This is a genomic window from Streptomyces sp. NBC_00237, assembly GCF_026342435.1.
Classification (GTDB): Bacteria; Actinomycetota; Actinomycetes; order Streptomycetales; family Streptomycetaceae; genus Streptomyces.
Genome location: NZ_JAPEMT010000001.1, coordinates 170,879 through 401,564, shown reverse-complemented (window position 1 = coordinate 401,564; position 230,686 = coordinate 170,879). Strand labels below are relative to the sequence as shown.

The following is a 230,686-nucleotide window of genomic DNA, read 5'->3' as shown; positions in this document are numbered from 1 at the left end:
CAGCCCGGTGCCGCCGTACCTCTCCGCAGGGGCCCCGCCCGCCCCCGACACCACTGGCCCCCTCCGAGGGCCCCGCCCGCCCAGGCACCGCGCCACGCCAAGCCGCCCCACCCCCTGGTTACGCTGAGCGTATGAGCACCGCAGCCCGCACCACCCCCCGCTTCGACCGGGGCCACACCGACGACCTGATGTCCTTCCTCGCGGCGGGCCCGTCCCCGTACCACGCCGTGGCCTCCGCCGCCGAGCGGCTGGAGAAGGTCGGCTTCCGCCAGGTCGCCGAGACCGACGCCTGGGACGGAAGCCAGGGCGGCAAGTACGTCCTGCGCGGCGGCGCGATCATCGCCTGGTACGTGCCGGAGGGCACCCAGCCGCACACCCCCTTCCGCATCGTCGGCGCACACACCGACTCCCCGAACCTCCGGGTGAAGCCGCTGCCCGACACCGGCAACGAGGGCTGGCGGCAGGTCGCCGTCGAGATCTACGGCGGCACCCTGCTCAACACCTGGCTCGACCGGGACCTCGGCCTCGCCGGTCGCCTCACCCTGCGCGACGGCTCGTACCGTCTGGTCAACATCGACCGCCCCCTCCTGCGCGTCCCGCAGCTCGCCATCCACCTCGACCGCCAGGTCAACGAGGGCATGAAGCTGGACAAGCAGCGCCACATGCAGCCCATCTGGGGCCTCGGCGAGGTGCACGAGGGCGACCTCATCGCGTACGTGGCCGAGGAGGCCGGACTCGACCCCGAGGACGTCACCGGCTGGGACCTCATGCCGCACGCCGTGGAGGCCCCCGCCTACCTCGGCCGCGACGAGGAACTGCTCGCCGGGCCGCGCATGGACAACCTGATCTCGGTGCACGCGGGCGTCGCCGCCCTGGCCGCCGTCGCCACCGACGACGCGTCGGGCGAGGCGAAGCTCCCGTACATCCCGGTGCTCGCCGCCTTCGACCACGAGGAGAACGGCTCGCAGTCCGACACCGGCGCGGACGGCCCGCTGCTCGGCAACGTCCTGGAGCGCTCCGTCTTCGCGCGCGGCGGCACGTCGGAGGACAAGGCCCGTGCCCTCGCCGGCTCGATCTGCCTGTCCTCCGACACGGGTCACGCGGTGCACCCGAACTACGCGGAGCGCCACGACCCGACGCACCACCCGCGTGCCAACGGCGGCCCCATCCTCAAGGTCAACGTGAACCAGCGGTACGCCACCGACGGTTCGGGCCGGGCGGTGTTCACGGCCGCGTGCGAGAAGGCCGGGGTGCCGTGGCAGCACTTCGTGTCGAACAACGCGATGCCGTGCGGCACGACGATCGGGCCGATCACCGCCGCCCGGCACGGCATCCAGACCGTCGACATCGGCGTCGCGATCCTCTCCATGCACAGCGCACGCGAGCTGTGCGGGGCCGAGGACCCGTACCACCTCGCGAACGCGCTGGCCGCGTTCCTGGAGGGCTGACCGCCTTCTTGGAGGGCCGACCGAAGCCGAGCCGCAGGCCGAAGCTGAGGGTCGGACTCCGCCTCCGCGCATGGCCGTTCCGGGCCCGGGTACCCGCCCCGTACAACGAGGCCCGAACGAGAGTCGGTTGGTTCAGACCCTCGAACGGACCCGGAACGATCGTGAACAATCGCACTCGGAGGCGAGCTGACATGGGACTGGGCGGCTGCATCGTCCTCGTCGCGGTGGGGGCCATCCTGACCTTCGCCACGGACTGGGAGCTCGAAAGCGTCAACCTCGACCTGGTCGGGATCATCATGATGCTGGTCGGCATCATCGGAATCGTGGTCTTCACCAGCATCCTCAAGCGGCGTCGCAGCATGGGCGTCCCGCCCGCGGGCGGCGGTGTGGTCGAGGAGCGCTACCGCCACTACGAGTAGGACCCGTCTCCGGGCCGGGGCCCGGAACCCTGCTTTTGCGCCTCACCCTGCCCGAAGAACCCCTCTGGCCTGCGGTGCCTCCCCGGTAAGCTGACCCTTTGTCCGCCGCCCGGCACGGGAGCGGACGACAGCGCCAAGGGGGCTCCCAGTGGAATTCCGGTTGCTCGGATCGGTTTCCGTCGCGACCGAGGCCGGTGAACTGCCCCTCGGCCCGGCCAAGCGGCGCAGCGTCCTGGCCACCCTCCTGCTCCGCCCCAACACGGCGGTCCCCGTCGACCAGCTCATCGACTCCCTCTGGGACGAGGCCCCGCCCGCCCACGCGCGCACGGTCGTCCAGGGCCACGTCTCGCGCCTGCGCGCACTCCTGGGCGACGGCGAAGCCGCGGCGTACGGGGTGGAGCTCGCCACCCAGGGACGGGCGTACGTCCTCCAGATGTCGGAATCCCTCCTGGACGCCTACCGCTTCGAGGAGCTCGTCGTCCTCGCCCGCCGCCAACGCCAGGCGGCCGACGCGGTGCTGATGTTCCGGGAGGCGCTCTCCCTGTGGCGCGGCCCCGCCCTCACCGGAACGGTCTCCTCCGAACCGCTGCTCGCCGCAGCGCACGCGCTGGAGGAGACCCGCCTGGTCACGGTCGAGGACCTGGCCGACGCGTACAGCGAACTCGGCGAACACAGCCGGGCCGCCGCCGTGCTGCGCACCGAGGCGGTCGCCCACCCCATGCGTGAGTCCCTTTCGGCGGCCCTGATGCTCGCGCTCTACCGGGCCGGACGCCAGTCCGACGCGCTCGACTGGTTCCACCGCACACGCCGCATGCTCGCCGACGAACTGGGCGTCGACCCCGGCCACGCCCTCCAGTCCGCGTACGGATCCATCCTCCAGGGCGAACCCCTGGACCACCCGGGCCCCTACGACCCCCTCGACGACCCCAAGGGCGCGATGCCGGGCCGCATCACGGACTTCGGAGCCTTCCCGGACGACTCCCAGGACGACCCGCCCCACCCGGGCCGGATCACCAGCGTCGTCCACCGCGTCACCCCCACCCCCACCCCCACCACCTCACAAACACCCGACACCCCCGCCACCCCCCAAACCCCCGACCCCACCGCCAGCCCGCAGACGCCCGACCCCGCCAGCCCGCGGACGCCCAACCCCACCGCCAGCCCGCTGACGCCCAACCCCACCGTCGGCCCGCAGACGCCCGATCCCGCCAGCCCGTGGACGCCCGATCCCGCCAGCCCGTGGGCGCGGGTTCCGCCAGGGGCGGAACGGGCGGGCACGGGCGGACCGGTCTCGCCGCCGGTCGGCCCCGACTCCCCCCGTCCCGCCCCGCTCCCGCCCCACCCCTCCGACGGGGCCCAGCCGACCTCCGTACCGCCCGCCTTCTCCGCAGGAGCCCCGCACACCCCCGACACCCTGCGCAGCCCGGTCGGCCCCGCCAGCTCGACCGGCCCCGTAGGCCCCGTAGGCCCCGTAGGCACGACCACCGCCCCCGACCTCCTCCCCCGCCACCCCCGCGGCTTCCTCGCCCGCACCCCCTCCCTCACCGCTCTCGACCACCTTGCCGCCACCCACCACGACTCCCCGATCGCCCTCATCACCGGCCCGCCCGGCGTCGGCAAGACGGCCCTCGCCCTGCACTGGGCCCACCGCCACCGCGATGACTTCCCCGACGGCAGCCTCTTCGCCGACCTGCACGGCTTCGACCAGCTCGGCGAGCCCGAACCCCACGACCTCATCCGGGAGTTCCTGCTCGCCCTCGGCGTCGGCAGGCGCGCCCTGCCAGAGACCCCGGCCACCGCCGCCGCGCTCTACCGCCGCCTCACCACGGGCCGCAAGCTCCTCGTCGTACTCGACAACGCCCGCAGCTCCGAGCAGGTCCGGCCCCTTCTCCCCGCAGGCGACGACTGCCTCACCCTCGTGACCAGCAGGAACCGCCTCGGCGGGCTGATCGCGGGCGACCTGGCCCGGCCCGTCCCGCTGGACGTCCTCGGCGCGGAGGACTCCGTCGCCCTGCTCGCCACCGTCCTCGGCGAGCACCGCACAGCCGCCGAACCCGAGGCCGCCCGCGCTCTCGCCGCCCGCTGCGACGGCCTCCCCCTCGCCCTGCGCATCACGGCCGCCCGCCTCGCCACCCTCCCCGGCCGCTCCCTCGCCGAGCACGCCGACGAACTCACCGACGAGCGCGGCCGGCTGGGCCTGCTCGCCGTCGAGGACCAAGGCGTCGAGGCGGAACTGAGTCTCAGCGTGCAGCAATTGGACGCCTCCGCCCAGCGCGTCTTCCGGGGGCTCGGCGCCCACACAGGACCCACCGTCGACCGGTACGCCGCCGCCGCTCTCGCCGACATGTCCGTCGCCGAAGCCGCCGCCGCACTCGACCAGCTCTCCGCCGCCCACCTCGTACAGGAGTCGGGCCACGGCCGGTACGCGCTCCACGACCTCGTACGCCTCTTCGCCCGCACCACCGCCGACGACCCGGACGCCCTGCCCCGCCTCCTCGACTACTACGTGTGCGCCGAGCTGTCCGCGAACGCCGTCGCGGAGCCCGGCAGCCGCCCCTGCTGCTCGCTCCCCGACGACGTACGAAAGCCGTCCGCGACCCGTGAGTTCACCGACCGGGCCGAGGTCATCGAGTGGTACGCCGTCGAGCGCGAGGCCCTCGCCGGGGCGCTGGCGGCGGCCAGGACCGCCGGGCTCGACGACCGGGCGTGGCGGCTCGCGATCCTCCAGTGGCCCTACGTCCTGGGTCGGGCCCGCGACGGGTGGACCCCGATGCTCCGCACCGCACTGGAGGCAGCCGTCGCCCTCGACGCCCCCGAAGGAGAGTCCCGGGTGCGGACACTGCTGGGCTGGGTGCTGGTCGAGGAGGAGCGCACCGAAGAGGCCCATCCGCACCTGGAGCTGGCCCCCGTGCTGGCCGCCAAGGCGGGTGACCCGGTGGACGAGGCGATCGGCTGGATCAACCTGTCGCTGGCCCAGCGGCGGCGCGGCGAGCCCGACGCCGCGCACGAGGGGTGTGTACGGGCGGTGGAGTTGGCCCGGCAGGCCGAAGACGTACAGACCGAGCTCCTGGCCCTGCTGTCCCTGGCCGAACTCTGCCTCCAGACGCACGACCCGGCAGCCGCCCTGCGGTACGCCGACGAGGGTCTGTCGCTGGGGCACGGCGGCATCGGGCTGATGCGCCACCTGCTGCTCAGGACCGCGCGGGGCGAGGCGCTGACCCTGCTCGGGCGGACGGACGAGGGGCGGGAAACGCTGCGGGACGTGGCGGACACGGCCGAGCGGGCGGACTATCACGAGGGCTCGTGCCGGGCACTGACCGTACTGCTGAAGATCACCGAGGACGGCGACGCGTACGAGGCGTACCGGGCGCGGTACGCGCGCGCGGCGGCCGCGCTGGCGGCGGAGACGGGCCCCGACCACCCGTAGAACGCAGGTACGGGCCACCGGAATGCGGCCGCCTCGTTCCACGTCACCGCAGGTCAGGGCCAGTTCGTACGGGAGCAGCGGCTGCCGGGGGACGTACGACAGCGGAACGTTAGCGGCGCAATAACGACGGCCGCCAGGCTCATGCCGAGGGGGACGCGGCACGCGGGTGTGCCGCGCGGGACAACCGGGTCGCTCACGGCATCCAGGTCGCTCGCGACAGCCCGGTCGCTCGCGCGGGCCAACCGGGCTCCACTCCCGCTCGTTAGCCCAGGGGGGCCTCTTCGATGCGCCGACGCGACCGTCGTGACCACAGCCGTGACCGACGCGGCCGTGACCGTATGAGCGTGGCCGTGGTCGCGGTGGCCGTCCTGGGGGTCGGCGGGTGCTCGGGAGGGGACGACGGCGCACCCGCCGGGCAGGCGGTCGGCCCGGCTTCCGCGACCGAGGGCCCGGGAACCGTGGAGGGGCTGGACGACTGCGTGACCGACGGGGTGGCGTTCCGGGTGGAGGTGCCGGAGTCGCCGCGCGGCGACAGGGCGGGATTCCGGGTCGCGAAGGTGGTCGCCACCGGCACCGGCACACGCCCGTGCCTCCTGGACCGCGCACCGTACGTCCACGTCAGGATCGCCCCGAGCGGTGCCTCGATCACCGTGAACCGCCCGGAGCCCCGCTCGTCCCGCGTCGTCCTGAAACCCGGCGGCGAGGCCGCCGCGCCCTTGTACTACACCGTCGTCGTGCCGAAGGGCGGCCGGGCCGGGGCCGGGTGCGGGCCCGCCGCCGACGGCACCGCGACGGTCGCGCTCGCGGAGGGGCCGGTGTCGCACTCGGCCCCGATCGGCAGGCCGGGCGGGCGCGGCCCCGCCCGGCTGGTGCTCTGCCCCGACCAGGCGGAGGTCGGCGGCTTCCGCGCGCTGCCGGGGCACTGACCGTACGAACTGTCCAGGCGCTAGGAGTCCAGGCGCTACGAGTCCAGGCCCGCCAGCACCAGCGCCAGCCGCGACTCGCCGCCCTCGGCGACGCGGACCGGGACGCCCCAGTCCTGCTGGTGGACGTGGCAGGCCGGGTACTCGTTCGCCGGGTCGTCGTCGCAGGAGGCGGCCATCGCGGAGACGTGCAGCACGCCCTCCGTGACGTCCGGGTTCAGCAGGATCTCGCGTGCCAGGTCGGTGCCGGTGCCCTCCCCCTCGGCGATCAGCTCGGGCGGGGTCGCCGAGACCAGCAGCCGCGTCGAGGGCCCGTACCGGGTGTCCAGCTTCTGGCCGCTCGGCGCCTGGAAGACCACGTCCAGCCGGAGCGTGCCCGGCGCGACGTCGGTCGCCGCCCGCTGCGTGCGGTGCGCCACTGCTTCCACCCGTACCGCCTCGTCCGGGAGCCGCAGCCGGGTCAGCCGGTGGCGGGCGGACTCCACGACGACGATGTCGTCCCCGACGAGCACGGCGTCACTCGGCTCGCGCAGGTCCGTGGCGAGGGTGGTGACCCGGCCGCTCGCGGGTTCGTAACGGCGCAGGGCGTGGTTGTAGGTGTCGCTGAGCGCGACCGAGCCGTCGGGCAGCGCGGTGACGCCCAACGGATGCTGGAGCAGTGCCTGCCCGGCATCGCCGTCGCGGTGGCCGAAGTCGAAGAGGCCCGTGCCGACGGCGGTGTGGACGACGTCCTCGGTGTCCACCCAGCGCAACGCGGACGTCTCGGAGTCGGCGACCCACAGGCGGTCCTCGGTGGCCGCGAGCCCGGACGGCTGGGCGAACCACGCCTCGGCGACCGGGCCGTCGACCAGACCTTCGTTCGTCGTCCCCGCGGCGACGCGGACGGTGCCCGCCTCCGGGTCGTACGCCCAGAGCTGGTGCACGCCCGCCATGGCGATCCACAGCTCGCCGCGCCACCAGGCGACGTCCCAGGGGGAGGAGAGCGACACGTCGAGGGCGGGGCCGTTCGTCGGCTCGCCCTGCCACCACTGCTTTCCGGTGCCCGCGAGGACGGTGACCTCGCCGGTCCCCGCGTCGTACGCCTTGAGCTGGTGGTTGACGGTGTCGGCGACGATCACGCGGCCGTCGGGGAGGAGCGCGAGGCCCTGCGGCTCGTTGAAGCCGCCGTCTCCGCCGTCGATGCGGCGCAGGACGCTCTCGCCGTCGGGGGCGAGCTCCACGAGCTGGTCGCGGGTGGTGTCCGAGACGAGGAGGTTGCCGCTGTCCGGCAGGAGGAGCACCTTGCCGGGGAAGCGGAGGTCGCTGGCGACGGGCTCCGGCTCGACGTACGGGCCGTCGCCGCGCCGCAACGTGCCCTTCGCCTCGTGCTCGGCCTCCAGCTCGGTGACCAGGCGCTCGATGGCATGTGCGTGGCCCTCGCCCGCGTGCTGGGCGACGACGTATCCCTCGGGGTCGACGACGACGAGGGTCGGCCAGGCGCGGACCGCGTACTGCTTCCAGGTGGCCAGCTCGGGGTCGTCGAGGACGGGGTGGTGCACCTGGTAGCGCTCGGTGGCGTCGACGACGGCCTGGTGCTCGGCCTCGTGCACGAACTTCGGCGAGTGCACGCCGATGATGACGGTGGTGTCGCTGTGCCGCTGCTCCAGCTCGCGCAACTCGTCCAGGACGTGCAGGCAGTTGATGCAGCAGAAGGTCCAGAAGTCGAGGATGACGATGCGTCCACGCAGGTCGGCGAGGGTCAGCTCCTTGCCGCCCGTGTTCAGCCAGCCGCCCTTGCCGACGAGCTCAGGGGCTCGGACGCGGGCGCGTGAACGGGGAGGGACAGGGGTCGCGGCGGGCTCGGCGGCATCAGCGGCAGTCATGGGACAAGGGTGCCACCGCCGGACGAACGCGCGGTCACAGCCGCGTGAAGGCGGGCCCGGACGACTGCGTGAAGGCCCCGCCACGGCGGCACGGGGCAGGGGTGAGCCAGGCCCAGCCTTGCTGTGGCACCAGGGTGAAGCCATCATGGCGTCATGGATCTCACCCCGTACGTCGACACCCTCCGCCGCGAACTCGCGGCGGCCGCCGAGGCCGGGGGCGACGAAGCCCGTGTCCTCGCCGAGCGGCTCACCGCTCCGCTGGAGTCGGCCGCCCGCCTCGCCCTGCTGAACGTCCTGTCGGACGCGATGGGCGAGGTCACCCGCGAACTGGCCCCCGGCTCGGTGGACGTACGGCTGCGGGGGCTCGACCCCTCGTTCGTGGTGACCCCGGCGCCGGGCGGGGCGGAGTTCGGCTGGCAGTCCGACGCCGACAGGCACGGCGGGCCCGGGGCTTCGTCCGCGCCGTCCGCTCCTCCGGTGCCGCCCGCCGCCCCGGCCGACGCCGACGAGGGCGGCACATCGCGCATCAACCTCCGGCTGCCCACCCACCTCAAGACCCGGGCCGAGGAGGCGGCGAGCCGCGAGGGCCTGTCGCTCAACGCCTGGCTGGTCCGGGCGGTCGGCGCGGCCGTCGACCCCTCCGCGGGCAGCCCCGGACCCGGCCGGAGCCCGCGGGAGCAGAGCGCGGGCCGCGGCAGGCAGAGCTTCACGGGGTGGGTCCGGTAGGGCCGGATCACCTGTGCGCGGGAGCGACCGCATGCACGGGATCGACCGCATGCACGGGATCGACCGCGCTCGCGCGAACGACCGCGCTCGCGGGACCGACCACCAGAGCCAAGAGGACGGGACAGCCATGCCGCCGAAAACCAGCGCCACCAACCAGCCGCACGTCCACCACTTCGACACCGCCGCGCCGGTCGCCGCCAACGTGTTCGTCGAAGTCGGCACGGCCAGGATCACCGCCACCGACCGGACCGACAGCGTCGTGACCGTACGCCCCAGCGACGACACCAACGCATCGGACCTGAAGGCCGCCTCCCTGACCCGCGTGGAGTACGCGCACGGCGCCCTGCGGGTGCGCGGCCCGAAGACCCGCAGCCTGTTCGGCAAGTCGCCCTCGATCTCCGTGGAGGTCGAACTCCCCACGGACTCACGCCTCGAAGGCAAGGGCTCCGTCAGCGACTTCGACTGCCTCGGCCCTCTCTCCGAGGTACGGATCAGGACGTCGGTCGGTGAACTCCGCGTCGCCCACGCGGGCTCCGTCGACCTCAACACCTCGCACGGCAGCGTCTCCGCCGAGCACGTCGAGGGCGACGCGGACGTCACCACCGGCTCCGGCGAGATCCGTCTCGGCCGGGTCGGCGGCACCTGCGACGTCAAGAACTCCAACGGCAGCACCCGCATCGGCGACGTGCTCGGCGCCCTGACCCTGCGTATCGCCAACGGCGAGGTGGCGGTCGCCCGCGCCCTCTCCTCGGTCACCGCGCGCAGCGCCAACGGCAGCGTCCGCATCGACGAGGTCGTCCGGGACAAGGTCACGGTCGAGACCTCGGCGGGCAACATCGAAATCGGGATCCGCGAGGGCTCGGCTGCATGGCTGGACGTCACATCGCGGGTGGGCAGGGTCTATACGGACCTGGAGGACTCGGCCGGCCCCGGCGACGCCGCCGAAGCGGTCGAGGTCCGGGCGCACACCAGCGTGGGCAGCATCACGGTCCGCCGCGCCCCCTCGCGCGGGGGCGACGCGTAGGAGCCCCGCCCGGCTCCCGTGCCCTGCGGAAATCCCTTGTCGGCCGTGCCGCCGCTCTGCGAAGGTTCGGTCGGCCGGGGCCCACGGGCGTCGGTCAGCCTCTCGTACCGCATCCCGTGTACCGCGTCCCGCCAGGAGCCACCTTGACCGTCATACCCGACCTGATCACCGACCGTCTCCTCCTCCGCACCTGGACGCCCGAGGAGGTGGCCACGGTGGTCAGTGGGAAGCGCCTCCCGCACTGGGTGGAGGACTTCCCCAACAAGGTCGACAAGATCCGGTCCGCGCTCTTCGAGAAACACCCCAGTTGGTACGGCACGCACGGCCACCGGCAGATCATCGAGCGGAAGAGCGGTCAGGTCGTCGGCGGTACGGGCCTGTTCACGCCGCAGCCGGACGGTACGGCGGAATTCGGGTACGGGATCGCACCCTCCCGCCAGCGCCGGGGCTACGCCACGGAGGCGGCCCGCGCTCTGGTCGCACACGGGCTCACCTCCCCGGACATCGAGATCGTCTTCGCCAAGGTGTCCCTCGACAACCCGGCCTCGATCCGCGTCCTGGAGAAGACGGGCCTCGTCCCTTGGCCCGACCTGGAGCTGGAACCGGGCCTGACCGCGTTCCGCACCCCCTGATCCCCATCCTGAATGTTTCACGTGAAACACGCTCCGCCGAGCCTCGACGTTTCACGTGAAACATGCACCGCCGGGACTCGACGTTCCACGTGAAACATCACGGTCCGCCCCGAACCCGCGCTGAAATCACGTGACTTCGAGCCCACTCCCACACCTACGCTGCCCGCATGCCCGAACTCCAGCTCCTGCGCGCCGATCACGCCCCCGCCCTCCTCGCCTTCGAGTGCGAGAACCGGGACTTCTTCGCCGCCTCCCTACCCGACCGAGGCGACGCGTACTTCGCCGAGTTCGACACCCGCCACCAGGCCCTCCTCGACGAACAGGCCGCCGGAACCATCGCTTTCCACGTCCTCGTGGACGAGACGACCGGCGAGATCCTCGGCCGCTTCAACCTCATCGACATCGCCGACGGCACCGCCGAACTCGGCTACCGCCTCGCCGAGAAGGCCACCGGCCAGGGCCACGCCACTACCGCCGTCCGCGACCTGTGCACCCTCGCCGACACCCGCTACGGCCTGCACACCGTGCATGCGGAGACCACCCTCGACAACGCCGCTTCCCGCGGCGTCCTGGCTCGTACGGGCTTCGTTCCCACCGGCACGAAGGACTTCGGCGGACTCCCCGGCATCACATACGCACGGCACAGCGAGGCGGCCTGAACAGGTCGACCGGACTACGGCGAAAGGTCCAGCGCCCCCGGCCCTTGCGACCGATGCCCACCCGGTCGGCCGCGCCTAGGTTCGCCGTATGCGCATAGGAATCCTCGGAACGGGAAATGTGGCACGGGCCGTAGCAACTGGCCTGTCCCGCGCAGGACATGACGTGGTACTGGGTTCACGCACCCCGGACGAACGGAAGGACCTCGACCACACCGTCGTCGGCCTCGCGGAAGCCGCTTCGCACGGTGACTTACTCGTCAACGCGACCCCCGGGGCGGGGTCCGTCCCCCTCCTCCACCGGATCGGTGCCGACGCCCTCGCGGGCAAGGTGCTGCTGGACATCGCGATCGGATTCCGGGAGGACTGGACGCTCGACCACCCGGTGGCGAGCCTCGGGGAGCTGATCCAGGAGGAGTTCCCGCGGACACACGTCGTGAAGTCGCTCTGCACGATGGACTCGACGGCGATGACCGCCCCCGAGGCCCTCGAAGGAGCGAGCAACGTGTTCCTGTCGGGCGAGGGCCCGGCCGCGAAGGCAGCCGTCGGGCGGCTGCTCGTCGACCTCGGCTGGCCGGAGTCCTCCCACCTCGACCTCGGCGGGATACGGACCGCGCGCGGCCAGGAGCACTACGCGCTGCTGTTCATCGCGATCGCCACCAGCACCGGCGACTTCGGCTTCAACATCAAGGTCGTACGGCCGCGCACGTGACTCCGGTGCGGGGACGGGTATCCGTCATGGCATGAAATACCTCGTACGCGACAAGCTCTTCGCCATCGGTGACGACTACTGGATCGAGGACGAGCACGGGCGGCACGCCTTCCTCGTCGACGGCAAGGCGCTCCGGCTCCGGGACACCCTGGAGATCAAGGACCCGCACGGCCGGGTGCTGATCACCCTCAAGGAGAAGATGCTCAGCTGGCGGGACGCCATGACGCTGGAGCGGGACGGGGAGAGCCTCGCGACCGTCAGGAAGAAGCGCCTGTCGCTGATCCGCAACCACTACCGGGTGACACTGAACGAAGGCACCGAGCTGGACGTCAGCGGGCGCGTGCTGGACCGGGAGTTCGCCGTGGAGTACGACGGCGAACTCCTGGCGCACATCTCCCGCAAGTGGTTCCGGATGCGGGAGACGTACGCGGTCAACGTCGTACGGGAGGACGCGGATGCGGCCCTGCTCATCGCCGTCGCGGTGTGCGTGATCCGAATGGCGGAGAAGGAGCGGGACGACGACTGACCCGCGGCACCTCCCGGACGGCCCGGGAACGTCCTGACCCGCCGACCACCGCCTGCCGCAGAGCCGTCACTCGCCCGAGAGGCAGCTCAACGGCGCGGCGCGGCAAGCCCCAGAAGCCGGTCCTTCAGGGCCGGGAACTGCTCCCTGGTGGCCGCGGGCCGCTCCGGGTCCAGCTCCACGGTCAGCACCTCTTCACCGGGTCCCGCCTCGGCCAGCACCTCGCCCCACGGGTCGACCACGATGCTGTACCCGGCCTGCTCGACGCCGCCGTGCGTGCCCGCGGTGCCGCAGGCCAGGACGTACGCCTGGTTCTCGACGGCACGGGCGCGGGCCAGCAGCGTCCAGTGCCCACGCCGACGGGCGGGCCAGCCCGCGGGGATCACGAAGGTGGTGGCCCCGGCGTCGACGAGCCCCCGGAACAGCTCGGGGAAGCGCAGGTCGTAACAGGTCGCCAGGCCCAGGTGCAGATCGGGAGTGCGTACGGAGACCAGCTCGCCGCCCGGGGCCATCAGAGCGGCCTCGCCCTCGTCGAAGCCGAACCGGTGGATCTTCCGGTACGCGGCGGCGAGTTCACCGTCAGGGGAGAAGACGAGCGAGGTGTTGAAGAGAGGGCCCTCAGGGTCACGCTCCACGAACGAACCGGCGTGCAGCCAGACCCCGGCGTCCCGCGCGGCCTTCGCCATCACCTCGTACGTGGGGCCCTCCAGCGGCTCCGCCTCCTCGGCGAAACTCTCGTACGCCCACGCACCCGTCGGCCAGAGCTCGGGCAGCACCACGAGGTCGCTGTCCTGCTGCGCCCTCACCAGTGAAGCGACCCTCTCCCGACGGGAATTGACCGATTCATCGTTATTTACGTCGATCTGGAGCAGAGAGGCGCGCACACTACCACCGTCCTGGCATTCAAGCCGTCAACACGGGCCTACGATCGTCACACGAAAGCACTGCCGGGGTGCCTCCGGGCAGCGTAACTTAGCGTCCAAGGCCGCCACCCAGAACGCACCAGACCGCACCTGCCCGCACGCACGCACGGCAACCCAGCCGCACCGTCCGCGCCGCCGCCACTGAACCGCCCGAGGGGTCCCGTGACCGTCCACCATCCCGCCCTGCAGACCTACGCCGACGCCTGGACCCACTCCATAGAGGCGATATCCGAGCTGGTGAAGCCGCTCGTCGAGGGCGAGTGGAACCGCCGCACCCCGTGCCCGCGCTGGTCCGTGCGCGACCTCGTCTCCCATGTCATCGGCATGGAGTGCGAGATGCTGGGCGACCCCCGCCCGATCCACACGCTGCCCAGCGACCTGACCCACCTGACGTCCGACCTGGCCCGCTACATAGAGGTCCAGGTCGACGTCCGCCGCCACCACACGGCGCCCGAGATGACCTCGGAGCTGGAGTACACGATCATCCGCCGCAACCGGCAGATGCGGAACGAGACCCGCTCCCCCGACACCGTGATCCGCTCTCCCCTCGGCGGGCGCGAGCAGACCATCGAACTCGCCCTGCGGATGCGTGCGTTCGACCTGTGGGTGCACGAACAGGACCTGCGCACCACCTTCCACCAGCCAGGCAACCTGGACTCCCCGGGCGCCTACGTCACCCGTGACCTGCTGCTGCAGTCGCTGCCGAAGGTCGTCGCCAAGGAAGCCGGAGCGCCCCCGAACTCGGCGGTCGTCTTCGACGTGCACGGCCCGGTCGAGTTCCTGCGCACGGTCCGCATCGACGCTCAGGGCCACGGCACCATCGACGGAACCCCCTCGCTCGGCCCGCTCGTGACGATCGCCCTGGACTGGGAGACCTACTACCGGCTCGCCTGCGGTCGCGTGCGGTACGGCTCGGTGGCCGACCTGATCAAGATCGAGGGCGACGAGGACCTGGCCGAAGCGATCCTGCGGAACTTCGCGGTCACGCCGTAGCGACGCCCGCAGCAACGGGCGTGACGACGTTTCACGTGAAACGTTCGCGCGCCACAGGGCTCGGCGGGGTGCTGGTCAGAGACGTGTACGGCTATGCGGGTACGTGCACGGCCTCCACTCTGCTCGCCACAAGGTGCTCCCGCTCGCGCCGCGCCGTCCGCGTGCGCAGCCGCAGGATCTGGGTCAGCCCCACCGCCTGGAGAACGAACACCGAGGCGAACGCGATCCGGTAGTTGTCGCCGGTCGCGTCCAGCAGCACGCCCACCGCGAGCAGGGTGGTCATGGAGGCGATGAAGCCGCCCATGTTCACGATGCCCGAGGCAGTACCCTGACGCTCCGGCGGATTCGCGGGCCGCGCGAAGTCGAAACCGATCATCGAGGCGGGTCCGCACGCCCCGAGCACCACGCACAGCGTGATCAGCAGCCACATCGGCACGTGCTCCCCGGGGTACGCGATCGTCGCGCCCCACAACAGCGCGGTCGCCGCCACCGTGCCGAGCGCCAGCGGCACCCGCGCCGCGTGATGCCGGCCGATGACCTGCCCGTACACGAGCCCGATCGCCATGTTGGAGAGCACCACCAGCGTCAACAGCTCACCGGCCGCCGCCCGCGACATGCCCTGTGCCTCCACCAGGAACGGCATGCCCCACAGCAGCAGGAAGACCATCGCCGGGAACTGCGTCGTGAAGTGCACCCACATCCCCAGCCGTGTGCCGGGCTCGCGCCACGCGGCTGCGATCTGCTCGCGTACGAAGGAGGGTCCCGCCTTCTGGACGGGCGGCGGCTCGTGCCCCTCGGGGTGGTCCTTCAGGAAGAGCAGCGTCAGCACGAGGACCACCGCACCGGCCGCCGCGCTGCCGACGAACGTCACCGTCCAGCCGTACCCGTGCAGCGCCCGCGCGATCACCAGCGTCGAGACGAGGTTGCCCGCCATCCCGAACAAGGCGGCGACCTGCGCGATCATCGGTCCGCGCCGGGCAGGGAACCAACGGGTACCGAGCCGCAGCACGCTGATGAACGTCATCGCGTCGCCGCAGCCGAGCAGCGCGCGGGAGAGCAGTGCCATGCCGTACGTCGGCGAGAGCGCGAAGCCCACCTGGCCGAGCGTGAACAGCACCGCGCCGATGGCCAGCACCTTCTTGGTGCCGAGCCGGTCGACCAGCAGGCCGACGGGTATCTGCATGCCCGCGTACACGAGGAGCTGGAGTATGGAGAAGGTGGACAGGGCGGAGGCGTTGACGTGGAAGCGGTCGGCAGCGTCCAGACCCGCGACGCCCAGGCTGGTGCGGAAGATGACGGCGACGAAGTAGACGGTGACGCCGATCGACCAGACGGCCATGGCCCTGCGGCCGCCGGGAGGATCGCCGTGCAGGGGCTGCACTGCGGGCTTCATCGGTCGTCCCCCCTGACCAGGATCTTCACGCGGCTGACGTGGCGGCGTACGCACCCGGCTGCGGCCTCCGCGTCCCCCGCCTTGAGGGCGTCGAGCAGTTCGGCGTGCTCGGTGATGTTGAGGGCGATGCGGTCCGGGTGTGCCTCCATCACCGCGACGCCCATCCGCAGCTGCCGGTCGCGCATCTGGTCGTAGAGGCGGGAGAGGATCTGGTTCCCGGCGTTGCGGACGATCTCGGCGTGGAAGCAGCGGTCGGTGACGGCGACCTCCGCCAGGTCGCCCGCGAGCGCCCGGTGCTTCTGCTCGGCGAGCAGACCTTCGAGCCGGGCGATCAGCCGGGGCGACGCCGGTACGGCCTTGCGCACCGCGAACTCCTCGACCAGCAGGCGGGTCTCGACCACGTCAGCGATCTCCTGCGCGGAGACCGCGAGGACCAGGGCGCCCTTCTTCGGGTAGAGCTTGATCAGCCCCTCGACCTCCAGCCGCAGCAGCGCCTCGCGGACCGGGGTCCGGGACACCCCCACGGCTTCGGCGAGATGGCCCTCGGTGAGGAGGGTCCCGCCCTCGTAGCTGCGGTCGAGCACCCCCCTCTTGATGTGGTCGTAGACGCGTTCGGCGGCGGGGGGTGCGGCAGACATGCGCACAGCATAGATACAACAGGCGTACACGAGAAAGGCCCGTCCGCATCGCGGACGGGCCCCCTCCTGGCTGCTTACGCCCAGGTGATCAGGCGCTTCGGGTTCTCCAGGATCGCCGCCGTGTCGGCCAGGACCTTCGACCCCAACTCGCCGTCGACCAGGCGGTGGTCGAAGGAGAGCGCCAGGGTGGTGACCTGGCGGGCCTTGACCTTGCCCTTGTGGACCCAGGGCTGGAGCTTGATCGCGCCGACCGCGAGGATCGCGGACTCGCCCGGGTTGATGATCGGGGTGCCGGTGTCGACACCGAAGACGCCGACGTTGGTGATGGTCACCGTGCCGCCCTGCATGGCCGCAGGAGAGGTCTTGCCCTCACGGGCCACGGAGACCAAGTCACCCAGGGCGGACGCCAGTTCGGGCAGCGTCTTGGCGTGAGCGTCCTTGATGTTCGGGACGATCAGACCGCGCGGGGTGGCCGCGGCGATGCCAAGGTTCACGTACTCCTTCTGCACGATCACCTGGTTCGCCTCGTCCCAGGTGGCGTTGACGCCCGGGTTGCGCTTGATCGCGACGAGGAGTGCCTTGGCGATGATGAGGAGCGGGTTCACCCGCAGCCCCGCCATGTCCTTGTCCGCCTTGAGCTCCTCCACCAGCTTCATCGTGCGCGTCACGTCGAGGGTGATGAACTCGGTGACGTGCGGGGCGGAGAAGGCACTCTTGACCATGGCCGCAGCGATGGCCTTGCGGACACCCTTGATCGGGATGATCTTTTCGCGGGATGCGAGGGGCGCATCCGTATCGATCCCGACGAACGCCGTCGCGGTACCGGGAGCATCCACGTCGTCGATTGCTTCACGTGCTGCGTCTTCCCGGGAGACAGCCCCCGGGACTCCGGCCGTTTCACGTGAAACATCGACGGCACCCGAAGCCGCCGCATGCACGTCCTCACGCGTGATGACGCCGTTGGCACCCGTCGGCGTGACCGTCGCCAGGTCGATCCCGAGGTCCTTCGCCAGCTTGCGCACCGGCGGCTTGGCGAGCGGCCGCGCGAGCTCTTCGACGGCCGACGCCGACGTGCCGTTCAACTCGGCCTGGACAGCGGCGGAGTAGGCCGCCTTCTCCGGGGCCGGGCCGTCCGTCTTGCGGGCGCGACGCTTAGTGGAGGACTCGGAGACGCCGTAGCCGACCAGGACGGGCTGGCGGCCCTCGGGCGCCTTGTCCTCCTCCGGCTCCGTGACAGGCACAGGGGCAGGCGCAGGAGCGGCGACAGGGGCCTCCGGCGCAGCCGTTCCCGGCGCCACGTCGACCGTGATGATCGGCGTGCCGACGTCGACGGTCACGCCCTCCTCGAAGCGCAGCTCGTGCACCACGCCGTCGTACGGGATGGGCAGTTCGACGGCCGCCTTCGCGGTCTCGATCTCGCACACGACCTGGCCGTCGGTGACGGTGTCACCGGGCTGGACGTACCACTTGAGGATCTCGGCCTCGGTGAGGCCCTCGCCCACGTCGGGCAGCTTGAACTCGCGGTAGCGAGCAGAAGTGTCAGTCGTAGTCATCTGGTCGGCCCCTTAGTACGCGAGCGAGCGGTCGACGGCGTCGAGTACCCGGTCAAGACCCGGCAGGTACTCCTCCTCCAGGCGGGCCGGCGGATACGGCGCGTGGTAGCCGCCGACCCTCAGCACCGGGGCCTCCAGATGGTAGAAGCACCGCTCGGTGATGCGGGCGGCGATCTCCGCGCCCGCACCGTAGAAGACCGGAGCCTCGTGCACGACGACCAGGCGTCGGGTCTTCTCGACCGAGGTCTGGAGGGCGTCGAAGTCGATCGGGGACATCGACCGGAGGTCCACGACCTCGACCGACCTGCCCTCCTCGGCAGCGGCGGCGGCCGCCTCCAGGCAGACCTTGACCATCGGCCCGTACGCGGCGAGCGTGAGGTCCGTGCCCTCCCGGGCGACCCGCGCCTTGTGCAGCGGGGCGGGGATCGCGTCGAAGTCGACGTCGCTCTTGTCCCAGTAGCGCCGCTTCGGCTCGAAGTAGATCACCGGGTCGTCGCCCTGGATGGCCTGCTGCATCATCCAGTACGCGTCGGACGCGTTGGAGGGCGAGACGACCTTGAGGCCCGCGACGTGCGCGAACAGGGCCTCGGGCGACTCGCTGTGGTGCTCGACCGCGCCGATGCCGCCGCCGTACGGAATGCGGATGACGACGGGCAGCTTGATCTTGCCGAGCGAGCGGGCGTGCATCTTCGCGAGCTGCGTGACGATCTGGTCGTACGCCGGGAAGACGAAGCCGTCGAACTGGATCTCCACGACGGGCCGGTAGCCGCGCAGCGCGAGACCGATGGCCGTGCCGACGATGCCGGACTCGGCGAGCGGGGTGTCGATGACCCGGCCCTCGCCGAAGTCCTTGAACAGGCCGTCGGTGACCCGGAAGACGCCGCCGAGCTGGCCGACGTCCTCGCCCATGATGAGGACCTTGGGGTCGTTCTCCAGCGCCGTGCGGAGGGACTCGTTGATCGCCTTGGCGATCGGAAGCTTCTTGACTGCCATGGCTTTTACTTGCCCTCCTCGGCGAACGACGCCTGGTAGGCGGCGAACTGGGCGCGCTCTTCGTCGACGAGCGCGTGCCCGTCCGCGTAGACGTTCTCGAAGATCGCCATGGTGTCGGGGTCGGGCATCGAGCGCACGGCCTCCCGCACCCGCTTGCCGAGCGCCTCGCTCTCGGCCTCGATCTCCTCGAAGAAGGCGGCGTCGGCGAGCCCTTCCTTCTCCATGTACGTACGGACGCGCAGGATCGGGTCCTTCGCCTCCCACGCCTCGCGCTCCTCGTCGGCCCGGTACCGCGTCGGGTCGTCGGTGGTGGTGTGCGCGCCCATCCGGTAGGTGAACGCCTCGACCAGGGTGGGTCCTTCGCCCCGGCGGGCCCGCTCCAGGGCCGCCTTGGTGACGGCCAGACAGGCCAGCACGTCGTTGCCGTCGACGCGGACGCCCGGGAAGCCAAAGCCCTGGGCGCGCTGGTAGAGCGGCACCCGCATCTGCTTCTCGGTGGGCTCGGAGATCGCCCATTGGTTGTTCTGGCAGAAGAAGACCACCGGGGCGTTGTAGACCGCGGAGAAGGTGAACGATTCCGCGACGTCGCCCTGCGAGGACGCGCCGTCGCCGAAGTACGCGATCACGGCCGAGTCCGCGCCGTCCTTGGCGACGCCCATGGCGTAACCGGTGGCGTGCAGGGTCTGCGAGCCGATGACGATCGTGTACAGGTGGAAGTTGTTGCTGTTGGGATCCCAGCCGCCGTGGTTCACGCCGCGGAACATGCCCAGCAGGTTCGTCGGGTCGACGCCCCGGCACCAGGCCACGCCGTGCTCGCGGTAGGTCGGGAAGACGTAGTCGTCGTCCCGCAGGGCGCGGCCGGAGCCGATCTGCGCGGCCTCCTGGCCGAGCAGCGAAGCCCACAGGCCCAGTTCGCCCTGACGCTGGAGCGAGGTCGCCTCGGCGTCGAAGCGACGGGTGAGGACCATGTCCCGGTACAGCCCGCGCAGTTCGTCGGCGGACAGGTCGATCTCGTAGTCCGGGTGTGTGACCCGCTCGCCCTCGGGCGTCAGCAGCTGCACCAGCTGCGGCTCGTCGGGGGCCTTGGTCGCGGCCTTCTTGGTACCGGCGCGCTTGGCGGCCGCTCCAGATGCTCCGCTGCTGCGGCGCGGTTTACGCGCGGCAGTGCTGTCCACGGTCACGTGCGTGCTCCTCCGTCGGTCCGGCCCCCGGGGTCTGCCGGAAGGCCAGTGCGGCTCGCCCTGATCCCGTACCCGCGCACGGGGTGGGTGCGGCTCGGCCGGGACAGGGCGTGACAGGTGCCCCGGCGAACGCCCTGTCAAAAGCACGTTACCCAGTGCTTCGCATAACTGCGAAACCCCATTTGACCTGCGATTTTGCTTGGATTTCCAAGTAAATCGAAGAATGCGGGAACAACCACTGGTCAGAGCCTTGCGGGCCGCCGGAACAGGGGAACGTTATCCCGGTCACCTCGGGCACGGGAAGAGTTGGTGTGTGAGGATGGCGGCGTGCGCGAATCAGGCAAAATCACTGTTTTCCTCGTCGATGACCACGAAGTAGTCAGGCGAGGTGTCCATGAATTGCTCTCCGTCGAGGACGACATCGAAGTCGTCGGAGAGGCGGGTACGGCGGCAGACGCCCTGGTCAGGATCCCTGCGACCCGTCCCGATGTCGCCGTGCTCGACGTCCGGCTGCCGGATGGAAGCGGTGTGGAGGTCTGCCGCGAAGTCCGTTCGCAGAATGAGGACATCAAATGCCTGATGCTCACTTCGTTCGCCGATGACGAGGCCCTTTTCGACGCGATCATGGCTGGTGCGTCCGGTTATGTCCTCAAGGCGATCCGCGGCAGCGAACTCCTCTCGGCAGTACGGGACGTGGCCGCCGGAAAATCCCTCCTCGACCCGGTCGCGACGGCCCGCGTCCTGGAGCGACTGCGGGCCGGGAACAACGCCAAGGGCGACCAGCGCCTGGCCAACCTCACCGAGCAGGAGCGCAAGATCCTCGACCTGATCGGCGAGGGCCTGACGAACCGCGTGATCGGCGAGCGGCTGCACCTCGCCGAGAAGACGATCAAGAACTACGTCTCCAGTCTGCTCTCCAAGCTCGGCATGGAACGCCGTTCGCAGGCCGCCGCGTACGTGGCCCGGATGCAGGCCGAAGAACGCCGCTGACCTGGCAAAAAGTACCCCCTAGGTCCCTGATCAGGCACTTTGTGACTTTTCTCGGGACCTAGGTCTCTTTTGGACAGGGCCTGGCATCGCGCACAGTGAAGGCATGCCCACTTCCGAGCGCTTCCGCGCCATGCAGCTGCTGACCTCCGTTCCGTACGGCCGGGTCGCCACCAGCATGCGTGCGCTGCCGTTCCTCGCCGTCGCCCGCCATGTGGTGACCGACGGCGAGATCGTGCTGCGGATGCACGCCGGTTACGGCTACCACCAGGCGTGCAACGGCAGTGTCGTGGCGTACGAGACCGACAACTTCAACTCGGGCGACGTCCACCTGTGGTCCGTGCAGGCCACCGGAGAAGCCCGCGTCATCGAGCCGACCGAGGCCGAGCGGGAACTCTTCGGCCCTGGCCCCACCGAGGTCGAGGGCGAGCCCTTCGACCCCGTGTACATGCGCATCCATCCGCAGTTCTTCCTGGTGCACACGCTGCGCGACGTCCGCGAGCGGGCCCTCCAGCACATCGGCTGAACCAGCCCTTGGGACGGACGGATACACAGGGTGAGGCCACGTAACCTGTCGTGATCTAACATCTGCCGGGTGCCGCGCTCATCTGTTTCCGCAGAACCCGCAGAACCCGCAGAACCCGCAGAAGCCGTCGGACCCGCCGCCGTTTCACGTGAAACATCCGCCCCGGCCCCGCCCCTGGACCGCCTGCTGCGCCGGTACGCCTTCCTGGGCGAGCCGGTGTCCTGCGAGCCCGTCGCCCAGGGCCTGCTGAATCACGGTTTCCACCTGGCGACCACCCGCGGCGACTTCTTCCTCAAGCACCACCTCGACGGCGACCGCACCGCCATCGCCCGCCAGCACGGCGCCACCCAGCGCCTGGCCGAGCTCGGTGTCCCCGTCGCACCGCCCCTGCCCGGCACCGACGGCGACACCCTCGCGGTGATCGGCGGGCGCTGCTACGCACTGCACCCCTGGATCGACGGCAGCCACCGCGACGGCGCCCAGCTCACCGAGGCCGAGTCACTCCGCCTGGGCGCCCTGCTCGGCGTCGTACACACCTGTCTGGACCGGGTCATGGAGTCGGCGGCCGGACGCGACGGCGGGCAGCTCAGCGCCGATCCCCGGGACAGCTTCGAGACCATCGACGAACTGCTGCTTCTGGCCCGCAGGAGGCGCCCCAGGGACGCCTTCGACGTCCTCGCCGAACACCGCCTCCTGGAACGCCGCACGCTCCTGGAGCGGCACGCACACCGTCGTCCGCTTGCCGGGGCAGAGCCCACCGCGGGCTGGGTGCACGGCGACTTCCACCCGCTGAACCTGCTCTACCGGGACGCGGAGCCCGCCGCGATCGTCGACTGGGACCGGCTCGCCGTGCAGCCCCGCGCCGAGGAAGCGGTCCGTGCGGCGGCCATCTTCTTCGTACGGCCCGACGGCCCTCTGGAGCTGACGAAGACCCGTGCGTACGCACGGGCGTACCGGCGCACCACGGGGGCGGGGGAGGCCGAACTGGCCGCCGCCGTGCACCGGGTGTGGTGGGAGCGGCTCAACGACTTCTGGATACTGCGCTGGCGCTACCAGCTGCACGACCGAAGGGCCGACCCGCAGTTTCCTGCGGCGTCGGCCCTGGCGGTCTGGTGGACCAAGGAGTACGAAGCCGTGCTGGACGCCTTCGCGGGGTGATACCCGGCCCGGGGGCCCGGGGCCTCGAAGCTGAGGCCCTGCGTGCCCGTGTTACGTCGTGTTGCCCGGCTCGGTGCCCGGGTCCTTGGGGTCCTTGGGATCCGGGGCGGGGTCGACCGGCGGCTTGGGGTCGGTAGCAGGGTCGACCGGGGGCTTGGGATCCGTGCCGGGATCGACCGGGGGCTTGGGATCCGGGTCCGTGCCGGGATCGACCGGGGGCTTGGGATCCGGGTCCGTGCCGGGATCGGTGCCCGGGTTGGTCGGCGGGGGCTTCGTCGGGTCCACGGGCGGCTTGGTCGTCTTGTCCTTCGTCGGCGGCTTGGTCGTCGTCTTTTTGGGCGGCAGACCGCCCGACCCGCCGTTGGTCGACGAAGAGGAGCTGCCGTTCTCACTGTTCCCGCCGGAGGAGTCCTCGTCGGTGGGGGACTCGTCGCCGGTCGGGGTCTTGTCGGGATTGCTCGGGGCGACGGGCACTTCCTTCTTCGGCTCTTCCTTGCCCGTCGGCTGGTACCAGTTGTTCGCGTACGACACACCGACCCCGATCGCGAGGACCGCCAGCACCGCGAAGATCCACATCTTGGCGCGGCTCGGACGCTCGTCGTACTCGCCGTCGTAACCCCCGTCGTGCGGGTTCTGCGGCGGCAGCATCCCGCCCGGCCGGAACTGCGACGTGTCCCCGTGCTGCGGGTGCCCCATCGCCGTGGTCGCCGTGTTGCTGCCGTGAGCGGGCGTGTAGCTGCTCTCGTGCATCTCGACGGGACCGGTGTTCCAGGTGCCGGTGTGGCTGCCCTGCTGCTGGAGCATCTGGAGCCCGTACTGGACCAGCCCGCGCATCTCCTCCGCGCTCTGGAACCGGTCGTCCGGGTCCTTCGCGAGGGCGCGCATGGCGAGGCCGTCGAGCTCCGGCGGGGCCACGTCCGACATCTCGGACGGCGGCACCGGAATGTCCTGGACGTGCTGGTAGACCACCGACAGCGGCGTCTCGCCCATGAAGGGGGGCCGCAGCGCGAGCAGTTCGTACAGCAGGCAGCCGGTCGCGTACAGGTCGGAGCGGTGGTCGACAGCCTTACCGAGCGCCTGCTCCGGGGAGAGGTACTGCGGCGTGCCCATGACCATGCCGGTCTGCGTCATCGTCGACTGCACGCCGTGCAGGGCGCGCGCGATGCCGAAGTCCATCACCTTGACCGCGCCGCCGTGCGTGATGATCACGTTCGCGGGCTTGATGTCGCGGTGCACGATGCCGTGCTGGTGGCTGTACGCGAGGGCCTCCAGCACGCCGGAGACGATGATCAGCGCCTGCTCCGGGCCCGGGGCCTCGGCGTTGAGCAGCAGGTCACGGATGGTGTGGCCCTCGACGAGCTCCATCACGATGTACGGGACGAGGTTGCCGCCGATGCGGTCCTCGCCCGAGTCGTACACGGCCACGACCGCATGGTGGTTGAGGCCCGCGACCGACTGCGCCTCACGCGTGAAGCGCGCCTTGGCGACGGGGTCCTCGGCGAGGTCGGAACGCAGCAGCTTCACCGCGACCGTACGGCCCAGCCGCACGTCCTCCGCGGCGAAGACCTCCGCCATGCCGCCACGACCGAGACGGTGCGTCAGCCGGTAGCGGCCATCTCCGACAAGTCCGCCCATACCGAACGATTCCGGCAGGTCAGACACTCCACCGCCGGTGTCCTCGGGTTCGGGTGCCATCAGTCCTCGCCGTCATCATCTGTCCGCGCTCGCGGGGGCCGTCCGGTCACAAAACCGTCGGCTCGTATGCCCGCGTCGCGGTGGTTCACAGGGTTCTCCGCCACGTCACGCTACAGCCTCGCGCATGGCCCCTCTGCTATCAGATGGACCTGCCATCAAAACCGTTGCGCCTGTACCCGTGCAAATTACCCACCCTCAGGCGTCCTGCGGATAACGCTTCCGAGTCTGTTCCTTGCCCGTACGGTCACGGAACGGGCACCTCGCTTGACGTGTCGGACCCCTCGGGCAGACTTGGCCCGTAATGAGGGATGATCGCGGATTGTCTCTGTACGGGCCTCCGGCAGCGGGGGCCGGTCCGACGCGGAACACCGCGGCCGAGGGGGAAGCACAGTCATGAGCCAGGACGGCACGCAGGGCCGGTACGCGGGCGGCTCCGTGGCAGGTGGTCGCTACCAGCTCCGCGACCTGCTCGGCGAGGGCGGCATGGCCTCCGTCTACCTGGCCTACGACGCGGCGCTCGACCGCCAGGTCGCGATCAAGACATTGCACACGGAACTGGGACGCGAAGACGCCTTCCGCGAACGGTTCCGGCGCGAGGCCCAGGCCGTCGCCAAGCTCTCGCACACCAACATCGTCTCCGTCTTCGACACCGGCGAGGACGATCTCGGCGGCGCCCGGATGCCGTACATCGTCATGGAGTACGTCGAGGGACAGCCGCTCGGCTCGGTCCTGAACGACGACATCCAGCGGTACGGCGCGATGCCCGCCGACAAGGCCCTGAAGATCACCTCCGACGTGCTCGCGGCGCTGGAGACCAGTCACGAGATGGGCCTCGTCCACCGCGACATCAAGCCCGGCAACGTGATGATGACCAAGCGCGGCGTCGTGAAGGTGATGGACTTCGGCATCGCCCGAGCCATGCAGTCCGGCGTGACCTCCATGACCCAGACCGGAATGGTCGTCGGCACCCCGCAGTACCTCTCGCCGGAGCAGGCGCTGGGGCGCGGCGTGGACGCCAGGTCCGACCTGTACTCGGTCGGCATCATGCTGTTCCAACTGCTCACCGGCCGGATCCCGTTCGAGGCGGACTCGGCGCTGGCCATCGCGTACGCACACGTCCAGGAGGAGCCGGTCGCCCCGTCCTCCATCAACCGGACGATCCCGCCGGCCGTCGACGCGCTGGTCGCCCGCGCGCTGAAGAAGAACCCGAACGAGCGCTTCCCGAGCGCAGCGGCGATGGCCGACGAGTGCCACCGCGTGCTCGCCTCGGTGCAGCCGGGCGCGGCTCCCATGATCGTCCCGGGCAGCGGCCCGGTGCAGGGCGCGGGCTCGGGCGTCGGCTCGGCGGTCTTCCCGCCGGTCGACCAGACGGGGCACAGCGCCCCGTCCAGCGGCGTCCAGACCCCGTACACGCCCCCGGCCCACCACCCGTACGGCCCCGCGACGCCCGCGCCGATGCCGACTCCGGCCCCGCAGCCGGCGTACGGATACCCGCCGCAGCAGAGCGGGTACGCGACGCCCGCGCCGTACGCGCAGAACCCCACGCCCGTACCGACGCCTCTTCCCGCGCCTGCTCCGGCCAAGAAGAAGAACACCCCGATGCTGATCGGCGCCGTGGCAATCGTGCTGGCCGTGATCGGTGGTGTGGTCTTCGCGATCCTCCCGAAGGACAAGACGGAGGACAAGCCGTCCGACCCGGCCAACGGCCAGCAGGCGGGCCACAAGGCTCCTGACCGGTCGAAGGTCGTCGAGACCACGGTGTGCACCGACGCCAAGGAGGACACTCTCGACCCGTCCAAGGTCGTGATGCCCAACTTCGTCTACATCAACGTGCGCTCGGTCAAGGAATGCGCCCAGGCGGAGGGCTGGTCGATCCGCGAGAAGCCCGTCGACGAGAACCAGTGGGGCGAGGAAGCGGTGATCGACCAGTTCCCGCGCGCGGGAACCGCGATCGACCCGAAGAGCACCACCATCGAGCTGACGGTCTCCACGGGCAACCCGGCCAAGTAGTCCCGGCCCGTCACGGTCGCCTCAGCCGCACCCCCAAGAACCCCAGCCCCAAGCCCACCAGCACGATCCCGACCCCCAAGGGCACCGGCCTGACCGCAACCGCCCCCGCCCGTGGAGCAGCCTGCACGAGGGGGTCCGGCCGGTGCACCTCCGGCACTCGGGGAGCCACCGTCGGCGGCCGACGAACAGGCGCCTGCGGCATCCGGACCGCCACCGGTCGCACCACTTCCGGCTCGGGTGCCCGCCCCGGCCGCACCCGTCCCGCCCCTGCCTTCCGCCCGGCGAACCGCTCACCCACCCCGACGCTCTCACCGGCAGCGTGCGCAGCGGAGTCCGAGTCCGCAGCGGAAGCGGAGTCCGGGGTCGAAACCGAGGTCGAAACCGGGGGAGAGGGCTCCTCCGCCGACGCGGGCCCCGCGCCCCCCAGCACCAGAACGGCTCCCGCCGCCCACACCGCACCGTGCGCCCGCAGTCCTGAAGCCATCGGCCGACCGCCTCCCGTCGGGTACCCCGGACCCATCGGACTCAGCGTCACATAACGCAACCAACCGGGCACGCGGACCGAGCCATCCGGTCACACCTCCACCAAGAGCCCGGCTTGCCACCACGGCCATACTCGGTATACATACTCAGTATGTCGATCCGCCACGGGCTTCTCGCCCTCCTCGAACAGGGCCCTCGGTACGGCTCCCAGCTGCGCACCGAATTCGAGTCCCGCACGGGTGCCACCTGGCCCTTGAACGTCGGGCAGGTCTACACGACGCTCAGCCGCCTGGAGCGCGACGGCATGGTCGTCCCGGACGGCGACGACGACGCGGGACACCCGCTGTACGCGATCACCGACGCCGGACGCGACGAACTGCGCCAGTGGTTCGAGCGCCCCGTCGACCGCACCAGCCCGCCCCGCGACGAACTCGCGATCAAGCTGGCGATGGCCGTCGGCGCCCCCGGCGTCGACATCCGGTCCGTCATCCAGTCCCAGCGGCACGCCACCCTGAAGGCGATGCAGGACTACACCCGGCTCAAGGCCCAGGCCCTGATCGCCGTCGAGTCCGGCGGCAGCGACCTCCAAGAGAGCCCCCGGGGCCGCGACGACATGGCCTGGCTGCTCGTTCTGGAACAGCTGATCTTCCAGACCGAGGCCGAGGCCCGCTGGCTCGACCACTCCGAGTCCCGGCTCGTCCGGCTCTCCGCCGCGGCCAAGCGGGGAGCCACTCCGCCACCGGCCGATCCCGCCCCGCGCACCGCCAAGGGCGCGCCTGCCCGAGCCACCCGCCGCTGACCCCGGCACCGCCACACCGGCGTACGACCGCTCCCGTCGGCCGTATGCCCACCACTTCCGTACGACCGCCGACCGGCGCCCCGTGCCGCGCGGCCCTTCCAGGGGGGACCCCAGACCCATGCCCGACCAGTCCCAGCAGCCTGTGCTGCAACTGGAGCAGCTGACCCGTGTACACGGCAGCGGCGCCACCGAGGTGCACGCCCTGCGCGGCGTCAACCTCTCCGTCTTCCCCGGCGAGCTCGTCGCCGTGATGGGCCCCTCCGGGTCCGGCAAGTCGACCCTGCTGACCATCGCGGGCGGTCTCGACGCCCCGACCTCGGGCAAGGTCGTCGTCGAGGGCACCGACATCACCCAGGTCACCCGCAAGGAACTGGCCGCCCTGCGCCGCCGCAGCATCGGTTACGTCTTCCAGGACTACAACCTCATCCCGGCGCTGACCGCCGCCGAGAACGTCTCGCTGCCCCGCGAACTCGACGGGATATCCGCCCGCAAGGCCCGCGTCTCCGCGCTCGCCGCGCTGGAGGAGATGGGCCTGTCCCACCTCGCCGACCGGTTCCCCGACGAGATGTCCGGCGGCCAGCAGCAGCGCGTGGCCATCGCCCGCGCCCTGGTCGGTGACCGCCGCCTGGTCCTCGCGGACGAGCCGACCGGCGCCCTCGACTCCGAGACCGGCGAGTCCGTCCTCGCCCTGCTGCGCGCACGCTGCGACGCGGGCGCCGCCGGTGTCCTCGTCACCCACGAGCCGCGCTTCGCGGCCTGGGCGGACCGGGTGGTCTTCCTGCGCGACGGTTCCGTCGTCGACGAGACCGTACGGACGGACGCCGAGTCCCTCCTCGCCGCCAGCGGCACCGGCACCAGCGGGCAGGCGGGCGACAAGTGAAGGGCTGGTACCACTCCTGGCTCGCGGCGATCCGCATCGCCCGCCGCGACGCCTGGCGCTCCAAGGGCCGCAGCATCCTCGTCCTCGCGATGATCGCGGTGCCGATCCTCGGCGTCAGCGCGATCGACGTGACGCTGCGCAGCGCCGAACTGACCACCGAGCAGAAGCTCACCCGGGAGATGGGCGCCGCCGACGCCCTCCTGACCGAGCCGGGCTGGGGCGGACTCCCGATCCACCAGCCGCCGGACCCCCGCTTCACCGGCACCGAGCCGGTCGGCGGCTTCGAGCAGTTCAACAACAAGCCGATGCCCGAGGGCCGCGCCGACGCCACCAAGGCGATCCCCGCGGGCGCGAAGATCCTCACCGACACCACGGCGATGACCCGGCTGCGCACCACGCACGGCCTGCTCACGTCCGAGGTCCGCGAGATCAACGCCTCGGACCCGATGGCCGCCGGTTCCCTGGAACTGACCGGCGGACGCTTCCCGGAGAAGGCGGGCGAGGTCATCGCCACCGACGCCTTCCTCAAGGACAGCGGACTCTCCGTGGGCTCCACGCTCACCGCACGCTCCCTCGACACGAAGTTCACCGTCGTCGGTTCCTACGAGCTGCCCGACTCGCTGAAGACCACGCAGGTCATCGCGCCCCCCGGCACCCTCATCGCCCCGCTGAACAAGGCGCTGGAGGCCCAGGGCCTGCCGAAGGCCGGAGGCAACACCACGTACCGCGTCTCCGTCGGCGGCGAAGGTTTCACGTGGAACATGGTCAAGGCGGCCAACGCCAAGGGCGTCTCGGTGACGTCGCGTGCGGTGATCCTGTCGCCGCCGCCGGACTCCGACGTCCCGTACTTCAAGGGCCGCAGCAACGAGATCCGGGACCACGGCAGCCCCCGCGAGCTGCTGACCATCGCCGCCACGGTCGTCGGCATGGCCCTGCTCGAAGTCTGCCTGCTGGCCGGTCCCGCGTTCGCGGTCGGCGCCCGGCGCTCGCGCCGTCAGCTCGGACTGGTCGGGGCCAACGGCGGCGACCGCCGCCACATCCGGGCCATCGTCCTGTCCGGCGGTCTCGTGATCGGCGTGGCCGCGGCGATCGTCGGCACGATCCTGGGCCTGCTGCTCACCCTCGCCCTGCAACCGGTCCTCGAAGGGGCCATGGGCAAGAGGTTCGGCACGTTCACCGTGGTGCCGCTGGAGTTGCTGGGGATCGCTGCCGTCGCGGTGCTCACCGGCCTCCTGGCCGCGATCGTGCCCGCGGTCAACGCGTCCCGGCAGACTCCGCTGGCCTCCCTCACCGGACGGCGCGGAGTGCGCCGCGCCAACAGGGTGCTGCCGGTCATCGGCCTGCTCGCCGTCACCATCGGTGTCGCGATCGCCCTGTACGGGGCGACGAGCAGCGACAACATCCTCCTGGTCGCGGGCGGCAGCGGCATCGCCGAGCTGGGCGTCGTCGCCCTCACCCCGGTGCTGGTCGGTCTCTTCGGGCGGCTCGGCGGCTGGCTTCCGCTGTCGCCCCGCCTCGCCCTGCGCGACGCGGTCCGCAACCGGGGACGTACGGCTCCGGCCGTCGCGGCGGTGCTGGCGGCGGTCGCGGGCACGGTCGCCGTGGCCACGTACGCCGAGAGCCAGGACGCCAAGCAGCGTGCCGAGTACCAGGCGATGCTGCCGCACGGCAGCGGCGTGGCGAGCACCGACGAAGGGGGCGGGCGCGACGTGCCCGCCGTCCGCGAGGCGATCCAGGCCAACATCCCGCTCGACGCCCTCGCCGAGTTCCAGCGCATCGTCGTCGGCGGCAAGAACTGCACCGCGTACAGCGAGGACAAAAAGTGCGGCGCGTACGACGTCTTCGTGCCGAAGGCCAACCGCTGTCCCCTGCACGACTCTCCCGATGGGGCCGAAGCCTTCTCCATCGCCGAACGGCGCAAGCTCTCCAAGGACTGGCGCTGTGTGGTCAACGAGGGTGGCGGCGTCCCCCAGGAGGGCGGCGTCCTCATCGGTGACGACAAGGTCCTCAAGGCGCTCGCCATCACCGACCCGACCGTGGTGAACGCCCTCAAGCAGGGCAAGGCCGTCTCCTTCCACAAGGCGAGCTTCGTGAACGGCCAGACCGGCATCAAGGTGGTCACCGACCGCAAGAAGGCCGACGAGGCGAGGTCCGCCAACAAGGAGACTCCGGGCAAGATCCACAACCTGCCCACGGTCCTGGCACCGGAGTCCGTGAAGGGCTACGGCCTCCAGCTCCTGGTCCCGCCGTCGCTCGCCAAGTCCGCGGGGTTCACCACCGTTCCCTACGGTGTGCTCTTCTCGACGTCCGCCCTGCCCAGCACCGAGCAGACGCAGGCCCTCAACGGGGCGATCGACAAGATCGGCATCAACCAGCCGGTGGCCATCGAATCCGGCTACGTGAGCGACAACGGCATCGTGCTGCTGGCGCTGACGGTGTTCGCCGGACTGATCACCATCGGCGCGGCCGGCATCGCCACCGGACTCGCCCAGGCCGACGCCGAGGCCGACCTGAAGACGCTCGCCGCGGTCGGCGCGCCTCCGCGGGTGCGCCGGGCGCTCAGCGGCTTCCAGTGCGGGACGGTCTCCTTCATGGGAGTGGTCCTCGGTTCGGCTGCCGGTGTGCTGCCCGCCATCGCTCTGGTGCTCTCGGACCGCCGCAAGGACGCGGCCAACGTCCAGGACAACCTCGACATGGGCTGGAGCATGGGCGGGATGCCGCACGTGGACATGCCGATCGTCGTCCCGTGGGAGACCCTCGGCGCGCTCATCGTCGTCGTACCGCTCGGCGCGGCCCTGCTCGCCGCGCTGGTCACCCGCTCCCGGGGCGCGCTCGCCCGGCGCGAGGCGGGCTGACCCACGCAGAAGCCCAAGCTGTGCCCCCGTACGAAGGTGGATCACCTTTGTGCGGGGGCACACCCACTCATGACGCACGTGTACGAGAGAATGTCGGCATGGAGATGCCGAGGAGTGAACGGTCGCAAGAGAGCCCCCAAGTCCTGGTCGTCGGGCAGGACGGAATGGCGCTCGGCGGCGGTGACGACGAGTCGCGCGAGGTGCCTGTGACAGACATGGTCGAACAGCCCGCGAAGGTCATGCGGATCGGCAGCATGATCAAGCAACTCCTGGAGGAAGTCCGCGCGGCTCCCCTGGACGAGGCGAGCCGGGTACGGCTCAAGGACATTCACGCCAGTTCCGTGAAGGAGCTGGAGGACGGGCTGGCGCCGGAGCTCGTCGAGGAACTGGAGCGCCTGTCGCTGCCGTTCACCGAGGAGGCCATCCCCTCCGAGGCGGAACTGCGCATCGCGCAGGCCCAGTTGGTGGGCTGGCTCGAAGGGCTCTTCCACGGCATCCAGACCGCGCTGTTCGCCCAGCAGATGGCTGCGCGCGCCCAGTTGGAGCAGATGCGCCGGGCACTGCCGCCGGGTGCCTCGCACGAGGACGACGAGGACGACGGCCACGGCCACGGAGCGCGCACGGGTGGCCCGTACCTCTAGGACGGCACCCGTACCTCTAGGACGGCATGGGAAGGGGGCCCTGTTTCACGTGAAACAGGGCCCCCTTCGCACGTCCGCGCTCAGCTCGTGGTCAGCAGGATCTTGCCGATGTGGCTGCCCTCGTCGAGCGCCCTGTGCGCCTCGGGGGCCCGGTCCATCGGGAAGACCCGGTCGACCACCGGGCGCACCCGTCCCGCAGCGATCATCGGCCACACGTGCTCGCGCACCGCCGCCACGATCGCCGCCTTCTCACCGAGCGGACGACCGCGCAGCGACGTCGCGGTGATCGCGGCCCGCTTGCGCAGCAGCGCGTTGAGGTTGATCTCGCCCTTCACCCCGCCCTGGAGGCCGATGATGGCGAGCCTGCCGCTGGTGGCGAGCGCCTTCACGTTCTGGTCGAGGTACTTGGCGCCGATGATGTCGAGGATGACGTCCGCGCCCTTGCCGTCGGTGGCCTTGCGCAGCTCCTGTACGAAGTCCTGCTCGCGGTAGTCGATGAGGACGTCCGCGCCCAGTTCCGCGCACCGCGCCAGCTTCTCCGGACCGCCTGCCGTGACGGCGACCTTCGCGCCGACCGCCTTGGCAAGCTGGATCGCCATGGTGCCGATTCCGCTGGCACCGCCGTGGACGAGGACCGTCTCGCCGGGGCGCAGATGGGCGATCATGAAGACGTTCGACCAGACCGTCGCGGCGACCTCCGGCAGCGCGGCGGCCGTCACCAGGTCCACGCCCTCGGGCACGGGCAGCAGCTGCCCCGCCGGTACGGCGACCTTCTGCGCGTACCCGCCGCCGGAAAGCAGCGCGCACACCTCCTCGCCGACCGCCCAGCCGTGCACCCCCGCGCCGAGGGCCACGATCCGGCCGGAGCACTCCAGACCGGGGTAGCGGGAGGCACCGGGCGGCGGGTCGTAGAAGCCCTGCCGCTGGAGCAGGTCGGCCCGGTTCACGGCGCTCGCGGCGACCTCGACAAGGACCTCGCCCTCGTTCGGGACGGGGTCCGGGACCTCGGCCCAGACGAGAGCCTCGGGGCCACCGGGTTCAGGGATCGTGATCGCATGCATGGCCACGAAACTACCCCCGGTGCCTGTGATCAGTCCGAAGAGCCCCGACTGGGCCCTCCGGCGGGCGTCCGCCCCGTACGCTGTCGGGCTCCCTGACACGGAGTCCTCAGTCCGCCGAGCTGAACCTCATGTCCGACTCCTCCGCTCCCGGAACGGCCCGCACGATCGCGATGACCCGGTCGGTGAGCTGGAGGGGGCTGGCCTTCGGGTCGTCGTAACCGAGCAGCCGGTGTCCGCGCAGCACGCTCACCACCAGGTCCTCGGTCTCCCGGACGTTCTTGCCCACCTCGCTCTTTATGACCGGTCGCTCGATCAGGTCCAGGCCCGAACCCTGCTGGATCAGGTCCTCCATGACCGTGCCCGCGCTCGGGCTGAGCACCGACAGGCCCAGCAGGCGGCCCGCCGCGCTCGCGCTGGTGATGACGGCGTCCGCACCGGACTGCCGCAGCAGTGGCGCGTTCTCCTCCTCACGGACCGCGGCGACGATCTTCGCGCCCCGGTTGAGCTGGCGGGCGGTGAGGGTGACCAGGACCGCCGTGTCGTCGCGCTGGGTGGCGATGACGATCTGGCGAGCCCTCTGGAGCTCCGCGCGCAGCAGTACGTCGCTGCGCGTGGCGTCGCCGACCACGCCCGTCAGGCCCTCCGCCGTGCAGGTCTCGATGACCTTCGCGCTCGGGTCGACAACGACGATCTGGTCCTTCTTCAGACCCGTGGCGATGAGGGTCTGCATCGCGGACCGGCCCTTCGTCCCGTATCCGATGACGACAGTGTGGTCTCGCAACTGGGACCTCCAGCGATTCAGCCGGAACTCTTCCCGCGTCCGCTCGGTGAGGACTTCGAGAGTGGTACCGACCAGGATGATCAGGAACAGAACCCGCAGCGGCGTCACGAGCAGCACATTGGTGAGCCGCGCCCCGTCGCTGTACGGGACGATGTCGCCGTACCCCGTGGTGGAGAGGGTGACGGTCGAGTAGTAGACGGCATCGAGGAGATCCACGCCACCGTCGGAGTTGTCGTGGTAGCCGTCACGGTCGATCCACACGATGAGGACGGTCACCGCGAGCACCACCATCGCCATCAGCAGACGCTTGGCGACCTGCCGCAGCGGGCGCTCGACGACACGCTTGGGCAGCTTCACCGGCGCGGTGATCAGGTGCTCGTCCGCTTCCCGTGCCATCGCGTCATGGCCTGGCAGTTTCACGTGAAACATCCTTCCGGTCGGCCTGGCTTCCATGAGCCCGGATGTTTCACGTGAAACATCCCTCGGCCCAGGGCAGGTCGAGGATTTCCAGTTCGTCTCCGGCCCGTGCGCCACCGGGCGGCACGACGGCCAGACCGTCGGCCGCCGCGATCCCGCGCAGCATCGCCGGTCCGTTGTAGTGCAGGGGCACGGCGTGCTCCGCTCCGGTGGAGTCCGCGCGGTGGGTGACGGGCACCAGGCGGGTCGAGACCGGATGGCCGGGAACGTCGTCGCGCACCGGAGCACGGTACGGCTCGGGGGCCGGTCGGTGGGCGAGCGCCCGCAGCAGCGGCTCGGCCAGCGTCAGCAGACCGGACACGGCGGCAAGGGGGTTGCCGGGCAGCCCGACCAGGTGGGTGTCGGGAGCGATCCTGGCCAGCAGCATGGGGTGGCCGGGGCGCACGTCTACGCCGTCCACGAGGAGTTCGGCGCCGATGGCGGCGAGGATCGGGTGCACGTGGTCGACGGGTCCGGCGGCGGTGCCCCCGGTGGTGACGACGACATCGGCCTCGGAACCCAGGACTGCCCTGCGCAGCGCCTCCGGGTCGTCGCCCAGGCACCGGGTGTCCAGCACCTCCGCGCCGAGCGCCCGCAGCCACGGTGCGAGCAGAGGGCCGAGGGCGTCGCGGACCATGCCGTCGCGGGGCAGCCCGGACGTCAGCAACTCGTCGCCCAGGACGAGCACTTCCACGGTGGGGCGGGGGACGGTCAGCAGCGTGTCGTACCCGGCGGCGGCTGCCAGTCCGAGGACCGCAGGGGTCACCACGGACCCCGAGGGCAGCAGGCGGTCGCCGGTGCGGCACTCCTGGCCGCGCGGGCGGATGTCCTGACCGGGGATCACCTCGCGCTGCGCGTGGAGCCGTTGCTTGCCCTCGTCGGCGTGGGCGTGCTCGCTGCGGATGACGGCGGTCGCCTCGGCGGGGATGCGGGCCCCGGTGGCGATCCGTACGGCTTCGCCGTCGCCCAGCGGGTCGGGGGCGGCGCGCCCGGCGAGGATGCCTGCGCCGTCCTGGAAGGACCAGGGTCCCGGCCCGGCCACGGCCCAGCCGTCCATGGCGGAGGTGTCGAAGGACGGCAGGTCGGTGAGGGCTTCGAGCGGCTCGGCGAGGATCTGCGCGAGGGCCTGCTCCAGGGGTACGCGGCGGGGGCGGGCCGGTGCCGTGCGCCCGGCGAGCGCGGCGGCGGCGCGGGCCTCGGGCCAGGGGGTGGAGGTGGGGTGCGCGGGGGCCGTGTCGCTGTTGGCGGGTCCTGCGGCGGGGGCCCCGGAGTCCGCCGGGTCGGTCGGGAGGGCCGTCTCGGCGGGGGCTTCGGCGGCGGGAGCGGGCACGGCGGGTGCTGCGGGCTGCGTACGGCTGACGAGGGCGAGGGCCTGGTCGATGCCGTCGATCTCGTGCTCTGTGTCGTTCATGCCGGGCCCGCCTGACCGCTGCCGGATCCGTCGGGTCCGGAACCCGAGCCCGAACCCGAACCCGAGCCCGAGCCCGAGCCCGAGCCCGGAGCGTCGTCGGCCTCGGCTGCCCAGCGGGCCGCGAGAGCGGTGGCCTTGGCGACGGCTTCGGCCAGGGCCTGGGGGCCGTCGGCCCCGGCCCGGCCGGCGGCGTAACCGACCAGGAACGTCGTCAGAGGAGCGGCGGGTCGGGCGACGCCGTGCGCGGCGTCGCGCGCGAGGTCGAGGAGGAGGGGGGTGTCGACGTCGAGATCGAGGCCGAGTTCGTCCTTGACTGCGGTGATCCATTCATCCAGCACGTGCCCATGCTCCCTGATGCGGGCACGGGCCGCTGCGATGTCTTCCCAGGTGTCGCAGTCGAAGGAGGCGAGGGGATCGGCGGCGGTGACACGAGTGAGGGCGAGCTCGGCGGTGAGCAGCCGCAGCGGGAGACCGGAGAGGGACCCGTACTCGGCAGCCAGCAGGGCGAGTTCGCGGCGCAGGGGCTCGGCCCGGTAGACGGCCACGAGGGGCTGGTCGCGCCGCGTGGCGTCGACGAGGAGGGCCGCATTGGTGGCCGGGTCGCCCGCCACGGCCCGTACGAGCGTGTCGACCGTCACGCGGTCCACGAACGGCAGGTCCACGGAGAGCACGAGGACCGTCTCGGCCCGGGTCTCGCGGACCCCGGCGGCGAGCGCGGCCAGCGGCCCGCCGCCGGGCGGGTCCTCGCGCGCCCAGGTCACGGGGCGCGCGGTGGGGTGCCTGCCGCCGACGACCACGGTGGTTCCGGCCCCGTCACAGGCCGTCAGGACCCGGGCGAGCAGGGTCCGGCCGCCGACCCGCACGGTGGCCTTGTCGACTCGGCCGAGCCGCCGCCCGGCGCCCCCGGACAGCACGACGGCGTCATACGCATGGGCAGTCATGCCCCGAAGTATGGCCGGGCCCCCTCGCCCGCCGTCGGCGAGGGGACGTCCGGAGCGGCGCGACGCTCCCCGGGCAGTCGGGGCCTTGAGCCTTGGGGCCTCAGAGGCTGCGCAGCAGCACCGCCGGGTGCTCGACGCAGTCGGCGACGTACCGCAGGAAGCCGCCCGCGGTGCCGCCGTCGCAGACCCGGTGGTCGAAGGTCAGCGACAACTGGACGACCTGGCGCACCGCCAGCTGTCCCTCGTGCACCCACGGCTTCGGCACGATGCGACCGACGCCGAGCATGGCCGCCTCGGGGTGGTTGATGATCGGCGTGGAGCCGTCGACGCCGAACACCCCGTAGTTGTTCAGGGTGAACGTGCCGCCGGTGAGCTGGGCCGGGGTGAGCCTGCCTGCCCTGGCCGCGTCGGTGAGCCGTACGAGCTCCTCGCCCAGGGAGTCCACGCTGCGCGTGTGCGCGTCGCGGACGACCGGAACGACGAGACCGCGCTCGGTCTGGGCGGCGAACCCCAGATGCACCTCGGACAGCCGGACGACCTCGCGGGCCTCGGTGTCCACGGTGGAGTTGAGCTCGGGGAAGCGGGCCAGAGCCGCCGTGCAGATGCGGGCGAGCAGCGCCAGGACCGACACCTTGGCACCGGTGCCGACGCTGTTCATGGCGGCGCGGGCGGCCATCAGCTCGGTCGCGTCGGCGTCCACCCAGCAGGTGGCGTCGGGTATCTCGCGGCGGCTGCGGGACAGCTTGTCGGCGACGGCTCCGCGCACGCCCTTGAGGGGGATGCGCGTAACGGGCGCGGGAGTTCCGGTCGCCGGGACGGCCGGTGCGATGAGAGCGGCTGGGGCGGGCTCTGGCGCGCGGAGTGCCTGCTCCACATCGCCGCGGAGGATGAGCCCGTCCGGCCCCGACCCGCTCAGCTGCCACAGATCGAGACCGTTCTCGCGGGCCAGTCGCCGTACGAGAGGAGAGATCACCGGCACGGAACCGGCGGACGGCACCGGAGCTGCGGGCGCGGCGGGAGTGGGCATCGCAGTGGAGACCACCGCGCCGGAAGCCGGGGCAGCCGCAGCCGGGACAGCCGCGACAGGCGTTGCCGCCACCGGTGCGGCGGTAGCCGTGGCAGGGCTCATCCCCCCGGGCCGCACCCTGCGCCGACGCGCAGCCGGGGCCGTCGTGCCGTACCCGACCAGGACGTTCCCCGAACCGGAATCGGTGTCGGCGCCGTTCGCCGAGGGGGCGTCGGCCGACGCGTCCGCGCCCACCGCCACCGTCAGCAGCGGCGACCCGACGGGCAGCTCCGTCCCCTCCTCGCCGAAGCGCGCGGTGACCACGCCCCCGTACGGGCACGGCACCTCGACCATGGCCTTGGCCGTCTCGACCTCGACCACTGGCTGGTCGACGGCGACGACGTCGCCGACCTTCACCAGCCAGCGCACGATCTCCGCCTCGGTCAGCCCCTCACCGAGGTCCGGCAGCTTGAACTCCAGACTCGCCATTCCAGAAGAGTGCGCCATCTCTAGTCCTCCCACTGGAGCCGGGCGACCGCGTCCAGTACCCGGTCCACGCCGGGCAGGTGGTGGCGCTCCAGCATCGGCGGCGGGTACGGCACGTCCAGCCCGGCCACGCGCAGCACGGGGGCCTCCAGGTGGTGGAAGCAGCGCTCGGTGATCCGGGCGGCTATCTCGCCGCCGGGTCCGCCGAACCCGGCGGACTCGTGCACCACGACCGCGCGCCCGGTGCGCCGCACCGACGCGGCCACCGTCTCGTCGTCGAACGGCACCAGCGTGCGCAGGTCGACGACCTCCAGGTCCCAGCCCTCCGCCGTCGCCGCCTCCGCGGCCTCCAGGCAAACCGGCAGGGACGGCCCGTACGTGATCAGGGTGGCGCTGCGGCCGGGACGGCGGACGACCGCCTTGCCTATCGGGGCGACGGTTGCCGGGGCGTCCGGCTTCCAGTCGGCCTTGGACCAGTACAGCCGCTTGGGCTCCAGGAAGACGACCGGGTCGTCGGAGGCGATGGCCTCGCGCAGCATGCCGTACGCGTCCTCGACGGTCGCCGGAGTGACGACGTGCAGCCCCGGCGTGGCCATGTAGTACGCCTCGGAGGAGTCGCTGTGGTGCTCGACGCCGCCGATGCCCCCGCCGTACGGAATCCGGATCGTGAGCGGCATGGGGAGGGCACCGCGCGTGCGGTTGCGCATCTTGGCGACGTGGCTGGCGAGCTGCTCGAACGCCGGGTAGGCGAACGCGTCGAACTGCATCTCCACGACCGGCCGCAGCCCGTACATCGCCATGCCGACGGCCGCACCGAGTATGCCCGCCTCGGCGAGCGGAGTGTCCGTGCAGCGGTCCTCGCCGAATTCCTTGACCAGCCCGTCGGTGATGCGGAAGACGCCGCCGAGCGCGCCGACGTCCTCGCCCATGACGTGCACGGTCGGGTCCTCGGCCATCGCGTCGCGCAGGGCTCGCTGGAGGGCCTGGGCCATGCTCGCGGGCTTCGCGGCCGTCTTCTTCGTACCGGGGGCCACGGTGGTGCTGCTCATCGCCCGTCCTCCGCTTCTGGAGATGCTTCCGCGTCTGCTTCCGCTTGCAGCTCTGCCCGCAACTGGGCCTCCTGCTCGCGGAGCTGCTCGGTGCGCTCCGCGTAGACGTGGGTGAACAAGTCCATCGGGTCGAGCACCGGCTCCGCGTTCATCCCGGCGCGCAGGTCGGCGGCCATGGTCTCGGCTGCCTCCTTGGCCTCCCGTATGCCGTCGTCGTCGAGCAGTCCGCGCGTCGTCAGCTCCCGCTCCAGCAGGGCGATCGGGTCGTGGGCCCGCCAGGCGTCCACCTCGGAGTCACCGCGGTAGCGGGTGGCGTCGTCGGCGTTGGTGTGGGCTTCCATGCGGTAGGTGACGGCCTCGATCAGCGTGGGACCGCCGCCGCGCCGGGCACGCTCGACGGCCTCGGTGAGCACCTCGTGCATGGCCGCCGCGTCGTTGCCGTCGACCAGCCTGCCCGGCATTCCGTATCCGACGGCCTTGTGGGCGAGGGAGGGGGCGGCGGTCTGCTTGGCGAGCGGCACGGAGATGGCGAAGCCGTTGTTCTGCACGAGGAAGACGACCGGGGCCTGCCAGACGGCGGCGAAGTTCAGCGCCTCGTGGAAGTCGCCCTCGCTGGTGCCGCCGTCGCCGACCATGGCGAGCGCGACCACGTCGTCGCCCTTGAGGCGGGCCGCGTGGGCGAGGCCCACCGCGTGCGGCAGCTGGGTGGCCAGGGGCGTGCACAGGGGGGCTATGCGGGTCTCGCGGGGGTCGTAGCCGGTGTGCCAGTCACCGCGCAGCAGCGTCAGCGCCTGGACGGGGTCCAGGCCGCGCGCCACGACGGCGAGGGTGTCGCGGTACGAGGGAAACAGCCAGTCCTGTTCGCGCAGCACCATGGCGGCGGTGACCTCGCACGCCTCCTGTCCGGTGCTGGAGGGGTACACCGCGAGACGGCCCTGCCGGGTGAGTGCCGTGGCCTGCGCGTTGTACCTGCGGCCCCGCACCAGCTCGGCGTACAGCCTGCGCAGCAGCGCGGGGTCGGCCCCGGCGGCGGCCTCGGTGCCGAGCACGCGGTACGGCTCGGAGTCGGGGAGCAGCGGCGCGGGGTCGGTACGCGGCTGCCAGGCCGGGGCAGGGCTGGGCCGGTAGGCCGTGCTGCCCGGCATCTCTTGAATCGTCACGACGAACACCTCCTCGTGGGAGCGGTGCGGACAACCCGTCCCGGCGGGTAAAGAACCCACAGGAGCGGAATGGTCACGAGTGCGCCGGAAGCCGAAATGTGGCGCGTCTCACCTACCGATTGTTCGGTCGTGGATGCAGTTTGGCTACAGGCGGCATCAGCCTGTGGACAAACGGTTCTGCACAGCCTGGGATGGGGGCAGGACGTCCGTGGCGGGGAAGCAGGGGGACATGGCAGCTGAACAAATGGCCGGATCGGGTGACGGCATTTCCCAGAACGGCGGAGATATCCACAGGGACCGCCCCCGCGACCTGCCTCCGGCCCGCCCGCTGGACGCCATCGACCGCGACATCCTGCACATGCTCCAGACCGACGGCCGGGCCTCGATACGGTCGGTCGCCGAGCACGTGCACGTATCGCGCGCGAATGCCTACGCGCGCATCAACCGGCTCATCGACGACGGCGTGATCCGGGGCTTCAGCGCCCGCGTCGACCACGAGAGGGCGGGCCAGGGAGCCTCCGCGTACATCACTCTCAAGATCGTCCAGAACTCGTGGCGGACGGTCCGCGAGGAGCTCCAGGCGCTGCCGGGCGCGTCGCACATAGCGCTGGTCAGCGGCGACTTCGACGTACTGCTGCTGGTGCACACCCCGGACAACCGCACCCTGCGCGAGCTGGTTCTGACGAAGATCCAGTCCATCCCCGAGGTGCTGAGCACGCGCACCCTGCTGGTGTTCGAGGAGACCGACCTGGACCCGCAGCGCCCGGCGCAGGACTGAACCGGCCTCCTCGAAGAGGCGACCGGTGGAAGAGTCGGACCCTTCAGTCCGTACGCAGCCCGTCGAAGGCCATCCGTACGACGGTGTCCACCAGCTGCTCCTGCTCCGCGGCCCCGTCGGGATGCGGCCGGTACCACTCCACCAGCGAGTTGATCATCCCGAAGAGCAGCCGCGTCGCCAGCCGGATGTCCACGTCGGCCCGCAGGTCCCCGTCGGCGGCCGCCGCCTTCAGCAGGTCCGCGACCTGCTGGTCGAACTCGCGCCGCCGCTCCAGCGCCCACCGCTCCGTCTGGGTGTTTCCGCGCACCCTCAGGAGGAGGGTCACGTACGGCAGTTCCGCCATCAGCACCTCGACGGTGCGCCGCGTGACGTGTTCGACGCGCTCGATGGCCCGCCCGCTCTGTGCCCTCGGCTCCTCCAGAGCGGCGAACAGCCCGTCCAGCGCCCTGCTGACCGCACGCCGCAGCAGCTCCTCCTTGCCGGAGACGTGGTGGTAGATGGACGACTTGGAGATCCCGGCCGCCTTGGAGAGGTGCTCCATGGACGTGCCGTCGTAGCCGCGCTCGTTGAAGACGCTCACCGCCACGGCGAGCAGCGTCTCCGGGGTGTACGTGTCCCGCTTGGCCGCGCCCTGACGGTCCGTGGTGGTCATCCCGTGCCCTCCTCTGCGACCGTGTCCGCCTGGTCGGCGTACCCCTGCCGGTAGTGCGCGAGCGACGGGGCGTAGCGCCCGGTCGGGCAGCGCTGGTGCAGGGCGGTGAGCAGGTCGAAGGACCAGTCGCCGGTGAGTTCGCGGCCCCATTCGAGCGGCCCGCGCGGGTAGTTCACACCCAGGCGCATCGCCGTGTCGATGTCACCAGGGGTGGCGACACCCTTCGCGACGGCGTCCAGCGCCAGGTCGACGAGCATCGCGACAGTGCGCGCGACGATCATTCCGGGTACGTCGCCGATGACGCTGACGTCCTTGCCGAGCGCCTGGAAGAGCCCGATCGCCTCTTTGAGGGTGACCTCGGAGACGTCCGCGGAGGCCGCGAGGGCGATGCGGGTGGCGGACCGGTAGTCGAGGGCGAGGTCGAAGTAGACGACGTCGTCGTACTCCACGGAGGTGTGCCCGTCGACGGGGGCGAGCTGACCGCCACTGGGGAGCCCGATGTACGGGCCGCCCGACACCAGCCGCTTGACCTCGATGCCGTCCGCCTCGTCCAGCATCGCGAGCACCTCGGCGGCGGGCCCGAAGTCACCCGTGACGGTGACGTGCGCGGGCGCCTGCTCCGGCGGTGCGGTGTTCGGTTGCGGCTTCGCGCTGCCGTCCGCGTACGGGAACCAGCCGTGTCCCGTCTTGCGGCCGAGCCGCCCGGACTCCACCAGGCGGCGCTGCGGCAGCGACGGCACGAACTTGGGGCTCTGGTGGAACGCCTCCCACACCGAACGGGAGACGGCCTCGTTGACGTCCTGGCCGATCAGGTCGGTCAGCTCGAAGGGGCCCATCCGGAAGCCCCCGGACTCGCGCAGCACGGCGTCGATGGTGGCCGGGTCGGCGGCCTGCTCCTCGTACACCGCGAAGGCTTCGGCGTAGAAGGGGCGGGCGATCCGGTTGACCAGGAAGCCGGGGGTGTCGGCGCAGCGCACGGGCGTCTTCCCCCAGGCGAGCGCGGTGTCGTACGCGCGCGTGGCGGCGTCGGCGTCCGTCGCGAAGCCGCTGACGACCTCCACGAGGGGGAGCAGGGGCGCGGGATTGAAGAAGTGCATGCCGACGAAGCGCCCCGGATGCTTCAAAGCACCCGCGACGGCGGTGACGGACAGCGAGGACGTGTTCGTGGCGAGCAGACAGTCCGCGGAGACGAGCTCCTCAAGGGAGCGGAACAGCTGCTGCTTGACCGGAAGCTGTTCAACGACCGCCTCGACGACGAGCGCGGCGTCCGAGAGATCCCGCAGGTCGTACGCCGGATACAGCCGCAGGAGCGCCTCATCGGCCTCCGCACGACCCAGCCGCCCCTTCTCCACCAGGCGCTCCACCCGGGAACGTACGGAGGCGTCCGCAGCGGTGGTCTGCTGGGCGTCCACGTCGAAGAGACGGACGGGGTGCCCGGCGAGGAGGGCGACCTGGGCGATGCCCTGCCCCATGGTCCCGGCCCCGACGACGGCGACGGTGCGGGCGCGCTCGATTGCTGTCATGCGGCCAATCCTCCAGGACGGGTTATCCACAGGTTTACGTCGGCCCCCTTGTCCCGACCGATCGTTCGGTTACTCTAACCGTGTCCGACCGTCACAGCCCAGCCCGAGCGCGGTCCACGCCCAGCCCGAGCGCAGTCCGCACCCACCCCGAGCCCAGCTCGACAGCCCATCTCGACGAGGAGTTGGTCCGCGCAATGCAGTCGCCCCAGAAGCTGACGCAGCTGACCGAGACCCACCGGCCCACACTCGACCAGGCCCTCGACGCGATCCGCACGCGCGCCTACTGGTCCCCGCACCCCGAGCACCCCAAGGCGTACGGCGAGAGCGCGGCGGCCGACGGCCTCGCGGCGTTCGAAGCGCTGAAGAACACCCGCTTCGAGCTGGACGGCCAGCCGGGCACCGACGGCTGGGTGGGCGGCTCCGCCTCCGACGGCGGCGAAGTCTCCCCGTACGGTCCCGAGCTGGGCGTCTCGTACCCGCACGCCGACATCGACGTCCTGCTGCCCGCCATGCGCGCCGGCATGGGCGCCTGGCGCGACGCGGGCCCCGAGGCGCGCGCCGTGGTCTGTCTGGAGATCCTGGCCAGGATCAACGCCCGCACGCACGAGTTCGCGCACGCGGTCATGCACACCAGCGGCCAGGCATTCATGATGGCGCTCCAGGCGGGCGGCCCGCACGCCCAGGACCGCGGCCTGGAAGCGGTGGCGTACGCCTACGTCGAGCAGACCCGCGTGCCCGCCGCCGCCGACTGGTCGAAGCCGCAGGGCAAGCGCGACCCGCTCAACCTGTCGAAGGCGTTCACGGCAGTCCCGCGCGGCATCGCGCTGCTCATCGGCTGCAACACCTTCCCCACCTGGAACGGCTATCCGGGCCTGTTCGCCTCGCTGGCCACCGGCAACCCGGTCCTGGTCAAGCCGCACCCGCGCGCGGTGCTGCCGCTCGCCATGACGGTGAAGGTCGCCCGCGAGGTCCTCGCCGAGGCGGGCTTCGACCCCAACCTGGTGGCGCTGGCCGCCGAGCGCCCCGGCGAGGGCATCGCCAAGACGCTCGCCACCCGCCCCGAGATCAAGATCATCGACTACACGGGGTCGACGGCGTTCGGCGACTGGCTGGAGGCCAACGCCCGCCAGGCGCAGGTCTACACGGAGAAGGCCGGCGTCAACACGGTGCTCGTCGACTCCACCGACGACTACAAGGGCATGCTCTCCAACCTGGCGTTCTCGCTGTCCCTCTACAGCGGCCAGATGTGCACCACCCCGCAGAACTTCCTCATCCCCCGCGAGGGCATCACCACCGACGCGGGCGCCAAGTCGTACGACGAGGTGGTCGGCGACCTCGCGAAGTCGGTCGGCGGCCTGCTCGGCGACGACGCCCGTGCGAACGCCTTGCTGGGCGCGCTGGTCAACCCGGACGTGAAGGCCCGTCTGGAGGCCGCGGCCGGACTCGGTGAAGTCGCCCTCCCCTCACGGGAGATCGCCAACCCCGACTTCCCCGACGCGACGGTCCGTACGCCCGTCATCGTCAAACTGGACGGCGCGAAGCCGGACGCTGAGGCGGCCTACCTCTCGGAGTGCTTCGGCCCGGTGTCCTTCGCCGTCGCCATGGACTCCACGGCCGACGCGGTCGAGCTGCTGCGCCGTACGGTCCGCGACAAGGGCGCCATGACGGTCGGCGCGTACACGACGTCCAACGAGGTGGAGAGGGCCGTCGAGGAGGTCTGCCTGGAGGAGTCCGCGCAGCTCTCGCTGAACCTGACGGGCGGGGTGTACGTCAACCAGACCGCCGCGTTCTCCGACTTCCACGGTTCCGGCGGCAACCCGGCCGCGAACGCCGCACTGTGCGACGGCGCGTTCGTGGCCAACCGCTTCCGGACGGTGGAGGTACGCCGCCAGGCGTGACGGCGACGTACCGGACAAACGGATGCCGCGGTGCGCACCCCCAACGCGGACCGCGGCATTCCCCGCCCCTCAAGGGCCTACGACGGCTCCGGCACGTCCGCGTACCGCTGCACCCAGGCGTGCATCGCGATGGCCGCCGCGGCCCCCGCGTTGATCGACCGCGTCGACCCGAACTGCGCGATCGAGCACACCATCGACGCGTGCGCCCGCGCCTCCTCGGTGAGCCCGGGTCCCTCCTGCCCGAACAGCAGCACACACCGCTCGGGCAGCACCGTCCGCTCCAGGGGGACCGCCCCCGGCAGGTTGTCGATACCGATGATCGGCAGGCCCTCGGCCGCCGCCCACGCGGTCAGCGACTCGGTGTCCGGGTGGTGGCGCACGTGCTGGTAGCGGTCGGTGACCATGGCCCCGCGCCGGTTCCAGCGACGCCGCCCCACGATGTGGATCTCCTTCGCGAGGAAGGCGTTCGCGGTACGCACCACGGACCCGATGTTGAAGTCGTGGCCCCAGTTCTCCACGGCCACGTGGAAGTCGTGCCGCCGGGTGTCCAGGTCGGCGACGATCGCCTCCCGCGTCCAGTACCGGTACGGATCGACGACATTGCGCCGGTCGCCGTGCGCGAGCAGCTCGGGGTCGTACCGCTCACTCTCGGGCCAGGGCTCGGGGTGCGGGCCGACACCGATCTCGCTGCCGAATCCGTCGTCGTACTGGACGGGCTCCTGGGCGGGCTCCTGGGCGGGCTCCTGGGCGGCCTCCGGAACGGCCTCCAGGACGGGCTCTTCGACCGGAACCACCGGAATGTTCTCGCTGCTCACCCCACGAGCGTACGGGGCTGCTCCTGACCCTCCGGACGCCGCTCGGGCACCTTGCCCCTGCCCGGCGACGGGCGCAGCACCCGGTCCCGTACCCGCGTGGCCCGCCCGCCCAGCCACACCAGGAACACGGTCGGCAGGAACACCGCGTCCGCGGCGATCATCGCCATCGAGAAGAACGGCAGTCCCAGCAGCACCGCGATGCTCGCGTGCTCCACGATCATCAGCGCCAGCAGGACGTTCTTCACCCGCCGGTTGAACAGCGTGAACGGGAACGCGACCTGCACGATCACCGTGCCGTACGTCACCAGCATCACCATCGTGCCGTGCGAGGACAGCAGCTCGGACAGCCACGGCCACGGCGTGAAGTAGTCCAGGTGCAGCGGGTAGTAGATCGCGGTGCCGTCCTGCCAGCGCGAGCCCTGCACCTTGTACCAGCCGGCCGTCGCGTAGACGAAGCAGACCTCGGCCATGATGATCAGCAGACCGGCGTTGTGGACGAGGTTCGAAAGGACGTCCGCCAGCCGCCTCGGCTCACCGTCCGCGTACCGGCAGACGGCCCACCACAAGAGGTGCGTGAGCAGCAGCGCCCAGAAGACCAGGGCCCAGCCCCAGCTCAGCAGCCCCAGGAAGGTGACCGCCGCGAGGGCGACACCGAGCACCGTCCACAGTGCGGGCCCCACCCGGTCCCGTACGACAGCGGCGACCGCGCCACCGGCGGCCTTCACCCGTCGCGCGTCCAGCGACCACACCTGGCCGCAGCGGGTGAGCACCAGGTACATCGCCATCAGATGGATGACGTTGTCGCCGCCGTCGCCCATGAAGACGCTGCGGTTCATCAGCGACAGCACGCCGATCATGAACAGCACGGACGTCGTACGGGTGCGCCAGCCCACCATCAGCAGTGCGCTGGAGACGATCGCGAGGACGTACACGAGCTCGAACCACAGGGTGCTGTCGGTCCACAACAGCACGGTGAACGCGCCGTTGTCAGCGACGAGCTCCCGGCCCATGTCCCAGCCCCACGGGCCTTCGGGCCCGTACAGCTCGTGCCGGTGCGGCAGCTCGCGCAGCAGGAACAGCAGCCAGGTCCCGGCGAAGCCGATGCGTACGACAGCCGTCTGGTACGGGCCGAGGGCTGCGGCGGTGACGCGCTGGACACCCCGCTGGAGATGATGCTGCGCCGTGCCGAGGAACCTTGTGGCGGTACTCATACGGTCGCCACTCACCTGGTCACCGCTCACCCGGTCGCCACTCACCTGGTCACTCCCGCCTCGTCGGCGACCTTCGTCAGGTCCGCCTGCTTCACCGTCCACCAGGGCAGCGTCCGGTACACGGGCGTGGTGGAGATCTTCTCCGTGCTCCACGGCGGAGGCTTCACCGAGGTCGTGGTCGAACGGGCCTGGATGCGGACGACCTTGCCGCCCATGTCGAGGGCGGACATCCGCTCCAGCAGGATCCGCCGGACGTAGCGCGCGGAGACGTCCCCGCGCATGCCCAGCGACTCGTTCTTGTCGTTGTGCCAGTTGGTGTAGAAGTCCCAGCCTCGGCGCAGCTCGTTCTGGTCGGTGTGGCTGGGGAGCACGCTGCCGCGGATCTCCTCGGCGTCCTTCGCGGAGAAGTCGATCCACTCGGTGATGCGCCACTGGCCGCTCTGGGTGCGGATCTGGGCGCGGGCCTGGACGGCGACGTTCTGCTGGAGCGGGTTGGGCGCGAAGAGCTTCCAGTTCTGCTCGAACTCGGGGTTGATCCAGCTGTTCACCGTCTCGCTGTGCTCTTTGGACAGCGTGTTCGCCGGGGTGACGTGCAGGAACACCATGCCGAGGTGGACGAGCGCGGTGACGCCGACCAGGGCGAGGGCGAGGGCCGCGACGACCTGGGACGGGAAGGACAGCCCGGCGATGCCGGGGGTCTCGGCGGGCGGGGCCGCGTCGGCGTTCTCGGACTGCGGGACATCCGGCATCCGGGGGGATTCCAGGGCCGGGAAGGGGGCCGGGGTGGCGAGGGCCGCCGGGGTCGCGTCGCCGCCCGGGGCCTCGTCCTCGCCGCCCAGGGCCTTGTCGTCGTACGAATCCATCCCGCCCCGATCAGCACGCGTCGGCCAGTTGTCCACAGAGGTTGACACCCTACGGGCCGCCGCCCCACCATTGAAGTCAACGAACCGAACGATCGGTCGGTAGGTGGCACAGGGGGCCAGGATGACGGCAGTGACGGAAGGGCAGACCCACCCCGCGAAGGAGGAATCGATGCCGGACCCGCAAACGGTGTTCGACGCGGCCGTCGCGGCCGACGAGCGCATCGAGCCGCGCGACTGGATGCCGGACGCCTACCGCGCTTCCCTGGTCCGCCAGATCGCCCAGCACGCGCACTCCGAAATCATCGGCATGCAACCGGAAGCCAACTGGATCACCCGCGCACCCTCGCTGCGCCGCAAGGCGATCCTCATGGCCAAGGTCCAGGACGAAGCGGGCCACGGCCTGTACCTCTACAGCGCCGCCGAGACGCTCGGCACCAGCCGCGAAGAGCTCCTCGACAAACTGCACGCCGGCCGCCAGAAGTACTCGTCGATCTTCAACTACCCCACCCTGACCTGGGCCGACGTCGGCGCGATCGGCTGGCTCGTGGACGGCGCAGCGATCACCAACCAGGTACCGATCTGCCGCTGCTCCTACGGCCCGTACGCCCGCGCGATGGTCCGCATCTGCAAGGAGGAGTCCTTCCACCAGAGGCAGGGCTTCGAATCGCTCCTCGCCCTCTCCCAGGGCACCCCGGAACAGCACGCCATGGCGCAGGACGCGGTGAACCGCTGGTGGTGGCCGTCCCTGATGATGTTCGGCCCGCCCGACGACGAGTCCTCGCACTCCGCGCAGTCCATGGAGTGGAAGATCAAACGGCACTCCAACGACGAACTGCGCCAGCGCTTCGTCGACATCGCCGCCCCACAGGCGAAGGCCCTCGGCCTCACCCTCCCCGACCCGGACCTGAAGTGGAACGAGGAGCGCGGCCAGCACGACTTCGGCGCCATCGACTGGGCCGAGTTCTGGGACGTCCTCAAGGGCAACGGCCCCTGCAACGAACAGCGCATCACCCAGCGCCGCCGCGCGCACGAAGAAGGCGCCTGGGTCCGGGACGCGGCAGCGGCGTACGCGACCAAGCAACGCGAGCACGACGAGCACAAGGGGGAAGTCGCATGACCGGCACGGACAACCACCACGACTGGCCGCTGTGGGAGGTCTTCGTGCGCTCCCGCCGCGGACTGTCCCACACCCACGCGGGCAGCCTGCATGCCCCCGACGCCGCAATGGCCCTGCGCAACGCCCGCGACCTCTACACCCGCAGGTCCGAAGGCGTCTCCCTCTGGGTCGTACCGTCCGCCCAGATCACCGCCTCGTCCCCCGACGAGAAGGACTCCTTCTTCGAACCGTCCGGCGACAAGCCCTACCGCCACCCCACCTTCTACGAGATCCCGGACGGAGTGAAGCACCTGTGACCGCCGCCGCTGTCGCGCACACCGCCGCCCTCGCCCTCGGCGACGACGCACTCGTCCTCTCCCACCGCCTGGGGGAGTGGGCGGGCCACGCCCCCGTACTCGAAGAAGAAGTCGCCCTCGCCAACATCGCACTCGACCTCCTCGGTCAGGCCCGCATCCTGCTCTCCCTCGTCGGCGACGAGGACGAACTCGCCTACCTCCGCGAAGAACGCGCCTTCCGCAACCTCCAGCTCACCGAGCAGCCGAACGGCGACTTCGCCCACACCATCGCCCGCCAGCTCTACTTCTCCACCTACCAGCACCTGCTGTACGGCCAACTGGCCGCCGGTGAAGGACCGTTCGCACCCCTCGCCGCGAAAGCAGTCAAAGAGACCGCGTACCACCGCGACCACGCCGAGCAGTGGACGCTGCGCCTGGGCGACGGCACCGAGGAGAGCCACGGCCGGATGCAGCGCGCGGTGGACGCCCTGTGGCGCTTCACCGGAGAGCCGTTCCAGCCCGTCGAGGGCCTCGACGCCGACCAGGAGACCCTGGAAGCACAGTGGCTCACCTCCGTGACGTCCGTACTGGAGCGGGCCACGCTCACCGTGCCCGAAGGGCCCCGCACCGGGGCATGGGCGGCGGGCGCGGGCCGACAGGGCCTGCACACCGAGTCCTTCGGCCGGATGATCGCCGAAATGCAGCACCTGCACCGCAGCCACCCGGGGGCGACATGGTGACGGAACAGGACACCCCCCTGGAGACCGAGCTGCGCCGACTGGCGGGAACGGTCCCCGATCCCGAACTCCCCGTGCTCACCCTCGAAGAACTGGGCGTGCTGCGCGCGGTACACGTGACAGGACCCGGCCGGGTCGAGGTCGACCTGACCCCCACGTACACCGGCTGCCCCGCGATCGAGGCCATGTCCGCGGACATCGAGCGGATACTCCACGAGAGCGGCGGCATGACCGAGGTGACCGTGCGCACCGTGCTCGCCCCGGCCTGGTCCACGGACGACATCAGCGACGAAGGCCGCCGCAAACTGGCCGAGTTCGGCATCGCACCGCCACGCGCCACCCGCGACGTCAGCGGCCCCCTGGGGGCGGCCTCCGGACCGATACCCCTCTCCCTCGCGATCCGCTGCCCGAACTGCGGCTCCGTCGACACGGAACTGCTCAGCCGGTTCTCCTCCACCGCGTGCAAGGCGCTGCGCCGCTGCGTGGCCTGCCGCGAACCCTTCGACCACTTCAAGGAGTTGTAGATGCCGTTCCACCCGCTCCGGGTCCGGGGCATCGAGCGGCTCACCGACGATGCGGTGGCCGTCACCCTCGCGGTGCCGCCCGAGCTGCGCGAAACCTTCCGGCACGTGCCCGGCCAGCACCTGGCCCTGCGCCGGATCGTGGACGGCCAGGAGATCCGGCGCACCTACTCGATCTGCGCCCCCGCAGCCGCAGCCCCCGACGAACCGGTGCTGCGCGTCGGCATCCGACTCGTCGACGGCGGCGCGTACTCCACGTACGCGCTGAAGGAACTGCTGGTCGGAGACACTGTCGAGGCGATGCCGCCGACCGGCAGGTTCGTCCTGGAGCCCCGCGACGGATACTTCGCGGCGGTCGTCGGCGGCAGTGGCATCACCCCGGTGCTGTCGATCGTGACGACGTTGCTCACCCGCCGCCCGGACGCCCGGTTCTGCCTGATCCGCAGCGACCGCACGGCGGCCTCCACGATGTTCCTGGAGGAGATCGCCGACCTCAAGGACCGCTTCCCCGACCGGTTCCAGCTGGTCACGGCGCTCTCGCGGGAGGAGCAGCAGTCGGGCCTGCCGTCGGGACGACTCGACGAGGAACGGCTGACCGGGCTGCTCCCCGCGCTGCTTCCCGTCGCCGACATCGACGGCTGGTACCTGTGCGGACCGCTCGGCCTCGTCCAAGGTGCCGAGCGCGCGCTGCGGGGACTCGGGGTCGGCCGGGACCGCATCCACGAGGAGATCTTCCACGTCGACGACGGAGCCACGTCCGCCGCACCGGCCGCGGCCGTGCCCACCGCGGTGGGCGGAACCCTGACCGCGACCCTCGACGGCCGCTCCGGAACCTGGCCCGTACAGGACGGCGAATCCCTGCTGGAGACGGTGCTACGGGCGCGTGCCGACGCTCCGTACGCCTGCAAGGGCGGGGTCTGCGGAACCTGCCGGGCCTTCCTGGTCCGCGGCGAGGTCCGCATGGACCGCAACTACGCGCTGGAGGAGGAAGAGACGGACGCGGGCTACGTCCTGGCCTGCCAGTCGCATCCGGCCACCGGAGAAGTGGAGCTGGACTTCGACCGCTGAACCGTGAGGTCCGCACCCCGAGCGGCCCGCGCCCCGAGCTTGGGCGGCCCGAGCCCCGAGCCTTGAACGGCCCGCGCCATTCCCTTCCTGTAGAACGTGTTCTATCTTGACGCACCGTCAGACATCCGGACATCAGTGCGCGCACGGGTACGGGAGGGCAAGGCAGTGGACTTCACCTTCACCGAGGAGCAGCAGGCGGCCGCCGAGGCGGCACGGGCCGTCTTCGCCGGAGTGGCACCGGACGCGGTACCGAGCCCGGCGCTCACCACGGGCGCCGTCGCCGCCGACTTCGACCGCCCGCTGTGGGCGAAGCTGGCCGCCGCCGATCTGCTGAGCCTGCTGCTGACGGAGGAACACGGGGGAGCGGGCCTGGACCCGCTCGCCCTCTGCCTCGTCCTGCGCGAATCCGCTAAGGTCCTCGCCCGGGTCCCCCTGCTGGAGACCAGCGCGGTCGCCCTGGCCGTACAGCGGTACGGGGACAAGGACCTGACCGGCGACATCCTCCCCCGTACCGGGCGCGGCGAACTGGTCCTCACCGCCGCCGCACACGGACGCACCGGCCACGACCCGGCCCAACTCGCCGTCACCGCGAGGCAGTCGGACACTTCCTCCTGGACGCTGAACGGCGTACAGACCGCAGTCCCGTGGGCGCAGCACGCCGACCTGATCGCGATACCCGCTCACACCGGGGACGGCCGCGCCGTACTCGCCCTGATCCCCCGCGACCGTACCGGCGTGACCCTCTCCGACCAGATCTCCACCAGCGGCGAACTCCTCGCCGAGGTCCACCTGGACGCCGTACGCGCCGCACCGCACGAGGTGATCACCGACCCGGCGGCGTGGGAATGGCTGCACGCCCTCCTCACCACCGGCACCTGTGCCCAGGCCCTCGGCCTCGGCGAACGCGTCCTCGACATGTCCGCCGCCTACACCTCGCAGCGCGAGCAGTTCGGCCATCCCGTCGCCACGTTCCAGGCCGTCGCCGTCCAGACCGCGGACCGCTACATCGACCTGCGCGCCATGGAAGCCACCCTCTGGCAGGCCGCCTGGCGACTGAGCACCGGCGCGGAAGGGGCACTTCCACTCGCCGCGGACATCGCGGTCGCGAAGATCTGGGCGTCGGACGGCGTCCGCCGCACCGTGCAAACGGCACAGCACCTGCACGGCGGCTTCGGTGCCGACACGGACTACCCGCTCCACCGCTACCACGCCTGGGCCAAGCAACTGGAACTCAGCCTCGGCCCGGCCGCCGCCCACGAGGAAACCCTCGGCGACCTGCTGGCCGCCCACCCCCTGGCCTGACAGCCCTCAGCACCTTCCAGCCCTCAGGCCCTCAGGCCCTCACAGTACGAACGCGGGGGCGTCGCCGTCGGCGACCATCGGCCGACCGGCGCCGTCCCACGCCAGCATTCCGCCTTCGATGTTCACCGCTTCGATGCCCTGCTGCACGAGGTACTGGGTGACCTGAGCGGACCGCCCGCCGACCCGGCACATCACATGCGCGCGGCGGCCGTCCGCCACCGCCTCGGTGACCTCGCCGAACCGGGCGACGAAATCACTCATCGGCACGTGGAGCGCGCCCTCGACGTGCCCCGCGGACCACTCGTCGGCCTCCCGGACGTCCAGTACGAGGCCGTCAGCCGGTACCGACGCGACGTCCACCGAGGGCATCGAGGCGAAATTCATGGTTCAAGCCTTCTCTCGTACGCACACCACTACAGGTCACTCACCACATGCGGTGAGAGGCCGCCCGCGACCCCCACCGCCCCGGAACGCTACTGCACCCACCGGGCGAGCTCGGCCTCCCGCTCGGAGACCTGTGCGAGCAGCTGCTCGGCGATCTCGTCCAGCAGCCGGTCCGGGTCCTCCGGCGCCATCCGCAGCATCGACCCGATGGCACCCTCTTCCAGATCCCGGGCGACGACGGTCAACAGTTCCTTCCGCTGCGACAGCCACTCCAGCCTGGCGTACAGCTCCTCGCTCGCGCTGAGCCGCACCTCGGGCACAGGGCCTGCCGCCCACTCCTCCGCCAGCTCCCGCAGCAGTCCCTCGTCACCCCGCGCGTAAGCGGCGTTCACGCGGGTCAGGAACTCCTCCCGGCGCGTCCGCTCCTGCTCCTCCCGCGCCAGATCGGGATGAGCCTTCCGCACCAGCTCGCGATACAGCTTCCGCGCCTCTTCACTGGGCCGCACCCGCTCCGGCGGCCGCACCGGCTGATCGGTCAGCATCGCCGCAGCCTCCGGCGACAGGCCGTCGGAGTCCATCCAGTCGTGGAACAGCTCCTCTACCCCCGGCATCGGCATGACCAGCGCGCGCAGCTCCTGCGCCTTCGCCAGATCCTCCGGATCCCCGGTCCGCCCCGCCTTCGCCTCCGCGATCTGCGCATCGAGCTCGTCGAGCCGCGAGTACATCGGCCCCAGCTTCTGATGGTGCAGCCGCGAGAAGTTCTCGACCTCGATCCGGAAGGTCTCCACGGCGATCTCGAACTCGATCAGGGCCTGCTCGGCGGCCCCCACCGCCTTCTCCAACCGCGCCTCCGGCCGCTCACCGGCCGCACCCGCACCGGACCGTACGTCGTCTTCATTCGGGGTAACCGGTCCCCCGGCGGCATCCTGAGTCACCCGTCCAGCCTACGGTCCCTGCCACCCTGCGCTCTCTCCAGCTCCAGCAGGGGGGCTCCCCCCTCCCCCCCCCAGCCCCCCCCTCACCCCACCCCCCTCACACCCCCATCTCCCCCTCGATCCGCCCACTCCTCACCGCAGCCACCAGTTCCGCGTGGTCCGCCTCCGTGCGGTCCGCGTAGGTGACGGCGAAGTCGGCGACCGCGTCGTCGAACTCCTCGTTCTTTCCGCAGTAGCCCGCGACGAGCCCCGGGTCGGCGCTGTGCGCGTGCGCCCTGGCGAGCAGGGCTCCGGTCATCCGCCCGTAGTCGTCGACCTGGTCCGCTTCCAGGGCCGCCGGGTCCACACTCCCCTTCCTGTTCCTGAACTGCCGCACCTGGAAGGGCAGTCCTTCGACCGTGCACCAGCCGAGCAGGATGTCGCTGACGACCTGCATCCGCTTCTGCCCGAGCACCACCCGTCGCCCCTCGTGCACCGACTCCGGTATCTCGAATCCGGCCTTCGGCAGGTACGGGGTGAGGGCGGAGGCGCGCGCCTCCTTCACCTGGAGCACCAACGGCTCGCCCCGGTGGTCGAGCAGCAGCACCACGTACGACCGGGTGCCGACGCTTCCGGTGCCCACCACCCGGAACGCCACGTCGTGTATCGCATACCGGGCCAGCAGTGGCAGCCGGTCTTCGGCGACGGTCCCCAGGTACTCGCCGAGCGCGGTGGCTACTGCGGCCGCCTCCTCATCGGCCACCCTGCGCAGCACCGGCGGCGCGTCCACGAACCTCCGGCCGCCGTCCTGCGTCACCTCGGTGGACCGGGCCGCGAACCGGGCGCTGGTGTTCTTGCGGGCCTTCTCCGAGACCCGTTCCAGCGTGCCCAGCAGGTCGCGGGCGTCGGTATGCGAGACGAGTTCCTCGTCGGCTATCGCGTTCCACGCGTCCGCCGCGGGCATCTTCGCCATCAGCCGCATGGTCCGCCGGTACGCGCCGACCGCGTCGAAGGCCCCTCGACGGCAGGTGTCCTCGTCCGCCCCGGCCTCGCGTCCGGCGAGTACCAGCGAGGCCGCGAGCCGCTTGACGTCCCACTCCCACGGTCCGACGACCGTCTCGTCGAAGTCGTTGAGGTCGATGACCAGTCGGTTCCTGGCGTCACCGTAGAGGCCGAAGTTCGCCGCGTGCGCGTCTCCGCATATCTGGGCGGCGACCCCGGTGACAGGAGTGCCCGCCAAGTCGTGCGCCATGAGTCCCGCCGAACCGCGCAAGAAGGAGAAGGGGCTCGCGGCCATACGCCCCACACGTATGGGCGTCAGCGACGTGACCCGCCCCCGGTTGGACTCCTTGACGGCCCGCACCGCGTCCGGCCGCCCCGCGTCGAGGACCAGCGTGCGGTGCTCGGCTCGCGGCACCTTCACCCGCAGAGCTTTTCCCTCCGCCTTGCGCGACTCCGCCGTGCCCGAGCCCGCTTTGCCCGAGCCCGCTTTGTCGGACACCGATCGCGTGCCCCGCCTCGCGAAGCCCTCGACCACCGGAATCCGCCCGGCTTCCCCTGTTTCCGCTGCTTCGTTCGTCATGCACCGTCCCCCCGCTCCGTACCGCTGCACGAGCCGCTTCCTGCGGCTCTGCATCAACTCCCCACGACCGTAGCGCCGTTGTCGATCCCCTGCTCAGACACCCTGTGGATAACCGAGAACTCATATGAAGAACGGCCCCGGAGTAGATCCGGGGCCGTTCTCACACGCTCGGGCTGGGCAGATCTCGGACGCCGAGTGCCGTCGACACCAACGAACGCGAACTGACGGCCTTTGCCCGCCGGGCCCGCGCCACCACCGCCCGGCTCCACCCGGACCTGCCCCTGGTCTCGTACACACTGCTCGCGCACATCCACGACCAGCAGGGCTGCCGCGCCACCGACCTCGCAGACTGGAGCGAGGACGACCTCAGCCGCTTCGCCTCGTGCCTGCTCCGCTACAACAACAGCCGCACCTGAGCGCGCACCACCTCAAAGAAGGTGCTCGGAAAAGACGGAGCTGGACAGCGACGTCGGACCGCACAGCGACGGCGGACCGCTCAGAAGCGCACGCTCCACACCGTCGCCGCACCCGCCGACCCGCCCTCCACCGCCGGCATCCGCAGCGGCGTCGCCGGGCGCCCGTCGATCAGCTTCCGCACCCCGGCCGCCCCCGGCTGCAGCCGCCCCTTCGCGAACCGTACGAAGCTCACCCGCGTCCCCTTCGGGACCTGGGCCGCCCGCTCCCCCGCGTACTTCTCCTCGTACTGGCGGTACGTCATCGCGTCACACCCCGAGTACCAGCCGAACTCCGGCTCGTACCCGGTGACGATCAGGCATCGCTCGCCGTCCTCGGCCGCCAGCGCCCTCGCCACCGGCACCGTCGAGACACCCAGCTTCGTCGGCCCCGGCATCGCCCCGTGCGCCACCACCTGCGTCGTCCCGAGCACCGTCACCGCCGCCAGCGCCCCCACGCACATCAGCACCCGGGGCGCCCACGCCCGCGTGAGCTCCGCCACCGCCTGCACCCCGAGCACGGTGAGCAGTGTCACCGGCAGGTACACGAACCGGGGCTCGCCGTCGGTCGCCACTCCCAGCACCACGAACACCAGCAGCGCCGAAGCCCCCAGGAACACCCGGCGCCGGTCATCGGCACGCACACCAGAAGCGGCCGCACCGCCCTTGCGCACCCGCCGCCACGCCGCGAACGCCGCGCACACACCCGCCGTCATCACGACAGCGCCCAGGTCACCGGCCAGCCGGTACGGGAAAACACTCAGGTAGTAGACGAACCCGTCGCCCACGTACTCCCGGTTGGCCTGCGAGGTCGCCGACAGGATCATCCCCAGCGGCTTCCCGGTGCGCTCGGTGGCGTACACGAAGTGCGGAACGAGCCCCACCACGAGCACGCCGACCGCCGCCCACAACCGCCACCCGAGCGCCCACCAGGCCCTCGGCCCGTACGCGAAAACACCCGCAAGAGCCACGGCCAGGAGGTTTCCCACCACTCCGTACCGCATATAGAAGGCTGCGAGCACCACAAGAGGCGCCAGCCAGAGCGCCCGTGCACCCGCCTTCGTCCCGGCCTGCTCCAGCGACCGGACCAGCAGGAACACCACGATCAGGAGCAGTGCGGTCGACCCGATGTCATTCAGGTACTCCGGCATCCGGCGCAGGAACCCGAGCCCGCTCAGCAGCACCAGGACCGCCACCAGCGCCCGCCGCGGCGTCGTCCACGCGCGTGCCACCAGGTACGTCGTGCACAGCATCAGCAGCGCCAGTACGAGGGTCACCGCGCGCAGCGCCCCCATGCCACCGCCGGACGCGTACCCGTCGTACCCCGTCACCCACAGGGCGATCGCACCGAGCGCGGGCAGGCCCACGGGCCGGTAGACGCCCCAGCCCGCGTCGGGCGTTCCGTCGAACCAGAAGCGCGCCTTGTTCGCGTAGACGGCCTCCTCATGACCGAGGTACGGCTCGAAGTCCTGGAGCCAGGCCCACACGGCCGCGGTGACGACCAGCACCACCACGACGTACGCCCAGACCGGAACCCGGCGCAGCCACTTCTCCGCAGCTGTCCAGAGCCCGGGAACTCCTTCCGCACCCGGCCCGTTCTCACTCCACCAGGGCTTCGCGAGCAGCCACAGCACCGCGGCGAGCAGCAGACAGGGCCACGGCTGCCAGCCGGGCAGCCAGCCCCCCAGGCCCACGGCGAGCATCACCTGCTGCGCGGCAGCCAGCCCCGTCAGCACCCCCGCACCGACACCGAACAGCCTCGACCGCGCCACAACCGCCTCCGACCAGCACACCGTCAGACCGCCCGCCCTGATCAACGGGCCGATCCGCGTCCGGACGTCCCGTGTCCGGACATACAGAAACGGGCCCCACCGTTTTCACGGTGAGACCCGAATCTCAAGAGTGCGCGAGGGGGGATTTGAACCCCCACGTCCCTAAGGACACTGGCACCTGAAGCCAGCGCGTCTGCCGTTCCGCCACTCGCGCATGAGTGATGTCGTTCGATTCCCCGCACTGGTTTGTGCGACTGCTTGGCGACAAGAAGAAGATTAGCACGCTGGTCGGGGTGGGTTCACACGCATAGTTTCCGGGGACCCGCCAGTGGAACGCCGACCTCCGGCACCCACTCCTCAAGGGAGGAGCGCACGTGCGGGACACTGTCAGGAAGCCACCTCTACGATCCCTTGTGAGGGGTGACACTCATCGACTGGGCGGACAAGGGGAACCAGCCGTTTTCCCGGCGCGTGGATACGATCAGTAAGCAGTACCAGGACGACAACGACGGAGGAGGTGCCCCATGGGAGTCCTGAAGCGTTTCGAACAAAAGCTCGAAGGCATGGTGAACGGCACCTTCGCCAAAGTCTTCAAGTCCGAGGTCCAGCCCGTCGAGATCGCCGGCGCCCTTCAGCGCGAGTGCGACAACAACGCGACGATCTGGAACCGCGAGCGGACCGTCGTCCCCAATGACTTCATCGTCGAGCTCAGCGCCCCCGACTACGAGCGCCTGAGTCCGTACTCCGGCCAGTTGGGCGACGAACTCTCCGGCCTGGTCCGCGACTACGCGAAGCAGCAGCGCTACACCTTCATGGGACCGATCAAGGTTCACCTGGAGAAGGCGGACGACCTCGACACCGGTCTCTACCGCGTACGCAGCCGCACGCTCGCCTCCAGCACCTCCCAGGTCGCCGCACCCGAAGCGGGACCGGGCCCCGGCGCCCCCTCCGCTCCGCGCGGCGGCGGCGCGTACGGCTACCCGCAGCCCACCTCGGGCGGCGCACCGCCGATGCCGCCGAGCCCGCCGGGCGGCGGCCGCCCGGCCGCCGCGGACCGCAGACCTCCTGCGGGCCCCGGTCCGATGCCCGGCGCGCAGATCCGGCGCTGGATCGAGATCAACGGCACCCGCCACCAGATTTCCCGTCCCACCCTTGTCATGGGCCGCAGCACCGAGGCCGACGTACGGATCGACGACCCCGGCGTCTCCCGCCGGCACTGCGAAATCCGTACGGGCACACCCGCCACGATCCAGGACCTCGGGTCCACCAACGGCATCGTGGTGGACGGGCAGCACACCACCCGCGCTACGCTCCGCGACGGCTCGCGGATCGTCGTGGGCAGCACCACCATCGTTTACCGGCAAGCCGAAGGGTGAAGCGGGGGCAATGTCAGAGCTGACCCTGACGGTCATGCGGCTAGGTTTCCTAGCCGTCCTGTGGCTATTTGTAATCGTGGCCGTCCAGGTCATCCGCAGCGACCTGTTCGGCACACGTGTCACGCAGCGCGGCTCACGCCGCGGCAATGCGCCCGACACGCGTGCCCAACAGCAGAACACCGGGGCGGGCCGCCAGGCCGCGCCCCCGCAGCAGCAGCGCCAGCGCCGCGGCGCACCGACCAAGCTGGTCGTCTCCGAGGGCAGCCTCACCGGAACCACGGTGGCGCTCCAGGGGCAGACCATCACGCTCGGCCGCGCGCACGATTCGACGATCGTGCTGGACGACGACTACGCGTCCAGCAGGCATGCCAGGATCTACCCGGACCGCGACGGCAACTGGATCGTCGAGGACCTGGGATCCACCAACGGCACCTACCTCGACCGGAACCGGCTCACCACGCCGCAACCGATTCCGCTGGGCGCACCGATCCGCATCGGCAAGACCGTCATCGAGCTGCGGAAGTAGTACGACAATGAGCGAGCGGAGCGAGCGAGCCGCAGCGGCCCCGGCACAGGGCCCCCGGGTCCTGTCCAGGGTCCCGAGCGCGCTCTCGACCGGAGGGTGGGCAGTGTGGCTCGAAACCCGGTGTACCCGGAGCCGACGGGCGAGGTGCGTATGAGTCTGTCCCTGCGCTTCGCCGCCGGATCGCACAAGGGCATGATCCGCGAGGGGAACGAGGACTCCGGCTACGCCGGTCCCCGGCTCCTCGCGATCGCCGACGGCATGGGCGGCCAGGCAGCCGGTGAGGTCGCCTCCTCCGAGGTGATCTCCACGCTGGTCCAGCTCGACGACGACGTACCCGGGTCGGACATCCTGACCTCCCTGGGCACGGCCGTGCAGCGGGCCAACGACCAGCTGCGCATGATGGTCGAGGAGGACTCCCAGCTGGAGGGCATGGGCACCACGCTCACCGCCCTGCTGTGGACAGGCCAGCGCCTGGGCCTCGTACACGTCGGGGACTCCCGCGCGTACCTGCTGCGCGACGGCGTCCTCACCCAGATCACGCAGGACCACACCTGGGTACAGCGGCTCGTCGACGAGGGCCGCATCACCGAGGAAGAGGCCACCACCCACCCACAGCGCTCCCTGCTGATGCGCGCGCTGGGCAGCGGTGACCACGTCGAACCCGACCTCTCCATCCGTGAGGTGCGGGCCGGCGACCGCTATCTGATCTGCTCCGACGGCCTGTCCGGCGTCGTCTCCCACCAGACGATGGAAGAGACGCTCGCCAGCTACCAGGGCCCGCAGGAGACCGTCCAGCACCTCATCGAGCTGGCGCTGCGCGGCGGCGGCCCCGACAACATCACCTGCATCGTGGCCGACGTCCTGGACGTCGACGGCAACGACACCCTCGCGGGCCAGCTCAACGACACCCCGGTCGTGGTCGGCGCGGTCGCCGAGAACCAGCACCAGCTGCACGACACCGGCGCCATGCAGACCCCGGCCGGCCGGGCCGCGGGCCTCGGCCGCCCCGCGCCGCAACAGCCCTCGGGCAGCTTCGGCCCCGCGGGCAGCGGCGGCGGGTACGGCGGCAGCATGCCCGACGACACCTTCGACATGTACAACGGCGAGGACTTCGTGAAGTCCCCCGGCCGCAAGTGGTTCAAGAGATCCCTGTACCTCGTGCTCGCGCTCGGCGTCGTCGGCGGCGGTCTGTACGGCGGCTACCGCTGGACCCAGACCCAGTACTACGTCGGCGCCAACGCCGAGCACGTCGCGCTCTACCGCGGTGTCGACCAAGAGCTTCCGTGGGTCTCCCTCTCGAAGATCGAGAAGGACCACCCCGAGATCGAACTCAAGTACCTCCCGGACTTCCAGTCCAAGGAGGTCAAGGAGTCGCTGCCCGCGAGCGACCTCGCCCAGGCACGCGAAAAGGTCGAGAAGCTCTGGCTCCAGGCGTCCGCCTGCAAGAAGAAGTCCGAGCAGCGCTCCGCGCCGCCGCAGGCACCGGCCAAGCCCGATCCGGCCAAGTCTCCGGACGCCAAGGACGGCACCAAGAAACCGCCGAACTCGCCCACCCCCACTTCGAGCGCCCCCGCTCCCGGTCCCACCCTCTCCGAGGAAGAGCAGGAACTGGCCTCGCAGTGCGGTAAGCCGGCCACACCGTAGGGGGCCCACACCACCATGAGCGTTGTCACCAACACGACCACCATCGGCGCGATCGAAGCACCCAGCAGGCGCAACACCGAGCTGATCCTGCTGGCGTTCGCCGTGATCATTCCCGTCTTCGCGTATGCCAACGTAGGGCTCGCGAAGGACGGCACACTGCCCACAGGCATGCTCGGGTACGGAGTGGGCCTCACCCTCCTCGCCGGCATCACGCACCTGATGATGCGTAAGTTCGCCAAGTACGCGGACCCGCTGATGCTGCCGATCGCCACCCTGCTCAACGGTCTGGGCCTGGTCTTCATCTGGCGGCTCGACCAGGAGCCGTCTCTGGGGAAGGCCATGGCGCCCAACCAGCTGATGTGGTCGACCGTCGGCGTCGCCCTCTTCCTGGCCGTACTCCTGGTCCTCAAGGACCACCGCGTGCTCCAGCGCTACACGTACATCTCCATGGTCGTGGCGCTGGTGCTGCTGATCCTGCCGATGTTCTTCCCCGGGGTGAACGGCGCCAAGATCTGGATCTCCATCCCCGGCGTCGGTTCGCTGCAGCCGGGAGAGTTCGCCAAGATCATCATCGCGATCTTCTTCGCGGGCTATCTGATGGTGAAACGCGACGCCCTCGCGCTGGCCAGCCGCCGCTTCATGGGCATGTACCTCCCGCGCGGCCGTGACCTCGGCCCGATCCTCGCGATCTGGGCGCTCAGCCTGATGATCCTGATCTTCGAGACCGACCTCGGCACCTCGCTGCTCTTCTTCGGCCTCTTCGTGATCATGCTGTACGTCGCCACCGAGCGCACCAGCTGGGTCGTCTTCGGCCTCACCCTGAGCGCGGCCGGCGCGGTCGGCGTGGCCTCCTTCGCGTCCCACGTCCAGACGCGTGTGCACAACTGGCTGAACCCGCTGGAACTCGCGTCCAACGGCGGTGTCACCGAGACCGCACAGGCCATGTTCTCCTTCGGCTCCGGCGGACTCTTCGGCTCCGGCCTCGGACAGGGATACTCCAAGTTCATCCTGGGCATCGCCCCCAAGAGCGACTACATCCTCGCCACCGTCGGCGAAGAGCTGGGCCTGACCGGCCTGATGGCGATCATCCTGCTGTACGGCCTGCTCATCGAGCGCGGCATCCGCACGGCACTCGCCGCCCGGGACCCCTTCGGCAAGCTCCTCGCCATTGGTCTCTCCGGTGCCTTCGCCCTCCAGGTCTTCGTCGTCGCGGGAGGCGTCACGGGCCTCATCCCGCTGACCGGTATGACGATGCCGTTCCTGGCACAGGGCGGCTCGTCCGTCATCGCCAACTGGGCCCTGGTGGCCATCCTGCTGCGCATCAGCGACACCGCGCGACGGCCCGCCCCCGCCCCCGCCCCGTCCCCCGACGCCGAAATGACCCAGGTGGTCCGACCGTGAACAAGCCCCTGCGCCGGGTCGCCATCTTCTGCGGAATCCTGGTCCTCGCCCTTCTCGTCCGCGTCAACTGGGTCCAGTTCGTCCAGGGCGACAAGCTCAAGACCCACACGGACAACCGCCGCGTACTCGTGGAGCGCTACGCCCACCCTCGCGGCGACATCATCGTCGACGGCAAGGCGATCACCGGATCCGTCGAGGCCAAGAGCGGCGACCTCAAGTACAAGCGCACCTACAAGGACGGCCCCATGTGGGCCCCCGTCACCGGCTTCGCCTCCCAGGTCTACGGAGCGACCCAGCTGGAGAACCTGAACGACGGCATCCTCACCGGCACCGACGACAGGCTCTTCTTCGACCGCACGCTCTCCCTCTTCACCAACGAGGAGAAGAAGGGCGGCAACGTCGTCACCACCCTCAACGGCGACGCCCAGCGCGCCGCCTACAGCGGCCTGAAGGGCAAGAAGGGCGCCGTCGCCGCCCTCGACCCCAAGACCGGCAAGATCCTCGCCCTGGCGAGCACCCCCTCGTACGACCCCTCCAAGATCGCGGGAATGGGCGACGGCGAGGAGTGGAAGAAGCTCGACAAGAAGGTCAACCCGGACGACATCTCGCTCAACCGGGCACTGCGCCAGACCTACCCGCCGGGCTCGACCTTCAAGGTCGTCACGGCCGCCGCGGCGCTGGAGCACGGCCTGATCAACGACATCGACACCCCGACCAAGACGCCGCTGCCGTGGATCATGCCCGGCACGACGACCCCGCTGAAGAACGAGGGCACCATCCCCTGCGAGGACGCCACCCCGCGCGTGGCGCTGCGGTGGTCCTGCAACACCGTCTTCGGCAAGCTCGGCTCCGACCTCGGCGCGGACAAGATGAAGGAGACGGCGGAGAAGTTCGGCTTCAACAGCGAGCAGTTCACCCCGGTCCGCTCCAACGCGAGCGTCTGGCCCAAGAAGCTGAACCCCTCGGAGACCGCGCTCTCCTCCATCGGCCAGTTCAACACCGCGGCCACCCCGCTCCAGATGGCCATGGTCACGGCCGCCATCGCCAACGACGGCAAGCTGATGACGCCGTACATGGTCGACAAGCTGACCGACCCCAACCTGGACGTCGTCAAGCAGACCGACCCGGTCGAGATGAGCCAGCCGCTCTCCGGCGACAACGCGCAGAAGCTCCAGCAGATGATGGAGACCGTCGTCAAGGAGGGCACCGGCACCCGGGCCCAGATCGACGGCGTCACCGTCGGCGGCAAGACCGGCACCGCCCAGCACGGCGTGAACAACGAAGGCAACCCGTACGCCTGGTTCATCTCGTACGCCAAGACCGACAAGGGCTCCCCGGTCGCCGTCGCGGTCGTCGTCGAGGACAGCGAGGCTGCCCGTGGCGACATCTCCGGTGGCGGTCTCGCCGCCCCCATCGCCAAGAGCGTCATGAAGGCCGTCCTCGACCGCGCCAAGTAGACCCGCAGCGCAGGCGCAAGGACGGAAGCGGGGGATGTTTCACGTGAAACGGTCTGAATGGTGAGCGATGTTTCACGTGAAACATCCCGAAGGCCACACGGCCCGGCGTGACCCCCATCACCCGGCCTCACCATTCATGCACGTTGACGTACCGGTCAGGTATCAGGTGACGGTCGCGGGCCGACCGGGTGCGGACCGCCCGGTACCGTATGCGCGAACAGCACACCGCCGGACCACGCACAGGTGCGGTCGGGACAGACGGAGAGGGCTGGATTAGCTATGGAAGAGCCGCGTCGCCTCGGCGGCCGGTACGAGCTGGGCTCGGTGCTCGGCCGTGGTGGCATGGCCGAGGTCTACCTCGCCCAGGACACCCGGCTCGGCCGCACCGTCGCTGTGAAGACGCTCCGGGTGGACCTCGCCCGTGACCCGTCCTTCCAGGCCCGGTTCCGCCGTGAGGCCCAGTCGGCCGCCTCGCTCAACCACCCGGCGATCGTCGCCGTCTACGACACCGGCGAGGACTACGTCGACAACGTCTCCATCCCGTACATCGTGATGGAGTACGTCGACGGATCGACCCTGCGCGAACTCCTGCACTCCGGGCGCAAGCTGCTCCCCGAGCGCACCCTGGAGATGACCGTCGGGATCCTCCAGGCGCTGGAGTACTCGCACCGCGCCCAGATCGTCCACCGCGACATCAAGCCGGCCAACGTCATGCTGACGCGCACCGGCCAGGTCAAGGTCATGGACTTCGGCATCGCGCGCGCCATGGGCGACTCCGGCATGACGATGACCCAGACCGCCGCCGTCATCGGCACCGCCCAGTACCTCTCCCCGGAGCAGGCCAAGGGCGAGCAGGTCGACGCGCGCTCCGACCTCTACTCCACCGGCTGCCTGCTGTACGAGCTGCTGACGGTACGGCCCCCCTTCATCGGCGACTCGCCGGTCGCGGTCGCCTACCAGCACGTACGGGAAGAACCGCAGCCCCCGTCGAACTTCGACCCCGAGATCACGCCCGAGATGGACGCCATCGTCCTCAAGGCGCTGACCAAGGACCCCGACTACCGCTACCAGTCGGCGGACGAGATGCGCGCCGACATCGAGGCGTGCCTCGACGGGCGGCCCGTCGCCGCGACCGCCGCCCTCGGCGCGGTCGGCTACGGCGGTTACGACACGTACGGCAGCAACGACCAGCCCACCACCGCCCTGCGGCAGACCGGCCAGGGCGGCCAGACCGCGATGATGCCGCCCGTCGGCAACGGCGGAGACGGCTACGGGAACGGCAACGGCCCCGGCGGCCACGACGAGCAGCAGGGACGCCGCCGCCAGCAGCAGCCCAAGAAGAGCAACACCTCGACGATCCTGCTGGTCGTCGCGGGCATCCTGGTCCTCGTCGGCGCGGTCCTCATCGGCAACTCGGTCTTCAACGGCAAGGACAAGGTCACGGACAAGGCCGTCCCCCAGCTCGTCGGTGACGACTTCGAGGCCGCGAAGAAGTCGGCCGCCAACGTGGACATGACCCTCAAGCCCACCAAGAAGCCCTGCAAGGGCGTGGACCCCGGCAAGATCTGCGCGCAGAACCCGAGTACCGGCAGCTTCCCCAAGGGCACCGTCATCAACGTCGACGTCTCGACCGGCAACCCCAAGGTCGAGGTCCCGGACGTCATGGAGCAGACCCAGAAGCGGGCCACCGAGCGGCTGACCAAGGAACGCTTCGTCCCCAAGGTCAAGGAGCAGGAGTCCACCGCGACCGAGGGCACGGTCATCGACCAGACCCCCAAGGGCGGTCAGTCCGTGGAGGAGGGCTCCGACGTCACCATCGTCATCGCCAAGAAGAAGACGACGACACTCCCGAACCTCAAGGGCCAGACGTACGAGAACGCCGTGACGACGCTGAACAACCTCGGCTTCACCAACGTCAAGAAGGCCGAGCAGGAGTCCGACGCGGCGCCCAACACGGTCGTCTCCCAAACCCCTGAGGCCAACACCAAGGCCCTCCCCGGCACGGGCATCCTGCTGATCGTCGCCAAGGCCAAGGAGACCCAGCCCCCGCCGGACGCGGAAACGGTAGTGATCCCCGGCGACCTCAACAAGAAGACCGTCGGAGAGGCCAGGGGCATCCTCGAAGGTCTGGGGCTCCGCGTGGTGGTGCCCGAAGGCACCCCGGACGACGCCAAGGTCGTGGGCTCCACCCCGGGTGCCAACAACACCGTCCCCAAGGACAGTGAAGTCAGGCTGTTCGCCATGCCGGGCACCGGCGGAGGCAGCATCTTCGACTAGCCCCGCACCGGAATCACCCGGAGCACCAGCGGCACGCAGAAGGGCCCCCGGCACACACCGTGCCGGGGGCCCTTCTCCGTGCAGCCGCTCGCAGGGCCGTACGAAACAGCCCGAGGGGACCGTACGGACTACCTCAGCTCCGCCGGGGGTGTCCGCTTCGCGTTCACGCGCTCCGTGCGCTCCAGCTCGCCCCAGACGATGTAGCGGTACTTCGACGTGTACACGGGCGTGCACGTCGTCAGCGTGATGTAGCGGCCCGGCTTCGTCTTCCCGGACTCCCTGGGGACCGGGTCCAGCACCTTCACGTTGTACTTCGAGGTCTCCGGCAGGGAGGCGTACACCTTGTAGACGTACCAGGTGTCCTTCGTCTCGAAGACGATCGAGTCGCCTTCCTTCAGCTTGTCGATGTTGTGGAACTTCGCCCCGTGCCCGTCCCGGTGCGCCGCCAGCGAGAAGTTGCCCTGCCTGTCCGACGGCATGGCGGCCTTGACCGGGTCCGTGTAGTAACCCGCGATGCCCGCGTTGAGCGCCTTGGTGGAGGTGCCCTTGCGGACCAGCACCTCGCCGTTCTTCATCGCGGGCACGTGCAGGAAGCCGAGCCCGCCCTTTATGTCGATCTCGCCGGGCGCACCGCTCTCCCACTGGTTGCGGACGTCGTCACCCTGCTTGCCCGCCTCGCGGTCGGCCAGGACGTTCGTCCACCACAGCGAGTACGCCACGAAGAGGCCGAGCACCAGCCCGGCGGTGATCAGCAGTTCGCCGAAGACGCTGATCGCACCCGCGATCCGCCCGCGCGTCCCCGAGGTCCGCGGCGGCGCGGACTCCCCCGACCGCTCGTCCTGCTCGGTACTCGCTGCCACCGCACCTGTCCCTCGTGTCTGGATCACCGGCTCCACCGGCCCCGGCGGTCGCGTTCCACCGCGCCGTCAGCCGCCGAGCGCCGTCGGCATGCCCTTGCTCCGGGGGCGCTCCTCGACCATCTTGCCCCAGACGATCAGCCGGTACGTGCTGGTGAATTCCGGGGTGCACGTCGTCAGAGTGATGTAGCGGCCGGGCTTGGTGAAGCCGGAGCCCGGCGGCACCGGCTGGATGACCCCGACGTTGGACGGCGGGGTCTGCGGCAGCAGCGACGTCATCTCGTACGTGTAGAAGGTGTCCTGCGTCTCCACGACGATCTTGTCGCCCTTGACCAGCTTGTTCACGTAGCGGAACGGCTCGCCGTGCGTGTTGCGGTGGCCCGCGACCGCGAAGTTGCCCTGCTTGTCGCCGGGCATCGCCGTCTTCAGCCCGCCGTCCGCGTAGTGGCCGACCATGCCCCGGTCGAGCACCTTGTGCTTGTCGATGCCCTCCGCGACCGGCACCTTCACGTCCAGCTTCGGGATGTGCATGATCGCGAAGCCCTGGCCCGGCTCGAACGCCCCGGCGGGCTTCGCCCCGTCCTTCTTCGCCTTCTCCCACCCGTCCTGGAGGCTGTGCGTGGCGCCGTCGGCCTGCATTCCGGCCCGGACGTTGGTCCACCAGAGCTGGTAGGTCACGAAGAGCAGCATCACTACGCCGAAGGTGATGAACAGTTCCCCGACGAGTCTGCTGACGACGACCCCGGTGCTCTCCTTCGCCGCGGCTCCCGCAGGCGCCCGGCCCTTGGCCCCCTTCGCCCCCTTGCGGCGCTCGGCCCTGCCGCCGGTGCGCACGGGCTCGGGAGCACCGTCACGGTCGCCGTCGTCCCCCGGGCCGACCGGGCCGCCCGAGCCGTCGGGCTCGGTCGCGTACGCGAAGTCCGGCTCCGGTTCGGCTATTCGCCGCTGCGGCGGGGCGTCGTACCCGCGCGGCTCCGGCACGTAGGCGTGCGGCTCGGGCAGGTACGGCTGCTGTTCCGGTACGTACGCCTGCTGCTGCGGCGCGTACGGAGCGGCCTGCTGCTGCGCCGGTGTGTACGGGTCCTGCTGCTGCCCGTACCAGTCGCGCCGGTAGCCCTCCGGGTCGTACCACTCCTGCGGCTCCTGCCGAGGCGGGTACTGCTGGTGCGGGTACTGCTGCTGGTGCGGGTACTGCTGGTGCGACGGGTGCTGCTGCTGCGGCACCTCAGGGGCGCTGTACGCCCCGTAGACGTCCTCGGGCCCCCCGTAGGGCTCCTGGACCCAGCCGGTCGGCTGCTGGCCCGGCAGCGGATCGTTCAGCGGGTCCGCGAGCCGGTCCACCGCCGCCCCGAGGTCTCCCTGCGCCCCGTACACCTGCTGCTGCGGGTCGTACCCGTTCCCGTACCCGGGGCCGTAGCCCTCCAGCGGAACGCCGTACGCGTCGTGCTCGGGACGCAGTGCCGTCACGCGACGGCCTTGGCCGCACCCACCACCGGGGCCAACCCGGCCGACCGTCCCACCGCCTCCGTGTCACCGCACTGCACCAGCCAGTTCGCGAGCATCAGGTGCCCCCACTCGGTCAGCACCGACTCCGGGTGGAACTGCACGCCCTCGACCGGAAGGTCCCGGTGGCGCAGCCCCATCACGATGCCGTCGGCGGTCCGCGCGGTCACCTCAAGGACGTCCGGAACGGACGCGGGTTCAGCGGCGAGCGAGTGGTAGCGGGTCGCGGTGAACGGTGACGGCAACCCGGCGAACACGCCCGCGCCCTCGTGCAGCACCGGCGACGTCTTGCCGTGCAGCAGCTCCGGCGCCCGGCCGACCACACCGCCGTACGCGACCGCCATCGACTGCATGCCCAGGCACACCCCGAACACCGGAATCCCGTTGTCCGCGCAGTGCCTGACCATGTCGACACAGACGCCCGCCTGCTCGGGTGCGCCCGGACCCGGCGACAGCAGTACGCCGTCGAAGCCGTCCTGGGCGTGGCTCAGTTCCACCTCGTCGTTGCGCAGCACCTCGCACTCGGCGCCCAGCTGGTACAGGTACTGGACCAGGTTGAAGACGAAGCTGTCGTAGTTGTCGACGACCAGGATGCGCGCGCTCATGAGGTGTTCGACCCGTTCTTTCCGTCGACCGTCACGTCACCGAACGGCAGCAGCGGCTCGGCCCACGGGAAGACGTACTGGAAGAGCACGTACACCACCGCCAGGATCAGCACGAGCGAGATGAACGCGCGCACCCCTGCGTTGCCCGGCAGATGCCGCCAGATCCAGCCGTACATGCTGTCCCTTCCCGTTCGGTGGTGACCAGACTAAAGGGCAGGGGCAAGCAGGTGGGCTCAGCCGTCCAAAGCGGCGGGCCTGCCCTCGCCCACCGGCTGGGTGGCGTCCAGGTGCGCCCAGGCGATCAGCCGGTGACTGCTGCCCCATTCGGGGTCGCAGGTGGTGAGGGTCAGGTAGCGGCCGGGCCCGTCGAACCCGGCCTTGCGCGGCACCGGATCGACGACTCCCACATCACTGGGCACGGTCAGGTAGGGCTTCTTCTCGATGCGGTACGTGAACCAGGTCGTGCCGTCGTTCACGACCACCGCGTCGCCGCGCCGCAGCTCGGGGAAGTCCTTGAAGGGGTCGCCGTAGGTCCTGCGGTGCCCGGCAACGGAGAAGTTGCCCGTCTCGCCCAGACGCGCGGTGCCCTCGTAGTGGCCCAGGCCCTTCTTGAGCGTCCCGGTGCCGGTGCCCTCCAGCACCGGCCAGTCCCACGTCCTGCCGAAGCGCGGCACGTACATCACGGCGAAGGGCTTGCCGTCGCGGTACGCGGGCCCGGCGGGCGGAGCGCCCTGGCCCGGTGCACCTGCTGTGGTGCTCGCACCGGGCGCCTGTGCCGGTGTGTGCGGGCGCTGCGCCCACTCCTGCTCCAGCAGGTCGATCTGCCCGTCGGACGCGCTGTAGGCGTGAACGCCGGTCCAGAAGAGCAGGTACACCACGAAGAGGACGATGAGCGCGCCCGCGGTGATGCAGAGCTCGCTGAACGTCCTGACGACCAGTCGCACCGACAGTCCCACCGGCCCCACCGACCCCACTGACACCGGGGAAGCCCCCCTCCCGAGCCCCTACGGTTGTCGCACGGGCTTCGCGTAGTGGAGATCCACTGTGCCCGAGTAGCCCGGCAGAGTCACCGCTTCGCGCTCGTCGACTTTCCATCCGAGTCCGTACGCCTTGACGTACAGCTGGTAGTTCTGGAGCGCGGGGGAGGCGGCGAGGGACTGCTTGAGGCGGCTGCGGTCGCCCACCGCGGTCACCGTGTACGGGGGCGAGTAGACGCGACCCTGGAGGATCAGGGTGTTGCCGACGCAGCGGACGGCGCTGGTGGAGATGAGGCGCTGGTCCATGACCTGGATGCCCTGGGCGCCGCCCTCCCACAGGGCGTTGACGACGGCCTGGAGGTCCTGCTGGTGGATGACCAGGTCGTTGGGGTGCGGCTTGGGGTATCCGGGGTTGGCGGTGGCGCCGGGAGGTGCGTCGTTGAGGGTGACGGTGAGGGCGTCGCCCGCGAGCTTCTTCGTCCCGGCGGCCTTCTCCAGGACGCCCAGTCTGGCGTCCTCGGCCCGGGTGCTGCCGTCGTCGCGGCGGGCGAGCGCGTCGACCTCGCCGCGCACCACACCGGTGGACTTCTCCAGCTCCTTGTTCTTGTCGCTGCGCTGGCGGGTCAGGTCCGAGAGCTTCAGCAGCGAGTCGTCCGTGCGGATGTTGGTGCCCTTGGCCGTGTTGAAGCTGGTGACGAAGATGAGCCCGGCGAGGGCGAACACGGCGGCGGTGAGCAGGCGCACGGGACGCAGCGCGGGACGGCGTACGGCAGACCGGTTGGGCTGGTCCGGCTGGTCCGGCCACTGGTCCGAGGGCGGGTCCGCAGGCCGGTCCGCAGGCTGGTCCGCGGGCCGATCCGTCGGCCGGTCCGGGGACGAATCCTGTGGCCGATCCGTGGACCGCTCCGGAGAGTCGGCAGAATTGCTCATACCCTTATCTCCTTCGACGCCGCGGAAGCACTACGCTAACGGACGCCTGGGGGAGGCCGTGTTCCCCCCACAGGCTCCCGCCCTGCCCCTTGGCGTCACGCCACAGTTCTCTGCGCGGTCACGCAGCGCATCGACAGGAGAGTCCCTCGTGCCGAAGTCACGTATCCGCAAGAAGGCCGATTTCACGCCTCCGGCCGCCACGAAGAAGGCGACAGCGATCAAGCTGACGAGCCGCAGCTGGGTCGCACCGGTGATGCTGGCGCTGTTCCTGATCGGGCTCGCCTGGATCGTGCTGTTCTACGTGACCGAGGGCGATCTGCCCCTCAAGAGCCTGGAGAACTGGAACATCGTGGTCGGCTTCGGCTTCATCGCCGCGGGCTTCGGCGTCTCCACCCAGTGGAAGTAGGGGCCTCCACACAGTGGAGGTAGGGGCCTGGGCGCGGGGACGCACCGGCACATAGAGGCCCTGTCCCACAAGCACTCCCCAGAACTGTCCACAGCGTTATCCACACCTGAGGAAAAGTTACGACGATCTGTGGATAACTCCCACGCTGTTGACGCCAGTGTGATCGCATCCTCACCCTGAACCGCTCTGACGCCCCTTGTCCTGGCCGGGAAAACCCAGCTCAGCGACGAGGGGCTCAGTTGTTCCCGCGTTTCCCCACCGCGTGCACAGCCGTGACCACGTGCTGTGGACAACGTACGGAGGTCCGGGTCGAAAGTCCGTTGCCCACAGCTGCTCAGCTGACCAGCGTGGCCGTTCTGACCAGCACGGTCACCAGAACGGCGACGAACACCAGGCCGAAGGTCCCGGCCTGCACGAGGGCCCGCCTGTCGCGCGGCGCGTACACCAGCCCCAGCGCCAGCAGCACGCCCGCCACGAGGCCGCCGATGTGGGCGGTCCAGGAGATGCCGGGGACGCCGAAGGTGATGATCAGGTTGATGACCAGCAGGGCCAGGACGGGCCGCATGTCGTACTTCATGCGCTTCATCAGCACCGCGGTCGCACCGAACAGCCCGAAGATCGCCCCCGACGCACCCAGCGAACCGCTGCCGGGCGCGGTGACCGCGTACGTCAGCGCGCTGCCCGCCAGCCCGGACACCAGGTACAGGGCGGTGAACCGGGCCCGGCCGAGCGCCGCCTCCAGCGGCCCGCCCAGCCACCACAGACTCAGCATGTTGAAGGCGATGTGCCAGATCTCCTGGTGCAGGAACACCGACGTGAACAGCCGGTACCACTCCCCGGCCGCCACCCCGTGGGACACCAGGTAGGGCGGCGGCGGCCACGCGCCGACCAGGAGGAGCTCGTCGACGACCCGCTGGCCGGTGTCGGGGATCCAGGTGAGCGCGAACACCAGCAGGTTGATCCCGAGGAGGATCTTGGTGACGAGCCGGGGGTCACCGCCCCGCACCGCGCTGCCGACGATGTTCCGGGGCTGGTTCGCGGTGGGCGCGTGCCCCGTCCCCGAGCCGCCGCGCACACAGTCGGGGCACTGGAACCCCACGGACGCACTGACCATGCAGTCCGTGCAGATCGGCTTGTCACACCGGGTGCACCGGATGCCGGTCTCCCGGTCGGGGTGCCGGTAGCAGTGCGGCACGGGGTCGTGCGCGTCGTCGGCGGGCTGCTGGTCCGGGCTCTTCGGCGGCTGCTGCATGCCGTCCATTGTCACGAACTCGGTCCGCGCTCAGCGCTTCTCGACCACGATCGTCTCCACGACGACGTCCGTCACGGGCCTCTCGGTGCGCGGGTTGCGCTCCGCGCGGGCGATCGCGTCGACGACCTTCTTGCTCGCCGCGTCGACGACCTCTCCGAAGATGGTGTGCTTCCGGTTGAGCATGACGGTCGGCTCGACGGTGATGAAGAACTGCGACCCGTTGGTGCCGGGACCGGCGTTCGCCATGGCCAGCAGATACGGCTTGTCGAAGCTGAGCTCGGGGTGGAACTCGTCGGCGAACTCGTACCCGGGGCCGCCCATCCCGTTCCCCAGCGGATCACCGCCCTGAATCATGAAACCGCTGATCACCCGGTGGAAGATCGTGCCGTCGTACAGCTTCTCGGTGGTCTTCTCCCCGGTCGCGGGGTTGGTCCACTCGCGTTCGCCGCGAGCGAGCTCGACGAAGTTGCGGACCGTCTTCGGCGCATGGTTCGGCAGCAGCCGGATCTCGATGTCGCCCCGGCTGGTCCTGAGAGTGGCGTAGAGCTGCTCGGCCACGGGTCATCCTCCGCTGAAGTCCTGACGGGCCCGCTGTGTTGCTCCAGCCGGGCGTGCGTCGATCCTCGCACGCGGCCACCCGTGCGGGCTCGGGCCGGGCCCGCACGACCGTCGGCTGACCGGCTTTCTTCGGACGAGTACGTACGGAACCGGCGCACCCGGCCGAGAAGCGTGGCATTGTCGTCCGCAGTTCCCCTTGCACCGTATTTGCCCCATGGTCTCCGTTCATGGCCCTGCATGACCGTTCATGACCCGGATGCCCTTCCACACGTGCCGGGATTGCCTGTGCCGGGCATGATTTCGAACTGGGTGGAAAGGCGCATCGACGAAGCGCCACCGAGGAGGAGGATTTCCGTGACCCGTAAGGACAGCGTGCGCAGCGCGACCAGTACGGCGAAGGACAGCGTGCGACACGCCGCCGAAGTGGTGGCGCCCTACGCGGGCACGGCCAAGGACACGGCCGTGCACTACGCGCACGAAGCCCGGACCAAGATCGCGCCACGTGTTTCGCACGCCACCCACCAGGCGGCCGAGCAGGCCCGCGCCCAGTACGGGACGCATCTCGCCCCCCGTATCGAGCAGGCCCGCACCCATGTGCCCGCCCAGGTGGAGGAGGCGGCCCACAAGGCTGCCGTACGGACCAGGAAGGCGGCCAGGCAGGCCGCCGACTACGCGGCGCCCCGCGTCGAGCAGGCCGTCGCCGCGGCCCAGCCCGTGCGTGAGGAAGCGGCGGCCCGCAGCACGGCCGCGCTGGCCGCACTGCGCGGTCAGGTCTCCGCGAAGGAGGTCCAGAAGCTGGTGCGCAAGCACGAGCGGCGGGCCCGTTCGGGACGGCTCGCCAAGCGCCTGACGGTGCTCGGGCTGCTGGCGGGCGGCGCGTTCGCCGCCTGGAAGTGGTGGGACAAGCAGGCCAACCCGGACTGGCTGGTCGAGCCCCCGGCCGCCACCGAGGTCCACGACCGCACCCCGCTGACGTCGGTCGACAGCAACGGCACGGCGGTCCTCGACCCCGAGGTCGAGGCCAAGCAGGCCGAGGCGGAGGCAGCGGACCCCAAGGACCGCTGACCCCCCACCCGTACGCACGGCACGACGAAGGGCCCCCCGAGCTGCGATCGCGCAGCCTCGGGGGGCCCTTCGTCGTGACCGCTCCGGGAAGACCGTGCTGGAGGCCCTTGGCGAACGGCCTGAAACGTCGTCGCATTCCGTCGGCCGACCGACGTTCCAGCACGGAGAGCGCCGAAGAGAGGGTTTCCCCCGGCCGCCGTCAAGAAGGCGGGGCTTGTCACGGACTGCAACCGCCACGCCGTCGAGAAGACCTCATTGTGGTTCGAAAACTTTCCGACATATGATCGAGTTGGGTTCGACTGCATAACCATATCGGCCTTCGGGGGGGCGCAGTCTTACACAAACCCCACCCGGTCAAGGGGGAATTCGAGATGCACTTATTCGGGCGTTCGAGAGAACTGCAGGCCATCCGCAGGGCCTTCGTCGACAGCCGCGGGGGACACGGTCGACTCGTCATCGTCACCGGTGGGCCAGGGTCCGGCAAGACCCAGCTGGTCCACGAATTCCTCGCCACCTTGAACGGTGCCGACACTCGAATAGTCACCGCCACGGCCAGCGTGACCGAGCGTGACCTCCCGATGAGCCTCGTTCGGCAATTACTGCGTAACGCCCAGGCGGAGTACGCGATATCACATCGCGACGCATCCTCGGTGCATTCCCATGTCAATAACATATGTATTTTGGGCGACGGCGACCTGGACAGTCACACAGCGGCAGGCGACGAACTGGCCGAGAAACTGCTGTGCGCCTCCGACGACGGGCGCTCTCTGGTCATCGCCGTGGACGACGCCCATGCCATGGATCTGGCCTCTTTGGAGACTCTGGTCCATCTGCTGCGCCGCAGTCACTCCCGGCAGGTGCTCGTCGTGTGCGCGACATCCGGCCATTTCGGCGAAGTGAGCTCCCCCGCGCACACACAGCTGCTGCGCCAGCCCCATCGACGGGTGCGACTGGCCCCGCTGACGGTGGAGAACATCGGCGAGCTGCTCGCCTCCCAGGCCGGGCAGACCCTGCCGCTGAACGTCAGTGCCGACTACCACCGGGCGACCGCGGGCAGCCCCCTGCTGGTGCACGCGATGCTGGACGACAGCACGCGCTTCGGTCCCGAGATCGACCGGCCCGTCGCCGGTGCCGCCTACCGTCAGGCCGTACTGTCGCTGCTGCACCGCAGCGAGGCGAGCCACGTCGCGGTGGCGCGGGCGCTGGCCGCGCTGGGCCCGCTGTCGGGCACCGTCTTCGCCGGTGAGCTGACCGGCACCACCCCGTCGCGTGCCCAGGACGCCGTCGACGTCTTCAACTCCTCCGGGCTGCTGGACGGCACCGCCTTCCGGCACCCGACCGCCGCCTCGGCGGTCCTCGAGGACATGGAGCCGTCCGAACGTGCCGCACTGCACGGCCGGATCGCCCACGTCCTGTACCGGTCCGGCGCCCCGGACGGCGAGGTGGCCCGGCACCTGCACGCCGCGGACCTCGTCCCCGACGGCTGGGGCGCGCGCACCCTCCAAGCGGCGGCGGAGCAGTCGCTGGCCGCCGACGACGTGGAGCGCTGCACCGCCTACCTCGACCTGGTCCGGCGGGACTGCACCGACGAGCTCGAACGCCACGCGCTGTCCGCGGCGCTGGCCCGTGCGCAGTGGCGCACCAATCCGGCGGCGGCCAGCCCGCACCTGGAGCCGCTGCGCGGGCCCGCGCTGGCCGGCCGGCTGAACATGCGGGACACCTCCACCGTCCTGCGCTGCCTGCTGTGGCAGGGCGACACGGAACTCGCCGCCCAGACCGTGGCCAGCCTCGTCCACGCGCAGTCGCCCGCCGACGCCCAGATCGTCGCCGAGGTGGAGTTCGTACGGCAGTGGTTCTACGGTGCCGCGCTTCCCACCCAGCCCGCCGACGGTCGCCTGCGCCCGGTGCACGCGGGCACCGGACTGGCCGTCCGGGTGGCGGCGCTCATCGGCGGCGAGGCGACCGACGAGTCGGCGGCGGCCGTCGCGCAGACGCTCCAGGGGCACCAGCTGGACCACCTCAACCTCGAGCTGGTCGCGATGGCGCTCCTGGCGATCGCGCACGCGGACCACTCCGGGATCGCCGCCGACGCCTGCGACGTGCTCCTGGAGTCCGCGAAGGAGCGCCGGGCGACGACCTGGCAGGCTGTGCTCGGTGCCGTACGCGCCGAAATAGCCCTGCTCCAGGGAGACATGGCGACCGCAGCGCAGGGCTCGCTGGCCGCTCTCGGCCTGCTGCGCGCCCAGAGCTGGGGCGTCCTCATCGGGCTTCCGCTGTCGACCGCGATCTACGCGCAGACCGCCATGGGCCACTACGCCGAGGCCGAGGAACTCCTCAAGCACGACGTGCCCGAGCCGACGTTCCGTACGGTCTTCGGCATCCAGTACCTGCGGGCCCGAGGTCATCACTACATCGCCACCGACCGGGCCTTCGCGGCGCTCAACGACTTCGAGACCTGCGGCCGGCTGCTGCGCGAGGGCAACCCCAGTCTGCAGAAGGGCATCCCCTGGCGGTCCGACCTGGCGCTGGCCAACCTCCGGATCGGCAAGGCCCGTACGGCACGCGAATGGGCCGAGAAACAGTTGCAGCTGCCCGGCGGCCACAGCTCCCGGGCCCGTGCGATGGCGCTGCGGCTGATGGCGGCGACCGGCAAGCCGCACCGCCGCGCCGCGCTCCTGCACGAGGCGATCGACCTGCTCAAGTCGTGCGGCGACCGGTACGACCTGGCGCACGCGTACGCCGATCTGTCCGCCGCGCACTACGAGTTGGGCGAGTACGACCGGGCCAGGCTGGTGGCGCAGCAGGCCGGGCGGGAGGCCGCGGCCTGCCGCGTCGAGTCGCCGGTCGACGCGCACCTGCTGGAGGAACCCGTGCCGCCGCAGAGTGCCGAGTCCAAAGCGGGACCGGCGATTCTGAGTGACGCGGAGTGCCGGGTCGCCGGTCTCGCCGCGCTCGGGTACACCAACCGCGAGATCAGCGCCCGCCTCCATGTCACCGTCAGTACGGTCGAGCAGCACCTCACCCGGGTCTATCGCAAGCTGCACGTGGCCAGTCGTACCGAGCTGCCTTCTCAGATGCTGGAGGACCTCATTCCCAAGCTGTCGGCCCGCTGGGCCTCCACTCATTCGTCCGTCGACTGATCGGTCCGGTCGCTGCGGCGGCCCTGCGGGAAGGGCGCCCCTGCCCGGAGCATCCGGCGGGATGCTCCGGGCCCCGGTCCGACCGGCCGGGCGGGTGATCAGCTGTAGGTGCCGAGTTCGTCGTCGAGGATGCCGAAGAGCTCGGCGGCCGTGGCCGTCTCCAGCTTCTCGCCGCCGCCGCTCTGTGCGGTGTCCTCCTCCCGCCACCCGTCGGTGGCGTCCCAGCGTGCGCTGAGGGTGCGCAGTCGGACGGCCACCCGGGCGCGCTGTTCGCCGTCCAGCGCGGTCGAGTCCAGCGCCTCGCCCAGCATCGTCTCCAGGCGCATCACCTCGGCCTCGATGTCGGGGGCGGCGGACGTGGTGTCCCCGCCGAGTTCCGCGAAGAGGTGCCGGGCGAGGGCGTCGGACGTCGGGTAGTCGAAGGTGAGGGTGGTGGAGAGCCGCAGTCCTGTGGCGGCACTCAGCCGGTTGCGCAGTTCCAGGGCGGCCAGCGAGTCGACGCCCAGGTCCCCGAGGGAACGCTGGGGGTCGACGGCGCTGGAGGAGTCGTGCCCGAGGACCTCGGCGACACAGCCGCACACCGTGTCCACCAGCAGCTGGAGGGCGTCGGCGCCGGTCGACCGGGCCAGCCGCTGCGGCAGGTCGTCGGTGGTGACCGCCGTGGCCGTCGCCGCCTTCGCCGTACGGCGCGCGGCCGTCGGGGCGAGACCGCGTATCAGGGCGGGGGCGTCGTCGGTGACCTGGACCCGGATCGGCAGCAGCAGTGAGCTGTCGGCGGTGGTCAGCGCGCGGTCGAACAGGTCGAGCGCCCGGTCGGCGGGGAGCGGCAGGATGCCGTCGCGCGCCAGGCGGCGCAGCTCGGTCTCGCCGAGTCCGGCCGCCATGCCCTCGCCGGTGTCCCACAGTCCCCAGCCGAGCGACAGCGCGGGCAGTCCTTCGGACAGGCGTCGCGCGGCGAGGGCGTCCAGGAAGGCGTTTCCTGCCGCGTAGTTGGCCTGGCCCGCCGCGCCCAGGGAGCCGGCCGCGGAGGAGAACAGGACGAACGCGGTCAGGCCGAGGCCGCGGGTCAGTTCGTGGAGGTTCCAGGCGGCGTCCGTCTTGGGCCGCATGACCGCGTCCAGCCTCGGCAGGGTGAGGTCGGTGAGCAGCCCGTCGTCCAGGACGCCCGCCGCGTGCACCACGGCGGTCAGCGGGTGCCCGGCAGGTACGGACGCGAGCAGTTTTTCGAGCGCGGCCCTGTCGGTGGCGTCGCAGGCGGCGATGGTCACCGTCGCGCCCAGGGCCCTCAGGTCGTCGAGGGTGTCGTCCTCGGGGAGCCGCCCGGTCCGCCCGGCCAGCAGCACATGGCGTGCGCCGTGCCGGACGACCAGGTGCCGTGCCAGGAGCCGGCCGAGGCTGCCGGTGCCGCCGGTGACGAGCACCGTGCCCTGCGGGTCGAGCCCGGGGTGCCGCTCGGTGTCGTCGGTCCTTGCCAGTTCCGGTACGTACACGGTGCCTGCCCGCAGGGCGAGTTCGGGTGCGCCGGTCGCCACGGCGGCTGCCAGGGCGGCGTCCGACGCGGGGTCGCCGTCGGTGTCGGCGAGCACGAACCGGCCGGGGTGTTCGACGGCGGCCGAGCGCACCAGGCCCCAGATCACGGCCTGTGCGGGGTCGGGGGAGCCGTCGGCGTGCACGGCGACGGCGGAGCGGGTCAGGACCACGAGCGGCGTGCCGTCGGGTGTGTCCGGCGTGTCTGGTGTGTCTGAGAGGTGCTGCCGCAGCGCGGTGAGGGCCTGGGCGGCCGTGTCGCGGGCCAGGGCGGGCAGTTCGGCTCCCGGGTCGCTCGCGGTCACGGTCACGGTGCGGGGTGCGGGCGCGGAGCCGTCGGCGGTGACCGGCAGGGGGGTCCAGCGCACGCGGAACAGGTCGCCGGGCGCGGGCCGGGCCGCGCCCAACTGCTCGGCGGTCACCCGGCGGGTCCGCAGGGCCGTCACCTCGGCCACGGGTGCCCCGGTGCCGTCGTAGAGGCGCAGGGTCATGTGGTCGGTGCCGTGCGGGGTGAGCCGCAGTCGTACCGCCGTGGCGCCGGTCGCGTACAGGGTGACGCCCTCCCAGGAGAAGGGCAGGGTCATCACGCTGGGGTCCTGGCCGTCGAGCAGGTCGATGGCGTGGAGGGTGGAGTCGAGCAGCGCCGGGTGGATGCCGAAGCCGTCGGCCGCTTCGGTGTCGGGCAGAGCGAGTTCGGCCCAGACCTCCTCGCTGAGCCGCCACGCGGCGCTCAGGCAGCGGAACGACGGGCCGTAGTGGTAGCCCTGTTCGGCGAGGTGGTCGTAGGTGCCGCTGACGTCGAGCGGTTCGGCTCCGGTGGGCGGCCAGGCGTCCAGCGCGGCCGGTTCCAAGGTGGTGGCGGGGGCGAGGACGCCGGTGGCGTGCCGGGTCCAGTCGCCGTCGGCGCCCTCCGGGCGGGCGTGCACGGTCAGCTGTCGGCGGCCGTCGGCGTCGGGGGCGGCGGCGGACACCTGGAGGTGCACGGCGCCGTGCCCGGGCAGCACCAGGGGGCGTTCCAGGGTGAGTTCCTCGATCTGTCCGCAGTCGACGCGGTCGCCGGCCTGGACCGCCAGTTCGACGAAGGCGCTGCCGGGGACGAGAACGACGTCCGCGACGGCGTGGTCCGCGAGCCACGGGTGGGTGGTCAGGGAGAGGCGGCCGGTGAGGGTCACCCGGTCGTCGTCGGCGAGGTCGAGGGCCGCGCCGAGCATCGGGTGCCCGGTCGGTGCCTGGCCGAGGCCGCCCGCGTCGGTGGCCGCGCCCGTCCCGTCGTCCAGCCACAGGCGTTGCCGCTGGAAGGCGTAGGTCGGCAGGTCGGTGCGTCGCGCGCCGGTCGGGGCGAACACCCGCTCCCAGTCGACGTTCAGTCCTCGGACGTGGGCGGTGCCGAGCAGGGTCGCGAACGTCTGCTCCTCGTCCCGGTCCCGGCGCAGCGCCGGGGCGAACGCCGCACCCTCGGGGTCGGTGACGGCGTGGGCGCCCATGGCCGACAGGACGGCGTCGGGGCCGAGTTCGAGGAAGGTGCGGACGCCGTCGGCCTCCAGGGTGCGGACGCCGTCGCCGAAGCGGACGGTCTCGCGGACGTGCCGGACCCAGTATTCGGGCGCGCACAGTTCGTCCTCGGTGGCGCGCTCTCCGGTCACGTTGGAGACGACGGGGATCGTGGGCGGCGCGTACCGCAGCTCACGGGCCACCTTCTCGAACTCCGCGAGCATCGGGTCCATCAGCGGGGAGTGGAAGGCGTGGCTGACCCGCAGCCGCTTGGTGCGGCGTCCCGCGAAGACCTCGGCCACGGCACTCACCGCGGCCTCGGTGCCGGAGACCACGACGGCGCGGGGGCCGTTGACCGCGGCGATCGACACGTCGGGGCCGAGGTGGGGGCGTACCTCTTCCTCGGTGGCGTCGACGGCGAGCATCGCGCCGCCTGCGGGCAGCGCCTGCATGAGCCTGCCGCGCGCGGTGACCAGCCGGGCGGCGTCGTCCAGGTCCCATACCCCGGCGACGTACGCGGCGGTGAGTTCACCGATCGAGTGGCCGGCCAGCCAGTCCGGGCGGACCCCCTGGGACTCCAGCAGCCGGAACAGGGCCGTCTCCACGGCGAACAGCGCGCTCTGCGTGTACAGGGTGTGGTCGAGGAGGTCGGCGTCCTCGGTGCCGGGCCCGGCCCACATCACCTCCTTGAGGGGGCGGTCGAGATGGGCGTCCAGCGCCCGGCAGACCGTGTCGAGCGCGTCGCGGAACACGGGGTGGGCGGCGTGGAGGCCGCAGCCCATGTCGGTGCGCTGGGCGCCCTGCCCGGTGAAGAGGAAGGCGGCCTTGCCTCCGGCGGGACGGCCGCGGACCACGGTGTCGGCGGCGGTGCCGTCGGTCAGCGCGGTGAGTCCTGCGACGAGTTCGTCCCGGTCCCGGGCCACGACCGCGCCTCGGTGGGTGAGGGCGGCGCGGCCCGTGGCGAGGGAACGCGCGAGGTCCCCCAGCGGCCGGTCGGCGACCGCGAGCAGCCGTGCGGCCTGGCCCGCCAGCGCCTCGGCGGTGGCGCCGGAGATCACCAGGGGCAGCAGCGGGGCGGCCGCCGGTTCCCGGTCCGGGGCGGCTTCCGCGAGCGGTGCCTCTTCGATGATGGTGTGCACGTTGGTGCCGCTGATGCCGAAGGAGGAGACACCGGCCCGGCGCGGACGGTCGCCCGCCGCCCAGGGCTGCTCCTCGGTCAGCAGGCGTACGTTGCCCGCGTCCCAGTCGACCTTCGTCGACGGCTCGTCGACGTGCAGCGTCCTCGGCAGGACCCCGTGCCGCAGCGCCATCACCATCTTGATGACGCCCGCGACACCCGCGGCCGCCTGGGTGTGGCCCAGGTTCGACTTCACCGACCCCAGCCACAGGGGCAGTTCACGGTCCTGGCCGTACGTGGCCAGCAGCGCCTGCGCCTCGATCGGGTCGCCCAGCGTCGTGCCCGTGCCGTGCGCCTCGACCACGTCCACGTCCGTGGCCGACAGCCGCGCCGCCGACAGGGCCTGCCGGATGACCCGCTGCTGGGACGGGCCGTTCGGCGCGGTCAGACCGTTGGACGCGCCGTCCTGGTTCACCGCCGAACCCCGCACCACCGCGAGCACCGGGTGCCCGTTGCGCCGCGCGTCCGACAGCCGCTCCAGGACGAGCATGCCGACGCCCTCGGACAGGGCCGTGCCGTCCGCCGCGTCGGCGAAGGACTTGGCCCGGCCGTCGGCGGAGAGATTGCGCTGCCTGCTGAAGTCGACGAACGTGTCGACGGTCGACATCACCGACACACCACCGGCGAGCGCCATGCCGCATTCGCCCTGCCGCAGCGCCTGCGCTGCCAGGTGCAGGGCCACCAGGGACGACGAGCAGGCCGTGTCGACGGTGAGGGTCGGGCCCTCCAGACCGAGGGCGTAGGCGACCCGGCCGGAGGCGACGCTGCCGAGGCTGCCGTTGCCGAGGTAGTCGCGCACGGACTCCGGGACGTGGTTCAGGCGGCTGCCGTAGTCGTGGTACATGACGCCCGCGAAGACGCCGGTACGGCTGCCGCGTACGGAGAGCGGGTCGATGCCGCCGCGCTCCAGCGCCTCCCAGGCCGTCTCCAGGAGCAGCCGCTGCTGCGGGTCCATGGCCAGGGCCTCGCGGGGGCCGATGCCGAAGAAGTCGGGGTCGAAGTCGGCGGCGTCGTAGAGGAATCCGCCCCCTCGGGTGCTGCAGTGGCCGGCCTTGCCGGGCTCCGGGTCGTAGAGGCCCTCCAGGGGCCAGCCCCGGTCGGCGGGGAAGGTGCCGATGCCGTCGCCGCCGTCGGCCAGCAGCCGCCAGAGGTCCTCGGGCGTGCTGACGCCTCCGGGGTAACGGCAGGCCATGGCGACGATGGCGATCGGCTCGTCCGCTTCCTTCGGTCCGCCTTGCGGGGCGGTTTCGCCGACGGGCTCGGCTTCCGCGCCGAAGAGTTCCGTCCTCAGGTAGCCCACCAGCGCGCCCGCGTCGGGGTAGTCGAAGACGAGCGTGGCGGGCAGCCGCAGGTCGACCGCGTTGCCGAGCCGGTTGCGCAGTTCGACCGCGGTGAGCGAGTCGAAGCCCAGCTCGCGGAAGGAACGCCGCTGGTCGAGCGCCATGTCGTTGCCATGGCCCAGGACCGCGGCGGCGTGGGTGCGGACCAGCTCCACGAGCGCCGCCTCGCGTTCGGCGGGGCCGAGGGCGGCCAGCCGGTCGGCGAAGGACCCGGAGCCCGCGCGGGAGGCCGCGGTGCGGCGGGCGCGCGCCGGGACGAGTCCGCGCAGTACGGCCGGGACGTCACCGGCGCGGCGCAGCGCGGCCAGGTCCAGGCCGACGGGGATCAGCAGCGGCTCGGCGGAGGCGAGGGCCGCGTCGAGCAGGCCCAGGCCCTCGTCGGTGGACAGGGGGCGGACGCCCGCGCGGGCCATGCGGTCCACGTCGGCGTCGGTGAGGTGGGCGGTGAGCCCGGTGCGCTGCTCCCAGAAGCCCCAGGCCAGGGAGTGCGCGGGCAGCCCGTGGTGCCTGCGGTGGGCGGCGAGCGCGTCGAGGTAGGCGTTGGCTGCGGCGTAGCCGGACTGTCCCGCGCCGTCGACCGTGCCGGCGGCGGAGGAGAACAGGACGAACGCGGCGAGGTCGAGGTCGCGCGTCAGCTCGTGCAGATGCCGGGCCGCGTCGGCCTTGGGACGCAGTACGGCGTCCAGCCGCTCGGGCGTCTGGTCGGTGACGAGTCCGTCGTCGAGTACGCCGGCGAGGTGGACGACGGCGGTCAGCGGACGGTCGGCCGGTATCCCGGCGACGAGGGCGGCCAGTTGCTCGCGGTCGCCCGCGTCGCAGCGGGCCACGACGATCTCGGCGTCGACTCCGGTGAAGTCGTCGGTGGCGGTGCCGCTGCGCCCGGCGAGGACCAGGCGGCGCACCCCGTGCTCGGTGACCAGGTGGCGGGCGACCAGGGCGCCGAGCACTCCGGTGCCGCCGGTGATCAGCACGGTGCCGTCCGGGTCGAACGACGGCGCCTGCCCCTGCGGGGTGGTGCGGGCGAGCCGGGGCGTGTGCACGGATCCGTCGCGCAGGGCGAGTTGGGGTTCGTCGCTCGCCTCGGCGGCGGTCACCGCGGCGGCCGGGTCGCCGTCGGCGGAGTCCACCAGTACGAACCGGCCGGGCTCCTCGCCCTGCGCGGCCCTCACGAGGCCCCACACGGCGGCGCCCGCCAGGTCGGTGACGTCCTCGTCGCCCACGGCGACCGCGCCCCGCGTCAGGACCAACAGCCGTGACCGGGAGGTTCGTTCGTCGGACAGCCAGTTCTGTACGGCGGTCAGGGCCTGCTCGGTCGCACGCCTCGGGTCGGTGTCCTGGTCGTCGTGTCCGACGGGCAGTACGACCCACGCGGGCAGGGTGTCGAGGGCGGCGAGGCCCTGGTCGTCCAGGACCGCGTACGCGGGTGCGGTGGCCCCGGGCACGGGCAGTGCCGGCCAGTCCAGGCGGTAGAGGTCGTCGGTGCGGGCGCTCGACGTGAGGGCGGCCGGGTCGACGGGCCGGGAGACCAGGGCCTCGACCTCGGCGACCGGGGCGCCCGTCGGGTCGGCCAGCTGGAGGGAGAGCGTGTCGCCGCCGTGCAGGCGGACGCGCAGGGCGGTGGCCCCGGCCGCGTACAGCGACACGCCGGTCCACGCGAAGGGCAGCCGGGCGCCTTCCTGGCCGTCGGCGCCCAGCCCGTCGGCGTGCAGCCCGTCGGCGTGCAGGGCTGCGTCGAACAGGGCCGGGTGCAGGGCGAACGACTGGGCCTCCACGGGCAGTTCGACCTCGGCGAAGGTCTCGTCGCCGCGCCGCCAGGCCGCGTGCAGGCCCTGGAACGCGGGCCCGTAGTCGTAGCCGAGGGCGGCCAGTTGCTCGTAGGCGTCGTCGACGGGCAGCGGTTCGGCGCCCGGGGGCGGCCAGGCCGTCAGGTCGAAGTCGGGTGCGGCGGTCTGCGGGGCGAGGAGGCCGGTGGCGTGCCGGGTCCAGGAAGAGGTGCCGGTGGCCTCGGAGCTCTCGGAGCTCTCGGGCCGTGAGTGCACGGTCAGCGCGCGGTGGCCGGTGTCGTCGGCTGCGGCCACGTGCAGCTGGACCTGGACGGCTCCCCGGCCGGGCAGCACCAGCGGTGCCTGGAGGGTGAGATCGGCGAGGTGGGCGCAGTCGAGTTCGTGTCCCGCGCCGAGTGCCAGCTCGACGAGGGCGGTGCCGGGCAGCAGGGTGGTGCCGGACACGGCGTGGTCGGCGAGCCAGGGGGCCGTCGCGGTGGAGAGGCGCCCGGTGAAGACGGTGCCGCCCTCGGCGACCGGGACGGCGGCGCCCAGGAGGGGGTGCCCGGTGGTCTGGAGGCCCGCTGCGGTGACGTCGCCCGCGGACGCGGACCGGCCGAGCCAGTACCGCTCGCGCTGGAAGGCGTAGGTGGGCAGGTCGGCGGGGCGGACCCGCAGCTCGCCGAAGACGGCCGACCAGTCGACCGGCACACCGGACACGAACGCCTCGCCGAGGGCGGCCAGGACGCGCTCGGGGCCGCCGTTGTCGCGGTGCAGGGAGCCGAGTCCGGTGATGGGGGTTCCCGCCGCGTGGGCGGTCTCCTCGATGCTGTGGAGCAGCACCGGGTGGGGGCTGCACTCCACGAACACCCCGTATCCGGCGTCGAGCAGGGTGCGGGTGGTCGGCTCGAAGAGGACGCTCTGGCGCAGGTTGGTGAACCAGTACGCGGCGTCCATCGCGGTGGTGTCGAGCCGGGCGCCCGTCACCGTCGAGTAGAACGGCACCTCGGCCGGACGGCCCCTGACGCCGGAGAGGTCGGCGAGGAGCTGTTCGCGGATGGACTCGACGTGCGCGGAGTGGGAGGCGTAGTCCACCGGAAGCCGCTTGGCGCGGTCGCCGCCGGCCACGATGGTCTCGCGGAGTTCGTCGAGGGCGTCGGCGTCGCCGGACAGCACGACCGAGGAGGCGCCGTTGACCGCGGCCACCGAGACCCGTCCGTCGTAGGAGGCGAGGAGTTCCCGTGCGCGGGCCTCGGGCAGGGCGACGGACATCATGCCGCCCCGGCCGGAGAGCTCCCGGGAGATCGCCTGGCTGCGCAGGGCGACGACCCGGGCGCCGTCGGCCAGGGAGAGCGCGCCGGCCACGCAGGCGGCGGCTATCTCGCCCTGGGAGTGGCCGATGACGGCGGCGGGCCGCACACCGTGCGCGCGCCACACCTCGGCGAGGGACACCATGACCGCCCACAGGACCGGCTGGACGACGTCCACCCGCTCGATCGCCTCTCGCGCCCGTACGGTCGCGATCAGGTCCCAGTCGGTGACGGGGGCGAGGGCTGCGGCGCAGTCGGCCATGGTGGCGGCGAACACCGGTGAGGTGTCGAGCAGATCGGCGGCCATGCCGGCCCACTGGGAGCCCTGGCCGGGGAAGACGAAGGCGATCCGGGACTCCGTCGCCGGACGGCCGCGCACCAGGTTCGGCGCGTTGTCGCCTGCGGCGAGGGCGCTCAGCCCTGTGGTGAGGGCGGGCAGATCGGCACCGGTGACGACGGCCCGCTCGTTGAGTGCGGCGCGTCCGACGGCGAGCGTGTGGGCGACGTCGGGGACGGGCACGGGGCCGTCGGGGCCGTCGGCGAGGTGGGTGAGGTGGTCGAGGAGGACGCGGGCCTGGGCGGCGAGGCCGGGTTCGTTCTGCCCGGACAGCACCAGCGGGAGCGGGCCGGTCCAGGCGGGTTCCTCGTCCCGGGGCTCCGGTTCGGGTGCGGCCTCGACGATGACGTGGGCGTTGGTGCCGCTGATGCCGAAGGAGGACACGGCGGCGCGGCGGGGCTCGCCGGTCGCGGGCCAGTCACGGGCCTCGCTGAGCAGCTCGACGGCACCGGCCTCCCAGTCGACCTGGGAGGTGGCCCGATCCGCGTGCAGGGTCTTGGGCAGGCGGCCGTGCCGCGCGGCCATGACCATCTTGATGACGCCGGCGACTCCTGCGGCGGCCTGGGTGTGCCCGATGTTGGACTTCACGGAGCCGAGCCAGAGCGGCTCGTCGCGGTCCTGGCCGTAGGTGGCGAGCAGGGCCTGGGCCTCGATGGGGTCGCCGAGCGGGGTGCCGGTGCCGTGCGCCTCGACGGCGTGCACCTGGCGGGGTTCCAGGCGGGCGTCGGCGAGGGCGGCACGGATGACGCGCTGCTGGGACGGCCCGTTGGGGGCGGTCAGCCCGTTGGAGGCACCGTCCTGGTTGACGGCCGTACCCCGGACGACGCCGAGAACGCGGCGGCCGTTGCGGCGGGCGTCGCTGAGCCGTTCGAGGAGCAGCAGGCCGACGCCCTCGCCCCAGCCGGTGCCGTCCGCGCCCTCGGCGAAGGACTTGCAGCGGCCGTCGAGCGCGAGGCCCCGCTGGCGGGAGAAGTCGATGAAGGTGTCCGGGGTGGACATCACCGTCACGCCGCCCGCGAGGGCGAGGGTGCATTCGCCGGTGCGCAGCGCCTGCACGGCGAGGTGGAGGGCGACCAGCGACGACGAACAGGCGGTGTCGACGGTGACCGCGGGCCCTTCCAGGCCGAGGGTGTAGGAGACGCGTCCGGAGGCGACGCTGCCCAGGTTGCCGTTGCCGAGGTAGCCCTCGACGCCCTCCGGCACTTCGCTGAGCCAGCTGCCGTAGTCGTGGTACATCACGCCCGCGTAGATGCCGGTGCGGCTGCCGCGCAGGGTGTGCGGGTCGATGCCCGCGCGTTCGAACGCCTCCCAGGAGGTCTCCAGGAGCAGCCGCTGCTGCGGGTCCATGGCGATGGCCTCGCGCGGGCTGATCCCGAAGAACCCGGGGTCGAACTGCGGCGCGTCGTGGAGGAATCCGCCCTCGCGGACGTGGGTCCTGCCGGGGGCGTCGGGGTCGGGGTCGTAGATGTTCTCGACGTCCCAGCCCCGGTCGGCGGGGAAGTCGCCCACGGCGTCGGTGCCGGAGTCGACGAGCTTCCACAGCTGCTCGGGCGTGTTGACGCCGCCGGGGTAGCGGCAGCTCATCGCGACGATCGCGACGGGTTCCTGGGCCGCCTCGGTGATCTGGGCGTTCTGCTGGCGCAGCCGCTCGTTCTCGAGCAATGACTCGCGCAGCGCCTCGACGATCTGCTCGACGGATGTGTCCACGGTCGGTGTCGCTCCCTGCTGGCTCGGCGGCGCTGGTGACGCGATGGGGGATGTGCCTGAACGGGTCGCCCGGTGCCCGGCGTGGCGTGTCGCCGGGGAGGGGGGCTGGGTCACTGGGTGCTGCTGCGGTCGAGTGCGGCGCGCACGAGGTCGGCCACGGACATGGACTTGACGTCCACGGCCGGGGCGGCTGCCTCGGCTGCCGGTGCCTGCGTCGGATCGGACAGCTTCAGCAGGCTGTCCAGCAGGCCGGCGCCACGGATGCGGTCGACGGGGATACGGGAGATCAGGGCGCGCACCTCGTCGTCGCCGTGGTCGGCGGCGGCCGGGGTGTCCGGCGCGCCCTCGGGGCTGGGGAGGAGCCTTTCGAGGAGGTACGCGGCGAGCACCACCGGGGTGGCGTAGTCGAAGATCAGGGTGGACGGCAGGCGCAGTCCGCTGACCGTGTTGAGCCGGTTGCGCAGTTCCACCGCGGCGAGCGAGTCGAAGCCCAGCTCGGTGAAGGCGCGGCGGGGTTCGACGGCGGCGGGCCCGGCGTGGCCGAGGACGGCGGCGATCTCGGTGCGGACCGCTTCGAGCACGGTGTGTTCGTGGTCGGCGGCGGGGAGTTCGGCGAGCCGCCCGCCGAGGGTCCTGGTCCGGTCGTCGGCGGTGGCCCGGGCGGCGGTGACGCCCGCCAGGGTGCGCAGTACGGCCGGGAGGTCGTCGCCGCGCCGGCGCAGGGCCGCGGTGTCCAGTCGTACGGGCACCAGGGCGGGGCCGGCGGACGTCACGGAGGCGTCGAAGAGGCCGAGGCCCTCGTCGGGGTCGAGCGCTCCGATGCCGGAGCGTTCGATGCGCTGGACCTCGGCGGGGTCGAGGGCGGCGCCCATGCCGCCGCCGGACCACAGGCCCCAGGCGAGGGACGTGGCGGGCAGGCCGAGTGCGGCGCGGTGGGCGGCCAGGGCGTCGAGGAAGACGTTGGCCGCGGCGTAGTTGCCCTGTCCGGAGGCGTCGATGGTGCCGGCGGCCGAGGAGAACAGCACGAAGTGCGCGAGGCCCCGGTCGAGGGTGAGTTCGTGCAGGTGCCAGGCCGCGTCCGCCTTGGGCCGCAGGACGGTGTCGAGCCGGGCCGGCGTCAGGGAGGTGACGAGGCCGTCGTCGAGGACACCGGCGGTGTGCACGACGCTGTCGACGGGGTGTGCGGTGAGCAGGGCGGCGAGCGCGTCGCGGTCGGCCACGTCGCAGGCGACGATCTCGGCCTCGGCGCCCAGCTCCAGGAGGTCGGCGCGCAGTCGGCCCGCGCCGGGCGCGTCGGGTCCTCGGCGGCTCGTCAGGACCAGGCGGGTGACGCCGTGCCGGGTGGCCAGGTGGCGGGCCACGAGAGCGCCGAGGCCGCCGGTGCCGCCGGTGACGAGGACGGTGCCCCAGTCCTGCGGGGCGGAGCCGGGCTCCTCGGCGCGGACCAGACGGGGTGCGTGCGCGCGGCCGTCGCGCCAGCGGATCTCCGGTTCCCCCGAGTCGAGCAGTGCGGCCATCGCGGACCGGTCGGGGACGGGTGCGTCGGGTGCGTCCCGGCCGACGAGGACGATGCGGCCGGGGTCCTCGGCCTGCGCGGCCCGCACCAGCCCGTGCACGGCGGCGTCGGCGAGGGTGCCCCCGGTGAGGACCAGGAGCGTCGATCCGGCGTAGCGGTCACCGGCGGACCATGCCTGGAGGGTCTCCAGCGTGCGGTCCAGGACGGCGCGTACGACGCCGGGCAGCCGGTCGCCCTCGGTGTGCGGTGCGGTGACGGGCAGGATCACCACGTCGGGCACGGTGGCGCCGAGTGCGTCCAGGCCGGCGTGCAGCGGGGCGCCGAGGCCGAGGCCGTCGTCGCCGAGGACCGCCCAGGTGCGGCGGTCGGAGCGTCCTGCGGCTTCGGGCAGTGCCTCGTCGGTGACGGTGTAGAGGTGGCGCTGCTGTCGGGTGAGCCGGTCGGCGGAGACGGGGCGGGTGACGTAGGACTCGACGGTGGCGAGGGGGTTTCCCCCGGTGTCCGCGAGTTCGATGCGGGTGCCGTCGGGGCCGGGGGTGACGCGGACCCGGGCCGCGATGCCGCCCTGGGCGTGCAGGGAGACCCCGGTCCAGGCGAAGGGCAGCGCGATCCCCCGGGACGGGTCGTCGGTCCCCGGGTCGCCGTCCAGCAGGGACGTGGTGTGCAGGGCGGAGTCGAGCAGCGCCGGGTGCAGGGAGTGCCCGGCGGCGTCCTGCCGTGCCTCGGCGGGCAGTTCGAGCTCGGCGAGCAGCGTGTCGCCGTCCCGCCAGGCGGCTCGTACGCCTCGGAAGACGGGGCCGTAGTCGTAGCCCTCGGCGTGCATGCGCGGGTAGAGGCCGGTGACGTCGAGCGCGGTGGCACCGGGCGGGGGCCAGGTGCCGGGGGCGGCCGGGGGGACGGGTGCGGCGTCGGTGAGGGTGCCGGTGGCGTGCCGGGTCCAGCCCTCGTCGGCCGGGGCGTTCTCGGCGCGTGAGTGGATCTCGACGGTGCCGTCGGGGCGGGCGGCGACCTGGAGGCGTACCGCTGTGTCGGCGGGCAGCACCAGCGGGGCCTGGAGGGTCAGTTCCTCGACGGTGGGGCGGCCGGTGAGGCGGCCCGCGTACAGGGCCAGGTCGATCAGGGCGGCGCCGGGCACCAGGACCGTGCCCAGTACGGCGTGCTCCGCGAGGACCGGGTGGGTGGCGGTGGAGATCCGGCCGGTGAGCAGCAGTCCGGCGTCCTCGGGCAGTTCCAGGTGGGCGCTCACCAGCGGGTGGCCGGTGGCGGCGAGCCCGTGGCCCTCGGCGTCGCCGACGGCGACCGGGGCGGTGGGCAGCCAGTACCGGTGGTGGTCGAAGGAATAGGTCGGCAGGTCGACGGGGCGGCCCGCGTACGTCGCGTACAGGACGGCCCAGTCGACGTCGAAACCCCGGGTGTGGACGGTGGCCAGGGCGGCGAGCAGGCCGGGCAGCTGGGCGGTGTCCTTGCGGGCGGTGGAGACGAAGGCGGTGTCGTCGGCGCCGGAGACGCCGGAGACGTCGTAGGCACCGGAGGCGTCTGAGGCACCGGAGGCGTCTGAGGTGTCGAAGGCGTCGGGCAGGCAGTCGGGGCCCATGGCGGTGAGGACGGGTGCGGCGCCGAGTTCGAGGAAGGTGCCGGCCCCCTTGGCGGCCAGGGTGGCGACGGCGTCGGCGAAGCGCACGGTCTGCCGCACGTGCCGTACCCAGTAGTCGGTGGAACCGAGTTCGGCCGGGGTGGCCGGGGCCCCGGTGAGGGTGGAGACGATCGGCACGGCCGGTTCCCCGGCCACGACGGAGTCCATGACCGCCGCGAACGCGGCGAGCATGGGCTCCATGCGCGGCGAGTGGAAGGCGTGCGAGACCCGCAGCCTGCGCGTGGTCCTGAAGTGGGCGGCGACCTCGGTGACGGCGTCCTCGTCGCCGGAGACGACCACCGCGCGGGGGCCGTTGACCGCGGCGACGGCGCACCGTTCGTCGAGGTGCGGCGTCACCTCGTCCTCGGACGCCTGTACGGCGATCATGGCGCCGCCCTCGGGCAGCGCCTGCATGAGCCGGCCCCGGGCGGCGACCACGGTGACGGCGTCCTCCAGCGACCAGACGCCCGCGACGTGCGCGGCGGCGAACTCGCCGACGGAGTGCCCGGCGAGCCAGTCCGGGCGCAGTCCGAAGGACTCCAGGAGCCGGTACAGGGCGACCTGGGTGGTGAACAGGGCGGCCTGGGTGTAGGCGGTCTGCTCCAGGGTCTTCGCGTCCTCGTCGAGGACGACCTCGGCCAGGGGCCGTTCGAGGTGCTTGTCGAAGAGTGCGGCGGTCCGGTCGAAGTGCTCGGCGTAGACGGGGAAGGCGTCGTACCAGTCGCGGCCCATGCCGGGCCGCTGGGCGCCCTGCCCGGAGAACAGGTAGGCCAGGCTGCCGTCGGTGCCGGTGCCGGTGACGAGCAGCCCCGGTGCCTCGGCGCCCCGGGACAGGGCGTCCAGCGCGGTGGCCGTCTGGTCGTCGCCGGTCGTCAGGAGGACGGCCCGGTGGGGGTGGTTGCCCCGGGTGGTGGAGAGGGCGAGACCGAGGTCGGCGGGTGCGGCGCCGGTGAGGCCGAGGAGACGGCGGGCCTGGCCGCGCAGCGCCTCGGGCGAGCGGGCGGAGACGGGCAGGGCGAGCACCGGCGGGGCGGTGGCGGGGTCCGTCTGCGGGAGCTCGGGCGCGGTGAACTCCTCCAGGATCACGTGGGCGTTGGTGCCGCTGATCCCGAAGGACGAGACGGCGGCGCGGCGCGGCCTCTCCGGCGTCCGCCAGGGGCGCTGCTCGGTGAGGAGCCGTACGGCACCGGCGCTCCAGTCGACCTGGTCGGAGGGTGCGTCGACGTGCAGGGTCTTCGGCAGGGTGCCGTGCCGCATCGCCATCACCATCTTGATGACGCCGGCGACTCCTGCGGCGGCCTGGGTGTGCCCCATGTTGGACTTGACGGAGCCCAGCCACAGCGGTTCGTCGCGGTCCTGGCCGTAGGCGGCGAGCAGCGCCTGGGCCTCGATCGGGTCGCCGAGAGTGGTGCCGGTGCCGTGCGCCTCGACGGCGTCGACGTCGGCCGGGGTGAGTCCGGCTGCGGTCAGTGCGGCGCGGATGACGCGCTGCTGGGAGGGGCCGTTGGGGGCGGTGAGCCCGTTGGAGGCGCCGTCGGAGTTGACGGCGGAGCCGCGCAGTACGGCCAGGACGTGGTGGCCGTTGCGGCGTGCGTCGGAGAGCCGCTCCACGAGGATCATTCCGGCGCCCTCGCCCCAGCCGGTGCCGTCGGCCGAGGCGGCGAAGGACTTGCAGCGGCCGTCGGCGGCCAGTCCGCGCTGACGGGCGAAGTCGACGAAGGTGTCCGGCGTCGACATCACGGTGACGCCGCCGACGAGCGCGAGATCGCACTCGCCCTGCCGCAGGGCCTGGGCGGCCAGGTGCAGGGTGACCAGGGAGGAGGAGCAGGCGGTGTCGACGGTGACCGCGGGCCCTTCCAGGCCGAGGGCGTAGGCGACCCGTCCGGAGACGACGCTGCCGAGGCTGCCGTTGCCGAGGTAGGCGGCGAGGTCTTCGGGGACCTCGGACAGCCAGCTGCCGTAGTCGTGGTACATGACGCCCGCGAAGACGCCGGTACGGGAGCCGCGCAGCCGGTGCGGGTCGATGGCGGCGCGTTCCAGGGCTTCCCAGGACACCTCCAGGAGGAGCCGCTGCTGCGGGTCCATGGCGGTGGCCTCGCGGGGGCTGATGCCGAAGAACCCGGCGTCGAACTCGGCCGCGTCGTACAGGAAGGCGCCCTCCTTGGCGTAGGTGCGGCCGGGGGTGCCGGGCTCCGGGTCGTACAGCGCCTCGGTGTCCCAGCCCCGGTCGGCCGGGAAGTCGCCGACCGCGTCGACGCCGTCGGCGACGAGCCGCCACAGGTCCTCCGGGGAGCGGACCCCGCCGGGGTAGCGGCAGCCCATGCCGACGATGACGATCGGGTCGTCGTCGGTCGCGGTGCGGGTGGCGGGGACGGCGCTCTCGGCCGGGGCGGCGCCGAAGAGGGTGGCGCGGATGTGGTCGGCGAGGGCGCGGGAGGAGGGGTGGTCGAAGACGAGGGTGGCGGGCAGCCGCAGCCCGGTGACGGTGTTGAGCCGGTTGCGCAGTTCGACGGCGGCGAGCGAGTCGAAGCCCAGCTCGGTGAAGGCGCGGCCGGGGTCGATCGCGGAGGGTCCGTCGTGCCTCAGGACGGCCGCGACCTCGGTCCTGACGAGTTCGAGGAGGGCCCGGTCGCGGTCGGCGGCGGGCAGTGCGGTCAGGTGGCCGCCCGGGGCGGCCGGGGTGGCGGTGGCCGCCGAGGCGCGGCGGGTGACGGGGCGGACGAGGCCGGTCAGCAACGGCGGTATGCCGTCGGGGCGGCGGCGTACGGCGGCGGCGTCCAGCTCCACCGGCACCAGGCGGGGCGCGCGGGAGCGCAGGGCGGCGTCGAACAGTTCCAGGGAGCGTTCGGCGGACAGACCGGGGATGCCGTAGGCGGCGATGCGTTCGCGGGCCGGTCCGTCCAGTGCGGCCCCCATGCCGCTGTCGGTGTCCCACAGGCCCCACCCGAGGGCGGTGGCGGGCAGGCCGAGGGCACAGCGGTGTTCGGCCAGGGCGTCGAGGTAGGCGTTGGCGGCGGCGTAGTTGCCCTGCCCGGGGCCGTCGAGGACGGCGGAGAGGGAGGAGAACAGCACGAAGTGCGCGAGTGGCCGGTCGAGGGTCAGCTCGTGCAGGTGCCAGGCGCCCCGCGCCTTGGCCCGGAAGACCTCGTCGACCATCTCGTCGGTGAGGGTGTCCACGATGCCGTCGCGGACGGTGCCCGCGGCGTGCACGACGGAGTCGACGGGGTGTTCCGCGAGCAGTCGGCGCAGTGCCTCGCGGTCGCCGACGTCGCAGGCGGCCACGGTCACCTCGGCGCCGAGCGCGGTGAGTTCGGCGACGAGTTCGGGGGCCGTGCCGCGTCGGCCGACGAGGAGCAGGTCGCGTACCCCGTGGGCGTGGACCAGGTGGCGGGCGACCAGCGCGCCGAGGCCGCCGGTGCCACCCGTGACGAGGACGGTGCCCCAGTCGGCGGCGGGGACGGGTTCGCCCGAGGGCTGTACGGCCAGGCGCGGCACGCCGAATCCGCCGTCGGTGAGGGTGACTTCGGGTTCGTCGGTGGCGAGGACCGCGTGCAGGTCGGCGTCGGCGGGCAGCGCTTCGTGCTCGACGAGGACGTACCGGCCGGGGTTCTCCGCCTGGGCGGAGCGGACCAGGCCGCGGACGGCCGCGTGGGCCGGGCTGTGCGGCGGGGTGACGACGACGAGCCGGGTGTCGGTGAGGCGCTCGTCGGTCTGCCAGGCGCGCAGCAGCCGCAGCACCCGGTGGACGTGGTCGAGGGCCGTTTCGGCGTCCGCGTCGGCCGGGCCGGGGATGCGGTGCACCACGGCGTCCGGTGCTTGGCCGTCAATCAGACCGTCAATCAGGCCGTCGATCGGGCCGTCGATCGGGCCGTCGGTCAGACCGTCGATCGGGCCGTCGGCCCCGTCCGCCAGGACGGCGATCCGCAGCCGCGCGGTGGTCTCCGGTCGGGGGCGGGCCTTCCACCGCACGGAGTACAGGACCTCTCCGTCCGGCACCGGGCGGGAGGTCAGGCCCTCGATGTCGGCCACCGGGGCGCCGGTGGCGTCGGCGAGGCGCAGGGCGATGGTGTCGCCACCACTGCGGGTGATCTTGACGCGGAGGGCCGGAGCACCCGCGGCGTGCAGGGTGACGCCGGTCCAGGCGAACGGCACCAGCACCTCGTCGCGCGGCGGGGTGTCCAGGTCGGCGGCGTGCAGGGCGGCGTCGAGCAGCGCCGGGTGCAGGCCGAACTCGCCCGCGTGCGCCGAGGCGTCCTGGGGGAGGGCGACCTCGGCGTAGACGTCGTCGCCGTGCCGCCAGGCGGCCCGCAGCCCCTGGAAGGCGGGGCCGTAGCCGTAGCCCTGGTCGGCGAGGTCCGGGTAGACGCCCGTGGTGTCGAGGGGCGTGGCTCCCGCCGGGGGCCACGCGGTCAGTCCGGCGCCCTCGGCGGGGGCCGTGGCGGTGAGGACGCCGGCGGCGTGCTGGGTCCAGGGGGCCGCGCCGTCGCCGCGCGAGTGCACCGTGACCGTGCGGCGGCCGGTGTCGTCGGGTTCGCCGACGGCGACCTGGACGGCGACGTCCTCGTCGGCGCGCAGGACCAGCGGGGCGCCGTGGGTCAGCTCCTCCAGCGTGGCCGCGCCGACGTGCGAGCCCGCGCGCAGGGCGAGTTCGACGAAGGCGGTGCCGGGGAACAGCACCCGGCCGCCGATGACGTGGTCGGCGAGCCAGGGCTGGGTCCGGACGGAGAGCCGTCCGGTGAGGACGACACCTTCGGCGCCGACCGCGACCACGGCCGCGAGCAGCGGGTGTCCCTCGGGCAGCTGGCCGAGGCCGGTGGCGTCGGTGGCGGTGCCCTGCTCCAGCCAGAACCGGCGCCGCTGGAACGGGTAGCCGGGCAGGTCGCTGCGCTGCCCGCCGAGCGCGGCGAAGTGCCGCTGCCAGTCGACGGGTACGCCCCGGGCGTGGGCGGCGGCGAGCGCGCCCACGGCTTCGCGGGCCTCGGGCCGGTCGCGCCGCAGCACCGGCAGGAAGACGGCGGCGGGCTCGTCGGTGGAGTCGGGCCCCATGGCGGACAGCACCGCGTCGGGGCCGATCTCCAGGAACGTACGGACGCCGCCGTCGACGAGGGTCCGCAGGGCGTCGTGGAAGCGGACCCGGGCGCGCACGTGCTCGACCCAGTACTCGGGATCGCACAGTTCCGAGGTGACGGGCTCGCCGGTGACGGTCGACACCACGGGGAGCTTCGGCGGCGCGTAGTCCAGGACGTGCACGACGCGGCGGAACTCGGCCAGCATCGGTTCCATGAGCGGCGAGTGGAAGGCGTGGCTGACCCGCAGCCGCTTGGTGTCGTGGCCCCGGGCCGCGAGTTCGGCGGCGATGGCCTCCACGGCGGTCGCCCCGCCGGAGACCACGACGGCTGCGGGCCCGTTCACGGCGGCGATGCCGGTGTCCGGGGTGAGCAGCGGCGCCACCTCGTCCTCGGTGGCGCGTACGGCGATCATGGCGCCGCCCTCGGGGAGCCGTTGCATGAGCCGGCCTCGGGCGGCGACCAGGATCGTGGCGTCCTGGAGGGTCAGGACACCGGCGGCGTGGGCGGCGGCTATCTCGCCGACGGAGTGCCCGGCGAGCTGGTCCGGCGTCAGGCCCCAGCTCTCCAGCAGCCGGAAGAGGGCGACCTCCACGGCGAACAGGGCGGGCTGCGCGTACTCGGTGCGGTGCAGCAGCTCGGCGTCGGGGGTGCCGGGCTCGGCGAACAGGACGTCCTTCAGCGGTCGGGCGAGCTGGAGGTCGAAGTGGGCGCAGGCGGCGTCGAGGGCGTCGTCGAACACCGGGTACGCGGCGGCGAGTTCACGGCCCATGCCGATGCGCTGGCTGCCCTGTCCGGTGAACAGGAAGCCCAGTTCGCCGTCGGCCCGCCCGCCCAGGGGGGTGGCGCCGGAGGCCAACTCGCTGAGTGCGGCGCGGAGTTCGTCACGGTCGGCGGCGACGAGGACGGCCCGTTCGGGCAGCGCCGCCCGGGTGGTGGCCAGCGAGTGTGCGAGGTCGAGCGGTTCCACCGTGTCGGCCAGGGGCAGCAGGTCGGCGGCGCGGGCCCGCAGGGCGGCCTCGCCCCTGGCCGACAGCGCGAAGGGCAGCGGCGTACCGGCGGGGAGGGCCGGGCGGGTGTCCGCCACGGTGGCAGCGGACTCGGGATCGGGCTCGGGCTGTTCCAGGATGATGTGCGCGTTGGTCCCGCTGACGCCGAACGACGACACGCCCGCGCGGCGGACCCGGTCGCTCTTCGGCCACGGCCGCAGCTCGGTGACGAGTTCCACCGCCCCCGACGACCAGTTGACGTGCGCGGTGGGTTCGTCGACGTGCAGGGTCGCCGGCACCTGGCCGTGCCGCATGGCGGAGATCGTCTTGATCATTCCCGCGACGCCCGCGGCGGCCTGGGTGTGGCCGAGGTTGGACTTCACCGAGCCGAGCAGCAGGGGGGCGTCGGCGGGGCGGTCCTGGCCGTAGGTGGCGAGGAGCGCGGTGGCCTCGATGGGGTCGCCCAACCGGGTGCCGGTGCCGTGCGCCTCGACCACGTCGACGTCGGCCGGGGCGAGGCCGGCGTCGTGCAGGGCCCGGCGGATCAGCCGCTGCTGGGACATGCCGTTGGGCGCGGTCAGTCCGTTGGAGGCGCCGTCCTGGTTGACGGCGGAGCCGCGTACGACGGCCAGCACGCGGTGGCCGTTGCGGCGGGCCTCGCTCAGCCGCTCCAGGACCAGCACGCCGACGCCCTCGGCGAATCCGGTGCCGTCGGCGGCGTCCGCGAAGGGCTTGCAGCGGCCGTCGGGCGCCAGGCCCCGCTGGCGGCTGAAGGCGGTGAACACGCCGGGGCCGCCCATGACGGCGACGCCCCCCGCGAGCGCCAGCGACGACTCGCCCTGCCGCAGGGAGCGGCACGCGAGGTGCACGGCGACCAGGGAGGCGGAGCAGGCCGTGTCGACGGTGACCGCCGGCCCCTCCGTGCCCAGTACGTAGGCGACCCGGCCGGAGATGACGCTGGAGGCGTTCCCGGCGAGGAGGTAGGCGTCCATGCCGTCGGGGGCGTCGTGCAGGCGCGGCCCGTACTCCTGGACCTCGGCGCCGAAGAACACCCCGGCCGCGCTGCCGCGCAGGCCGGTCGGGTCGATGCCGGCGTCCTCCAGTGCCTGCCAGGACGTCTCCAGGACGAGCCGCTGCTGCGGGTCCATGCCGAGCGCCTCACGCGGGCTGATGCCGAAGAACTCGGCGTCGAACGCGGTGGCCGTGTCGAGGAATCCGCCGCTGCGCACGTAGGTGCTGCCGGGGACCTCGGGGTCCTCGTCGTAGAGGGCGGCCAGGTCCCAGCCCCGGTCCTGGGGGAAGCCGGACAGGACGTCCCCGCCGTCGGCGAGCAGCTGCCAGAGGTCCGCGGGCGAGGAGATCCCGCCGGGGAAGCGGCAGCCGATGCCGACGACCGCGATCGGCTCGTCGGCGGACGGTTCGCCGGACGGCTCACCGGACGTCCCGGCGTGCTCCGCCACCCGTCCTTCGGCCTCGGTGAGCAGCCGGGCGGCCAGGTCGTGGACGGTCGGGCAGTCGTAGGCGACACCGACCGGCAGGTCCAGTCCCGTCCGCTCCACCAGCCGCCGGTGCAGATCGACCGCGGCCAGCGAGTCGAGTCCCAGCGCGGCGAACGACGTGCCCGCCTCGATCACGTCCACCGTGCCCGGCCTGGCGGCCTCGATGGCCTCGGCCACGGCCGTGCGCACGAGTTCGGTCACCAGCCTGCGGTGCTGGGACGGCACGGCTGTCGCGAGCCGTCGCGCCAGGGCTGAGTCGGATCCGGGCCCGTTCATCAACGCATCTCCACTTTCGGCCGACACGGCTACCTCGCCTTTTTCCTCACGGTAGTGACAGCCCGGGAAAGGCCACACCCTTAAGCACCCCTAGGGGTGGACGCCTTCGAGGCGCTCGGTCTCCTCGGGGTCGTACCGGTCGTACGAACGGCGCACATAGGAAAGGGATCCGAGCAGATCCGCGGAGGTGATGGCCTGCACGGGCCGGACGTCGGCGATGCCGTCGAGCGGCATCTTTCCGATGTCGGACCAGCCCAGCCGTCCGTCCGCGTCGATAAAACTCCGGCTGAATCCGGCGTTGTCCGGATGCAGACAGTAGGGAACGTCGAGAAATCCCTCGGCGAACGCCGACAGCAGCGCCTTCCCGAGGTCGTCGTCCAGCTCCAGCACCCTGTTGACCAGCGCCGACGCCTCCGCGTACGTCTGCGTTCCGGTGCCTTCGAGCGGGGATCGCGAGGTGCGGGCCGCGACCTTCGCCGCGTATTCGAGTGCGGTGACGTTTTCGGCCACGGTCGGAATGCGGCGGGATTCCGCGACGGTTTTCACGATGATGCGTTCGGAGCCGCTGGAGACGGCGAGTTCCGCGGCCTTCCCGAGCAGCCGGTAGGCGCCCTGCTCGGTTTCCGGAAACAGTCCCATGTACGCGTAGACGACGACGTGCCATTCGGTGTCCGGCAGGAATCGCGCGCACAGACTCCGCAGCGCGGCCACCGCTTCGGCGTCCTGACGCGGATCGGTCTGCTGTGCGTAACTCAGCGAAATGCTCCGGATGCCGTGGCGCCGGAAGAAGATCGCCTCCAGGACACTCACCGCCACCAGCAGGCTGGGCGGGCAGAGCTGGCCGAGGACACAGCCGCCGAACGTCTCCAGGTGCGGTTCGCCGCCCCGCTCGCGCAGGGTGGCGAACACTTCGCACGACTGCGCCCAGTGCGCCACGGACTCCCGCAGCGGGACCCGGCCGTACGGCAGGCAGTAGGAGACAGGACCGCCCTCGGAGGCGTCGAGCCCGACCTCCGTCAGCGCCCGGAAGATGTCCTGCGGTGCGGCCGAGCCGTGCCGGACCTGCACCGGGAAGCCGGGGCCGTGGATGCCGTCGAGCACGCTCAGCGTGGTGGCCCTCTCGTGGCTCACGATCGGGTAGCCGTTGAGGGCGACGTCCTCCAGGACGGCCAGCTTGGCCGACTCCAGGTCACCGACCCGGGTGTAGCTGTCCAGGGTGATCGTGCCGACGGTGGTCGCCTCGGTGTCCCGGGTGGCGAGCAGCCCGGCCCGCATGCGTTCCGGGCTGCTCATTCCCATCCGGGGCTGGACCACCAGGCGGCCGGCGTCGTGAGCCCGGCGCACGAACGCGCCGAACCCGGCACCGGTCACACCAGGGCCCGCTGCGGCAGCGCGTCGAGCATCCGCACGAAGGCGTCGATGCCCGCGGCGCTGTCGTCGAACACCTCGTCGTAGCCGGCGGCGCGCAGCGCGGCCACCTCGTCGTCGCCGCAGGGTCCGGCGATGCCCAGCTTGCCGCCGATGACGGCGGGCACACCGGCGAGTTCGGGGTGCTCGCGCAGCCGGGTCACGGTCCGCATGCCGTCGTGGTAGCCGTGGCCGTTGACGCTGCTGACCACGATGAGGGCCGGGCGGTGGGCCCGGGCCTGGGCGATCAGCAGTTCCTCGGGGACGCAGGGGCCGAGGTTGACGACGCGGTGGCCGTGCTCCTCCAGGAGGAGCTGGAGGTAGACGAGGTTCCAGGTGTGGGAGTCGGAGATGCCTCCGGCCACCAGCACGGGCTGGTCGTCGGGGGTGGGGGACGTGGTTAAGGGGCTCATCACAGGGCCTGTCCGTGTTCGTAGGTACGCGTGTGTTCGATGCGGGAGACGGAGACGACGGTGTCTCCTCGGACGACGACCTCGGCGGGGGCGGGCCTGCCGAGGAACATCAGAAGGCTGGCCGTGGGGCCGTAGGAGCCGGCGTTGGGCACGGTCAGCAGGTCGCCCGCCTCCGACGGCAGGGAGACGTTCCGGCCGAGCAGGTCGCCGGGGGTGCACAGCGGCCCGGCGAGGCTCACGGGGGTGCCGTCGGGGCCCAGGGACTCGTGGGGCTCGACGTTCACGGGCATGATGCGCCCGAGTCCGGACATGCCGCCGAAGGTGTTGATGCCGGCGTCCAGGACCAGGTAGCGCTGGCCGCGGCTGTCCTTGACGTTGACGACGGTGGTGAGCAGGGTGCCGCTATCGGCGACCAGGTAGCGGCCCGACTCGCAGGCGATGCGGGGCGTGCCCCCGCGCCAGCCGGGGAAGTGCTCGTCGAGCGCCTCCGAGAGGGCGGCGCGCAGCTCGCCGTAGACCGGCCGCTCGCCCTGCACCGCGTACGGTGCGGCGAATCCGCCACCGATGTCGACCAGGCGGAAGGTGACGCCGAGGGCCTCCTGGAGGGCGGCGGCCGTGGCGACGGTGTGGCGGAACTCGGCGATGAGGCTCGCCTCGTCCTTGGCGTTGCTCAGCGGGAAGAGGTGCAGCCCGACGATGGTGGTGCCGGGCACCTCGCGCAGGTCGGCGGCGAGGCCGGGAAGGGTCTCGCTGTCGAAGCCGAACTGCGAGGGCACGCCCGTCATGCGGATGCTGGTGGCGGCGGTGCCCGTGGCGTTGTTGACGCGGATCAGGCAGTCGGCGGTGATGCCGAGCCCGTGCGCCGTCTCGCCGACGCGGCGCAGGTCGCCGTAGGACTCGGTGGAGAAGAGCCGGACGCCCCGGGTGAGGGCCTCGGTCAGCTCCTCTGTGGTCTTGCCGGGGCCGGTGTAGAGGATCTCCTCGCCGGCGAAGCCCGCCTGGAGGGCCGCGTCGAGTTCGCCGACGGAACTGACCTCGGCGCGGCAGCCGCCGGAGCGCAGTTCCCTCAGGAGCTCGGGGTGCGGGTTCGCCTTCGCGGCGTAGAACACCTCGGTCCCCTCGGGCAGCGCGGCGAACAGGTCGTCGCGGGCCTTCGCCACCCGGTCCAGGTCGTAGACGAAGGACGGGGTACCGAAGCGCTCGGCGAGCTCGGTGGGGCCGGTCACGGGGTGTTTCCTTCCAGGAGGAGGGCGAGCTGCTTGCGGTCGTGCTTGCCGTGCGGGGTGAGCGGAAGCTCGGCCACGACGCGGCTCACCCCGGGCACCTTGGCCGGTTCGAGGCGCAGCGAGAGTTCCTTGAGCACGGTGTGCGGGTCGATGTCTCCCTCGGTGAACACGGTGAGGCCGCGGCCGGGGGCGGGTGGCAGTACGGCGGCGGCGCGGACGCCGGGGATGTCGGCGGCGGCGCTCTCGATCTCCGTGGTGCTCATGCGTACGCCCTTGTGCTTGAACATGTCGTCGCGGCGGCCCTCGTAGTAGAGGAAGCCGTCCTCGTCGACGTGGCCGAAGTCGCCGGTGTGCAACCGCAGTCCGCCGTCGGGCGCGGGGCGGAAGGCATGGGCGGTCTGCTCGGGCGCGCGCCAGTAGCCGGGCATGACGTGCGGTCCCTCGACCACGATCTCGCCCGTCTGCCAGGGCTGGAGCGCGTTGCCTTCCTCGTCGACGGCGAAGGCGCGCGTGCCGGGCAGCGGGCGGCCGACCGAGTCCGGCTTGGCGTCCTGGTGGGAGGCCGGGAGCACGGAGACGCGCTTGCACTCCGTCTGCCCGAACTGGATGATCACGTCCGCGCCGGGGAACGCCGAACGCAGCCCGCTGGCGGTGGACTTGGGCAGTGCGGCCCCGGTGTTGGTGAACATGCGCACCCGGGACTGCTGCTGCGGCTCACGTTCGGCGAGTGCGCAGATCATGGCCGCGAGGGACGGCACGATCGGTACGACGGTGGCGCCGGTCTCCCGGATGCGGCGCAGCAGCACCAGGTCGGACTCGCCGTCGGCGAGCACGAGTTCGCTGCGCCCTGCCGCGGTGAGCAGCACCTTGTAGAGGCCGTAGTCCCAGGAGATGGGGAAGCGGCAGAACACCACGTCGTCGGGACCGTAGCCGAGTTCGAGGTTGATGGCCTCGGTGGCGAAGACCATCCGGCCGTGCGGGCAGATCACGCCCTTCGGGGTGGCCGTCGAACCGGAGGTGTAGACGAGCACGGCGATGTCGTCGGGTCCGACCGGGGCTCCGCCGGAGCGGGCGCCTTGCGCGTGCAGTGTGGTGACGGCCCGCCACGCCTCGCCGAGGCCGATGACGGGGACTCCCTCGGCGACGGCGGCGATCCGCTCCACGGCGGCATCGGTGACGACGACCAGGGACGGTTCGGCGTTCGCGACGACCGCACGCAGCTGGTAGTCCTTCATGCCGGTGTTCAGGGGCACCAGGACGGCACCTCGGCGGGCCGCGCCGTAGACCAGCGCCACCAGTTCGCGGGTGCTGGGCAGTTGGACGAGGACCCGGTCGCCGTGGCCGATGCCGTGCCCTTCGAGCCAGGCGTCGACGGCGTGGCTGTGGTCGGCCAGTTCGCGGTAGGTCCAGCGGCCCGAGCTGTCGGAGACCGCGGGGGCGTCGGGCCGCTCGGCGGTGGCCTCGTCGAGCAGGTCGTGCACCCGGGCGTCGGTACGGGCCGCCCGTGCTGTCGGTTGACCGTTCACTTCGGCTTCTGCCGCCTTTCGTGGGGGACCCGCGGGCTGTCGCGGGGGAGCCGCGCCACCGGCGGGCTGCCGCCTGGCCGCCGCCAGGGCGGTGAGCTGCCTGCGGTCGGTCTTGCGGTTGGAGTTGAGGGGGAACGCGTCCACGTGGTGGAAGGCGCGCGGCACGACGGCGGCCGACAGCAGTTCGCGCAGATGGCGGGCGAGCCGGGCCGGTGGCACGGGTTCGCCGGTGTGGAAGACGGCCAGCTCCACCGTGCCGTCCACGGGCACCGCCACACAGACGGCGTCCTCGACGCCCGGGCAGGTGCGGGTGGCGGCGTCCACCTCGGCGAGTTCGACGCGGATGCCGTGCACCTGGACCTGGGTGTCCTGGCGGCCGAGGTAGAGCCAGCCGCCGTCGTCGCCGCGCCGGACGCGGTCGCCGGTGCGGTAGTAGCGGTGGCCGTCCCGTTCCAGGAACCGTCCCTCGTCGTGCGCCGGGTCGAGGTACCCGGCCGTCAACTGGGGCCCGGCGATGCACAGTTCGCCCTCGACTCCGGTGGTGGGCACGCCGGAGCTGTCGAGGAGCAGCGTCTCGTGGCCCGGGTGGACGACGCCGATGGGCACCATGTCGTTCAGGTACCGTCCCGGGGTCCAGCGGTGCGCGGTGACCGTGATGGTGAGTTCGGTCGGTCCGTAGAGGTTCTCCAGCGTCGAGGCGGGCGCGGCGGCGGCCCAGTCCTCGGCGTCCTTGCAGCTGAGCGCCTCTCCCGCGAAGAAGCTCCACCGCAGCGACGGAAGCGCGCCGGGTCCGAGCCCGCCGGTGCGCCGCACCAGGGTGATCGCGCTGGGTGTGGAGAACCAGACCGTCACCCCCTGCTCCTCGACGAACTCCGGGAGGTGCGCGTACGCCCTGGCCGGGACCGGGACGACGGCGGCGCCGGAGCCCCACGCGCAGAACAGGTCGAACATCGCGCAGTCGAAGTTCAGGTCGAAGGTCTGCGAGAAGACGTCGTCGGGCCCGAAGTCGTAGCGCTCGTCGAGCAGGTGGAAGTAGTGCGCGGTGTTGGCGTGGGTGACGGGCACGCCCTTGGGCCGGCCGGTGGAGCCGGACGTGAAGAGCACGTAGGCGACGTCCGACGGGCGGGCGGGCACCGGTGCCGCCAGGGCGGCGGCCGGGTCGCAGGCGATCGGCGGCATCGGCTGCCCGCCCGGCGGGAACAGCGTCGGCAGTCGGACGCCCCCGGCGTGCAGGGCGTCGAGGGCGGGCAGGGCGTCGTCGTCGGCGAGCAGGGCGCCGACCCCCGCGGCCTCGATCATCTCCTGGGTGCGGGACACGGGGAAGGCGGGCTGCAGCGGGACGACGGTGGCGCCGCTGTACAGGCCGGCCAGCAGGGCGACGTACGCCGTGGGCCCCTTGCCGGCCAGCACGCCCACGGCGGGTGGCCGGCCGGACAGTCCGGCTCTGAGCGAGCCGGCCAGGACCAGGGCGCGGTCGTGCAGTTCGCGGTAGGTGATCTCGACGCCGTCGACGCGCAGGGCGGGCCGGTTCGGTGCGAGGGCCAGACCGCGTGCGAACCGGCCGGACAGCGTGCTGTCCATGAGGGGATCCACGGTGACCGCCCCGTCAGCTCGCGGTGCTGTGCAGCATGCTCTGCACGGTGTCCCACAGGACACGGCCGGTACGGAAGGTGTCCATGGTCAGCGCGCTGTCGAGGAAGCGGACCTGGTAGACCTCCTCCAGGGTGCCCAGGAGCTGAACGGTGCCGAGCGAGTCCAGGCCGAGGTCGAGCAGGTCGGCGTCCGGCGTCAGCTCCTCCTGCGGCGGCAGGAACGGCAGGAAGGAGCGGATGAGCTGTTCGAACTGGTCGTCCCACATGGGAGCCTCCAACGGAAGAACGGATCAGACGGCGCGCGGGCGGCGCCGCGGAATCATCGCCAGCCGCGGCTGTGCGGCGACGACGTCGAAGTTGCGGATCGTGCAGGGCACCCTGCCGAAGAGGCTGTCGGGCCCGGCGACGCACAGACGGCTGACGCCCACGTCCTTGAGGGCCGTGGTGACGCTCGGCCACTTCATCGGGTGGTCGAAGCCGTCGAGCAGCATGGTGCGCAGTTCCTCGCCGGTGTGCAGCAGCGTGCCGTCCTGGTCGGCGACCACCGGCAGCTTGGGATCGGCGAAGGAGTAGCGGGAGACCACCTCGCGCTCCGCCTTGTCGCGCAGCGACCGGAACGCCGAGGCGTGCATGGGCGGCCGCATGGTGTACAGCGGCAGGCTGCCGACGGCGCGCAGCCGCTGTTCCATCCACTCCACGCGGTCCTCGGACAGCGAGATCATGTAGAAGCCGTCGTCGATGTGGCAGGAGATCTCGTGCCACTCCCCGGCCTCGTCGAGTTCGGCGAGGATCGCGTCGAGCCCTTCGCGCGGGGCGCGGACGAAGGACAGGGTGACGATGGACCGGTGCTCCTCGGCGAAGTACTCCTCCAGGCAGCGGGCGATCTCGGCGGTCAGCCGGACCGCGTCGGCCAGGTCCAGGGCGCCGGTGTAGGCGAGGGCCGCCTTCTCGCCGAAGCTGGGACCGGTGACGATGTCGGGTTCCACGTCGAGGTGGTCGCGCGCCCAGTGGGCGCAGGCCAGACAGTTCACGAGGAACGCGACCTGGGCGGCCTCGGAGTAGTCGCCGTCGGAGAGCCTGAAGGCGTCGACGAGCGAGTAGCCGAGTGCCTCGTCGGCTACGGCGACCAGCTCACGGGCATGGGGGTTGGCGACCATGAACCTGCCCACGTCGGCGAACGGGACGGGTCCCATGCCGGGGAAGACAAGAGCGGTGTCGAATGCCATGGCGGGATCCCCGTCCCCTTTCTTGGTGGTCGGATGCGTGGGCCTCCGCGCGCGCGGACAGCTTCCGCACGCGCGCGGACAGTGGCGCTCCGGCGTCATCGCTTCCGGGGCGTCGTAAGAAGCTGTGCGTCAGAGGCTTGTGACGGTGCGTCAGGGGTTTGTGACGATGCGTCAGAGAAGGTGTCAGAGGCTCTTCAGGAAGTCGTTCATCACCTGGCGGAACCGCTCGGGCTCCTCCAGGTGGGGAAGGTGGCTCGACTCCTCGAAGATCTCCCAGCGCGCGCCGGGAATGTGGTCCTGGTACGGCTGGACGACGGCCGGGGTGGCCTCGTCGTGGCGGCCGCTGATCAGCAGGGTGGGGGTGTCGACGCGGTGCAGTCCGTCGACGATCGACCAGTCCTTGAGGGACCCGATGACGTGGAACTCGGTGGGCCCGTTCATCGCGTAGTAGACGGTCGGGTCGTTGTAGATCTCCATGAAGGAGGAGAGGAAGTCGCGGGGCCAGGGCGTCACGCGGCACACATGGCGGTCGTAGAAGACGCGCATGGCGGCGTGGTACTCCGGGCTGTCGAAGGTCTTGGCCGCCTCGTGCCGACGCAGCGTCGCGTCGACCTCCGGAGGGAGTTCGGCGCGCAGTCGTGCCATTTCCGCCAGCCAGATCGGGTACGACGCCGGGGCGTTGGCGACGACCAGTCCGCGCAGCCCGGGCGGGGCGTCCATGGCGTGCGTGGCGCACAGCGGTCCGCCCCAGGACTGGCCGAACAGCACGTAGTCGTCGGAGATGCCCAGCTTCTCCAGCAGGTTGGCCAGTTCGTCGAGGAACAGATCGACGGTCCAGAACCCGGCGTCCTTGTCGGGCAGGTGGGTCGATCCGCCGTTGCCCAGCTGGTCGTAGTGGACGACGGGCCAGCCGTCGTCGGCGAGGCGGGCCAGCGGGAGCAGGTAGTCGTGGGTGCTGCCGGGGCCCCCGTGCACGGCGACGACCGCCGGCCGTCCCGCGCCGAGTTCACCGGTCACCCGGTACCAGGTCCGGTACTCCCCGAAGGGAACAGTGCCCTTCGCGCTGGGATCCGGGGACACGCTGATCTCCTCTGCTCGGCTGCGAACGCGGCACCGGCCGGGGGGCAAGGGCACCGGCCGGGACCAGGAGGGCCAAAGCGGCGGGCGCTCCGTACCTGCGCCGTACCGCTCGTCTCCTGTGGTCCGCTGCCGACGCTAACCGGACCCGTCCCGTCACCAGACCCCTAGCCGCCCCTAGGTGGTACAGGCAGCCATCTGGGGTGGCCATTCACCCTGCACAGACGGGTGAACAGGGGCCGGAGGTGACGGTCGTCACGGTCGCCCCCGACCTCTGACGCGCCCCGGACCGTACGGTTCCGCAGTACCCGCCGCCCCCCGCCGCACACCCCGGACCAGGCCCGAGGGTGCCCCCCGCCACTCTTCGTCTCCTAGGGGCACCTAGGGGTTGGAGGCCCGGAAGACCGCTGTCTAGCGTGCGGTGGACGCCGACAGCGCCCCCGACGGGCACCGCACCGGACCCGTTCCGAGGCCGGCGCTCCCGTTACCCTCCCGCGCGAAGAGGACATGATGACTGCACCTGCCGAACAGGCCGACGGGGCCGCGCTGCCGGATTTCCCCATGCGGCGCGCCTGCCCCTTCAGCCCGCCCGCTGAATACGCCGAACTCCGCGAGACCGAGCCGGTCTCCCGCGCCCAGCTGAAGGTCAACGGCAAGCCCGCCTGGCTCGTCACCCGGCACGACCTGTACAAGAAGCTGCTCGGCGACGAGCGGGTCAGCGCGAACCTCAAGCTCCCCGGCTACCCCCTTCAGGTGCCGGTGCCGGAGGAGATGCTCCAGGCGGTGCCGCTGACCTTCCTCTCCATGGACCCGCCCGACCACACGGTGCAACGCCGCATGCTGGCACCGGAGTTCAGCGTCCGCCGGATGCGCGAGCTGCGCGGGCGGGTACAGCAGATCGTGGACGAGCAGATCGACCGGATGCTCGCCAAGGGCGCCGAGTCACCCGTCGACCTGGTCACCGAACTGGCGCTGCCGGTGCCGTCGTACGTCATCTGCGAACTGCTGGGTGTTCCCTACGAGGACCACGGCCGGTTCGAGGAGTGGGCGTGGGCGATCATGAACCACGACATCAGCGACGAGGACCGGGGGCGCGCGCACTACGAGCTCGACCGGTACGTGGACGGGCTGGTCACCGCCAAGGAGAGCGAGCCAGGCGACGACATGATCAGCCGGCTGATCGCGTTCAACCGGGAGACGCCCGCGGTCACGCACTCCGACATCGTGAGCATGGCCAGGCTGATGCTGGTCACCGGCCACGAGACCACCGCCAACATGATCGCGCTCGGCATGATGGCCCTCCTCGAACACCCCGATCAGCTCGACACCCTGCGCGCGGAACCGGAACTGGTGCCGAGGGCCGTGGACGAGTTGCTGCGCTTCTTCTCCATCTCCGACGCGGGCACCGCGCGGGTCGCCCTCCAGGACATCGAGCTGGGCGACGTCACCATCAAGGCCGGCGAGGGCATCCTGCCGCTGAACAACGCCGCCAACCACGACGAGCGGGTCTTCCCCGACCCCGACCGGCTCGACGTGCGCCGCGAGGCCCGCAGCCACCTGGCGTTCGGCTACGGCGTCCACCAGTGCATCGGCCAGAACCTCGCACGCATGGAGCTCGACGTCGTCTACACGACGCTCCTGCGCCGCATTCCGACGCTGCGCCTGGCCGCCCCGGTCGACGAGCTGCGCTTCAAGGACGACGCCATCGTCTACGGCCTGTACGAGCTGCCCGTCACCTGGTGACGGCGGACCCCGCACCCCACCGCCGCCCGCTCATGCCACCGTCCGAAAGGCAGTCATGACCCAGTCCACCGACGCCGCGCCCGGGGAGGGTTCGCCGCTTCCGCAGTTCCCGATGCGCCGCACCTGCCCGTTCAGCGAGCCGGCCGAGTACGCCGGCCTGCGGAAGAACGAGCCCGTCTCGCGCGCCTCGCTCAAGGTGAACGGCAAGCCGACCTGGCTCGTCACCCAGCACGCGGACGTCCGCAGCGTGCTCGGCGACAGCCGCGCCAGCTCCAACCTGAAGCTGCCCGGCTACCCGCACCAGTTCCACATCCCCGAGGAGATGCTGGCGCAGGTGCGGCTGATGATGCTGTCGATGGACCCGCCGGAGCACACCGCCCAACGGCGCATGCTCATCCCGGAGTTCACCGCGCGACGGGTCAGGGAGATGCGCCCGGACATCCAGAAGATCGTCGACGAGCACATCGACGCGATGCTGGAGCAGGGCGGCCCGGTCGACCTGGTCACCGCCCTCGCCCTGCCGGTGCCCTCCCTGGTGATCTGCGAACTGCTCGGCGTGCCGTACGAGGACCACGACCGGTTCGAGAAGTGGTCGGCGGCGATGATGAACCACGACCTGAGCCCGCAGGAGTACGGCGCCGCGGTGCAGGCCCTGGACATGTATCTGGACGAGCTCGTCACCCTCAAGGAGAACGAGCCGGGCGACGACCTCATCAGCCGCTTCCTGGAGAAGAACGCGACCGAGCAGGTCGCCGACCACGCCGACGTGGTGACCATGGCACGGCTGATGCTGGTCGGCGGCCACGAGACCACGGCCAACATGATCGCCCTGGGTGTGCTGGCCCTGCTCAGCAACCCCGAGCTGACGGCCGAGCTGCAGAGGGACCCGGCTCTCCTGCCCAACGCCATCGAGGAGCTGCTCCGGGTCTTCTCCATCTCCGACTCCGGCACCGCCCGCGTCGCGGTGGCGGACATCGAGATCGGCGGGGTCACCATCCGCGCCGGCGAGGGCATCCTCGCCCTCAACAACGCCGCCAACCACGACGAGTCGGTCTTCGAGGACCCCGGCACGCTCGACATCCACCGCGCGGAGGCCCGCAGCCACCTCGCCTTCGGCTACGGCATCCACCAGTGCATCGGCGCGAACCTGGCCCGGGTGGAGCTGGAGGCCGTCTACGGCACGCTGCTGCGCCGCATCCCCGGCCTGAAGCTCGCCGTCGGTGCGGACGAGCTGCGGTTCAAGGACGACGCCATGGTGTACGGCGTCTACGAACTCCCCGTCACGTGGTGACGGCCGACACCCGAGGAGTGCCTCTCATGCGGATCACCACGGAGCGCGAGCAGTGCGTGGGCGCCGGCCAGTGCGCGATGCTCAGCCCGGACCTCTTCGACCAGGACGACGACGGTCTCGTCGTCGTCCTGCGGGAGCCGGAAGAGGGCGACCGCGCGGAGCTCATGCAGGCCGTCGACCTGTGCCCGTCGAGTTCCATCCAGGTGCACGGCTGAACAACCCGCACTGCGCCCGGACTTCACTCCGGGCGCAGTGGCGCTAGGGCCTGTCCGGCGGATCAGGTCGCATGGAGTGACCTGCGACTTCTCGATACCGCCGAGCGGGGTCGATGGGGTCTCCCCTGGTCGAGCGAAGCCGAGAGCTTGGGGAAGCGTGCAGCTGCAAGGCGGAGGATGGAGACGACGCGGAGCGTCGGCGATTGACGACAACGCGGGAGGGGGTCCCCCCTGGTCCTTAAGACCTTGGGGGAGCGCGTGCCAGGGCACACGACCGCGACAAGATCCGCCGGACAGGCCCTAGGACACTCCGGCGGCCTCGGCCAGCAGGTCCAGCACCTGCCGCTGACTGGTCGTCAGGTAGAAGTGCCCGCCCGTGAACTCGTGGAACGCGAAAGGACCGTCCGTGTGGCGTCCCCAGGCGCGGGCCTCCTCCACGGTCACCTTGGGGTCGTCGTCGGCGGTCAACCCGACGACCGGGCACCGCAGGTTCGGGCCCGGTTCCCAGACGTACGTCTCGGCGATGCGGTAGTCCGCGCGGATCGCGGGCAGCGCCATCCGGACCAGCTCCTCGTCTTCGAGGATCGCCGCCTCCGTACCGCTCAACTCGCGCATCTCCGCGACGAGTCCGTCGTCGTCCCGCAGATGGAACGACTCGTTCCGGTGGCAGGAGGGGGCCCGGCGGGCCGAGACGACCAGCGCCCGCAGCACGACCCCGTGGTCGCTCTCCAGCCTGCGGGCCACCTCGAAGCCGAGGGTGGCGCCCATGCTGTGGCCGAAGAGGACCAGCGGCCGGTCCGCCCAGGGCAGCAGTACGGAGGTCACCCGGTCGGCCAGCTCGGCGATGTTCTCCGCGAACGGCTCGTTGCGGCGGTCCTGGCGGCCCGGGTACTGGAGGGCCAGTACGTCCACGGAGGCGGGCAGGCCCGCCGAGACCGGACGGTAGAAGGTCGCCGAGCCCCCCGCGTGCGGCAGGCAGACCAGCCTGACCGCCGCGTCGGGCCGGGGGTGGTAGCGGCGGATCCAGAGGCGGTCCTGCTCGGCGATCGTGGTCATGGGACGGACGGTTCCTTCCAGAGGGTGGTACGCGGCGAAGGGCTCGGGGCCCACCCCGGCAGTCTCACGCGCGTACGGCCCGACGGCCACCCCTATCCGCCCCAACCGGCCCGCTCAGGCGTTGTTGAGATAGGCCAGCACCGCGAGCACCCGGCGGTTGCTGTCGCTCGACGCGGGCAGCAGGAGCTTGCTGAAGATGCTGGAGATGTGCTTCGCCGCGGCGCCCTCGGTGACGGTGAGCCGCTGGGCGATCGCCATGTTCGAGCAGCCCTCGGCCATCAGCGCCAGCACCTCCTGCTCGCGCGCGCTGAGCGCGGCGAGCGGTTCGTCCCGGGCGTGGCTCGTCATCAGCTGGGCGACGACGGCCGGGTCCATGGCCGTGCCTCCGGCCGCGACCCGTCGTACGGAGTCGATGAACTGCTCGTCGTCCAGGACGCTGTCCTTCAGCAGGTAGCCGATGCCACCGGTGCCGTCGGCCAGCAACTCACGGGCGTACATCTGCTCGACGTGCTGGGAGAGGACGAGGATCGGCAGCCCTGGCTGCTCGCGGCGGGCCCGCAGGGCGGCCTGGAGGCCCTCGGTGGTGAAGGTGGGCGGAAGCCGTACGTCGACGACGGCCACGTCGGGGCGGTGCTCGGCGAGCGCGGCGGCGAGGTCCGTGCCGTTGTCGACGGCGGCGACGACTTCGAAACCGTACTCCTCGAACAGTTGGATGATCCCCTGCCTCAGGAGGAAGAGGTCTTCTGCGAGGACAACGCGCACGGCAACTCCATCTTCATCACGGTCGGACCGCCCTGAGGGCTGTCGATCTCCAGGACCCCGTCAAAGGATGCCAGCCGTCGCCGGATGCCCTCCAGACCACTCCCGGCCGACAGGTCGGCGCCGCCCCGGCCGTCGTCGGTGACGTCGGCGTTCAGCACACCGTCCTCGTACCGGGCGACGACCTGCACCGTTGTGGCGTCGGCGTGCTTGAGTACGTTGGCGAGGAGCTCCGAGACCGCGAAGTACACGGCGGACTCGACCGGGTCGGGCAGTCGGCCGGGCAGATCCGTCTCGACGCTGACGTCCAGCGGGCTGGCCAGGCCCAGGGCGCGCAGCGCGTCGGCCAGGCCGCGTTCGGCGAGCACCGGCGGGTGGATGCCGTGGACCAGGTCGCGCAGTTCGCGCAGGGCCTGCACGGAGGAGGCGCGGGCTTGGCGCAGCAGCAGCCGGGCCGCTTCCGGGTCCTGGGTCATCTTGCGGTCGACGGAGCCGAGTTGGAGGCCCAGGGCGACCAGCCGGGCCTGGGCACCGTCGTGCAGGTCGCGTTCGATGCGGCGCAGTTCGGCGGCCTGCACGTCCAGGGCGCCGGAGCGGGTCTCCGACAAGTACCGCACCCGCGAGGTCAGTTGGGACCCCCGGGTCGGGCCGAGCAGGAAGGCCACGAAGTAGGCGTAGCCCCTGAGCACCAGGGGGCTGAGGAAGACCCAGGCCGTGAACACCACGACGGCCAGCATCCCCGCGGCCAGCGCGGCGGGCCAGCTGTCGACCGTGACGGACGCGTACCAGCGGCCCGTTCCGTCCTCGGCGAGGGGCTGCCACAGGCCGCAGGCCAGGAGCAGGCCCTCCCCGGCGTAGTAGAGCAGGGCGGCCGGCAGGAATCCGACGAGGCCGACGGCGCAGTTGAGCAGCAGCCACAGCAGGTCCCGCCAGGTCGCGGGGTCGGCGAGGATCCACTTGCAGGTGCGCATCCAGCCGACGATGTCCTTCTCGACCTCTTCCGGCTCGGGCCGGTAGGGCCGCTCCACGGGGACGCCGTAGCGGGTGGCCGCACGCCTGTTGAGGTCGGCCAGCCACCGCACGCCCCGGGTCAGGTACGGCAGCGCGAGGAAGCCGATGCCGATCACGCACAGGATGACGAAGTAGGCCGTGGTGACGAAGAGGACGACCGACAGCAGGGCCCCGGTGGCGATCGCCACGCCGGTCAGACCGGCCTGACCGGCCCGGACCAGTCGGCCTCCCCATGTGACCGGCACCGTCTTCATGCCCTCATGCTCCCATCCGCGGCCCGCGGGCCCCAACGAGCCGCCCCCGCCCGGGGAGGCGGGGGCGGCCCGACGGCCCAGGAGGGGGGAGCTCACGCGGCCTTCACCGTGTCCACGGCGGGGTTGCGCATGCCGCGCCACGAGGGCAGCAGGGTGGCACCGAACACCAGCAGCAGCGATCCGGCGACGATGGCGAGGTAGATGCCGATGGATCCGGAAGGCAGGTACGAGTCGCTCTTGACGAGGCTGTACGGGACGATGGTCGTCGCGGCGGCGATCGTGCCGAGCACCGTGGCGACGACACCGATCAGGGCGCCCTCGACGGTCAGCATGCCGATCACCTGGCGGCGGGTGGCGCCGGTGAGCCGCTGGAGACCGAACTCCGCATTCCGCTTGCGGGTCACCGACACCAGGGTGTTGACGACCGTGATCGAGGCGTACCCGACGATCATCGCGACGATGGTGTAGTTCGCGGAGACCAGGATCTGCTGGATCTGGTTGTTGCGTCCGGCCAGCGAGGAGCTGTCGTCCAGTTCGCTGCCGGGCAGTTGGGCGGCGAGCGCGGCGAGACCCGCGCGGGCCTGGTCGGCGCCGCCGGGTGCGGCCCGGACCAGGATCTGCTGCGGCAGCCCGTCGCCGGTGTGTGCGGCGAGCACGGTCGCGGGCATCGTCAGGTAGGGCTGCTTGGGGTTGTCGGCGTAGAGGGCCACGACGGCGGGGTTCACCTTGGTGCCGTCACCGAGGTGCATCGGCAGCTTGTCGCCGACCTTCACCCCGTACTCCTCGGCCTTCTTGTCGGACAGCGCCACCGTGTCGCCGCTGAGGGCGGTCAGGTCACCGGCGACCTTGGGCAGGTCGAGGCTCTGTGCGACGCCGTTGGCGGAGACTCCGCGCAGGTCGACCTCGGTCGGGCCGTCCGGACCGTCCACGAAGCCTCGGGTGGTGACGAACTCGGAGGCCGCGGCCACCCCGGACGTCTGGCGCACCCGGTCGACGACGTCGGGTGCGAACCCGCCCGTCGTGGAGTCGAGGACGTAGTCGGCGAGGACGTTCTGGTCGTAGGAGCTGCGGGAGACGTCGTTCTCGGTGGACTGCATGTACAGGGTGCCGGTGGCGATGCCGATCAGCAGGACGATCGGGGCGACGGCGCCCGCCATCCGGACGTTGGCGGTGGCCGCGTTGCGCAGGGCGAGCCGGCCGGAGAGCCCGGACAGCATGCGTACCGGCAGCTTGAGCAGCGCCACCATGAACTTGGTGATGCCGGGGGCGAGCAGGACCAGACCGATGCAGAAGAGTACGGACGCCGGTCCCGCCGTGCTGGCGAGGGTCGGGCCGTCCTCCATGACGGTGGCGGTGGCGACGGCCAGGCCGATGCCGTTGGCGAGGAAGAAGAGCGCGAACAGCAGGCGCGGAATGTTGAACCACTGGGTGCCGACGGCGGATTCGGCGACCGCGGCGATCGGTTCGGTACGGGCGGCCCGCCGTCCGGCGAAGCGGGTGGCGCCCGCCGCTGCCAGGACGGTGACGATCGCGCCGACCGCCATGGGGACCGCGCCGGCATGGTAGGTGATCGAGGACGACACGACGCCGCTGGACGTCAGCACCGCGAACAGCCCCTGGCCGATGGCGTATCCGGGGAGCAGGGCGAGCAGCACGGAGGCCACCGACAGGACGATCGTCTCGGTGAGGATCATGCGGCGCAACTGCGTGGGAGTGGATCCGACGGCCCGCAGCAGCGCCATCTCGCGGGCCCGCTGCTGGAGGGAGAGGGCCAGGGTGGAGGCCACGCCGAACATGACGATCAGCACGACCGAGGAGCCGAAGACGGCCGCGAGGATGACGACGGTGCGCTGTCCGGCCAGCGTGCCGGGCAGTTCGGCCAGTCCTCGGCTCTCGCCGGAGAACACCTGGGCGCGGTCGCCGACAGAGGTGCTCACCGCGTCGGCGACCGTGGTGGCGCTGCTGCCGGGCGCGGGCAGGACGGCGATCGAGTCGATCGTGCCGCCCGCGAGGGTGCGGGCCTCGTCCTCGGTGAAGAAGACGGCCGCTGCGGCGTTGTGGCCGCCCTGCTGGTCCGCGACGCCGCTGACCCGGAACTGGCGCGTGGTGCCCTCGACGACGATGCCGACCGTGGAACCCGGTCGGGCAGCTGCCTTCTCGGCCAGTGCCGAGTCGAGGACGACCTCGCCGCCGGCGACGGGGGTTTTACCGGCGGCGAGGGTATAGGGGGTGAACTGGGCACTGGCCCAGCCGTGGCCGTACGAGGACGAACCACTGGTCACCGGCTTGCCGTCCTTGAGGACGGTGGCGGGGAACGAGACGTCGGCGACGGCCTTGCCGACGCCCTCGACCTTGGCCACCTGGCCGACCAGACCGGGGTCGATGCGGTGGCGCTCGGCCAGGGCGGTGGACTCGTGGGTCTGGACGCCGCTGACGACGACCGGCGCCTCCGTCAGGCGCTGCGGTTCGGCCGCCATCCGTAAGCCCGTCTCCATCAGGCCGCCGCAGCCGATGACGATGGCGGCGCCGAAGAACATGGCGCAGAAGGTCGCGATGAAACTGGTCCTGCGGAACTTCAGGGTGCGCAGTGCGAGACGCCACATCAGAACCGACCCCCGGAGGGCTGCGACACGGCCTGGCGCTGGTTGTCGTCCTCCCAGGCACCGAGCCTGGTCATCCGGGCGGCGACGGCCTCGGCCGTCGGCCGGAGCAGTTCACCGGCGAAGGCGCCGTCGGCGAGGAACACCACGCGGTCCGCGTAGGAGGCGGCGACCGGGTCGTGGGTGACCATGACCAGCGTCTGGCGGGCGTTGTCGACGGACTCGCGCAGCAGGGACAGGACGGCACCCGCGGTACGGGTGTCCAGGGCGCCGGTGGGCTCGTCGGCGAAGACCACCGCGGGGCGGGTCACCAGCGCACGGGCGATGGCGACGCGCTGCTGCTGGCCGCCGGACAGCTCGGAGGGCAGGTGGCCGAGCCGCTCGGCCAGGCCGACGCGCTGCACCACGTTGCGGATCAGGCCCTTGTCGGGTCGCTCGCCCGCCAGTTGCAGGGGCAGCGTGATGTTTTCCATGACCGTCAGGGCGGGCAGCAGGTTGAATGCCTGGAAGATGAAACCGATCCGGTTCCTGCGCAGCTTGGTCAGCTGGTCGTCGTCCAGGCCCGAGAGGTCCGTACCGCCGACGACGACCCTTCCGGAGGTGGGCTGGGCGAGCCCCGCGGCACAGTGCAGGAAGGTGCTCTTGCCCGAGCCGGACGGTCCCATCACGGCGGTGAAGGTGCCGTCGGCGAAGCCCATGGAGAGCCCGCGGAGCGCGGCCACCTTGCTGTCGCCTCGGCCGTAGATCTTCGACACGGCTTCGAGCCGTACCGCCTCCGTCTGACGGAGGTCCTGTGAAGTGTGCACTGAGGGCTCCCCTATGAGCTGTCGCGCTTCGAACGCGGTGTCTGTGATCCAGCCTAGAAACGGCAGGGCCGCGGCACATTGGCATTGGCCAGCCGGTTTGAGGTAGAGGTTTCTCTACCTCGGCACGCAAGGTTCGGGCGGACGGCGCGTGAAACCCGTGATCTTCCTGTCAAGGTTGAGAAAATTCCCCTCCGCCTCGACAGATATCTGCACTCCGGCGGAAGACCTACCTCCCCTTCGAGAACTTCGCTTATCACCAGTGTTGTCAAACCCTTTCTGCGGGTAACGTCGAACCGAAATCGGGAACTGCTACAACGGATGGGACGCCCTATGGCCAGTAACAGTCGGCCTCTCCCCGGGATGACGGGAAAGCACCGCGTGGAGCGCGGAGGATCGCGACGTGATGCGACCTGATCACGAACTGACCGTGCAGGTCAGACCCGACGGATATCTGGTACTGGCCTCCCAGCGCACCGGGAGGCAGCACCGTTGCGGACCACGCGGCACCACAATGTGGCTGGCGCTCCAGCGGTGCAACTGGCAACCGGAATTGGCCGCAGAGGAAATCGCCATGCGATTAGGTGTGGATCCGGACAGTATTTACTGCGAGGCCGAAGCATGGCTTGCGCATTTCCGCGAAGTAGGCGAAGGGAGAAGCCGCGGAGCGTGAACGGAGTTTCCACCGTCACACTCCGCCGCGATGCCGATCCCTGCCGGGTGGTCAGAGATCGACCTCACTGTCCCGTCGCCACCTCGACTATTCCGGTGCTTTCGCGTCACTCTCCGCCACGTCGGTCGGCCAGGTCTCGACCGCCTCGGCGGTGGTGTCCGCGAATTCCTCCAGAATCGTAAAGTGCGTACCGGGGACGTCGACCGCTTCGTGCGCGGCGGGCCAGTCGGCCCGCCAGTCGTCGGTGCCGGTGCCGGTCGCGAACGACTCCTTGGGCCGGACGAACAGCACAGGTGCCGTCAGAGCGCCCGGCAGACAGTCCTGGATCAGGTCGCTGTAGCGGCTCATGGCGGCCAGGCGGGCGGTACCGAAGCCGCCGAAGGACGACTCCCGGTCGAGCATGCCGTCGAACATCTGCCGCCAGAGGTCGTCCTTGCCGTCGTCGCCCGGCAGATAGGTGTCGAGCAGCACGACACCCTCGGCGGGCCGTCCGGCCTTCTCCATGATCTCGGCCGCCGCGTGCGCGAACTGGCCACCGGAGGAGTAGCCGACGAGGAGGTAGGGCCGGTCGTCCCGGCAGGCCCGGCGGATGCCCTCGACGACCACGTCCACCACCGCGTCCACCGTCCGTGGCAGCGCCTCTCCCGGACCGAAGCCCGGAACGGTGGGCACCACGACGTCACGGCGGCCCTGGAAGTGCCGGGCGAAACGGGCGTACTGGTGGGCGCCGCCGAGCGCCATCGGCGACGGCAGGCAGACGAGCCGGGGCCCGGCGTCGCCGGTGGCGAGCCGCACCGGGTCGGGTACCTCGCCGAATTCGGCCAGGGACGAGAAGCCGGGGAGGATGTCGGCCACGGTCCGCAGCAGGTGGACGGCCTGCTCCATCCGCCCGTCGGCCGAGGCACGCCGCACCAGCCCGCTGATCGATTCGAGGCCGGCGTCCGCACCGGCCGGGGCCCGCCCGCCGTCGGCCAGGTGCTCGCGCAGCGCTGCGGCGAGGGCGATCGGCGTGCGGTGGTCGAAGATGACACCGGCGGGCAGCGTGCTGCCCAGGACGGTGCCGAGGGCACCGCGCAGTTCGGCGGCGGACACCGAGTCCAGGCCGATCTCCAGGAAGACGTCGTCGGGTTCGACGGCCTCGGCTCCCGCGTGGCCGAGGACCGAGGCGACCTGCGTGCGGATCACCTCGGTCAGCAGCGTCTCCTGCTCGTCGGGCGACGCCTCGGCCAGCCGCCGCCGCAGCGGCCCGGCCTCCACGGATCCGGCGCTCGCCAGCGTCACCTCGGTGGCCGCGCCCGTGGCGGGGAGCACCGGCTCGGCGAGCGCTCCGACGGTGAGGGCCACCTCCGCGTTCAGCCAGTACCGCTCGTGCCGGAACGCGTAGGTGGGAAGTTCGGCGCGGGCCGTACCGGGGAAGAGCGCGGCCCAGTCGGGGGCGAGACCGTCGGTGTACAGCCGGGCGAGACCCGCCGCCAGAGCCGTCGTCTCGCTGCCCTTGCGGCGGCCGAGAGCGACCAGGACCGTACCGTCGTCCCCGACGCAGGTACGGGCCATTCCGGTCAGTACGGCGTCAGGACCGAGCTCGACGAAGCGCCCGGCGCCCGAGGCGGCGAGGGAGTCCACGGCGTCGGCGAACCGGACCGTCTCCCGCACGTGCCGCACCCAGTAGCCGGGGTCGCGCAGCTGCTCGCCGTCGGCGAGTTTCCCGGTGAGGGTCGACACGATCGGGATCCTGGGCTCGTGGAACGTCAGCTTCTCGGCCACGGCCCGGAATTCGTCGAGCATGCCGTCCATCAGGGGGGAGTGGAAGGCGTGCGAGACGACGAGCCGCTTGCTCCTGCCGAAGCCCTCGGCGGCGGCGAGCACCGCCTCCTCCTCACCCGAAAGCACCACGGCGTTCGGGCCGTTGACCGCGGCGAGCCCGACCCGGCCGTCCAGCCGAGTCCTCACCTGCTCCTCGGTCGCCTCCACGGCGACCATCGCGCCGCCCTCGGGCAGCGCCTGCATCAGAGCGCCCCGGGCGGCGACCAGCGTGCAGGCGTCGTCCAGGTCGAGCACCCCCGCCACATGAGCCGCGGCGAGTTCCCCGACGGAGTGTCCGGCAAGCAGGTCGGGACGCACCCCGAACGACTCCAGCAGCCGGAACATGGCCACCTCGAAGGCGAACAGCGCGGCCTGCGCGTACCGCGTGCGGTGGACGACGTCGGCTCCGTCGCCCGCGAGCAGCTCGGCCAGACCGAGACCGAGGCGGGCGTCGACCGCGTCGTACGCCTCGGCGAACACCGGGTACCGGGCGCGCAGTTCGAGGCCCATGCCGGGGCGCTGGGAGCCCTGGCCGGTGAACAGGAACGCCGTGCGCGTCCCGGCGCGGGACCTGCCGGTCACCGCCGTGGGGGTGGGCGCCGCGTCGGCGAGGGCACGCAGACCGGCCAGCAGCTGCTCCTGGCCGGTGCCGAAGACGGCGGCGCGGTGGCCGAAGGCGGAGCGCCGGGTGCCGAGGGCGCGGGCGACGGCCGAGGGATGCAGTGCGGGCCGTTCCCTCAGGTAGTCGTACAGACGTCCGGCCTGCGCCGGGAGGGCCTGTGCGGACCGGGCGGAGAGCGGCCAGAGGGTCACCGGGGCGTCGGGCTCGGCCTCCGCGAGGACCTCGCCATCGGCGGACGGTGCCTCTTCGATGATGGTGTGGGCGTTGGTGCCACTGATGCCGAACGACGACACACCCGCCCGACGCGGACGCCCCGTCGCCCCCCACGGCTGTTCCTCGACCAGGAGGCGCACCTTCCCCGCGTCCCAGTCCACCTTCGACGACGGTTCCTGCGCATGCAGCGTCCTCGGCAACACCCCGTGCCGCATCGCCATCACCATCTTGATGACGCCCGCGACACCCGCGGCCGCCTGCGTATGCCCCACGTTCGACTTCACCGACCCCAGCCAGAGCGGCACCTCACGGTCCTGTCCGTACGTGGCCAGCAGCGCCTGCGCCTCAATCGGGTCGCCCAACGCCGTCCCCGTGCCGTGCGCCTCGACCACGTCAACATCGGCGGGCGACAGCCCCGCCACGCCCAACGCCTGCCGGATCACCCGCTGTTGCGAGGGACCGTTCGGCGCCGTCAGACCGTTCGAGGCACCGTCCTGGTTCACCGCGGAGCCCCGTACCACCGCCAGCACCTGATGCCCGAGACGCCGCGCGTCCGACAGCCGCTCAAGAACGAGCATCCCCACGCCCTCGGAGAAGCCGGTGCCGTCGGCGCCTTCGGCGAAGGAGCGGCAGCGGCCGTCCGGGGAGAGGGCGCCCTGCCTGCTGAACTCGACGTAGGTGCCCGGCGAAGCCATCACCGTCACTCCCCCGGCCAGCGCCAGCGTGCACTCGCCCTGCCGGAGCGACTGCGCGGCCAGGTGCAGGGTGACCAGCGACGAGGAGCAGGCCGTGTCGACACTGAGCGTCGGGCCCTCCAGGCCGAGGGTGTAGGCGACCCGGCCCGAGACGATGCTGCCGGAGCCGAAGCTGCCGAAGTAGTCGTGGTACATCACGCCCGCGAACACGCCCGTGCGGCTGCCGCGCAGCGAGACGGGGTCGATGCCGGCGTTCTCCAGGGCCTCCCAGGAGTTCTCCAGGAGCAGCCGCTGCTGCGGGTCCATGACGAGGGCCTCGTTGGGGCCGATGCCGAAGAACCCCGCGTCGAAGTCGCCCGCGTCGTGCAGGAATCCGCCCTGCCCGGTGGTGGAGCGGCCGGGTACGCCCGGCGTCGGGTCGTACAGGCCGGGGTCCCAGCCCCGGTCGTCGGGGAACGCGGTGATGCCCTCGCCGCCGTCCGCCAGGAGCTGCCACAGGTCCTCGGGGGAGCGGACTCCGCCCGGGTAGCGGCAGGCCATGCCGACGATCGCGATCGGTTCCCGGGCTGCCGCGGTCAGCGCACGGTTGCGCTCCCGCAGCCGCTCGATCTCCTTGAGCGAGGTCCGCAGGGCCTCGACCATCCTGGTGTCCGGGTTCTCGGACTCGACCATGGTTGTCTTCCTTGTCGCGGGCTTCGTCACGGACTTCGTCACCGGCTTCGTCACGGACTTCGCCGCGGGCTTCGTCGCGGGCTTCGTCGCGGGCTTCGTCGCGGGCTTCGTCACAGGGCGTCGTCCTCGTCGAGATCGAGATCGAGATCGTCGAGCGCCATGCTGATCAGGCTCTCGGCGTCCATCGCGTCGATCGACACGCGGCGGGGCCCGGCGGCCTCCGCCGGGTCCTGCGCGGGCCGCAGTCCGGCGAGTTCGAGCAGACCGTCCAGGAGCCCTGCCTCACGCAGCCGGGACACCGGTACGGCGGCGAGGGCCGCCCGGAGCATGTCCTCCTCGTCCCCCTCGGTGCTCCTCGTCCCACCGTTCTTCGGCGCCAGTTCGGCACCGAGGTGCTCGGTGAGCGCGAGCGGGCTGGGGTGGTCGAAGACGAGCGTCGCGGTCAGCCGCAGGCCGGTGGCCTCGTTGAGCCGGTTGCGGAACTCGACGGCGGTCAGCGAGTCGAAGCCGAGGTCCTTGAAGGGGAGTTCGGCGTCGAAGTCCTCGATGCCGAGTACGGTCCTGGCCTCGTCCCGCACCAGCCGCAGCAGCCGTTCCGCCCTCTCCTCGGGGGTGACCTCGGCCAGTTCGCGGCGCAGCGCGGTAGCGGCACCCGACGCCGTGGGCCCGGTCCGGCGCGGCTCGCGCACCAGGGAGCGCAGCAACGGGGCGACCGTGCCGGCCTCGCGCGGGGCGAGGTCCAGGCGGGCAGCCAGCAGTACGGGTTCGGCCCGGCCCACACTCGTGTCGAACAGGGCGAGACCCTCCCCGGCGTCCAGGGCCAGGACTCCGCCGGAGGCCATCCGGCGGGTGTCGGTGTCGTCGAGCCGGTCGGCCATGCCGCCACTGCCCGACCAGGCGCCCCAGGCGAGGGAGGCGCCGGGCAGACCGAGCGACCTGCGGTGGGCGGCGAGCGCGTCCAGGAAGGTGTTGGCGGCGGCGTACCCGGACTGCCCCGGGCCGCCGAGAAGACCGGCCGCCGAGGAGAAGAGGACGAACGCGGTCAGCGGGCGTTCCCGGGTGAGTTCGTGCAGGTGCCAGGCCGCGTCGAGCTTGGGCCGCAGTACGGCGTCCAGCCGGTCGGGTTCCAGCGAGGTCAGCACGGCGTCGGCGAGGACGCCCGCGGTGTGCACCACGGCGGAGACCGGGTGCTCGTCCAGTACCCGGGCGAGGGCGTCGCGGTCCGCCGCGTCGCAGGCGACGACGGTCACCTCCGCGCCGAGCCCGGTCAGCTCCCCGCGGAGCTCGGCCGCACCGGGTGCTTCGGGCCCGCCTCGGCTGAGCAGTACCAGGCGCTCCGCACCGTGCTCGGTGACCAGGTGCCGGGCGACGAGCCGGCCCAGGGCGCCAGTGCCGCCGGTGAGGAGCACACCGCCGGACCAGTCGGCCGGGGCGGGCTCGGCCAGGCGCGGCGCCCGCACCAGCCGGGGGACGCTCACCGCGCCCTCGCGCAGCGCCAGTTGGGGCTCTCCGCAGGCGACGGCGGAGGGGAGCAGACGGCGCGAGGCGTCCGAGTCGTCGAGGTCGGCGATGACCAGCCGGCCGGGGTGCTCGGACTGCGCGGAGCGGATCAGGCCCCACGCGGCGGCGGCACCGGGGTCGGTGACCTCGCCGGGGCCGGTGGCGCCCCGGGTGACCACCACGAGGGTGCTGTCCGCGAACCGGCCGTCCAGCAGCAGGTCCTGCACCTGCTCCAGCAGGCGCAGCAGACCGGCCCGCACCACGTCCGGTGCGTCCCCGCCGTGGTGCAGCACGACCACGGTGTCGGGGGCCAGTGCGGCGGCCTCGGCGAGGTCGTCCACGAGGACGGTCTGCGCGACCTCGCCGGACATGGCGGCCGCCAGCTCCTCGCGGCCGGTGCCCAGGACGGTCCACAGTCCGGCCTGCGGCGCGGCCGGCACGGACACGGGCGACCAGTCGAGAGCGAACAGGTCGTCGTGCCCGCCCGACGCGGCGGCGGCGATCCGCTGCGGGTCCACCTCCCGCAGCGACAGCGTCGCCACCCGTGCGACGGGCCGGCCCGTCCCGTCGGCGGTCTCGATGCGTACCGCGCCGGTTCCGGCGGGGGTGATCCGCACCCGGAGGGCGCTCACGCCCCGCTGGTGCAGTTCCACGCCGCTCCAGTTGAAGGGCAGCGACATGCGCTCCTCGGCTCCGGCCCGCAGCCCGATGGCGTGCAGGGCGGCGTCGAACAGGGCCGGGTGCAGGCCGAACCCGGTTCCGTCGGCGGGGACGGCGACCTCGGCGTACGTCTCCTCGCCGCGCCGCCAGGCGGCGCGCAGGCCCTGGAAGCGGGGCCCGTACTCGGCGCCCAGTTCCGCGAGGCGTGCGTAGACGCCGTCCAGGTCGACCGGTTCGGCACCGGGCGGCGGCCAGGCGGCCAGGTCGTGGTCCGGCCGCTCTTCCGCGGGCCGCAGGAGGCCGGCGGCGTGCGTGACCCACGGGTCGCCCTCGCCCGTGGCGGCGTGGACGCGGAAGGCGCGGTTGCCTGCCGGGTCGGGTTCGCCGACCGTGCACTGGAGGCGTACGGCGCCGTCCTCGGGCAGGACCAGCGGTTCGGTGACGGTCAGGTCCTCGACCCTGTCGCAGCCGAGACCGGCTCCGGCGGCGAGGGCCATCTCCACGAACGCCGTACCCGGGAGCAGCGGTACGCCGCCGACGCGGTGGTCGGACAGCCACGGGTGCTCGGCGAGTGCCAGCCGTCCGACGTACAGGGTGCCGTCGGCGTCGGCGAGTTCGACAGCGGTGCCCAGGAGCGGGTGGTCCCCCGACGCGCGGGGCAGACCGACGTCGCCGGTCATCCAGTAACGGCTGCGCTGGAAGGCGTAGGTGGGCAGGTCCGAGCCGTCGTGACGGGGCAGCAGGGCCGCCCAGTCGACGGCACCCCCGTGGACGTGCAGGGCGGCGGTCCCGGTGAGCAGGGCCTCGGTCTCCTCGCGGTCCTTGCGCAGCAGCGGTACGACCGCCGTCCCGTCGGGCAGGCAGTCGACGGCCGCCGAGGTGAGCGCGTTGCCCGGTCCGACCTCGGCGAAGAGACGCGCTCCGGCATCGTGCAGAGCGCCGACGGCGTCGGCGAAGCGGACGGCCTCGCGGGCGTGCCGCACCCAGTAGTCGGGCGTGGACAGCTCGTCGGGGGCGGCCGGGGCGCCGGTGAGGGTGGACACCAGGGGGATGCGCAGCGTTCCGTAGGTCAGGGACTCGGCGACCTCGCGGAACTCGGCCAGCACCGGCTCCATCAGGGCCGAGTGGAAGGCGTGGCTGACGGCCAGTTCCTTGGTGCGCCCGAACCGGGCGGCCAGGGCGCGGGCCGGTCCCGCGGGGCCGGAGACGACGACGGACGTGGGCCCGTTGACGGCGGCGATCCCGACGCCTTCGCCCAGCAGCGGCGCGACCTCGTCCTCGGTGGCGCGTACGGCGATCATCACGCCGCCCTCGGGCAGGGACTGCATCAGCCTGCCCCGGGCGACGATCAGCGTGCAGGCGTCCTTCAGGCCGAGGACACCCGCGACGTGGGCGGCGGCGAACTCGCCGACGGAGTGCCCGGCGAGCAGGTCGGGCCGTACCCCGAACGACTCCAGGAGCCGGTACAGGGCCACTTCGACCGCGAACAGGGCGGGCTGGGTGTACTCGGTGCGCTCCAGCAGTTCGGCGGAGTCCATCACCTCGGCGAGCGGCCTGCCGAGCAGCGGGTCCAGGTGTGCCCGGACCTCGTCGAAGGCCGCCGCGAAGGCGGGGAACTCCGCCGCGAGGCGGGTGCCCATGCCCGGCAGCTGCGAGCCCTGGCCGGAGAAGAGGAAGGCGAGCCGTCCCTCGGTGGCCGTGCCGAGGGCCCCGGCCCCGGGTGCCCGGCCCTCGGCCACCGCCCGTACCCCTGCGGTGAGTTCGTCCAGGGTGCTGCCGACGACGGCCGCCCGGTGGGCGAGCCCGGTGCGGGCGTGGGCGAGCGCTCCGGCGAGCCGGTGCGGGTCGGTGCCGGTGGCTGCGGACAGGTGCTCCAGCAGCCGGGCGGCCTGGGCGCGCAGGGCGTCGGGGGTGTGGCCCGAGAGCAGCCAGGGCACGGTGTCCGTCGTCGGTGCGGTGGGCGGTGCGACCGGTTCGGCCGGCCCGTCGGCGGGCGCGGCCTCGACGATCACGTGGGCGTTGGTGCCGGAGATGCCGAAGGAGGAGATGCCCGCGCGGCGCGGCCGTCCCGGGTCCGGCCAGCTGCGGGACTCGGTGAGCAGGCGGACGCCCGCGCCCTCCCACTCGACGTGCCGGGAGGGCCGGTCGACGCCGAGGCTGGCCGGCAGGGTCTCGTTGCGGATCGCCTGGATCATCTTGATGACCCCGGCGACACCGGCGGCGGCCTGCGTGTGGCCGAGGTTGGACTTGACCGAGCCGAGCCACAGCGGGCTGTCCTCGGTGTGCTCGGCGCCGTAGGTGGCGATCAGGGCCTGGGCCTCGATCGGGTCGCCGAGGGTGGTGCCGGTGCCGTGTGCCTCGACGACGTCGACCTCGGCGGCGGGAACGCCGGCGGTCTCCAGGGCGCGGCGGATGACCCGCTGCTGTGCGGGGCCGCTGGGGGCGCTGATGCCGTTGGAGGCGCCGTCCTGGTTGACGGCGGTGCCGCGCAGCACGGCGAGGATCCGGCGGCCGTTGCGTTGGGCGTCGGAGAGCCGTTCCAGCAGCAGGACGCCCGCGCCCTCGCCGAAACCGGTGCCGTCGGCGGCGTCCGCGAAGGGGCGGCAGCGCCCGTCGCGGGACAGGCCCCGGTGCCGGCTGAACTCCACGAAGGTGCCCGGGGTGGCCATGACGGTCACGCCTCCGGCCAGCGCCAGCGAGCAGTCGCCCTCGCGCAGCGCCTGGGCGGCCAGGTGCAGCGCCACGAGCGACGAGGAGCAGGCCGTGTCGACGCTGAGCGTCGGGCCCTCCAGGCCGAGGGTGTAGGCGACGCGTCCGGAGACCACGCTGCCGGATCCGAAGCTGCCGAAGTAGTCGTGGTACATGACGCCCGCGAAGACGCCGGTGTCGGAGCCGCGCAGGGTGGCCGGGTCGATGGAGGCGCGCTCCAGCGCCTCCCAGGACGTCTCCAGGAGCAGCCGCTGCTGAGGGTCGGTGACCAGGGCTTCCTCGTCGTCCATGGCGAAGAACGCCGGGTCGAACTCTCCGGCGTCGTACAGGAAGGAGCCCTGCCGGGTGTAGCTCGTGCCGGGCCGGTCCAGCGTCGGGTCGTGGAGGTTGTCCACGTCCCAGCCCCGGTCGGCCGGGAAGTCGCCTGCCGTGTCGCGGCCTTCAAAGACCAGCCGCCACAGGTCCTCGGGCGAGGCGATGCCGCCGGGGAAACGGCAGGCCATGCCGACGATGGCGACGGGCTCGTCGGCGGCGCTCTTGCGGGGGGCGGTGCGGACGGTCGCCTCGGCGAGCGTGCCGGTGAGTTCGTCGAACAGGTAGCGGGTGAGTTCGGCGGGGGTGGGGTGGTCGAAGACCAGGGTCGCGGGCAGTCGCAGGCCGGTCGCCGAGGAGAGCTTGTTGCGCAGTTCCACGGCCGCCAGGGAGTCGAAGCCGAGTTCCCTGAAGGCCAGGGTGCGGCCGACGTCCTGCGCGGAGCGATACCCCAGGATCGCCGCCACGTGGCTCTGTACCAGTTCGGTGAGGAACGGCTCGCGCTCCGCCTCCAGCAGCCCGGCGAGCCGCTCCCGCAGCGCGTCACCGCCACCGGCCGTGCTCTGCCCGGTGGCCGCGCCGGGACGGCGTACGGGCACCAGGGAGCGGAACAGCGGGGCCAGGTCCTCCGCCTGGGCGCGCAGGGAGGCCAGGTCCAGCTTCACGGGCAGCACCGCCGGATCGGCTCCGCGCAGGGCGGCGTCGAACAGGACGACGCCCTCCTCGGTCTCCAGTGGGGCGACACCACCGCGCGCGATGCGGGTACGGTCCGCCTCGTCGAGCGTGCCGGTCATGCCACCGGCCTGGGCCCACAGCCCCCACCCCAGCGAGTGCGCGGGCAGGCCGAGGGTCCGGCGGTGCACGGCGAGCGCGTCGAGATAGGCGTTGGCGGCGGCGTAGTTGGCCTGCCCCGGCGAACCGAGGGTGGCGGCCGACGAGGAGAACAGGACGAACGCCGAGAGGTCCAGTCCCTCGGTGAGTTCGTGCAGGTTCCAGGCGGCGTCGACCTTCGGCCGGAACACCGCGTCCAGCCGTTCCGGTGTGAGGGAGGTGAGTACGCCGTCGGCGAGTACGCCCGCCGCGTGGAGCACGGCGGTGAGCGGCCGGTCGGCCGGTACGGCGGCCAGGACATCGGCGAGGGCCGCGCGGTCCGCCACGTCGCAGGCGACGCTCGTCGCCTCGGCGCCCAGATCGGCGAGTTCGGCCGCCAGGGTGTCGGTGTTGCCGCTGCGGCTGAGCAGCAGCAGATGACGGACGTTCCGCTCGGTGACGAGATGGCGGGCGAGGATCCCGCCGAGAGCGCCGGACGCACCGGTGATGAGGACGGTGCCGGTGCCGAGGGAACCGGTGTTGCCGCTCTCCTCGGTGGTGTTGCCGCTCTCCTCGGTGGTGTCCCCGCTCTCGTCCGGGGTCTCGACGCGGGCCAGCCGGGGCACGTGCCAGGCGCCGTCGCGCAGCGCGAGGTGCGGTTCCCCGGTCGCGAGCGCCTCGGCGAGGCGTCCGGCGTCCGGCTCCCCCTCGGTCTCCAGCAGCACGATGCGGCCGGGGTTCTCCGACTGCGCGGACCGGATCAGGCCGCCGACGGCGGCTCCGGCCGGGTCGGTGCCGGTGACGACGACCAGGGTGGTGTCCGTGAGGTGCTCGTCGGCGAGCCGCGTCCGCAGCTCGCCGAGCACGGTGTCGACCGCCGTACGGGTCTCGGCGGCGCTCACCCCGGCCGGGGCGCGCAGGACCTCCGGCAGGGCAACGGTCGCCGTGACGGACGGTGCGGGCACCCAGCCGACGCGGTACAGGGCGCCCGCGCGGGCCGTGCGGGACGCGGCGGCCAGTGCCCCGGTCCGCAAAGGCCGCAGGGTGAGCGAGTCGACGGTGGCGACGGGCGTGCCCGTCGGGTCGGCGAGCGTCAGGGTGACGGTTCCCTCGCCGGTGGAGCGGACGCGCACGCGCAGTTCGGTGGCGCCCGCCGCGTGCAGGCGCACTCCGGACCAGGCGAACGGCAGCAGGGCCTCGTCGCCCGCCGCGTCGGTCAGGCCGACGGTGTGCAGGACGGCGTCCGACAGGGCCGGGTGCAGACCGAACCCGTCGGGGGCCGCGTCGCTCGCGACCTCCGCGTACAGACCGTCGTCGGTACGCCAGGCGGCCCGCAGGCCCTGGAACAGGGGGCCGTAGCCGAGGCCGAGGGCGGCGAGCTCGTCGTACAGGCCGTCGAGCGGTATCGCTTCGGCGCCCTGCGGGGGCCAGGCGGCGAACGGCTCGGCGGTCACGGGGAGGGTGCCGGTCGGGGCGAGGAGGCCCTCGGCGTGCCGGGTCCACGGCAGGTCCTCTTCGGGGCTCTCGGGACGCGACCAGATGCTGACCGGGCGGGTCTCTCCTGCGGGCGTGCCGACGACGACCTGGAGCTGGACGGCGCCGTGGTCGGGCAGGACCAGGGGGGTGTCCAGGGTGAGTTCGACGATGTCGCCGCAGCCGACCTGGTCCCCGGCGCGCAGCGCGAGCTCCAGGTGGCCCGTGCCGGGAAAGAGCAGCACGCCGCCGACGCGGTGGTCCTCCAGCCAGGGGTGGGTGGAGGGCGACAGGCGTCCGGTGAGGACGGCCCCCTCGCTGTCGGCGCGGACCACGGCGGCACCGAGCAGGGCGTGGCCGGTGGGGTCGAGTCCGGCGGAGGTGACGTCGGCGCCGGTCGCCGTGGAGTCGAGCCAGTACCACTCGTGCTGGAAGGAGTAGCCGGGGAGGACGACGCGACGCGGGCGGCGGCCCTCGGCGACGGCGGTCCAGTCGACGCTCGCACCCCGGGTGAAGGCTTCTCCGAGCGCGGTGAGCAGCCGGTCCCGGCCGCCGTCGTCGCGGCGCAGGGAGCCCACGGCGGCGACGGTGTCGTCGGTCTCCTGGATGCCGACGGTCAGCACCGGGTGGGGGCTGGACTCGACGAACAGGTGGTGCCCGTCGGCGACGGCGGCGAGTACCGCCTGCTCGAAGTGCACGGTGGTGCGCAGGTTGGTGTACCAGTAGTCGCTGCCGAGTTCGGCGGTGTCGATCGGGGCGCCGGTGACCGTCGAGTAGAACGGCACCTGGGAGGCGCGCGGCACGATGCCGGCGAGGTCGTCGGCGAGGCGCTCGCGCAGGGTCTCGACGTGGGCGCTGTGGGAGGCGTAGTCCACGGGCAGGCGCTTGGCGCGGACCTTCTCCTCGCGCAGCTGGTCGAGGAGTTCGTCGAGGGCGTCGGAGTCGCCGGACACCACTGTGGAGGCGGCGCCGTTGACGGCGGCGACCGACAGTCGGCCGTCCCAGGCGGCGAGCCGGGCGCGGACCGCGTCGGCGCCTTCGCCGACGGACATCATGCCGCCCGAGCCGGACAGCAGCTCGGCGATGGCGCGGGAGCGCAGCGCGACGACGCGGGCGCCGTCCTGGAGGGTCAGGGCGCCGATCGCGCAGGCGGCGGCGATCTCGCCCTGGGAGTGCCCGATCACGGCGGCCGGGGCGACACCGAACTCGCTCCAGGTGTGCGCGAGGGACACCATCACGGCCCACAGGAGCGGCTGGACGACGTCCACGCGGTCGAGTCCGCCGCGCAGCTCCGTCCCGAAGTCCCAGTCGGTGTACGGCTCCAGGGCCGAGGCGCACTCGGCCATGCGGCCCGCGAACACGGGGGACTCCTCGATGAGCCGGACGGCCATGCCGGACCACTGGGAGCCCTGGCCGGGGAAGACGAACACGGGCCGGGCGCGGCCGGGAGCCTCGCCCTCGGCGAGGCCGCGGGCGGTGGTGCCGTCGGCCAACGCGGCCAGGGCGCCGCGCAGTTCGGCCGTACCGGCGCCGGTGATCGACGCACGGTGGGCGAACCGGGCGCGGCTGGTGGCCAGGGTCCAGCCGATGTCGGACGGGTCGAGTTCCGGGTGGGTGTCGAGGTGCCCGAGGAGCGTGGCGGCCTGGGCGGCGAGGGCGGCCGGGTTCTTCGCCGTGAGCAGCCACGGCACCGTGAGGTCCGTAGTGGTGGGCCGGGGCTCCGCGGCGGGCGCGGCGGGGGCCTGTTCGAGGATGATGTGGGCGTTGGTGCCGCTGATCCCGAACGAGGACACACCGGCCCTGCGCGGACGGCCGTGTTCCGGCCAGTCGTGCTGTTCCGCCAGCACCCGTACGTTCCCGGCGTCCCAGTCCACCTTGGTGGACGGCCGGTCCACGTGCAGGGACTTCGGCAGGACGCCGTGGCGCATCGCCATGACCATCTTGATGACACCGGCGACACCGGCGGCGGCCTGGGTGTGACCGATGTTGGACTTGACCGAGCCGAGCCACAGCGGAGCGTCGTCGGACCTGCCCTGCCCGTACGTCGCGAGCAGCGCCTGCGCCTCGATGGGGTCGCCCAGCGTGGTGCCGGTGCCGTGCGCCTCCACCACGTCCACGTCGGCGGTGGTGAGCCGCGCGTTCGCCAGCGCTTCGAGGACGACGCGTTCCTGGGAGGGGCCGTTGGGGGCGGTGAGGCCGTTGGACGCGCCGTCCTGGTTGACGGCGGAGCCGCGCACGACGGCCAGTACCTCATGGCCGTTGCGACGGGCGTCGGAGAGCCGCTCCACGACCATGACGCCGACGCCCTCGCCCCACACGGTGCCGCCCGCGGCGTCCGCGAAGGCACGGGTACGGGCGTCGGGGGCGAGCGCGCCCTGCCTGCTGAACTCGATGAACGTCTCCGGAGTGGCCATCACGGCGACACCGCCGACCAGCGCGAGGTCGGACTCGCCCTGCCGGAGCGACTGGGCGGCGAGGTGCAGCGCGACGAGCGACGAGGAGCAGGCTGTGTCGACGGAGAGCGAAGGACCTTCGAGGCCCAGGGTGTAGGCGACCCGGCCGGAGATGATGCTGCCGGAGCCGAAGCTGCCGAAGTAGTCGTGGTACTGGACGCCCGCGAACACGCCGGTGCGGCTGCCCTTGAGGCTGTGCGGGTCGATGCCCGCGTGCTCCAGCGCCTTCCAGGACTCCTCCAGCAGCAGCCGCTGCTGGGGGTCCATGACCAGGGCTTCCTTGGGGCTGATGCCGAAGAACGGGGCGTCGAACGCTCCCGCGTCGTGCAGGAACCCGCCCTCGCCCACGTAGGAGGTGTCGGGGCGCTGCCGGGTGGGGTCGACGATCCGGTCGACGTCCCAGCCCCGGTTGCCGGGGAAGGGGCTGATGGCGTCGGCGCCGTCGGCGACGAGCCGCCACAGGTCGTCCGGGGTGCGGACGTCGCCCGGGTAGCGGCAGGCCAGACCCACGATCGCCAGGGGCTCGTCCGCCCGGGACCTGCTGCGGGTGCGGCCGGGGCGTGCCCCGGTCGCGGCGCCGCCGAGCAGGGTGCCGAGGTAGGTGGCGAGCGCCTCGGGCGACGGGTGGTCGAAGACGAGGGTCGCGGACAGCCGCTGCCCGGTCTCCGCGATCAGCGAGTTGCGCAGTTCGATCGCGGCGAGCGAGTCGAAGCCGAGGTCCTTGAAGGCCCGGTCGGTCTCCACGCCCTCCGGGTTCGCGTGGCCGAGCACTCCGGCCACGTGGGCGCGGACGGTGTGCAGCAGTGCCTCGGCGCGCTCCGCGTCGCCGAGGACGGCCATCCGTTCGGCGAAGTCGGCGCCGACGCCCACGGCGGCGGCCTCCCGACGGGCCGGGCGGCCCGCGAGGGCACGCAGGACGGGTGCGAGAGCGGCGCCCTGGGCACGCAGCGCGGGCAGGTCGAGCCGGACCGGCACCACGGTGGGCCGCCCGGCGCGTACCGACAGGTCGAAGAGCGCGGTGCCCTCCTCGGCCGACAGGGCGCTCATGCCACCGCGCGCCATCCGGGCGTGGTCGGCCGCGTCGAGGGAGCTGGTCATGCCCCCGGACGGGGCCCACGGGCCCCAGGCCAGCGACAGGGCGGGCGCCCCCTGGGCCCGGCGGTGGGCGGCGAGAGCGTCCAGGAAGGCGTTGGCGGCGGCGTAGTTGCCCTGGCCCGGGGCGCCGACGGTACCGGCGACGGACGAGAACATCACGAACGCCGCGAGGCCCGAGGTCAGTTCGTGCAGGTGCAGGGCGCCGAGCGCCTTGGGCGCGAGGACCGCGTCGACGCGCTCGGGGGTGAGCGAGGTGATCACCCCGTCGTCCAGCACGCCCGCCGCGTGCACGACTGCGGTCAGCGGGTGTGCGGCCGGGACGGCGGCCAGTACGGCGGCGAGGGCGTCCCGGTCGGCGACGTCGCAGGCGTGGGCGGTCGCCGTGGCACCGAGGGCGGCGAGTTCGGCGATCAGCCCGTCGGCCCGGCCCGAACGGCTGAGCAGGGCGAGGTGGCGGACGCCGTAGGAGGTGACGAGATGGCGGGCGAGCACCGGGCCGAGGCCGCCGGTGGCACCCGTGAGGAGCACGGTGCCCTCCGGGTCGAGGGCGACGTCCGGTGCCTCGTCGGGCAGTTCGGCGCGCACGAGGCGTGCGGCGCGGGCCGCACCGGCGCGTACGGCGACCTGCGGTTCGCCGGAGGTGAGGACGGCGGACAGGACGGTGCCCGCGTCCGCACCCGGTTCGAGGTCGACCAGCGTGAACCGGTCCGGGTTCTCCGACTGCGCGGACCGTACGAGTCCCCACACGGCGGCACCGGCCAGGTCGGCCACGTCCTCCCCGGCGACGCTCACGGCGCCTCGGGTGACGACGGCCAGCGGGCGCGGGTCGTCCTCCTGGAGGGCCGCGAGCGCGGTGTGCAGCGCCGCACGCACGGCGTCCTGGTCCGAACCCGGGGTGCTGTGCAGCACCCGGTGCCCGGCGTCGGGGGCGTCGGTCTCCAGGGGCAGCGGCTGCCAGCCGAGGGTGAACAGGGCGTCGGCGGTGGTGTCGCGGGCCGCGCGCAGGTTGGTGAGCGGGCGAGCCGCGAGGGAGGCCACGGTGGCGACGGGTGCGCCGGTGGCGTCGGCCAGGTCGACGGCGAAGGCGTCGGTGCCGGTCGGCACGAGCCGGGCGCGCAGGACGGAGGCTCCGGCGGCGTGCAGGGTGACGCCCTCGAAGAGGAAGGGCAGCCGGGCGGTGTCGTCGGCGGAGCCGTCGCCGAGCAGCGCCAGCGCGTGCAGGGCGGCGTCGAAGGCGGCCGGGTGCAGGCCGAAGCGGGGCGCGTCGGCGGCGGGCCGCTCGGGCAGCCGTACCTCGGCGAAGACTTCCTCGCCGCGCCGCCAGGCGGCGGTCAGGGCCCGGAAGGTCGGGCCGTACTCCAGGCCCGCCTCGGCGTGCCGTTCGTAGAGGCCGGTGGTGTCCAGGGCCTCGGCGTCCTCGGGGGGCCAGACGTCCAGGCGGCTGCCGGGTGCGCCGATGCCGGTGCCGAGCAGGCCGGAGGCGTGCAGGGTCCACGGTTCGTCGGCGGGCAGGCTCTCCTGGCGGGCGTACACGTGAACCGTGCGGGAGCCGGACGTGTCGGGGACGCCCACGGCGACCTGGACGCGCATCCCGTCGTCCTCGGGCAGCACGAGCGGTACTTCCAGGGTGAGTTCTTCGAGGTGGCCGCAGCCGACCTGGTCGCCCGCCCGGACGGCGAGTTCGACCATGGCGGTGCCGGGGACCACGACGGACCCGCCGACGACGTGGTCGGCGAGCCACGGGTGGCTGCGCGGCGACAGCCGTCCGGTGAGCACGGCGCCGTCGGACGCGGCGAGCATCGTGGCGGCGCCGAGCAGCGGGTGGTCGGCCGGGTCCAGGCCCGCGGAGCCGACGTCGCCGACCACCGCGGCCGTTTCGGGCCAGAACCGTTCGCGCTGGAACGCGGTGGTGGGCAGGTCGAGGGTGCGGGCGCCGGTGTACAGCGCGGTCCAGTCCACCAACGCGCCGCCCACGTACATCTGGGCGACGGCGGTGAGCAGCGTCTCGGTCTCGTCGCGCTCGCGGCGGGACGCGGCGGCGAGCACGGCGTCGGTGGCCGTGCCGTCGACGGTGAGGCACTCGCGGGCCATGGCGGTGAGGACGGCGTCCGGCCCGATTTCGAGGAAGCGGGTGACGCCGGCGGCGGCGAGGGCGCGGATCCCGTCGTGGAAGCGGACCGCCTCGCGCACGTGCCGCACCCAGTAGTCGGGGGTGGCGATGTCCTGGGTGGCGAGGGCCCCCGTGACGTTGGAGACGACCGGGACGGTGGCCGGGTGGAAGGTGAGGGTGGCGACGACCGACCGGAAGTCGGCCAGCATCGGCTCCATCAGAGGCGAGTGGAAGGCGTGCGAGACCTTCAGCCGTCGGCTCTTGCCGAAGTGCGCGGCCACGGCCTCGGCCTCGGCGGAGTCACCGGAGATCACCACGGAGGCGGGGCCGTTGACGGCGGCGATGCCGACGTTCTCGGTGAGCAGCGGACGGACCTCGTCCTCGGTGGCGCGTACGGCGATCATCGCGCCGCCCTCGGGCAGCGCCTGCATCAGAGCGCCCCGGGCGGCGACGAGGGTGGTCGCGTCCTTCAGGTCCAGGACGCCCGCCACGTGGGCGGCGGCGATCTCGCCGATGGAGTGCCCGGCCAGGTAGTCGGGGGCCAGGCCCCAGGAGGCGACCAGGCGGTACAGGGCGACCTCGAAGGCGAACAGCGCGGCCTGGGTGCGGGAGGTGCGGTTCAGCGGCTCGGGGTCGGTACCGGACACGTCGGTACCGGGTACGTCGGTGCCGAGGACGAGGTCGCGCAGGTCGGGCACGTCGTCACCGAACAGGGCACAGATCTCGTCGAAGGTCTGCGCGAACACCGGGAAGTCCCGGTGGAGTTCGCGGCCCATACCGGCACGCTGCGCGCCCTGCCCGGTGAACAGGAAGGCCGTCTGCCCCTTGCGGACCCGTCCCGCCGCGGCGCCCCGGCCGCCCTCGGCGACCCCGGTCGTGGCCGCGACGAGCGCGTCCCGGTCGGAGCCGAGGACGACGGACCGGTACTGGTGGGCGGTACGGGTGGCGACGAGGGAGTGCGCCACGTCCACCGGGTCGGCGTCGCCGACGACGGCGGCCAGCCGCGCGGCCTGCTCCCGCAGGGCCTGCTCGGTGCGGCCGGTGAGCACCCACGGCACCAGCGGCGGCGCGGTGCGCGGCTCCGGCTCGGCGTCCGTCGCCTCCGCGGCGGGGGGCTCCTCCAGGATGGTGTGGGCGTTGGTGCCGCTGGCGCCGAAGGAGGAGACCGCGGCCCGGCGGGGGCGCCCGGGGTCGGCCCAGGGCCGGTTCTCCGTCAGCAGCCGGACGTTGCCCCGGTCCCAGTCGACCTTGGTGGACGGCTCGTCGGCGTACAGCGACTTCGGCAGGACGCGGTGGCGCATCGCCATGACGGCCTTGATGATGCCCGCGACACCGGCGGCGGCCTGGGTGTGACCGATGTTCGACTTGACCGAGCCGAGCCACAGCGGAGCGTCCTCGGACCTGCCCTGCCCGTACGTCGCGAGCAGCGCCTGCGCCTCGATGGGGTCGCCCAGCGTGGTGCCGGTGCCGTGCGCCTCCAGCAGGTCGACGTCGGCGGTGGTGAGCTGTGCCCCGGCCAGCGCGGCCCGGATGACGCGCTGCTGGGACGGCCCGTTGGGCGCGGTGAGGCCGTTGGACGCACCGTCCTGGTTGACGGCGGAGCCACGCACGACGGCCAGTACCTCATGGCCGTTGCGACGGGCGTCGGAGAGCCGCTCCAGCACGAGCATGCCCGCGCCCTCGCCCCAGCTGGTGCCGTCCGCCGCGTCCGCGAAGGACTTGCTGGCACCGTCGGCCGCGAGGCCGCGCTGCCGGGAGAAGGCGATGAAGTTGTTCGGCGTCGACATCACGGTCGCGCCTCCCGCGAGTGCCAGGGTGCACTCCTTGTTGCGCAGCGCCTGGACGGCCAGGTGCACCGCGACGAGCGCCGAGGAGCAGGCCGTGTCGACGGTGACGGCCGGACCCTCCAGGCCCAGGGTGTACGAGATCCTGCCGGAGATCACGGCGGCGAGCACACCGGTGCCGAGGGCGGCCTCGCTGTCCTCCGGCATCCGGGCCAACAGGTCCTTGTAGTCCTGGCCGTTGGTTCCGGCGAACACCCCGACCCGGGCGCCGTGCGCCGCGTCGGGGGCTATCCGGGCCCGTTCCAGGGCCTCCCACGAGACCTCCAGGAGAAGCCGCTGCTGCGGGTCCATCGCGACGGCCTCGCGGGGGCTGATGCCGAAGAAGTCCGGCTCGAACCCGGCCGCGTCGTCCAGGAATCCACCGCGCGTGACGTACGTCTTGCCGGTGGCGTCCGGGTCGGGGTCGTAGAGCGTCCCGACGTCCCAGCCCCGGTCGTCGGGGAAGTCACCGATGGCGTCGGTGCCGTCGTGGACGAGCCGCCAGAACTCCTCCGGCGTGCTCACGCCGCCGGGGAAGCGGCAGCCCATTCCGACGATGGCGATGGGTTCCCGGTCCTGGGTCTCCACCTCGTGCAGCCGTTGCCGGGTCTGGGCCAGATCGGCGGAGACCCGCTTGAGGTAGGAGAGCAGCTTCTCGTCGTTGGTCATCGGGTCTCGCCACTCCTGTGCGAAAAGGTGTACTGCCGCTTCGGGACCGAGGGGCCGTGGGCCGGCCGGGTCACGCCGAGCCGAGTTCGTTGTCGATGAAGGCGAAGACGTCGTCGGCGGAGGCGTCCTCCAGCCGTCCTGCGACCGCTCCGGCGCTCTGCCCGAGGGTCTTGTCCAGGTCGGCCATCAGCGTCCGCAGCCGGGCCGTGATCCGCCCCTGTTCGAGGTCTTCCGCGGTGAGGTCGGCGAGCCGGGCCGCGACCCGGTCGAGTTCGGAGACGACCGAGTCCACGGAGTCGGCGGCGCCCGCGAGTTCGGTGAGAAGGTACTGGGCGAGGGCGGCCGGGGTCGCGTAGTCGAAGATGAGCGTGGCCGGCAGCGGCACCCCGGCGGCGCTGCTGATCCGGTTGCGCAGGTCGACGGAGGTGAGCGAGTCGAAGCCGAGGTCCCGGAAGGCGGTGGTCGGCTCGACCTCGCCCGCGCCGCCGTAACCGAGCACCGAGGCGGCCTGGCCGCACACCAGCTCCTGGACCGCACGGTCGCGTTCGCCGCCGGTGAGCCCGGCGAGCTTCTCGGCGAAGCCGTCGACCGTGCCCGCCCCGTCCTGGGCGGCCGCGCCGCGCTGGGCCCCGGGCAGTGCGGACAGCAGGGCACTGGGGCGGCTCGACGTGAACGCGGGCGCGAACACGCTCCAGTCGACGTCGGCGACGGTGACGGTGGTGTCGCCGCCGTCCAGGGCCCGCTGCAGAGCGGTCAGCGCCCGCTCGGGGTCGAGGACGGACATGCCCATCGCGCGGGCGGCCGAGCGGACGTTGCCGTGGGCGGCCATGCCCTCACCGCCCCACGGCCCCCACGCCACCGAGGTGGCCGGCAGTCCGGCCGCCCGCCGGTGCTCGGCGAGGGCGTCGAGGTAGGTGTTGGCTGCCGCGTAGTTGGCCTGTCCCGCGCCGCCGACGGTGGCGGTCAGCGAGGAGAACAGCACGAACGCCGACAGCTCGCGGTCCGCCGTGAGTTCGTGCAGGTGGCGGGCGGCGTCGGCCTTGGGGGCGAGGACACCGGTGAACCGCTCGGGGGTGAGCGCGTCCAGAACGCCGTCGTCGAGGACACCGGCCAGGTGCAGCACGGCCGTCAGGGGCTGCTCGTCCGGTACGGAGTCGAGGAGCGCGGCCAGCGCCCCTCGGTCGGCGACGTCGCAGGCGACGAGGGTGACCGGGGTACCGGCGTCGGTGAGCTCGCGGACGAGGTCAGCGGCGCCGGGCGCCTCGGGGCCGCGCCGGGACGTCAGCAGCAGGTGGTCGGCGCCCTCGGCGGCGAGCCAGCGGGCGACGGCGGCGCCGACCGCGCCGGTGGCGCCGGTGACCAGCACCGTCCCGGACGGCTTCCAGGGCGCGCCGGGCCGGGCCGGGGCGGGTTCCAGGCGGCGGCCGTACGTACCGGACTCACGGATGACGACCTGGTCCTCGCCACCGGCGTCGCCGAGCAGCGCGGCCAGCCGTACGACGGTCTGCGGGCCGATCACGGCGGGCAGGTCCACCAGTCCGCCCCAGCGGTCGGGGTGTTCCAGGGCGGCGACCCGGCCGAGACCCCAGACCTGTGCCTGGGCGAAACCGGTGACGGTGGCGGCCGTGCCGTGGGCGACGGCGTCGCGCGTGGCACACCACAGCGGGGCGGTGACGCCCGCGTCGCCGAGAGCCTGGACGAGGGCGGCGGTCGCGGTCAGTCCGGTGGCGGGCGCGAGCAGCGAGAGCACGCCGTCGGCCTCGCCCTTCCCGGCCAGCAGAGCGGCGAGCGACGCGCGGTCGGCGCCGTCCGGCACCGTGAGCGTGTCGACGGTCACGCCGCGCTCGACGAGTCCCTTGAGGACGGCGGTGGTCCAGTCGTCCTCGGTCGCGGGGACGACGACGAGGCTGCGGACGCCGAGCGCCGGGGTGGCGGAGGGCGGCAGCGGCTCCCAGCGGACCTGGTAGCGCCAGCCGTCGGCGGCGGCGTTGGTCCGCCACTGCTCGTGCCAGGCGGCCAGCGCCGGTACGACGGCGGCGACGGACGGCTCGTCGGTGATGCCGAGGGCGGCGGCGACGGCGGTCACGTCCTGCTCACGGACCAGTTCCCAGAACGGGTTGGCCGCGTCGTCGCCCGAGCGGCCCGAGGCGGAGCGCTCGGCCTGGAGGATCGGCGCGTCCTCCCAGTGGCGGTCGCGGCGGAACGCGTAGGTGGGCAGGTCGACCTTGCGGCCACCGGCGAACACGACCGACCAGTCGGGGCCGGTTCCCGTCAGGTGCAAGCGGCTGACGGCCTCGACGAGGGCGGCGTCCTCCGCACGGTCGCGGCGCTGGGTGCCGATGACCTCGGGGACCACGTCCTGCGCCATGTTGGTGAGCACCGAGTCGGGGCCGACCTCCAGGAAGCGGGTGGCTCCCTCGGCGGCCAGGGTGGTGACTCCGTCGTGGAAGCGGACGGCCTCGCGGACGTGCCGTACCCAGTACTCGGGCGAGGTGAGTTCACCGGCGAGGGTGCCGGTGACGTTGGAGACGACGGGCAGGGCGGGCTCGTGGAAGGTGAGCCCGGCCAGCACCTCGCGGAACGCGTCCAGCATGGGGTCCATGCGACGGGAGTGGAAGGCGTGCGACACCTTCAGGCGGGTGGACTTCTCCACCTGGGCGGCGACCGCGAGGACGGCGTCCTCGTCGCCGGAGACCACCACCGCGCGCGGGCCGTTGACGGCCGCGATGTCGACGCCCTCGGTGAGCAGCGGGAGGACCTCGGCCTCGGAGGCGAGCAGGGCCACCATCGCGCCGCCCTCGGGCAGCGCCTGCATCAGAGCGCCCCGGGCGGCGACCAGCGCGACCGCGTCCTTCAGCTCCAGGACACCGGCGACGTGCGCGGCGACGATCTCGCCGATCGAGTGCCCGGCGAGCAGGTCGGGACGGATCCCCCAGTGCTCCAGGAGCCGGTACTGGGCGGTCTCGAAGGTGAACAGGGCCGCCTGCGTGTAGGCGGTCTGGTTCAGCAGCGCGTCGGCGGGGTCGGCGTCCTCGTCGAACATGACGTCGCGCAGCGGCCGTTCCAGATGGGCGTCGAAGGCCGCGCAGATCTCGTCGAAGGCGGCGGCGAACACCGGGAACGCGGCGTGCAGGGTGCGGCCCATGCCGGGCCGCTGGGAGCCCTGGCCGGAGAACAGCACGCCGAGGCGGCCGGGTTCGGGAACGGCGACGGCGGGCCGGCTGCCGTCGGCGACGGCCCGCAGACCGGCGAGCAGTTCGTCCCGGTCGCGGCCGGTGACGGCGGCCCGGTGCCCGAACCGGGCGCGCATCGTGGCCAGTGAGTACCCCACGTCGTACGGGTCGAGGTCACCGGCGACGGCCAGCAGCCGCTCCGCCTGGCGTCGGACGGCGTCGGAACCCTTGCCGGAGAGAACCCACGGCACGACGGGCAGCGCGGCCCGCTCCGGTGCGGCCTCGTCGGTCGCGACGGGCGGCGCCTGCTCCAGGATGGTGTGGGCGTTGGTGCCGGAGATGCCGAAGGAGGAGACGCCCGCGCGACGCGGGCGCCCGCCGGGGGTGTCCCACGGCTCGGGCTCGGTGAGCAGCCGGATGTCGCCCGCCGTCCAGTCGACGGCGGTGCTGGGCTTCTTGACGTGCAGGGTGCGGGGCAGGACGCCGTGGCGCATCGCCATGACCGTCTTGATGATGGCGCCGACACCGGCAGCGGCCTGCGGGTGGCCCATGTTGGACTTGATGGAGCCGAGCCGGATCGGTCCGCTGTCCGCCCGCTCCTGCCCGTAGGCGGCGATGACGGACTGGGCCTCGATCGGGTCGCCGAGGGTGGTGCCGGTGCCGTGCGCCTCGACCGCGTCGATGTGGTGCGGGGCGAGCCGGGCATCGGCGAGGGCCTGCTCGATGACGCGGATCTGGGCCGGGCCGCTGGGCGCGGTCAGCCCGTTGGAGGCGCCGTCCTGGTTGACGGCGGAGCCGCGTACGACAGCGAGCACCTCGTGGCCGTTGCGCACGGCGTCGGAGAGCCGCTCCACGAGCAGCATGCCCGCGCCCTCGGCCCAGGCGGCGCCTGCGGCGTCGTCGGAGAAGGAGTGGCAGCGGCCGTCGGGGGACAGCGCGCGGCGCTCGCTGAACTCGATGAACATCTCGGGGCTGGCCATCAGGGCCGCGCCACCGGCGAGCGCCAGCGAGCACTCGCCCTTGCGCAGCGACTGGACCGCAGAGTGCAGCGCGACCAGGGACGAGGAGCAGGCGGTGTCCATGGTGACCGCCGGTCCCTCCAGACCGAGGGTGTACGCGATCCGGCCGGAGACGATGCTGCCGGAGATGGTGCCGCCGACGTAGTCGTGGTGCATCAGGCCCACGAAGACACCGGTCCGGGTGCCCTTCACCCGGCCGGGGTCGATACCGGCCCGCTCGAACGCCTCCCAGGTGACTTCGAGCAGCATCCGCTGCTGCGGGTCGGTGCCGGGCGCGTCCTTGGGGCTGATGCCGAAGAACGCGGGGTCGCACTCGGCGGCGTCGTGCAGGAACCCGCCGTGGCGGACGTAGCTCTTGCCCGGAGCGCCGGGCTCGGGGTCGAAGATCGCCGAGACGTCCCAGCCCCGGTCGGTGGGGAACTCGGTGACGACGTCGATGCCCTCGTCGACCACCCGCCACAGGTCCTCGGGGGTGCGCACACCGCCGGGGTAACGGCAGCCCATGCCGATGATCGCGATGGGCTCGCGGTCCTGCTCCTCCAGCTCGCGTACGCGGCGGCGGCTTCGCTCCAGCTCGGTCGTGGCCCGCTTGAGGTAGTCGCGGAGCTTACCGGCCGTGGCCGAGTCTTCCATTACAGGGCTCCCAGTTGGTTGTCGAGCTTGGCGAAGAGTTCTTCGTCGCTGGCTTCCCGGAAGTCGTCCGGCGCCTCGGGTGCGCCGGTGCTTCCTTGGGTCTCCTGCCAGCTGCGCAGCAGCGCTTCGAGGCGCGCGGTGACGCGGTCGTGACTGCCGTCCTGGTCGGGAAGGCCGTGCAGGGCGGCTTCGAGCCGGTCCATCTCCGCCAGCGCGGACCGCGCCAGGTCGGCCGGTCCCGGAACGAGCGTGTTCTTGAGGTGGGCGGCGAGGGTGAGGGGGCTGGGCTGGTCGAAGACCAGCGTGGCCGGCAGCGAGAGCCCGGTGGCGCCCGCGAGGAGGTTGCGCAGTTCGACGGCGGCGAGCGAGTCGAAGCCCATCTCCTGGAAGGCACGCCCCGGATCGACGGACTCGGCGGAGGGGTGCCCGAGGACGCCTGCGACGTGGGTACGGACCAGCTCCAGCAGGGCGCGGTCCCGTTCGGCGTCCGCCAGCGGCACCAGCCGCTCGCGCCACGAGTCCGCGGGGGAGCCCCCGGCGGCCTCCGCGCCGCGTCGGCGGGCGGGGCGCACCAGGCCGCGCAGGAGCGCGGGCACTCCGTCCGCCCGGGCGCGCACCGCGGCGGCGTCCAGCCGTACGGGCACCACCACCGCGTCCTCGCCGCCGATCCCGGCGTCGAAGGTGCGCAGCCCCTGCGCGAGGGTCAGCGGCGGCAGGCCGATCCTGCGCAGCCGTTCCAGGTCGGCGGCGTCGATGTCGGCGCTCATGCCGCCCGTTCCCGCCCACAGGCCGTAGGCCAGCGAGACGGCGGGCAGGCCGAGGGTGCGGCGGTGGGCGGCGAGTCCGTCGAGGAAGGTGTTGGCGGCGGCGTAGTTGGCCTGGCCGCCGCCGACGAGCAGACCTGCGGTGGAGGACAGCAGGACGAACGCCGACAGGTCCGTGTCGCGGGTGAGTTCGTGCAGGTTCCAGGCAGCGTCCACCTTGGGCCGCAGCACCCGGTCGACCTTGTCCGCGTCGAGGGTGGCGAGCACACCGTTGTCGACGACACCGGCGGCGTGCACCACGGCCCGCACGTCGTGCTCGGCGAGCAGCGCGGCCAGCGCGTCCCGGTCGGCGGCGTCGCAGCGGGCGAGGGTCACCTCGGCACCCGCCTCGCGCAGTTCGTCGCGGAGTTGCACCGCCCCGGGAGCGTCCGGACCGCGTCGCCCGGCCAGCAGCAGGTGTCGCACACCGTGCTCGGCGACCAGGTGACGGGCGATCACGGCGCCCAGGCCGCCGGTGCCGCCGGTGATCAGGACGGTGCCGTCCGGGTCCCAGACGATCGGGCCGCCGGGCTTGGCACGGACCAGGCGCGGCACCCGCACCTCACCGTCGCGCACCGCCACCTCCGGCTCGTCGGCGGCGAGAGCGGTGGCCAGGGCGGGTCCCGGACCGGTGCTGCCGGCGCTGCCGTCGCTGTCGATGAGCAGGAACCGCCCCGGGTTCTCGGCCTGCGCGGCGCGTACGAGTCCCAGGAGCGGGGCGTGGCCGAGGTCACCGGCGCGCAGCAGCACGGCGAGCCGGCCGCCCGCGCAGCGGTCGTCGCCCAGCCAGTCGCGCAGCGAGCCGAGGACGGTGTTGACCCGCTCCCGTACGAGGGCGGGCAGGTCGAAGGCCCCGGTGGGCGTGGGCGGCACGGAGAGAACCACCAGCTCGGGCACCGGACCGGCGGTGAGGAGCGCGTCGAGGCCCGGGTGCCGGGGTGCGTCGAGAGCGATGTCGTCGCCCCACACCGCGAGCAGGGGCAGCACGGCGCCCGAGGAGCCGGGCGCGGGAACGAGGTCGACCCGGTGGAGCGGGTCGTCCCCCTCACCCGCGAGCTGTTCGGCGGAGACGGGACGGGCGACGAGGCTGCGTACGGTCGCCACGGGGGCGCCGGTCGGGTCGGCGAGGGTGAGGGTGACGGCGTCGGCGCCGGAGGGGGCGAGGTGGAGACGCAGGCTCTCGGCTCCTGCCGCGTGCAGGGTGACACCGCCCCAGGCGAACGGCAGGACCGCCTGTCCGCCGGGCAGGTCGAGGAGGTTGACGTGCAGGACGGCGTCCAGGAGCGCCGGGTGCACGCCGAACGCGGCGGCGGTGGCCCGGGCGCTCTCCGGCAGTGCCGCCTCGGCGAACAGCTCGTCCCCGCGGCGCCACATGGCGCGCAGGCCCTGGAAGACCTCGCCGTATCCGTAGCCCGTACGGGCGAGTCCGGGATAGAGGTCGCCGAGGTCGACGGGCTCGGCGTCGGCGGGCGGCCAGGCCGTCAGACCGGCCGGGCTCCCGTCGGCGGGCGTGGACGTGAGGAGACCCGCGGCGTGACGGGTCCAGGCGGTGTCCGGGCTGTCGGAGCGGCGCGACCAGACGGTCACCTCCCGGCGTCCTTCGTGTTCGCCGCCGACCGCGACCTGCACGGCGAGCGCGCCCTGCTCGGGCAGGACCAGCGGGGCGTGCAGGGTGAGTTCGTCCACGGTGTCGCAGCCGTTGTGCTCACCGGCCTGGAGGGCCATCTCGACGAAGGCGGTGCCGGGCAGCAGGACGGTGCCGTGCACGGCGTGGTCGGCGAGCCACGGGTGGGTGGCGAGGGAGAGGCGGCCGGTGAGGACCGCTCCTCCGGTCTCGGGCAGTTCGGTCGCCGCGGTGAGCAGCGGGTGGCCGGTGGCGGTCTGCCCGAGGCCGTCGGCGTCGCCGCTGGTGCCCGCCGCGCTCTCCAGCCAGAGGCGTTCCCGCTGGAAGGCGTAGGTGGGCAGGTCGGTACGGCGTGCGCCGTGCGGGGCGAAGAAGGCCGCCCAGTCCACGGCGGTACCGGCTGTGTGCAGCCGGGCCACGGCCGTGACCAGGTCGCGTTCCTCGTCGCCTTCGCGGCGCAGCCCCGCGACGGTCACGCTGTCCTCGGGCAGGCAGTCCGCGGCGAGGGGGGTGAGGGCCGCGTCCGGGCCGACTTCGAGGAAGGTCCGTACGCCCAGCGCGTGCAGCGCGTCCAACGCGGGGGCGAAGCGGACGGGCCGACGGACGTGGTCGACCCAGTAGGCGGGGCTGGTGAGCCGCGCGGTGTCGGCGAGGGCGCCGGTGAGGGTGGAGACGATCGGGATCCGCGGCTCCTCGAAGGAGCAGGCGGCGGCGGCCTCGGCGAAGTCGGCCAGCATCGGGTCCATCAGAGGCGAGTGGAAGGCGTGCGAGACCTTCAGCCGCCGGCTCTTCCCGAAGCGGGCGGCGAGTGCTTCCACGGCCTCCTCGGCACCCGAGATCACCAGGGAACGGGGGCCGTTGACCGCGGCGAGCCCGACCCGCTCGTCGAGGTGGGGGGCCACCTCTTCCTCGGTGGCGCGCAGTGCGGCCATGGCTCCGCCCGGGGGCAGGGCCGCCATCAGGGTGCCGCGTGCGAGGACGAGTCGTACGGCGTCCGCCAGCGACAGCACGCCGGAGACATGGGCGGCCGCGAGTTCACCGACGGAGTGCCCGGCGAGGTAGTCGGGGGTCACACCCCAGGACTCCAGGAGGCGGTACTGGGCGACTTCGGTGGCGAAGATGGCGATCTGCGCGTAATCGGTACGGGTGAGCAGCTCCCCTTCGGTGTCGATCACCTCGGCGAGCGGCCGCTCCAGGCCCGGGTCGGCGAGTGCGCACACCTCGTCGAAGGCGTCGGCGTAAACGGGGAAGGCGCGGTACAGGGTGCGGCCCATGCCGGGCCGCTGGGAGCCCTGGCCGGTGAAGAGGAAGGCCGTCTTGCCGCCGACGGGCGTCAGCGGGACCGAGGTGGCGAGCTGGGCGAGCAGTTCGCCGGAGCTGCGGCCGACCGCGAAGGCCCGCTGCTCGAAGGGCGCGCGGGTGGTGGCCAGGGAGAGACCGAGGTCGGCCGGGAGCGCGTCCGGGCGGGCGTCGACGTGCTCGCGCAGTCGCGCGGTCTGCCCGGCGAGGGCCTGCCTGCTCCGCCCGGAGACGAGCCAGGGCACCCAGCCCTCGCCCTTCCCACGCGTCCGGGCGGTGGCTTCCGCCGTCTCGGCGGGCGGCTCCTCCAGCACGACGTGCGTGTTGGTGCCGCTGATGCCGAAGGAGGAGACGGCGGCGCGGCGGGGCCGTCCGGTGGCGGGCCAGGGGCGCCGGTCCAGGGCCAGCTCGACCCCGCCCGCGCTCCAGTCCACCTGGTCGGTGGGGGCGTCGACGTGCAGGGTGGGCGGAATCTCGCCGTGCCGCATCGCCAGCACCATCTTGATGACACCGGCGACACCTGCGGCGGCCTGCGTGTGACCGAGGTTGGACTTGACCGAGCCCAGGAGCAGCGGCCGGTCGGCGGGGTGTTCCTTGCCGTACGTCGCGATCAGGGCCTGCGCCTCGATGGGGTCGCCGAGGGAGGTGCCGGTGCCGTGCGCCTCGACCACGTCGACGTCGGCGGCGGTGAGCCCGGCTCCGGCCAGCGCCTGCCGGATGACCCGCTGCTGGGAGGGCCCGTTCGGCGCGGTCAGCCGGCTGCTGGCTCCGTCGGAGTTGACCGCGCTGCCCCGGATGACGGCGAGCACGGGGTGGCCGTTGCGCTGGGCGTCGGAGAGCCTCTCCAGGAGGAGCATGCCCGCGCCCTCGCCCCAGCCGGTGCCGTCGGCGGCGGCCGCGAACGCCTTGCAGCGGCCGTCGGGCGACAGGCCGCGCTGGCGGCTGAAGTCGACGAAGGTCTCCGGTGTCGACATCACGGTGACCCCGCCCGCCAGGGCGAGCGAGCACTCGTCGGACTGCAGCGCGCGCACCGCCCAGTGCAGGGCGACGAGGGAGGAGGAGCAGGCGGTGTCCACGGTGACGACCGGGCCTTCGAAGCCGAAGGTGTAGGCGACGCGTCCGGAGGCGATGCTGGCGGCGCTCCCGTTGGCGAGGTAGCCGTCGAGGTCGTCGGGTACGGAGGTGAGGCGGGTGGCGTAGTCGTTGTACATGACCCCGGCGAACACACCGGTGCGGCTGCCGCGCAGGGCGGCCGGGACGATTCCGGCCCGCTCCAGGGCCTCGTGGGAGGTTTCGAGCAGCAGTCTCTGCTGCGGGTCCATCGCCAGCGCCTCACGGGGGCTGATGCCGAAGAAGTCGTAGTCGAAGTCGGCCGCGTCGTGCAGGAAACCGCCGGTACGGGCGTAGGTCTTGCCGGGCCGCTCCGGGTCGGGGTCGTAGAGCGCCTCGACGTCCCATCCTCGGTCGGCCGGGAAGTCCGACACCGCGTCGGTGCCGGTCGCGACCAGCTCCCACAGGTCCTCCGGGGTGGTGACACCGCCCGGGTAGCGGCATCCGATACCGACGACGGCCACCGGACCGTGTGCGCGTTGTTCGTTCTCACGCAGCCGTCGCCGTGTTTCCCGCAGGTCAGCGGTGGTCCGCCTGAGATAGTCGAGCAGTTGCTCTTCGTTGTTCACCAGCGCGCCATCCGATCGGGATCGAAGTGAGGGCCTCGGCCGAGCGGTACGCCACCGGACGGTTTCCGGTCCGCTTCCCCTCCGCTTCCCGAGGCTAGGCAGGGGTGGTGGGGCGAGACACCCCTAGAGCCCCCAGGGCCCCACGGCGACCACTAAGGGACGGCTGGGCGCGGGTCCTCGGCCCGCGCGGGAGCCCTGGCTCCAGAACTCCGAGGCTCCGAGCGAAAAAGCCGGGTAGGCGGGCGAGCCGGTCACTCCGCCCGGCGATCAACGAAAAAGAGGCTCCCTGACCTGCGTCAACGCAGATCAGGGAGCCTCTTGGAATGTGGAGCCTAGGAGATTCGAACTCCTGACATCTGCCTTGCAAAGGCAGCGCTCTACCAACTGAGCTAAGGCCCCGAAAAGGGGTGCCGGAAACGAGCGGAACAGAACACGTCCACCGACGCACACCAGAGTAGCGGGTGACCCCCGCAATCCTGCAAACAGATAGGGACTCCCCGTTGGTGACCACTCTCCGTAAGATGCACCGCGAGGTTCGCAGCAGCGAAGGGGAGACGCAGATGGACGCAGCACAACAGGAAGCCTCGGCAAGGGCCAGGGAGCTTCAGCGCAGTTGGTACGGGGAGCCGCTGGGGGCGCTCTTCCGTCGGCTCATCGACGACCTGGGGCTCAATCAGGCCCGGCTCGCGGCCGTGCTCGGCCTCTCCGCGCCCATGCTCTCCCAGCTGATGAGCGGCCAGCGGGCCAAGATCGGCAACCCTGCCGTGGTGCAGCGCGTCCAGGCACTCCAGGAGCTCGCCGGACTGGTCTCCGACGGCAGCGTCAGCGCCGGTGAGGCCACCGACCGGATGGAAGAGATCAAGAAGTCCCAGGGCGGTTCGGTCCTGAGCGCCACCGGCCAGAGCACGCCGGGCTCCGGGGCGCCCACGGTGCGCCGTGTGGTGCGCGAGATCCAGTCGCTGCTGCGCTCGGTGGCCGGTGCGGGGGACATCATCCACGCCGCGGACTCCCTTGCCTCGGATCACCCGGAACTGGCGGAGTTCCTCCGTGTGTACGGAGCGGGCCGCACGGCCGAAGCGGTCGCGCACTACGAGGCACACCAGAGCTGACGGACCGCGCCACGGGAACGACGTGCGGCGCACCACCCCTCCACAGCGAAGATCAACCGGACGGCACGACCACCGGACGACCTCACAACACCCCTGGAAGGCCCTCTACGGCTCCGGGAAGTGACGCTGCGCCAGGAGACCGCTCCCGCCCCGCACGGCGCCCACAAGCCCGCTCCACCGCCTCGCGGTCGACCGTCCGTGCGAGCCACGCACGGACGGACATCCCTCGGATGTTTCACGTGAAACATCGCCCCCGCGCACGGACCCGCACAGCACCACAGCCCCACGCAGCACAAAACCCCGGTCGCTCTGAGGAGCGACCGGGGTTTTGCATGTGACTACTGGGGCTCACACACCCGAACCTGCGGGCACGGAGTCAGTCGCCTCCGTCCACAGATCCTGCTCGGCGCGATCCGCCTGGATCTGGCGGTACACGAGGAGCCCGCCAATGGCGGCCAGTGCGACCAGGAGAAGCTTCTTCACCGCGCGACCTCGTCTTTCCTTGACGTAGGAGACCTCTTGGCGGCCGACTATACACACCGGCCGATACCGATCGGTGACCTACTGGGGGGTTCCAACTGCCGGACGCACAAAAGCGGTTGGCCCGGACGAGAAAATCCTCGTCCGGGCCAACCGGTGACTGTGGGGCTAACAGGATTTGAACCTGTGGCCTCATCCTTATCAGGGATGCGCTCTAACCAACTGAGCTATAGCCCCGCCGCGCTCGCGCGCTGACTCCTGAAGATTAGCGCACGTGGGGGGCAGTACCAAAATCGGTTCTCCGCCCCCCGCCACCAGCGGCTACTCGTCCTCCGCGAGCGTGAGCTCCACACCGCCCACGAACCCGGCCGACAGGTTGTAGATGAAGGCGCCCAGCGTCGCCAGGGCCGTCATCAGCACCACGTCGATCACCGCGATCACCGAGGTGAAGGTCAGCACCCGAGGCAGCGACAGGAACGACTGGAGGTCGAACCCGCTGCTCTCCCCGGAACCGGCCGTCGAGCTGGTCGCCTCACTGATCGTGCCGCCGACGGTCGCGAAGACGCCCATGGCGTCCATGACCATCCACAGCACGGCCGCCGCGATCACCGTGCAGATGCCCAGCGCGATCGACAGCAGGAAGCTGACCTTCATCACCGACCACGGATCGGCCTTCGCCACCCGCAGCCTCGCCTTGCGCGTACGAGGCGTCGTCCGGGCCCCCGTACGCGGTCGGCGCACCGTCCCCGTCTGGCCGCCCTGCGTACCGCCGCCGCCCGCAGGGGGACGCTGGCCGCCCTGGGTGGCACCGCCGCCCTGCTGACCGTCCTGCGTGGCCTGATACGCCTGCGGCGGGTGGTACGGCTGGGACCCCGGTCCCTGGGCCGCCTGCTCCCGCTCGCCGGGCAGCGGACCGGCCGCGTACCCGTCATAACCCTGCGGGGGCTGCGGCCCCCGGGTGTCCGTCACAGTTCCCCCCTGGGAGTCCGCGGCAGAGCCACGGGCACCGGGTGCTCCAGCTCCGGAAGATTTCCCGGTGCCCGTGGCTCCACTCACGACCTACTCCTCGTGCTCCCCTGCCGAGGGCTCTGCACCCTCGACGACTTCGGTCGCGGCCGTGGCGGTGACCGCACCGTCCGCTTCGATCTCGGAACCGTCGGCCCCGTCGACCTCTTCGGCCTCACGGCCGGCCTCGGCGTTGCGGGCGATGCCGACGACGGCATCCCGCTTGCCCAGGTTGATCAGTTGGACGCCCATGGTGTCACGGCCCGTCTCCCTGACTTCGTTGACTCGCGTACGAATCACACCGCCGCCGAGGGTGATGGCGAGGATCTCGTCCGTCTCCTCCACCACCAGCGCCCCCACGAGCGAGCCCCGGTCCTCCACGATCTTGGCAGCCTTGATGCCGAGACCGCCACGGCCCTGGACGCGGTACTCGTCGACGGGAGTGCGCTTCGCGTACCCGCCGTCGGTTGCGGTGAACACGAACGTACCGGGCCGCACCACATTCATCGAGAGCAGTTCGTCGCCCTCACGGAAACTCATGCCCTTCACGCCCGACGTCGCACGGCCCATCGGGCGCAGCGCGTCGTCCGTGGCGGTGAACCGGATCGACTGGGCCTTCCTGCTGACCAGCAGCAGGTCGTCCTCGGACGACACCAGCTCGGCGCCGATCAGCTCGTCGTCGCTGCCGTCCGCGGTCTCCCGCAGGTTGATCGCGATGACACCACCCGAACGGGGCGAGTCGTAGTCCTTCAGCGACGTCTTCTTCACCAGGCCGCCCTTGGTGGCCAGGATCAGGTACGGCGCCGCGTCGTAGTCCCGGATCGCCAGGATCTGCGCGATCTTCTCGTCCGGCTGGAACGCGAGGAGGTTCGCCACGTGCTGGCCGCGCGCGTCCCGTCCGGCGTCGGGCAGCTCGTACGCCTTCGCCCGGTACACCCGGCCCTTGTTCGTGAAGAACAGCAGCCAGTGGTGCGTGGTGGAGACGAAGAAGTGGTCGACGATGTCGTCCTGCTTCAGCTTCGCGCCCCGGACTCCCTTGCCGCCGCGCTTCTGCGACCGGTAGTCCTCGGTCTTCGTGCGCTTCACGTAGCCACCGTTGGTGATGGTGACGACGATGTCCTCCTCGGCGATCAGGTCCTCGATGGACATGTCACCGTCGAAGGGCACCAGCGCGGACCGTCGGTCGTCGCCGAACTTGTCGACGATGACGGCCAGTTCCTCACTGACGATCGCACGCTGGCGCTGCGGGGAGGCCAGGATCTGGTTGTACTCGTTGATCTTGGCCTGGAGCTCGTCGTGCTCCGCCACGATCTTCTGCCGCTCCAGGGCGGCCAGGCGGCGCAGCTGCATCTCCAGGATCGCGTTCGCCTGGATCTCGTCGATCGCCAGCAGGCCCATCAGGCCCTCGCGGGCGATCTCCACCGTGTTGGAGCGGCGGATCAGCGCGATGACCTCGTCGATCGCGTCCAGCGCCTTGAGCAGACCGCGCAGGATGTGCGCGCGCTCCTCGGCCTTGCGCAGCCGGAACTGCGTACGCCGGACGATGACCTCGATCTGGTGCGTCACCCAGTGCCGGATGAACGCGTCCAGCGACAGCGTGCGCGGCACGCCGTCGACGAGCGCCAGCATGTTCGCGCCGAAGTTCGACTGGAGGTCGGTGTGCTTGTACAGGTTGTTCAGCACGACCTTGGCGACCGCGTCGCGCTTGAGCACGATGACCAGACGCTGACCGGTGCGCGAGGAGGTCTCGTCACGGACGTCGGCGATGCCGCCGACCTTGCCGTCCTTCACCAGGTCGGCGATCTTCTGCGCCAGGTTGTCCGGGTTCGTCTGGTACGGAAGCTCCGTGACGACCAGGCACTGACGGTTCTGGATCTCCTCGACGGCCACCACGGCGCGCATCGTGATCGAGCCTCGGCCCGTCCGGTACGCCTCCTCGATGCCCTTGCGGCCCACCACCAGCGCGCCGGTCGGGAAGTCGGGGCCCTTGATGCGCTCCATGAGGGCGTCCAGGAGCTCCTCCTGCGAAGCCTCCGGGTTCTCCAGGCACCACTGCGCACCCGAAGCGACCTCGCGCAGGTTGTGCGGCGGGATGTTCGTCGCCATGCCGACCGCGATGCCCGCCGAACCGTTGACCAGCAGGTTCGGGAAGCGCGACGGCAGCACCGTCGGCTCCTGGTTACGGCCGTCGTAGTTGGCCGTGAAGTCGACGGTCTCCTCGTCGATGTCGCGGACCATCTCCATGGAGAGGTTCGCCATCTTGCACTCGGTGTAGCGCATCGCTGCCGCCGGGTCGTTGCCCGGAGAGCCGAAGTTGCCGTTGGAGGCCACCAGCGGCATGCGCATCGACCACGGCTGCGCCAGACGCACCAGGGCGTCGTAGATCGAGGAGTCGCCGTGCGGGTGGTACGTACCCATGACGTCGCCGACGACGCGGGCGCACTTGTAGAAGCCCTTCTCGGGCCGGTAGCCGCCGTCGTACATCGCGTACAGGACGCGACGGTGCACGGGCTTCAGACCGTCCCGCACGTCGGGCAGCGCACGCGCCACGATGACGGACATCGCGTAGTCGAGGTACGACCGCTGCATCTCGGTCTCCAGCCCGACGGGCTCGATCCGCTGCGTCGTCTGACCCTCTTCAACGGGGGTCTGGGGGGTGTTCTCGTCGGCCATTGCTGGTCAAAATCCTTTCGAAGCGGTCAGCGAAGGACCGACTCAGATGTCGAGGAAGCGAACGTCCTTGGCGTTGCGCTGGATGAACGAGCGCCGCGCCTCGACGTCCTCACCCATCAGCACCGAGAACAGGTCGTCGGCCTGGGCCGCGTCGTCCAGGGTGACCTGGCCGAGCACACGGTGGTCGACGTCCATCGTGGTGATGCGCAGCTCCTCGGCATCCATCTCACCGAGACCCTTGAAGCGCTGGAGGTCGCCCTCCTTGATGCGCTTGCCCTGCTGCTCGCCCGCCTCGCGGAGCGCGTCGCGCTCACGGTCGGAGTAGGCGTACTCGACCTGGTCCCGGCCCCACTTGAGCTTGTACAGCGGCGGACGCGACAGGTACACGTGACCCGCCTCGACCAGCGGCCGCATGAAGCGGAACAGGAACGTCAGGAGCAGCGTGTTGATGTGCTGACCGTCGACGTCGGCGTCCGCCATCAGGATGATCTTGTGATAGCGGAGCTTCTCGATGTCGAAGTCCTCGTGCACACCGGTACCGAAGGCGCTGATCAGCGCCTGGACCTCGGTGTTCTGGAGGATCTTGTCGATCCGCGCCTTCTCGACGTTCAGGATCTTGCCTCGGATCGGCAGGATCGCCTGGTACATCGGGTTGCGGCCGGACTTCGCCGAACCACCGGCGGAGTCACCCTCGACGATGAAGATCTCGCACTTCGTCGGGTCGTTGGACTGGCAGTCGCTGAGCTTGCCCGGCAGGGACGCCGACTCCAGCAGGCCCTTGCGGCGGGTCAGGTCGCGCGCCTTGCGGGCGGCGACACGGGCCGTGGCGGCCTGGATCGACTTGCGGATGATGTCCGCGGCCTCGTTCGGGTTGCGGTCGAACCAGTCGTTGAGGTGCTCGTGCACGACCTTCTGCACGAAGGTCTTCGCCTCCGTGTTGCCCAGCTTGGTCTTGGTCTGGCCCTCGAACTGCGGCTCGCCCAGCTTCACCGAGATGATCGCGGTCAGACCCTCGCGGATGTCCTCGCCCGCGAGGTTGTCGTCCTTCTCGCGCAGGAACTTCTTCTCGCGTGCGTACCGGTTCACCAGACCGGTCATCGCGGCCCGGAAGCCCTCCTCGTGCGTACCGCCCTCGTGCGTGTGGATCGTGTTCGCGAACGAGTACACGCCCTCGCTGTACTGCGAGTTCCACTGCATCGCGATCTCGACCGAGAGCATCCGCTCCTTGTCCTCGGCCTCGACGTCGATGACGGTCGGGTGAATGAGCTCACCCTTGCGCGAGTTCAGGTACTTCACGAAGTCGACGATGCCGCCTTCGTAGTGGTACGTGACCGTGCGGACCTGCTCGTCGTCGGCGGTCTCGGGGGTGTCCGCACCGACGACGGCCTTCGCGGACTCCCGCTCGTCCGTCAGCTTGATGGTCAGTCCCTTGTTGAGGAACGCCATCTCCTGGAAGCGCCGCGAGAGCGTCTCGAAGGAGTACTCGGTGGTCTCGAAGATGTCCGGGTCGGCCCAGAACGTGACCGAGGTGCCGGTCTCCTCCGTGGCCTCGTGCCGCTCCAGCGGCGCCGTCGGGGCGCCCGCCTTGTACTCCTGCGTCCAGCGGTAGCCGTCCGTCCTGATCTCGACGGCCAGCTTGTACGACAGCGCGTTGACGACGGAGACGCCGACGCCGTGCAGACCACCGGAGACCGCGTAGCCGCCGCCGCCGAACTTGCCGCCCGCGTGCAGCACGGTGAGCACGACCTCGACGGCGGGCTTCTTCTCCACCGGGTGGATGCCCACCGGGATGCCTCGGCCGTTGTCGATGACGCGCACGGCGCCGTCGGCCAGGATCGTGACGTCGATGGAGTCCGCGTGCCCGGCCAGGGCCTCGTCGACGGAGTTGTCGACGACCTCCTGCACCATGTGGTGCAGGCCACGCTCACCGGTCGAGCCGATGTACATGCCGGGGCGCTTGCGGACCGCGTCCAGGCCCTCAAGGACTGTGATCGCGCTGGCGTCGTACGCCGAGGTGACCTCGGAGTTGGTGCCCCTCGACGAGGTCACCTCCGCGGGGGTGCCCTCGCCGTCCTCGCCGGCAGTGGACGGACTGATCTCGTTGGGGTTGCCGGAATCGGCCACGAAGCGCCCTTTCTGGCACAGCACAGGCCCATCCCCTGCCTCGGCTGGGGGGTTCCCCATCCCCAGGCAGGCAGGAGCGGCTGCGTCGTTCTGTGTGAGTCGACGTGCCCCGCGAAACAAGCGAGGACTATGCATCAGTCTACCGGTAGCGCAGACATGAATGGGGGTTTGCCGGTACCTGAGTCCACATGTGCCGCCCCGAACCGGGCCTGCCCGACTCCCCATATCCGGAGAGGGGCTCCAGGCGGCTCCAGAGGGCTTCCAGCGCTTCGGGCTGTCAAGCACTCATCACCGTGAGGGACGCCTCACTGCCGTCGCCCGGTTTCACGTGAAACATCCTTGTCATGTTTCACGTGAAACATGGACGCATCCGCTCTAGCCGTACGTATCCCCGGGCCCCGTGCTGCCCGGCGCCCGAAGCGGCCCGTACCGGCGCTGCGGCGCGTTCGGGCCCTCCAGCCTGATCTGTCGCACGGTGTCCCGGCCGAGCTCCCCGTTGAGCCGCTTCAGCAACGTGGGCTGCAAATACTTCATCTGCGTCACCCACGCCGTGGAGGTGCAGCGCACCCAGAGAATCCGCTCTTCCTCGTCGTACTTCAACGGCTCGGTATGCTGCGCGACGTCGGGGCCCACGATGTCCTTCCAGCGCCCCATCACCCCGCTGACCGCGATCGGCATCTCCCAGCCGCGCTCCGTCTTCAGCCGGTCCAGCGCCGCGCCCAGCTTCAACGGGTCCCGGCCGTCCGCCCCCGAACCCGACCGGATGCTCCCGCCGCGGCGCACCGTCTTCTTCTGCTGGGCCGCGGCTCCCCGCGCCCGAGCCTGCTCCTTCGCCGCGGCGAGGGCCTGCCGGGCGAGGTCCACGCCCGAAGACTGCGCAGGCGCGGCCGGAGAGGGCGCGGCGTCCTTCTTCTCGTCACTCACAGCCGGGTCACCTCGCCGTCGGCCACCGCGTACCGGACCCCCGAGAGCACGCCCGGGACGTCGTCGTCCACCGCCGCCGTCACCAGCACCTGCTCACCCGGCGCCACCAGCTCCGCCAGCCGCTCCCGCCGCCGCACATCCAGCTCGGCGAAGACGTCGTCCAGGACGAGCACGGGCTCGTTGCCCTCGGCACGCAGCAGGTCGTACGAGGCGAGCCGCAGCGCCAGCGCGTACGACCAGGACTCCCCGTGACTCGCGTAGCCCTTCGCGGGCAACTGGCCGAGCTTCAGCAGCAGATCGTCCCGGTGCGGACCGACCAGCGTCACGCCCCGCTCGATCTCCTGCTTGCGCGCGTCGGCCAGCGCCGCCAGCAACTGCACGTACAGCTCCTCGCGGGTGTGCCCCTCACCGGGCGCGGAACCGCGGTACTCCAGGAGCAACGGGCCTCCGCCGGGCGCGAGTTGCTCGTACGCCTTGTCCGCCAGCGGCTGGAGCGTCGCCACCAGGTCGAGGCGCTGTGCGAGCAGTTCCGCACCGGCCTTCGCCAGGTGCTGGTCCCACACGTCGATGGTGGACATGTCCATGGACCGGCCGCCGTGCCGCCTGGCCATCGCCGCCGACTTGAGGAGGGTGTTGCGCTGCTTCAGGACGCGCTCGTAGTCGGACCGCACCGCGGCCATGCGCGGGGAGCGCGCCGTCACCAGCTCGTCCAGGAACTTCCGGCGCTCGCCCGGGTCGCCCTTCACCAGGGCCAGGTCCTCGGGTGCGAACAGCACGGTGCGTACGATGCCGAGCACGTCACGCGGTCTGACCTGCGAGGACCTGTTGATACGGGCACGGTTCGCGCGCCCCGGATTGAGCTCCAGCTCCACCAGTTGGGAGCGCTCGCCCTGGGTGACGGCCGCCCGGATGACCGCCCGTTCGGCGCCCATCCGTACGAGAGGGGCGTCCGAGGACACCCGGTGGCTGCCGAGCGTGGCGAGGTAGCCGATCGCCTCGACGAGGTTGGTCTTGCCCTGCCCGTTCGCCCCCACGAAGGCGGTGACGCCCGGGTCGAGAGGAACTTCGACCCGGGCGTACGAGCGGAAGTCGGCCAGCGACAGATGCGTGACGTGCATGGTGGTGCGCCGACCTTCCCCCGACCGCGCTTACTTCTACGGTGCTTACTTCTTGTTCGACTCGACCGCGTGGCCGCCGAACTGGTTGCGCAGCGCGGCGATCATCTTCATCTGCGGGGAGTCGTCCTGACGCGACGCGAAGCGGGCGAACAGGGAGGCCGTGATCGCGGGCAGCGGCACGGCGTTGTCGATGGCGGCCTCGACGGTCCAGCGGCCCTCGCCGGAGTCGGCGGCGTAGCCGCGCAGGCCCTCCAGGTGCTCGTCGTCGTCGAGCGCGTTGACCGCGAGGTCCAGCAGCCAGGAACGGATGACCGTGCCCTCCTGCCAGGAGCGGAAGACCTCGCGCACGTCGGTGACGGAGTCGACCTTCTCCAGGAGCTCCCAGCCCTCGGCGTACGCCTGCATCATGGCGTACTCGATGCCGTTGTGGACCATCTTCGCGAAGTGGCCGGCGCCGACCTTGCCCGCGTGGACCGAGCCGAACTCGCCCTCGGGCTTGAGGGCGTCGAAGACCGGCTGGACCTTCGCGACGTCGTCGGCGTCGCCGCCGTACATCAGCGCGTAGCCGTTCTCCAGGCCCCAGACGCCGCCGGAGACGCCGCAGTCGACGAAGCCGATGCCCTTGGCCTTCAGCTCCTCCGCGTGCTTCTCGTCGTCCGTCCAGCGCGAGTTCCCGCCGTCGACGACCACGTCGCCGGGGGAGAGCAGCTCGCCCAGGGCGTCGATCGTGGACTGGGTCGCGTCACCCGCGGGGACCATGACCCAGACGACGCGCGGGCCCTTGAGCTTGCCCACGAGCTCTTCCAGGCTGTGGACGTCCGCGACGTCCGCGTTGCGGTCGTAACCGATGACGGTGTGGCCTGCGCGGCGGATGCGCTCGCGCATGTTGCCGCCCATCTTGCCGAGGCCGACGAGACCGAGCTCCATCAGAAGATTCCTTTAGCTTCGAGGCGATTCGTACCCAGGTCCGAGCCTACGCCCGGCGTGTGCGGACGGCCCGAGGGGCACGTGAGGCCCGGGCCCACCTGGGCTCCGGGCCTGCACGGCGCTGCTGGGCGATCAGCCGGACAGACGCACCGGCATGATCAGGTACTTGTACGCGTCGTCGGCCTCGGCGTCCGCCGCAGGACGGCCGCTGAGCAGCGCCGGCTTGGTGGACGTGGTGAACGAGAGTTGGGCGACCGGGGAGTCGATCGCGCTCAGGCCGTCCAGCAGGAAGGTCGGGTTGAAGGCGATCGAGATGTCGTCGCCGTCCAGGTTGGCGTCGACGCGCTCCACAGCCTGTGCATCGTCGCTGGAACCCGCTTCGAGGATCAGGACGCCCTGCTCGAAGGTCAGCCGGACCGGAGTGTTCCGCTCGGCGACCAGCGCCACGCGCTTGACGGCCTCGACGAACGGGGCGGTCTCGATGACGGCCACCGAGTTGAACTCGGTCGGGAACAGCGTCCGGTACTTCGGCAGGTCGCCTTCGAGCAGACGGGTCGTCGTACGGCGACCCGCGCCCTCGAAGCCGATCAGACCCTCACCGGCGCCGGAGCCCGACAGCGCGATCGTGACCGTGTCACCGCTGGTCAGGGACTTGGCGGTGTCCAGGAGCGTCTTGGCGGGCACCAGGGCGACCGCGGAGGTCTCCGGGTCCTCCGGCTTCCACAGGAACTCGCGGACCGCGAAGCGGTAGCGGTCGGTGGAGGCCAGCGTGACCGTGTCGCCCTCGATCTCGATGCGCACACCGGTGAGGACGGGCAGCGTGTCGTCACGGCCGGCGGCGATGGCCACCTGGGCGGCGGCGGACGCGAAGACCTCGCCGGGAACGGTGCCCGTGGCGGTCGGCATCTGCGGCAGCGCCGGGTACTCCTCCACAGGGAGGGTGTGGAGGGTGAATCGCGAGGAGCCGCAGGCCACGGTCGCCCGTACACCGTCTGTGGAAATCTCCACCGGACGGTTGGGGAGGGCGCGGCAGATGTCGGCGAGCAGACGCCCCGACACCAGGACCGTGCCGTCCTCCTCGATCTCCGCGTCGACCGACACACGGGCCGAGACCTCGTAGTCGAAGCCGGAGAGGCTCAGTGCGCCCTCCTCGGCCTTCAGCAGAAGGCCCGCGAGGACGGGCACCGGCGGACGGGCCGGGAGGCTGCGGGCCGTCCAGGCCACCGCCTCCGCGAGTACATCGCGCTCCACCCGGATCTTCACCGGAACCGCCTCCTGCTGTTGCTGGCTCGCCCTGCTGGCTTTCGTCGTCTGGATCGGTGTCCCCCTGCCGTCGGCGGGGGAGGTTCACCGGGGACCAGTCTGACGTACGCCACCGACACTCGTTGCTGCTGCCGGTCAAGTCGGGCCGAGAGCGGCCGGGAGGCTTCGGGCCGAGTTGTACACAGGGCCTTCTTCTTTGCGGATTCCGAGCTAACTCTTAGTGGGAGTAGTAGTAGGGCCTGTGGAAACGGTGGATAACCCCGTTTTCGCAGCTCAGACCCACTTTTTTGTCCACCGTGCCTGTGGGTGGAGCCGGTGGACAACTCGCCTGTTCTGTGGACGGGGCGGAGTTCTGCACACCCGATGCACAGGCAGGGGTCACTTCCCCACAGCTGTGTCCCCAGCTTTACCCACCTTCCCCACAGCCCAACCGACCTCCTTGGTGTGACGCCTTTCACTCGACCCGGTGAGAGGGGGTGTCGTGTTGCCGAACAGTGGACAGCCGTGTGGAGAAGCTGGGGACAAGGCACCTCAGCCTGTGGGCCGCCCGTGGACAACTCGATCGGCCCCCTGTGGACGAAAAACTTGTCCACAGGCTGTGGATTATTGTTTGCCACAATTCCACAAGCACCTGACCTGGGCTGATGAAGTCTCAGCAACCGCCCCTGTGGACACAATCTGGACAACTTCGCAGTCCCCAGGGTGTGGACGGAACATCGTCCCAGGATCTGTGGAGAACTCCACCCCGAGGACCCGAATTCGAACAACGACGGCCTCCGACCACCCGTCAACAGCCTTGGGACAGCGCCGCAACGACGTCGAAAGGGGCCCCGGAGGGACCCGCCGCGGGCCGATCGGGGCGCGGACCACTCACCGGGAGAAGGCTTCTGGGGCAACGTACGGGCCCGGCCTCCCACAGCCTGTGGGCAGACGGAAGGGCGCCCGGAGACTGCTTCTCCGGGCGCCCTCAGCGTTGCGACAGCGTCTCTGTCAGCCGTTCTTGATGCGGTTGGTGAGCTCCGTGACCTGGTTGTAGATCGAGCGCCGCTCCGCCATCAGGGCGCGGATCTTCCGGTCCGCGTGCATCACGGTCGTATGGTCGCGGCCGCCGAACTGCGCGCCGATCTTCGGCAGTGACAGGTCGGTCAGCTCGCGGCACAGGTACATCGCGATCTGCCGGGCCGTCACCAGCACACGGCTGCGCGACGATCCGCACAGGTCGTCCACCGTCAGACCGAAGTAGTCCGCGGTCGCCGACATGATGGCCGGTGCGGTGATCTCCGGCGACGCGTCCTCGCCGCCGGGAATCAGGTCCTTGAGCACCTGCTCGGTGAGACCGAGGTCCACCGGCTGCCGGTTCAGGCTCGCGAAGGCCGTGACCCGGATCAGCGCCCCCTCCAGCTCGCGGATGTTGCGCGAGATGCGGGAGGCGATGAACTCCAGCACCTCCGGCGGGGCGTTGAGCTGCTCCTGCACCGCCTTCTTGCGGAGGATCGCGATCCGCGTCTCCAGCTCCGGCGGCTGCACGTCGGTCGTCAGACCCCACTCGAAGCGGTTGCGCAGCCGGTCCTCCAGCGTCACCAGCTGCTTGGGCGGCCGGTCGGAGGACAGCACGATCTGCTTGTTCGCGTTGTGCAGGGTGTTGAAGGTGTGGAAGAACTCCTCCTGCGTCGACTCCTTGCTCGCGAGGAACTGGATGTCGTCGACGAGCAGGATGTCCACGTCGCGGTAGCGCTTGCGGAACGCGTCGCCCTTGCCGTCGCGGATGGAGTTGATGAACTCGTTCGTGAACTCCTCCGAGCTCACGTACCGCACCCGCGTGCCCGGATAGAGGCTGCGCGCGTAGTGGCCGATCGCGTGCAGCAGGTGCGTCTTGCCGAGCCCGGACTCCCCGTAGATGAAGAGCGGGTTGTACGCCTTCGCGGGCGCTTCGGCGACGGCGACCGCGGCCGCGTGCGCGAAACGGTTCGACGAGCCGATGACGAAGGTGTCGAAGAGGTACTTCGGGTTCAGCCGCGCGTGCGGCTCGCCGGGGCCCGGAGCCGGTGCGGGCTGCGCGGCGAGCGGGCCGGGGGCGCCGCTTCCGCCGGGCAGGCCGGGCCCGCCGCCGTGCCGGGGGCCCTGCTCCTGCCGGTCTTGGCGGTCCTGGCGCTCCGCCCGCTCCTGCCGCTGCTGCTCGTACGACGGCTGCTGGTCGTAGGACTGCCGGTCCGGGAGCTGCGAGCGGTAGTCGTGCTGCGGCGGCCGGGAGTAGGGGTCGCGCTCCTGGAAGCCGCCGAGCCGGGGCTGCTGCCAGCCGCCGTGGTCCTCCTGAGAGCCGGGCCAGGTGCCGGGCGCGGGGCGCGACTGCTGGCGGTACTCGGGATAGGCGGGGCGGGCGGTGGGCAGGCCGTCGTCGGACGGGCGGTGACCGTAGGCGTCGTACGCGTCACGGTCGTCGCGGACGTCACGCTGCTGCGGCTCGTCGCGCTGCTGCCCGGGCTGCCCCTGCTGCTGGCGCTGCACCGGGTACGAGGTGGGCTGGTGGGACTGCTGCCGTACGGGCGCCGGGGACTCGCCGACGGAGTCGTCGACGGTGATGGCGATCCGGATCGGGCGGCCGCACTCGCGGCTCAGCGCCTCACTGATGAGCGGCGCGAGACGCCCCTCCAGGACCTGCTTGCTGTACTCGTTGGGCACGGCCAGCAGGGCGGTGTCGGCGACCAGCGCGAGGGGCTGGCAGCGCTCGATCCACTGCTTGTCCTTGGCCTCGACACCCTGCTGTCCCTCCCCGAGCAGGTGCTCCAGCACGCGCGGCCACACTGCGGCAAGATCGGCAGGTACGTCAGCCACAGGGCACGCTCTCTCACAGGTCCCACGAAGGTGTGGTTCTTAAGGGACGGGACGGGAAGGACAGGCTGGACGGGCAGGGACACAAGGGCCGCATGTCGACGAATGCCTGAATCCTGGTTGTGCCACGGTAGTCGTGGCAGCTCACACGGTTCAAGTTGTTGTCCACAGGCTGTGCACAGAGGGCCCCCGACAAGCCCCGGTTTGACCGGATGGCGTAGCCGCGCGTACCGTAACCAGGTCGAGTTGTCGATGGCTGCTGCCGCCTGCCTCCGATGGGCAAAGATCATGGTCAATGATCGTGAAGCGGTGCACTGAGAGCGTTGCGAGCTTCCTCGTGGGCGCACGGTGACAGCCAGGCGATGTGTTCGCCACCCCCGATTCATTTCTGGAGCCCCCGAGTGAGCAAGCGCACCTTCCAGCCGAACAACCGCCGTCGTGCCAAGACCCACGGCTTCCGTCTGCGCATGCGTACCCGCGCCGGCCGCGCCATCCTGGCGAACCGCCGTGCCAAGGGCCGCACTGAGCTGTCCGCCTGATCCCGTACGGGTCATGACGTGCTGCCTACCGAGAATCGGCTGAGGCGGCGCGAGGACTTCGCAACCGCGGTACGACGAGGGCGACGCGCAGGCCGCCCGCTTCTCGTCGTCCATCTACGCAGTAGCGGTGCAACGGACCCGCACGCGGCAGGGGAGAGCACTCCCCCGACGCGTGCGGGTTTCGTCGTGAGCAAGGCCGTCGGGGTCGCTGTCGTACGCAATGCGGTGAAGCGCAGACTCCGCCATCTCATGCGCGAACGGATCGCCGAGCTGCCCCCCGGTAGCCTGGTGGTCGTACGGGCGCTGCCCGGAGCGGGTGACGCCGACCACGCACAGCTGGCCCGAGACCTGGACGCCGCACTTCAGCGGTTGCTGGGCGGGGCTCCCCATACCGAAGGTCGGGGGAGAGGCACGCGATGAAGTACCCGCTACTGGCCCTTATCAAGCTGTACCAGTGGACCATCAGCCCGCTGCTCGGGCCGGTCTGCAGGTACTACCCGTCGTGTTCCCACTACGGATTCACGGCCATCGACCGGCACGGCGCGGTGAAGGGCACAGCCCTCACGGCCTGGCGCATCCTGCGGTGCAACCCGTGGTCGCCCGGCGGTGTGGACCACGTGCCACCACGCACCCGCCGTCGTTGGCACGAAGCGCTGCGCGACGCGTGGCGCGGAAGCAAGGGCGAGAAGTCCGCCGTCGGCGTGTCTTCTCCGGGATCCGACCAGAACCCGAGCCCGGCCGCAGAGACCTCGCCCAATGCTCAAGGAGCTTGATTAGTGGACACGATTGCCAGTCTGTTCAGCTTCATCACCTGGCCCGTTTCCTGGGTCATCGTCCAGTTCCACAAGGTGTACGGGTTCATCTTCGGACCTGACACGGGGTGGGCCTGGGGCCTGTCCATCGTGTCCCTCGTGGTGCTGATCCGCATCTGCCTGATCCCGCTCTTCGTGAAGCAGATCAAGTCGACGCGGAACATGCAGGTGCTCCAGCCGAAGATGAAGGCGATCCAGGAGCGCTACAAGAGCGACAAGCAGCGTCAGTCCGAAGAGATGATGAAGCTGTACAAGGAGACGGGCACCAACCCGCTCTCCTCGTGCCTTCCCATCCTGGCGCAGTCGCCGTTCTTCTTCGCTCTGTACCACGTGCTCTCCAGCATCGCCGACGGCAAGAAGATCGGCGTCATCAACGACCAGCTGCTGGAGAGCGCCCGTCAGGCGCACATCTTCGGTGCTCCGCTGGCGGCGAAGTTCATGGACAGCGCCGACAAGATCGCCAGCCTGGACGCGTCGGCGACCTCGGTCAAGATCGTCACCGCGGTCATGATCGTGATGATGTCGGCCTCGCAGTTCTTCACGCAGCGCCAGCTCATGACGAAGAACGTCGACCTCACGGTCAAGACGCCGTTCATGCAGCAGCAGAAGATGATGATGTACATCTTCCCGGTGATGTTCATGGTGATGGGCATCAACTTCCCCGTCGGTGTTCTCGTCTACTGGCTGACCACCAACGTGTGGACCATGGGCCAGCAGATGTACGTCATCAACCAGAACCCCACGCCGGGCAGCAAGGCCCAGGACTCCTACCTCCAGCGTCTGCTGAAGTCCACGGTGGACGCGGGCGGTGTGGTGAAGGCGAAGCGCAAGCGCAACGTCATCAAGGTGATCGTGGCCAAGGGCACCGACCGCAACGACGTCGAGCGCAAGTTCATCACCGGTCTGGCCAAGGCCGGTTTCGTCGCCGAGGCGGACGGCACGGTCTCCAAGAGCACGACCGCGCTCGCCGAGGCCGAGGGCGGCGCGTCGGTCGCCAAGCGGCAGCAGCCCAAGCGTCAGACCAAGGCGAAGCGTCAGACCGCCACCGCCCAGCAGGGCACGACGGCCAGGGCACCCGAGGACTCCGTCTCCAAGACCTCCCTGGAGAAGCAGGACGCACCGCAGGACGCCACGTCCACGGCGGCGGGCAAGCCCGCCCGATCCCAAGCCAAGTCCGGGCAGCGCAAGGGTCCGCAGCGGCCCAAGCACCCGTCCAAGAAGTAAGAAGGAGTCCTCCAGTGACGGACGGCACCACCACTTCCTCCGCGCCCGCCGAGGCCACCGACACCCTGTCGCGCCTGGAGCAGGAGGGCGAGATCGCGGCCGACTACCTTGAGGGTCTGCTCGACATCGCCGACCTGGACGGCGACATCGACATGGACGTCGAGGCCGACCGGGCCGCTGTCTCGATCATCAGCGACTCCAACGGCCGCGACCTCCAGAAGCTCGTGGGCCGTGACGGCGAGGTGCTCGAAGCACTTCAGGAGCTGACTCGGCTGGCCGTGCACCGCGAGACCGGTGACCGCAGCCGGTTGATGCTGGACATCGCGGGCTTCCGCGCCAAGAAGCGCGAGGAACTCGCGGAGATCGGCGCCAAGGCGGCGGACGAGGCCAAGACCTCGGGCGCACCCGTGAAGCTCGACCCTATGACGCCGTTCGAGCGCAAGGTCGTGCACGACGCGGTCGCCGCGGCGGGTCTGCGCAGTGAGTCCGAGGGCGAGGAGCCCCAGCGTTTCGTCGTCGTTCTCCCGGCCTGACCGGATACGTGCTTTGTCGGCCCCGTCTGTTCTGTTCTCAGACGGGGCCGATCTTTGTCAGCCTGATATTCAGCCACCACAGTGCGGTACGGAAGGACGGTCCCCGTGACGGAGGCAGCAGCGGAGCTTCCCCAGGCGCCCGACGAGGCCAAGGCGGTATTCGGTGAGTTCTTCCCGCAGGCCGTTCGGTACGCCGAGCTCCTCGCGGACGCGGGGGTCGAGCGCGGTCTGATCGGCCCGCGCGAAGTACCGCGCCTGTGGGAGCGGCACCTGTTGAACTGTGCCGTCCTCTCGGAGGTCGTGCCGCAGAACATCACCGTCTGCGACGTCGGCTCGGGTGCCGGCCTGCCCGGCATCCCGCTTGCCCTGGCCCGCCCGGACCTGAAGATCACTCTGCTGGAACCGCTGCTGCGGCGCACGAACTTCCTCCAGGAAGTCGTCGAGCTGCTGGGACTGGACCACGTCACCGTCGTACGGGGCCGAGCCGAAGAGGTCATGGGCAAGGTGGAGCCCGTCCACGTGGTGACCGCTCGTGCGGTGGCACCTCTGGACCGGCTGGCGGGATGGGGCGTTCCCCTGCTGCGTCCGTACGGCGAGATGCTCGCGCTCAAGGGCGACACCGCCGAGGAGGAACTCAAGGGCGCGCGGGCCGCGCTCAGCAAGCTGGGCGTGGTGCATACCGAGGTGCTCCAGGTCGGCGCGGGGGTGGTGGACCCGTTGTCCACGGTCGTACGCGTCGAGGTGGGCGAGAGCCCGGGTGGCGTGCGCTTCGCGGCGAAGCGGGCCAAGGCGGCGAGGACCAGCAGGACGCGCCGCCGCCGCTGAACGGCGGGCCGCTGACGGGGCGGGCCGCTCCGCGATGCGCCATACAAGGTGCCGCGCCTGGGCGGCGCGGAGTGTCGGGGGCTTCCGGTGAGCCCCCGCATGCATCGTGTTTCACGTGAAACGTCGCTCGTTGCTGCAAGGAATCATCAGCCGGGGCCGTGCTGCTGCCGCTCCGCACGAATCGAGACCCGAAAGGGTCATGGGGTTGTCCACAAGGGCGGGTTCTTCCACAGGGGAACGGGCCTCACTGGTTCATGACCCCCTAAGCGTGACAGGCTCTGAGCACTACGAGCCTGAAGTCGAGGAGAGTGAATCCTTGCGGTCCGACGCCAACATCGCGGGACCGATGACCGATCCGGTCCCCGGCCCCCGTACTGAAGCGGCAGGAGCCGATGTTTCACGTGAAACATCTCCCCTGCCGGACGACACACCCATCGGTCGTGCTGCCCAAGTGGCGGTGGACGCCCTCGGTCGTACCCGCGAGGGTCTGCCGAAGCCTGAGCAGACACGCGTGATGGTGGTCGCCAACCAGAAGGGCGGAGTGGGGAAGACCACGTCCACGGTCAACCTCGCCGCCTCGCTCGCACTGCACGGTGCGCGGGTCCTTGTGATCGACCTCGACCCGCAGGGCAACGCCTCCACGGCGCTGGGAATCGACCACCACTCCGAAGTCCCGTCCATTTATGACGTGCTGATCGACAGCAAGCCGCTGTCGGACGTGGTCCAGCCCGTCCGAGACGTCGAAGGGCTCTTCTGCGCCCCGGCCACCATCGATCTCGCGGGTGCGGAGATCGAGCTGGTGTCTCTGGTGGCACGTGAGAGCAGACTCCAGCGGGCCATTCAGGCGTATGAGCAGCCGCTGGACTACGTCCTCATCGACTGCCCGCCGTCGCTGGGACTGCTGACGGTCAACGCGATGGTCGCCGGTGAGGAAGTCCTGATCCCCATTCAGTGCGAGTACTACGCGCTGGAAGGACTCGGCCAGCTCCTTCGGAACGTGGAACTGGTGCGTGGGCACCTCAATCCCGAGCTCCACGTCTCGACGATCCTGCTGACCATGTACGACGGTCGGACCAGGCTCGCCTCGCAGGTGGCGGAAGAAGTGCGCAGTCACTTCGCCAAGGAAGTCCTCAAGACCAGCATCCCGAGGTCCGTCCGGATCTCGGAGGCTCCCAGTTATGGGCAGACCGTGCTCACCTACGACCCGAGCTCCAGTGGCTCGCTGTCGTACCTCGAAGCTGCGCGGGAGATCGCGCTCCGGGGAGCCGGTGTCTTCTATGAAGCACAGCATGCCCATGCTGTCGACCAGAACAATCAGCACGGCATGGCGGAGGGTGTCCAATGAGCGACCGACGTAGGGGACTGGGGCGCGGGCTCCAGGCACTGATTCCGAATGCCTCCCGGGAACCGCAGGTGCCCGGTGTCGGCACGGCGACCGCGGAACGCGGGGTGGCCGCAGCGAAGGTGACCGCGTTGCGGGACAGCGATGTTTCACGTGAAACATCGCTCCCGTCCCGCACTGCGGACGCGCAGAAGAGCGAGCCGGAGGCGGCTGCCCTCCAGACACCCGTGGGAGCGTTCTTCGCCGAACTTCCGCTGGACTCCATCACGCCGAATCCGCAGCAGCCGCGTCGGGTCTTCGACGAGGACGCGTTGGCCGAGCTGGTCACGTCCATCAAGGAAGTGGGCCTTCTCCAGCCGGTTGTCGTACGGCAGCTGGGCCCGGAGAGCTTCCAGCTCATCATGGGTGAGCGCCGTCTGCGGGCGACCCGCGAGGCCGGTCTCGATCGCATTCCCGCGATCATCCGGGCGACGGAGGACGACAAGCTTCTCCTCGACGCACTTCTGGAGAACCTGCACCGGGCCCAGCTGAATCCGGTGGAAGAAGCCCTGGCGTACGACCAGCTGCTCAAGGACTTCGGCTGCACGCACGACCAGCTGGCGGACCGTATCGGCCGTTCGCGTCCGCAGGTCTCCAACACGCTGCGACTGCTCAAGCTGCCGATGGCGGTGCAGAAGAGGGTTTCGGCCGGGGTGCTGTCCGGTGGTCATGCTCGGGCACTGCTCGGGCTGGAGGACTCGGAGGCGCAGGAGCACCTCGCGAAGCGCATCGTCCAGGAAGGTCTTTCGGTCCGTACGACCGAAGAGATCGTCAAGATGATGGAGTCCGAGCCGAAGAAGACGGCCAAGCCGAAGGGCCCGAGGGCGGGCTCGCGGATGGCTCCCGCCCTGTCGGACCTGGCCTCCCGGCTCTCGGACCGCTTCGAGACCCGGGTCAAGGTCGACCTGGGGCAGAAGAAGGGCAAGATCACCGTCGAGTTCGCCTCGGTGGAGGATCTGGAGCGCATCCTCGGCACGCTCGCCCCGGGCGAGGGGCGGGTTCTGGAGAAGAGCCTGAGCGAGCAGGACGGGCAGGACGAGGAGAGCTGATCTCCTGCACTCCTGTGAAGGGCGGGGGTGTTCCGGCAGTGGCCGGAACACCCCCGCCCTTTGCTCTCCGTCGGTATCCGTCCGATTGCCCGGTGGATACGATGCTTCGTGGTACGGCGCATCCACTGTGATCCACCTCGGAGGGGGAACGGAGCCATGCGATCGGTGAGCCGGGGCCAACTGGTGACTGCTGGGCTGGGGATCGGTGCGGTCGGCGGATTCGTCGGCAGCTTTCTCCGGGAACGGGGCGCGCTGACTGCCGCCCGTGGAGCGGCAGGCGAGGAAAGTGGGGAATGGCCTTGGGGCGTCGGCTCGTACCGCTCACGCTGGACAACCTTGCGGACCTTCCCCAGCGGTGTCGCGGCTGTGTCTTCTGGGAACTCGACCCCGTCCGTGGTGAAGCGGCGATAGGGGCGGGCCGGGCAGAACTGGAGAAGGAGTCCTGGATCTCCGCCGTCCTCCTGGAGTGGGGTTCCTGCGGCCGGGTGGTCTACGTGGACGAGATCCCGGTGGGCTTCGTGATGTACGCACCTCCGGCCTATGTCGCCCGTGCCACGGCATTTCCCACGAGCCCAGTGTCACCGGATGCGGTACAGCTGATGACCTCTCTGATCGTGCCCGGCTATCAGGGGCAGGGGCTCGGCAGAGTGATGGTGCAGACCGTGGCGAAGGATCTGCTGGGGCGCGGCTTCAAGGCGATCGAGGCGTTCGGTGATGCCCGGTGGAAGGAGCCCGGGTGTCTGCTTCCCGCAGATCATCTGCTGGCAGTCGGTTTCAAGACGGTGCGCCCGCACCCCACACATCCTCGGCTCAGGCTGGAGCTGCGTACGGCGCTCTCCTGGAAGGAAGACGTGGAGTTGGCCCTGGACAAGCTGCTGGGCGTCGTGCAGAAGGATCCTGTGCTGAGACCTCTGTAGGGGGAAAACATTGAGGCCCACCCCGACGGGGTGGGCCTCAATGTTTCACGTGAAACATCGGCGGATGATTACTCGCCGATGAACGCGTCCAAGTCGCGGATGATCGCGGCCTTCGGCTTGGCGCCGACGATGGTCTTGGCGACCTCGCCGTTCTGGTAGACGTTCAGCGTCGGGATGGACATGACGCCGTACTTGGCGGCGGTGGCCGGGTTCTCGTCAATGTTGAGCTTGACGACCTCGATCTTGTCGCCGTGCTCGGCAGCGATGGCCACCAGGGACGGGGCGATCTGGCGGCACGGACCGCACCAGTCGGCCCAGAAGTCGACGAGGACGGGCTTGTCGCTCTTGAGGACGATCTCGTCGAAGGAGTCGTCGGTCACGTTCTTCAGGTCGCCGGCCACGGCGGCCTCCTTCACTTCTCAGGGGTGTGGGGTGGGGATGAGGGTCAGGCGGAGACGGTCTTCTCGGGCTCTGCCACCTTCTCGCTGTCGGCGAGAGCAGCAAGGTAGCGCTCTGCGTCGAGCGCCGCGGAGCAGCCCGTACCCGCAGCGGTGATGGCCTGCCGGTAGGTGTGGTCGACCACGTCACCGGCAGCGAAGACACCGGCGAGGTTGGTGCGGGTCGAGGGGGCTTCGACCTTCACATAGCCCTCGTCGTCCAGCTCGACCTGGCCCTTGAAGAGCTCGCTGCGCGGGTCGTGGCCGACGGCGATGAACAGGCCGGTCACGTCGAGCGGGGCGGTCTCGCCGGTCTTGGTGCTGCGCAGCGTGATCCCGGAGAGCTTCTGGTCACCTTCGAGGGACGCGGTCTCGCTGTCCCAGGCGAACTTGATCTTCGGGTCGGCGAAGGCACGCTCCTGCATCGCCTTGGAGGCGCGCAGGGTGTCCCGGCGGTGGACGATGGTGACGGACTTGGCGAAGCGGGAGAGGAAGGTGGCCTCCTCCATCGCGGTGTCGCCGCCGCCGACCACGGCGATGTCGTGGTCCTTGAAGAAGAAGCCGTCGCAGGTGGCGCACCAGGAGACACCGCGTCCGGAGAGGGCGTCCTCCTGGGGCAGTCCGAGCTTGCGGTGCTGCGAGCCGGTGGAGATGATCACGGCCTTGGCGCGGTGCACCGTGCCGGCAGTGTCGGTGACGGTCTTGATGTCGCCGGTGAGGTCGACCGAGACGATGTCGTCGGGGATCAGCTCGGCACCGAAGCGCTCGGCCTGGGCACGCATGTTGTCCATCAGGTCCGGGCCCATGATGCCGTCACGGAAGCCGGGGAAGTTCTCGACCTCGGTGGTGTTCATCAGCGCACCGCCTGCGGTGACGGCACCTTCGAACACCAGCGGCTTCAGCGACGCGCGCGCGGTGTACAGCGCGGCGGTGTAGCCGGCCGGCCCGGAGCCAATGATGATCACATTACGGACGTCGCTCACGGGTTTCTTCCTCGTCTCTGCAGACTGCCTACTGCCAACTGGGGCCCGGTCTGAACCTTTCACCCCACCTAACGGATACTACGGGGCTGGCATTCCCAGGACTGCCGAGTGCTTTCGGGCGTGTGTCAGTGGCAGGGCCGGTCGCTGACCGATGAGGAGGCGGGAACGGGTCTGCTACCGGGGGTAGGCATGCGTCAGTAGCAGTTCGCCCTTGCCGGTGGGCGCCGTCTCCACACAGGTCGCGTCCACGATGTACGCCTGGACCTGGGCGGGGTCGGAGGTGTGCGGGAGCAGGAGGAGGAAGGCTTGCTTCCCGTCGTAGGAACCCCGCTTGCTGGCAAGGGGACTGTCGGTCCGGCCGGTGCCCTGCTGGACGCAGGCCGGGGCGGACACGGACTGCTCCTGGAAAGGAGCGGTCTCCTGGACGTCGAGCGAGGGCGCGTTCTTGTCGCCGCGCAGGTGCCTCGGAGTGTCCAGCAGGCTTTCCACCTGCCCCTGGAGCGGTGCTCCGGCGAACTGTGGAGTCTGCGCCTTGGCAGCGCTGTCCTTGCTCGTGGTTCCGACGGTGCCGGACTGGAAGGACTGCACGAGCAGCGCGCCGAGGCCCAGTGCCGCAGCTCCCAGGACGGCACTCCACACCGCACGGCGGCGCGGACGGCGTGCGGCGGCGGGACGTCCGGGTCCGGAAGACCCACGGGCATGTCCGGCAGGACGGTCGGAGGACGGTCGAACGAGTGGCTGCGATGTTTCACGTGAAACATCGGGTACCGCGTCGAGTGCCGTCGGGAAATCGGTCGCGGATGCCGTCTCCGGTTCCGTGGAGTTCAGCAGGGCCTCGGCGGCGAGAGCGGCGTCGATCCGCCCGGCGATGTCGGCGGGCATCCGCTGCGGCCCCGGAAGGGTTCCGAGCAGCCCGCGAATCTCCTCCAGCGACAGCTGGACGTCGGCGCATACGTCGCAGCCGCCGACGTGACGCCGTACGTCCTGTGTACGGGACGGCGACAGCAACCCCTCCGTGAGGTCGGAGATCTCCGCGACATCCGGGTGCTGAGCCGTTCCGGTCGTGGATGTCACGCGCGCCCACCTCCGCCCTTCACAGCAGCAGGACCGCTCGGTCCTGTGTCCTTCGGTTCCGTTGCCGGTGGGACGGATGTCCCCGGCCTCCGGTTCCTTCCCCCTCCGGGGTCTTCGCTACCCCTGGTACCGGTGCGCAGATGAGTGAGGAGGGGAAGCAGTCTGGCGCGGCCACGCGCACAGCGGCTCTTCACCGTTCCCGTGGGTACGTCGAGAACACGTGCAGCCTCTGCCACCGGGTATCCCTGCATGTCGACGAGAACGAGCGCGGCCCTCTGCTCGGCGGGGAGGGTGCGCAGTGCGGCCAGGAGCTCGCGGTGCAGATCCTGACGTTCGGCGGGGGCCTCGGCGGACTCGTGCGGCTCCAGGAGCTGGTCGAGCCGGTCGGCGTCGTCCACGGGCGAGGTCTTGCGGGACGCGGCCTTGCGGGCCCGGTCCAGACAGGCGTTCACCGTTATTCGGTGCAGCCAGGTGGTGACGGCGGACTGGCCCCGGAAGGTGTGGGCGGCCCGGTAGGCGGAGACCAGGGCGTCCTGTACCGCGTCGGCCGCTTCCTCCCGGTCGCCCAGCGTGCGCAGGGCCACAGCCCAGAGCCGGTCGCGGTGACGCCGTACGAGCTCACCGAAGGCGTCGGGGTCACCTCCGACGTGCTGGGCCAGGAGTTCCTGGTCGTCGGTATCGCGCAGCGTGACGTCGTCCAACGGTGAGCCCCCTCTCCCCTGGCGGCTGAGTCAGCCTGTGAACTTCACATCGGTTATGGCCTGCTTGTACCCCGCGTCGCTGTACTGATCGTGGGGAGCCTGCGGCATCGCCGTGATCCACACAAGCACGTACCGGGTCTTCACGGGAGACTTTGCCCGCAGAGCGGCCGTGGTGCCCTCGGTTTCGGTGGAAGCGAACTTCTTCATCGAGCCGAGAGGCGTCGACGAGGACAGGGAGTCCGTGGCGTACAGAGAGATCGCGGTCTTGCTGCCGCTGTAGTTGAGCTGTATCGACGCGGTGGACACGTCCTTGGCCTCGCCGAGGTCGTAGACGATGCCGACGCCCTGCTTGAACGGTGCGAGCACCGGTCCGCCCTTGAAGGAGTACGAACGCCAGTACGTGGAGCTGTCGCCGTCGTACGTGTTGCCGACGTCCTCGGGGTGCTGCGCCTTGCCGTCCGGGTAGTACTCCTGCGCTCCCTTGACCGCGAGCGGTCCGGCGGGCTTGGGCTTCTCGTTGCCGCCGTTGTTCGTCTGGGGCTCCGACGTGCCCGGGTCGCCCGGATTGTTGCGGTCGAGGAGCGTGTCGGCGAGCTGCCAGCTGCCGAGTCCGAGAGCGGCGATGAGGAGCGAGGCCACCCCCCACTTCAGAACGCGTCCGGTGCGGCTCTGGAGCGGGCGCGGCAGGACCGGCACCTGCTGAGTGGCAGCGGAGGGCGGCGCCTGCTGGCGACCGTAGGAGCCCTGCGGGTACGCAGTGCGCTGGTACTCGGGCCGAGCCGTGAAGGTGGGCTCCGGCGGGCGGACCCGGGGCATCGCCGCGACGGCCTTGGCCAGCTCGTCGGGGGTCGTGCAGGGCGGCTCCTGCCGCGAAGCGGTCGCTCCGTCGTTGGCCAGGGCCCGCATGGCGAGCTCCGACAGCCCCCGGTGGACTCCGGCGCGTACCTGGTCGGGGGCGATCAGCCCGATGCCCTTGGGCAGCCCGGTGAGGCCGTAGGCGTCGCTCTCGTACGGCCAGCGCTGCGTCAGCGACGCGTACAGCAGGGCGCCGATCGCCTCGGTGTCGGTGAGCTGCGGGCGCTCGGAGGTGATGCCGCGCAGGGCGGCGTTCACCGCGAGTCCGCGGATGCGGTACTGGCCGGTGGACGTGCGCAGGACGGCGCTCGGGGTGAGCTGGAGGTGGGCCAGGCCCTCGCGGTGGGCGGCTGCCATGGCCTGGGAGACCTGGCTGACGAGCTGGTACGCGTCGTGCGGCTCCAGCGGGCCGGAGGCGAGGACGGCGGTCAGCTCGGTGGCGTCGGGCAGCCATTCGTGCACGACGTAGACGAGGTCGTTCTCCTCGACGGCGTCCAGGACCTGGACGAAGCGGGGGTCGCCGAGCAGTGCGGAGGAGCGGGCCGCGGCGAGCACGGACCGGGCTCGCGCGTGGTCGGCGGGCAGGAGGTGCACGCCGACGGCGCGCCGCAGCTTCTCGTCGACGGCACGCCAGCTGCTGAAGCCGTCGAGGCGGGTGAGGCACTCCTCCAGGCGGTAGCGTCTGGCCAGCTTGTGGCCGCTGTGCAGTTCGGGCGCGACGATCGCGGACTCGGTGCCCTTCTTCGCGCCGGGCTCGTCCTGCGTGCTCATCTCCGGTGTGTCCTGGCCTTCCGCCACCCCGTCGGCCGTGGCCCCGTCCGCACCAACAGCCGTCGGTCCTTCTCCGCCGGGAGAGGGACCGTCACCGTTGTTGTCGGCCACGTCGACGGCAGCCGTGCTACGTTCCGCCACCGTCGTTCCTGCCTCCCCATTCGTTGCGCGCTGCTGTGCAGCTCTGCCAATTGTGCCCACAGTCCGCCGCTGCGCACGACATGCGGCGGCGGACGACGGTTGTACGAGTGCGTCCGACGATCAGCGGCCGAGGCGCCCGCGGACCATGGCGACCAGGGCGTTCAGTTCCGCGATGCGCATCTTCTTCGCCGCGACGAAGAAGACCCCGAGGAGGACCGCACCGCCGACGACCAGCGCCGCGATCGAACCGAGGACCCCCTGGCCGAGGGCCTGGGAGAGCGCGTACCCCACGAGACCGGCAAGCATGGCTGCGGGAAGGGAAGCGATGGCCAGACGTGCGTACGTACGGAGGACGTTCGCGCCGTCCAGGTCGCCGCCCAGCCGCTTGCGCAGCCGCTGCCAGGCGATGCCGACACCGATGGCGTACGCGAGTCCGTACGAGGCGGCCATGCCGGTCACGGCCCAGCGGTCGGGTAGGACGACGTAGCACAGTGCTGACGCCCCGGCGTTGACGAGGGCGACGATGACCGTGTTGTAGAAGGGCGTCCGGGTGTCCTCGTACGCGTAGAACGCGCGCAGCACGACGTACTGCACGGAGTAGGGGATCAGGCCGAGACCGAAGGCCATCAGCATGTAGCCCATGTTCGTCGCTGCGGTGATGCCCGATGAGCCGAAGATCAGGGTGCAGATCGGCACGCCGAGGGAGAGGAAGGCGAAGGCGATCGGGACGATGGCGACGGCGGTGGTGCGCAGGCCCTGCGAGATGTCGTCGCGGACGGCCCCCGCGTCGTTCTCGTTGGCCGAGCGGGACAGCCTCGGCAGCAGCGCGGCCATCAGGGAGACGGTGATGATGGCCTGCGGGAGGCCCCAGATCAGCTGGGCGTTGGCGTAGGCCGCGAAGCCGATGCCCTTGCCCTCCTTGCCGACGGCGGCGGTGGCGAGCTGGATGACGACGATGGCGCCGGCCTGGTTGGCGAGGACGAACAGGATCGTCCACTTGGCGAGCTTGGCCGCCTTGCCGAGACCCTGGCCCTTCCAGTCGAAGCGCGGCCGGAGCCGGAAGCCGGTCTCCCGCAGGTAGGGGATCATCGCCAGCGCCTGGACGACGAGGCCCAGCAGGACGCCGATGCCCAGGAGCCGTTCGCCCTCCGGCGGGATCGTCGAGACGGTCATGTGCGAGTTCGCCGAGGTGCCGTACACCCAGATGAACATGCCGAGGGTGGCGATGATGACGATGTTGTTGAGGACCGGGGTCCACATCATCGCGCCGAACTTCCCGCGCGTGTTGAGGATCTGGCCCATCACCACGTGGACGCCCATGAAGAAGATCGTGGGCAGGAAGTAGCGCAGCAGGGTCACCGCGACGTCGTTGGCCGCCGGGTCCTGGGAGATCTTCACCGACAGGAAGCGCACCAGCAGCGGTGCGAAGACCATCGCCAGGGCGGTGAGCGCGCCGAGCGCGACGGTGACGAGGGTCAGCAGGCGGTTGGCGTAGGACTCGCCGCCGTCGGGATCGTCCTTCATGGCGCGGACGAGCTGCGGTACGAAGACGGAGTTGAGGCCGCCGCCGACGGTCAGGATGTAGATCATCGTCGGCAGCTGGTACGCGACCTGGAAGGTGTCGCCGAGCAGGCCCGCACCGAGCGCGGCGATGATCAGTGCGGAGCGGATGAAACCGGTGAGGCGGGAGACCATGGTGCCCATGGCCATGACGGCGCTGGACTTCATGAGGCTCGCCGCGCGGCCCGCCGGCTTCTTCGGGGCGGCTGCGGGGGCCGCCTGCGGTTCCGGGGCCGTGGGAGCGGGGATTCCAGGGGTCCGCTGGTCGCGGTAGAGGTGCGCGAAGGCGTCCTTCTCCGGCTGCTCCTCCTGGCTGGCCCGGGTCACCAGGTCGTCGACGCCGGTGAACTGCACGGTGCGGGCGTCGTCCCCGTACGGCAGGTGGCGGGACGGTCCGTCCGGCTCGGGTGCCGGGGTCTGCGCCCACACCCGGGGATCCGGGGCGTACGGGGGCGCCGCGGGCTGCTGGTAGAGCGGTGGAGTGTCCGGGTAGGTGCCGGGCGGCGGAGGGGGGTGCGAGGCGCGGTCGTAGAGCGCCTCGGTCACCGGGTCCTGCGCGGAGACGTCCTGCGACCGGTACGGGTCGTGGTCGTATGCGGAGCGGAGGTACGGGTCGTCCTGGGCGGGCGGCGCGGGGTGCTGCGGCGGGGCGTGGCCCGCCGCATCGCCGCCCGCGCGCTGGCCGCGGTCACCGTCGTACGGCGCGTTCATTGCAACCCCACCTCATCGTCCCCGGCCGACGGCCACGACATCACGACATCGCTCAACGGTCCACTTTCTCACCCGGGCCCGATGGCTCCCCGCTTTCCGGACCGGTGTCCGGGGTCGGGTCACTCGGCTGCTCGGAGTCCTCGTCGTCCGGTGTGCCGCCATCGGGTGTCCCGTCGTCCGGGTCCTCGCCGCGGGCGGCCGCGCGCTTGCGCTGCGAGTACATCTTGATTCCGGCGAGCACCAGCAGCAGCACGCCGCCGGCGATCACCAGCATGATCGTCGGGGTGACCTCGTTGATCCTCACCGTGAAGTGCATCGGGGGCCCGTACGGGGTGTTGTCCTCGGTGAAGAGCTGAGCGGTCACCAGGACCTTGCCGTTGGCGTTGGCGGTCGTGGGGATCTTCACGGACTGGCTGTGCCCGCCCCGGATCTTGATCGGCACGTTGGTGTCCGCCGCGCCTTCGCCCTCGCCGAGCTTGAGGCGGGTCGGCATGGTCGAGTGGAGGCGCAGCACCAGGTGGTGGACGTCCTGCACGAGCTTGTTCTGCACCGTCACCGGGATCGTCGCGCTGCGCCCCGAAAGGGTCGCCGTGGACTTTTCGATCAGGTTGACCTCGTCGGTGAGGTTGACCAGATAGCCCTGGACTTCTTCCCGGTAGGTGCCTGCCGCGGTTTCCTTGCCGCGCCAGGAGGTCGACATCTCGCGGTTTATGGCGTTACCGAAGGGAGCGACGACCCGCTCCGGGCGCGTGAGGACGACCTTGAACTGGTCCAGTGTGTGCTGGGTCGCCTTGATGGTCTCGAAGGCGGAGGTGGGGAGTTCCTGGTCGCGGAGCTTGTCCGGGTAGGCCGACCCGCCGGGCACCTGCGTCGTGGCCCTGGGGTCCGGCTTGGCCTTGGCCGCGGCCTCCAGGTCGATGGGCTGGGTCCAGCGTCCCGCTGCCAGGGCGCGCAGGGCAGTGGCCATCGACTGGACCTGGGTGACGCTGGGCATCCGCTGGGGAGCGACGACGATGCTGCGTTGCTTGTCCTCGTCCTGGAGCGTGAGCGCCAGCGTGTGGGCGAGGAACTGCTGGACGGCGAGCGTCGAGTTCTCCGCCTTGGACATGTCGCCCTGGAAGGCGGTGGAGAGCCGGGCGTCGGCGACCACGGCGGTGCGACCCGCGCCGATCGGCCGGGCGGCGGTCGGTGTGTAGGGAAGGCCGCCGATCTCGGCGAGGCTGTCGCTGCGGGCGATCACGTTGTGGGCGCCCGCGGAGGTGGCGGCGTTCACGATCGCCGGGTCGATGGCACCGTTCACCGGCCAGGCGAAGTCGGTGGAGGGCTTCACGTGGAGAATCGACTCCACGGTGCCCGGAGCGGCCTCCGTGGCCCGCTGGAGCTGGTTGAGGGAGCCGGGGACCTTCTTGCCGCGGTGGGCGAGGGAAGCCAGATCGGGGTCGGCGAAGGGCAGCGAGACGACCTTCTGGTCCTTCACCGCCTTCTCCACCGAGTTCAGCCAGTTCTTGGCGACGGCCTGGTTCTTGCCGGGGACCTTGGTGCCGGTCGCCCTGTCCTTGACCGTGTAGCCCTTCACCATCGCTTCCACGGTGGCGAGCAGGTCGGGGTCGACCACCCACGTCACGGGCAGTTCGTCGCCGAGCGAGACGAGCTGCTCCAGCCGCCCGCCCGGGGCGAGCTCCTTGGCGAGGTCGTCGTTCTCGAAGACCGGTGTCTGCTGTTCGTCGGAGCCTGTCTCGGCGGACAGCCGGGTCGTGGAGATCAGCGGCCACAGGTAGGTGAGCTGCGTCTTCTTCTTCACCGGGCTGCTCTGCCAGGGGAGGAAGGTGCGCTCGACGCCCAGTACCTGCTCGATGCCGCTCGCCTTGGTCTTCCCGGAGAGCGTCACCCCGAGCTGGTACACGCCGGGGTCGTCGAGGTCCAGCTTGTCGACGGGGACGGCCAGGCTGAAGTCCGTACTGATCCCGGGGAGCAGCTGGGGGATCTTGACGACGTACGTCTTCAGCTGCTCCAGCTCGGTGCCCTCGAAGTACCCGGTGCGTTCCGCCGCGGTGTCGAGCTGCGTGCGGCCGGTGAGCCTGGCGCCGACACGCAGGCCGACGCGGGCCTCGGTGACGGGGGTCCGGCCCTTGTTGGTGACGGTGCCGGAGAGCGTGAGGGTGTCGCCCTTCGCCGGGGCTCCGGGCGTCAACGAGTTCAGGGCCACATCCACCGTGCGTGGCCCTGAGGCGTCCTCGGCGGCGTACGCGGCCGGAGCGGGCGGCAGTTGTGTCATCCCCGCCAGCAGAGGTACGCCGAGCAGCAGTGATGCCGCGCGCAGGGCCCATCGGCGGGCAGGAGAAGGATTCATCCCCTGAATGTCTGCCGCCTCGGCCACGCGCTCGCCCGTCCCTTGTCGTTGGCTGCCGTTGATGGTTGCCCGGTTGCTGCGTCCACGCATGGTAACGATGCGCGCAGCACCGAAGTGCCGCGGACTGCGCCACGTGATCGCAAGAGTCTCTCAGGGCCCGGAAAAACGATGACACTCCGCCCGGCGGGGCCACGTACCCTTTTCTGTTGTGCCGAACGCCAACGAAGACCACCCCAACGCCCTGAGCCAGGTGCAGCGCCGCGCAGTCAGCGAACTGCTGCGGGTCTCACCCGTCGCCGACGACCTCGCCCGCCGTTTCCAGGAGGCGGGCTTCCGTCTCGCCCTGGTCGGGGGTTCGGTCCGGGACGCGCTCCTGGGCCGGCTCGGCAACGACCTGGACTTCACCACCGATGCCCGCCCCGAGGACGTACTGAAGATCGTCCGGCCGTGGGCGGACGCCGTGTGGGAGGTGGGGATCGCCTTCGGGACCGTCGGGTCGCAGAAGGACGGGTATTTGATCGAGGTCACCACGTACCGCTCCGAGGCGTACGACAGGACCTCGCGCAAGCCCGAGGTGTCCTACGGCGACTCCATTGAGGAGGATCTCGTCCGCCGCGACTTCACGGTGAACGCGATGGCCGTCGCGCTGCCGGAGAAGGAGTTCATCGACCCTCACGGCGGTCTGGAGGACCTGTCGGCCAAGGTGCTGCGCACCCCGGGTACCCCGGAGGACTCCTTCTCTGACGACCCGCTGCGGATGCTGCGCGCCGCCCGGTTCGCCGCACAGCTCGACTTCGAGGTCGCCCCCGAGGTCGTCGCGGCGATGACCGCCATGTCCGAGCGTATCGAGATCGTCTCCGCCGAGCGGGTGCGTGACGAGCTCAACAAGCTGCTGCTCTCCGCGCACCCGGCCAAGGGTCTCTCGCTGCTGGTCGACACCGGGCTCGCCGCGCACGTGCTGCCCGAGCTTCCCGCGCTGCGGCTGGAAAGTGACGAGCACCACCGGCACAAGGACGTCTACGAGCACTCCCTGATCGTTCTCCAGCAGGCCATCGACCTGGAGGAGAACGGCCCGGACCTGGTGCTGCGACTGGCCGCGCTGCTGCATGACATCGGCAAGCCGCGCACCCGCCGCTTCGAGAAGGACGGACGGGTCTCCTTCCACCACCACGAGGTGGTCGGCGCGAAGATGACCAAGAAGCGCATGACGGCGCTGAAGTACTCCAACGACATGATCAAGGACGTGTCGAAGCTGGTGGAGCTGCATCTGCGCTTCCACGGCTACGGCACAGGCGAGTGGACCGACTCGGCCGTCCGCCGTTACGTCCGGGACGCAGGCCCCCTCGTGGACCGGCTGCACAAGCTGACCCGCTCGGACTGCACCACCCGCAACAAGCGGAAGGCCGCGGCGCTCTCCCGGGCGTATGACGGGCTGGAGGAGCGCATTGCGGAGCTCCAGGAGCAGGAGGAGCTGGACTCGATCCGGCCCGACCTGGACGGCAATCAGATCATGGAGATCCTGGGCATCAGCCCCGGTCCCGCGATTGGTCAGGCTTACAAGTTCCTGCTCGAACTGCGGCTGGAGAACGGGCCGATGGCACACGAGGAGGCGGTTGCCGCCCTCAAGGAGTGGTGGGCCCAGCAGGTCTGAGCGGCTGTTGGCCGGGCCGATGTTTCACGTGAAACATCGGCCCGGCCCCGCACGGTGCGGGTGATGTTTCACGTGAAACAGCGAGCGATGTTTCACGTGAAACATCACCCGCTTTCCTTCTGCCGGTTCCAGCGGAACAGTGCCGCCGCCACCCCCGCGTACAGCACCGCGACGCCGAGGACCAGGGCCGTCGAGCGCCCGTCCACCGGCAGGATCAGGGCTGCCGTCGCGGCGGCGCCGACGAAGGCGACGTTGAAGAGCACGTCGTAGAGCGAGAAGACCCGGCCGCGATAGGCGTCGTCCACCGAGGACTGCACGACCGTGTCGGTTGCGATCTTCGGCCCCTGGGTGGTGAGACCCAGGACGAATGCGCCGATCAGCACGGGTACGGGCGTGAACGGCAGCCACAATGCCGGTACGAGGACGGCGGCCGACGCGGTGCACACGGCCATCCAGCCGTACGGACCCCACTGCTTCGCCGCCCAGGGGGTGAGTACGGCGGCCGTGAAGAAGCCCGCCCCGGAGAGGCCCGCGGCCAGGCCGAGCAGGGCCAGGCCGTCCGCACCGCCGGCGCGCGGGGGCCCCTCGGTCCAGGCGTACCGGCACAGCATCAGGACCGTTACGGTCAGCGCGCCGAAGCAGAAGCGCAACACGGTCATCGAGGCCAGGGCGCGGGCGGCGGACCGTTGCGCGGCCAGGTGCCGCAGGCCGTCGCGCAGCCCGTACGCGGTGGAGGCGAGCGCGGCGCCCAGCCGGGGCTGTCGGAGTTCGGGTTCCGGCCCGAGCAGTTCCCGGCTCATGCGCAGCGAGGCCAGCGCAGAACAGAGGTAGAGCAGCGCGCCGAGCAGGACGACCACGGCGTCGGATTCTGAGCCCAGCAGCCGTACGCCGAAGGCGAGTCCGCCGCCGAGAGTGGCGGCGAGGGTCCCCGCGGTCGGCGAGAGCGAGTTGGCGATGACCAGACGGTCGGCGTCGACGACGCGGGGCAGGGCGGCCGAGAGCCCGGACAGGACGAAGCGGTTGACGGCCGTGACCGACAGGGCGGAGGCGTAGAAGATCCAGTCCGGTGCCGACCCGATGATCAGCAGGGCGGTGCAGGCGGCGAGCACGGCGCGCAGCACATTGCCGTACAGGAAGACCTGACGGCGGCTCCAGCGGTCGAGGAGGACGCCCGCGAAGGGGCCGACGACCGAGTAGGGCAGGAGCAGCACCGCCATGGCGGAGGCGATGGCGGCGGGCGAGGTCTGTTTCTCCGGGGAGAAGACGACGTACGCGGCGAGGGCGACCTGGTAGACGCCGTCTGCGGACTGGGAGAGCAGCCGCACGCTCAGCAGGCGCCGGAAGTCGGGCAGGCACAGCAGCACCCGCAGATCACGTACGACGGACATGCGAGCAAGAGTCACACACGGCGGGACGAGGAGGGGCCCCGGGCAAGTTGTTGCCCGGGGCCCCTCCTCGTCGACGGTGGCGGCGCTTAGCGCTCGACCTCGCCCTTGATGAACTTCTCGACGTTGGCGTATGCCTCGTCGTCGAAGTACTGCACCGGCGGGGACTTCATGAAGTACGAGGAAGCGGAGAGGATCGGGCCGCCGATGCCGCGGTCCTTCGCGATCTTCGCCGCGCGCACCGCGTCGATGATGACGCCCGCGGAGTTCGGGGAGTCCCACACTTCGAGCTTGTACTCAAGGTTCAGCGGGACGTCACCGAAGGCACGGCCCTCAAGGCGGACGTACGCCCACTTGCGGTCGTCCAGCCAGGCCACGTAGTCGGAGGGGCCGATGTGGACGTTGTTCTCGCCGAGCTCGCGGTCGCGGATCTGCGAGGTGACGGCCTGCGTCTTGGAGACCTTCTTGGACTCCAGGCGGTCGCGCTCCAGCATGTTCTTGAAGTCCATGTTGCCGCCGACGTTCAGCTGCATGGTGCGCTCCAGGCGCACACCGCGGTCTTCGAACAGCTTGGCCATGACGCGGTGCGTGATGGTGGCGCCGACCTGCGACTTGATGTCGTCGCCGACGATCGGGACGCCCGCCTCGGTGAACTTGTCCGCCCACTCCTTGGTACCGGCGATGAAGACCGGGAGGGCGTTGACGAAGGCGACCTTGGCGTCGATGGCGCACTGGGCGTAGAACTTCGCCGCGTCCTCGGAGCCGACCGGGAGGTAGCAGACCAGGACGTCGACCTGGGCGTCCTTCAGAGCCTGGACGACGTCGACCGGCTTCTCCGCGGACTCCTCGATGGTCAGGCGGTAGTACTTGCCCAGGCCGTCGAGGGTGTGGCCGCGCTGGACGGTGACGCCGGTGGGCGGCACGTCGCAGATCTTGATGGTGTTGTTCTCGCTGGCGCCGATGGCGTCCGCGAGGTCCAGTCCGACCTTCTTGGCGTCGACGTCGAAGGCGGCCACGAACTCCACGTCCTTGACGTGGTAGTCGCCGAACTGGACGTGCATCAGACCGGGCACGCGAGCGTCCGGGTCAGCGTCCTTGTAGTACTCGACGCCCTGGACCAGCGACGCAGAGCAGTTGCCCACGCCGACGATGGCTACGCGAACGGAACCCATTGACGGTTGCTCCCTGTGTGTTCTGTACGAGACCTGCGGAGTGCAGGACCTCAGTTGGCGGTGTCGTCGGGCGTATCCGGCGGGGTGGTACCCCTGTGCCGGGGCAGGCCGCCCTTGTCACCTGATGTGCGGTCGTCGGCCGAGCAGTCGTCACTGACCATTCGTCCGTCGTCGACCGTGCGGTCAACGCCGGCTGTGCCGACGTCCTCGGACCGGAGTTGGTCCCGGCCCACGCGCTCGCTCTCGATGAGCTCGTTCAGCCAGCGCACCTCGCGCTCCACGGACTCCATTCCGTGCCGCTGGAGTTCGAGGGTGTAGTCGTCCAGGCGCTCCCGGGTGCGGGCCAGCGAGGCCCGCATCTTCTCCAGGCGCTCCTCAAGACGGCTGCGGCGCCCTTCGAGGACGCGCATCCGCACCTCACGCTCCGTCTGCCCGAAGAAGGCGAAGCGAGCTGCGAAGTGCTCGTCCTCCCAGGAGTCGGGGCCGGTGTGGGAGAGCAGCTCCTCGAAGTGCTCCTTGCCCTCCGCCGTAAGCCGGTAGACGATCTTGGCCCGTCGTCCGGCGAGCGTGGCGGCGAGCGCGTCCTCGGGGGCGCTGCCCGGCTCCTCGATCAACCAGCCGTGCGCGACCAGCGACTTGAGGCACGGGTAGAGCGTGCCGTAGCTGAAGGCACGGAAGACGCCCAGCGAGGTGTTGAGCCTCTTGCGCAGTTCGTACCCGTGCATCGGGGACTCGCGGAGCAGACCGAGTACGGCGAATTCGAGGATGCCGGAGCGTCTGCTCACCCTTCGCCTCCCTGTCGCTGCCGTGAAGTCCCAGCCGCTGTCCTGCACTTATGCCGAACTTATGCCGGGCCGATGTATCGAGTCGATACATCCAGACGATAGAACGGCCGTCCGCTTGCGACAAGGCCAGTCATGGTGAACGGCGTCACATCATCAATTCGTGGGAAGCAACTTGCCTGATTTGGGGTGAACATCGGCACTGAGGCGGTTTTGAGCGTGCGTAGTCTGTGCGGCATGCAAAACACCGGGAGCCGCGTGACGCAAGGGGGCGTCGTGTTTCCGGGAGGAGCAAGAACGAGCCTGTGGGAAGGCTCGTTCGCATTTCGGGGGGGACCGGAACTCAGCTGCCGCTTCCAGGCGAACTCGCCTGCCCGAGGAGTAGTCGTTCGATGAGCGAGCACCGTCGCAAGCCTCCGCAGCCGCAAGGTGGCGGTCGTGCCGCGGCCAGGAAAGCCGCCCAGCAACCTTCAGGCCGCCGCGCGGCCCCGCCGTCCCGTGGCTCTGCCGTCGGGTCGCCGTCTGGTGCGTACGGGCAGGAACCGCAGTACGGAGGAAGGGCCGAAGCCCGCAGGGCCGCCCAGCGGGGCGGAGGCGGCGGCGGTGGCCGCCGTGGAGGTGGAGGCGGCCGGGGCGACCACGAGGGTCCCGGCCGTGGAAGGGGCGGGCAGCCGCCGAGGAAGAAGAGGTTCATCGATTACCCGCGGTCCACGAAGTACGGGTGGCAGCGGTTCGTCCCGTCGTGGAAGCAGGTGACGGGGCTGTGCATCGGCTTCGTCGGTGCGGTCATGGCGGCGGGCAGCATCGCGTACGCCATGGTGGGCATGCCGGAGGTGCACGCGGCCGCCAAGGCGCAGAACAACGTGTACTACTGGGACGACGGCAAGCAGATGGTCGCCACCGGTGGTGAGTTCAACCGCCAGGAACTGGCCTACGACGAGATCCCTGCGGCCATGCGAACCGCGGTGATCTCTGCGGAGAACAAGTCCTTCAACGAGGACCCGGGCGTCGACCCCATGGGCATCCTGCGTGCCGTCGTCAACATGGCCAAGGGCGGGAACACCCAGGGCGGGTCGACGATCACCCAGCAGTACGTCAAGAACTCGATGCTCGGCCAGGAGCAGACCCTGGGCCGCAAGGTCAAGGAACTCCTGATCTCCATCAAGGTGGGGAGCGAGGTCGACAAAGAGAAGATCATGGCCGGCTACCTCAATGTCTCGTACTACGGGCGGGGCGCCTACGGGCTTCAGGCCGCTTCCCGCGCGTACTTCGACAAGGACGCCGACAAGCTCAACCCGAGCGAGTGTGCCTTCCTGGCCGCCGTACTCAAGGGTGCGACGTACTTCGACCCGGCGGGTGCCGAGGCCATTGACCCGGAGGCCACCCCGGAGAAGAACCGCAAGCGAGCCGAGGAGCGGTGGGGTTGGATCCTGAACGAAGAGGTGAATGACGGGCACCTCACCAAGGCGGAGCGGGCCAAGTATCCGACCTTCCCGAAGGTCAAGCAGCCCAAGAAGAACGCCCAGCTGAGCGGCCAGATCGGCTACTTGGTCGACTTGGCCAAGGCCAACTTCATCAACAACAACGACCGGGGCATCGACGCCAAGAAGCTGTCCGAGGGCGGATATCGGATCTACACCACCTTCAACAAGGACAAGGTGGCACGGCTGGAGAAGGCCGTGAAGAAGGTCTACGACAAGAAGATCAAGCCCGGTGACCGCCCCAAGACCGACACCCACGTCCAGTTCGGCGGTGCCTCGGTCGACCCCAAGAACGGGGCGATCGTCGCCGTCTACGGCGGCAACGACGCGACGAAGCACTTCACCAACAACGCTGACCAGACGGGTGCCCAGGTCGGCTCGACCTTCAAGCCGTTTGTGCTGGCCGCTGCCATGCAGCACGGCAAGCGCGACCCGGAAGGACCCAAGGAGCAGGGCGGTTCCCTGCGCACCCCGGTCTCCCCGAAGAGCGTGTACAACGGCGACAACAAGCTGAAGATCAAGCAGTACAACGGGGACGTCTGGCAGAACGAGAAGGGCCTGGAGTGGCTCCAGACCAACGACGGTCAGGAGTCCTACGGCAACATCGACCTCCGCGAGGCGATGCGCGTCTCAGCCAACTCTCCCTATGTGCAGCTCGGCATGGACGTGGGCATCAAGCAGGTCCGGGAAACGGCGAAGGCGGCGGGGCTTCTGGACTCCAGTCTCGCCAAGGGCGAGAACCCGTCGTTCTCCATCGGCATCTCCGACCCGAGTGCCATTCGCATGGCCGGTGCGTACGCCACTTTCGCGGCCAGCGGCGAGCAGAACGAGCCGTACTCCGTGAAGGAGGTGAAGTACAAGGGACAGCCTTTCTGGAAGCACGAGAAGAAGTCCAAATCCGGAGCGATCCCCGCCAACGTGGCCAACAACGTCACCGAGGTGCTGAAGAACGTCGTCGAGAAGGGCACCGGCTCCAACGCGAGGATCCCCGGTCGTGAGGTCGCCGGTAAGACCGGCACCACCGACGGCAACAAGTCCGCGTGGTTCGTGGGCTACACACCGGAGCTGTCGACGGCCATCGACATGTACCGACTGGACGACAACGCGGAGAACAAGAACCGCGCCTTCCTGGAGATGTTCGGCACAGGCGGCGAGGAGAAGATCCACGGAGCGTCCTTCCCCTCCCAGATCTGGCACGACTACATGGTCGGGGAGAAGGACACGGGCTCGAAGTTCCCCGTCCCCGAGCCCATCGGCGAGACGGTCTGGGGCGGCGGTGCCAAGAGCCCGGAGCCCACGCCGACCGAGGTGGCCGAGGAATCGCCCGAGGAATCGGCTCCGGCCGAGACGACGCCGCCCGTGTCGCCCCCGGCCCAGACCAAGCCCCCGAAGCCGCCCGGCCAGGGCGGCGAGGAGTGCGACATCTGGGACTGGGAATGCAAGCAGGGCCAGGACGGCGGCGGGAACAACACAGGGAACAACAACGGCGGCGCGGACGGCGGCGGCGACCCCGGCCGCCCGCCGGAGGAAACCCAGCCGCCCGGTGGTGACATCAGCGGTCAGGACGGGGGCAACGGCAACGGAAACGGTGGCAATGGCAACGGCGGCATCTTCGGATGACCCGGCTCCCGGCAAGCCCCCGGCCCTGACCCGTAGCGAGTAGAGCCCCGCCCAGGAGGGCCGTCGTACCGAGCAGTACGGTGCGGCGGCCCTCCGTCGTGCCCCGGGCCGGGAGGCCGTCCCGCACGGGCTGGGAGGGGGCCTGTGCCGTGCGTCCCGTCGTGCACAGCCCCGTACGGCAGGATGTCCCGCATGACGAGCGTGCACGAGGACCGGCCCGTACCACCCACGCGGCAGGACGACGTCGCCTCCGCGGGCAGTGAGCTCATCGGCGGACCCATCGGCCGGTGGGCCCGGCTCGGCGGCAGCCGGTTCGGCCCGGTGCGGGTCGTCGCGCTCGCGATGATCGGCATGTTCGCACTCGGCATGGTGCAGAAACTGCCCTGCTACAACTGGGCCTGGTTCCAGGGCGCCAGCTCCCAGTACACGCACGCCTGCTACTCCGACATCCCCCACCTGTTCGTCGGGCGGGGTTTCTCGGAAGACCTGTTGCCCTATTTCGACCGGCTCTCCGGGGACATGGACTTCCTCGAATATCCGGTGCTCACGGGCCTCTTCATGGAAGTCGCCTCCTGGTTCACCCCGGCCGGCGGGACGCTCCAGTACCGCGAGCAGATCTACTGGATCGTCAACTGCGCCATGCTGATGGTCTGCGCCGTCGTCATTGCGGTCTGTGTCGCCCGTACGCATCGCAGGCGTCCCTGGGACGGGCTCCTCGTGGCCCTCGCGCCCGCCTTCGCGCTCACCGCGACCATCAACTGGGACCTCTTCGCCATCGCCCTCACCGCAGCGGGCATGCTGATGTGGTCGCGGGGCCGGTCGCTGGCGTTCGGCATCCTCATCGGGCTCGCCACCGCGGCCAAGCTCTATCCCGTACTGCTGCTGGGACCGCTGTTCCTGGTCTGTCTGCGGGCCGGGAAATGGCGTGAATTCGGGGCGGCACTGCTCGGCACGGCGGCCTCATGGCTGCTCGTGAACCTGCCCGTCATGCTGGCGGCGCCCCAGGGATGGAAGAAGTTCTACAGCTTCAGCCAGGAGAGGGAGGTCGACTTCGGCTCGTTCTGGCTGATCATCAATCAGAGCACCGGTATCTCGCTCAAGCACGAGCAGGTCAACACGTACGCCATCGTGCTGATGGTGCTGGCGTGCGCCGGAATCGCCTGGCTCACGCTCACTGCCCCCCGGCGGCCGCGCTTCGCCCAGCTGGCCTTCCTGGTCGTCGCCGCGTTCATCCTCACCAACAAGGTCTATTCGCCGCAGTACGTCCTGTGGCTCATCCCCCTCGCCGCGCTCGCCCTGCCGCGCTGGCGGCACTTCCTCATCTGGCAGGCGTGCGAGGTCATGTACTTCCTGGGGATCTGGATGTACCTCGCCTACACGACCAGCGGCGACAAGCACCAGGGCCTGCCCACCGACGGCTACCACCTGGCGATCGCGCTGCACCTGGTCGGCACGCTGTACCTCTGCGCGGTCATCGTCCGCGACATCCTGCTGCCCGAGCGCGATGTGGTGCGGCGCGACGGCTCCGACGACCCCTCCGGGGGCGTGCTCGACCGGGCCCCCGACGTCTTCGCCTTCGGCCGTGCCGCGGTTCCGGGCCGGCGCGAGGCGCAGCAGGTCCAGGGGCCGCGCGTGCACTGGGGGATGCGTCAGGGCGGGACGACCGCCACCGACTGACTGCCATGTTTCACGTGAAACGGCCGGTGTTTCACGTGAAACACCGGCCGTCGAGGTCTGCTCAGGAACGTCTCAGCGGTCCATCAGACGGTCGAACTGCGTCGTGGTGTGCCGCAGGTGGGCCACCAGTTCGTCGCCCACCTTCGGCTCCGTCGCATCGGACGGTACGAACAGGATCGACACCTGCATGTGCGGCGGCTCCGCGAACCAGCGCTGCTTGCCCGCCCAGACGAACGGCGACAGGTTCCGGTTCACCGTCGCCAGTCCGGCCCGCGCCACGCCCTTGGCGCGGGGCATCATGCCGTGCAGCGCCTTCGGGGCCTCCAGGCCCACCCCGTGCGAGGTGCCGCCCGCGACGACCACCAGCCAGCCGTCGGACGCCACCTTCTGCTGCCGGTAGCCGAACCTGTCGCCCTTGGACACCGCCGTGACGTCCAGCACGGAGCCCCGGTACTCCGTCGCGTCATGGTCGCCCAGCCACAGCCGGGTGCCGATCCGAGCCCGGAACCGCGTCTGCGGGAACTGCTGCTGAAGCCGTGCCTGCTCTTCCGCCTTGAGGTGGCTGACGAACATGGTGTGCAGCGGCAGCCGGGCGGCACGCAGGCGGTCCATCCACGTGATGACCTCTTCGACCGCGTCGGACCCGTCCGTGCGGTCCAGCGGAAGATGCAGCGCAAATCCTTCGAGGCGTACGTCCTCGATCGCGGCGTGCAACTGCGCGAGTTCGGACTCCTTGACGCCGTGGCGCTTCATCGAGCTCATGCACTCGATGACGACCCGGGCGCCCACCAGGGCGTGCACCCCGTCCACGGACGACACCGAACGGATGACCCGGTCGGGCAGCGGCACCGGCTCCTCGCCCCGCCGGAACGGGGTCAGCACCAGCAGGTCGCCGCTGAACCAGTCCTTGATCCGGGCCGCCTCGTACGTCGTCCCGACGGCGAGGATGTCCGAGCTGAAGCGCGTCACCTCCTCCGCGAGACGCTCGTGCCCGAAGCCGTAGCCATTGCCCTTGCAGACCGGAACCAGGCCCGGGAACTGCTCGATCACGGACTTCTGGTGCGCCCGCCAGCGCGCGGTGTCGACGGAGAGAGTGAGCGCCATGAGCCGGTCCGGAACCTTTCCTGTTGCTGCGGTGTATCAGAGGTATGAAACGTACGAGGGCCGCGGAGGCCCGGACATCAGGAGCCCGGGCGTCAGAACCCCGGACGGCAGGAGCCCGGAGATCAGCGGCGCGACATGTAGACGTCGAGCGCCTTGTGGAGCAGCTTGTTGAGCGGGAAGTCCCACTCGCCGAGGTACTGGGCGGCCTCGCCGCCCGTGCCCACCTTGAACTGGATCAGGCCGAAGAGGTGGTCCGTCTCGTCCAGCGAGTCCGAGATGCCGCGCAGGTCGTAGACCGAGGCGCCCATCGCGTAGGCGTCCCGGAGCATCCGCCACTGCATGGCGTTGGACGGGCGCACCTCGCGGCCGATGTTGTCGGAGGCGCCGTAGGAGTACCAGACGTGACCGCCGACGACGAGCATCGTCGCTGCGGAGAGGTTGACCCCGTTGTGGCGGGCGAAGTACAGCCGCATCCGGTTGGGGTCCTCGGTGTTGAGGGCCGACCACATGCGCTGGAAGTACGCCAGGGGGCGGGGCCGGAAGTGGTCGCGGACCGCCGTGATCTCGTACAGCCGCTGCCATTCGGCCAAGTCCTGGTAACCGCCTTGGACGACCTCGACACCGGCCTTCTCGGCCTTCTTGATGTTGCGGCGCCAGAGCTGGTTGAAGCCCTTGTGGACGTCTTCGAGCGAGCGGTTCGCGAGCGGGACCTGGAAGACGTAGCGGGGCTGCGCGTCACCGAAACCGGCGCCGTCGTCCTCGCCCTGCTGCCAGCCCATCTTGCGCAGGCGGTCCGCCACTTCGAAGGCACGCGGCTCGATGTGGGTGGCCTCGACGTCGCGCAGGCGCTTCACGTCCGGGTCCTGGATGCCCGACTTGATGGCTGCGGCGTTCCACCGGCGGATGACGACCGGGGGGCCCATCTTCACGGAGAAGGCGCCCTGCTGCTTGAGGTGCGCCAGCATCGGCTGGAGCCAGTCGTCCAGGTTCGGGGCGTACCAGTTGATGACCGGGCCCTCGGGAAGGTAGGCCAAGTAGCGCTTGATCTTGGGAAGTTGGCGGTACAGCACCAGGCCGGCGCCGACCAGCTCGCCGGTACGGCTGTCGATCCAGCCCAGGCTCTCCGAGCGCCATTCAGCCTTCACGTCGGCCCACGCCGGGACCTGCATGTGGCTTGCCGCGGGCAGGCTCTGGATGTACGCCAGATGCTGCTCTCGGGTGATGGTCCGAAGGGTCAGGCTCGTCATGCGGGGCGCTCCTCGGCAGGTGTGTCCCCATGGGGTCAGGGGCTCCGGCTCTCGCGCCGAAGCCTACTGGGCCGATGGAGCGCCCCGTCCGGCCCTGCCTGGCCGAATTCGCCGCCGGGATCAGCCCAGTACGCCGCCGAAGAGTCCGCCGTGCGCCATCCCGAGGAAGAAACCGAGCGCCGAGGCGCCCAGCCCGAGGATGAGCAGGAAGCGCTCGCGGGTGGTCTCCGAGATGAACTGGCCGTAGCCGCCCGTGACGATGCCGACGAGTCCGGCCCACGAGGACAGCAGGTGCAGGTTGTGGAACATCGCCGTCACCAGGGCCAGCGCTCCCAGCACCAGCGTCACCCCCATCAGGGTGTCCTGGAGCGGATGGGACTTCCCGTCGGTCGCGAAGAGCGAGGGGCTGGGGGAAGGGACACGACGCATTGCCTGTGCCATGAGGCACCTCCTGGCAGAAGGCGGCGCACTGTAACGCCGCTCACACCCGATGTGTACAGATTGCGGCCACTCGGGGCCCGATTTCAACCGGAAGCCTCTCTACGGGTACTCTGGACGGTCTGCACCGGTGTCACCCCTGCCCTAAACGTCTCCGTGGGACTTTTCCCGCGGGATTGTCAGTGGCAGCCGATACCGTTGCGTACGCATCACGACCCTCCTGCCACGGAACGACCGTGGCCGCTGAGTCCAAAGGAGGTGGGTTCCACATGCGTCACTACGAAGTGATGGTCATCCTCGACCCCGATCTGGAGGAGCGCGCTGTCGCCCCCCTGATCGAGAACTTCCTCTCCGTCGTCCGTGAGGGCAACGGAAAGGTCGAGAAGGTCGACACCTGGGGCCGTCGTCGTCTGTCCTACGAGATCAAGAAGAAGCCCGAGGGCATCTACTCGGTCATCGACCTTCAGGCCGAGCCTGCGGTCGTCAAGGAGCTCGACCGACAGATGAACCTGAACGAGTCGGTCCTCCGGACCAAGGTCCTCCGCCCCGAGACCCACTGAACTTCGGTTCAGCGGTAATCGGGATCGAGTAGCACCCCACCAGCAGCACCACAGCTTTCCGCAGCAATCCCCGCCGAGAGGTTCACCCATGGCAGGCGAGACCGTCATCACGGTCGTCGGCAATCTCGTCGACGACCCCGAGCTGCGCTTCACCCCGTCCGGTGCGGCGGTCGCGAAGTTCCGTGTCGCGTCCACTCCCCGCATCTTCGACAAGCAGACCAATGAGTGGAAGGACGGCGATGGCCTGTTCCTCACCTGCTCGGTCTGGCGTCAGGCGGCGGAGAACGTCGCGGAGTCGCTCCAGCGAGGCATGCGCGTCATCGTGCAGGGCCGGCTGAAGCAGCGGTCCTACGAGGACCGTGAGGGCATCAAGCGCACGGTCTACGAACTGGACGTCGAGGAAGTCGGCCCCAGCCTCAAGACCGCGACGGCCAAGGTCACCAAGACCTCCGGCCGTGGCGGCCAGGGTGGCGGCGGCGGATTCGGCGGCGGTGGCCAGCAGGGTGGCGGCGGCGGCAACTGGGGCGGAGGCTCCGGTGGCGGCCAGCAGGGCGGCGGAGCTCCCTCCGACGACCCCTGGGCGTCCAGCGCGCCGGCCGGTGGGCAGCCGCCGCAGGGCGGGGGTGGCTGGGGTGGAAACTCCGGCAACTCCGGCTCCGGCGGCGGCGGTGGCTACTCGGACGAGCCTCCCTTCTAGGGCAGCTCGTACCACCCACTTCTTGATCACACAGGAGAAACACCATGGCGAAGCCGCCTGTGCGCAAGCCTAAGAAGAAGGTCTGCGCGTTCTGCAAGGACAAGACCCAGTACGTGGACTACAAGGACACGAACATGCTGCGGAAGTTCATTTCCGACCGCGGCAAGATCCGTGCCCGCCGCGTTACCGGCAACTGCACGCAGCACCAGCGTGACGTCGCCACGGCCGTCAAGAACAGCCGTGAGATGGCGCTGCTGCCCTACACGTCCACCGCGCGATAAGGAAAGGGTGACCGAAAAATGAAGATCATCCTGACCCACGAGGTCTCCGGCCTCGGTACCGCTGGCGACGTCGTCGACGTCAAGGACGGCTACGCTCGCAACTACCTGGTTCCCCGTGGCTTCGCGCTGCGCTGGACCAAGGGTGGCGAGAAGGACGTGGCGCAGATCCGCCGCGCCCGCAAGATCCACGAGATCGCGACCATCGAGCAGGCCAACGAAGTCAAGGCCAAGCTTGAGGGCACGAAGGTCAGCCTGTCCGTTCGCTCCGGCGACGCGGGCCGTCTCTTCGGCTCCGTGACCCCCGCCGACGTCGCTGCCGCGATCGTCGCCGCCGGTGGTCCGAAGGTCGACAAGCGCAGCGTCGAGCTGGGCTCCCCGATCAAGACCCTTGGTTCGTACCAGGTCTCCGTGCGTCTGCACGCTGACGTGGCCGCGAAGCTCGGCGTCGAGGTCGTCGCTGCCTGAGTGCAGCACGCCCCGGCCTGAGAAGGTCTGAGCATGAGGAAGGGCCGCATTCCCTCGGGGGTGCGGCCCTTTTGCATGGGCGGATATTTCACGTGAAACGGGAGGGCTTCACCGGAGCATCCGGCTCAGGATGTTTCACGTGAAACATGCGGTGGCGCGTCAGCGCGTGGCGCCCGTGACGATCCAGCGGCCCGAGCGGGTCCGCCACCACAAGGTGGCCATCCGCACCACCATCATCAGGACCATCGCCCACCACAGCGCCGTCAGACCGCCGCCCAGTTTCGGCACCAGCAGTGCCACCGGGGCGAACACCGCGAGCGTGGCCAGCATCGCCCATGCCAGGTACGGGCCGTCGCCCGCGCCCATCAGTACGCCGTCGAGCACGAAGACCACGCCCGAGATCGGCTGGCTGACCGCCACCACCAGAAGAGCGGGCAGCAGGATGTCCCGTACGACCTGGTCGCTGGTGAAGAGGGGGACGAACAGGGGGCGGGACAGCACGACCAGGATGCCGAGCACCACACCGGCCGCGATTCCCCACTCCACCATCCGACGGCAGGCGGCCCGTGCGCCATCTTCGTCGCCCGCGCCCAGGTAGCGGCCGATGATGGACTGTCCCGCGATGGCGATGGCGTCCAGGGCGAAGGCGAGCAGGCTCCACAGGGTCAGGATGATCTGGTGCGCTGCCACGTCCGCGTCGCCGAGGCGGGCGGCGACGGCCGTCGCGATCATCAGTACCGCGCGCAGCGACAGCGTACGGACGAGGAGGGGTGCTCCGGCCTGGGCTGAGGCCCTGATTCCGGCGGCGTCCGGTCGCAGGGAGGCCCCGTGCCGCCGGGCGCCGCGGACGACGACCACGAGGTAGACGGCGGCCATGGCCCATTGCGCGGCCACGGTTCCCCAGGCCGAACCGGCGATGCCGAGCCCGAAGCCGTAGACGAGGAGCACGTTGAGGATGCCGTTGGCGACGAAGCCGCCGATGGCGACGTACAGCGGCGTCTTCGTGTCCTGGAGGCCGCGCAGGACGCCGGTAGCGGCCAGCACGACGAGCATCGCGGGGATGCCGAGGCTGGAGATGCGCAGGTACGTGACGGCGTAGGGGGCGGCCGTGTCGGAGGCGCCGAAGAGGTCGACCAGGCCGGGTGCGCCCGGCAGGACGGCGGCGATGACGACCGCGCCCAGGAGGAGGGCCAGCCAGATGCCGTCCATGCCCTGGCGGATGGCGGCGGCGAGGTCGCCCGCGCCGACCCTCCGGGAGACGGCTGCGGTGGTCGCGTACGCGAGGAACACGAAGATGCTCACCGCGGTGGTGAGCAGTGCCGAGGCGATGCCGAGCCCGGCCAGCTGGGGGGTTCCGAGGTGGCCGACGATGGCGCTGTCGGCCATCAGGAAGAGGGGCTCGGCGACGAGTGCGCCGAAGGCGGGCAGGGCGAGCGCGACGATCTCGCGGTCGTGCCGACGGCGGCCTGCTTTCGGTGCCGAGGGAGCCTGTGTCATGGCCTCAATCTAATCTTCCACAGGTAAGAGATGCAATGGCTTTGGGACCCTTACCGATCGCCGTTGTCCGGCCTGCGGTGTGCGCCGTTTGAAGTGATCTTGGCCTGCGGGAGAAAGTTTTTCTCCCCCACAGCCGGTGGACGGTGTTTTCGCAGGTCAGATGGGTGACCACGGAAGTGCTGTGAACTTGTCCACAGCACTGTCCCCCGCTCCGTGCACAGGTTCGGGCAAGTTCTCCACAGCGATGGCCGACTTTCTCACAGGCCCTGTGGATAACCAGATTGGCTGACGGTGCCGACGGGCCTACCGTGGACCGGCGCCCGCCCTGTCTTCCGGCCGGATGCAGGTCCCGGGAACCGCCGGGAATCTTGCCGTACACGATCTGCCGGAAGCGGAAGTCGGGCGTCTCATTTGTCGGAGCTGTGCCGTAAGAAAGAGTGGCACAGCGAGGTCCGCGGAGCGGACGGGAGGAGGTGGGCCCGGTGACGATTTCCGAGCCCTTGGACGACCCCTGGGCCGACAGCGGTCCGGGTGACCGTCTGCCCGCCCGTAAGCGGAACGGCGACGGCGGACGCGGACGGGACGACCGGCACGACCGCGGCTCCGACGCGGGCGGCGGCTGGGACGGCGGCGGAGGCAGCGGATTCGAGCGCGTGCCCCCACAGGACCTGGACGCGGAGCAGTCGGTGCTCGGCGGCATGCTGCTGTCCAAGGACGCCATCGCGGACGTCGTCGAGGTCCTCAAGGGCCACGACTTCTACAAGCCCGCGCACGAGACCGTCTTCCAGGCGATCCTCGACCTGTACGCGAAGGGCGAGCCCGCCGACCCGATCACGGTCAGCGCCGAGCTCACCAAACGCGGCGAGATCACCAAGGTCGGCGGCGCCCCGTACCTGCACACGCTCGTGCAGTCGGTGCCGACGGCGGCCAACGCCGAGTACTACGCGGAGATCGTCCACGAGCGGGCGGTGTTGCGCCGCCTCGTCGAGGCGGGCACGAAGATCACGCAGATGGGATACGCGGGCGACGGCGACGTCGACGAGATCGTCAACTCCGCGCAGGCCGAGATCTACGCCGTCACCGAACAGCGCACGTCCGAGGACTACGCGCCGCTCGGCGACATCATGGAGGGCGCGCTCGACGAGATCGAGGCGATCGGCTCCCGCAGCGGCCAGATGTCGGGTGTGCCGACGGGCTTCACCGACCTGGACTCGCTGACCAACGGCCTGCACCCGGGCCAGATGATCGTCATCGCGGCTCGACCCGCGATGGGCAAGTCGACTCTCGCGCTGGACTTCGCCCGTGCCTGTTCGATTCAGAACAACATGGCCAGCGTGATCTTCTCGCTCGAAATGGGCCGCAACGAGATCGCGATGCGTCTGCTGTCGGCGGAGGCACGGGTGGCGCTGCACCACATGCGCTCGGGTTCGATGACGGACGACGACTGGACTCGGCTCGCCCGCCGGATGCCGGACGTCTCGGCCGCACCGCTGTTCATCGACGACTCCCCGAACCTCTCCATGATGGAGATCCGCGCGAAGTGCCGTCGCCTCAAGCAGCGGCAGGACATCAAGCTGGTCATCATCGATTACCTCCAGCTCATGCAGGCCGGCGGCTCCAAGCGCAGCGAGAGCCGCCAGCAGGAGGTCTCGGACATGTCGCGAAACCTGAAGCTGCTGGCCAAGGAGCTGGAGGTGCCGGTGATCGCGCTGTCCCAGCTCAACCGTGGCCCCGAGCAGCGGACGGACAAGAAGCCGATGGTCTCCGACCTGCGTGAATCCGGCTCGATCGAGCAGGACGCGGACATGGTGATCCTGTTGCACCGCGAGGACGCGTACGAGAAGGAGTCGCCGCGAGCGGGCGAGGCGGACATCATCGTCGGCAAGCACCGAAACGGCCCTACGGCGACGATCACGGTGGCCTTCCAGGGCCACTACTCGCGCTTCGTGGACATGGCGCAGACCTGATGCCTGTGGAGAACACCACCTTCGACATGCCTCGCCACTGCTGCCGACGGGACTGGGGTCGCTGACAGGCATCCTCTGACCTGCGGGTTTTGACCTTCAGGTGGCTTGAGGGTCAAGAATCGCGGCCATGGACACGAGACCTGTGGGTGAGGCGGAGGACGACGCCGGTGGGGCGTCGCTGAGCATCGGCGTGTTCGCCCGGAGGGTGGGGCTGGCGCCGAGTGCGCTGCGGTTCTACGACGACTGCGGGGTGCTGCGTCCCGCGCGGGTGGACGGCGGCACCGGGTACCGGTTCTACGCGCCCGAGCAGACCGCGCGGGCCGTACTGGTGCGGCGGCTGCGGGAGGCGGGGCTGCCGTTGGTGGACGCGACGGTCGTGCTGGACGGGCCGCCGGAGGACGCCCGGTCCGTGCTGGAGGGGCATGCGCGGCGGACGCGGGACACCGCGCGGGCCGCGGGTGCGCTCATTGAGGAGATCCTGCGGGAGCTGCCGGAGGTCTGGACTCCGGATGAGGAGGGCGGGAGGGAAGGCCCTGTCACTGTCCGGCTGGGCGGTGCCGAACTGTCCAGTGCGGTGCGACAGGTGCTCTCGGCGGTCGCCACGGGGGCCGTGCGCGAGGAGTTCCCGGTGCTCGGCTGCGTACTGGTCGAGTGCGAGGGGAGCGAGGTGCGGCTGGTCGCCACGGACCGGTATCGGCTGGTCGTACGGGTGCTGCGGGCGTCCGAGGCGACCGGCGGTCCGGACCGCGTGCTGGTGCGCGCGGACGAACTGCGCGAGGTGGGGGCGTGGGCGCTGCGGGCCGACGAGGTGGAGTGGTGGTCCGACGGCGGCGGCCGGAGCGCCTGCGTCCGGATGGTGGGGATTGGTGCGGTTTCCGAGGAGCCGCGAGCACTGTCGCCGTACGGGGAAGGGGAGTTCCCTGCGTACCGGACGGTGCTGGAAGGACTGTCGCAGGTACGTCACCGGGTGATCGTCGAGCGGGCGGTGCTGAGGGAGTTCCTGGTGGGCGCGGGAGGGCCGGTGGTGCTGCGGACCGGGCCGGGCGGTGCGCTGCACTGCGCGGGGCCGTGCGGGTCGGCCGAGCTGCGCGCGGTGTGCACGGGGCCGGAGCCCGGGGTGCGGATCGCGTTCGACGTGGAGGTGCTGCTCCAGGCGCTGGATGCCGCGGTGGGTCCGGACGTACTGCTGGAGATCGCTTCGGCACAGGAACCGGTGGTGGTGCGGTCGGCGGACCAGGGGAGTTTCACGACGCTGGTGATGCCGGTGCGGGACCCGGGCGAGCCGGTGCGGAGTACGAGTGAGTCGGTGCGGTGCGCGAGTGGAGAGAGCGGGGGCGAGGACGGTGGACGCTGAGAATCCGGTGGTGGCGCTGTGCGCACGGGGGATGCGGGCCGAGGCGGACGGGCGTGCGGACGAGGCGCGGCGGCTCTTCGAGCAGGCGTGGGGGAGCGCCGTCGACGACTACGACGCCTGTGTCGCCGCGCACTATCTGGCCCGCCAGCAGCCGTCCCCCGAGAAGACGTTGCGCTGGAACCGTGCGTGCCTGGAGCGCGCGGACCTGGTCGGCGACGCGAGGGTCGCGGGCTTCTATCCGTCGCTGCACCTCAACATGGCGAAGTCGTACGGGGACCTGGGCGATCGGGACCGGGCGCGCGAGCACTGGGAGCAGGCGGCGGCGCACATCGACGCCGTGCCCGCCGGGCCGTACGGGGACTGGGTACGGTTCGCGATCCGGGAGGGGCTGCGGGAGGGGGCCGCCGATACGGGCGGGGTGCTGGCGGACCTCGTGGCGCGGTGGTGTGCGAGGGCGGAGCTGAAGGCGTTGGGGCTGGTACTGCCCGCGTACGTCGGCGATCTGGGGTCGGCGGCCGACCGGGAGCGACTGGTGTCGGCGTTGCGGATGGTGCACGCGGGGCGGTGGTTGCCGGAGGAGGAACAGGGGCTCCTGGGAAGGGAGTTGGCGGAGCGTGAGTGATCCTCTCGCGCGGATCTCATTCGACGGGCAGGAGGGAGCCGGGATAGTTGTGTCGCATGAACACTTCTGCGAACGCCACCCCGGAGCACGAGTTTTCCGACCTCCTTCCGAGCACTCGTCGTTCCCTCCTCCGCCGTGTCGCCGCCGCCCAGGCCGAGGGCCGCGCACCGTCGCTGACAGCGGCCGTGCTGCGGGACGGGCGGCTCGTGTGGAGCGGGGTGCGCGGCACGGAGGTCGACGGACGGGCGCCCGGGCCGGACGACCAGTACCGGATCGGGTCGATCACCAAGACGTTCACCGCGGTGCTGGTGATGCGCCTGCGCGACGAGGGGCTGCTGGACCTCGCGGACCCGCTGGAGAAGCACGTGCCGGGCACCGGCGCCGGAGACGTCATGATCCGTCAGCTCCTCGGTCACACCGCGGGGCTGGCGGCCGAGACGTCCGGCCCCTGGTGGGAGCGGACGCCCGGCACGCTGCGCCCGGACCTGGCCGACGTGCTCGGTGACGTACGAGACGGTGGCGTACGAGATGGTGACGTACGAGCGGAAGTGGCGCGTCCGCATGAGGTCGGGCGGATCTTCCACTACTCCAACCCCGGCTACACGCTGCTCGGCGCACTGGTCGAGGCGGTGCGCGGGGTGCCGTGGGCGGAGGCCGTGCGGCGGGAGATCACGGAGCCGCTCGGGCTGACCCGGACGAGCGCGCAGCCCGAGGCGCCGTATGCGGAGGGCTGGGCGGTGCACCCCTGGGCGGACGTACTCCTTCCGGAACCGGTGGAGGACCTGGGGCTGATGGCGCCCGCGGGGCAGCTGTGGTCGACGGCCGGGGACCTGTGCCGGTTCGGGGCCTTCCTGCTGGCGGGCGACGAGCAGGTGCTGAGTGCGGACTCGGTACGGGAGATGCGGGTCCCTGCGGCGCCGCTGGAGGCCGGGAGCTGGGACGGCACGTACGGGCTCGGAGTGCAGGTGATCCGGGCCGGAGGGCGGGAACTGATCGGGCACGGCGGTTCGTTGCCGGGATACGTGGCTGCGCTGTGGGTGGACGTCACCGATGGTGTGTCGGCCGCGGCGCTGGCCAACGCGACGTCGGGGCCTGCGACCGGGGCGGTGGCGGCGGAGCTCGCCCTCCTGGTCGCCGAGGCGGAGCCGGGTATTCCGGAGCCGTGGCGTCCGCTGGCAAAGGGCGATGTGGATGCGGCGCTGCTGGAGCTGACCGGGGCCTGGTACTGGGGCACGCTCGCCTTCGGGCTGCGTCTGACGGCTGACGGCGGCCTCTCGCTGGGCAAGCTGGACGGCAGCGCGGGCCGGAACTCGCGCTTCCTGGCGCGGCCGGACGGAACATGGATCGGGCTCGACGGGTATTACGCCGGGGAGACGCTGCGGGTCGTGCGGAAGCCGGAGGACGGCACGGTGAGCCATCTCGACGTGGCGTCGTTCGTCTTCACCCGGGAGGTGTACGAGCCGGACGCTCCGGTTCCGGGCGGCGTGGACGCGCGGGGGTGGCGGGGGATCGGCTAGCGCCTGTCCGGCGGGCCTGGCTGCGCGAGGGGCGCGGCACCGGCCCTGGTGCCGCGCCCGGTGCCGCGCCCCGCCCGGTCAGAGCTGGAGCTTAAAGCCCACGTGGGACGCGGTGAAGCCGAGCCGCTCGTAGAAGCGGTGGGCGTCCTTCCGGCTGATGTCCGAGGTCAGCTGCACCAACTGGCAGCCCCGGGCACGGGATTCCTCGATGGCCCACTCGATGAACCGGGTGCCCAGACCGCTGCCGCGCTCGTCGGCGTGGACGCGTACGGCCTCGATGATCGAGCGGGTCGCGCCCTTGCGGGAGAGGCCCGGCACCAGGGTGAGCTGGAGGGTGCCGACGACGCGTCCTTCGCGCTCGGCGACGACGAGCAGTTGGTTCGGGTCCTCCGCGAGGCGTTTGAACGCCTCGGTGTACGGGGTGAGGTCGTCGGGGGACTCGCGCTGCTCGCCGAGCGGGTCGGCGGCGAGCATCGCGACGATGGCGGGCAGGTCGGCCTCGACGGAGGGGCGTATGCGGAGGTCTTCGGCAGTCATGGCCGCAGATTACGCAGGCCGGGCCGCGCCGGTGTGCGCGGGGCTGGCAGGGTGCGCAGCTCAGACCGGGGTGCGCAGTTCTTCCACGGTGCGTACGAGAGGGGCCAGTTCGGGGTTCTCCGCGGCGGCGTCGAGGGCCTCGCGCAGAGCGGTGTCGTTGGTGGGGCGGGCCTGGGTGAGGAGGGTCTGGCCGGCGTCGGTGACGTCCGTGTAGATGCCGCGGCGGTCGGTGTCGCAGAGATAGCGGGTGAGCAGGCCACGGTCCTCCAGCCGGGTGACCAGGCGCGTGGTGGCGCTCTGGCTGAGCAGGACGGCCTCGGCGACCTGGCGCATCTGGAGGTGTCCGCCGGGCCCGCTGTGCTGACGGCTCAGGACGTCGAGCAGGGAGTACTCACGGACGCTCAGGTCGTGCCCGCGCTGGAGGGCCTTCTCGATGTGGGCCTCGATGCGGCTGTGCAGGAGGGAGAGCGCGCACCAGCCCTGGGCGAGGGCGGTGAGTGCGGGGTCGGTGGCGGTCATCTGGTCTCTCCTCGTCCCCCTGCGCGGTGGGCGGTGCGGCGGCGTGCCGCGAGCGGAGCGGGCGGCCGGGGATGCGGCCCGCACACCAGGATAGGCGACTTCCGCAATATCCCGCGCTTGCAATTAATCGGCGTCTGCAACTATTGTCAACGCTCGTAGAGAACCTCTGCAATCAATCTGGGCCGCCCCCAGGCTCCCCCTCTGCGGCCCCCGCAGGCACCCCCGGAAGGACCCCCCATGCCGCTCGCGCTCCTCGCCCTGGCCATCGGCGCCTTCGGTATCGGCACCACCGAATTCGTGATCATGGGGTTGCTCCCCGAGGTGGCCGCCGAATACCAGGTCTCGATCCCCACCGCCGGATACCTCGTCACCGGATACGGTCTCGGCGTCGTCCTCGGAGCCCCGCTGATGACCGCACTCGGCACCCGCGTCTCCCGCAAGAACATGCTGATGCTGCTCATGGGGCTCTTCGTCGCGGGCAACCTGATCTCCGCCGTCGCCCCGGCCTTCGGAGTGATGCTGACCGGGCGCGTCATCGCCTCCTTCACCCACGGCGCGTTCTTCGGCATCGGCTCGATCGTCGCCGCCGGTATGGTCGCGCCTCACAAGAAGGCCGGGGCCCTGTCGATGATGTTCACCGGCCTGACCCTCGCCAATGTGGTCGGTGTCCCGTTCGGCACCTGGCTCGGACAGCAGGTCAGCTGGCGGGCCACCTTCTTCGTCGTCGCAGGACTCGGCGTGATCGGCCTCGCGGGCATCGCCCAACTGGTCCCGGACATGCCGAAGCCCGCAGGCGTACGGCTGCGCGACGAGGTGGCGGCGTTCCGCAACGTGCAGGTGCTGCTCGCCATGGCGATGACGGTCCTCGGTTTCGGCGGAGTGTTCGCCGCGATCACCTACATCACGCCGATGCTGACCGACGTCGCGGGCTACGCGCCGGGTTCCGTCACCTGGCTGCTGGTCCTCTTCGGCCTCGGCATGGTCGTCGGCAACCTGATCGGCGGCCGGTTCGCGGACCGCGCGCTGATGCCTCTGCTGTACGTGTCCCTGGCCGGGCTCGCCGTGGTCCTCGCCCTCTTCACCGTGACCGCGCACGACAAGGTCGCCGCCGCCGTCACCCTCTTCCTGATCGGCGCGTTCGGCTTCGCGACCGTGCCGCCGTTGCAGAAGCGGGTACTGGACCAGGCCGCAGCCGCCCCCACGCTGGCCTCCGCGGGGAACATCGGTGCCTTCAACCTCGGCAACTCCCTGGCGGCCTGGCTCGGCGGCCTCGTCATCGCCGGTGGGCTCGGGCTCACGGCTCCGAACTGGGTCGGCGCGGCCCTCGCCGTGTCCGCGCTGCTCGTCGCCCTCCTGTCGGGCTCCCTGGACCGTCGTACGACCAGGAACGGAAGCCGGGTCGTCGCGGGAGCGGGAGCCACTCCCGAACCGGTGGCAGTCGCCGCGCAGCGCTGACCTGGGCCGCTTGCCCGCAGCCGTTCTCGCCCGTCCTTGAATTCCCCTGTGCCGGGGGATCGGGGGCGGGCTTTTCGCTGCGGCATGTTTCACGTGAAACATCGCGGTACGGCCGGAGACCTGGGCGCGGCAGGAATGGTGCCGGTGTTCCTGGGAATGCGCTGCCTCGAACCCGGGGCCCATGGGCATGGGGCGAAAGCAGCCTAGAGGCAAGGAGAGATCGGAAACCAGGACTTCCCGGTCTTCGCCCGTTTCGAGGGAGGGGCTGACACGCTGCGACAACGGGAACTGCGGCCGACGCGCAGCCTTTTCCGCCTTGCTCTCACAGAGCTCTCACTGAGGGAGAAGCGCGACCACATGACGTTCGAGGCGAGGCACAGAATGGACGTTCCGACCACCACACCGGCCGGGAACAGCGGTGCGGCCGAGCAGCACAGCGAGGCCGGGCACAAACCCGCCGCGGACCCCGCGCCGACGGCCTCCGTACTTTTCTTCGGGAGCACCCCGCCCCGGACCCCCGCCGCCCCCAAGGCCCACCAGCCCTCCCCGGACGCCGTCCGCGTGCGCCGGACCCTGGCGGAGATCGCGCCGGTGGCGGACCGGGCCACCTCGTACTTCTACGCGCTGCTGTTCGTCCGGCACCCCGAGCTGCGCCAGCTGTTCCCGCCCGCGATGGACACCCAGCGCGACCGGCTCTTCAAGGCGCTGCTCACCGCCGCCGACCACATGGACACCCCGGAAGTGCTGCGGGAGTACCTGAGACACCTCGGCTCCGGGCACCGCAAGTACGGCACGCGGTCCGCGCACTATCCGGCCGTCGGCGAGGCCCTGATAGGTGCGCTGGCGCGGTACGCGGAGGCGGTGTGGGACCGGGAGACGGAGGCCGCCTGGATCCGGACGTACACGGCCGTCTCGCAGATCATGATCGACGCGGCGGCGGAGAGCGAGCTGACCTCGCCCGCCTGGTGGCACGCCGAGGTCGTCGCCCACGACCTGCGCACCCCCGACATAGCCGTGGTCACGCTGCGCCCCGACCAGCCGTACCCCTTCCTGGCGGGGCAGTACACCAGCCTGGAGACGCCCTGGTGGCCGCGGATCTGGCGGCACTACTCCTTCGCGGCGGCCCCGCGCCCGGACGGTCTGCTCACCCTGCACGTGAAGGCGGTCCCGGCGGGCTGGGTGTCGAACGCGCTGGTGCACAGGGCCCGCCCCGGCGACGTGCTGCGGCTCGGCCCGCCGTCCGGTTCGATGACTGTCGACCACACCACCGACAACGGGCTGCTCTGCCTCGGCGGCGGCACCGGCATCGCCCCCATCAAGGCGCTGGTCGAGGACGTCGCGGAGCACGGCGAGCGGCGGCCCGTCGAGGTGTTCTACGGGGCGCGCACCGACTACGACCTCTACGACATCGACACCATGCTGCGCATGGCGAAGGCGCACTCCTGGCTCTCGGTGCGGCCGGTCGTCGACGACCGCTCCCAGTTCCCGGACGCCGTGCGGCAGTTCGGGCCGTGGAACGCGTACGATGCCTATCTCTCCGGTCCGCCCGGCATGATCCGCAGCGGCCTCGACGCGCTGCGCACGGTGGGCATACCGGGCAGCCGGATACGGCACGACGCGGTGGAGGAGCTGGTGGCCGCGGGCGATTAGCCGAGGAGTTGGTGGCTGCGGGCGATTAGCCCAGGTCCGGTGCCAGCAGTGCCCGTACGCCCTCGATGTTGCCGTCCAGGTAGTGACGCAGCGACAGCGGTACGAGATGGACGGCCGCGATGCCGACCCGGCTGAAGGGCACGCGCACGATCTCGTACTCGCCGAGGGGATCGTCCACCTCCGGGCCGTGCCGCAGCGCCGGGTCCATGGACTCCAGGCGACAGACGAAGAAGTGCTGCACCTTGGCACCGGCCATGCCGCTGCCGGTGATGTGCTCGACGGTGTCGACGAAGCAGGGCACCACGTCGCTGATCTTCGCCCCGAGCTCCTCGTCCACCTCCCGGTGCAGGGCGTCCACGACAGTGGCGTCCTCCGGTTCGACTCCCCCGCCGGGGGTCACCCAGTACGGATCGACGCCGGGTTTGGTGCGTTTGATGAGGACGAGGTGGTCGCCGTCGAGGAGGACGGCGCGTGCGGTGCGCTTGACCACGGGACGTTCGGTCATGGCAATAACGTGGCCCGCCGGGGGCCTGCCGAAACTCCCCGGCCCCTGTCGGCTCCGCTTCAGCACCAGTCACCGGCAGCGCGCAGCAGCCATTCGTGTGCCCGCGCGAGGTGCGGCTGGGAGAGCGTGCCGGTGCGTACGGCCAGGAAATAGGTGCGCAGCGGCGGCACGGCGGGCTCGTACAGCGCCACCACGTCGCCGTGTGCCAGCGCGTCCGCGCACAGGTAGCGGGGCAGCACGGCCAGGCCCGCGCCCGCTGTGGCGGCGGTCAGTACGGCACGCAGGTCGGGGGCGACGACGGTGCCCGCGGCGGCGGGCGGGGTGTCGAAGACGGCGGCCCAGTAGCGGGCGACGAGCGGCAGGCTCTCGTGCACCTCCACGACGGGGAGGTTCTCCAGCACGACGGCGCCCTTGTCGGCGAGGAGTTCCGGCGTGAGGTGCTTGGCCCAGCGCGGGGCGGCGACCAGGACGTGCTCCTCGTCGCACAGCGCGGTGGCGGTCAGCAGCCCGCCGCGCGGCCGGTCGGTGGTGAGCGCCAGGTCGTGGTGTCCGGCGGCGAGCCCTTCGAGGGTCTCCTCGGAGCTGCCGAAGGCGACCCGCAGGGCCAGGCCCTGGGCGGTGAGCGGAGCGAGGGCGGGCAGGGCGCGCAGCGACGTGAACTCGGGGGGCCCGGCGAGGTGCAGGGTGCGTACGCCCGACTGGTCGTCGAGGCCGGTCTCGGTGATCTCGACGAGGGCGTCGAGGTGCGGAGCCGCGCGGTGGGCGAGCTCGTCGCCGATGGCGGTGGGCGTGACACCACGCGCCCGCCGGAGGAACAAGGGGCGGCCCAGCTGCCGCTCCAGCGTGCGGATCTGGCCCGTGACAGCGGGCTGGGAGAGCCCGAGTAGGGCGGCCGCCCGGGTGAAGGAGCCCGCCCGGTGGACGGTGACGAAGGTGCGCAGCAGGGCCAGATCCATGTCATGCCTTCCGCGTTGCGCGGTGCCGGGGCGGCGGTCGCGGGGCCGAGGGCGTCCGCCCGTTCCCGTACTGCCGTCCAGGCCCCGTGATCCGGTCCCCGCCGGTGTGTCCGAAGACGCAGTATAAATATGTCGATAGGTCTCTGTCGTTAGCGTGATTGGACACTGACGCAGAGTCAACTAGCCTTGTGCAGGCGGTTCTTCGCGCGCAGAACCGGGGCGGTCCGAACCACGAGGGGGGAGGCTCGGACCGCCCGTCCTACGCCAGGCGGCTACCCAGCGCTACGTACATGGCTGCTGCATCCAGCGGTCCGTCCCGGCGCTCGCGCGGTCACGAGGCCGGTCCGTCAAGTGGTCCGCCCGCCACCTCCAGCGCCCGCAGCACGTCGACGATCAGGTCGTCCGCGTCCTCCGCACCCACCGAAAGCCGGATGAACCCCTCCGGCACGGCGTCACCGCCCCACCGCCCGCGCCGCTCGGCCGTGGACCGTACGCCGCCGAAGCTGGTCGCGTCGTCCACCAGCCGCAGGGCCTCCAGGAACCTTTCCGCGAACGCCTTGTCCGGCAGAGTGAAGGACACCACGCACCCGAAGCGCTGCATCTGCCGCACCGCGATCGCGTACGACGGGTCCTCGGGCAGCCCCGGATAGCGCAGGTCGCTCACGTACGGGTGGCCGTGCAGGGCCGTCGCCAGCACCAGGGCGCTCGCCCCCTGCCGGTCCGCCCGCAGATGCAGGGTGGCCAGGGAACGGTGGGCGAGCCAGGCTTCCATGGGGCCGGGGATCGCGCCGACGACCTTGCGCCAGCGCCGTACCCGTGCCGCGAGTTCGGCATCGCGGCAGGTCACGTAACCGAGCAGCAGATCGCCGTGGCCGGTGAGTCCCTTGGTGCCGCTGGCCACCGAGAAGTCGGCGCCCAGGTCGAGCGGACGCTGCCCGAGCGGGGTGGCGAGGGTGTTGTCGACGGCGACCAGCGCGCCCGCCTCGTGGGCGGCGTCGACGAGGACGCGGATGTCGCAGACGTCGAGGCCGGGATTGGACGGCGACTCGATCCACAGCAGCCTCGCCCCGGTGAGCTGGGCGATCTGAGCCTCACCCGCCGTGGGCGCGGTGCGCACCCGGACCCCGTACGCCTCCAACTGCTCGCGTACGAGGGGGAGCGCCTGGTAGCCGTCGTCGGGCAGGACGACGGTGTCGCCCGACGACGCCTGGGAGAGCAGCACTGCGGAGACGGCGGCCATGCCGGAGGCGAAGACGACCGTGTGCGCCGCCCCGCCGGGGTCCTCCAGCTCACCGATCGCCCTTTCCAGATGCGTCCAGGTGGGGTTCTCGTCGCGACCGTAGGTGTACGGGCCGGTGGGCTCGCCCGGCAGGTGGAAGTGCGCGGCGAACACCGGCCCCGGGAGGGCCGGCTCGTGGGCGACGGGGTCGGGCAGCCCGGCCCGTACGGACCGGGTGCCGTCGCCGTCCTCGTCGGATATCGGCATGCGGGGTCAGTCCTTTCCGTCGGGGAGGATCACGTTGAGTGCCCAGGAAACGACGCTGATGATCAGGGCGCCGAGCACGGCGGTCCAGAAACCCTCGACGTGGAAGGCCAGGTCGAACTTGTCGGCCAGCCAGGACGTCAGCAGCAGCATCAGCGCGTTGACGACCAGGGTGAACAGGCCGAGCGTGAGCACGAACAGCGGGAAGGACAAAAGCTTCACCACCGGCTTGACCAGGAAGTTCACCAGCCCGAAGAGCAGGGCCACGACGATGAGGGTGCCGATCTTGCGGCCGGTGCTGTCGCCGGTGAGGGTGATGTCCCGGACGAGCCATACGGCGACCCAGAGGGCGACCGCGTTGGCGATCGTCTTGACTGCGAAATTCATCATGTGTCTGATCGTGGCAGACATGATCCGTGGCATACAGGTGCGGCGGTACACGGCGAGGAGCGGGCAGGCATGAAGGCATTCCGACTGGACGAGCTGGAGGCGGAGCGCGCCGCCAACGACGGCGCGTATCTGCAGTTCCTCAAGGAACGGAACATGTCGGCCGGTCTGTACGCGCTCGACGCGGGCTCGACGGACCCGCAGCAGCCGCACCAAGAGGACGAGATCTACTTCGTGGTGAGCGGCCGGGCGGCGATCACCATTGGCATGGAGACGACACAGGTGGCGCGGGGCAGCGTGGTCTACGTACCGGCCGGAGTGGCGCACAAGTTCCACCACATCTCGGAGGACCTGCGGGTGCTGGTGGTGTTCTCTCCGCCGGAGAGCTGAGCAGAGGGGGGGGCCGTGCGGAGCGGGGGCGCCCCCGAATGTTTCACGTGAAACACCCCGAGGTTCCCTAGGGGGCGGATCAGGGGTCTTCAAGGGCTGGAGAGACCCCAGCGGGAGTGCTTCCGCGCCTAGCATCGACATCAGGGAAACACCGCAGAGCCGGGCAGGTACCGGACCGAGGGAGAGGCAAGAGAAATGGCTGCACGGGAAATATTCGGAGGTCTTCCGGCCTGGGTGAAGTGGGTCGCGATTCCGGCCCTCGTCCTCATCGTGTTCGGCGGAATGATCCTCACCGCGATCGGCACCCTGATCGGCCTGCTGTTCAAGCTGCTGGTCCTGGTGGCACTGGTGGGCGGTCTGATCTACGTCGTACGGCGCTTCAAGTCGTCCTCCTCGTCCGGCGGCTCCTCCAAGGGCTGGTGACCGCGACGGCGGCACGGCCGTGGCCGCCGATTGGTAGCCCGTGCGGGCGTTAGCCCGCCGGGGGGAACCTGACACGTGAAAACAACTGAGGCCCCGGGCATGGCAGTTAGGCTGAAAAACCGCTGCCGCCACCCGGGACTCCCGCTCTCCGGTGGCCGCATTGCCCCACGGGACTCCGGGAGTGACCATGGCCACGGCCCAGCCCACGACCCGACCGACCGCCGCACCCCGCACCACCGCACCCGCCCGGCCCGCCGCACCCGCACCCGCCGCGCCCCCTTCCGTGCCCGCGCCCGGCGGTCCCACGTCGGCCCCCACCCTGATCGGTTCGGTCCAGCGCGCGCTGCGCCTGCTGGAAGCCGTCAGCGACCATCCCGGCGGCGCCCCCGCCAAGCAGCTCGCCCGTGAGGCCGGTCTGCCGCTGCCCACCGCCTACCACCTGCTGCGCACCCTGACCCACGAGGGATACCTCCATCGTGAGCAGGGTGTTTTCGTGCTCGGGTCCGCCGCGGGGCGGCTGGGGCGGGGAGGAGCGGGCCAGGCCCGCCGCAGCACGATCACCGAGGCGATGGAGCGCTGGCGCGACACGCTCGGGGCCGCGGTGTACTTCGCCGTCTACCGCGACGGCGAAGTCGAACTGACGGCCCTCGCCGAGAGCATCGAACACCCCGCCGTCGAAGAGTGGGCCGACCTCCGCGAGACCGCGCACGCGCACGCCATCGGCCAGTGCCTGCTGTCCCAGCTGGACACCCGTACCCGTCAGGACCACCTCGACCGTCACCCCGTCGAAGCCCTGACCACGTACACCGTGCGCGACGGTTCCTCCCTGCTGGAGAGGCTGGCGGCCATCGAGCGGATGGAGACGGTCTTCGAGCGCCAGGAGTACGCGCTCGGCACGGTCTGCGCGGCGATCCCGGTCACGATCGGGCAGACGGCGACGGTGCTGGCGATCTCCCTGCCGCTCGACCAGGAGTACCGCCTGGAGGCCACGATCGAACGTCTGCGCGGTGAAATCGCCGAGGTGGCACGTTCGCTCATGTTCTCTATCAGTATCTGAAAACTCACTCCTTGTGATCTGTTACTGCTTCAAGCACGATGACGTCAAGAGGGCCGGAAGAGATCGTTCCAGCCACTTTCATCTACGGCAGGGTTGGCTATGCGCGAGTCGGTTCAGGCAGAGGTCATGATGAGCTTCCTCGTCTCTGAGGAGCTCTCCTTCCGCATTCCGGTGGAGCTCATGTATGAGGCGAGGGACCCGTACGCGATCCGCCTGACCTTCCACCTGCCCGGCGACGCCCCTGTGACCTGGGCTTTCGGCCGTGAACTGCTGGTCGACGGAATCAACGAGCCCTGCGGCGAGGGCGACGTGCACATCTCGCCGACCGATCCGGACGAACTCGCCGACGTCCACATCAGGCTCCAGGTCGGCGGCGACCGGGCGCTGTTCCGGGCGAGCGCGGCGCCCCTGGTGGCGTTCCTCGACCGCACCGACAAGCTGGTGCCGCTCGGCCAGGAGCATACGCAGAGTGACTATGCGGAGTGCCTGGAGGACGAGCTGGGCCGCATCCTCGCGGAGGAGAACGCGGGCTGAGGAGGGGCGCTCGGAGAGTGGGCGTGGAACGAGCCGGGTGAGCGCGGGCCCGGCGCAGCCCGCTCGGGGCTCCGCCGCCCGCCTCAGCTCTTGCGGCGCCGACCGCGCCCGGTCCGTACCGGCTGCGCGTCCGGCGTCGTACGAGAGCCGGCACCGGAGCCCGAGCGGTCCGCGGAGACCACCAGGGCGGCGAGTGCGGTCGTCACCGGGACGGAGGCGACCAGGCCGATCGAGCCGACCAGGGTGCGGACGATCTCCTCCGCGACCAGCTCGCTGTTGGCCACCGTGCCCACGCTGGACTGGGCGATGGAGAACAGCAGCAGCAGGGGCAGCGCGGCGCCCGCATAGGCCAGGACGAGGGTGTTGACGACCGACGCGATGTGGTCGCGGCCGATGCGGATCGCCGCCCGGTACAGCGCGCGCGGGCCCATCGTCGGGTCGGCCTGGTGCAGTTCCCAGACGGCGGAGGTCTGGGTGACCGTCACGTCGTCGAGGACACCGAGCGAGCCGATGATGACGCCCGCGAGGAGCAGGCCGCTCATGTCGATCGACGGGTAGAGGCTGTGGATCAGGCCGGTGTTGTCGTCGATGTTCCCGGACAGGAACGCCCAGCCGATGAACAGCGATCCGAGCAGCCCGATCAGCAGCAGCGAGATCAGCGTGCCGATGACGGCCACGGAGGTGCGCGCGTTCAGGCCGTGACAGGCGTACAGGGCGATCAGCATGATGGCGCTCGCCCCGACCACCGCCACGACCAGCGGATTCGACCCCTGGAGGACAGCCGGGAGGATGAACAGGGTCAGTACCGCGAACGACGCGACCAGCGCGATCAGCGCCATGACGCCCTTCATCCGGCCGACCACGACCACCGCGACGGCGAAGATCCCGGCGAGCAGGGTGAGTGGAAGCTTCCGGTTCACGTCGGTCACCGAGAACTGCAGATCGCGCGGCGCGTTCGGGGCGTACGCGACGACGACCTCCTGACCCTGCTTCAACTGCCGTGAGGATTCCGGCTGGACGATCTCGGTGAAGGTGCGGCCCTTCTCCGCGCCGGTGGTCACCTCGACGGTGGCCTTCTTGCAGGTGGTGGGGGCACTGTCGCTCGGAGGCTGCGCCGGATCGCCCGGTGCGGGCTGCTGCGGGGCGACGTTCGCGTCCTTGCAGTCGATGGTGTCGACGCCGACGACCTTGCCCTGTTCCGTCTGCCGGTCGAAGCCGACTCCGGTGCGCTCGTGGGCCGGTGCGCCGCCCGGCCACAGGATCGCGAGCCCGACGAGCACCGCCGTCGCGAAGGGGATCAGCACCGCCGCGATCACCTTGCGCAGGTGTTGGGAGACGGGTGCGGCGGGGCCGTGGCTGTGGCTGTGGCTGTGTCCGTGCCCGTGACCTGCGGCGGGGGGAGGCTGCGGGGGCGTCGGCCGGGAGGGCGGCTCGGCCGGGTGCGGGGGCGGGGGCTGGGACGGGGGCTGTGGTGGGGTCACAGGGCGATCATCGCAAGAACGGCAGGGGCCCTCTGTTCAGCGCGCCCGGCATGGCGCTAGCGTGGGGGCACCTTTGCACACGCGGGAGCTCGGAGCACCGGGCTGAGAGGGCGCTGACCTCCGTACGTACACGTACGGAAACGGCTGCGTCGACCGCCGAACCTGTTACCGGGTAATGCCGGCGTAGGGAGTAGGTCTCATGACCACGATGGATGCACGCACGCCTGCCTCCGACCAGGACGGGCGCACGCCCGGCTGGCACAAGGGGTACGTCGACGGATCGCGTCCGGACCTTCGGGTTCCGGTCCGTCAGGTGCACCTGACCAACGGGAAGGACGTGACGCTGTACGACACGTCCGGCCCGTACACCGACCCGAACATCGAGACGGACGTACGGCGTGGCCTCGCCCCGCTGCGCGAGAACTGGATCGTCGGGCGCGGCGACACCGAGGAGTACGCGGGCCGCCCGGTCCGCCCCGAGGACGACGGCATCAAGCACACGTCCCCGCGCGGGGGCCTCCTCCGGAGCGGAGCGACTGATCTTCGCAACCTCGACGCGGTCTTCCCCGGCCGCCCGCGCCAGCCCCGGCGGGGCCGCGACGGGCAGGCCGTGACCCAGCTCGCGTACGCACGTCGCGGGGAGATCACGCCCGAGATGGAGTACGTGGCGATCCGGGAGAACGTCTCGCCCGAGGTCGTACGGGAGGAGATCGCCGCAGGCCGTGCGGTGCTTCCCGCGAACGTGAACCACCCGGAGATCGAGCCGATGATCATCGGCAAGCGGTTCCTGGTGAAGGTCAACGCCAACATCGGGAACTCCGCGGTCACCTCCTCGATCGAGGAGGAGGTGGACAAGATGACCTGGGCGACCAAGTGGGGTGCCGACACGGTCATGGACCTGTCCACCGGCCGCAACATCCACACCACCCGTGAGTGGATCCTGCGCAACGCGCCGGTACCGATCGGCACCGTGCCGCTGTACCAGGCCCTGGAGAAGGTCGACGGTCGCGCCGAGGCCCTGACCTGGGAGGTCTACAAGGACACGGTCATCGAGCAGGCCGAGCAGGGCGTGGACTACATGACGGTCCACGCGGGCGTGCGCCTGGCGTACGTGCCGCTCACCGCGCGCCGCAAGACCGGCATCGTCTCGCGCGGCGGGTCGATCATGGCGGCCTGGTGCCTGGCGCACCACAGGGAGTCGTTCCTGTACGAGCACTTCGAGGAGCTCTGCGAGATCTTCGCCGCGTACGACGTGACGTACTCGCTGGGCGACGGGCTGCGGCCCGGGTCGATCGCGGACGCCAACGACGAGGCGCAGTTCGCGGAGTTGAAGACGCTCGGGGAACTCAACACGATCGCCAAGCGTTACAACGTACAGACCATGATCGAGGGCCCGGGACACGTCCCGATGCACAAGATCAAGGAGAACATCGACCTCCAGCAGGAGATCTGCGAGGAGGCGCCGTTCTACACGCTCGGCCCGCTGACGACCGATGTGGCGCCCGCCTACGACCACATCACCTCCGGCATCGGCGCCGCGATGATCGCCTGGTGGGGCACCGCGATGCTCTGCTACGTGACGCCCAAGGAGCACCTGGGCCTGCCCAACCGGGACGACGTGAAGACCGGCGTCATCACGTACAAGATCGCTGCGCACGCGGCGGACCTCGCCAAGGGCCACCCGGGTGCGCAGGAGTGGGACGACGCGCTGAGCGACGCGCGGTTCGAGTTCCGGTGGGAGGACCAGTTCAACCTGGCCCTCGACCCGGACACGGCACGGGAGTTCCACGACGAGACGCTCCCGGCCGAACCGGCGAAGACGGCGCACTTCTGCTCCATGTGCGGGCCGAAATTCTGCTCGATGAAGATTTCGCACGACATCCGGCGTGAGCACGGGGGGACGGCGGAGGAGATCGAGGCGGGCATGGCGGAGAAGTCGGCGGAGTTCGCGGCGGCGGGCAACAGGGTGTACCTGCCGATCGCGGACTGAGGACGGGGCGGCGGCCAACCGGATCACTCCGGTTGGCGGATCACTCCGGGCTGTTGGTCGCTCCGGTCGGTGGATTACTCCGGTTTGTGTTCCGGGCCGCCGTAGTCGGGGCTGGAGAAGTCCGGGCTGGAGTAGCTCGGTCGGGACTTGTGGCCGTTGCTGTTGCTGCCGTTCTCGCTGGGGCTGCTGAAGTCCGGCCGTGAGTACCCGAGTCCGGGGATGCGGCCGGACTGCTGGGGCGGCTCGGGGGCCTTGCTCCCGGGCCGCCCGGCCCCGGAGGGTTCGGTACCGGAAGGGCCGGTCTCCGGCGGCTTGGCGAGGGCCTCCCGCAGGAACGGGATGATGCCCCGCTCCAGGAGCGCCTCCGTCCAGGCGTCCCTGGCCCGGTCGACCTCCTCCGTGCCCGCGTCCCGGTGGCCGACCTGGAAGGCGGTCGAGCCGTTGCGCAGTGCGGTGAACAGCAGCCCGATCGCCGCACCGAGCAGACCCGCGGCGGTCAGCGCCGCGAAGATCCACCCGGCGGTCAGCAGGGCGTCGGCGACCGCGGGTTGCGGTTTCAGCATCCGCAGCAGGTACCCGACGAGCAGCAGGACGACCGCTGCGATCCCGGCCAGCACGGGAGTCAGTACGGCGACGACGGCGACGGCGCCCGCGCCGGTGGCCTCGGCGTTCTCGCCGATCCCCGGCGTGAGCAGGGTGGCGGGCAGGGCGGGTGCGCGCAGCTCGGTGCGTACCTTCACGTAGTGGTCGTACTCGGTACGGGCGTGCTCGTTGATTATTTCCCTGGCGCTGAGCGCGGCGGTGCGCAGTTGCTCGCTGTTCAACCGCCCGTCCGGGGCGGCGAGTTCCGGGCGTTCGTGCGCGGTGCGCAGTGCTTCTCCGAGGGTCCGCTCGAACTCCGGGCGGTCCTCGGCCAGCAGGTGCGGAGCGCTGTTCATGTGCATCCCCCGATGCTCCGTAGGGCCGGGTTGCCCGCTTCGGTGGGGCGGTTGGGCGGAAACGGAGGAGAGCCTGCTACGGATAACCCGATGGTAGAGCCGTTACGGCACGCGGTGACAGGGGGTTTCCGGAAATTGGCCAGGCGGTGGGAGTGTGTTCGTACCGCGCACGTACGAGTCCGTGACGCTCAGTCATTCAGCGGCAGTTGGACCACCAGCAGCTTTCCGGCCATCGTCACGCCGCCGTCCATGGCGATGGCGAGCGAGTCCGCGTAGACGTGTGGACCCTCCACGACCGGCCCCGAGCTGCCCTCTCCTTCGGAGGTGTCCTCGTTGCCGACCTCGCCGAGGAGGTACGGGATGGGGCTGTGACCGTGGACGATGCGCTGGCCGCCATATGCGTGGAGCAGTTCCCGCACCGCGTCGGAGCCGCCTTCGTCACGGAACGCGAAACGCTTGGTGAATCTACGGAAGACGTCCCAGCACTCGTCGGCGTCGTTGCGGTTGAGGATGTCGTGCACCGTGTCGTTGACGTCCTCGATGGTGCTGCCGTAGTCGAGGTAGGCGGTGGTGTCCGAGTGGGTCAGGAGGTGCCCGTCCTCCAGGGCGACCGCGTCCAGGCGGGCCATCCAGTGGAGGTGGACGTCCTGGAGGCGCTCCATGTCGTGCTTCTGGCCGCCGTTGAGGAGCCAGGCCGCCTGGAAGGTGGCGGTGCCCGCACCGGAGTTGACGGGGGTGTCGCCGAACCGGCGGGCGCCGAGCAGCAGGAGCTCGTGGTTGCCCATGAGGGCCTTGCAGTAGCCCCCGGCTGCCGCCGCCTCGGCGGACAGCCGCATCACGAGGTCGATGACGCCGATGCCGTCGGGGCCACGGTCGGTGAAGTCGCCGAGGAACCAGAGCCGGGCGTTGCCCGCCGACCAGTGGCCCTCTTCGTCGATCAGTCCCTGCTCGTGCAGGGCGTCCAGCAGCTCCACCAGGTAGCCGTGCACGTCACCGACGACGAACAGCGGGCCGAGGCCCTCGCCGTCCGACTGCGTGGCGAACTCGGGCTGCGGGATGCGCAGGGTGTCCCCGGGGCCGCCGAGGTCGTCCCGGCTGATCACCGGGAGGTCGCGCTGGGTGGGGGTGTAGCCCGCGGGCTCGTCGTCCTCGTCGAATTCCTCGCTGAAGTTCTCGTCGAAGGGCGGCTCGGGCTCGTACGTGCCCGGGTGGGAAGCGTACGAATCTTCCGGACGCGCCTGCTCCGGAAGCAGTGGCTCCGGCTGAAGCGCCTCCGGCCGCATCGCTTCCGGCCGCATCGCTTCCGGGAATGTCCGCTCCCCCGTGTGCACCTGCTCCGCGTCGAACGTCGCGACGGGAGCCTGCGCATAGGGAGGCACCCGGAAGTCCCGCAACGTAGCCGTACGCACCGCGGGTCCCTGACCGGCCCCCTGAGTCATTGACCCCTCCACCACCGTCGCACCGCCGTACACCTTGGGGTCCCACCTGGTCTCGGGTGGTCCGCCGTGTCGTGCGCCCATCATAGGAATGCGGCCCGCGCTGTGTGAGGCACCAGGGGTGGTGAATCCGGGTACACCCGCAGTTCACCCGTTGTTTCGTCCGGATTGCGGAGATCGGTCCCGGTGTTGATTTCGGGGCGGCTCCCCGCTGCCGCCCCGAAAGCCCGTTCCGCCGCGCCCCGTCAGTCCCCCGATGGTGAGCGCGGGGCGCTCACCGTGGTGCGCGGAGGGCGTCGCTGGGACGACGTACGGATGATGAGTTCGGTCGGTATCACCTGCTCGACCGGCCGCCCGGTGTCCAGTCCCTCGATGGCGTCGATCAGGAGCTGTACGACCGCCGTGCCGATCCGGCGGGGCTTGAGCGAGAGCGTCGTGATGGGTGGCTCGGTGCTCGCGTACACCGTGGATTCGGAGCAGCAGACGAGGAGGAGGTCCTCCGGGACGCGCAGCCCGTAGCGCCGGGCGGCGGCCAGGAGGTCGGTGCCGTTGGGGTCGAAGAGTCCGTACACGGCGTCCGGGCGGTCCGGGCGGGCGAGCAGCCGGTCGGCCGCGACAGCGCCCGCGCACGGGTCGTGCGCCGGGTAGGACTCGTACACCGGATCCTGTCCGACGCGCTCGCACCAGCGCAGGTACGCGGTGGTGGAGAGCCGGGTGTAGGTGTCGGTGGTGGTGCCGGTGAGGAGGCCGATCCGGCGGGCGCCGGCGTCGGCGAGGTGGTCGAGGAGTTCGAGTACGGCGGCTTCGTGGTCGTTGTCCACCCATGCGGTGACCGGGAGGCTCCCGGCCGGGCGTCCGTCCGAAACGACGGGCAGGCCCTGTCGCATGAGCTCGGTGACGACCGCGTCCTCGTCCGAGGGGTCGATCACGACGGTCCCGTCGAGTGCGACGTTCTGCCACACGTCGAAGGGGCTGTGCCGGGAGGACGCCGGGAGGATGACGAGGGCGTAGCCGCGGGCGAGTGCCGCCGAGGTGGCGGCTCTGGCCATCTCCGCGAAGTACGCGAATTCGGTGAAGGTGAAAGGTTCATCCCCGTAGGTGGTGACGGTCAGGCCGATCAGGCCCGACTTACCGGTACGGAGGGTGCGGGCCGCGGCGGACGGGCGGTAGCCCAGCCGGTCGGCGACTTCGCGAACGTGGCGGCGGGTGGCGTCCGGGAGCCGTCCCTTGCCGTTGAGGGCGTCGGAGACGGTCGTGATGGAGACACCGGCTGCGGCGGCGACATCCCGGATGCCCGCTCGTCCTGGCCGACTGCCTCGCCGGGGTGTCTCGGTCCGGCTCACCTGATGCTTCCCTGGTGCTGTCATGGCGAGCCGATATTAGGGCTCGGATGCCTGATTGGCTGCCGTGCATATGCGCCTGGTGGCAGGCACGTTTCTGCATGGCGTGGGCCGCTCAATGACCATGGAAGTTAAGGGAGTTGGGGGGTCTGTTGCCGTGGAGTCGGGTGGCTGGCGGGGTGCGTCCGGTACCCGCCCCAGGTCTCGATGAGGTCTCAACTCACCACTTCGGGGGACGCGCGCCACGGAGTGAGCCACCGGCGCGCACGGATCGGAGGGGCGCGCCCCCTGTGTGTCGCGCCGGGGGAGGGCAGCTCTTTCCGGCCGTCCGCCGGGCTCCCGTGCCGCGGGGTGCCGCCTCCCGCGTGGCCGCGTGCCGGTCTTCGGCGGCCCCTTCGCAGCGCCGCCCAATCCTCATAAGGTGAGCAGTATTGGTGGTACGTACGGTCGAGGAGGACCTTAAGTGAGCGAGACGAGCGGTACGAGCGCGCCGAGCCCCAAGCTGCGTGCGGTGCTGGACGGCATCCCCACGTACAAGCCCGGGAAGCCGGCCGCGGCCGCCGAGGGTGACGGTCCGGTGGCGTACAAGCTGTCCTCCAACGAGAACCCCTACCCGCCGCTCGCGGGCGTCATGGAGCGGGCGCTCGACGCCGCCGGGGTCTTCAACCGCTACCCGGACATGGCCTGCACGGGACTGATGGAGGAGCTGGCGAAGCGTTTCGACGTGCCGGTCTCCCACCTGGCGACCGGCACCGGATCGGTCGGCGTGGCGCAGTCGCTGCTCCAGGCGACCTCGGGTCCCGGCGACGAAGTGATCTACGCCTGGCGCTCTTTCGAGGCGTACCCGATCATCACGCAGATCAGCGGCGCGACCTCGGTCAAGGTGCCGCTGACCGACGGCGACGTGCACGACCTGGACGCGATGTTCGACGCGATCACCGAGAAGACCCGGCTGATCTTCGTCTGCAACCCCAACAACCCCACTGGCACCGTGGTGCACGGGGCCGAGCTGGAGCGCTTCCTCGACCGCGTGCCGAAGGACATCCTGATCGTTCTTGATGAGGCGTACCGCGAGTTCATCCGCGACGAGCAGGTGCCGGACGGCATCGAGCTCTACCGGGACCGGCCGAACGTCGCCGTGCTGCGCACCTTCTCCAAGGCGTACGGGCTGGCAGGTCTGCGCGTCGGATTCGTCGTGGCGCACGAGCCGGTGGCGGCGGCGCTGCGCAAGACGGCGGTGCCGTTCGGTGTGAGCCAGATCGCACAGGAGGCGGCCGTCGCCTCGCTGCGCGCCGAGGGCCTGCTGCTGGAGCGGGTGGACGCGCTGATCGCCGAGCGGGCGCGGGTGTACGACGCGCTGGTCGGCCAGGGCTGGGCGGTTCCCGTGACGCAGGCGAACTTCGTGTGGCTGCGGCTGGGGGAGCGCACGACCGACTTCGCGGCGGCGTGTGAGCAGGCGGGCGTCGTGGTGCGGCCGTTCGCGGGCGAGGGCGTGCGCGTGACGATCGGTGAGACCGAGGCGAACGACCTCTTCCTCAAGGCGGCGGAGGCGTTCCGCAAGGAGCTGTAGCGCGGTCGGCGTGATGTGGCTGGTGCCCCTGTGAGCCGTGTGCGGCTTGTGGGGGCACCGGTGTTTTCTGGGGGGTACCCCCCTGGGTTCTTCCGAATGGCCGTGCGACATAATGCTTGTGAATGTGAACGCGTTCACAAGCGTGTCCCTGTTCGTCCCTCGATTTGTGGGATTAAAGGGGCAAACTGCCCCCGTGATCTATCCGTGGATCGTGTTCTGACCGTGAACGCGGCTGCGGCTGCGGTGTGGCTGTAGCTGTGGCTTCGGCGACGTAAGGAGAGACGACGTGGAGCTGGCACTGGCGCCAGAGACCCTCGCGCGATGGCAGTTCGGTATCACCACCGTCTACCACTTCCTGTTCGTCCCCCTGACGATCTCGCTCGCCGCGCTCACCGCCGGCCTGCAGACCGCCTGGGTGCGGACCAACAAGGAGAAGTACCTCAAGGCGACCAAGTTCTGGGGGAAGCTCTTCCTCATCAACATCGCGATGGGGGTGGTCACCGGCATCGTGCAGGAGTTCCAGTTCGGCATGAACTGGTCCGACTACTCGCGCTTCGTCGGTGACATCTTCGGAGCGCCTCTGGCCTTCGAGGCGCTGATCGCCTTCTTCTTCGAATCGACCTTCATCGGGCTGTGGATCTTCGGCTGGGACAAGCTGCCCAAGAAGATCCACCTCGCCTGCATCTGGCTGGTGTCGATCGGCACGATCCTCTCGGCGTACTTCATCCTGGCGGCCAACTCCTGGATGCAGCATCCGGTCGGCTACCGGATCAACAAGGAGCGCGGCAGGGCGGAGCTCACCGACTTCTGGAAGGTGCTCACCCAGGACACCGCGCTCACCCAGTTCTTCCACACCATCACCGCTGCGTTCCTGGTCGGCGGCGCGTTTCTGGTCGGCATCGCCGCCTTCCACCTGGCGCGCAAGAGGCACATCCCGGTGATGCGGACCTCGCTGCGGCTCGGCCTGGTCACCGTGGTGATCGCCGGACTGATGACCGCGATCAGCGGTGACACGCTCGGCAAGGTCATGTACAAGCAGCAGCCGATGAAGATGTCGGCGGCCGAGGCCCTGTGGGAGGGCGAGGCTCCCGCACCCTTCTCGATCTTCGCCATCGGCGACGTGGACAAGGGGCACAACCGGGTCGCCATCGAGGTCCCCGGAATACTGTCCTTCCTCGCCCACAACAACTTCACCGAGTACGTCCCCGGCATCAACGAGATCAACAAGTCGGAGCAGGAGAAGTTCGGCCCCGGCGACTACCGGCCCAACATCCCGGTCGCCTACTGGAGCTTCCGCTGGATGATCGGCTTCGGCATGGCGTCCTTCGGCCTCGGCATTCTGGGGCTCTGGCTGACCAGGAAGAAGTTCCTGCTGCCACCGGGCCTGCGGACGGGTGAGGACGAAGTGCCGAACCTGGTGCTCTTCCGCAAGAAGGCCCTGAGCCCACGCCTCGCGTCCATGTACTGGATCGTCGCGCTGTGGACCATGCTCTTCCCGCTGATCGCCAACTCGTGGGGCTGGATCTTCACCGAGATGGGCCGTCAGCCCTGGGTCGTCTACGGCGTTCTCAAGACCTCGGCGGCGGTCTCCCCCGGCGTCTCGCAGGGCGAGGTCCTCACGTCGATGATCGTCTTCACCCTGCTGTACGCGGTGCTCGCCGTGATCGAGGTCCGGCTCCTCGTGAAGTACGTGAAGCTCGGCCCGCCGGAACTCACCGAGGCCGACCTCAACCCACCCACGAAGATCGGCGGCGACGACCGCGATCCCGACCGGCCGATGGCCTTCTCGTACTAGGACTGGGGAACTGCTGTGGAACTCCACGACGTCTGGTTCGTGCTCATCGCCGTCCTCTGGATCGGCTACTTCTTCCTGGAGGGCTTCGACTTCGGGATCGGTGTCCTCACCAAGCTGCTCGCCAAGGACCGCAAGGAACGACGGGTCCTGATCAACACCATCGGGCCGGTCTGGGACGGCAACGAGGTGTGGCTGCTGACCGCGGGCGGCGCGACCTTCGCCGCCTTCCCCGAGTGGTACGCCACCCTCTTCAGCGGCTTCTACCTGCCGCTGCTGCTCATCCTGGTCTGCCTGATCATCCGGGGTGTCGCCTTCGAATACCGGCACAAGCGGGACGAGGAGCGCTGGCAGACCAACTGGGAGCACGCGATCTTCTGGACCTCGCTGCTGCCCGCCTTCCTGTGGGGCGTCGCCTTCGGCAACATCGTGCACGGCGTGAAGATCGACAAGGACATGGAGTACGTCGGGAACTTCTTCGACCTGCTCAACCCGTACGCCCTGCTGGGCGGCCTGGTGACGCTGACGCTGTTCACCTTCCACGGGGCGGTGTTCGCCTCGCTCAAGACGGTCGGCGACATCCGGGTCCGGGCACGGGCACTGGCCGTGAAGCTCGGCCTGGTGACCGCCGTGCTGGCGCTGGTCTTCCTGATCTGGACCCAGATCGACAACGGCGACACCGGCAGCCTCGTCGCGCTGATCGTGGCGGCGCTCTCGCTGGTCGCGGCGATCGCCCTGATCGCGGCCGGGCGTGAGGGATGGTCGTTCGCCCTGTCGGGGGTGACCATCGCGGCGGCGGTCGCCATGCTGTTCCTGACGCTCTTCCCGAACGTCATGCCGTCCTCGCTGAACGACGCCTGGAACCTCACGGTCACCAACGCCTCGTCCAGCCCGTACACCCTGAAGATCATGACCTGGTGCGCCGGTATCGCCACTCCGGTGGTGATGCTCTACCAGGGGTGGACGTACTGGGTGTTCCGCAAGCGGATCGGCACGCAGCACATCGCGGATGCGCACTGATGCAGTTGCTCTTCGTTCTCGCCAGTGGGGGATGTTTCACGTGAAACCGATCGACCCGCGTCTGCTCAGGTACGCCCGTGCCACCCGCTTCTTCCTCGGAGCGGTCGTGGTCCTCGGACTCGCAGGCGCGGGTCTGGTCGTTGCCCAGGCGATGCTCATCGCCGAGGTGGTGGTCGGAGGCTTCAAGGACGGTCTTGACTCCTCCGAGGTGCTGACTCCGCTGCTCCTGCTGGCCGCTGTCGCGCTCGGACGGGCGCTGGTGGCCTGGCTGACCGAACTCGCCGCCCACCGGGCGAGCGCGGCGGTCAAGTCCGAGCTGCGGGGGCGGCTGCTGGAGCGGGCGGCGGGGCTCGGGCCCGGTTGGCTTGGTGGACAGCGGGTCGGGTCGCTGGTGGCGCTCGCGACGCGGGGTGTCGATGCGCTCGACGACTACTTCTCGCGCTACCTGCCCCAGTTGGGGCTCGCCGTCGTGGTACCGGTGGCGGTGCTCGCTCGGATCGTCACCGAGGACTGGGTGTCGGCGGCGATCATCGTGGTGACGCTGCCGCTGATCCCGCTGTTCATGATCCTGATCGGCTGGGCCACCCAGTCCCGGATGGACCGTCAGTGGAAGCTGCTGTCGCGGCTGTCCGGGCATTTCCTGGACGTGGTCGCCGGACTGCCGACACTCAAGGTCTTCGGGCGGGCCAAGGCGCAGGCCGAGCAGATCCGGGCCATCACCGCCGAGTACCGGCGGGCCACCATGAAGACGCTGCGGATCGCCTTCCTGTCGTCGTTCGCGCTGGAGCTGCTGGCCACGTTGTCGGTCGCACTGGTCGCCGTCACCATCGGTATGCGGCTCGTGCACGGCGAGCTGGATCTGTACACGGGGCTGGTGATCCTGATCCTGGCCCCCGAGGCGTATCTGCCGCTGCGGCAGGTCGGGGCGCAGTACCACGCTGCCGCCGAGGGGCTGGCGGCTGCCGAGGAGATCTTCGCCGTACTGGAGACCGAGCTGCCCGAGGGCGGCGCGGGGGACGCTCCGGCGGGCGGCGCACTGCGGGTCGAGGGCGTGACCGTACAGCACGAAGGGCGTACGGCGGCCTCACTGGAGTCGGCCTCGCTGGAGGTCCGTGAAGGCGAGACGGTCGCCCTGGTCGGGCCCAGTGGGGCGGGCAAGTCGACGCTGCTGAACGCGGTGCTGGGCTTCGTGCCGCTGGAGGCGGGGCGGGTGCTGGTCGGGGACACCGACCTGGCGACCGTGGACCCGGAGAAGTGGCGGGCGCGGGTGGCATGGGTGCCGCAGCGACCGCACCTCTTCGCGGGGACCGTCGCCGAGAACGTACGGCTGGCGCGACCGGAGGCCGACGACGAGGCGGTGCGGGAGGCACTGCGTGACGCCGGGGCGTACGACTTCGTGGCCGCGCTGCCGCAGGGTGCGGAGACCCTGCTCGGGGAGGACGGGGCCGGGCTCTCCGCCGGTCAGCGGCAACGGGTGGCGTTGGCGCGGGCGTTCCTGGCCGACCGGCCCGTGCTGCTTCTCGACGAGCCGACGGCCGCGCTGGACGGCGAGACCGAGGAGGGCATCGTCGAAGCGGTGCGGCGGCTGGCGGTCGGACGCACGGTGCTGCTGGTCGTGCATCGTCCGGCGTTGCTGGCGGTGGCCGACCGGGTGGTGGAGCTGGGCGGGGCAGGTGCTGTTCCGGCGAGGGCGGCGGGCCCTGCGGTTTCTGAGGTTTCTGCGGGCGATGTTTCACGTGAAACAGTCGCGGGCCCGGTTGCCGTTGTCCGGGCGGCGGATGTTTCACGTGAAACAGGGCCGGGTGTGCGAGGCGGCGTGCTGCGCCGCGTACGTCGTGACGCGGGCGAGCAGCGGGGGCGGCTGGCGCTGGCGCTGCTCCTCGGGAGCCTCGCGCTGGGGTCGGCCGTGGGGCTCATGGCGGTGTCCGGGTGGCTGATCTCCCGGGCTTCCGAGCAGCCTCCGGTGCTGTATCTGATGATGGCGGTCACCGCGACGCGGGCCTTCGGTATCGGGCGGGCCGTGTTCCGGTACGCGGAGCGGCTGGTGTCGCATGAGGCGGTGCTGCGGATGCTCGCGGACATGCGGGTCGCCGTGTACCGGCGGCTGGAGCGGATCGCCCCGGCCGGACTGCGGGAGACCCGGCGCGGGGACCTGCTGTCGCGGTTGGTCGCTGATGTGGACGCGTGGCAGGACTACTGGCTGAGGTGGCTGCTGCCTGTCGGTGCTGCGGCCCTGGTGGGTGTGGCAGCCGTGGGCTTCACCGGTTGGATGCTCCCGGAGGCCGGGGCGGTGCTGGCCGTGGGACTGCTGGTCGCGGGGGTCGGTGTGCCGCTGGTGAGCGGTGCGGCGGCACGGCGGGCGGAGCGGCAGCTGGCCCCGGCGCGGGGGGTGCTGGCCGTGCGGGTCGCGGACCTGCTCGGCGGGGTGGGCGAGCTGACGGTGGCGGGGGCGCTGCGGCGCAGACTGGCCGCCGTGCGGGACGCGGACGGGGTGCTGACCCGGATCGCTTCGCGCGGGGCGTCGGCCACCGCGCTGGGCGGCGGCCTCTCGGCGCTGGTGTGCGGGCTGACCGTGGTCGGGGCGGCCTGGGCCGGGGTGCAGGCCGTGGCCGACGGGCGGCTGGCCGGGGTGCAGCTCGCGGTGGTGGTGCTGACGCCACTGGCCGCGTTCGAGGCGGTGACCGGGCTGCCGCTGGCGGTGCAGTACCGGCAGCGGGTGCGGCGCAGCGCGGAGCGGGTGTACGAGGTGGTGGACGCGCCGCTTCCCGTGCGGGAGCCGGAGATGCCCGGGACGTTGCCCGCGTCGTACTTCCCGGTGGAGGTGCGGGGCCTGTCCGCCCGGTACGCCGGGCAGGAGCGGGACGCGCTGGACGGGCTGGACCTGACGCTGGAGGCCGGGAAGCGGATCGCGGTGGTCGGCGCGAGCGGGGCCGGGAAGACGACCCTGGCGCAGGTGCTGCTGCGGTTCCTGGACGCCGGGGCCGGAACGTACACGATCGGCGGGACGGCCGCCGGCTCGCTCGACGGCGACGACGTACGGAAGGTGGTCGGTCTGTGCGCGCAGGACGCGCACCTCTTCGACAGTTCGGTACGGGAGAACCTGCGACTGGCCAGGACCGGCGCGGACGACGCGCAGCTCCTGGAGGCCCTCGGCCGGGCCCGGCTGCGGGACTGGGTCGAGGCGCTTCCCGAGGGACTCGACACTCTGGTCGGCGAGCACGGGGCGCGGCTGTCCGGCGGGCAGCGGCAGCGGCTCGCGCTGGCCAGGGCGCTGCTGGCCGACTTCCCCGTGCTCGTACTGGACGAACCGGCCGAGCACCTGGACCTGGCGACGGCGGACGCGCTGACGGGGGACCTCCTGACCGCCACCGAGGGACGTACGACCGTGCTGATCACGCACCGGCTGCAAGGGCTGGAGGCGGTGGACGAGGTGGTCGTGCTGGACGCGGGACGGGTGGTGCAGCGCGGGGACTTCGTGGCGCTGGCTGCCGCTGAAGGTCCGTTGCGGCGGATGCTGGAGCGGGAGAGGGCGGCGGAGCCGGTGGCGTAGGGAGAAGCCGCAGGCCGTGAGGTAGCGGGCGAAGGGCGGAGGGCGCGGCTGCGGGGGGTGGTTCCTCGCATGGTGGCTTGGCGGAGCCGTGAGGGGACCCCGGAGGGGCCGTAAGCGGCCGACCGGCACCGTAAGCGGTCGAACCGCGCGCACGTCGACTTTCCCCTTTAAATCGGACTAACTAGTCTCAAGGGCATGTCAGCGCAGCAGGACCCGCTCGTATCCGGCGACTCGTCCACCCCACAGGACTCCCTCGACGCCGCGACTCAGGCGACCCGCAGCCTGCAAGGGCTGTCGACCGAGCTCACCGCACGGGTGCCGCAGCTGCTGGAGGCGATGCGGTCGGTGGGCACGGGCCTCGAACTGCACTCCACCCTCGACCGCATCTGTGAGACCGCCGCCGAACTGGCGGACGCCCGCTACGCGGCGATCGGTGTCGTCGACGACGAGGGCGACGGGCTCTCCGACTTCGTGACCTACGGAGTGACCGTCGAGGAGGCCGCCGCCATCGGCCGGCTGCCCGACGGGCACAAGGGGTTGCTCGGGGCGCTGATCAGGGACCCGGAGCCGCTGCGGCTCGCGGACCTGACGGCCGACCCCCGGTTCGCCGGATTCCCCGCGCACCACCCGCCGATGCGGACCTTCCTCGGGGTGCCCATCAGGGTGCAGGGCAAGATCTTCGGCAACCTCTACCTCGCCGAGAAGAACGGTGGCGGCGAGTTCAACGACTACGACCTGCACATGCTGCGGGTGCTGGCCACCGAGGCCGGGATCGCCATCGGCAACGCCCGTCTCTACGAGGAGGCCCGGCAACGGGAGCGGTGGATCGACGGCTCGGTCGCCGTGACGACGGCGCTGCTGTCCGGCGGTGACGTCGACGACGCGCTCACCGTGGTCGCCGAGCAGGCGCGGCGGCTGGCGGACTCGGCGGCCGGGATGGTGCTGCTGCCCACCGAGGACGGCGGACTGGAGATCGCGGCGGTCTCCTCCGACAGGCCCGGTGAGGCGCTGGGCAAGGTGATGCCGTCGGAGAGCCCGATCGTGGGGCTGCTGCTGGGCGGCGAGTCGGTGTTCGTCAGCGATTCCGCCACCGACCCGCGCATGATCACCAAGCTGTCCGCGCGGTACGGGCCGAGCATGCTGCTCCCCCTGCACAGCGGCGGTCGGGTGATGGGCGCGCTGGCGACTCCTCGGGCGCGGGGTGCGAAGACGTTCACCGAGGCGGAGCGGACGCTGGCCACCCAGTTCGCCTCGCAGGCGGCGCTGGCGTTGGTGATGGCCGAGTCACAGCGCGACCGCGAACGCCTCGCCGTGTACGAGGACCGCGATCGCATCGCCCGTGACCTGCACGATCTCGTCATCCAGCGGCTGTTCGCGACCGGGATGATGCTGGAGAGCGCCCAGCGCAGGTCGGTCGTGCCGGAGGTCCAGGAGGGCGTCGGCAAGGCGGTGGACGAACTGGACGTGACGATCCAGGAGATCCGCACGGCGATCTTCGCCCTCCAGCAGGGGCCCGCCGAGGCGCCGTCCGGGCTGCGCACCAAGGTGCTGCGGGAGATCAACATGGCGGCGGTGCCGCTGGGCTTCAAGCCCTCGCACCACTTCGTGGGACCGGTGGACGCGCTGGTCGGCGAGCTGACCGGCAAGAACCTGATTGCGGCGCTGCGGGAGGCGCTGTCGAACGCCTTCCGGCACGCCGAGGCGTCCCGCATCGAGGTCGTCGTGGACGCGACGGCGGTGCTGGACGACGGGCAGCGTGCGGTACGGCTCACCGTCGCGGACGACGGGGTCGGCATCCCGGAGGGCGGCAGGCGCAGCGGTCTGCGGAACCTGGGACGGCGGGCCGAGGCGCTGGGCGGGTCCAGCACGTACGGTCCGGGGCTGGGCGAGGACGGCGGGGGGACGACGGTGGTGTGGGAGGCGCCGCTGTAGGGCGGTGGGTGCGGCACGTGGGCACGGGTAAGGGGCGTACTCCCGGAGTACGCCCCTTACCCGTAGCGCTTGCGGTGGCTATCGCTACGGGTACTGCCAGTGCTACCGCTCGGTGAGGATCTGCTCGATGACCGCCGCGACACCGTCCTCCTCGTTGGGAGCCGTACGCCCCGAGGCGACGGCCAGGACCGCCGGGTGGGCGTTGCCCATGGCGTACGAGCGGCCCGCCCAGGCCAGCATCTCGATGTCGTTCGGCATGTCGCCGAAGGCGACGACCTCCTCCGGGGCGATACCGCGCTCGGCGCAGCAGCGGGCCAGGGTGCTCGCCTTGGAGACACCGGGGCCGCTGATCTCCAGGAGCGCGGTCGGGCTGGAGCGGGTGACCGTGCCGAGGCTGCCGACGGCTTCCCTGGCCAGGTCCAGGAAGTCGTCCGGGGTGATCGCGGGGTGGTGGGCGAGCAGCTTCACCACGGGGGCGCCCTCTCCCGGGACCTCCTCGTGCAGCAGCTCTTCGGCGGTTCCGATGCCCGCGGCCGGGTCGAACAGGAACGGCGGGTAGCCCGGCTCGTAATGGATGCCCGTGGTCAGTTCCACGGCGAAGGTCGTGCCGGGCGCGGCGGCGCGGAGCGCCTCCACGGTCGCGCGGGCGTCGGCGCGCTCCAAGGGACGGACCTCGATGATCTTGCCGCCCGCGTGCAGGTCGACGACGGCCGCGCCGTTGGCGCAGATGGCCAGGCCGTGCCCGTGGACGTGCGCGCTGACGACGTCCATCCAGCGGGCCGGGCGGCCGGTGACGAAGAAGACCTCGATCCCGGCGGCTTCGGCGGCGGCCAGGGCGGCGACGGTGCGCTCGGAGACGGATTTGTCGTCGCGCAGCAGCGTGCCGTCCAGGTCGGTGGCGATCAGGCGGACCGGCACGGTGGCGCCTGCGGCACCGTGCCCGTCGGCCGGGCGGGGGCGGGGATCGGTAGCTGAGGTCACTGCTTCATCTTCCCGCATGAAGCGCACGGACGTGCGAAAGGGTGCACATATGAGGGGGCGCATACGGAGCGTAAGGTTCCGGCATCGGCCCGCCCGTGCCGTCCCCGTGTCCCCCCTGCGCCACCCCTGTGTCCCCCCTGCGCCGTCTCCGCGCCGTTCCCCTTTCGTTCTCGTTCCGTTCCCGCGCCGTCGGAATTCCCTGGGGCATTGTCAGTGCCCCCACCTACGATGTTCATCAATTCCGGGTCCTGCCCGTCGCGATGCGATCGGCGGCATGGGCCGGACGGCCGTCGCGATTCGTCAGGGGGGACCCAGCGATTCGTCCGAGCCCACGCAGCCATCCACAGACGCGAGGTGATTCGGTGAACCCGAATACGCAGACAGACACCCCCCGGAATCCCGACGAGCCCGAGGTCAACACCTTCCAGGTCGACCTGCGCGGTCTCGTCGACCTGCTCTCCCACCACCTGTACTCCAGCCCTCGCGTCTACGTCCGCGAGCTGCTGCAGAACGCCGTGGACGCCTCCACCGCCCGCCGCGGCCTCGACCCCGAAGCCCCGGTCCGCATCCGGCTGAGCGCCGCCGCCGACGGGGCCGTCACCATCGAGGACAGCGGTATCGGCCTCACCTCCGACGAGGTGCACACCCTGCTCGCCACCATCGGACGCAGCTCCAAGCGGGACGGCCTGGAGGGTGCCCGCCGCGAGTTCCTCGGCCAGTTCGGCATCGGCCTGCTCGCCTGCTTCGTGGTCGCCCGGCAGATCCGCGTCATCTCCCGGTCCGCGCGCACCCCCGACGCGCCGCCCGTGGAGTGGCTCGCCGCCGACGACGGGTCGTACACCGTACGGACGCTGCCCGACGACGCCCGCCCCGAGCCCGGCACCACCGTGCACCTCCAGCCGCGCCCCGGTGCCGAAGAGTGGACGCAGGCCGCCCGCGTGGAGGAGCTGGCGAAGGACTTCGGCTCCCTGCTCCCGTACGACGTCACCTTCACCGGGCCCGACGGCGGGGTCCGCCCGGTCACCGACCGGCCCGCCGTCTGGGACCGGGGGTACCCGACGCCCACGGCCCGCCGCGTCGCGCTTGCCGGGCACTGCGCGCAGACCTTCGGGTTCACCCCGCTCGACAGCATCGACCTGGACCTTCCGGTCGCCGGGGTGCGCGGCGTCGCGTACGTCCTGCCGTCGGCGACCAGCCCGGCCCACCGTGCCGCGCACCGCGTCTACCTCAAGGGCATGCTGCTCACCGACCGCGCGGACAACCTGCTGCCCGACTGGGCCTTCTTCGTCCGCGTCGTCCTCGACACGGACACCCTCCGGCCCACCGC

The 230,686-nt window shown here is 71.1% G+C and carries 159 protein-coding genes, 3 tRNA genes and 1 riboswitch (1 of these 163 only partly in view); of the genes, 74 read left to right on the top strand and 88 right to left on the bottom strand.

Going from position 1 to position 230,686, the window contains the following annotated elements:
- The first annotated feature begins 131 nt into the window (after positions 1 to 131).
- From OG897_RS01590 to OG897_RS01575, 4 genes are all read left to right on the top strand, one after another.
- Positions 132 to 1,448, top strand: coding sequence for a M18 family aminopeptidase (locus OG897_RS01590; RefSeq protein ID WP_266652106.1), 1,317 nt, complete (start codon positions 132 to 134; stop codon positions 1,446 to 1,448).
- Positions 1,449 to 1,639: 191 nt separating this feature from the next.
- Positions 1,640 to 1,867: a DUF6458 family protein gene (locus OG897_RS01585; RefSeq protein WP_266652105.1), complete on the top strand. Its 228-nt coding sequence runs from the start codon at positions 1,640 to 1,642 to the stop codon at positions 1,865 to 1,867.
- A gap of 148 nt (positions 1,868 to 2,015) precedes the next feature.
- The gene (locus tag OG897_RS01580; RefSeq protein WP_266652104.1) at positions 2,016 to 5,294 is read left to right on the top strand and encodes a BTAD domain-containing putative transcriptional regulator; all 3,279 of its coding nucleotides are present in this window, start codon (positions 2,016 to 2,018) and stop codon (positions 5,292 to 5,294) included.
- 338 nt (positions 5,295 to 5,632) lie between these two features.
- Positions 5,633 to 6,220 carry a DUF4232 domain-containing protein gene (locus OG897_RS01575; protein WP_266652102.1) on the top strand — a complete coding sequence of 196 codons (588 nt, stop codon included), beginning with the start codon at positions 5,633 to 5,635 and terminating at the stop codon, positions 6,218 to 6,220.
- Positions 6,221 to 6,255: 35 nt separating this feature from the next.
- On the opposite strand, the gene OG897_RS01570 is transcribed toward OG897_RS01575, so the two are convergent.
- Complete coding sequence (locus tag OG897_RS01570; RefSeq protein ID WP_266652100.1) at positions 6,256 to 8,079, bottom strand: NHL domain-containing thioredoxin family protein; 1,824 nt, start codon at positions 8,077 to 8,079, stop codon at positions 6,256 to 6,258.
- Between the two features lie 153 nt (positions 8,080 to 8,232).
- Between OG897_RS01570 and OG897_RS01565 the strand changes: the two genes are divergently transcribed.
- The 6 genes from OG897_RS01565 to OG897_RS01540 all read left to right on the top strand — a co-directional run bounded on the left by OG897_RS01565 (position 8,233) and on the right by OG897_RS01540 (position 12,355).
- On the top strand, positions 8,233 to 8,805 hold the full coding sequence (locus OG897_RS01565; protein WP_266652098.1) for a YlcI/YnfO family protein: 573 nt from the start codon (positions 8,233 to 8,235) through the stop codon (positions 8,803 to 8,805).
- Between the two features lie 127 nt (positions 8,806 to 8,932).
- Positions 8,933 to 9,829 carry a DUF4097 family beta strand repeat-containing protein gene (locus OG897_RS01560; protein ID WP_266652096.1) on the top strand — a complete coding sequence of 299 codons (897 nt, stop codon included), beginning with the start codon at positions 8,933 to 8,935 and terminating at the stop codon, positions 9,827 to 9,829.
- Between the two features lie 143 nt (positions 9,830 to 9,972).
- Entirely contained in the window at positions 9,973 to 10,461 is a 489-nt protein-coding gene (locus tag OG897_RS01555) for a GNAT family N-acetyltransferase (protein WP_266652094.1), read from the top strand.
- A gap of 167 nt (positions 10,462 to 10,628) precedes the next feature.
- Entirely contained in the window at positions 10,629 to 11,120 is a 492-nt protein-coding gene (locus OG897_RS01550; RefSeq protein WP_266652092.1) for a GNAT family N-acetyltransferase, read from the top strand.
- 88 nt (positions 11,121 to 11,208) lie between these two features.
- A complete protein-coding gene (locus OG897_RS01545; RefSeq protein WP_266652090.1) occupies positions 11,209 to 11,829 on the top strand; it encodes an NADPH-dependent F420 reductase in 621 nt (206 codons plus the stop codon).
- Between the two features lie 31 nt (positions 11,830 to 11,860).
- Entirely contained in the window at positions 11,861 to 12,355 is a 495-nt protein-coding gene (locus OG897_RS01540) for an LURP-one-related/scramblase family protein (RefSeq protein WP_266652088.1), read from the top strand.
- 86 nt (positions 12,356 to 12,441) lie between these two features.
- Here the strand turns inward: OG897_RS01540 and OG897_RS01535 are convergent, their stop codons facing one another.
- Positions 12,442 to 13,236, bottom strand: coding sequence for a carbon-nitrogen family hydrolase (locus OG897_RS01535; RefSeq protein ID WP_266652086.1), 795 nt, complete (start codon positions 13,234 to 13,236; stop codon positions 12,442 to 12,444).
- A 201-nt stretch (positions 13,237 to 13,437) separates the two neighbouring features.
- Between OG897_RS01535 and OG897_RS01530 the strand changes: the two genes are divergently transcribed.
- Positions 13,438 to 14,268 carry a maleylpyruvate isomerase family mycothiol-dependent enzyme gene (locus tag OG897_RS01530; protein ID WP_266652084.1) on the top strand — a complete coding sequence of 277 codons (831 nt, stop codon included), beginning with the start codon at positions 13,438 to 13,440 and terminating at the stop codon, positions 14,266 to 14,268.
- 91 nt (positions 14,269 to 14,359) lie between these two features.
- Here OG897_RS01530 and OG897_RS01525 read toward each other — a convergent pair whose 3' ends face one another.
- The 5 genes from OG897_RS01525 to pdhA (OG897_RS01505) form a co-directional block, all read right to left on the bottom strand.
- A complete protein-coding gene (locus tag OG897_RS01525) occupies positions 14,360 to 15,661 on the bottom strand; it encodes a nitrate/nitrite transporter (protein WP_266652082.1) in 1,302 nt (433 codons plus the stop codon).
- Positions 15,658 to 16,299: a GntR family transcriptional regulator gene (locus OG897_RS01520; protein WP_266652080.1), complete on the bottom strand. Its 642-nt coding sequence runs from the start codon at positions 16,297 to 16,299 to the stop codon at positions 15,658 to 15,660. Before OG897_RS01520 ends, OG897_RS01525 begins: the two co-directional genes overlap by 4 nt.
- Positions 16,300 to 16,373: 74 nt before the next feature.
- The gene (locus OG897_RS01515) at positions 16,374 to 17,852 is read right to left on the bottom strand and encodes a dihydrolipoamide acetyltransferase family protein (protein WP_266652078.1); all 1,479 of its coding nucleotides are present in this window, start codon (positions 17,850 to 17,852) and stop codon (positions 16,374 to 16,376) included.
- Between the two features lie 12 nt (positions 17,853 to 17,864).
- Positions 17,865 to 18,845, bottom strand: a complete 981-nt coding sequence (locus OG897_RS01510) for an alpha-ketoacid dehydrogenase subunit beta (RefSeq protein WP_266652076.1) — start codon at positions 18,843 to 18,845, stop codon at positions 17,865 to 17,867.
- Positions 18,846 to 18,850: 5 nt separating this feature from the next.
- The gene (gene pdhA, locus OG897_RS01505; protein ID WP_266652074.1) at positions 18,851 to 20,026 is read right to left on the bottom strand and encodes a pyruvate dehydrogenase (acetyl-transferring) E1 component subunit alpha; all 1,176 of its coding nucleotides are present in this window, start codon (positions 20,024 to 20,026) and stop codon (positions 18,851 to 18,853) included.
- 327 nt (positions 20,027 to 20,353) lie between these two features.
- Between pdhA (OG897_RS01505) and OG897_RS01500 the strand changes: the two genes are divergently transcribed.
- The 3 genes from OG897_RS01500 (at position 20,354) to OG897_RS01490 (ending at position 22,697) form a co-directional block, all read left to right on the top strand.
- Positions 20,354 to 21,016 carry a response regulator transcription factor gene (locus OG897_RS01500; RefSeq protein ID WP_266652072.1) on the top strand — a complete coding sequence of 221 codons (663 nt, stop codon included), beginning with the start codon at positions 20,354 to 20,356 and terminating at the stop codon, positions 21,014 to 21,016.
- Positions 21,017 to 21,119: 103 nt separating this feature from the next.
- Positions 21,120 to 21,539 (top strand): pyridoxamine 5'-phosphate oxidase family protein, encoded by a 420-nt coding sequence (locus tag OG897_RS01495; protein ID WP_266652070.1) that lies wholly within the window; start codon positions 21,120 to 21,122, stop codon positions 21,537 to 21,539.
- A gap of 69 nt (positions 21,540 to 21,608) precedes the next feature.
- Positions 21,609 to 22,697 (top strand): phosphotransferase, encoded by a 1,089-nt coding sequence (locus OG897_RS01490; RefSeq protein WP_266652068.1) that lies wholly within the window; start codon positions 21,609 to 21,611, stop codon positions 22,695 to 22,697.
- A gap of 51 nt (positions 22,698 to 22,748) precedes the next feature.
- Here OG897_RS01490 and OG897_RS01485 read toward each other — a convergent pair whose 3' ends face one another.
- Positions 22,749 to 24,392 carry a protein kinase gene (locus OG897_RS01485; RefSeq protein ID WP_266652066.1) on the bottom strand — a complete coding sequence of 548 codons (1,644 nt, stop codon included), beginning with the start codon at positions 24,390 to 24,392 and terminating at the stop codon, positions 22,749 to 22,751.
- Between the two features lie 393 nt (positions 24,393 to 24,785).
- Between OG897_RS01485 and OG897_RS01480 the strand changes: the two genes are divergently transcribed.
- The 5 genes from OG897_RS01480 (at position 24,786) to OG897_RS01460 (ending at position 32,060) form a co-directional block, all read left to right on the top strand.
- Positions 24,786 to 26,402, top strand: a complete 1,617-nt coding sequence (locus tag OG897_RS01480) for a protein kinase (protein ID WP_266652064.1) — start codon at positions 24,786 to 24,788, stop codon at positions 26,400 to 26,402.
- A gap of 634 nt (positions 26,403 to 27,036) precedes the next feature.
- Positions 27,037 to 27,684: a PadR family transcriptional regulator gene (locus OG897_RS01475; RefSeq protein ID WP_266652062.1), complete on the top strand. Its 648-nt coding sequence runs from the start codon at positions 27,037 to 27,039 to the stop codon at positions 27,682 to 27,684.
- Positions 27,685 to 27,802: 118 nt separating this feature from the next.
- Positions 27,803 to 28,564 (top strand): ABC transporter ATP-binding protein, encoded by a 762-nt coding sequence (locus OG897_RS01470; RefSeq protein ID WP_266652060.1) that lies wholly within the window; start codon positions 27,803 to 27,805, stop codon positions 28,562 to 28,564.
- On the top strand, positions 28,561 to 31,419 hold the full coding sequence (locus OG897_RS01465; RefSeq protein WP_266652058.1) for an FtsX-like permease family protein: 2,859 nt from the start codon (positions 28,561 to 28,563) through the stop codon (positions 31,417 to 31,419). The genes OG897_RS01470 and OG897_RS01465 overlap by 4 nt, the downstream gene beginning before the upstream one ends.
- Before the next feature lie 98 nt (positions 31,420 to 31,517).
- On the top strand, positions 31,518 to 32,060 hold the full coding sequence (locus tag OG897_RS01460) for a bacterial proteasome activator family protein (RefSeq protein ID WP_189822471.1): 543 nt from the start codon (positions 31,518 to 31,520) through the stop codon (positions 32,058 to 32,060).
- 80 nt (positions 32,061 to 32,140) lie between these two features.
- On the opposite strand, the gene OG897_RS01455 is transcribed toward OG897_RS01460, so the two are convergent.
- The 7 genes from OG897_RS01455 to pdhA (OG897_RS01425) form a co-directional block, all read right to left on the bottom strand.
- A complete protein-coding gene (locus OG897_RS01455; protein WP_266652056.1) occupies positions 32,141 to 33,121 on the bottom strand; it encodes an NAD(P)H-quinone oxidoreductase in 981 nt (326 codons plus the stop codon).
- A gap of 106 nt (positions 33,122 to 33,227) precedes the next feature.
- On the bottom strand, positions 33,228 to 34,331 hold the full coding sequence (locus OG897_RS01450; protein ID WP_266656486.1) for a TrkA family potassium uptake protein: 1,104 nt from the start codon (positions 34,329 to 34,331) through the stop codon (positions 33,228 to 33,230).
- 37 nt (positions 34,332 to 34,368) lie between these two features.
- On the bottom strand, positions 34,369 to 35,769 hold the full coding sequence (locus OG897_RS01445; RefSeq protein ID WP_266652054.1) for a molybdopterin molybdotransferase MoeA: 1,401 nt from the start codon (positions 35,767 to 35,769) through the stop codon (positions 34,369 to 34,371).
- Entirely contained in the window at positions 35,766 to 36,710 is a 945-nt protein-coding gene (locus tag OG897_RS01440; protein WP_266652052.1) for an NTP transferase domain-containing protein, read from the bottom strand. Before OG897_RS01440 ends, OG897_RS01445 begins: the two co-directional genes overlap by 4 nt.
- 100 nt (positions 36,711 to 36,810) lie before the next feature.
- Complete coding sequence (locus tag OG897_RS01435; protein WP_266652050.1) at positions 36,811 to 38,205, bottom strand: dihydrolipoamide acetyltransferase family protein; 1,395 nt, start codon at positions 38,203 to 38,205, stop codon at positions 36,811 to 36,813.
- Between the two features lie 20 nt (positions 38,206 to 38,225).
- Positions 38,226 to 39,251, bottom strand: a complete 1,026-nt coding sequence (locus OG897_RS01430) for an alpha-ketoacid dehydrogenase subunit beta (RefSeq protein ID WP_266652048.1) — start codon at positions 39,249 to 39,251, stop codon at positions 38,226 to 38,228.
- The gene (gene pdhA / locus OG897_RS01425; RefSeq protein WP_266652046.1) at positions 39,248 to 40,411 is read right to left on the bottom strand and encodes a pyruvate dehydrogenase (acetyl-transferring) E1 component subunit alpha; all 1,164 of its coding nucleotides are present in this window, start codon (positions 40,409 to 40,411) and stop codon (positions 39,248 to 39,250) included. Before pdhA (OG897_RS01425) ends, OG897_RS01430 begins: the two co-directional genes overlap by 4 nt.
- A 229-nt stretch (positions 40,412 to 40,640) precedes the next feature.
- Here pdhA (OG897_RS01425) and OG897_RS01420 point away from each other — a divergent pair, with 229 nt between their 5' ends.
- Complete coding sequence (locus OG897_RS01420) at positions 40,641 to 41,189, top strand: Lrp/AsnC family transcriptional regulator (RefSeq protein WP_266652044.1); 549 nt, start codon at positions 40,641 to 40,643, stop codon at positions 41,187 to 41,189.
- Between the two features lie 43 nt (positions 41,190 to 41,232).
- On the opposite strand, the gene OG897_RS01415 is transcribed toward OG897_RS01420, so the two are convergent.
- The gene (locus tag OG897_RS01415; protein ID WP_266652043.1) at positions 41,233 to 41,841 is read right to left on the bottom strand and encodes a TetR/AcrR family transcriptional regulator; all 609 of its coding nucleotides are present in this window, start codon (positions 41,839 to 41,841) and stop codon (positions 41,233 to 41,235) included.
- Positions 41,838 to 43,364, bottom strand: a complete 1,527-nt coding sequence (locus OG897_RS01410) for a 3-hydroxyacyl-CoA dehydrogenase (RefSeq protein WP_266652042.1) — start codon at positions 43,362 to 43,364, stop codon at positions 41,838 to 41,840. Before OG897_RS01410 ends, OG897_RS01415 begins: the two co-directional genes overlap by 4 nt.
- Positions 43,365 to 43,558: 194 nt before the next feature.
- Here OG897_RS01410 and paaN point away from each other — a divergent pair, with 194 nt between their 5' ends.
- Positions 43,559 to 45,262 carry a phenylacetic acid degradation protein PaaN gene (gene paaN, locus OG897_RS01405; protein ID WP_266652041.1) on the top strand — a complete coding sequence of 568 codons (1,704 nt, stop codon included), beginning with the start codon at positions 43,559 to 43,561 and terminating at the stop codon, positions 45,260 to 45,262.
- Positions 45,263 to 45,339: 77 nt separating this feature from the next.
- On the opposite strand, the gene OG897_RS01400 is transcribed toward paaN, so the two are convergent.
- The 3 genes from OG897_RS01400 to OG897_RS01390 are packed head-to-tail and all read right to left on the bottom strand — an operon-like array spanning position 45,340 to position 48,151.
- Positions 45,340 to 46,032 (bottom strand): TrmH family RNA methyltransferase, encoded by a 693-nt coding sequence (locus OG897_RS01400; RefSeq protein ID WP_266656484.1) that lies wholly within the window; start codon positions 46,030 to 46,032, stop codon positions 45,340 to 45,342.
- 41 nt (positions 46,033 to 46,073) lie between these two features.
- Positions 46,074 to 47,288 (bottom strand): HTTM domain-containing protein, encoded by a 1,215-nt coding sequence (locus OG897_RS01395; protein WP_266652039.1) that lies wholly within the window; start codon positions 47,286 to 47,288, stop codon positions 46,074 to 46,076.
- Between the two features lie 41 nt (positions 47,289 to 47,329).
- Positions 47,330 to 48,151, bottom strand: coding sequence for a DUF5819 family protein (locus tag OG897_RS01390; protein ID WP_266652037.1), 822 nt, complete (start codon positions 48,149 to 48,151; stop codon positions 47,330 to 47,332).
- Positions 48,152 to 48,320: 169 nt separating this feature from the next.
- Here OG897_RS01390 and paaA point away from each other — a divergent pair, with 169 nt between their 5' ends.
- The 6 genes from paaA to OG897_RS01360 all read left to right on the top strand — a co-directional run bounded on the left by paaA (position 48,321) and on the right by OG897_RS01360 (position 53,171).
- A complete protein-coding gene (paaA, locus tag OG897_RS01385) occupies positions 48,321 to 49,268 on the top strand; it encodes a 1,2-phenylacetyl-CoA epoxidase subunit PaaA (RefSeq protein ID WP_266652035.1) in 948 nt (315 codons plus the stop codon).
- Positions 49,265 to 49,564, top strand: coding sequence for a 1,2-phenylacetyl-CoA epoxidase subunit PaaB (gene paaB / locus OG897_RS01380; RefSeq protein ID WP_266652033.1), 300 nt, complete (start codon positions 49,265 to 49,267; stop codon positions 49,562 to 49,564). The genes paaA and paaB overlap by 4 nt, the downstream gene beginning before the upstream one ends.
- Entirely contained in the window at positions 49,561 to 50,283 is a 723-nt protein-coding gene (gene paaC / locus OG897_RS01375) for a 1,2-phenylacetyl-CoA epoxidase subunit PaaC (RefSeq protein ID WP_266652031.1), read from the top strand. Before paaB ends, paaC begins: the two co-directional genes overlap by 4 nt.
- Entirely contained in the window at positions 50,277 to 50,804 is a 528-nt protein-coding gene (gene paaD / locus OG897_RS01370) for a 1,2-phenylacetyl-CoA epoxidase subunit PaaD (protein WP_266652029.1), read from the top strand. Before paaC ends, paaD begins: the two co-directional genes overlap by 7 nt.
- Complete coding sequence (locus OG897_RS01365) at positions 50,805 to 51,869, top strand: 2Fe-2S iron-sulfur cluster-binding protein (RefSeq protein ID WP_266652027.1); 1,065 nt, start codon at positions 50,805 to 50,807, stop codon at positions 51,867 to 51,869.
- 165 nt (positions 51,870 to 52,034) lie between these two features.
- Positions 52,035 to 53,171: an acyl-CoA dehydrogenase family protein gene (locus tag OG897_RS01360; protein WP_266652025.1), complete on the top strand. Its 1,137-nt coding sequence runs from the start codon at positions 52,035 to 52,037 to the stop codon at positions 53,169 to 53,171.
- A gap of 39 nt (positions 53,172 to 53,210) precedes the next feature.
- Here the strand turns inward: OG897_RS01360 and OG897_RS01355 are convergent, their stop codons facing one another.
- From OG897_RS01355 to OG897_RS01345, 3 genes are all read right to left on the bottom strand, one after another.
- Positions 53,211 to 53,555 (bottom strand): rhodanese-like domain-containing protein, encoded by a 345-nt coding sequence (locus OG897_RS01355; protein ID WP_266652023.1) that lies wholly within the window; start codon positions 53,553 to 53,555, stop codon positions 53,211 to 53,213.
- Positions 53,556 to 53,644: 89 nt separating this feature from the next.
- On the bottom strand, positions 53,645 to 54,490 hold the full coding sequence (locus tag OG897_RS01350) for a hypothetical protein (protein WP_266652021.1): 846 nt from the start codon (positions 54,488 to 54,490) through the stop codon (positions 53,645 to 53,647).
- A 97-nt stretch (positions 54,491 to 54,587) separates the two neighbouring features.
- Positions 54,588 to 56,051: a DUF2252 domain-containing protein gene (locus tag OG897_RS01345; RefSeq protein ID WP_266652019.1), complete on the bottom strand. Its 1,464-nt coding sequence runs from the start codon at positions 56,049 to 56,051 to the stop codon at positions 54,588 to 54,590.
- A gap of 173 nt (positions 56,052 to 56,224) precedes the next feature.
- Between OG897_RS01345 and OG897_RS01340 the strand changes: the two genes are divergently transcribed.
- Positions 56,225 to 56,467 carry a hypothetical protein gene (locus tag OG897_RS01340; protein WP_266656482.1) on the top strand — a complete coding sequence of 81 codons (243 nt, stop codon included), beginning with the start codon at positions 56,225 to 56,227 and terminating at the stop codon, positions 56,465 to 56,467.
- Between the two features lie 80 nt (positions 56,468 to 56,547).
- Here the strand turns inward: OG897_RS01340 and OG897_RS01335 are convergent, their stop codons facing one another.
- On the bottom strand, positions 56,548 to 58,275 hold the full coding sequence (locus OG897_RS01335) for a glycosyltransferase (RefSeq protein ID WP_266652017.1): 1,728 nt from the start codon (positions 58,273 to 58,275) through the stop codon (positions 56,548 to 56,550).
- 131 nt (positions 58,276 to 58,406) lie between these two features.
- A tRNA-Leu gene (locus OG897_RS01330) sits at positions 58,407 to 58,489 on the bottom strand.
- Between the two features lie 310 nt (positions 58,490 to 58,799).
- Here OG897_RS01330 and OG897_RS01325 point away from each other — a divergent pair.
- The 6 genes from OG897_RS01325 to pknB all read left to right on the top strand — a co-directional run bounded on the left by OG897_RS01325 (position 58,800) and on the right by pknB (position 66,956).
- A complete protein-coding gene (locus OG897_RS01325) occupies positions 58,800 to 59,651 on the top strand; it encodes a DUF3662 and FHA domain-containing protein (protein WP_266652015.1) in 852 nt (283 codons plus the stop codon).
- A gap of 10 nt (positions 59,652 to 59,661) precedes the next feature.
- Positions 59,662 to 60,177 (top strand): FHA domain-containing protein, encoded by a 516-nt coding sequence (locus tag OG897_RS01320; protein ID WP_189822498.1) that lies wholly within the window; start codon positions 59,662 to 59,664, stop codon positions 60,175 to 60,177.
- 150 nt (positions 60,178 to 60,327) lie between these two features.
- The gene (locus OG897_RS01315) at positions 60,328 to 61,821 is read left to right on the top strand and encodes a Stp1/IreP family PP2C-type Ser/Thr phosphatase (RefSeq protein ID WP_266652012.1); all 1,494 of its coding nucleotides are present in this window, start codon (positions 60,328 to 60,330) and stop codon (positions 61,819 to 61,821) included.
- 15 nt (positions 61,822 to 61,836) lie between these two features.
- Complete coding sequence (locus tag OG897_RS01310) at positions 61,837 to 63,222, top strand: FtsW/RodA/SpoVE family cell cycle protein (RefSeq protein ID WP_266652010.1); 1,386 nt, start codon at positions 61,837 to 61,839, stop codon at positions 63,220 to 63,222.
- On the top strand, positions 63,219 to 64,679 hold the full coding sequence (locus OG897_RS01305; protein WP_266652008.1) for a penicillin-binding protein 2: 1,461 nt from the start codon (positions 63,219 to 63,221) through the stop codon (positions 64,677 to 64,679). The genes OG897_RS01310 and OG897_RS01305 overlap by 4 nt, the downstream gene beginning before the upstream one ends.
- Before the next feature lie 279 nt (positions 64,680 to 64,958).
- Positions 64,959 to 66,956 carry a Stk1 family PASTA domain-containing Ser/Thr kinase gene (gene pknB, locus OG897_RS01300; protein ID WP_266652006.1) on the top strand — a complete coding sequence of 666 codons (1,998 nt, stop codon included), beginning with the start codon at positions 64,959 to 64,961 and terminating at the stop codon, positions 66,954 to 66,956.
- A gap of 128 nt (positions 66,957 to 67,084) precedes the next feature.
- Here pknB and OG897_RS01295 read toward each other — a convergent pair whose 3' ends face one another.
- The 6 genes from OG897_RS01295 to OG897_RS01270 form a co-directional block, all read right to left on the bottom strand.
- Positions 67,085 to 67,816, bottom strand: coding sequence for a class E sortase (locus OG897_RS01295; protein ID WP_266652003.1), 732 nt, complete (start codon positions 67,814 to 67,816; stop codon positions 67,085 to 67,087).
- 66 nt (positions 67,817 to 67,882) lie between these two features.
- Positions 67,883 to 69,187 carry a class E sortase gene (locus OG897_RS01290; protein WP_266656480.1) on the bottom strand — a complete coding sequence of 435 codons (1,305 nt, stop codon included), beginning with the start codon at positions 69,185 to 69,187 and terminating at the stop codon, positions 67,883 to 67,885.
- Positions 69,188 to 69,276: 89 nt separating this feature from the next.
- Positions 69,277 to 69,921: an aminodeoxychorismate/anthranilate synthase component II gene (locus tag OG897_RS01285; RefSeq protein ID WP_266652001.1), complete on the bottom strand. Its 645-nt coding sequence runs from the start codon at positions 69,919 to 69,921 to the stop codon at positions 69,277 to 69,279.
- Positions 69,918 to 70,097 carry a hypothetical protein gene (locus OG897_RS01280; RefSeq protein WP_266651999.1) on the bottom strand — a complete coding sequence of 60 codons (180 nt, stop codon included), beginning with the start codon at positions 70,095 to 70,097 and terminating at the stop codon, positions 69,918 to 69,920. Before OG897_RS01280 ends, OG897_RS01285 begins: the two co-directional genes overlap by 4 nt.
- A gap of 57 nt (positions 70,098 to 70,154) precedes the next feature.
- A complete protein-coding gene (locus OG897_RS01275; protein WP_266656478.1) occupies positions 70,155 to 70,871 on the bottom strand; it encodes a class E sortase in 717 nt (238 codons plus the stop codon).
- Positions 70,872 to 70,925: 54 nt separating this feature from the next.
- A complete protein-coding gene (locus OG897_RS01270; protein WP_266656476.1) occupies positions 70,926 to 71,651 on the bottom strand; it encodes a DUF881 domain-containing protein in 726 nt (241 codons plus the stop codon).
- 325 nt (positions 71,652 to 71,976) lie between these two features.
- On the opposite strand from OG897_RS01270, the gene crgA reads away from it, so the two are divergent.
- Entirely contained in the window at positions 71,977 to 72,234 is a 258-nt protein-coding gene (crgA, locus tag OG897_RS01265) for a cell division protein CrgA (RefSeq protein ID WP_266651997.1), read from the top strand.
- A gap of 334 nt (positions 72,235 to 72,568) precedes the next feature.
- Here the strand turns inward: crgA and OG897_RS01260 are convergent, their stop codons facing one another.
- Positions 72,569 to 73,486: a rhomboid family intramembrane serine protease gene (locus OG897_RS01260; protein WP_266651995.1), complete on the bottom strand. Its 918-nt coding sequence runs from the start codon at positions 73,484 to 73,486 to the stop codon at positions 72,569 to 72,571.
- 30 nt (positions 73,487 to 73,516) lie between these two features.
- Positions 73,517 to 74,044: a peptidylprolyl isomerase gene (locus OG897_RS01255; RefSeq protein WP_266651993.1), complete on the bottom strand. Its 528-nt coding sequence runs from the start codon at positions 74,042 to 74,044 to the stop codon at positions 73,517 to 73,519.
- 354 nt (positions 74,045 to 74,398) lie between these two features.
- On the opposite strand from OG897_RS01255, the gene OG897_RS01250 reads away from it, so the two are divergent.
- Both OG897_RS01250 and OG897_RS01245 read left to right on the top strand, forming a co-directional pair.
- Positions 74,399 to 75,109, top strand: a complete 711-nt coding sequence (locus tag OG897_RS01250; RefSeq protein WP_266651991.1) for a DUF5324 family protein — start codon at positions 74,399 to 74,401, stop codon at positions 75,107 to 75,109.
- A 371-nt stretch (positions 75,110 to 75,480) separates the two neighbouring features.
- Complete coding sequence (locus OG897_RS01245; protein WP_266651989.1) at positions 75,481 to 78,249, top strand: AAA family ATPase; 2,769 nt, start codon at positions 75,481 to 75,483, stop codon at positions 78,247 to 78,249.
- Between the two features lie 98 nt (positions 78,250 to 78,347).
- Here OG897_RS01245 and OG897_RS01240 read toward each other — a convergent pair whose 3' ends face one another.
- From OG897_RS01240 to OG897_RS01200, 9 genes are all read right to left on the bottom strand, one after another.
- Entirely contained in the window at positions 78,348 to 88,901 is a 10,554-nt protein-coding gene (locus OG897_RS01240; RefSeq protein ID WP_266651987.1) for a type I polyketide synthase, read from the bottom strand.
- Positions 88,902 to 89,011: 110 nt separating this feature from the next.
- Complete coding sequence (locus OG897_RS01235) at positions 89,012 to 99,880, bottom strand: type I polyketide synthase (protein WP_266651985.1); 10,869 nt, start codon at positions 99,878 to 99,880, stop codon at positions 89,012 to 89,014.
- Between the two features lie 90 nt (positions 99,881 to 99,970).
- Complete coding sequence (locus OG897_RS01230) at positions 99,971 to 101,251, bottom strand: methylaspartate mutase (RefSeq protein ID WP_266651983.1); 1,281 nt, start codon at positions 101,249 to 101,251, stop codon at positions 99,971 to 99,973.
- On the bottom strand, positions 101,248 to 101,703 hold the full coding sequence (locus OG897_RS01225; RefSeq protein WP_266651981.1) for a cobalamin B12-binding domain-containing protein: 456 nt from the start codon (positions 101,701 to 101,703) through the stop codon (positions 101,248 to 101,250). Before OG897_RS01225 ends, OG897_RS01230 begins: the two co-directional genes overlap by 4 nt.
- Positions 101,700 to 102,926 carry a type III PLP-dependent enzyme gene (locus OG897_RS01220; protein WP_266651979.1) on the bottom strand — a complete coding sequence of 409 codons (1,227 nt, stop codon included), beginning with the start codon at positions 102,924 to 102,926 and terminating at the stop codon, positions 101,700 to 101,702. The genes OG897_RS01225 and OG897_RS01220 overlap by 4 nt, the downstream gene beginning before the upstream one ends.
- Complete coding sequence (locus OG897_RS01215) at positions 102,923 to 106,033, bottom strand: amino acid adenylation domain-containing protein (RefSeq protein WP_266651977.1); 3,111 nt, start codon at positions 106,031 to 106,033, stop codon at positions 102,923 to 102,925. The genes OG897_RS01220 and OG897_RS01215 overlap by 4 nt, the downstream gene beginning before the upstream one ends.
- Before the next feature lie 25 nt (positions 106,034 to 106,058).
- A complete protein-coding gene (locus OG897_RS01210) occupies positions 106,059 to 106,310 on the bottom strand; it encodes a phosphopantetheine-binding protein (RefSeq protein ID WP_266651975.1) in 252 nt (83 codons plus the stop codon).
- 24 nt (positions 106,311 to 106,334) lie between these two features.
- The gene (locus OG897_RS01205; RefSeq protein ID WP_266651973.1) at positions 106,335 to 107,270 is read right to left on the bottom strand and encodes an ACP S-malonyltransferase; all 936 of its coding nucleotides are present in this window, start codon (positions 107,268 to 107,270) and stop codon (positions 106,335 to 106,337) included.
- Between the two features lie 183 nt (positions 107,271 to 107,453).
- Positions 107,454 to 108,350, bottom strand: coding sequence for a proline iminopeptidase-family hydrolase (locus OG897_RS01200; protein WP_266651971.1), 897 nt, complete (start codon positions 108,348 to 108,350; stop codon positions 107,454 to 107,456).
- Between the two features lie 507 nt (positions 108,351 to 108,857).
- Between OG897_RS01200 and OG897_RS01195 the strand changes: the two genes are divergently transcribed.
- The 3 genes from OG897_RS01195 to OG897_RS01185 are packed head-to-tail and all read left to right on the top strand — an operon-like array spanning position 108,858 to position 111,596.
- A complete protein-coding gene (locus OG897_RS01195; protein ID WP_266656474.1) occupies positions 108,858 to 110,090 on the top strand; it encodes a cytochrome P450 in 1,233 nt (410 codons plus the stop codon).
- A gap of 55 nt (positions 110,091 to 110,145) precedes the next feature.
- The gene (locus OG897_RS01190; RefSeq protein WP_266651969.1) at positions 110,146 to 111,381 is read left to right on the top strand and encodes a cytochrome P450; all 1,236 of its coding nucleotides are present in this window, start codon (positions 110,146 to 110,148) and stop codon (positions 111,379 to 111,381) included.
- Between the two features lie 26 nt (positions 111,382 to 111,407).
- Positions 111,408 to 111,596: a ferredoxin gene (locus OG897_RS01185; RefSeq protein WP_266651967.1), complete on the top strand. Its 189-nt coding sequence runs from the start codon at positions 111,408 to 111,410 to the stop codon at positions 111,594 to 111,596.
- 300 nt (positions 111,597 to 111,896) lie between these two features.
- Here the strand turns inward: OG897_RS01185 and OG897_RS01180 are convergent, their stop codons facing one another.
- The 10 genes from OG897_RS01180 to OG897_RS01135 all read right to left on the bottom strand — a co-directional run bounded on the left by OG897_RS01180 (position 111,897) and on the right by OG897_RS01135 (position 149,000).
- Complete coding sequence (locus OG897_RS01180; protein ID WP_266651965.1) at positions 111,897 to 112,652, bottom strand: thioesterase II family protein; 756 nt, start codon at positions 112,650 to 112,652, stop codon at positions 111,897 to 111,899.
- Between the two features lie 114 nt (positions 112,653 to 112,766).
- Complete coding sequence (locus tag OG897_RS01175) at positions 112,767 to 113,414, bottom strand: response regulator transcription factor (protein WP_266651963.1); 648 nt, start codon at positions 113,412 to 113,414, stop codon at positions 112,767 to 112,769.
- On the bottom strand, positions 113,378 to 114,676 hold the full coding sequence (locus OG897_RS01170; protein WP_266651961.1) for a sensor histidine kinase: 1,299 nt from the start codon (positions 114,674 to 114,676) through the stop codon (positions 113,378 to 113,380). Before OG897_RS01170 ends, OG897_RS01175 begins: the two co-directional genes overlap by 37 nt.
- A 92-nt stretch (positions 114,677 to 114,768) precedes the next feature.
- Positions 114,769 to 117,279: an FtsX-like permease family protein gene (locus OG897_RS01165; RefSeq protein ID WP_266651959.1), complete on the bottom strand. Its 2,511-nt coding sequence runs from the start codon at positions 117,277 to 117,279 to the stop codon at positions 114,769 to 114,771.
- Complete coding sequence (locus OG897_RS01160) at positions 117,279 to 118,082, bottom strand: ABC transporter ATP-binding protein (RefSeq protein ID WP_266651957.1); 804 nt, start codon at positions 118,080 to 118,082, stop codon at positions 117,279 to 117,281. Before OG897_RS01160 ends, OG897_RS01165 begins: the two co-directional genes overlap by 1 nt.
- A gap of 757 nt (positions 118,083 to 118,839) precedes the next feature.
- A complete protein-coding gene (locus tag OG897_RS01155; protein WP_266656472.1) occupies positions 118,840 to 122,757 on the bottom strand; it encodes an alpha/beta fold hydrolase in 3,918 nt (1,305 codons plus the stop codon).
- A gap of 110 nt (positions 122,758 to 122,867) precedes the next feature.
- The gene (locus OG897_RS01150; RefSeq protein WP_266651955.1) at positions 122,868 to 138,371 is read right to left on the bottom strand and encodes a type I polyketide synthase; all 15,504 of its coding nucleotides are present in this window, start codon (positions 138,369 to 138,371) and stop codon (positions 122,868 to 122,870) included.
- Between the two features lie 70 nt (positions 138,372 to 138,441).
- Positions 138,442 to 143,196 carry a type I polyketide synthase gene (locus OG897_RS01145; RefSeq protein WP_266651954.1) on the bottom strand — a complete coding sequence of 1,585 codons (4,755 nt, stop codon included), beginning with the start codon at positions 143,194 to 143,196 and terminating at the stop codon, positions 138,442 to 138,444.
- Positions 143,196 to 148,601, bottom strand: coding sequence for a type I polyketide synthase (locus OG897_RS01140; RefSeq protein ID WP_266651952.1), 5,406 nt, complete (start codon positions 148,599 to 148,601; stop codon positions 143,196 to 143,198). Before OG897_RS01140 ends, OG897_RS01145 begins: the two co-directional genes overlap by 1 nt.
- 326 nt (positions 148,602 to 148,927) lie before the next feature.
- Positions 148,928 to 149,000: transfer RNA gene (locus tag OG897_RS01135), tRNA-Ala, on the bottom strand.
- A gap of 161 nt (positions 149,001 to 149,161) precedes the next feature.
- On the opposite strand from OG897_RS01135, the gene OG897_RS01130 reads away from it, so the two are divergent.
- Positions 149,162 to 149,710: a DNA-binding protein gene (locus OG897_RS01130; RefSeq protein ID WP_266651950.1), complete on the top strand. Its 549-nt coding sequence runs from the start codon at positions 149,162 to 149,164 to the stop codon at positions 149,708 to 149,710.
- Positions 149,711 to 150,058: 348 nt separating this feature from the next.
- On the opposite strand, the gene OG897_RS01125 is transcribed toward OG897_RS01130, so the two are convergent.
- The 10 genes from OG897_RS01125 to dnaA all read right to left on the bottom strand — a co-directional run bounded on the left by OG897_RS01125 (position 150,059) and on the right by dnaA (position 163,056).
- On the bottom strand, positions 150,059 to 150,193 hold the full coding sequence (locus tag OG897_RS01125; RefSeq protein ID WP_003958712.1) for a DLW-39 family protein: 135 nt from the start codon (positions 150,191 to 150,193) through the stop codon (positions 150,059 to 150,061).
- Between the two features lie 160 nt (positions 150,194 to 150,353).
- Positions 150,354 to 150,427, bottom strand: a tRNA-Ile gene (locus tag OG897_RS01120).
- 84 nt (positions 150,428 to 150,511) lie between these two features.
- Positions 150,512 to 151,159, bottom strand: a complete 648-nt coding sequence (locus tag OG897_RS01115) for a DUF3566 domain-containing protein (RefSeq protein WP_266651948.1) — start codon at positions 151,157 to 151,159, stop codon at positions 150,512 to 150,514.
- A 90-nt stretch (positions 151,160 to 151,249) separates the two neighbouring features.
- Positions 151,250 to 153,868 (bottom strand): DNA gyrase subunit A, encoded by a 2,619-nt coding sequence (gene gyrA / locus OG897_RS01110; protein ID WP_266651946.1) that lies wholly within the window; start codon positions 153,866 to 153,868, stop codon positions 151,250 to 151,252.
- 42 nt (positions 153,869 to 153,910) lie between these two features.
- Positions 153,911 to 156,016 (bottom strand): DNA topoisomerase (ATP-hydrolyzing) subunit B, encoded by a 2,106-nt coding sequence (gene gyrB / locus OG897_RS01105; RefSeq protein WP_266651944.1) that lies wholly within the window; start codon positions 156,014 to 156,016, stop codon positions 153,911 to 153,913.
- Positions 156,017 to 156,367: 351 nt separating this feature from the next.
- Positions 156,368 to 156,916, bottom strand: a complete 549-nt coding sequence (locus OG897_RS01100; RefSeq protein WP_266651942.1) for a DUF721 domain-containing protein — start codon at positions 156,914 to 156,916, stop codon at positions 156,368 to 156,370.
- Entirely contained in the window at positions 156,913 to 158,034 is a 1,122-nt protein-coding gene (gene recF, locus OG897_RS01095; RefSeq protein ID WP_266651940.1) for a DNA replication/repair protein RecF, read from the bottom strand. Before recF ends, OG897_RS01100 begins: the two co-directional genes overlap by 4 nt.
- Before the next feature lie 45 nt (positions 158,035 to 158,079).
- Positions 158,080 to 158,961, bottom strand: coding sequence for a phosphogluconate dehydrogenase (NAD(+)-dependent, decarboxylating) (gnd, locus tag OG897_RS01090; protein WP_266651938.1), 882 nt, complete (start codon positions 158,959 to 158,961; stop codon positions 158,080 to 158,082).
- A 132-nt stretch (positions 158,962 to 159,093) separates the two neighbouring features.
- Entirely contained in the window at positions 159,094 to 160,224 is a 1,131-nt protein-coding gene (dnaN, locus tag OG897_RS01085; RefSeq protein ID WP_266651936.1) for a DNA polymerase III subunit beta, read from the bottom strand.
- Positions 160,225 to 161,214: 990 nt separating this feature from the next.
- Positions 161,215 to 163,056 carry a chromosomal replication initiator protein DnaA gene (gene dnaA, locus OG897_RS01080; protein WP_266651934.1) on the bottom strand — a complete coding sequence of 614 codons (1,842 nt, stop codon included), beginning with the start codon at positions 163,054 to 163,056 and terminating at the stop codon, positions 161,215 to 161,217.
- Positions 163,057 to 163,454: 398 nt separating this feature from the next.
- Here dnaA and rpmH point away from each other — a divergent pair, with 398 nt between their 5' ends.
- The 9 genes from rpmH (at position 163,455) to OG897_RS01035 (ending at position 170,333) form a co-directional block, all read left to right on the top strand.
- A complete protein-coding gene (gene rpmH / locus OG897_RS01075) occupies positions 163,455 to 163,592 on the top strand; it encodes a 50S ribosomal protein L34 (RefSeq protein WP_014137019.1) in 138 nt (45 codons plus the stop codon).
- Positions 163,593 to 163,610: 18 nt separating this feature from the next.
- Positions 163,611 to 164,012 carry a ribonuclease P protein component gene (gene rnpA, locus OG897_RS01070; RefSeq protein ID WP_189822527.1) on the top strand — a complete coding sequence of 134 codons (402 nt, stop codon included), beginning with the start codon at positions 163,611 to 163,613 and terminating at the stop codon, positions 164,010 to 164,012.
- Positions 164,009 to 164,365, top strand: a complete 357-nt coding sequence (yidD, locus tag OG897_RS01065) for a membrane protein insertion efficiency factor YidD (RefSeq protein WP_266651929.1) — start codon at positions 164,009 to 164,011, stop codon at positions 164,363 to 164,365. Before rnpA ends, yidD begins: the two co-directional genes overlap by 4 nt.
- Positions 164,366 to 164,368: 3 nt before the next feature.
- Entirely contained in the window at positions 164,369 to 165,628 is a 1,260-nt protein-coding gene (gene yidC / locus OG897_RS01060; protein ID WP_266651927.1) for a membrane protein insertase YidC, read from the top strand.
- Positions 165,629 to 165,642: 14 nt separating this feature from the next.
- A complete protein-coding gene (locus tag OG897_RS01055; protein ID WP_266651925.1) occupies positions 165,643 to 166,161 on the top strand; it encodes a R3H domain-containing nucleic acid-binding protein in 519 nt (172 codons plus the stop codon).
- A 105-nt stretch (positions 166,162 to 166,266) separates the two neighbouring features.
- Positions 166,267 to 166,986 (top strand): 16S rRNA (guanine(527)-N(7))-methyltransferase RsmG, encoded by a 720-nt coding sequence (gene rsmG / locus OG897_RS01050; RefSeq protein ID WP_266651923.1) that lies wholly within the window; start codon positions 166,267 to 166,269, stop codon positions 166,984 to 166,986.
- Between the two features lie 268 nt (positions 166,987 to 167,254).
- Positions 167,255 to 168,331, top strand: coding sequence for a ParA family protein (locus OG897_RS01045; protein WP_323187958.1), 1,077 nt, complete (start codon positions 167,255 to 167,257; stop codon positions 168,329 to 168,331).
- Complete coding sequence (locus OG897_RS01040; RefSeq protein WP_266651921.1) at positions 168,328 to 169,416, top strand: ParB/RepB/Spo0J family partition protein; 1,089 nt, start codon at positions 168,328 to 168,330, stop codon at positions 169,414 to 169,416. Before OG897_RS01045 ends, OG897_RS01040 begins: the two co-directional genes overlap by 4 nt.
- Before the next feature lie 299 nt (positions 169,417 to 169,715).
- The gene (locus tag OG897_RS01035) at positions 169,716 to 170,333 is read left to right on the top strand and encodes a GNAT family N-acetyltransferase (RefSeq protein WP_266656468.1); all 618 of its coding nucleotides are present in this window, start codon (positions 169,716 to 169,718) and stop codon (positions 170,331 to 170,333) included.
- A gap of 68 nt (positions 170,334 to 170,401) precedes the next feature.
- On the opposite strand, the gene trxA is transcribed toward OG897_RS01035, so the two are convergent.
- The 7 genes from trxA to OG897_RS01000 all read right to left on the bottom strand — a co-directional run bounded on the left by trxA (position 170,402) and on the right by OG897_RS01000 (position 179,943).
- Positions 170,402 to 170,734, bottom strand: a complete 333-nt coding sequence (gene trxA, locus OG897_RS01030) for a thioredoxin (protein ID WP_266651919.1) — start codon at positions 170,732 to 170,734, stop codon at positions 170,402 to 170,404.
- A 44-nt stretch (positions 170,735 to 170,778) separates the two neighbouring features.
- Entirely contained in the window at positions 170,779 to 171,753 is a 975-nt protein-coding gene (trxB, locus tag OG897_RS01025; protein WP_266651917.1) for a thioredoxin-disulfide reductase, read from the bottom strand.
- A gap of 174 nt (positions 171,754 to 171,927) precedes the next feature.
- Positions 171,928 to 172,827, bottom strand: coding sequence for a hypothetical protein (locus OG897_RS01020; RefSeq protein WP_266651915.1), 900 nt, complete (start codon positions 172,825 to 172,827; stop codon positions 171,928 to 171,930).
- Positions 172,824 to 173,528, bottom strand: a complete 705-nt coding sequence (gene sigM, locus OG897_RS01015) for an RNA polymerase sigma factor SigM (RefSeq protein WP_266651913.1) — start codon at positions 173,526 to 173,528, stop codon at positions 172,824 to 172,826. Before sigM ends, OG897_RS01020 begins: the two co-directional genes overlap by 4 nt.
- Positions 173,529 to 173,558: 30 nt before the next feature.
- On the bottom strand, positions 173,559 to 175,295 hold the full coding sequence (locus OG897_RS01010) for a protein kinase family protein (RefSeq protein WP_266651911.1): 1,737 nt from the start codon (positions 175,293 to 175,295) through the stop codon (positions 173,559 to 173,561).
- 120 nt (positions 175,296 to 175,415) lie between these two features.
- Complete coding sequence (murJ, locus tag OG897_RS01005; protein WP_266651909.1) at positions 175,416 to 177,566, bottom strand: murein biosynthesis integral membrane protein MurJ; 2,151 nt, start codon at positions 177,564 to 177,566, stop codon at positions 175,416 to 175,418.
- 52 nt (positions 177,567 to 177,618) lie between these two features.
- Positions 177,619 to 179,943 carry a DUF6049 family protein gene (locus OG897_RS01000; protein ID WP_266651907.1) on the bottom strand — a complete coding sequence of 775 codons (2,325 nt, stop codon included), beginning with the start codon at positions 179,941 to 179,943 and terminating at the stop codon, positions 177,619 to 177,621.
- Between the two features lie 181 nt (positions 179,944 to 180,124).
- Here OG897_RS01000 and OG897_RS00995 point away from each other — a divergent pair, with 181 nt between their 5' ends.
- Positions 180,125 to 181,567, top strand: a complete 1,443-nt coding sequence (locus OG897_RS00995; RefSeq protein ID WP_266651905.1) for a CCA tRNA nucleotidyltransferase — start codon at positions 180,125 to 180,127, stop codon at positions 181,565 to 181,567.
- Positions 181,568 to 181,671: 104 nt separating this feature from the next.
- On the opposite strand, the gene OG897_RS00990 is transcribed toward OG897_RS00995, so the two are convergent.
- The 4 genes from OG897_RS00990 to OG897_RS00975 all read right to left on the bottom strand — a co-directional run bounded on the left by OG897_RS00990 (position 181,672) and on the right by OG897_RS00975 (position 185,547).
- Complete coding sequence (locus OG897_RS00990) at positions 181,672 to 182,955, bottom strand: MFS transporter (RefSeq protein ID WP_266651903.1); 1,284 nt, start codon at positions 182,953 to 182,955, stop codon at positions 181,672 to 181,674.
- An 86-nt stretch (positions 182,956 to 183,041) separates the two neighbouring features.
- Entirely contained in the window at positions 183,042 to 184,124 is a 1,083-nt protein-coding gene (locus tag OG897_RS00985; RefSeq protein ID WP_266651901.1) for an inositol-3-phosphate synthase, read from the bottom strand.
- A 50-nt stretch (positions 184,125 to 184,174) separates the two neighbouring features.
- Complete coding sequence (locus tag OG897_RS00980) at positions 184,175 to 184,909, bottom strand: PadR family transcriptional regulator (protein WP_266651899.1); 735 nt, start codon at positions 184,907 to 184,909, stop codon at positions 184,175 to 184,177.
- A gap of 467 nt (positions 184,910 to 185,376) precedes the next feature.
- A complete protein-coding gene (locus OG897_RS00975) occupies positions 185,377 to 185,547 on the bottom strand; it encodes a hypothetical protein (protein ID WP_266651897.1) in 171 nt (56 codons plus the stop codon).
- A gap of 111 nt (positions 185,548 to 185,658) precedes the next feature.
- On the opposite strand from OG897_RS00975, the gene OG897_RS00970 reads away from it, so the two are divergent.
- Complete coding sequence (locus OG897_RS00970) at positions 185,659 to 188,007, top strand: transglycosylase domain-containing protein (RefSeq protein ID WP_266651895.1); 2,349 nt, start codon at positions 185,659 to 185,661, stop codon at positions 188,005 to 188,007.
- 183 nt (positions 188,008 to 188,190) lie between these two features.
- A complete protein-coding gene (locus OG897_RS00965) occupies positions 188,191 to 189,684 on the top strand; it encodes a glycosyltransferase family 87 protein (RefSeq protein ID WP_266651893.1) in 1,494 nt (497 codons plus the stop codon).
- A gap of 72 nt (positions 189,685 to 189,756) precedes the next feature.
- Here OG897_RS00965 and OG897_RS00960 read toward each other — a convergent pair whose 3' ends face one another.
- The 3 genes from OG897_RS00960 to OG897_RS00950 all read right to left on the bottom strand — a co-directional run bounded on the left by OG897_RS00960 (position 189,757) and on the right by OG897_RS00950 (position 192,476).
- Complete coding sequence (locus tag OG897_RS00960) at positions 189,757 to 190,788, bottom strand: alanine racemase (protein ID WP_266651891.1); 1,032 nt, start codon at positions 190,786 to 190,788, stop codon at positions 189,757 to 189,759.
- A gap of 122 nt (positions 190,789 to 190,910) precedes the next feature.
- Complete coding sequence (locus tag OG897_RS00955) at positions 190,911 to 192,035, bottom strand: peptidoglycan bridge formation glycyltransferase FemA/FemB family protein (RefSeq protein ID WP_266651889.1); 1,125 nt, start codon at positions 192,033 to 192,035, stop codon at positions 190,911 to 190,913.
- Between the two features lie 120 nt (positions 192,036 to 192,155).
- Positions 192,156 to 192,476: a hypothetical protein gene (locus OG897_RS00950; protein WP_266651887.1), complete on the bottom strand. Its 321-nt coding sequence runs from the start codon at positions 192,474 to 192,476 to the stop codon at positions 192,156 to 192,158.
- A gap of 266 nt (positions 192,477 to 192,742) precedes the next feature.
- On the opposite strand from OG897_RS00950, the gene rpsF reads away from it, so the two are divergent.
- The 4 genes from rpsF (at position 192,743) to rplI (ending at position 194,476) form a co-directional block, all read left to right on the top strand.
- Positions 192,743 to 193,033, top strand: a complete 291-nt coding sequence (gene rpsF, locus OG897_RS00945) for a 30S ribosomal protein S6 (protein ID WP_005482942.1) — start codon at positions 192,743 to 192,745, stop codon at positions 193,031 to 193,033.
- 88 nt (positions 193,034 to 193,121) lie between these two features.
- On the top strand, positions 193,122 to 193,730 hold the full coding sequence (locus OG897_RS00940) for a single-stranded DNA-binding protein (protein ID WP_266651885.1): 609 nt from the start codon (positions 193,122 to 193,124) through the stop codon (positions 193,728 to 193,730).
- Between the two features lie 44 nt (positions 193,731 to 193,774).
- Positions 193,775 to 194,011 (top strand): 30S ribosomal protein S18, encoded by a 237-nt coding sequence (gene rpsR / locus OG897_RS00935; protein ID WP_003967857.1) that lies wholly within the window; start codon positions 193,775 to 193,777, stop codon positions 194,009 to 194,011.
- A gap of 18 nt (positions 194,012 to 194,029) precedes the next feature.
- Positions 194,030 to 194,476 (top strand): 50S ribosomal protein L9, encoded by a 447-nt coding sequence (gene rplI, locus OG897_RS00930; RefSeq protein WP_266651883.1) that lies wholly within the window; start codon positions 194,030 to 194,032, stop codon positions 194,474 to 194,476.
- Positions 194,477 to 194,635: 159 nt separating this feature from the next.
- On the opposite strand, the gene OG897_RS00925 is transcribed toward rplI, so the two are convergent.
- Complete coding sequence (locus OG897_RS00925; RefSeq protein WP_266651881.1) at positions 194,636 to 195,973, bottom strand: MATE family efflux transporter; 1,338 nt, start codon at positions 195,971 to 195,973, stop codon at positions 194,636 to 194,638.
- A gap of 500 nt (positions 195,974 to 196,473) precedes the next feature.
- Between OG897_RS00925 and dnaB the strand changes: the two genes are divergently transcribed.
- The 4 genes from dnaB (at position 196,474) to OG897_RS00905 (ending at position 201,433) form a co-directional block, all read left to right on the top strand.
- A complete protein-coding gene (gene dnaB / locus OG897_RS00920) occupies positions 196,474 to 197,940 on the top strand; it encodes a replicative DNA helicase (protein ID WP_266656466.1) in 1,467 nt (488 codons plus the stop codon).
- Positions 197,941 to 198,067: 127 nt separating this feature from the next.
- Entirely contained in the window at positions 198,068 to 199,294 is a 1,227-nt protein-coding gene (locus OG897_RS00915) for a MerR family transcriptional regulator (protein ID WP_266651879.1), read from the top strand.
- The gene (locus OG897_RS00910) at positions 199,284 to 199,916 is read left to right on the top strand and encodes a hypothetical protein (protein WP_266651877.1); all 633 of its coding nucleotides are present in this window, start codon (positions 199,284 to 199,286) and stop codon (positions 199,914 to 199,916) included. The genes OG897_RS00915 and OG897_RS00910 overlap by 11 nt, the downstream gene beginning before the upstream one ends.
- A gap of 56 nt (positions 199,917 to 199,972) precedes the next feature.
- Complete coding sequence (locus OG897_RS00905; protein ID WP_266651875.1) at positions 199,973 to 201,433, top strand: serine hydrolase; 1,461 nt, start codon at positions 199,973 to 199,975, stop codon at positions 201,431 to 201,433.
- A gap of 78 nt (positions 201,434 to 201,511) precedes the next feature.
- Here the strand turns inward: OG897_RS00905 and OG897_RS00900 are convergent, their stop codons facing one another.
- Together OG897_RS00900 and OG897_RS00895 are read right to left on the bottom strand one after the other, a co-directional pair.
- On the bottom strand, positions 201,512 to 201,970 hold the full coding sequence (locus OG897_RS00900) for a GNAT family N-acetyltransferase (RefSeq protein WP_266651873.1): 459 nt from the start codon (positions 201,968 to 201,970) through the stop codon (positions 201,512 to 201,514).
- A 60-nt stretch (positions 201,971 to 202,030) separates the two neighbouring features.
- Positions 202,031 to 202,489: a MarR family winged helix-turn-helix transcriptional regulator gene (locus OG897_RS00895; protein WP_266651871.1), complete on the bottom strand. Its 459-nt coding sequence runs from the start codon at positions 202,487 to 202,489 to the stop codon at positions 202,031 to 202,033.
- A 237-nt stretch (positions 202,490 to 202,726) separates the two neighbouring features.
- On the opposite strand from OG897_RS00895, the gene OG897_RS00890 reads away from it, so the two are divergent.
- Positions 202,727 to 203,944, top strand: coding sequence for an MFS transporter (locus OG897_RS00890; RefSeq protein WP_266651869.1), 1,218 nt, complete (start codon positions 202,727 to 202,729; stop codon positions 203,942 to 203,944).
- 381 nt (positions 203,945 to 204,325) lie between these two features.
- Positions 204,326 to 205,594 carry a globin domain-containing protein gene (locus tag OG897_RS00885; protein ID WP_266651867.1) on the top strand — a complete coding sequence of 423 codons (1,269 nt, stop codon included), beginning with the start codon at positions 204,326 to 204,328 and terminating at the stop codon, positions 205,592 to 205,594.
- A 25-nt stretch (positions 205,595 to 205,619) separates the two neighbouring features.
- Here OG897_RS00885 and OG897_RS00880 read toward each other — a convergent pair whose 3' ends face one another.
- The 4 genes from OG897_RS00880 to OG897_RS00865 all read right to left on the bottom strand — a co-directional run bounded on the left by OG897_RS00880 (position 205,620) and on the right by OG897_RS00865 (position 208,928).
- Positions 205,620 to 206,099 carry an NUDIX domain-containing protein gene (locus OG897_RS00880; RefSeq protein ID WP_266651865.1) on the bottom strand — a complete coding sequence of 160 codons (480 nt, stop codon included), beginning with the start codon at positions 206,097 to 206,099 and terminating at the stop codon, positions 205,620 to 205,622.
- Positions 206,100 to 206,158: 59 nt separating this feature from the next.
- The gene (locus tag OG897_RS00875) at positions 206,159 to 207,055 is read right to left on the bottom strand and encodes a LysR family transcriptional regulator (RefSeq protein WP_266651863.1); all 897 of its coding nucleotides are present in this window, start codon (positions 207,053 to 207,055) and stop codon (positions 206,159 to 206,161) included.
- 331 nt (positions 207,056 to 207,386) lie between these two features.
- Positions 207,387 to 208,541 (bottom strand): cystathionine gamma-lyase, encoded by a 1,155-nt coding sequence (locus OG897_RS00870; protein ID WP_266651861.1) that lies wholly within the window; start codon positions 208,539 to 208,541, stop codon positions 207,387 to 207,389.
- Positions 208,542 to 208,547: 6 nt separating this feature from the next.
- Complete coding sequence (locus OG897_RS00865) at positions 208,548 to 208,928, bottom strand: phage holin family protein (RefSeq protein WP_266651859.1); 381 nt, start codon at positions 208,926 to 208,928, stop codon at positions 208,548 to 208,550.
- Between the two features lie 69 nt (positions 208,929 to 208,997).
- On the opposite strand from OG897_RS00865, the gene OG897_RS00860 reads away from it, so the two are divergent.
- The 4 genes from OG897_RS00860 (at position 208,998) to OG897_RS00845 (ending at position 211,329) form a co-directional block, all read left to right on the top strand.
- Complete coding sequence (locus OG897_RS00860; RefSeq protein ID WP_266651857.1) at positions 208,998 to 209,315, top strand: cupin domain-containing protein; 318 nt, start codon at positions 208,998 to 209,000, stop codon at positions 209,313 to 209,315.
- 195 nt (positions 209,316 to 209,510) lie between these two features.
- On the top strand, positions 209,511 to 209,738 hold the full coding sequence (locus OG897_RS00855) for a DUF5326 family protein (RefSeq protein ID WP_266651855.1): 228 nt from the start codon (positions 209,511 to 209,513) through the stop codon (positions 209,736 to 209,738).
- Positions 209,739 to 209,925: 187 nt separating this feature from the next.
- Entirely contained in the window at positions 209,926 to 210,795 is an 870-nt protein-coding gene (locus tag OG897_RS00850; RefSeq protein WP_266651853.1) for an IclR family transcriptional regulator, read from the top strand.
- 99 nt (positions 210,796 to 210,894) lie between these two features.
- Positions 210,895 to 211,329, top strand: a complete 435-nt coding sequence (locus tag OG897_RS00845) for an SsgA family sporulation/cell division regulator (protein ID WP_266651851.1) — start codon at positions 210,895 to 210,897, stop codon at positions 211,327 to 211,329.
- A gap of 83 nt (positions 211,330 to 211,412) precedes the next feature.
- On the opposite strand, the gene OG897_RS00840 is transcribed toward OG897_RS00845, so the two are convergent.
- Positions 211,413 to 212,810 carry a YibE/F family protein gene (locus OG897_RS00840; protein ID WP_266651849.1) on the bottom strand — a complete coding sequence of 466 codons (1,398 nt, stop codon included), beginning with the start codon at positions 212,808 to 212,810 and terminating at the stop codon, positions 211,413 to 211,415.
- Between the two features lie 71 nt (positions 212,811 to 212,881).
- Positions 212,882 to 213,017, top strand: a riboswitch (TPP riboswitch).
- Between OG897_RS00840 and thiC the strand changes: the two genes are divergently transcribed.
- Positions 213,010 to 214,800 carry a phosphomethylpyrimidine synthase ThiC gene (thiC, locus tag OG897_RS00835; protein WP_323187955.1) on the top strand — a complete coding sequence of 597 codons (1,791 nt, stop codon included), beginning with the start codon at positions 213,010 to 213,012 and terminating at the stop codon, positions 214,798 to 214,800. (Overlaps the previous riboswitch by 8 nt.)
- Positions 214,801 to 214,874: 74 nt before the next feature.
- Here the strand turns inward: thiC and OG897_RS00830 are convergent, their stop codons facing one another.
- The 3 genes from OG897_RS00830 to OG897_RS00820 all read right to left on the bottom strand — a co-directional run bounded on the left by OG897_RS00830 (position 214,875) and on the right by OG897_RS00820 (position 218,541).
- A complete protein-coding gene (locus OG897_RS00830) occupies positions 214,875 to 215,744 on the bottom strand; it encodes a hypothetical protein (protein WP_266651847.1) in 870 nt (289 codons plus the stop codon).
- Between the two features lie 182 nt (positions 215,745 to 215,926).
- Positions 215,927 to 217,177, bottom strand: a complete 1,251-nt coding sequence (locus OG897_RS00825) for a metallophosphoesterase (protein WP_266651845.1) — start codon at positions 217,175 to 217,177, stop codon at positions 215,927 to 215,929.
- Between the two features lie 242 nt (positions 217,178 to 217,419).
- A complete protein-coding gene (locus OG897_RS00820) occupies positions 217,420 to 218,541 on the bottom strand; it encodes a LacI family DNA-binding transcriptional regulator (RefSeq protein ID WP_266651843.1) in 1,122 nt (373 codons plus the stop codon).
- A gap of 436 nt (positions 218,542 to 218,977) precedes the next feature.
- On the opposite strand from OG897_RS00820, the gene hisC reads away from it, so the two are divergent.
- The 5 genes from hisC to OG897_RS00795 all read left to right on the top strand — a co-directional run bounded on the left by hisC (position 218,978) and on the right by OG897_RS00795 (position 228,378).
- Positions 218,978 to 220,084 (top strand): histidinol-phosphate transaminase, encoded by a 1,107-nt coding sequence (hisC, locus tag OG897_RS00815; RefSeq protein ID WP_266651841.1) that lies wholly within the window; start codon positions 218,978 to 218,980, stop codon positions 220,082 to 220,084.
- A gap of 286 nt (positions 220,085 to 220,370) precedes the next feature.
- Entirely contained in the window at positions 220,371 to 221,879 is a 1,509-nt protein-coding gene (locus OG897_RS00810; RefSeq protein ID WP_266651839.1) for a cytochrome ubiquinol oxidase subunit I, read from the top strand.
- Between the two features lie 15 nt (positions 221,880 to 221,894).
- A complete protein-coding gene (cydB, locus tag OG897_RS00805) occupies positions 221,895 to 222,896 on the top strand; it encodes a cytochrome d ubiquinol oxidase subunit II (RefSeq protein ID WP_266651837.1) in 1,002 nt (333 codons plus the stop codon).
- A 40-nt stretch (positions 222,897 to 222,936) separates the two neighbouring features.
- Complete coding sequence (gene cydD, locus OG897_RS00800; RefSeq protein WP_266651835.1) at positions 222,937 to 226,446, top strand: thiol reductant ABC exporter subunit CydD; 3,510 nt, start codon at positions 222,937 to 222,939, stop codon at positions 226,444 to 226,446.
- A 195-nt stretch (positions 226,447 to 226,641) separates the two neighbouring features.
- Positions 226,642 to 228,378, top strand: a complete 1,737-nt coding sequence (locus tag OG897_RS00795) for a GAF domain-containing sensor histidine kinase (protein WP_266651833.1) — start codon at positions 226,642 to 226,644, stop codon at positions 228,376 to 228,378.
- A gap of 102 nt (positions 228,379 to 228,480) precedes the next feature.
- On the opposite strand, the gene OG897_RS00790 is transcribed toward OG897_RS00795, so the two are convergent.
- Positions 228,481 to 229,359, bottom strand: coding sequence for an HAD family hydrolase (locus OG897_RS00790; RefSeq protein WP_266651831.1), 879 nt, complete (start codon positions 229,357 to 229,359; stop codon positions 228,481 to 228,483).
- 362 nt (positions 229,360 to 229,721) lie between these two features.
- On the opposite strand from OG897_RS00790, the gene OG897_RS00785 reads away from it, so the two are divergent.
- Positions 229,722 to 230,686: the 5' portion of an HSP90 family protein gene (locus OG897_RS00785; protein ID WP_266651829.1), read on the top strand. The gene runs 916 nt beyond the window's last position; 965 of the gene's 1,881 nt are visible here — the first part of the coding sequence; it begins with the start codon at positions 229,722 to 229,724; its stop codon lies off the right edge, out of view.

Excerpts from the sequence above, each read along its gene's own strand:
- OG897_RS01590 (WP_266652106.1), top strand. The coding sequence starts at position 132 with ATGAGCACCGCAGCCCGCACCACCCCCCGCTTCGACCGGGGCCACACC.
- OG897_RS01585 (WP_266652105.1), top strand. The coding sequence starts at position 1,640 with ATGGGACTGGGCGGCTGCATCGTCCTCGTCGCGGTGGGGGCCATCCTG.
- OG897_RS01575 (WP_266652102.1), top strand. The coding sequence starts at position 5,633 with ATGAGCGTGGCCGTGGTCGCGGTGGCCGTCCTGGGGGTCGGCGGGTGC.
- OG897_RS01570 (WP_266652100.1), bottom strand. The coding sequence starts at position 8,079 with ATGACTGCCGCTGATGCCGCCGAGCCCGCCGCGACCCCTGTCCCTCCC.
- OG897_RS01565 (WP_266652098.1), top strand. The coding sequence starts at position 8,233 with ATGGATCTCACCCCGTACGTCGACACCCTCCGCCGCGAACTCGCGGCG.
- OG897_RS01560 (WP_266652096.1), top strand. The coding sequence starts at position 8,933 with ATGCCGCCGAAAACCAGCGCCACCAACCAGCCGCACGTCCACCACTTC.
- OG897_RS01550 (WP_266652092.1), top strand. The coding sequence starts at position 10,629 with ATGCCCGAACTCCAGCTCCTGCGCGCCGATCACGCCCCCGCCCTCCTC.
- OG897_RS01545 (WP_266652090.1), top strand. The coding sequence starts at position 11,209 with ATGCGCATAGGAATCCTCGGAACGGGAAATGTGGCACGGGCCGTAGCA.
- OG897_RS01540 (WP_266652088.1), top strand. The coding sequence starts at position 11,861 with ATGAAATACCTCGTACGCGACAAGCTCTTCGCCATCGGTGACGACTAC.
- OG897_RS01525 (WP_266652082.1), bottom strand. The coding sequence starts at position 15,661 with ATGAAGCCCGCAGTGCAGCCCCTGCACGGCGATCCTCCCGGCGGCCGC.
- OG897_RS01520 (WP_266652080.1), bottom strand. The coding sequence starts at position 16,299 with ATGTCTGCCGCACCCCCCGCCGCCGAACGCGTCTACGACCACATCAAG.
- OG897_RS01515 (WP_266652078.1), bottom strand. The coding sequence starts at position 17,852 with ATGACTACGACTGACACTTCTGCTCGCTACCGCGAGTTCAAGCTGCCC.
- OG897_RS01510 (WP_266652076.1), bottom strand. The coding sequence starts at position 18,845 with ATGGCAGTCAAGAAGCTTCCGATCGCCAAGGCGATCAACGAGTCCCTC.
- OG897_RS01495 (WP_266652070.1), top strand. The coding sequence starts at position 21,120 with ATGCCCACTTCCGAGCGCTTCCGCGCCATGCAGCTGCTGACCTCCGTT.
- OG897_RS01485 (WP_266652066.1), bottom strand. The coding sequence starts at position 24,392 with ATGGCACCCGAACCCGAGGACACCGGCGGTGGAGTGTCTGACCTGCCG.
- OG897_RS01480 (WP_266652064.1), top strand. The coding sequence starts at position 24,786 with ATGAGCCAGGACGGCACGCAGGGCCGGTACGCGGGCGGCTCCGTGGCA.
- OG897_RS01475 (WP_266652062.1), top strand. The coding sequence starts at position 27,037 with ATGTCGATCCGCCACGGGCTTCTCGCCCTCCTCGAACAGGGCCCTCGG.
- OG897_RS01470 (WP_266652060.1), top strand. The coding sequence starts at position 27,803 with ATGCCCGACCAGTCCCAGCAGCCTGTGCTGCAACTGGAGCAGCTGACC.
- OG897_RS01460 (WP_189822471.1), top strand. The coding sequence starts at position 31,518 with ATGGAGATGCCGAGGAGTGAACGGTCGCAAGAGAGCCCCCAAGTCCTG.
- OG897_RS01455 (WP_266652056.1), bottom strand. The coding sequence starts at position 33,121 with ATGCATGCGATCACGATCCCTGAACCCGGTGGCCCCGAGGCTCTCGTC.
- OG897_RS01450 (WP_266656486.1), bottom strand. The coding sequence starts at position 34,331 with ATGTTTCACGTGAAACTGCCAGGCCATGACGCGATGGCACGGGAAGCG.
- OG897_RS01445 (WP_266652054.1), bottom strand. The coding sequence starts at position 35,769 with ATGAACGACACAGAGCACGAGATCGACGGCATCGACCAGGCCCTCGCC.
- OG897_RS01440 (WP_266652052.1), bottom strand. The coding sequence starts at position 36,710 with ATGACTGCCCATGCGTATGACGCCGTCGTGCTGTCCGGGGGCGCCGGG.
- OG897_RS01435 (WP_266652050.1), bottom strand. The coding sequence starts at position 38,205 with ATGGCGAGTCTGGAGTTCAAGCTGCCGGACCTCGGTGAGGGGCTGACC.
- OG897_RS01430 (WP_266652048.1), bottom strand. The coding sequence starts at position 39,251 with ATGAGCAGCACCACCGTGGCCCCCGGTACGAAGAAGACGGCCGCGAAG.
- OG897_RS01420 (WP_266652044.1), top strand. The coding sequence starts at position 40,641 with ATGGCAGCTGAACAAATGGCCGGATCGGGTGACGGCATTTCCCAGAAC.
- OG897_RS01415 (WP_266652043.1), bottom strand. The coding sequence starts at position 41,841 with ATGACCACCACGGACCGTCAGGGCGCGGCCAAGCGGGACACGTACACC.
- OG897_RS01410 (WP_266652042.1), bottom strand. The coding sequence starts at position 43,364 with ATGACAGCAATCGAGCGCGCCCGCACCGTCGCCGTCGTCGGGGCCGGG.
- paaN (WP_266652041.1), top strand. The coding sequence starts at position 43,559 with ATGCAGTCGCCCCAGAAGCTGACGCAGCTGACCGAGACCCACCGGCCC.
- OG897_RS01395 (WP_266652039.1), bottom strand. The coding sequence starts at position 47,288 with ATGAGTACCGCCACAAGGTTCCTCGGCACGGCGCAGCATCATCTCCAG.
- OG897_RS01390 (WP_266652037.1), bottom strand. The coding sequence starts at position 48,151 with ATGGATTCGTACGACGACAAGGCCCTGGGCGGCGAGGACGAGGCCCCG.
- paaA (WP_266652035.1), top strand. The coding sequence starts at position 48,321 with ATGCCGGACCCGCAAACGGTGTTCGACGCGGCCGTCGCGGCCGACGAG.
- paaB (WP_266652033.1), top strand. The coding sequence starts at position 49,265 with ATGACCGGCACGGACAACCACCACGACTGGCCGCTGTGGGAGGTCTTC.
- paaD (WP_266652029.1), top strand. The coding sequence starts at position 50,277 with ATGGTGACGGAACAGGACACCCCCCTGGAGACCGAGCTGCGCCGACTG.
- OG897_RS01365 (WP_266652027.1), top strand. The coding sequence starts at position 50,805 with ATGCCGTTCCACCCGCTCCGGGTCCGGGGCATCGAGCGGCTCACCGAC.
- OG897_RS01355 (WP_266652023.1), bottom strand. The coding sequence starts at position 53,555 with ATGAATTTCGCCTCGATGCCCTCGGTGGACGTCGCGTCGGTACCGGCT.
- OG897_RS01345 (WP_266652019.1), bottom strand. The coding sequence starts at position 56,051 with ATGACGAACGAAGCAGCGGAAACAGGGGAAGCCGGGCGGATTCCGGTG.
- OG897_RS01325 (WP_266652015.1), top strand. The coding sequence starts at position 58,800 with ATGGGAGTCCTGAAGCGTTTCGAACAAAAGCTCGAAGGCATGGTGAAC.
- OG897_RS01320 (WP_189822498.1), top strand. The coding sequence starts at position 59,662 with ATGTCAGAGCTGACCCTGACGGTCATGCGGCTAGGTTTCCTAGCCGTC.
- OG897_RS01315 (WP_266652012.1), top strand. The coding sequence starts at position 60,328 with ATGAGTCTGTCCCTGCGCTTCGCCGCCGGATCGCACAAGGGCATGATC.
- OG897_RS01310 (WP_266652010.1), top strand. The coding sequence starts at position 61,837 with ATGAGCGTTGTCACCAACACGACCACCATCGGCGCGATCGAAGCACCC.
- pknB (WP_266652006.1), top strand. The coding sequence starts at position 64,959 with ATGGAAGAGCCGCGTCGCCTCGGCGGCCGGTACGAGCTGGGCTCGGTG.
- OG897_RS01285 (WP_266652001.1), bottom strand. The coding sequence starts at position 69,921 with ATGAGCGCGCGCATCCTGGTCGTCGACAACTACGACAGCTTCGTCTTC.
- OG897_RS01280 (WP_266651999.1), bottom strand. The coding sequence starts at position 70,097 with ATGTACGGCTGGATCTGGCGGCATCTGCCGGGCAACGCAGGGGTGCGC.
- OG897_RS01260 (WP_266651995.1), bottom strand. The coding sequence starts at position 73,486 with ATGCAGCAGCCGCCGAAGAGCCCGGACCAGCAGCCCGCCGACGACGCG.
- OG897_RS01245 (WP_266651989.1), top strand. The coding sequence starts at position 75,481 with ATGCACTTATTCGGGCGTTCGAGAGAACTGCAGGCCATCCGCAGGGCC.
- OG897_RS01235 (WP_266651985.1), bottom strand. The coding sequence starts at position 99,880 with ATGAACGGGCCCGGATCCGACTCAGCCCTGGCGCGACGGCTCGCGACA.
- OG897_RS01215 (WP_266651977.1), bottom strand. The coding sequence starts at position 106,033 with ATGGACAGCACGCTGTCCGGCCGGTTCGCACGCGGTCTGGCCCTCGCA.
- OG897_RS01210 (WP_266651975.1), bottom strand. The coding sequence starts at position 106,310 with ATGTGGGACGACCAGTTCGAACAGCTCATCCGCTCCTTCCTGCCGTTC.
- OG897_RS01205 (WP_266651973.1), bottom strand. The coding sequence starts at position 107,270 with ATGGCATTCGACACCGCTCTTGTCTTCCCCGGCATGGGACCCGTCCCG.
- OG897_RS01195 (WP_266656474.1), top strand. The coding sequence starts at position 108,858 with ATGACTGCACCTGCCGAACAGGCCGACGGGGCCGCGCTGCCGGATTTC.
- OG897_RS01190 (WP_266651969.1), top strand. The coding sequence starts at position 110,146 with ATGACCCAGTCCACCGACGCCGCGCCCGGGGAGGGTTCGCCGCTTCCG.
- OG897_RS01185 (WP_266651967.1), top strand. The coding sequence starts at position 111,408 with ATGCGGATCACCACGGAGCGCGAGCAGTGCGTGGGCGCCGGCCAGTGC.
- OG897_RS01180 (WP_266651965.1), bottom strand. The coding sequence starts at position 112,652 with ATGACCACGATCGCCGAGCAGGACCGCCTCTGGATCCGCCGCTACCAC.
- OG897_RS01170 (WP_266651961.1), bottom strand. The coding sequence starts at position 114,676 with ATGAAGACGGTGCCGGTCACATGGGGAGGCCGACTGGTCCGGGCCGGT.
- OG897_RS01165 (WP_266651959.1), bottom strand. The coding sequence starts at position 117,279 with ATGTGGCGTCTCGCACTGCGCACCCTGAAGTTCCGCAGGACCAGTTTC.
- OG897_RS01155 (WP_266656472.1), bottom strand. The coding sequence starts at position 122,757 with ATGGTCGAGTCCGAGAACCCGGACACCAGGATGGTCGAGGCCCTGCGG.
- OG897_RS01150 (WP_266651955.1), bottom strand. The coding sequence starts at position 138,371 with ATGACCAACGACGAGAAGCTGCTCTCCTACCTCAAGCGGGTCTCCGCC.
- OG897_RS01145 (WP_266651954.1), bottom strand. The coding sequence starts at position 143,196 with ATGGAAGACTCGGCCACGGCCGGTAAGCTCCGCGACTACCTCAAGCGG.
- OG897_RS01130 (WP_266651950.1), top strand. The coding sequence starts at position 149,162 with ATGGACGCAGCACAACAGGAAGCCTCGGCAAGGGCCAGGGAGCTTCAG.
- gyrA (WP_266651946.1), bottom strand. The coding sequence starts at position 153,868 with ATGGCCGACGAGAACACCCCCCAGACCCCCGTTGAAGAGGGTCAGACG.
- recF (WP_266651940.1), bottom strand. The coding sequence starts at position 158,034 with ATGCACGTCACGCATCTGTCGCTGGCCGACTTCCGCTCGTACGCCCGG.
- gnd (WP_266651938.1), bottom strand. The coding sequence starts at position 158,961 with ATGGAGCTCGGTCTCGTCGGCCTCGGCAAGATGGGCGGCAACATGCGC.
- yidD (WP_266651929.1), top strand. The coding sequence starts at position 164,009 with ATGAAGTACCCGCTACTGGCCCTTATCAAGCTGTACCAGTGGACCATC.
- OG897_RS01040 (WP_266651921.1), top strand. The coding sequence starts at position 168,328 with ATGAGCGACCGACGTAGGGGACTGGGGCGCGGGCTCCAGGCACTGATT.
- murJ (WP_266651909.1), bottom strand. The coding sequence starts at position 177,566 with ATGAACGCGCCGTACGACGGTGACCGCGGCCAGCGCGCGGGCGGCGAT.
- OG897_RS00990 (WP_266651903.1), bottom strand. The coding sequence starts at position 182,955 with ATGTCCGTCGTACGTGATCTGCGGGTGCTGCTGTGCCTGCCCGACTTC.
- OG897_RS00985 (WP_266651901.1), bottom strand. The coding sequence starts at position 184,124 with ATGGGTTCCGTTCGCGTAGCCATCGTCGGCGTGGGCAACTGCTCTGCG.
- OG897_RS00965 (WP_266651893.1), top strand. The coding sequence starts at position 188,191 with ATGTCCCGCATGACGAGCGTGCACGAGGACCGGCCCGTACCACCCACG.
- OG897_RS00960 (WP_266651891.1), bottom strand. The coding sequence starts at position 190,788 with ATGGCGCTCACTCTCTCCGTCGACACCGCGCGCTGGCGGGCGCACCAG.
- OG897_RS00955 (WP_266651889.1), bottom strand. The coding sequence starts at position 192,035 with ATGACGAGCCTGACCCTTCGGACCATCACCCGAGAGCAGCATCTGGCG.
- OG897_RS00950 (WP_266651887.1), bottom strand. The coding sequence starts at position 192,476 with ATGGCACAGGCAATGCGTCGTGTCCCTTCCCCCAGCCCCTCGCTCTTC.
- rpsF (WP_005482942.1), top strand. The coding sequence starts at position 192,743 with ATGCGTCACTACGAAGTGATGGTCATCCTCGACCCCGATCTGGAGGAG.
- OG897_RS00940 (WP_266651885.1), top strand. The coding sequence starts at position 193,122 with ATGGCAGGCGAGACCGTCATCACGGTCGTCGGCAATCTCGTCGACGAC.
- rpsR (WP_003967857.1), top strand. The coding sequence starts at position 193,775 with ATGGCGAAGCCGCCTGTGCGCAAGCCTAAGAAGAAGGTCTGCGCGTTC.
- rplI (WP_266651883.1), top strand. The coding sequence starts at position 194,030 with ATGAAGATCATCCTGACCCACGAGGTCTCCGGCCTCGGTACCGCTGGC.
- OG897_RS00925 (WP_266651881.1), bottom strand. The coding sequence starts at position 195,973 with ATGACACAGGCTCCCTCGGCACCGAAAGCAGGCCGCCGTCGGCACGAC.
- OG897_RS00915 (WP_266651879.1), top strand. The coding sequence starts at position 198,068 with ATGGACACGAGACCTGTGGGTGAGGCGGAGGACGACGCCGGTGGGGCG.
- OG897_RS00905 (WP_266651875.1), top strand. The coding sequence starts at position 199,973 with ATGAACACTTCTGCGAACGCCACCCCGGAGCACGAGTTTTCCGACCTC.
- OG897_RS00900 (WP_266651873.1), bottom strand. The coding sequence starts at position 201,970 with ATGACTGCCGAAGACCTCCGCATACGCCCCTCCGTCGAGGCCGACCTG.
- OG897_RS00895 (WP_266651871.1), bottom strand. The coding sequence starts at position 202,489 with ATGACCGCCACCGACCCCGCACTCACCGCCCTCGCCCAGGGCTGGTGC.
- OG897_RS00890 (WP_266651869.1), top strand. The coding sequence starts at position 202,727 with ATGCCGCTCGCGCTCCTCGCCCTGGCCATCGGCGCCTTCGGTATCGGC.
- OG897_RS00885 (WP_266651867.1), top strand. The coding sequence starts at position 204,326 with ATGGACGTTCCGACCACCACACCGGCCGGGAACAGCGGTGCGGCCGAG.
- OG897_RS00880 (WP_266651865.1), bottom strand. The coding sequence starts at position 206,099 with ATGACCGAACGTCCCGTGGTCAAGCGCACCGCACGCGCCGTCCTCCTC.
- OG897_RS00875 (WP_266651863.1), bottom strand. The coding sequence starts at position 207,055 with ATGGATCTGGCCCTGCTGCGCACCTTCGTCACCGTCCACCGGGCGGGC.
- OG897_RS00870 (WP_266651861.1), bottom strand. The coding sequence starts at position 208,541 with ATGCCGATATCCGACGAGGACGGCGACGGCACCCGGTCCGTACGGGCC.
- OG897_RS00865 (WP_266651859.1), bottom strand. The coding sequence starts at position 208,928 with ATGATGAATTTCGCAGTCAAGACGATCGCCAACGCGGTCGCCCTCTGG.
- OG897_RS00860 (WP_266651857.1), top strand. The coding sequence starts at position 208,998 with ATGAAGGCATTCCGACTGGACGAGCTGGAGGCGGAGCGCGCCGCCAAC.
- OG897_RS00855 (WP_266651855.1), top strand. The coding sequence starts at position 209,511 with ATGGCTGCACGGGAAATATTCGGAGGTCTTCCGGCCTGGGTGAAGTGG.
- OG897_RS00850 (WP_266651853.1), top strand. The coding sequence starts at position 209,926 with ATGGCCACGGCCCAGCCCACGACCCGACCGACCGCCGCACCCCGCACC.
- OG897_RS00845 (WP_266651851.1), top strand. The coding sequence starts at position 210,895 with ATGCGCGAGTCGGTTCAGGCAGAGGTCATGATGAGCTTCCTCGTCTCT.
- thiC (WP_323187955.1), top strand. The coding sequence starts at position 213,010 with ATGACCACGATGGATGCACGCACGCCTGCCTCCGACCAGGACGGGCGC.
- OG897_RS00830 (WP_266651847.1), bottom strand. The coding sequence starts at position 215,744 with ATGCACATGAACAGCGCTCCGCACCTGCTGGCCGAGGACCGCCCGGAG.
- OG897_RS00825 (WP_266651845.1), bottom strand. The coding sequence starts at position 217,177 with ATGACTCAGGGGGCCGGTCAGGGACCCGCGGTGCGTACGGCTACGTTG.
- OG897_RS00820 (WP_266651843.1), bottom strand. The coding sequence starts at position 218,541 with ATGACAGCACCAGGGAAGCATCAGGTGAGCCGGACCGAGACACCCCGG.
- OG897_RS00795 (WP_266651833.1), top strand. The coding sequence starts at position 226,642 with ATGTCAGCGCAGCAGGACCCGCTCGTATCCGGCGACTCGTCCACCCCA.